This is a genomic window from Nocardia sp. NPDC051756 (genome assembly GCF_040681495.1).
Classification (GTDB): Bacteria; Actinomycetota; Actinomycetes; order Mycobacteriales; family Mycobacteriaceae; genus Nocardia.
This window is the reverse complement of record NZ_JBFAYV010000003.1, coordinates 227,391-453,924: the sequence shown is the minus strand read 5'-3', so window position 1 is coordinate 453,924 and position 226,534 is coordinate 227,391. Positions and strand designations below refer to the sequence as shown.

The following is a 226,534-nucleotide window of genomic DNA, read 5'->3' as shown; positions in this document are numbered from 1 at the left end:
GGTATCCATCGTGATCTGTTATATATAGAGCATGGCCGAGATCGACCTACGGCAGCTGACCACCATGATCGCGATTGCCGAAGAGGGGACGTTCTCCCGGGCGGCGAATCGCTTGGGCTACACCCAGTCGAGCGTCAGCCAGCACATCGCAGCGCTGGAGAAGGCCGTCGGCGGCGCTGTCTTCGATCGGCCGGGCGGGCCGCGGCCGGTGCGGATAACCCCGCTCGGTGCCGTGGTGCTCGAACAAGGCCGCGCGTTGCTGTCGAAAGCCGAAGCGTTGGGACATGCGGTCGATAGATTCAAAGCCGGCGACGGGCGCATCGACGTCGGCACCTTGCAGAGCGTTTCCAACGCGATCCTGCCGACCGTGTTGCGCCGCCTTCGAGACGAGCAGCCCAACTGCGATATCCGGCTCTCCGAAGCGGAACCGGACGCGGCGCAGATCGGCGAACTCGACCTGCTGTTCTATGACGGATTACTCAGCGACACAACGGAATCCGTCCTGTTGATGGAAGACCCCTATCTGGCGGTGGCACTTCCGGACAACCTGCCCGCCGGCCCCGTGCCCGCGCGGTTACTGGACGGAAAAGCGATGGTGGCCTGGCCCGCAACCTGCGACCAGCCCAGACTGGAACAGTCCCTCGCGAACGCAGGCGCCCAGCCGCACATCGTATTCCGCTCCGCAGGCAACGAAACCATCCTCTCGATGGTCCGCGCCGGCATGGGCCTCGCCGTCCTCCCCTGGCTGACGATCCACCACGTCATCTGCCGCTCCTGCGGCGCGATCCACGGGCCAGAGGGATGGCCGGATCTCCAAGTCCACCACCTCGCCCCCACCCCCACCCGAAAGATCTACCTACACTCCCCACCCGGCCGCAGCGCCCAATCCCCACTTCTCGCCCGCACCATCGAGATCGCCGTCGAAGTAGCCCGTGACCTGGCCCAGCAGGCGCCGGCCCGAACCTGACTGGGCACCAGTCGCTTTCAGCGACCATCTCGGAATCGCCCTCGTCGCGGCGGGTGGTGGTTGCGACGTGACAGGCGGTGAGGCGTTCCGCCGGCCTGGTCGTCTCCGGCACCGGCACAAGTAGGGGCTGGGCGGATCGCCCGAACATCGATACCGTCACCTGAGGTCCTAGACAAGGAGATTGGTGTGAACGTAAGAAACAGCGTGGCAGTGTCCCTCTCGGCCGCTGCTTTCGTCCTCGCGGCACTGGTGGCCGCGCCTGCCGCGACCGCTGACCCCGCACCCGCCCCGAGCTCGGGCAGCTCGAACCTCCAGTGCCTGATCCAGGTCCTCATCCACGGCGAAGTACCAGGCATCTGCTAGCCGTCCACAGGGGATTGGAAGTCCCGGTTCAGGTTTCAGAATTTGCGGGACCTAGGTGGTCAGTGGTTGTTGTCGAAGCGCCGGCGGCATTTGTTCAGTGAACGCGGACCCGGCCGGCGGTGAAATACGCCGCGGCCTGATCTATGGCTGACAGCGGTTGGGTGAGGACGCGCATTGCGGTTCGTAGCCCGATGGTGCCGTGGGTCCGTTTCCGCAGTACCGCTTGTGCTTGGGGGTTGTTGGTGGACAACACTCGCGTCTCAACGAGACGGCATTTCTTCAGTTCGATCCTGCTCGTCGAAGCGCCTGCGGGCGCGCTCGACGTCGGGCAGGGTGGTGGTGGTCCAGCGCAGGAGCGCGTCGATGAGGTCTTGCAACGATCGGCCGAGGTGTGTGAGGCGGTATTCGACGGCGATGGGGCGGGTGCTGGTGACGACGCGCTCGATCATGCCGTTGCGCTCCAGGCGTCGGAGTGCGGCCGTGAGTGACTTCTGGGTCACGGCGGGGATCGTTCGACGGAGTTCGTTGAAGCGCAGGGTCCCTCGTTCACACAGTGCGTCGAGGATCTGGAGGGACCACTTATCGAGCACGTGGTCGAGCAGTTCGCGGTGTTGCGCGGTGAGCTGAGGGGCGGCCGATTGTGGTGGAGCGGTTTCCTGCATGACACCTAGTCTCGTTGAAGTGCCCTCGGGGTACCAGGTAGACATCGGATACCTACTCCGACAGTGAAAGGGACACCGATGGCAGTGCAGTTGCTGACCCCCGAGGGAATGTTCGGTCCTGTTCCGTACCACCATGTTTCGATCGGCACGGGCACTCGCCACGTGCACGTGGCCGGCCAGATCGCTCGCGATGCCGCAGGCAACCCGGTCGCGACCGGCGACCTCGCCGGTCAGGTCGCGCACGCATTGCGCAATACCGCGCGCGGCCTCGCCGGGGCCGGGGCAAGCTTCGCCGACGTGGTGCGTCTGCGGTTCTTCGTCACGCACTGGACCCCGGACAAGTACCCCGACTTCGTCGAGGGCATCGAGCGCGTCGTAGACGAGCTGGGGATACCTCAGCCGTTGCCACCCGTGTCGGCGATCGGCGTCGACTATCTGTTCGAGCCCGACGTGCTCGTCGAGGTCGAGGCGTACGCCGTGCTCGACTGAGCCGATTCAGTTGTCGCACAGGGCGTTTAACTTCCAGCGTTTCGTAAACCTCTACGGTTTACGCAGGTTTCGATGGGGGCTGGTGTTCGGCTTCCAAGAGTGCGAGCAGTCCGGGAAACCTGCTCTCGAGGTCCGTGCGTCGTAGGCGGATGCCCTTGCGGTTGCCGTAGTCGATCTCGTCGATGAGGCCTGCTTCGCGCAGGACCCGGAAGTGGTGGGTCTGGGTCTGCTTCGAGATCGGAAGACCGAACGAGTTACAGCCGCGCTCGCCGTCGGTGCGGTCGGCGGCCAACTCCGTCATCACCGAACGGCGGTGCTCGTCAGCGAGAGCGCGAAGCACCACGCCCAGCTCGAGCGCCTCGACCGCCGGACCGGCCAGGTTTGTTCCGGCCACGGACACCTCCTTCAGGTACGTATTGCATCGTACCTGAGGGGCGTGTTCTACTCGAGTACGAAATTCATCGTACCTAGACGGCGGGAATGTGGTCGTCGGCGCTCCGAGAGGTCATGTCATGAAGAAGCCCGAGGTACTGATAGTCGGTGCCGGAATCGCCGGGCCCGCGCTCGCGTACTGGCTCGCCCGGAATGGATACCGGCCGACCGTCGTCGAGCACGCCCGGCAGCTGCGCTCCGGCGGCAGCGCGATCGTCGTGAAGGGACCCGCGATACCGGTCGCCGAGCGGATGGGCATCCTTCCGCAGTTGCACGAGCTCGCCACCCGCAATCGGTCGCTGACCCTGCTCGACCCGGCTGGCAACCGAGTCCTGCGACTTCCCTCCTCGGGAGGGTCGACGGTCGAGGTGACCCGGGCCGACCTGTCCGAGGTACTCCACCGGTCCGCGCGCGGCGATGCCGAGTTCGTGTTCGACGACTCGGTCACCGCACTCGATCAGGACGAAGGCGGGGTCGACGTCACCTTTCGACGGTCCGCGCCCCGGCGTTTCGACTTGGTGGTCGGTGCCGACGGGATGCACTCCACCGTGCGGCGGCTGGTGTTCGGGCCTGAGCGGCAGTTCGTGCGCGACCTGGGTTTATACGGCGCGACCGTCCCGCTGGAACCCGACGCCATCGACGACCCGAGCGAGCTGACGATGCTGACCGTGCCGAACCGGATGCTGGTCGTCCACCCCTCGCGCACCACGCCGCTCGCGATCTTCACCTTCCGGGCCGCACCGCAGGCGCCGCACGACCGCAAAAACATCGCTCTGCACAAGCAAACCGTGGCCGACGCGTATGCCGACATGCCTTGGCGGGCAACGGAATTCGTGGCATCCTATCTCGACCACCCGGCCCCGTTCTTCGACCCGCTGACGACCGTCCGGATGCCCTCGTGGTCGCGCGGACGGGTCGTACTGCTCGGGGACGCGGCGGCGGCCACCGCCCTGTTGGGCGACGGGTCCAGCATGGCGATGGCCGGAGCACATGCCCTCGCGGAAGAACTCGCCGCCCACGACGGCGATCACGCCCGCGCCTTTGCCGCCTACGAGTCGCGGCTCCGCCGCGAAGTGCGACCGCGGCAGCGACGCGTCCCCCTGCTCTCCAGACTCATGGTGCCCCGCACCCGATCCGGCCTCGCGGTACGCAACACGGTGGGCCGCGCGGTCGGTCGCACGAACCGGATCACCCCTCGCGAAACCGCCTGTAGGGCCTAGAAATTCGCACCCTTCATGCTGGGCGGAACGCGGCGAGATACCTCGAGCGCGAGGCCCTAGCCGCGGGCCATATCCACGAACCGGCTCAAATGCAGCTGGTGCGCGACGGTGATGGTGGCGGTGGGGCCGTTACGGTGTTTACCGACGATCAGGTCGGCTTCGCCGCCGCGGGGGTCGTCGCGTTCGATGGCGTCCGGGCGGTGCAGCAGGATGACCATGTCGGCGTCCTGCTCGAGGGATCCGGATTCACGAAGGTCGGACACCATGGGGCGCTTGTCGGTTCGCTGTTCGGGACCACGGTTCAGCTGACTGATCGCGATCACCGGAACCTCGAGTTCCTTGGCGAGCAGCTTCAGGCTTCGGGAGAAGTCCGAGACTTCCTGCTGCCGGGATTCGACCTTCTTACCCGAGCTCATCAGCTGAAGGTAGTCCACCACGACAAGTTTCAGATCGTGGCGCTGTTTGAGCCTGCGCGCCTTCGCCCGAATCTCCATCATGGTCAGGTTCGGCGAGTCGTCGACGAACAGCGGCGCCTCACTGATCTCACTCATCCGCCGCGCCAGCTTGGTCCAGTCGTCGTCACTCATCCGCCCCGACCGCATATCCCCGAGCTTGATCTTCGCCTCGGCCGACAACAGACGCATGACAATTTCCGTACGACTCATCTCCAGCGAGAAAATAACGCTGGGCAACCCATGCTTGATCGAGCAACTGCGCATGAAGTCCATGCCGAGTGTGGAATTGTGCGTCGGCACCATCGATCGCCCGGCCAGGTAGAGATGGTCGGCGTTGTCGACTTCCACACAGCGGACGGGCACGCTGTCGATGCGCCGGACGTCCACGATGTACCGGGAACCGGATCGCGCGGTGCTGCGGCTCGCTCGGCGTTCCTTGTGCAACAGCGCTTTCCGGTACAGGCCGAATACTTCGTCGTCGGTGGCGAAGGTCATCGTGTAGGCGGTCGACGAACTCTCGGACCGGCCGCGAACCCGCTTGGTCGACACATGGCAGCGGTATCCGAGGCTGACCACCAGCTCCTGAACGTCCCGGAACAACCGTTCGCTGGTGACCGCGAACTGCACCGAACCACCATGCGTCACAGTGCCATCGGTATCCAGCAGACCGGCGAGCAGCGCACGTCGTTGCGCCTCACTGGATCGCAGATACTGCGTCGGAATGTGCTTGTCACCGAGCACCCCGATCGTCCGCAGCCGAGCCTGCACACTCCCTACCGTGTTTCGGCAGGACTGGCACAATCGCAGCCCGATCGACGGGCCCCCGCAGTGTGCGCAGGTGGGCGCGGCGACCGGCGCGGAGTGGAACCGGGCCTTGCCGCCACACGAACGTCCACAGGTACGAACCTCGCTGGTGAATGGAACGAACTCCGCTCCACACACCACGCATTCGCGCGACGAGATCGGTTCATCGGCAGGCAGTTGTAGCTGATACCGCAGGTGCGCGGACCGCGACGGGACCGCCACCAGCCCTTCGGCTTCGATGCGGGCGACGATTTCCGGATCGGCCGAAGTGAGCTGTGCGGCCGCGGACGTACCGTCTCCGAGCCACGCGCCGAGGGTGTACGGCGGCACCAGTAGGTCGCGAGCCGGCAACTGTAGGGGGCGTGCGTTGGTGACGGAGTGGTTGAGCCTGCGATCGGCGGTGGTGCAGCGCAGCGTGCGCGCGATGTCGCCGGTGGTACGGACGGCGGCGAAGGTGCGCTGTGGGTAGCCGGTCGCCGCCTGCTGTGCGGACCGCCGGGAGGCCCGGGTGTCGGTGAGCCACTGGTGTTCCTCGTCCGCGACGAGCACTGTGCCGTCGGAGAATTCGACCTCGTAGCACGGGCGGTCGGTGAGGATGTCGGTGGCGGCGACGACGCGGGTGGGGAGGCCGTCGGCGTCGAGGAGTTCGTCGCCGACCCGGACTTCGCCCATGGTGGTCCAGCCGCTCGGGGTCGGCAATTGCGTGTCGAGGGCCAGGGCCTTGCCAACGCCAGGGCGCGCCGCGACGATGATCATTTGGCCGGGGTGGAGGCCGTTGGTGAGTTCGTCCAGTTCGGTGAAGCCGGTGGGGACGCCGAGGGAGATGCCGCCGCGGCTGGCGATGGAGTCGATTTCGTCCATCGTGGGCTGGAGGAGTTCCTCGAGTGGGAGGAAGTCTTCGGTGGTGCGTTTGTCGGTGACCTCGTAGATCTCGGCTTGGGCGCGGTCGACGACCTCGGCGACGTCCTGGCCGTCGGCGCCGGCGTAGCCGTACTGGACGATCCGGGTGCCTGCCTCGACGAGGCGGCGCAGGATCGCCTTCTCGGCGACGATTTCGGCGTAGAAGCTGGCATTGGCCGCGGTGGGGACGGTCTGGGTGAGCGTGACCAGGTAGGGGGGTCCGCCGATGCGCTTGAGTTCGCCGCGGCGGTCCAGGCCGGCCGAGACGGTCACCGGGTCGGCGGGTTCGCCGCGACCGTAGAGGTCGAGGATGGTGTCGTAGATGAGCTGGTGGGCGGGGCGGTAGAAGTCGCCGGGGCGCATCACCTCGATGACGTCGGCGATCGCGTCCTTGCTCAGCAGCATGCCGCCGAGCACGGACTGCTCGGCCGCCATGTCGTGCGGTGGCTGACGCCCGAAGTCTTCACCGGGCGGCTCGGGCGGGTAGTTCGCATGCCCACGGTCATCGACGACTGCCATGAGACTCGACCGTCCTCTCTCCACCTACCGGGCTCACCCTATTGATGATTGGTCCTACTCTCCGGCTCCGACACGTATGGCGCAGTGGCAGTGTCCGCCGCTCGCACGCCGGCCGAGGCCACCTGCGAGTTCCAGCTACCGTTGCGAGATCCATGAATTCCGGACGTTCGGGCCGCGCCTACCACGACGTAGGGACGAACCTAGGCGACCCGAGGGCGGTCAACAAACCGTACTGTGCACACAGCTGTGGATAAGTTGGGGACTGTTCACCTAACCGTGTGCACCCCCTGTGGACAACTTGGGGAAAACCCAGGTCATCCAGCCAAAACCCGCTGATAGATATCGATTTCCGCGGTTATCCACCTGTTGATGAATAAAGTCGCGGCGTGTTGACCAAGTTGAACAGCCGGGCGTGTTGGGTTAACAGCATGTGTGACGGGTATGAGCTGAATCACATTGCCACCGGTCGGTTTCCTGAGTAATCCACAGGCCTTGCACCGGGAACCCCGATGACCAGCGCGGATTTGCCGAGAATGTTCCGAATGGCAGAGCTGCCCAGCGGGCAAACTATGAGTTATTCAGAGAAGTGGGCTGCATCGCACAGCCGAAGACCACCCCCGTGCCGAACACGGGAGTGGCCTTCGAAGTGGTGCTATATCAGCTGGCAGCGACCGTCAGGTCGAACTTGGCCACCACGTCCGGGTGCAGGTGCACCACGACGCCGTGCTTGCCGGTCGACTTGATGTGCGACTTCGGCAGCTCGATGCTGCGCTTGTCGACCACGGGTCCGCCGGCCGTCTTGATGGCCGAGGCGACGTCGGCCTGGGTCACCGAGCCGAACAGCTTGCCGGTGCCCGCCGTCTTCACCGAAAGCGAGACCGCATCGAGGTTCTCGATGGCCTGCTTCAGTTCGTTGGCGTGATCCAGGTCGCGCACCTTGCGGGCGTCCTGCGCCCGGCGGATGCCCGCGACCTGCTTCTCGGCACCACGGCTGGCCACGATCGCCAGTCCGCGCGGCAGCAGGAAATTGCGGCCGTAGCCGTCCTTGACCTCGACGGTGTCGCCGGGCGCACCGAGGTTGTCCACGTCAGCAGTCAGAATCAACTTCATTTGCGTGTCTCCCTTACTCAGCGAGCCGTCGACACGTAAGGAAGCAGGGCCACCTCACGCGAGTTCTTGACGGCAACCGCGATGTCACGCTGGTGCTGCACGCAGTTGCCGGTGACGCGGCGGGCGCGGATCTTGCCGCGATCGCTGACGTACTTACGCAGCAGTGCCGTGTCCTTGTAATCGATGTTGACGATTCCGGACTTGGCTTCCTTGCAGAATGCGCAGGCCTTCTTCTTGAGCACCTTTTCGCGCGCTGGCGCTTTAGGCATGGTCTTTTACTCCGTAATCAGTGATGGTCCACGCAAGGCAGACCTATGAGTTGCCGTTATCAGAACGGCGGTTCGTCATCTACGCGGCCGCCGCCCCCGAAGGAGCCAGCCGCGGGCGCACTGCCCCAGGGATCGTCCTCGCCGGAACGACCGCCGCCGCCACCGGAACCGGCCGGGGCGTTGCCGCCGCCGGAGCCACCGCTGCCGCCGGATCCGAAGCCTCCGCCGCCGCCACCGCCGCCACGACTGGTCTTGTTGACCTTCGCGGTGGCGTACTTCAACGAGGGGCCGACTTCGTCGACCTCGAGCTCGACGACGGTGCGCTTCTCACCCTGAGCGGTTTCGTAGGAGCGCTGCTTCAGCCGCCCGCTCACGATGACTCGGGAACCCCGGGTCAGGCTTTCGGCGACATTTTCCGCAGCTTCGCGCCAGATATTGCAGCGCAGGAACAGCGCTTCGCCGTCTTTCCATTCGTTCGAATTACGGTCGAACATCCGGGGAGTCGACGCGACGGTGAAATTAGCCACCGCCGCTCCCGCGGGCGTGAATCGAAGCTCGGGGTCGGCCGTCAAGTTTCCGATGACGGTGATGACCGTGTCGCCTGCCATGTGGTTCCTCCTGCTCGGGGTGCAGTCCGCATCTCGTTGTTGCGCTAGAGCCTAGAGTCAGGCACCGACGCAATCGAGGGTTGCTGGACTACTTGTCGTGGCGCAGAACCTTGGTGCGCAACACCGACTCGTTCAGGCCGAGCTGGCGGTCGAGTTCGCTCACGGTCGCGGGCTCCGCGGTCAGATCGACCACCGCGTAGATGCCCTCGGCCTGCTTGGCGATCTCGTAGGCAAGCCTGCGGCGGCCCCAGATATCGACCTTGTCGACCTTGCCGCCTTCGGTACGAACCACGGTGAGCATCGTCTCGAGAGACGGGGCTACGGTGCGCTCGTCCAGACTGGGATCGAGGATAACCATCACTTCGTAATGACGCACGGACCAATCACCTCCTGTGGACTAGGAAACGGCCACGGGCTCTCCGTGGCAGGAGGGTCGTTGCGTCAGCAACCCGACAAGGCTACATGAACCGCCCCTGACCACTGAAATCGATCCCATCGGCGAGGGAACGCGGACGTTGACCTATTCCGCCGCTTAGGGTGGTCCACATGCCGACCGGACTCGCCGCCCGCGACCTGATCGCGCGCCGCGTGCCTCGTCGCGCGGCGCTGGCGGCGGTGGTGCTGGTGCTGTGTGGGCTCACGCTCGCGCTCGGGTACGCGAACAAAGCGCGATGTGCGGGTGGGCCGTTCACCGCGGACGGTCGCAGTACGGTATTCGATGTCAGCAAGGATTCGGATGTCTGTTACTCCGATATCCAGTTCCTCTGGCTCGGCCGCGACATCAACGAGCACGTCTTTCCCTATGTGCAGGGCGGCATCACCGACGACGGCGCGCTGGTCGGCGGCGCGGTCGAATACCCGGTGCTCAGCGGCACTTTGATGTGGCTCGGCGCGATCGGCGCGCACAACGACGCCGACTTCCTGCGGCACTCCGCGCTGCTGCTCGCGCCGTTCGCGTTGCTGACCGCCTGGATGCTGGCCCGGCTCGCGGGGCGCGCGGCATTGCTGTGGGCGGTGGGGCCGCCGCTGGTGCTCTATGCCTTCCACAACTGGGAACTTCCGGTGGTGTGCACGGCGGTGGCCGCGGTGTATGTGGTCGCTACCTTGACCCGATATTCGTTGCGTACCAGGGGAATTCTCGCGGCGATCCTGCTCGGCCTCGGCTTCTGCCTCAAGCTGTACCCAGGGATTTTCGTGCTGCCGCTGCTGGTGTACGTGCTCACCGGCGGCGTCGAGCGCGATCGCGACGAACCAGGTCTGGATGTTCGTGGCGCGCTCATGACGGCGGGCGCGGCCATCGCCACCGTGGTCGCGGTGAACCTGCCGTTCGCGCTCGCCGGCTACGAGGGCTGGCGCGCGTCGATCACCTTCCAGCAGCTGCGGCAGGCCGACATCACCACGAATTCCATTTGGTACTGGGGACTTCGGCAGCTGTTCGGCACCGACACGCAGAGCGAGACGCTGTTCCAGCAGGTGGTGTCGATCGCCTCGCCGACGTTGATCCTGACCACGTTCGCCCTGGCTATGTGGCTGGGCTGGAAGCGGTATCTCGCCTCGGGCGTGTTCCCGTGGGTCGGGGTGAGCGCCGCGATGCTGTGTGGATTCCTGTTGTTCCACAAGGTGCATTCGCCGCAGTACACGTTGTGGCTGGTGCCGTTCCTGGTGCTGCTGAACGTGCCGTGGACGGCGATCGCGGCATACTTCGTCGCCGACGCGGCCCTGGGGATCGGCGTGTTCCGGTACTTCTACGCGCTCGGCACCGGTCGCCCCGCGGAGCAGATGGAGAAGCTCGTCCAGTTCGGGGTGTGGGGCCGGGCGGTGCTGTTGGTGGTGCTGTTCTTCCTGTTCCTGCGGGCCATGCCGCGTGGGTTTCGGCCGGCGCCGCCCGCGGTGCCGCGGTTCGCGCCGGGTGCGTTGATCCCGGTCGGCTAGTCCGCGGATTCCACCCGCGGATCCACCCTCGGGTGGTGCCGGATAATCGGCGATTCCCCGAGGGTTATGGGCATGACCTCGAACAACTTGCTCACCGCCCTGCTGGTGGTCGCGATACTCGGCTGGATCATCTATCGACAGAATCAATGGCGGCCGTTCGATCCGGCCCGGATGTGGCGGGGACCGCTGGTGCTCGGCATCGTCGGCGTGGCGCTCTTCACCTCCGCGGACAACGCCCCCGCGCTACACACCGTGGACATCGTGCTGCTGGTCTTCGAGGGTGTGCTCGGGCTGGCGGTCGGCGCGCTGATGGGGGTGCTGTCGAAATTCGCCCGCCAGGACGGGCAATTGATGGTGCGCACCGGGGCGTTGGCCTCCGCGCTGTGGGTGGTGCTGATCGCGGTGCGCATCGGTATCGACGTGGTCGCGGTCGATCTCGGGGCGCAGGCCGTGGTCTCGGCCGGCGCGATCATCGTGCTGCTCGCGGTCAACCGGCTCGGCCGGATGCTGGTCATCTCGACGCGGGCCGAACGGCTGACCGGTTCGCGGCCGCTGGTTCGGGCACACTGAGCTGATGCCGGCCGGCGCGTACATCGCACCGACGACCCCGAACAGGCTGCTGCGCCTGGCCGGGGTCGTCGCCATGGTCGTGCTGCTCCGCGACGACCAACTCGCGCGGCAGGGGGTGCCGGTCCTGGTCATGGTCGGGATCGCCGGGCTCGCGCTGCTGGTCTGGGCGGTGGGTCCGATGGAACAGCCGTGGGTGAGCAGAACCGTGCTCGGGGCGATGGCGGTCTTCGGTGGTTTGACCGTCGCGCAGGTGGGCGGGTCGCTGATCCCGCTGCTCGCCGCCGCGTTCGGCAGTGTCGCCGTCGTGCAGCACTCGATTACATTCGGGGCGTTGATCATCGGTGGCGAGGCGGTCGCCGTGGGGGTGTCGTCGGTGGCGGCGCACCACTCGCCGAGTGCTTACCTGGGGATGCTGGCCGGCCTGCTGCTGGTGGCGCTGATGGGGTTGAGCCGCAGGCAGTTTCGGGTGACCGCCGAGCAGAATCGATTGCTGGTGGAGCAGAGCCGGGAGATTCGGGCGGAGCGCGATCGCGCGGCCACGCTGGCCGAACGCGGACGGATCGCCCGCGAGGTGCACGACGTGCTCGCGCACACCCTGGGCGGGCTGGTGTTGCAGCTCGACGCCGCGGACGCACTGCTGGACGCGGGCGAGACGGAACGGGCGGCCGACAAGGTCCGCGCGTCGCGGGAGCTGGCCGCGTCGGGTCTCGATGACGCGCGACAGGTCGTCGGTGCGCTGCGGGCCGAAAAAATAGACCTGCCAAGTGAATTCGAACGATTGGTGACCGAGCATCGCAACGCGAGCGGTCAAGTGAAGATGCACCTGTCGGGTGATATCGAGCAGCTCGGTGAGCAGGTGAGCGTCGCGCTGCTCAGAGGCGCGCAGGAGTCGCTGACCAATGCCCGCAAGCACGCGCCGGGCGCGGAGGTCGAGCTGCGCTTGTCGGTCGGTGCGCAACAGGTGGAACTCCTCGCCTCGAATCCGCTGTCCGACCGGCTCGGGTTGCTGTCGGCCTCGGGGATGGGCGCGGGGCTGCTCGGGATGCGGGAGCGGATCGGCGCGCTGGGCGGCGCGGTCGAGGCGGGAAAGGTGGGTGACCGGTGGACAGTGCGAATGACGGTGCCGCAGCGGTGATCACGGTGGTGGTGGCCGACGATCAGACCATCGTGCGGGAGGGCCTGACCACCGTGCTCTCGCTGCTGCCGGACATCGAGGTGGTCGGCGAGGCCCGCGACGGCGCCGAAGCGGTCGAGTTGGTGCACCGCTTCGCGCCCGATGTCGTGCTGATGGATCTGCGGATGCCGGTCCTCGACGGGGTCGCCGCCACGGCCGCGATCACCGCTGAGCATTCCGGCACCGCGGTTCTGGTGCTGACCACCTATGCCGACGACGAATCGATCGCGGGTGCGTTGCGGGCCGGTGCGCGTGGGTATTTGACCAAGGACGCGGGGCGCAGGGAGATCGCCACGGCCATCCGCGCGGTCGCGGGTGGTCAGGCGACGTTCGCCGCCGAGGTCGGTCAGCGGCTGGTCGCTTCGCTGTCGGCGCCCGCGGCCGAACCGGTGACTTCGGCTGCGGTGGCCGAATTAGGGCTCAGTGCACGGGAACTCGATGTGCTGACCTTGATTGCGCAGGGGCACAACAATTCCGAGATCGCCAAGGAACTGTTCATCGGCGTCAGCACCGTCAAGAGCCACATCAACTCCTTGTTCGCGAAACTCCACGTTCGGGACCGCCCGCAGGCGATTGCCCAGGCCCACCGGCTCGGCTTGAGCTGACCCACGTCCGCCGTGTTCACCGCTCTGTTGCCGCAAGGTTGTTGATCGCGGCCTGAACCGCGGTGTGCACGGTCACCCCGCCGCCCGAGTTTTGCGCTGCGAGGTGCGTCACTACCGGCACGGAGAGGCAGCGTGGCGGCCGCCACTGACTGATTGCTCAGTGATTGCCATCGGCCCAGCTCGGAAGCAGGTGCGGCTACTGTCGGTAACCGTGGCCGGCGGTGAAAGCACACCCGAGCGGAGCATCCGTCCGCCCGGACTGGACGCCGGTCCGTTTACGCTGGTCGAGCTAGGCGACGCGACGAGGCAGTGGAGAACAGATGGATCAGGCGGACGCGGGCACCCTCTCGCCCGCCGTGCTGCGATTGACGCTGCTCAACGGGGTGGAAGCGCACCTGGCCGACGCGGTCCTCCCGCTCGGCCCGCCCCAGCGGCGGGCGGTGCTGTGCGTGCTGGCGTTCCGCCGGCGGCAATGGGTGTCGGCGGCGAGCCTGCTCGCCGCGTTGTACGACGGGGTGCCGCCGGCCAGCGGCGTCGGCGTGATCCAGACCTACGTGTCGGCCCTGCGCCGGGCGCTCGAGCCGGACCGCAGGCCGCGAACACCGCCTGCCGTACTGCTGTCCGGGCACGGCGGATATCAGCTGCGGATCGATGACGAGCAGACCGACCTCGGTGTGTTCGACCGGCTGGTCGGCGAGGCGGGCCGGGCGCGGGAAACGGGTGATTGGGCACTGGCCGAGGCCCGATACGCGCAGGCCCTCGCCTTGTATTCGGGCGAACCGCTGGCCGGACTGCCGGGCCCGTTCGCGCATCGTCAACGGATGGCGCTGGCCGAACGTCGGCTGGCCGTGGTCGAGGAAAGCCTCGATGTCGCTGTCGCACTGGGTCGTTCGGACGAGGTGATCGATCGCCTGCGCGTGCTCACCGCGGAGCATCCACTGCGCGAACGTCCCCGCGCCGTGCTGATGCGCGCGTTGTACTCCCGCGGCCGTCAGTCCGAAGCGCTCGACGTCTACCGCGCGACGCGAAATCTGCTGGTAGATCAGCTGGGTGTGGAGCCGGGCGAGGAGCTCCGCTCGCTGCACAAGCAGATACTTGCCGGGGAAAGCCTGGTGCAACCGGCGGCCGAATCACACTCGGCCCCGATGCGGTCGGAAGATGCTGCCGTACCTGAACTTTCGACGTCAGGGTCAGCGGAGGCAGTGGGCCATCGGCTCGGCATGGTGGCCGCACTGTGGCCGGAGCCGGATTCGACCGCGCCGCTGGTATTCGAGCGCGATCACGATCTGTCCCGAATCGCGGGATGGACCGCGAGCGCGGCCAAGGGCAGCGGTGGCCTCGTGGTGATTTCGGGCCGCCCCGGTTACGGCAAGACCCAGCTGCTCGACGAGGTGGCTCGGCGGGTGCCCGGTGCCCGGCGGGTCGATCTGCTGCCACCCTGCGACGGCGCACCGCAGACCGGCCTGATCGGCGAGTTGACGGGTTCCACGATCTCGCCGCAAGACACCGACGCTCAGGTAGCAGAAGCGTTGTGCGCCATGCTGATCGAAGCTTCGGCCACGGAGCCGCTCGTGGTACTGGTGGATGACGCGGAACAGCTCGACGAGCGTTCCGTCCGGATACTGACCGCCGTCGCACCGCGACTACGCAGAATGCCCGTGCTTTTCGTCCTGGCATTGGACGAAAGCTCTTGGGAGCCGGCCATTCTTGCGCTACACGCCCGAATCGAACCGCTCGCCGTCGCGATACTGCGCCCCGGCGGACTCAGCGTCGCCGCGATCGAGGCCCTGTACGAACGACGCACCGGCACCATGTGCCCGCCGGGCCTGGCGGCCGACATCCAGCAGGCCACGGCCGATATCCCGCTGCTGGCCGGCGCGCTGATCACCGATCTCGCCGCCCTGCGCGACCACGGACGCATTCCGGAATACCTACCCGACGGCTGCTATTCGCGGTCGATCAGCCGCCTGCTCGACCGGTACTCGCCGAGCGGCGCCGCCATGCTGCGCGCCCTCGCCGTGCTGCAAGACCTCGACCCGACCATCGAGGTGCTCGCCGCCGCCTGCGCCGAGCCGGTGGGCCTGGTGCGCGATCGCTGCGAATTACTCACCGCCAGCGGCATTCTGGCCGCGGCGACGCCACCGATTCTCCGTCATCGGTTGATCGGCAACACGATTCGCCGGCTCGGCGGGCGCGCCGACACGGACCGCTTCCGGATCGCCGCCGCCGAACAGGCGCGCAGCGCCGGATATTCGGCCAGGCAGGTCGCGGCCTACTTGGGCGAGCTGGTCGGCGTGCAGTACGCCCGCTGGACGGTCGTGCTGCTGGACGCGGCCGAGGAGTGCCTGCGCCACGGCCTGATCGCCGAGGCCGTCCGGCAACTGGCGGCGGCTTTGCGGATCACCGCGCCGGAGGGGCGCGACGACATCCTGGTCCGGCTCGGCCAGCTCGAGCTGTGGACCAACCCGGCCGCGGCCCGCGCACACCTGGACGAAGCGCTGCACAGTCAGCGCGACCGCCGCGTCGCACCGACCGCGCTCATCCCGCTGGCCTGGACGATGTCGACGCGGTGGCAGGCCGGCGCGGCGATGGCCCTGCTCGGCGAGGTGCTGACCGAAACGGAAGCGCGAGACCCACTGGCGGCCAGGAACATTCGCTCCGCCGCCTGGGCGGTGGCCGGACTGACCTCGGCGACCTGGCGTGACTTCGTCGCCGGACTGCGCGCCACGGGATCGACCGACCAGATCACCACGGCGGTCCTCACCTGGGACGACGCCTTCGGCGTGCAACGCACCGCGCGCGAGACGATCGCCCGCTTCCCGGCCGAGCCGGATCCGGCCCGCGGCTGGGATGTGTTGCCACAGCAGCTGATCGGCCTGCTCGCGCACCTGTCCATGTGGGCCGGCGATCTCGCGCTGGCCAGGCAGCTCAGCGAACAGCGCAACGATCACCACTTCGGCACCATCGACGTCTATCGCCTCATCCTGCGTTCGGAGGTGCTGCTGCGCTGCGGCGACTACCGGCAGGCGCTGCGCGAGGTCGCGCCGACGGTCGGCACGCTGGGCGACGAGTCCATCCGGCCGCCGCTCGCGCTGGTCGCCCAGTACGCGCACGCCCTGCTCGGGCTCGGCCGGCTGACCGAGGCCGAGCAGTGGCTGGACAGCGTGACCGACCACGCCAACCCCGAGACCTGGGAGTGGACCGTGGTCATCCACGTCAAAGGCCTGGCCTGCGCCGCCCGCGGCGATTCCCGCCAGGCGATCGCGCACTTCATGGACTGCGGCCGCCGCGTCGCCGCGGTGGGCATCCGCAACCCGGCCCACATCCCGTGGCGCAGCTCCGCGGCCATGGAACTCGTGCGCCTGGGCGAACGCGAACAGGCCCACGAACTCGCCGCGACGGAACTCGAACTGGCCCGGCTGTGGGATACGCCGGGCACGATCGGAAGAGCCTTGCGCGCAACGGCTTTGGCCGCGCCGGGCGGGGTCGACGCGAACCTGCTCGACCAGGCCGTCGCCCTGCTTCGCCGCTACGCCTCGCCGGTCGAACTGATCCCGGCCCTGCTCGAACTGGCCACGGTCTGTCACGACCGCGGCGAGCTCGAACGAGCAGGCGAACTGCGCTGGGAGGCCCGCTCGCACGCCGAAACCATCGGCGCCACAAGATATCTCGAACTGATCGGCGACCTGCTCGGCGCGACGGCGAAAGGCGTGCCCAGCGGCTGACGGCCTACTGCCCGGCGGCCCGCGCGATGAGATCGGCGATCGCGTCCGGCTCGGTGACCATCGACGCGTGCCCGGTGGCCAGCGACACGATGTGCTCCTCGGGCGCCACCTGATACGCCATCTTGGTCTCCAGGTCCGGCGGGATCATCGCGTCCAACTCGGAGATCTGGTACCAGGTGTTGTCCCGCAGCGTCTCCCAGGCGGGCGTCGCGGTGCCCGAACCGGTCAGGGAGAGAACGGAAGTCGGCTTCTGCGTGGCGGCGAGCAGCGCGGCCTCGTGCGGATCGGCGTCGGCGGCGAAGTCGGCGTGATAGCGGTCGCGGGCGATGATCAGATCCGGGGCGTCGTCCGCGCCGATGTTCACCAGATCCGCGCCGCTCGGCAGCCCCGGACCGAATTCCTGGTTGATCTGGAAGGCGGACTGACCCGCGGCCGGCGCGTACGCGGCGACGTACACCAGCCCGGTGACGTCGTCGCGGCCCGAACCCGCCTGGCTGATCACCGCGCCGCCGTAGGAGTGGCCGACCAGGATCGTCGGTCCGGTCAGCGCGTCCAGGTCGCGGGTGACGACGGCGACGTCCTCGGCGAAGCCGCGCAGCGGCAGCTGGCTGGCCACCACGGTCTCGAAGCCGCGGACGAACAGGTGCTCGATCACCTTGTTCCAGCAGGACCCGTCGGCCCAGGCGCCGTGCACGAGCAGCACATTCGGGGTGGTGGTCATCGTTCCTCCAGTTCGGGTCGGATCGCCGGAACCGGTGGGCGATCGATCCCCCACAGCATCCGGAGCCGACTGAACGCGGCCTGAATGTCCACCGAACGTGCTGTTCAGCGACCTATTCGGCGTGCCGCGCGCGGAACGCGGCGCTCTTGACCCGATTGCCGCAGATGGTCATGTCGCACCAGCGCCGGGTGCCGCCGCGGGAGGCGTCGACGTAGAGGCGGGTGCATTCGGGGCGGCCGCATTCCTTGATCACGGCCGCACTGCCGAGCAGCTCGATCGCGGAACGGGCGATCGCGGTGAGGGCGGCGTCGGGCGTGCCCGAGCGGGCGATGGTGCCGTTGAGCCGCAGGCTGATTGCCGGAAGTTCGCCCTTGGCGCACTCGTTGACCAGTCGGCGGTCGACCTCGGCGACCGGTTTGCCCTGGGACACGGCGATGGCCATCCGGTACGCGGCCTCGCGCAAGCGCACGGCGCGGTCGAAGGTCGCCGCGTCGCAATCGGGTGCGCGGTCGAGCAACTCGGCGGCGACCAGCCAGTCCGCGAGCGCGGCCGGCGCGTCGAGCGCGTCGTCGAACGTCCCGGTACGGGCCTTGGCCGTGCCCGCGAAATCCAGGGCGAGGTTGCCGCTGACGAAGGTGAACACCCTCTCATAGTAACCACCTTGACAGGTTACACAGTCAACTGCGACGGTAATAACCACCCAAGGCGGTTAGTTCAGGAGGGTCCGTGAAGACTCAGTTCATGTCGGTGGCCGCGCAGCCGCTGTTCGTCGTGCTGTGGAGCAGCGCGTTCATCGCCGGGATCATCGGGGTCGGGGCGGCGCCGCCGATGATGGTGTTGTTCGCGCGCTACGCGATCGCCGGGGTGCTGCTCGTCGGATACGCGTTCGCGGTGCGCGCGACCTGGCCGCGTGGCAAGCAGTGGCGCCACGTCGCGGTCGCCGGGTTGCTGATGCAGGCGGTGCAGTTCGGCGCGTTCTACACGGCGATGGGCGAGCACGTGTCCGGCGCGGTGATCGCGCTGGTACAGGGCTTGAATCCGGTGGTCATCGCGTTGTTCGCCGGGGTGCTCGGCGAGACCGTCACGCCGCGGCAGTGGTTCGGCTTCGGCATCGGCGGGGTCGGCGTCGCGATGGCGGTCATGGATCAGTCGAACTTTTCCCGGATCGGCTTGCTGCTGTGCGTGATCGGGCTGCTCGGCCTGAGCATCGGCACGGTGTATCAGAAGCGCATCGTGCCCGACGTCGACTCCAGGGCGTCCACCGCGGTGCACGTGGTGGTGAGCGCGCCGGTGGCCGGCGTGCTCACCTGGCTGACCGGTCAGATCCACGTGCACGACGCGGTCAGGTTCGCCGGCTCACTCACCTGGATGGTGCTGGTGAACTCGATGGTCGCGTTTCTGCTGCTGAACTCGATGCTGCGCCGCTGGGACGCGACCAGGGTCGGCCGGCTGTTCTTCGCCACGCCCGCGGTGACCGCGCTGCTCGCCTGGGTGCTGATCGATCAACCGTTGCGGCCGTTGACCGTTGCCGGACTCGCCGTCGGCCTGATCGGCCTGGTCTTCGCCTCACGCAAACCGTCGGCGGCGCCCACCGTCGCGCCGCGTCCAGTGGTCGCGGTGCGGTGAGCTACTTGCGGGCGCTGTGCCAGTTCATGCCCCAGCGGTACGCCTCGTCGATCTCCTTCTGCGCACCGTTGATGTAGTGCACTTCCCGGTGCACGGTGATGCCGGCGCCCTGGTTCTGCAACAGCGCGATCGCGCAGGAGCGGGCGCCGTCCACGGGGGAGTCGAGGGGGACCTCGATCTGCGGCCCGGCGGTCGGGAACAGCGTGACCACGCCGTCGGCGGCGGCCCAGTTCGGCACGCCCTCGTAGATGAAGGCGAAGATCAGCACGCGCCGGAACAGTTCGGGCCGAGCGAGATTGATGTGCATGTTCTCGCCGCCGGCCGCGCTGCCGCTGCGGTCGTCGCCGTCGAGCTGGATGAACGGCGCGGCGTCGAGCGCACCGAAGTTGTTGCCCACCGCCTGCACCACGCCCTTGGTGCCGTCGGCCAGTTCGTAGAGGCAGCCGAGGTCGAGATCGACCGGCTTGGACCGGCGGAAGAAACCCTTCGAACCGGTGGACCAGTTCAGGTTGACCCGCATGTTGCCTTGCTGCTCACCCGGTTTGGTGAGGTTGATGCTCGGGGTCGCCTTCGACAGGGTCACCTTCGACAGGTTGACCCCACCGGCGTTGCTGTCGTTCGCCATCGGCGTGATCCCCTCGGGCAGTGTGCAGTACACAGATATGAGAACGGCAGCGGGCTCCGCGAGGGAGTGGCCGCTGCCGCACGAGTCTTCGGCTTGCTTGCCGAAAATCAGCCTACCGGGGTGGGCTCTCGTTCGCTGTCCACTTTTTCATCGTCTTCGCGCCGGTTACGGATCACGCTGGTGATGAACGCCGCACCGATGAACGCGACACCGACCAGGCCGGTGATGATCTCGTTGATGTGCACGCCGATCGAGATGAACAGAATGACCGCCAGCGCACCGATCGCCCAGTGCGCGCCGTGCTCCAGGTACACGTATTCCGACAGCGTGCCCTTGCGCACCAGGTAGACGGTGATCGAGCGGACGAACATGGCACCGATCAGGCCGAGGCCGAGGGCGATGATGATCGGGTCGGAGGTGACGGCGAACGCGCCGATCACGCCGTCGAAGGAGAACGATGCGTCGAGCACCTCGAGGTAAAGGAACAGGAAGAACCCGGCCTTACCGGTCGCCTTGACCAGCTCGGACGGACCGCCCTCGGAGTGCTCCTCGGTGTGGAACATCGATCCGAGTCCGTCGACCACGATGTAGACGACCATGCCGAGCAGACCGGAGACGAGGACGGTGGCGCGATCATCGTCGGCCGCGATCAGCTCTGCGGTGACGACCAGGGCGCCGGCCGCGACGACCACCGAGAACATGTCGAGCTTGCCGAGCTGGGCGAGCGGGCGCTCCAGCCAGGACAGCCAGGTGATGTCGCGCTTTTCGAAGATGAAGTTCAGGAACAGCAGCAGCAGGAACATGCCGCCGAACGCGGCGATCTGCGGATGCGCGTCGGTGAGCAGCGTCTCGTAGCTGGGGTCACCGTTGGGGAAGTTCGCGGCGCCGTCGGCGGGCGGGTTGAGCGCCAGGTCGAAGGCCTTCACCGGGTTCAGGCCCGCGGTGACCCAGACGATCGCCAGCGGGAAGACCAGGCGCATGCCGAACACGGCGATCAGCACACCGATGGTGAGGAAGATGCGCTGCCAGAACGCGCTCATCCGCTCCAGCACGGTCGCGTTGATGACAGCGTTGTCGAAGGACAGGGACACTTCGAGGATGCCGAGGATCGCGGCCAGCGCCAGCGCAGTCGGTCCTCCGTAGAGCAGCGCGGCGGCGAGCGACAGCACCGTCACGATGATTGACATGCCGAAAATACGCAGGACCACGCGGGGGACCTTTCGTTTGCGTCGGCCGAACGTGGATCCGTCCGAGCGCTGGGTTGATGTAACCGATCTGACGCCGCTCTTACCAGCGTGGCCGCTGGACCGCCGGATGTCCAACGGTGTTCGCACCGCCGCGGCGGCGGGCATTCTGGGTCGTCCCGGGCTGCCCGGGCGCATGACGAGGGGGCCCGTTGCCGGGCCCCCTCCGAACCTCGAAGTGTTCCTTAGACGTTCACGCCGTAGTCACGGGCGATACCGGCGAGCCCGGAGGCGTAGCCCTGGCCGATCGCGCGGAACTTCCACTCGGCCCCGTTGCGGTACAGCTCGCCGAACACCATCGCGGTTTCGGTCGAGGCGTCCTCGGTGAGGTCGTAGCGGGCGAGCTCGTTGTTGTTGCTGCGGTCGACCACGCGGATGTAGGCGTTGCGCACCTGACCGAACGACTGCTGCCTGGTCTCGGCGTCGTAGATCGAGACCGGGAAGAAGATGCTCTCGATGGTCGGCGGGGTGTTGGCCAGGTCGACGTTGATGACCTCGTCGTCGCCCTCGCCCTCGCCGGTGGTGTTGTCGCCCGCGTGCTCGATGGCGCCTTCCGGGGACTTCAGGTTGTTGAAGAACACGAAGTGCTGATCCGACAGCACCTTCTTGTCCGCGCCGGTCGCGATCGCGCTGGCGTCCAGGTCGAAGTCGGTACCGGTGGTGGTCCGCACATCCCACCCTAGGCCGACGGCGACGGCGGTCAGGTTAGGCGCCGCCTTGGTCAGCGAGACATTGCCGCCCTTGGACAAACTGACACCCATGCGGGATTCCCTTTCAATAGTCCGTCATTGGTTCCCAGCATGTCCGAATCGCCGGGTACGCCTTACGACAGTAGTAGGTTTCCGCGAACTTGCGTAGGAACCCGCAGAACCCCCGGTGAACACGGGAGATCTCTAAGATCGGGGCGTGGTAGGTCGCAGGCGCGGATGGTTCCGGTCCGCCGGGAACAACGAATGGATCGTCGCGGCGCGAGGGTCGCTGGCCTCGGCGTTCCTCGATATGGACCAGCGCCAGAGCGCGGCCGAGGCGGCGGTGCACGCGGCCGAGCAGGTCTTCCCGGACCGCCGGATGGCGGTGGCCTGGGAGCCGGTGCGGAGTCGTTGCTACGACGCCGCTGGCGCGTACGTGGCCCTGACCGAGCAGCTCGAGCAGGCCGAACGCGACGGAACCCCGATGCCGCAGGGACCGCAGCAGGCCGACTCGGTGACCAGACAGTTGACCGACGCCGCCCGCGCGGTCGACGAGTTCTACCGCGGCAATCAGGGACAACTGGAGAACGCGGTCGCGGTCCTGGGCACCGTGCCGCAACTGGCCCAGCAGGTGAAGATCGCGGCCGCCGGGGTGCGCCGGCAGGCGGCCGAGTCGGAGTACGCGAACTACCCCTCGGTGCGCGAACACGCCGCGGCCGTCGATGAGGCTCTCATCACACTGGAGGCCGCCGGTTCGGGCGCGTCGGCGGCGGTGGTCCGGGAGAGCGCGAACCGGCTGGAGGCGGCGACCAAGCGGCTGGCGGATGCGTTGGCGCAGGCCCCATCTCGGGCCGCCGCGGCGAAGACCGCGATCTCCTCGGTGAGCACCAGGCTGGCCGCGGCGCGGACCAAGGCCGAGGGGCTCGCCCCGGCCTACTCGGGGTTGCTGCGCGAATTCAACGCTGCGAGTTCCGCGGATTTAGCTGACAATGAGCGGGAAAGTCAGCGAGCCATCGACGCCGCGGATGCGGCCCTCGGTCGCGCGCGTGCGGCAGCGGCCGAGAACAACCCGGAGATTGCACTTGATCTGACCACATCCGCTCGCGGGTATCTCACGGAGGCCGAGCACCAGGTCGACGCCGTCACCAAGCGGCTCGCCACGTTGCGCGAGGTCAGGTCCGACCCGCAAGAGAAAGCCAAGGCCGTACGATTTCGGCTGCGGGACGCCCAAATGCTCGCGGTGAGTCGCGGACTCGTCACCGAATGGGGCTCTGTGCTGGACGCGCAGGCCGCACGGATCGATCGAATCAGCGAAACACTGACGGGGCGGCACCCCGACTACTGGGCCTACGTGGCCGAGCTGGATACCATCACCGACTTCATCGCCGGGGTGGTGGATCGCATGAGAAAACAAGCAGGACCACGACGAGAATGAGGGTGGGATAACGATGACCGCAGGCATCGCCGTCCAGCGGGAAGTTTCCCTGCGGAAGCGAATGCCGCTGCGCCACTTCCGGCAGCTGCACGGCCCCGAGGCACGGAATCTGTTCTACCGGGCACCGGAGCCGTTCGGCGACGACTACACCGATCGAGAGCTACTGGCCGTCGGGCTGGGCGCGACGCTGTACGCGCCGGCCACCCGGCCGGACCTGGCGCTGACCATCAGCAAACGCGCCGAACGCGGGGTGTGCTCGATGGTGATCGATCTGGAGGACGCGGTCGCCGATCACGAGGTCGAATTCGCCAAGCGGCAGACCGTGGAAACACTGAATCTGCTTGCAGCTAATGGTGATTCGAATCCGTTGCTGTTCGTCCGGGTGCGCGACGCGGACACGATCACCGAGATCGTGGAGCAACTGGGCGCGGGGGCCTCGGTGCTGGCCGGGTTCGTCTTCCCGAAGTTCGACAGCACGACCGGACCGAGGTACCTGAACGCGCTGAACGCGGCGGTGCAGCTGCTGGACCGGCCGATCTACGGGATGCCGGTGCTCGAATCGGCGGGGCTGGTGCACCGCCAGACCCGGGATCAGGAACTGACCCGGATCGCGGAGCTGCTGTCCGAGCATCGGGAGCGGGTGCTCGCGGTGCGGGTCGGCGCGACCGACATGTGCTCGACGTTCGGCATCCGGCGCGACCGCGACCTGACCATCTACGACGTGCGGGTGGTCGCCGATGTCATCGCCGACATCGTGAACTACCTCGGGCGCGCGGACGGGACCGGTTTCGTGATCACCGGGCCGGTCTGGGAGTACTTCGCCGATCACGAGCGGATGTTCCGGCCGTTATTGCGCACCGCGCCGTTCGAGGAGTCCGACGCCGTGCCGTTCCGGCAATACCTGGTGAGCCGGGACCTGGACGGGCTGCTGCGCGAGATCACCCTCGACCGGGCCAACGGCATCCAGGGCAAGACGGTGATCCATCCGTCGCATGTGGCGGCGGTGCACGCGCTGTCGGTGGTGACGCACGAGGAGTACTCCGACGCACTCGACATCCTCCAGGTGGATGTCGGCGGGGTCGCGGCCTCGGGCTATCGGAACAAGATGAATGAGATGCGGCCGCACCGTAGTTGGGCGCGGCAGACGCTGCTGCGGGCGCGGGTGTTCGGGGTGGCCAACAAGGGAGTTTCGTTCGTGGATCTGCTGACGGCGTTGGTGACGGTATGAGCGGCGCCGCGCTCGATTTTGTCGGAATTCCTTGGGCGACAAAAAATCTCGGTCTTCGGCTGCACCATCAGGAGTCCTACGGCGTGGCGCAGCCGGGCAGTGTGCTGCCCGCGGACCTGGCGATCGCGGAGCTGATTCAGCCTGGGCTGCGGCGGAATCCGAAGCGGGTGCATCTGCTGGTGTCCACCGTGCTCGGTAAACACCTGCCGACCGACCCCCGGGTCGTGCTCGACGGCGGGAATCGGCTCGGTGATCTGGTGCGTGAGGTGCTCGGCGGCCGCGAGGCGCTGGTGCTCGGGTTCGCCGAAACCGCAACGGGACTCGGGCATTGCGTCGCGGCGCGCATCGACGCGGTCGGCTATCTGCATTCGACCCGGCGGGACGTCGACGCGGCGGACACGCTGACCGGGTTCGAGGAGGGGCACTCACACGCCACCTCGCATCAGCTGCAACCCATGCCCGCCGATATCTTCGTCAACGATCTGCCGCTGGTGCTGGTCGACGACGAGATCTCCACCGGCGCAACCGCGCTCGACGCGATTCGGGCGCTGCACGCGTTCTCGCCGCGCTCGCATTACGTGCTGGCCTCGCTGGTGGACATGCGCCTGGCGGCGGATCGCACCGCGTTCGAGCAGGCGGCGGCGGAGTTGGGGGCGAGCATCGACACCGTCTGCCTGGCCTCCGGGCACACCGTGCTGCCGGCTGGGCTGGTGGACGCGGTTGCCGAGCTGCCGGAACCCGAACTGAATCCGGTGGCCGTACAGCGTGGTTCGTTCACGAAGATCGATCTGCCGTGGCCCGCCGCGGTGCCGGAGGGCGGCAGGCACGGAGTGCTGCGTTCCGATTTCACCGCGTTCGACGCGGCCGTCGGTGCGGCGAACGAGGTACTGCGGGAGCGCCTCGACGCGGAGTTCGCTGGTCGGCCCGTGATCGTGCTCGCGCACGAGGAACTGATGTATCTGCCGCTGCGGTTGGCGGCGGAGCTGGCCGATTCCGGCACACCTACCCGCTACCAGACCACCACGCGGTCACCGGCCTATGTGCTGGATGAACCCGGGTATCCGCTGCGACGCGGATTCCGGTTCACCGCACCGGAATCCGGGCAGGAACAGCCGCGCTACCTGTACAACGCGCACTGGTCGGCGGAGTTCTCCGGTCAGCCGGGCGAAGCTGTGCAGCGCGCTGCGGTCGATCCGGTTCTGGTCGTGGTCATCGATCCGCCGGCCGACACCGAGGAACTCGTCGCGGGCGGCGGACTCGTCGACGTGCTCACCGCCTCCGGCGCGGATGTGCTGGTCGCGGTGCTTCCGGGCGCCGATCCGCGCACGCTGCACGCCGAGCGCAGCGCGACCGCGCTACCCGAGCCGTTGCACGGCCCCGAGTTCGGCTCGTATGCGGCCGACGAGGTTTCCTGGCTGCTCAAGGACCTGTCCGACGTCGACCTGGAGGCCGACGTGGCCGTCCGGGAGCGGCGCATCCAGTCCGGTGTCGCGCATTACGCGGAGTCGCTGCCGATCGAGTACCAGCCGGATGCCGCGTATCGCTCGCTGTTCGACGAGGTGCTCGCCGACAGTGCCGAGCGATTGGCGCTGGCGGTGGCGACCGTCGCGGAACTCGTTGTCGCCGAACGCGGTGACGACGTCGTGCTGGTGTCGCTGGCGCGGGCGGGCACGCCGATCGGCGTGCTCATGCGCCGGTGGCTGAAGTCCGGGCGCGGTCCAGGACAGCCGAGCCTCGACGTGCCGCACTACGCGGTGTCGATCGTGCGCGATCGCGGCATCGATGCCGTCGCGCTCGATTACCTTGCGCGGCATCATGATCCGAGTTCGATCGTGTTCGTGGACGGCTGGACCGGCAAGGGCGCCATCACGCACGAGCTCACCGAGGCGCTCGACGCCTATCACGCGGCCGGCGGCGCGCGGTTCAACGGCGAACTCGCCGTGCTCGCCGATCCGGGCCACTGCGTGCGCACCTATGGCACGCGCGACGACTTCCTCATCGCCTCGGCCTGCCTGAATTCCACCGTGTCCGGCCTGGTTTCGCGCACCGTGCTGAACGACACGTTGATCGGGCCCGGCGAGTTCCACGGTGCCAAGTTCTATCGCGAACTCGCCGGCGACGATGTCTCGCTCCGCCTGCTCGACACCGTGAGTGCCGCGTTCGCGGCCGTGCGCGACCGGGTGCCCGCGGAGCTGGCGGCGGTTCGCGACAGCGATCGCACGCCGACCTGGACCGGTTGGGCGTCGGTCGAGCAGGTGCGCGCCGAATACGGCATCGCCAGTGTGAATTTCGTGAAACCCGGGGTCGGCGAGACCACCCGGGTGCTGCTGCGGCGGATGCCGTGGCTGGTGCTGGTCCGGGAGGTCGAGGCGCCCGAACACGCGCATATCCGCCTGCTCGCCGCGGCCCGCGGCGTACCGGTCGAGGTCGTGCCCGACCTGGCCTACTCGTGTATGGGACTGATCAAGGACGTGCAACAGACATGATGGACCTACGCAGGCTACGAAGACACACGCTGGTCGCCACCGACCTGGATCGAACAATGATCTACTCGCGCAACGCGTTCAGCCCGAACACCGACGTGCCGACGGTCTGCGTGGAACACCTCGAGGGCGCGCCGCTGTCGTTCATGACGACGGCCGCGGCGCTGCGCATGCAGACCCTCACCCAGCCCGCCGCGGTGATCCCGACCACCACGCGCACCATCAAACAGTTCAACCGCATCCAATTGCCCGGCGCCCCTTGGCGTTACGCCATCACCAGCAACGGCGGCAACATCCTCGTGGACGGCGTGCCGGACCTGCGCTGGCGCATCGACATCGACGCCAAGGTCCGCGCGGGCGGGGCGACCCTCTCCGAGGTCACCGCCGAACTCCGCACCCGCGTCGACGATTCGTGGGTGACCAAGTTCCGCGAGGCCGACGACCTCTTCTGCTACCTGGTTGTCCGCCCGAAAGAGGTTCCGGCCGGCTTCCTGGCCGAATGGGACGCCTGGTGCCGGGCTCGCGGCTGGTCCGCCTCCCAGCAGGGCCGCAAGATCTACTCGATGCCCGACGTCGTCTGCAAGAGCCACGCGGTCGCCGAGGTCCGCCGCCGCCTGCTCGACTCCGGCGAACTCGCCAGCGAGGCGCAGACTTTCGCGGCCGGCGACGGCGCGCTGGACGCCGAGATGCTGCGCAGCGCCGACTACGCCATCCGCCCCCGCCACGGCGAACTCGAACACCTCAACTGGACCCACCCCAACCTCACCATCACCCGCACCACCGGCATCCTGGCCGGCGAGGAAATCATCAACTGGTTCATCAAGGGCTCACCGCAGTCGGCCGACTAGCTCCGTGACCGACAATGCTCGGATGCGGGTACTGGTGACCGGAGCGAACGGGTATCTCGGCGGTGCGGTCGTCGAGGCGCTGCGCGCCGATGGTCATGACGTGGTCGGGTTGGTGCATCGCGCGCGGACCCGGGTGCCGCACGGAGTGCCGGTTCGGGCTGCTGACCTGCTCGACACCGAGGCGCTGAGCGCGGCACTCCAGGGTGTCGATGCGGTGTGTCATCTGGCGGGGCTCACCCGGGTCCGGGAATCGTTCGGCGATCCGCTGCGGTTCTTCGAGGTCAATGTGGGTGGGACGGTTTCGTTGCTGCGGGCGATGGGCGAGGCAGGGGTCGGCAAGGTGGTGTTCGCGTCCACCGCGTCGATCTATGGCACGCCAGAGCGGCAGCCGATGGGGGAGGAACTGTCGGACCGTCCGCCGCATCCGTATGCGGTGAGCAAGCAGGCCGCCGAATCGGCGATCGCCGCGCAGGCGGCGACCGGGCGGTTGGCCGCGGTTGTCTTGCGGCTGTTCAATATTGCGGGTGGCGCCGATCCGGATCCGACCAGGATTGTGCCGCGGATTCTCGCGGTCGCGGCTGGGGACAGTCCGTGCTTGGCGATCAATGGTGACGGAACCGCGGTCCGTGACTATGTGCATATCGGTGATGCGGCAAAAGCTTTCGTGGCCGCGCTCGCGCATCTGCCAGGCTTGGGGGAATGTGTTCGGTACAACATCGGCAGTGGAAATGGCACCAGCGTCAATGAACTCATTGCCGAGGCTTCTCGATTGACTGGTCGTGCGATCGCCGTCGAACATCTGCCCGCAGTGGCGGAACCGCCGCTTCTGGTCAGCGACAGCGGTCTGGCGCACCGTGAATTACGTTGGGGAACAGTAAGTTCTGATATCACGACGATTCTCCGCGATGGATGGGCGGCGCGGTAATTCGGCAGCGCCTCGTCACGGCCTACGTTCACGGAATTGATTGAGCCAGTCGATGCCGTCGCGCAGGCTCGGCGATCGATCGATTCGGGGCTGTTCCCGATCGCTGCTGCGCTGGTCATCGGCGGGTTTGCGCAGATACTGCTCTCGATCGGACCAGTCTCGCGGTGTGGGGGCGGTGTGTCCGTAGCCGCCGTCCCGTGAGTCACGCGGCTGCGCGGACCCGGGATGTCCGAGGTTGTTGAGAAACCGATCTAGGTACGAATTGTCCGCTCCGCGTTGGTCATACGCCTTTGCCGCGGCCGCTTTCTTGTTCGGCGCGAACGTAACGCCGGTCGAAATCGCCCGCAGTCCCAGGGTGAGCATCTCCCCGAGCATGCTGATACCAATCGACAACGTGATCGGCTTGGCATCGTGATGCATTCCCATGGTGCTGCCGAGCAGACTGATCCCGAAACCCACCACGATCGAAGTCCCCCAGACCACAAGGGTTTTCACGGTATAGCGCTGCCATAGATGCCCGTCGCGAGCAAACAGCACCGTGGTCGTCCCACGCACCGCACCGAATGCGATGCCGACCACCCCACCGATGACCAGCCAGACGATATCGATCGAACTGAGATCATCGACCTTGGTCACGCTGTAAACACCGATCCCCACCAGAATCAACGGCGTCAAAAACGTGTCTCGCGCATCAACCGGTTCGCCCATGAACCGCTTCACGATCAACACGATCGCCCCGACAATGATCGCGAACATCAACCCGACGCTCATGATGCCTCCCAGCAAGAAGTCCTGCCGGAAAACTAACGCCGCGGCTACCGCCCCTGAGTCCGTCGAACGTAGGACCCGAAGGATGATTCCAGGGTCAGTACCCCTGCTGCCCGCCCAGTTGCTGGGTGATGATGGCTTGCAGGCGTTGCAGCCCGCTCGGCGTGATCCCGCTCTGGATCTGGCCCTCGATGGTGCGCACCAGCATGGCGTCGCTGAGCACCTTCTCGCTGGACTGGATCAGCACGGTGCCCGCGCCGGTGAAGTCGAACTGGCGTTCCTCGCCGGAGTTCACGCCGAACCGCGCCGCGCCGGCGGCCAGGAAGCTGGAGATCCAGCGCTGGTCGTAGTGGTGGCTGGGGGAGGGGCAGTCGGCCCAGCCGACCAAGGCCTCCGGGTCCACCCGCAGCGGCGGCTCGGCGAACATGACCGGGCCGTTGGAGGAGGCGAGGAACTTGCCGGTGCCGATCATGGTGAGGAAGCCGGGCACGATCGACTGGTTCAGCGACAGGCCTGGCTCGAAGGCGAGCAGGTTGGCGGCGCGGATGGTGAGGTTGCCGTTGTCCTCGAGGTCATAGGAATTGATGTCGTAGCCGCGGTCGCCGATGATCAGCTTGCCGTGCCCCTCGGCCACCACGTAGTCGCCGGTGAACAGCGGAGCCGAGAACTGTTGCGACACCATGTGCAACAGCCCGCCCTGCAGGCCGTGGGTGAGCATCTGGAATCGCATGTCGCCGTAATAGGCGATCATCGCGCCCTTGCGCATGAACCACGGCTTGTTCAGGTCGATGCAATAGGCGTAGCTGTTTCCCGGAAGATTGTCGCTCTCGCCGAGATTCATCGGATTCAGGATTTCCGGCATGGTCACAACTTCTCTTCCGAGGCCTGCACGTACACGACTCCCTGTCCGACACAATGCAATTGCATGGCCTCGCCGGAGCCGCGTCCCACCGCGTCGCGCCAACTGAGCGCGGTCTTGAGTTCGGTCTGCACATTTCCGTACGCGGCGACGAACGCCTGCGGGTCCACGACGATCGGATTCGGCCCGCCCACTTGCAATTCCAGGAATCCGCCGTGTGCGAGCAGCACCGCAGCACCCTGCCCGGACAACTGCGTGGTGAACATGCCCTGACCGGTCAGCGCGCCGGTCGCGGCCCCGCGCAACGCACCCATGATGCCGCCGCCTCCGCCGCCACCCCCGCCCGAACTCATCACCGAGACAATGGAACTCTGCAATCCGGCGGTATTGGCCAGCAGCCGCGACGCCTCCACCCGCAGCATCGCGCCGGGCTGCATCTGGACCACGTGGACCTCCAGCCCCGCGAATCCGTAATGCACCTCGCCGTTGCCCTGCGCGAGCATGGTGCGCTCGTGCTCGCCCGCCATCATGCGCCCGGCCATCCGCATCAGCCCGCCACCGCCGGCGCCCATCCCCTGGCCGCCCGGAATCTGGTGCGGCGCAAAGGAAACGTCGCCGGTGTAGAACAGCATCGCGCCGGTGCGGGCGGCCACGCCACCCGCCATGCCGACATTGACCTTGACGACCTTGCCGTTGACTTTCTCGAACATCCGCTCGCCCTTACCGTTCCGCCGGCTGGATCAGTACCACGCCCTGGCCGTCCCAGCGCAGCGAGAACGCCTCGCCGGCGTCCTGGCCGACGAGCGTGCGCCAGGACACGTCGGTGACAAAGGACTGATTGAGGTTGCCGCGCGCCGCGACGAACGCGTCCGGGTCGACCACCAGCGGGTACTGCGGGGACACCTCGAGGTGGATCAGCGGCCCGCCCGCCGACAGCAGCGCGACCTGGCCCTGCCCGGTCACCGTGGTGGTGAACAGGCCGGCGCCGGTCGACGCGCCGCGCAGGCCGGCGAACCGCACGTCGGTGCGCAGGTTCCCGGCGAACGCCAGCAACTGCTGCGATTCCACCTGCAACGTCTCGTTGTTCAGGTTGACCACGGTGACGTGCTGCCCGTTCACCGCGAAGAAGACCCGGCCGTTGCCGGAGCATTCCATCAGCGCGAGTTTCTCGCCGGTGGCGCGGCGCTTGAGCCCGGCGAGCACGCCGTCTCCGCCGCCGAAACCGGCCGCCTTGAACTGGACGTTGCCTTCGTAGGCGATCATCGAGCCGGAAATCGCGCGAAGGCTGGTCCCGGCGAGATGCGCCTCGATCACCTTCTTGGATTGTTCGAACAGTTGCGCCATGAGGGTGTTCTGCCTGCTGTCTCGATCGGGAACATGGAAAATCGCCACATTCCAACTGCGTGTCGACACATTAACCGATCACCCCCGCAACTGTCGGGATCTATCGACTCGTTTACCGGAACCGTCACCCGAGCGTTTCTCGTAGAGTGGCATCGAACGCACCGACAAGCGAAGGGTCTAACTTGTCCGCAACACTCGCCAAGGGCCAAAACGGTCCGCTGGCCACGAACGACGTGGTGGTCTCCATCCAGCTCACGGCGCCCGCGGATCTGTCCGCACTATTGGTCACCGAGCAGGGCAAGGTCCGCACCGACGCGGACTTCGTCTTCTTCAACCAGCCGAGCGGACCAGGGGTCAACTTGCAGCCCGGGCCCGCCGGGCAGCCCGCCTCGCTTGCGGTGTCGTTGAACTCGGTGCCCGCCGATATCGCGCAGATTCGCGCGGTGATCACCCTGGACGACGCGAACAGCAACTTCGGCCGGTTCCCCGCGCCGACCGCGATCGTCTCGGACGCGTCGGGTAACCGGTTGTTCGAGTACCAGATCGAGGGCTTGAGCACCGAGTCGATCGTCATCGCGCTCGAGGTGTACCGCCGCCAGGGCAGTTGGAAGGTGCGTGCCGTCGGACAGGGCTACGCGGGCGGTTTCGCCGCGCTGGTCACCGACCACGGCGTGACCGTCGACGACTCGCCCGCCCCGGCGCAGCAGGCCCAGCCCGCGGCGCAGGCCGCGCCTCCACCGCCGCCGCAGCAGCAGGCCCCGGCCTACCCGACGCAGCCCCCGCCGAACTACCCGCCGCCGACCACCCCCGCGTACCCGGCGCAGCAGAATCCGCAGGCCGCGCCGACCGGTGGCTACCCGCCGCCGGGACCCGGCTACCCGCCGCCCGGCCCGGGTTACCCGCCGCCGCCCGGACCCGGTGGCTACCCGCCGCCCCCGCAGGGCGGTTACCCGCCGGCCGGACAGCCGCCCCCGCCGCAGCAGCCGCCCGCCGAGGTCAGCCTCAGCAAGGACCGCCCGGTCAGCCTGGTCAAGGGCCAGCGGGTCACCCTGCGCAAGGAGGGCGGCGCCGCGCTGACCTTCGTCAAGATGGGTCTCGGCTGGGACCCGGTGAAGAACCGCGGCATGTTCGGCAACCGCACCGTCGACGTGGATCTCGACGCTTCGGTGGTCATGTTCGCCGACACCAACCCGGTGGACGTCGCCTACTACGGCCAGCTGACCTCCAAGGACGGCTCGATCCGGCACCAGGGCGACAACCTCACCGGCGAGGGCGAGGGCGACGACGAGGTGATCCTGGTCGATCTCACCCGCATCCCGGCGCACGTGAGCACGCTGGTGTTCATCGTGACCTCGTACAAGGGCCACACCTTCGAGCAGATCCAGAATGCGTTCTGCCGCTTGGTCGACGGCACCAACAACGCCGAACTGGCCCGCTACACCCTGGCCGGCGGCATGCCGTTCACCGCGATGGCGATGGCCAAGGTGTTCCGGGTCGGCAACGACTGGAAGCTGCAGGCCCTCGGCGAGGGCTTCGCGGCCAAGCACCCCGGCGAGGCGGTGCCCCACCTCGGCCGGTTCTTGCAGCACTGATCGAGGTGGCGCGAACAGCAAGGCAGACAACGTGATTCAACTCAAGCCCGGCCAGAACACGCCACTGGCCGGTGGAGTCGTCCGGTTCGGGGCGAAAGCCGAGGCGGCGCTGGATGTTTCGGCGCTGGTCGTGGCGGAGAACCTCAAGGTGTTCAGCCCGGACGATTTCGTCTTCTACAACCAGCCGAGCGCGCAGGGCGTGCGGCTGGACGGGGATCAGGTGACCATCACGCCGGCCGAGGTGCGCGGCGACGCGAAATCGGTGCTGCTGGTGGTCAGTGCCGATCCGGCGGTGCCGGGTCGGCCGGGTGGTCTCGGCACGGTGACCGCGACCCTGTCCGAAAACGACGAGGCGGCAGCGGAATTCGTGATCACGCCGTCGTCCGGCGAGGCGGCGCTGATCTGCCTGGAGGTGTACCGCCGCGGCACCGGCTGGCGGCTACGCGCCGTCGGACAGGGCTACTCCGGTGGTCTCGGCGTGCTGCTGACCGCGCACGGCGTCGAGGTCGAAGACGATCCGGCGGACCCCTCGGCGCAGACCGGGTCGGCGGCGCAGACCGGCGACGTGGCCCAGCCGAGCGGTGCGCAGCCGCCGGGCCCCGGCGTGCACACCATGGCCGGGCCGATGGCCGGCGACGCCCGCTCCGCCGGGGCGTCGCCGATCGAGGTCGGGCACGGACTGGAACGCCTGTGGATGATCTTCGAGGATGCCGCTCGCTCGGCCGCTGCGCTGGTCTCCGCCCGGGACTACGCGGCCAAGCGGCTCGATCACGAGTTGTCCGCTGCTGTTTCCGATCCCGCGACCCGCAACACCCCGGCCGCCGACGCCGCGCGCCGGGCCGCGCAGCAGCGCAATGACGAGCTGATCGCCACCGCGGAGACCAACCATCAGCGCGACAGCGCGCAGCTCGTGCGCGAGCTCGCCGATGCAGACCTGATGTTGCCGCCCGCGCTGGCGTCCTGGGACTCCCCGGTCTGGGACAAGCCGATCACCCCGAGTGACGGCATCCGCCTCGGCGAGCTGTACGCGCGCGAACGCGGGACGCTGCGCGTGCCGTATTGCGTTCCGGTGCCGTTGAATCGGCCGCTGTGGATAGATACCGAATCCACGCGCGCGGTGGCCCCGGTGGTGGGCGCGCTGCTCGCGCGGCTGCTCACCTCGACGCCGGGCCGGCGCACGCTGGTCGACATCATCGATCTGACCGGGGCGTTCAGCGGCTTCACCGGGTTGCTCGCGCCGGTGCTGAACGGGCCGCCGATCACCGACCACGGCGAGATCTCCGAGCGGTTGCAGGCCCTGGTCCAGGCCGCCGAGCTGGCCGAGCTGGCCTTCACCAGCGGCATGGGCAGCCCGCCCAAGGAGCACCGGATCCTGGTCGCCGCGGATTTCCCGCACGGCTACCAGAGTTCGGACGCGCAGCGGATCGGCTCGCTGATCATGCGGGGCGATCTGATCGGGCTGTCGACGGTGATCATCGGCAGCGACGAATCCGAATCCGCCGATACCACCGTGGCCATGCTGTCCCAGTCGTGCCGGCACCTGCCGACCGTCGACGGGACGCCGCTGTTCGATCCGTGGACCGGCAGCCCGTGGCAGCTGGACCTGGACCTGCTGCCTCAGGAACCCGCGCTGCTCGCGCGCTACCTGCGCACCCATTGAGCGGCGTCGCCGGCCTGCGAGTTCCACTCGCGGGCCGGCGCCAACCGGGGACGTAAGAACTCGGGCAGCCAGGCCAGCAACGGATCCGGCGCGCGATCGACGATGCCGCCGATCGGATCGTCGACGTAATCCCGGCGCACCAGGTCCTCGCCGGGGCGATAGATCTGCCGGACGATCAAGGCGCACAACGCGATCACCGCGAGGTCGCGCAACACGACCGCACCGGTGAACCACTGCTCGGGCAGGCCCTTCTTGTCCAGGCCGAGGTAGTAGAACATCCGCGGCGCCCAGACCAGCGCGTCGATCGTCATCCAGGCCAGCAGGATTCGCCGGTGCGGCAGCGCGAGCACGGCGATCGGGACCAGCCACAGCGAGTACTGCGGGCTCCACACCTTGTTGGTCAGCAGGAACGCGGCGATCACCAGGAAGCACAGCTGCGCGAGCCGCGGGCGTTGCGGTGCGGTGAGCGCGATGTAGCCGATCACCGTGCACGCGAGGACGAACGCCAGCAGCGACACCGCGTTCAGGATGACCGGTTGCTGGTCGTGGGTGAGCACCCCGTCGAAGCCGGGCCAGCCGGTGAACGAGGTGATCACGTTGTACAGCGAATCCGGGTCGGCGTGCCGGGAGGTGTTGAGCCGGAAGAATTCCCGCCAGCCGTTCGGATACAGCGCGGCGATCGGCAGGTTCACCGCGATCCAGGTGCCGAGCGCGGCCGAGACGGTGACGGCGGCGGCACCGAGCGGGCGGGTGCTGAGCAAGTGCACGCGATAGGGGGTTTCGCGAAGCCAGTCCAGCGCGGTGGACCAGCTGTTGATGTCGCGCAGCCGCAGCCCGAGCTGGGTGCTCGGCATCCGCTGCATCGGATCGGCGCGCAGGCACAGCACCACGATCGGGCCGAGCAGCAGCAGCGGATACAGCTTGGCGGCGCCGCCGAGGCCGAGCAGCAGGCCCGCGAGCGCGGGCCGCCGGCGTGCCCAGGCCAGCAGGCCGGTCGCGGCCAAAGCCGTTGCCAGCGCGTCGAAATTGGTGAAGATGTGCACGATCACCAGCGGTGAGCAGGCGATCAACGCGGCATCCCACACCCGGCGCCCGGCCAGCTGCGCGCTCGCCCACACGGTGACCAGCCAGGCCAGCGCGAGACCGAACGCGACCACGTTGAAATAGATCACCACCTGTAGCGCGCCGGGCAGCGGCGCGGCATCCCAGGCCTTGGCGATGCGCATCGAAAGGTATTGGTACAGACCGGATAACACCGGGTACTCCATGTACCGGGTTTCCCGGCCGCCGTCGGAGGTCTGCTCGGTCCAGTCCTTCTTGTACGGGAACGCGCCCTCGTTCAACCGCTCCGCGCCGTAGAGCGGGACCGTGTCCGAGTAACACATCGCCACGTACTGGCGGCCGTTGTTCCAGTCCAGCGTGAGCGAGCCGTCCGCGGTCGTGGTCTGCTGAATGCAGCCCGCCTTGCCGAACCAGCCGAACGCGAGGAATACCACGGTGAACGCGAGCAGCACCCGCATCGGCGTCCAGAACCGCACCCGCCCGATCAGCGCGTGCTCACCGACCGGCCCGCCGATCACCGTGGACAGCTGCGCGGTCAGTGAATCGTTGCGGCTGGGCCGATCTCGCGCGTCGGCCGACCGCAGATCCGGCGCGAGCGGGCCGGGGGCGACGTAGTACGCGCCACTTGCGGAGAACCCCTCCGCGTCTGGCATGCGTCTGCTCGGCCGCGGGTCCACCAGTTCCTGATCGGTCACGCCAACCGAGGCTACCGGGAGTGGGTTTACAGGATCGGATCGAGTCACTTGCTCATTCCGTGGACTAGGGCCAAGCGGTGTACTTTTCGCTTCCGGAAGTTGTCGACCGATGTTACGCTCGAAGCGAGTAAGTTTTCACTGGGGATGCAGACTTCTTCAACCGGGGGCGTAATGTTCAAGAAAATTCTTGCCACAGTATCCATTGCTGGAGCGATGCTTGTCGGCTTGGCCGGCAACGCATCGGCCGGACATCCATCGTATTCAGACTGCTTGAATTTCAAGGGGATTACCGACAAGTGCGTCGAGGTCGGTACCAACGATTGGGTTGTCGTGGACGGCTACTGGTCGTACACCGAGTGCCTGAGCTGGGCAGGGGCGATGGAGAAGTGCTACCAGGACCCCAATGGCTTCTACTACAAGACCCATCAGTAATTAGTAGCTGCCCGATAAGCTCTGGTCGTTGTTATCGGCCAGAGCTTGCGGCATTTCATTGCGGGCAACTTATTGCATCTCGCCTGTGCATTTTCTTCTGAAATCTGCGCATCAATAAATTGTCTTGACCTGTATCAGGCCGAGGTGAGTGTTCGTGCGATACAGGCGATTCATTTCACGCCACAGTACCGCCCTGAGTCGTCCGAACTACTCGACGCGGGTGGTCGAGGTTTCCGTTCGGCTCGCGCCGTCCCCACTCGGCTGAGTGGGGACGGCGCGATCGAGCTACCTGCTGCGAGTGGTCGGCGGAGCGCCGGTGCTCTCCGCCTGACCGGGCCGTGGCGTGCCGGAGGTCGGCGACTCGGTCGCCATCGGCTGGCCAGGCAGCGGTGTCGGGCCGTCTTCCCGCGGTTGCTGCTGTTGTTGCGGTTGCTGCTGGGCCTGCGGCCGCGGTTGCCCGCCCGGGATCTGGATCGGGCCGAACGGGGTGTCGATCTGCGGCGGGAGCATGATCGGCGGGATGAGCGGCGGCGGTGCGTCGGTGGTCGACGGCGGGGTGAACGGAGCCGACCAGGCGGGAACACCTGCCTGCCCCTTGATCGGCGCGGGCTTCGGGAAGGTCTCGTTCTTCGTGCCCTCCAGCGCACCGTCCATGGTGGCCTTCCAGATATCGGACGGCAGGCCGGAACCGTAGATCATGCCGCCCTGGTAATTGCGCAGCGCCGTACTGTCGACGGCGCCCACCCACACCGCAGTGGACAGCGACGGCGTGTAGCCGACCATCCAAGCGTCCTTGTTCTCGCCGGTATCGAGGAGCTGAGCGGTGCCGGTCTTGGTGGCCGAATCGCGGCCGCCCGACAGATTGTGGTTACGCGACCACGCGGCGATGGGCTTCATCGCGTCGGTGACGTTGTCGGCGACTGCGGCGTCGACCCGCTTCTCGCCGGCGACCTCACCGCGATCCAGCAGCACCGAGCCGTCGGCGGCGACCACCTTCTGCACGAAATGCGGTTTGTGATAGATGCCCGAGGCGGCCAATGTGGCGTAGGCGGAGGCCATGTCGAGCGGGCGGGACTGATACTGGCCGAGCACGATGCCGTTGTTCGGGCCACTGCCGTCGGACTCGGTGAGCGACTTACCGACGCCGGGAATGTTCTCCGGGATGCCGAGCTTGTGCGCCATATCCGCGATCTTGTTCGGGCCGTTGCCCATATCGATCTGCATCCGGTAGAAGCTGGTGTTCAGCGACCGCTTCAGGGCCTCGGCGATGGTGCACATGCCGCAGCCTTCGCCCTCGACGTTGGTGATCTTGATGCCGTTCACCGTGATCGGCGAACTGTCGTACAGCTGCGAAAGCGGAATGCCCTGTTCGAGATTCGCCGCGAGGCCGAACACCTTGAAGGATGAGCCCGGTTGCAGGCCTGCGTTGGCGTAGTCCCAGCCCTGGCCGTCGTCACCGCCGTAATAGGCGCGCACGCCACCGGTCTTCGGATCCACCGAGACGACCGCGGCACGCAGCTTCTCCGGCTCGCCCTGCATCTTCTTCTGCGCGGCGTCCACGGCGGCCTTCTGCGCCTTCGGATCGATGGTCGTGGTGATCGACAGGCCGGCGGTGTTCATCTGCTGCTCGCTGATGCCCTCGGCGGAGAGCTCCTTGAGCACCTGGGTCTTGATCAGACCCTCCGGACCGGAGTCCAGGGTCTTGTCCTTGGAGGCCGTCGACACCGGAACCACCTGCGGGTACTGCATGCCCTGCCGCTCGGCCGCGGGCAGATTGCCGCCGGCGACCATGCCGTCGAGCACATAGTTCCAGCGGGTCTTCGCGCCCTCGGGGTTCTTCTCCGGGTCCAGGCCGGACGGCTGCTGGATGGTCGCGGCGAGCACCGCGCCCTCGGCGGCGGTCAGTTCGGTCACCGGCTTGCCGAAGTAGGCCTTGGCGGCGGCGTCGATGCCGTAGGCGCCACGACCGAAGTAGATGGTGTTCAGGTACGCGGTGAGGATTTCGTCCTTGCTCCACTGGCGCGCCATCTTGGCCGAGATGACCAGCTCGCGCATCTTTCGGGTGAGCGAGCGTTCGTCACCGACCAGCGCGTTCTTCACGTACTGCTGGGTGATCGTGGAACCACCACCGGCGCTTTCCTTGCCGAGCACGTTGTCCCGGGCGGCGCGGGCGAAGCCGGAGATGGAGAAGCCGGGGTTGGAGTAGAAGTCCCGGTCCTCGGCCGCGATCACCGCGTTGCGCACGTGCGCCGGGATCTGCTCGATCGTGACGTCGGTCCGGTTACCTTCCGGCGGAACGACTTTGCTGACCACGGTCTCGCCGTCGGCGGCCAGGATGGTCGCCACCTGATTGGTTTTGAGGTCACCGGGCTGGGGTACCGAAACAGTCGTGTACGCGATCAGGAAGACGCCGCTGGGAATCAGGATGGCCATGGCCATCATCACGTAGATGACCCGGCGCACGATCCGCCACGGCGATTTCTTCTTCGCGCCGGGCTTGCGCTTACCCGGGCCGGAACCGTCGCCACCGCTGCCGCCGTTGCGGCGCGGGGGCGGGCCGGACGGCGGGCCACCCGCGGTCTGCCTGCGTTCGCCGGTGCCGTTGCCGGGATCACCGACGCGGCGGGCGCGTTCGGCGCTCGGCCGCGGTCCGGTAGGCGGACCGCCGCGGCGGCCGCGGTCGGCGACCACGTCGCTCAGCGAGTTGCGCTCGATCTTCTGGGTCGCCTGCGCGCCGGGCGGCGGGGCGGGGTTGGGCCGGCCCTGCGGCGGCCGCTGGTGCGGCGGCGGGGGCGGTCCAGGACGACGCTGTGGCTGCGGGCCGCGCAGCTCCCCCGGGTAGGGGGCGGGGCGCTGGGCCGGCGGCGGGCCGGGCGGCCGGGCGCCGGGCGGTGGCGGCGGCCCTGGGCGGGGATTCTGATACGGATTGGGACCAGGCTGTGAACTCCGTGGAGGACGGCCGCCATGCGGTTCATCGCCGTAGGGGGAAGTCTCGTAGGGCGAATTCACTGACAAGATCTCCATAACTCGTAACGTTGCGGATGGCTCGGGGCGGTCATTTCGACCGCAGCGGACACGTGTTGGCTCCGCGAGTCATCCGACGGGCAGATGACCAGGCACTTCATTCGGCTGCGGTGCGCCGGGTCCCGGTGCGGCGCCGTGTTGGCGCCGGCGTGGTACCGAGGACGTAGGACTGCACCAGATGATTCCAGCTGCAGCTGCGGCATACCTCGACGACATGGACCGAGAACTCCTCACGAGTCTCGGCGAGGCGGGTCAGTTCCTCCGGTGTGCGGGCCGAACCCGCCACCGGTCCGAGACCGTCGCCGTAGACCCAAGATACAAGCGTGAGCTGTTCTTTCCGGCAGATCGGGCATGTGACCTCGCTCCCCCGACCGTGGAACTTCGCCGCACGCAGCAGGTAGGGATTCGCATCACATACCGAGGCGACATCGACGCGGCCCGCATACACGTCAGCCAGCAACGACCGACGCCGAAGGGCGTAGTCGACCACTTGCCGCTGGATTCGCACGAGAACCAGAGTAGCGGTGTTGCCGAGGGGCCGCCCTGGCTCAGGGGTATGAGACACCCGGTAGATCGGTCTTTATATCGCCCAGGCCTGTGCACAGTTATATCGGTCCGATATAGTTTGGAGTCGCATCCATCGGTAAAGGTCTGTACATCGTCAGGGAGGTGAAGCCCGGTGCTCGAGCTGGCAATCCTCGGGCTGCTCCTCGAATCGCCCATGCACGGCTACGAGCTGCGCAAGCGGCTGACCGGCCTGCTCGGCGCGTTTCGGGCCTTCTCCTACGGATCGCTCTATCCGACGCTGCGCCGCATGCAGTCGGACGGGCTGATCGCCGAGGAGATCCCGGCGGGCGTGGTCACGCGCCGAGCCCGCCGCGTCTACCAACTGACTCCGGCGGGACGCGAACGGTTCAGTGAACTGCTCGCCGACACCGGTCCGCAGAACTACACCGACGACGGCTTCGGCGTTCACCTCGCCTTCTTCAGCCGCACCCCCGCCGCCGCGCGGATGCGGATTCTGGAGGGCAGGCGACGCCAGGTCGAGGAGCGCCGAGAAGGACTCCGGGAGGCGATCAAGAAGGCCAGCGGGTCGCTCGATCGCTACACCCGGCAGCTCCACCAGCTCGGACTCGAATCAAGCGAGCGCGAAGTGCGCTGGCTCAACGAGTTGATTGCGGCGGAGCAATCGACGAAGGCGGCACCACAGAAAGAGGGAAATATCGGCCATGAGTGATGACAAGAAGGCTGACAACGCCACAGAAGTTCGCGTCGCCATCGTAGGTGTGGGCAACTGCGCTTCCTCGCTGGTCCAGGGTGTGCAGTACTACAAGGACGCGGACGAGACCGCGACCGTGCCCGGGCTCATGCACGTCAAATTCGGCAAGTATCACGTCCGGGACGTGAAGTTCGTCGCCGCGTTCGACGTCGACGCGAAGAAGGTCGGCTTCGATCTGGCCGAGGCCATCTTCGCCAGCGAGAACAACACCATCAAGATCTCCGACGTGCCGCCGAGCGACGTTGTCGTGCAGCGTGGTCCGACGCTCGACGGCATCGGCAAGTACTACGCCGAGACGATCGACCTGTCCGAGGCCGAGCCGGTCGACGTGGTCAAGGTCCTGAAGGACAACAATGTCGATGTCCTCGTCTCCTACCTGCCGGTGGGTTCGGAGGAGGCGGACAAGTTCTACGCGCAGTGCGCCATCGACGCGAACGTCGCCTTCGTCAACGCGCTGCCGGTGTTCATCGCCTCCGACCCGGTGTGGGCGGAGAAGTTCACCAAGGCGGGCGTGCCCATCGTCGGTGACGACATCAAGAGCCAGGTCGGCGCGACCATCACGCACCGCGTCATGGCCAAGCTGTTCGAGGACCGCGGCGTGCAGCTCGATCGCACCATGCAGCTCAACGTCGGCGGCAACATGGACTTCAAGAACATGCTCGAGCGCGAGCGGCTGGAGTCCAAGAAGATCTCCAAGACCCAGGCTGTCACCAGCAACCTGAAGAAGGAGATGGGCGCCAAGGACGTGCACATCGGCCCGTCCGACCACGTCGGCTGGCTCGACGACCGCAAGTGGGCCTACGTCCGGCTCGAGGGCCGCGCCTTCGGCGACGTGCCGCTGAGCCTGGAGTACAAGCTCGAGGTGTGGGACTCGCCGAACTCGGCGGGCATCATCATCGACGCGGTGCGCGCCGCGAAGATCGCCAAGGACCGCGGCATCGGCGGACCGGTCATCCCGGCCTCGGCGTACCTGATGAAGTCCCCGCCGCAGCAGCTGGCCGACGACGTGGCCCGCACGCAGCTGGAAGCGTTCATCATCGGCGCCGAGTAATTCGGTGGCGCTGACGTAGTTCTGCCAGCGAAATGAGCCGGGCCCCACGAAAGTTCGTGGGGCCCGGCTCATTTGCGTCGGGGCGGGGTTCAGTCCAGCGAGACGTAGACCTCGACCGAGGTCGGTCCGGTGTAGCGCTCGATCTCCGCCGTGTGCGATCGGGTGATGGTGCCTGCGCTCTCCGCCTTGCGCACCTGTGCCCACGCGGTGCGCAGCAGGTCGTAGGGCTTGTCGGAGACGACGAACTTGGCGTAGCGGCCGTGCGGGACGCGGGTGAGCACGTCCCCGGCGTCCATCTCGTCCATCGAGGCCACCTCGTAGCCGAGCACGGCGACGGCGTGGTCGTTCTGGCCGATGTAGGCGGCCACCCGGGGCACGCTCTTCTCCCGCGCCAGGTAGCGGTCCCAGGTGAAGTTCACCAGGTCGAGGTCGCGCGCGGTCACCTCGCGTCCGGCGAGCGGGACGGTCAGTCCGGCGACCAGGCTTTCGTCCAACGTGACAATCTCGAAGTCCACAGTGTTGTTCCTACCCGTCGACTTGATCGTCTGCCAGCGCTACGAAGACTTCGGCCGTCCGCGCGTCGGGATAGTGCTCCCAATCGCCGGTGTAGGCGCGCACGAACCGGCCCGCGGCCTCGGCGTCCCACACCGAGCGCCAGATGTGCACGATGGTGTCGCCCAGGTTGTCGCCGCTGGCGATGAACCGGGCGAACTTGCCCGCGGGCACCCGGGCGAGCACATCGCCGGGTAACAGGTCCTCCACAGCGCGGCAGCGATAGCCGACGATGTGGGTCAGATACGAATTGATTTCCGGCGCGTGGTCGACGTAGGCGGTCGTCGGCGGCCCGGGCAGCTGGCGGGCCAGGTTGCGCTTCCACGCCTCTTCGACTTTCGCGCGGCGCGGTCCTTCGACCGCGAGCGCCGGGCTGCGAAGTACTGTTCCCGCCACCAGCGTCTCGGGTTGGTCAACGACATTGAAATCCACCGGCGTAGCCCCTATGTCTCGTCTGTCTCCAATTGGCGGCGTCGTCGCTCGAGCGCATATCCTTCCGCATCGATCCCGCGGCGTCGGCGTCGGCCTTGTCCGACACACTCGCTGTTCGCTCTCACTCTGGCAAACGATGCTGCCATGTCATCCGTTCCCCTGGGTGCAGGAAGGTCACAGCATCGTCGCTATCCAGGCACCGGGATGGTCAGTCCGGGAAAAATTTCCACTTCCTTAGGTGTCGGCGGCGCCGGCGGGATGATGATGACCGGTTCGCGTGGCGGCCCCGGCGGCGGATTCAGGATGTCGTAGGTGCCGCCGGACGGCTTGTTCGCCGACGGCGGCGCGGCCGTGGCGCCCGCCGCGGCGGGGGCGGCCGGGAACTGCTCGTTCGGCGTGCCGGCCAGCGCGCCGTCCATCACCTGCTTCCAGATGTCGGCGGGCAGGCCGGACCCGTAGATGTCGGTGCCGCGGGCGGTGTGGATCGGCTGCGACTGTTCGGTGCCGATCCAGACCGCCGTGGACAGCGACGGGGTGTAGCCGATCATCCAGGCGTCCTTGTTCAGCTTGGACTCGCCGAGCTGGGTGGTGCCGGTCTTGGCCGCGGACGGGCGGCCGCCGGCCAGGGCGTGCCCGTTGGAGTACGCGGCGATCGGCGTCATCGCCTGCGTGGTGTTGTCGGCGATGGCGCGCGGGATGCGCTGCTGCCCCGCGGGCAGCTGCTTGCCGGTCTGCTGCTCGGGCGCGCCGCGGTCCAGCAGCACGCGGCCGTCGCCGGTCACCACGCGCTGCACGAAGTACGGCTGGTGATACACGCCGGACGCGCCGATCGTCCCGTACGCCGACGCCATGTCGATCGGGCGAACGAGATACTGCCCCAGCACGATTCCGTTCAGCGGCCGCCCGCCGTCCTCGGTCAGGGTCTTGCCCGCGACGCCGGGGATCTCCTCCGGAATGCCCGCCGCGTGCGCCGCGTCGGCAATCGCCTTGGGCCCGTCGAACATCGACATGGTCAGCCGGTAGAAGCTGGTGTTGAGCGAGCGTTTCAGGGCCTCGGCCATGCTGCACCGGCCGCACGTCTCGCCGTCCACGTTGGTGATCTTGGTGCCGCGGTCGGTGACCGGCGAACTGTCCAGCATCCGGTTCAACGGAATGCTCTGCTGCTGCGCCGCGATCGCCGCGAACGGCTTGAACGCCGACCCGGTCTGCAACGGCGCCTGCGCGTAGTCGTAGCCGATGCCGTCCGTGCCGCCGAAGTAGGCGCGCACCGCGCCGGAGCGCGGGTCGATCGACACGATCGCGGCGCGCAGCTCGGGCGGCTGCCCGCTGAGCCGGTCGCGCACCGTGTCCAGCACCGACTGCTGCGCCTTCGCGTCGATCGTGGTGGTGATCTGCAATGCGCCGGTGTCGAGTTCGTGTTCGCTGATGCCGGAGGAGCGCAGCTCGCGGACCACCTGGGCGCGGATCAGGCCCTCGGGGCCGCGGGCCACGTTGTCGTCCGGGATCTCGTTGAGCGGGATGATCGGCGGGAAGGCGGTGGCGTCCCGGTTGCCCGGCGAGAGCACGCCCATCTCGACCATGCCGTCGAGCACGTACTTCCAGCGCGCGGTCAGGTCGGGCAGATGGGTTTCCGGGTCCAGGATCGACGGCGTACGCACCAGCGCGGCCAGCACCGCGCCCTCGGCCAGGCTCAGCTGGTTCACCGGCTTGTTGAAGTAGACCTTGGCCGCCGCGGCGATGCCGTAGGAGCCACGCCCGTAGTAGATGGTGTTGAGGTAGGCGGCGAGGATGTCGTCCTTGCTCCACTGGCGGGCCATCTTGGCCGAGATGATCAGCTCGCGCATCTTCCTGGTGAGCGTGCGCTCGGAGCCGAGGAAGGCGTTCTTCACGTACTGCTGGGTGATGGTGGAGCCGCCGCCCGCGTTGTCCCGCCCGAGCAGGTTGTCCCGGGCGGCGCGCAGGAAGCCGGAGGTCGAGTAGCCGGGGTTGGTGTAGAAGTTGCGGTCCTCCGCGGAGAGCATCGCGTCGCGGACCGGCTGCGGCACCTCGGCCAGCGGGATCGGCGTCCGATTGCCGTTGGGCGGCACGACTTTGGCGATCACCGTGCTGCCGTCGCCGGCCAGGATGGTGGCGATCTGATTGGTCTGCACCGAATCCGGGCCGGGGATCTCGGCGCTCCAGTAGACGAGCACGAACAGCAGCGCCGGAACCGCGCCGAAGATGATGAACAGGGCGAGCACCAAACGGCGGAAGCGTTCGCCGCGGGTGCGCGGCGGGCGATTCGGATCGGGCGTCGGGCGTGCTGATTTCGGCGCTCGCGTGGCGCGCGCGGGTCGCTTACCGCGGGCCGGGACGGTCTCCAGCTCGTTGAAGCCCGCGATCGAGGCGTACGGCGCGGCCTCGGGTTTGTCGCGCGAGCCGCCTCGCCGCCGCCGGAACGAGCTCACGACCGCGCCTCACTGACGCTCGGCACCCGCGTGCGCCGAGGCGCATCGCGTCTCTGGTGGCGCTCGTTCACGATCATCTCCTCCCGGAGCGTCGGCCGAAACTCACCTGCACGAACAACGATCGGAAATGGACCTACCCCGCGGGCCCGACTTTACTCGCGCCGTGGGTGAGCCGCGATGCTATCACCGGGCCGCGACAGCCCACCAGGATTGCGGCTATTGCCCGAAAAACCTGCCCTGAGCGGTGTTTCTAGCTCTTGACGCCACCCGCGGTGAGGCCGGAGATGATCCGGCGCTGGAACAGCAGCACCATGATGACCAGCGGAATCGACACCATGACGCCCGCGGCCATGATCGCGGCGTACGGCTCGACCAGCGGATTGTTGCCGGAGAAGCGGGCCACCGCGACGGTCACCGGTTCGGTGCTGCCGCTGGAAAGCAGTCGGGCCAGCAGGTATTCGTTCACCGCCGCGATGAACGCGAGGATCGCCGTGGTGAACACCGCCGGCGCGGCCAGCGGCAGCATCACCAGCCGGAACGCCTGCAACTTGGTGGCCCCGTCGATCCGCGCGGCTTCTTCGAGCTCCCACGGGAGTTCGGCGAAGAACGACGCCAGGATGTACACCGTCATCGGCAGCACGAACGAGATGTTCGGGATGATCATCGCCTGGTACTTGCCGATCCAGCCGATGTTGGTGAACAGCTGGAACAACGGGGTGACCAGCACGACCACCGGGAACATCGACGCGCTCAGGATCAGCCCGGACACGACGTACTTGCCCCGGAAGGTGAGCCGGGCCAGTGCGTACGCCGCGAGCACGCCGAGCACCAGCGCGATCACCGTGGTGACCGACCCGATGATCACGCTGTTGGCCAGCGCCTTGCCGAAGTTGTTGCCCCGGCTGGTGTCGAACGCGTTGCGGAAGTTCTCGAAGGTCAGGTGCGTCGGCCAGGGCGTGCTGTCGAAGGTGTAGTCGGGATCGCGGAACGCGGTCACCGTCATCCAGTAGAACGGCCCGAGGCCCCAGATCAGCACGATCGCCACACCGGCGTAGAGCCGCACCGACCGGAATCGTTGCAGCCACGCAACCTTCTGCGCGGCAGGCTTTTCCGCAGTCCGAACCGACATCAGTGCGCCTCCCGCTGTTCTTCCTGAGTGCGGACTGCGTTGGCGCCCAACACCTTCACCAGTACGAAGGCCACCGCGAAGATCATCAGGAAGGTGATCGTCGACAGTGCGGCGGCGCTGTTGGGACCCTGCCGGACCTGATCGACCACCAGGATCGACACCACCCGGGTGGACGGGTTGCTCAGCGTCATGATCGCGGGCAGGTCGTACATGCGCAGCGCGTCCATGGTGCGGAACAGCACCGCGACCAGCAGGGCGGGCTTCAGCAGTGGCAACGTGATCTGGGTGAACCGCTGCCAGGCCGACGCGCCGTCGACCCTGGCCGCCTCGTACACGTCGGCGGGGATCACCTGGAGACCGGCGAGCAGCAGCAGCGCCATGAACGGCGTCGTCTTCCACACGTCGGCGGCGATCACCGCGAACCGCGCGGGCCACGCGTCGGAGGTCCACAGGATGTGTGTCCCGAGTACCCGGTTCACCACCCCGTCGTACTGGAACATGAACTCCCACAACCGCGCGGTGACCGCGGTCGGGATCGCCCACGGGATCAGCACGGCGGCGCGCAGCAGTGCGCGGCCCTTGAACGTCTTACCCATCACCATGGCGAAGCCGAGGCCGAGGGTGGCCTCCAGCGTCACCGTGATCACGGTGAAGAACAGCGTGACGCCGATCGCCACCCAGAACTGCGAGCCGAGGTTGCCGGTCGGGCAGCTGACCGTCTCGCCGCCCGCCTGGCACTGCTGCAGCAGCCAGTGCGTGTAGTTGGAGAAGCCCGCGCTGCCGCCCTCGACGAACATGCCCGTCGCCGGGTCCAGACCCGAATCCTTCTGGAACGACATCCACAGCGCCCGGATCACCGGGTAGCCGATGACCACGGCCAGCGCCAGCAGCACCGGCGTGACGAACAGCCACGCCTTGCCGGAACGCCGCATTTCCAAAGCCAGGGTCTCGCCGAGGCCACGCTTGCGTGGCAGGAACTCGTCACTCGGCACAGTGCTGGCCGCTCCCGAAGGATCCGACACCGTTTCTCTCTCCTACGGGTCTCGTCGGGTCCGCTGCGCTATCCGCCTACGATCCCGCGGTCTCGATGCCCTTCTGCATCCCGATGATCGCGTCGTCGACGGACTTGTTCTGCTTGAGCGCAGCATAAGCGTTGTCCTGGATGGCTTTCGACACCGCGGGGTAGAACGGCGTGACCGGACGCGGCACCGCGCTGGCGATGGAATCCTTGAGCGCGGGCAGGTACGGCATCTTCGCGATCAGCGCCGGGTCGTCGTACATCGAGGCGCGCACCGAGGGCAGCGCGCCCGAGGCGACGATGTGCTGCGCGTCCTCGCTGATCAGGAACCGCAGGAAGTCCAGCGCGGTGGCCTTGTTCTTGGAGTACGAGCTGATCGCCGCGTTGTAGCCGCCGAGCGTGGACGCGCCGACGCCGTTCTCGCCGGGCAGCGGGGCGACACCGAACTTGTCCTTCACCGAGGACGCGTCGCCGCCGACGTCACCGTAGGTGGACGGCCACGACCGCAGGAACATGAGCTTGCCCTGCGCGAACGCGTTGCTGCTCTCCGGCTCCTTGAAGGTGATCGCTTCCTGCGGGATGTTGCCGTCCTTGTAGGCGTCGACCAGGACCTTGAGGCCGGCGCGCGCCTGCGGGCTGTTCACCGTCGGGGTTTTGCCGTCGGCGCCGACGAAGCTGCCGCCGTAGGCGTTGATCACCTCGGCCGCGTTCACCGTCAGGCCCTCGTACGGCGCGAACTGCCCGGCGTAGCAGCCGATGTTCTGCGCCTTGGCGACCGGGCACTGCGAGATCAGTTCGCTCCAGGTCTTGGGCGGGTTGGGCACCAGGTCCTTGCGGTAGAACAGCAAGCCGCCGTTGGTGTTGCGCGGCGCCGCGTAGAGCGTGTTGTTGTAGGTGGCGCTGGCGACCGGCGGGGAGAGCAACGCGGAGGTGTCGATGGCGAAGGAATCCTTCAGCGGCTGGATCCAGCCCTTCGCGGCGAACTCGGCGGTCCACGGCACGTCCAGGGCGACCACGTCATAGGTGGACTGCTTGGACCGCATGTGCTCGACCAGGTCGTCGTACTGCTGCGAGGCGTCGTTCGACTGTTCCTTGAACGTCACCTGCTCGTCCGGGTGCGACGCGTTCCAGCGCTCGATGAGCTGCTTGACCGCACCGGTCTCGGTGGTGTCCTTGCCCTCGACGTAGGTGATCGGCCCGCGCCCGCTGAGGTTCTGGCTCGTCGGACTCCCACCGCTGTCGCTGGAGCAGGAGCTGGTGAACGTCGCCGTCAGCAGCGCGACCGAGACGGCCGCGAACACGGCCTTCGGTACGAGCGACGTACGTAGGGACGACACCTTTTTCACAGCCATCGCGGACACTCCAAGTCGATCGTGAGCATTAGCACACCCTGCCGGTTGCACAACGCAAGATACATGGTGGGGGAGTGACTCGGGGGATTGTGGCGGGAAGTCCTCGCTACTCTGGCGTGTGATGACATCGCCGAACCCGGTTCCCGAGCGGATGCTGACCCGCATCGGCGGGCTGCTGCGCCAGGCCGAATCCACCGACAACGAGCACGAGGCCGAGGCGTTTCTCGCCGCGGCCCAGCGACTGGCGACCCGCTCGTCGATCGACCTGACGGTGGCCCGTGCGCACGTCGCGGGCCGTGAACGCAGGCCGACGCCGATCCAGCGGATCATCCCGATCGGCGAGCCGGGCAAGCGCGGACTGCGCACCTACGTCCAGCTATTCGTCGCGATCGCGCACGCCAACGATGTGCGCTGCGATGTCGCTCGCACCTCCACACAGGTGTACGCCTACGGTTTCGATTCCGATATCGACACGTGCGAGGCGTTGTACGCGAGTCTGCTCGTCCAGATGGTGCGGGCGTCGGATCAATACATCAAGTCCGGGCAGTACCGCACCGCGACGGTGGAGAAGCTGGTCACCGAAAAGCGCTGGGGGCGCAAGGTGCAACGCAAGGTGCAGGCGCCGGTCGCCGGGGTGACCGCGCGGTTGAACTTCCAGATGGCGTTCGCGGCGCGGATCGGGCAGCGGCTGGCCGCGGTGAAGGCGGAGGTCGAGGCCGAGGTGGTGCCCGGCGACAGTTCGGCGGCCGGCACCGCGCTGGCGTTGCGCAACAAGGAAATCGAGCTCACCGACTTCTACGCCAGTACGTCCGAGGCGCGCGGGACCTGGCGGGGGCCGCAGGCGTCGGCCGGGCATTCGGCGGCGGCGCGGCGGGCGGGAGACCGGGCGGGCAAGGCCGCCCGCCTGGGTAATTCGCCCGAACTCGGTGCGCCCCGTGGGCAATTGACCTCCCGGAAGTCGCGCGGTTCGGGCAACGGTTCGTCGTGAGCGTTCGAGATACCCAGCGCGCCAAGGTGTATGACGCCGAGCAGTTGGTGCGGGGGATGTTCGATCGGGCCGATGAGCACGGGAGCCGGACGGTCGAGTTGTACGGTTCGCACCTGACGTTGCCGATCGAGCGGCGGTTCGCCTCGGTCGAGTCGGTGCAGAATTATGCGGACAAGGTGCTCGCGCTCAATTGGGTTCGGGGGCAATGGGATCGCGCTGGGACAGCGGTACGGGTGCGTTCCCGCGCGGGAACGGCCGCTGCGCACTATGAGGCCGAAGACGCGGTCCTCGCGGTACCGCTGCACACCGGCAGTCGGGCATGGGCGTTGCGCGAACTCGTGATCCTGCACGAATTGGCGCATCATCTGGAGTCGAACGTCGGCGCGGTCGCTCCGCACGGGCCCGAATTCTGCACCCGCTACCTGGAATTGGTCGACGGGATCATCGGGCCGGAGGCGGCGCTGGTGTTGCGGGCGACGATGCTGGGGTGTGGTGTGCGGCTGGGGTAGTGCCCGGTCTGTGCGGACAATATCGGAGCTGTAGTGGCTATTTCGGCGTGATGGGGACGGAAAATGTCCGCTCAGACCAGCTTCTGCGGCGACTCGATCAGTTGCAAGACGCGCGCCAGCCGATCTTCCCACCACGCGGTCCGATCGGGATCCCGCTGCCGGTACTGCTCGGCGAGGGCCGGATCGGGTGCGGGTGGAGTCCTGGGGACTGGCAGATATCCGTCGACCGGACGCAGGGAATCGATCACCACATCACCGGTGAGCAGCGACAATGTGCCCAGCCCGCAAGCGAAGTCGAGTTCGGGAAGCGCACCGGCGAGCGCGAGTTGCGCGGCCAGGCCGACGCTGGTTTCCAGGGCTGAGGACACCACGCAGGGGAGACCGGCGGCCTCGGCCACCTGCAATGCGCGGCGAACTCCGCCCAGCGGAGTGCATTTCAGCACCGCGATATCGGCGGCCCCCGCGACCGCGACCCGCATCGGATCCTCGGCCCGCCGGATGGATTCGTCGGCGGCGATGCGCACGTCCACGCGCCGGCGAACCGCGGCCAGCTCCTCGATCGTCCGGCAAGGCTGCTCGACATACTCCAAACCGCCTGCCGCCTTATCGATTCGGCTGATGTGCGCGACCGCGGTCTCCACATCCCAGACCGCGTTGGCGTCCACCCGGACGGCCCCACTCGGTCCGAGCGCGTCCCGCACCGCCTCCACCCTGGCGAGATCCTCCGCCAGCGAATCGGGATGATCGGCGATCTTCACCTTGGCGGTCCCGCATCCCGACCCCGCGACGATCGCGTGCGCCCGCTCCGGATCGACCGCGGGCACCGTGCAGTTGATCGGAATCCGCTCCCGCACCGGCTCCGGCCAGCCCACCGTCACCTGCTCCAGCGCGGTGGCCAGCCACCCGGCCGCCTCCCGGTCGTCGTACTCGGTGAACGGACAGAAGTCCCCCCACCCCAGCGGACCCCGGATCAGCATCCCCTCGCGCACGGTGATGCCACGGAATCGGGTGCGCATCGGGATCGCGTAGACGATGCTCTCAACAACGTGATCGGTCATCGCCGCCAGCTTAACCGGCGCTACCTGGTTCGGATCGGTTCACTTGACCAGGGGTTTGCGCCACTGTCCGGGAATTCTCCCCATCCGGTCTGAGTAGTTTTGCGGACCCGCGGCCATGGATCGACGGCGAAGCTGAGTGCATGACCTACCCGACAGCGCAGCACCAATGGTCGCAGCAGTCGCAATGGTGGGAGCAGTCCCCGCCGCAGCAGCCGCCCTCGCCGCAGCCGCAGCAACCGCACGCGCAACAACCGGAGTGGCCGCAGCCCCCTTCGCCGCAGTCCCAGCCGCCGGTGCGGCGGCACCCGCAGCAGCCGCCGCAGCGGACCTGGGACCTGGTCCTCACCATCGTGCTGTACTCCGGCGCGGCGGTGCTCGGCATGCTCGCCGCCTACGCCACCGTCTTCTTCGCCTTCGCCGCCGACGCGTGCGGCACGAACAACTGCAACGACAGCTACCTCGGCGCCGCCTTCATCGTGTCCTGGGGCGGCACCGCAATCGCCCTGGTCGGCTCGCTGATAATGATCATCGTGGCCGGCCTGAAGCGCTGGTACATGTGGTACTGGCCGGTCCTGGCCGCACTTCTCATCGTCGGCTCGTTCGCCGGCGGCGTCGCCCTCGCCTCCCAGGTCTACGCGACCCCATGAGCCCGCTTCGAATCGTGCCGCTGCGCAGGGAATCGTCAATGAACTCGCGGCAGTGCGCGCGTCGGGGTGCGAAGCGTTTCCGGGCGGGTAATCCTGGGGTATGGCGTGGGAGCAAGCGGAGCGGGTTCCGAACCTCGTTCGCGCGGTGATCGGTTCGCTGATCACGGTCGGGTTCGCCTGGTTCATCGCGTCTTTCGTGCCGTTGTACGAGGTGGTCGCGGACGATGACGCGGATGGTGGAGCGTGGCGCTATCTGTCGGTGGCGCAGGTGGTCGGCTGGGGCGGGATTGCGGGGTCGGTGATCTGGGCGGTCACGGTGATGGTGCGCAAGGCGCGGGCGCGCAGGCCGATCGCCTGGACGCCGCTGATCGCGGTGCCGTTGATCATCGAATCGTGGGTTGCGGGATTCCTGGTCGCGCTGGTGCTCGCCGCGATCTGACGCGGTACCCACCGGGGATGGGCACCGCGTCGGCGCGGATCAGAGGCGTTCGAGGATCATCGCGTTCGACAAACCGCCTGCCTCACACATGGTTTGCAGTCCGTAGCGGGCGCCGCGGTCCTGCATCGCGTGCACCAGCGTGGTGGCCAGGCGGGAGCCGGAGGCGCCGAGCGGGTGACCGATGGCGATCGCGCCGCCGTTGACGTTCACCTTGCCGAGATCGGCGCCGGTCTCCTGTGCCCAGGCGAGCACGACCGGCGAGAACGCCTCGTTCACCTCGAACAGATCGATGTCGGAAATCTGGAGTCCCGCGCGCTGCAACACCTTTCGGGTCGCCGGGATCACGGCGGTGAGCATCAGCAGCGGGTCGTCGCCGACCACGGCGAAGCTGTGCAGTCGAGCCAGCGGCTTCAGCCCGAGTTCCTTCGCCCGCTCGCCGGTCATGATCAACACCGCGGCGCTGCCGTCGCTGACCTGGCTCGCGCTGGCCGCGGTGATCTCCCAGCCGATCTGCGGGAAGCGAGCGGCCATCGCCTCGTCGTAGTAGGCGGGGCGCAGCTTGGCCAGGGTGTCGAGGGTGCTGCCGACGCGGATGCCCTCGTCGGTGCTCAGCCCGTTGATCGGCGCGAGTTCGCCGGCGAACAGGCCGTTTTTCGTTGCCAGCGCGGCCTTTTCGTGGCTGCCGAGCGCGAACTCGTCGAGTTGGGTACGGGTCAGTCCCCACTTGGCGGCGATCAGTTCGGCGCTGATCCCTTGCGGCACCAGGCCTTCCGGGTAACGCGCGGCGAAACCGACGCCGGAGACATCCGCGGAGCCGATCAGGTTGGCGCCCATGGGGATCCGCCCCATCGATTCGACACCGGCGGCCACGACGATGTCGTAGGCCCCGGAGATCACGCCCTGGGCGGCGAAGTGGATGGCCTGCTGGCTGCTGCCGCACTGCCGGTCCACCGTGGTCGCGGGGACGGATTCGGGATATCCGGCGGCCAGTGCCGCCCGCCGGGTCATGTTCGCGCCCTGCTCGCCGACCTGGGTGACGATGCCACCGATCACGTCGTCGATCAGCACCGGATCGATGCCGCTGCGGGTCACCACTTCGCGCAGGCTGTGCGCGAGCAGGTCCACCGCGTTCACGTCGTGCAGCGCGCCGTTCGGCTTGCCCTTGCCGATCGGGGTGCGGACCGCTTCGACAATTACCGCGTCTCTCATCGTGCTTCCTCTCGGACCGAGAACCGGGCGGCCTTGCCTGGCTCTATCAACACATAGTCAGGTTACACCTGGCAATAGTCGAGGCAAGTCAGCAAGGCTATGATGTCGGTCATGGCAGCAGTGATGGAAGGACCGTTGGCCGATCTGAGCTCGTGGCAGCCCACGGATTGCTCGATCGCCAAGGCGATCGAACTCGTCGGCACCCGCTCGGCCGTGCTCATCCTGCGCGAGGCCTACTACGGCACCACCCGCTTCGACGGCTTCGCCCAGCGCGTCGGCATCACCGACGCCGCGGCCGCCACCCAGCTCCGCAAACTCACCGAAGCCGGCCTGCTCACCAAGCAGCCCTACCAGGAGCAGGGCAAACGCACCCGCAACGAATACATCCTCACCCCCATGGGCCGCGACCTACTCCCCGTAGTCCTGGCCCTCATGCAATGGGGCGACACCTACCTCCAACCCGGCCCACCCCCACTCCTCCTGCGAGACCATGCCACCGGCTCCCCCGTCCGAGTCCAAGTCCGCAGCGACGCCGGCCACGAAATCCCCCTCGAACAACTAGCCATCCGCGTCAACGACGCCTACCTCGCCACCCGCCGCACCCGTGCGCACAGCACTGAACGCTGACCCTGATCGGAGTGCCACGGGCGCATGGCGGCATCTGTGATCTAGATCGCGTCGAGAGTCCACCGTTCGATGGAACCGTTTCGGCTGCCGCGCCGTCCAACACTATTGACGGACAACAACTTCGGACCATCTCTCGCGAGAGTGAGCGAGTTCGAATGCCGTCGGGACATGAGGAAGCCTGTCTCCGGCAAGGGTAAAGCCTTGATGGAGGACGAAATAGGGGGATGCTGATGAGGAATACGCGACGCGTGTCGATGATTGCCGGCTTGCTTGCTGCGCCGATGATTGTGGGTATCGCAGGTGGGTCGGTGGCAGCTGCCGCACCGGGTCATTCGGTGCAGGCGGGGGACGCTACGTTGAGTCGACTTGTGCTGGTGGGGGTTTCGCCGCTACAGGAGGCTCCGAAGAAGATCACGGTGACCCGACAGTGCGACAAGGTCAAGAATGGGACACCTGCCAATGGACACTCGGAAGAGAAGATTCGGGCGTCGGGCTCGGCTTACAACAAGAAGGACGCAGAGAAGGCGGCCGACCAGGAAGTCGATCGAATCATGCCGGACGGTTACCACAAGCGGCACTGCCGCACCCTGTAGCGAGAGGATGTTACGAGCATGAGTAGCCATCTGGTTTTTCAGCTGTACTGCACGCCTGTGGAGGCGGACGCCGTCCGCTCTGCGTTGGTGAGTGAGGTTGCGACGTTCGCGGAGTTCGGCGATGCGCGGATCGAGTTCGCGCAGGAGGCCGAGGCCGACTATGAGATGCACCTGAGTTGGGCTGCGCAGCATCCGGGGGAGGATCCTGCGGATCGGGGGTACTTCCTGTTGCAGGTGCAATCTGCGACCGATATTCCGGAATCGGTGCTGCGGGAGGTGGAGTCGGCTCTTTGGGAGTGGATTGATTCGACCTACCACGGCGATTCGGATGAGGTCGTCGAGGTGCATGTGGCCAGTCATGCTGGAACGAAGTTCGTCGACTGACCCAGGCGCTGCGCCGACGTGCTCAGGCTTCGGGCAGGGGCTCGTCCTCTTCGGGGAACCATCGGTTGGCCCAGCGGCTGAGGGCGGCGACTGCTTCCTGTAGGTCGCGGCCCATGTCGGTGAGCTGGTATTCGACGCAGACGGGGGTCTCGTCGTAGACGGTGCGGGAGATGATGCCCGCGGATTCGAGTTCGCGGAGGCGGGTCGAGAGCATGCTGTCGGTGAGGTCGGGGATGGCTCGTCGGATTTGGACGAAATGTTTTGCGCCGAGAAGTAATTCGCGCAGGATGACGCCGTTCCAGCGTTTGCCGATCAGCTCTACGCCGCGGTGGTAGCTCGTGCAGAAACCTGGTCGCAGGTCGGGGTGTGCCACCGCTGCTTCATCCATTTTTCGACGGTAACACGGATCAGGTATTGACTCGAGAGTTGGTAGTCACTATAAATTTCATAGTGGCTCCTCGGGTCGGGATTGATCGGAGCCGGTGCGACAGAGTTGGAGATGGACATGGATACCGTCGACCACAAGAAGATCTTCCGTGCGGCGTGGGAGGACCCGGCGAACACGACCTACGAGCTGCCGCCGCTCGATGTCAATCAGGTGCTCGCCGATCGGTACGAGCTGGCGAGGCCGCTGGTATTCAGCCGAACCATGCTGTGGGACATGGAGACTCGGAAGGCCCGCCGCCCCGACATCTACATCCCGTACGTCGTCACGGGCGGCGCGGAATCCTGGGGCGAGGGGGATGTTTTCGTGCGGAAATCCAGGCAGCGCCTGTGGCTGCGTCCGGAAACGGACGGCCTGGTCCTCGAGCAGACCCATCTCGATCAGGCGAACCAGGTGGTCACGTTCATCGGTGCCGCCGAATTGCCCGGTTCCGATAGTGAAATCTTGTACGCGGGAACGGAACAGCCGATTTTCCACGTCGAACACGGAGCCGCGGGCACCGAGGAACGACCGCTGAACACCTGGCGGATCGTGCACCTGACCGAAACCCCCGACCCGCGGTTCGCGGAGGTCTTCGACCGGATCGCGGCAAACCCGCATCTCCCGGCCTTCTTGGAGATCTACATCCGCGACGTGCTCGGCATCGAACTCACCCGCCGCTGACCGCGGCCGGATCACCACCGATGTCACAGGTGCGAGGGCTGCCTCGTCTTCTCTGTGACGGCGGATTACCGCAGCGCAGAAGTTGGGAGCGGAAAGTGTTGGTTACCAAGGAAATTGCGGTTGTCGAGGCGGCAGCCGCGCATGGTCCGTCGGCGGATCGCGTCGAGGGGACGACGGGCAACGCGCACCCGGCGAAATGGAAGTTCTGGCTGCTGACCTTGGCCGGTCTCTACCCGATGCTGACCGTCCTGGTGACGGTGACGGCTCCGCTGCTGGAGCCGCTTCCGACACCGTTGCGATTGGCGTGCATTGTGCCGGTGGCGGTGGCCGCAATGGTGTGGGGAATCATGCCGTTGCTGACTCGGTGCTTCGCCGGGTGGCTGGCGCGCTGATCAAGGCGCGGGTCCCGAGACACGAACGAGCCCGGTCCGCGGGGACCGGGCTCGTGGTGACTGAATGAATCAGTGCAGGCGACGCCCATCCTTGGCGGAGAAGAAGTAGGTGTGCTGCGGATCGGTGGACAGGCTGACCCGGGTGCCCTTGGCGGGCGGGTTGCGCCAATCCGCGCGGGCGACGATTGTTTGGCCCTCGGAGGTGGTGCGACCGTAGATGTAGGCGTCGGAGCCGAGCTCCTCGACCACATCGACCTCCATCTCGATGCCCGCGCCGGTGCCGCTGCCGAGCTCGAAGTGCTCGGGGCGGATGCCGACCGACACCGAACCCTCGGCCGAGTCGATGACCGAGCGCGGCAGCGGCAGCACGTGCCCGCCGAGCGAGACCGAACCGTCGGCCACCGGCAGGGTGAACAGGTTCATCGCGGGCGAGCCCATGAAGCCGGCCACGAACACGTTGACCGGGTCCTGGTACAGGTCGCGCGGCGTCGCACACTGTTGCAGCAGACCGTCTTTGAGCACCGCGACCCGATCGCCCATGGTCATCGCCTCGACCTGGTCGTGGGTGACGTACACGGTGGTGGTGCCGAGCCTGCGCTGCAACTGCGCGATCTGGGTGCGGGTCTGCACGCGCAGTTTGGCGTCCAGGTTGGACAGCGGCTCGTCCATGAGGAACACCTGCGGCTGGCGCACGATCGCCCGGCCCATCGCGACGCGCTGACGCTGACCGCCGGACAGCGCCTTCGGCTTGCGATCCAGGTACGGCTCCAGGTCCAGCAGCTTGGCCGCCTCCAGCACCCGCTTCTGCGTCTCGGACTTGGCCACCTTGGCCAGTTTCAGCGCGAAGCCCATGTTCTCGGCGACGGTCATGTGCGGGTAGAGCGCGTAGTTCTGGAACACCATCGCGATGTCGCGTTCCTTGGGCTCGGCGTGCGTCACATCGTTCGAGCCGATCAGGATGCGCCCGTCGCTGACGTCCTCCAGGCCAGCCAGCATGCGCAGCGAGGTCGATTTACCGCAGCCCGAGGGGCCGACGAGAACGAGGAATTCGCCGTCTTCGATCTCCAGATTCAACTGGTCGACAGCAGGTTTGGTGGATCCAGGGTAGAGCCGGGTAGCGCGGTCGAAGGTCACCGTGGCCATGACAAAATCACATCCCATCACCGGCAGGAACGTGCCGGACGATCCGAGTAAGGGTTGACCGGCGACATTACTATGTCTGCTCGATTCGCGCTCGAAATGCTCGAGTTCGCGCGCGAAGCCGTTCGGTGGACCGGTGCCGATTCGCCGGGCCGGACCTCGCCCACGCCGGTAGCCTCGATCGGGGGACCAATCCGGACGACGAGGAGCATTCGATGACCCGATCGGTTCGTATCGGAGTTCAGATCCAGCCGCAGCACGCCCCGAACTACGGGCTCATCCGGGACGCCGTCCTGCGGGCCGAGGACGCGGGTGTCGACGTCGTCTTCAACTGGGACCACTTCTACCCGCTCACCGGCGACCCCGACGGCGCCCACTTCGAATGCTGGACCATGCTCGGCGCGTTCGCCGAACAGACCGAGCGGGTGCAGATCGGCGCGCTGGTCACCGGCGGCGGCTACCGCAACCCGGATCTGCTCGCCGACATGGCGCGCACTGTGGACCACATCAGCGACGGCCGGCTCATCCTCGGCCTCGGCGCGGGCTGGTTCGAGAAGGATTACGACGAGTACGGCTACGAGTTCGGCACGGCCGGCTCCCGGCTCGCCCTGTTGAAGGACAACCTGGCCCGGCTCAGCGCCCGCCTGAAGCAGCTGAACCCGCAGCCGACCCGGGAGATCCCGATCCTGATCGGCGGCGGCGGCGAGAAGAAGACGCTGCGCCTGGTCGCCGAGTACGCCGACCTGTGGCACACCTTCGCCGACCTGGACGCGCTCGCGCACAAGAACAAGGTGCTCGCCGAGCACTGCGCCGCCGTCGGCAGCGACCAGTCGCGGATCGAACGTTCGGTGCACTGGCCCGGCCTCGACCAGGCCCCGACCTTCGTCGAGGCCGGCGTCTCGCTGTTCACCATCGGCGTCAGCGGTCCCGACTACGACCTCAGCGAGGTCGAGCGGGCCATCCGCTGGCGCGACGAGGTGAACCCGGAGCCGGTCAGCGGGCTCGCCTGAACCACGGCTCGCCGGTCCGGCCCCGGATTGCGGTGCCGGTCGCCGCGGCGCGGGTCGAATTCGGATCACACTGATCCGAACTCTGTCGGTCCTGGTCCGCATCGGCACGGGCCAGGTGACGGCGCACACGCGGGCGGGGTAGCTGCGGGTTAACACTTGCGGCGCGGCTAGGGTTCTTCATCATGGCTGGTCTGCCCGCTGTGCGGTCTCGTGCGTTGATCGCCGTGATATTGCTTGCTGTCGGTCTCGCGGCCACGGCGTGTGGTTCCGGCTCCGATGAAGCGTCCTCGGAACGCAACCTGTGTTCCCCGCCGGGGGTGAGCGCGGCCTCGGCCGCGCCGACGAACCTGGCGTCCGCGCAGTCCGCGGGGACGGACAAGTACACGACGGCGAGCACCGCGCCGGTGTCCTCGATCGACACCTCGAAGCTCGGGCTGATCACGCCGGGCAAGCTCAGCGTCGGCACCCTGTCGGACGCGCCGCCGAGCATCTGCGTGAACGGCGCGGGCAGCTTCACCGGCTTCGACAACGAGCTGCTGACGGCCATCGCCGCCAAACTCGGTCTGCAGGTGGAGTTCTCGGGCACCGAGTTCGCCGGCCTGCTCGCCCAGGTCGCGGGCAACCGCTTCGACGTCGGCTCGTCCAGCATCACCACCACCGACGCGCGCAGGCAGCTGGTCGGCTTCACCAACGGCTACGACTTCGGCTACTTCTCCCTCGTCGCGCCGAATTCCGGTGGCATCAAGGGCTTTTCCGATCTGAACCGGGGCACCCGGATCGCCGTCGTGCAGGGCACGGTGCAGGACGAGTACGTGGTCAACACGCTGCACCTGGATCCGGTGAAGTTCCCCGACTACAACACCGCCTACGCCAACCTCAAGTCCGGCCAGGTCGACGCCTGGGTCGCCCCGTCGGCGCAGGCCGAGGGCGCGATCAAGCCGGGCGACGGAACCGCGGTGGTGCAGAACACCTTCAGCCTGGACAACTTCGTCGGCTGGGCGGTCTCGAAGAACAACCAGCCGCTCACCGATGCGCTCAACAGCGGCCTGGACGCGGTCATCGCGGACGGCACCTACGCCAAGCTCTACAGCGACTGGGTGCCCCGGCAGTTGCCGCCGGGCTGGAAGCCGGGCTCCAAGGCGGCGCCGCTGCCCGAGCTGCCGGACTTCGCCGCCCTTGCCGCGGAACGTAAACCGGCCGACGCCACGGTGGTCGCGCCGAAATCCACGCTGCAACAGCTGAAGGACACGTTCTTCGACTGGTCGTTGTACCGCAAGGCCTTTCCCGACCTGTTCAAGACCGGCCTGCCGAATACCCTGATCCTGGCGGTGGTTTCGGGCGTCCTCGGCACCGTCCTCGGCATGCTGCTCGCGGTGGCAGGCATCGCCAGGACCCGCTGGCTGCGCTGGCCCGCCCGGGTCTACACCGACATCTTCCGTGGCCTGCCCGCCGTGGTGATCATCCTGCTGATCGGTCTCGGCATCGGCCCGGTGGTCCGCAACGTGACCGGCAGCAATCCGTACTGGCTCGGCGCGGTAGCGCTGGCATTGCTGGCCTCGGCCTACATCGGCGAGATCTTCCGTTCCGGCATCCAGTCCGTGGAAGCCGGGCAGCTGGAGGCGGCCCGCGCCATCGGCTTCGGCTACCGGCAGGCAATGACGCTGGTGGTGATCCCGCAGGGCGTCCGGCGGGTGCTGCCCGCGCTGATGAACCAGTTCATCGCGCTGATCAAGGACTCGTCGCTGATCTACTTCCTCGGCCTGCTGGCCACCCAGCGCGAGCTGTTCGCGGTCGGCCGCGACCTGAACGCGCAGACCGGCAACCTCTCCCCGCTGGTGGCGGCCGGCCTGGTCTACCTGCTGTTGACCATCCCGCTCACCCACCTGGTGAACTACATCGACCGACGCATGCGCACCGGACGGCCGGACCGCCCGATCGACCCGGTCGAGGCCGCCACGATCACGGAAGGGCGCGGATAGATGAGTGCCTCCCTCACCGGTACCGGACTGCATTTGACGCTCGGGCACAACCACGTGCTGCGCGGCATCGACATCCACGTCGACGCGGGCAAGACCACCACGGTGATCGGCCCGTCCGGCTCGGGCAAGTCGACGCTGCTGCGCGTGCTGAACCGGCTGCACGAGCCGGACCAGGGCGATGTGCTGCTGGACGGCAAATCGGTGCTCACCGAGGACCCGGACAAGCTGCGCCAGCGCATCGGCATGGTGTTCCAGCACTTCAACCTGTTCCCGCACAAGACGGTCGCGGACAACGTCTCGCTCGGCCCGCGCAAGCTGCGCGGACTGTCCAAGGACGAAGCCCGCGCCGTCGCGGCGGAGCAACTGGAGATCGTCGGGCTGTCCGACAAGCTCGACTCCCGCCCAGCCAACCTGTCCGGCGGCCAGCAGCAGCGGGTCGCGATCGCCCGCGCCCTGGCGATGAAGCCGGAGGTCATGTTCTTCGACGAGGCCACCTCGGCGCTGGACCCGGAGCTGGTCAAGGGCGTGCTCGCGCTGATGGCCGACCTCGCCTCCGGCGGCATGTCGATGATCGTGGTGACCCACGAGATGGGCTTCGCCCGCACGGTCTCCGACAGCGTGGTCTTCATGGACGAGGGCCAAGTCGTGGAGACCGGCACGCCGGACGCGTTGTTCGACAACGCCGAGACGCCGCGCCTGCAACGCTTCCTTTCCCAGGTGCTCTAGCGCACCCCTGGTTAACTGCACGGATGCGCATCTGCTAATGTGTCTGCGCTCACATATCCATCTGTCCACGCTTGGAAAGAGGGAGATCTGATGACAACGGCACATATGCAGCACACCGAGCACGACCACGCGCACGGCCCGGGTTGCGGGCACGCGGTGATCGAGCACGGCGATCACGTCGACTACGCACACGACGGCCACCTGCACCGCGAGCACGACGGCCACTACGACGAGTGCGAGCCGACCGGCCACGCCGAGCACACCGACCACGCGCACGAGCACGGCGAAGGCTGCGGCCACGACACCGTCCAGCACGGCGATCACGTCGACTATGTGCACGACGGCCACCGCCACGCCGCCCACGACGGGCACTACGACGAGCACTGAGGTCGGTGTGAGGTTCTAGAGTCGACCCCGTGATCGAGGCCATCGAGATTCCTACCGCTGCCGGTACGTTCGACGCGCTGTCCAGCGGGGACGCCGGGGGACGGGAAGTCATGCTGCTGCACGGCTTTCCGGAGGCGGCCATCGAGTGGGAGTTCCAGCTGCACGCGCTCGGTGGCGGTGGGTGCCATGTCGTAGCGCCTGATCAGCGGGGTTACTCGCCCGGTGTGCGACCGGAGCAGGTCGCCGACTATCGGCTCGCCGACCTGGTCGGCGATGTCGCCGCGCTGGCCGACGAATTGGGTTGGCAGCGCTTCGATCTGGTCGGACACGACTGGGGTGCTTATGTCGGGTGGGCGGCAGCGGCGGAGATGCCCGAACGGATCCGCAGTTTGACCGCGGTGTCGCTGCCGCATCCCGCCGCATTCCTGCGGGCGATGACCGAGGACGAGGATCAGGCCCAACGGTCGCAATACTTTTCGCTGCTGCGCAAGCCGCGGGTGGCGGAGCGCGCGCTGCTCATGGACAACGGCGCCGGGCTGCGGAAGATCTTCGAATGGAAGATTCCGGAGGAGCGCATCGACGACTACGTGCACCGGCTTTCCCAGCCGGCGGCGCTGACCGCGGCGCTGAACTGGTACCGGGCGATGCACCTGTCCGGGCCGACCGGCCCGGTGACGGTGCCGACGCTGTACGTATGGAGCACCGAGGACAGCACCGTCGGCTCCACCGCGGCGCTGGCCACCGCGAAGCACGTGACCGGACCCTATCGATTCGAAATGCTCGAGGAAGTGTCGCATTGGATCCCCGAGCAGGCGCCCGAGGAATTGACCCGGCTGATCATGCAGCACCTGCTCGCGCACCGCACATAACGTCGCCGTTCCCGTGACACAGCGCCCGCCGGGGTGAATTGTGGACAGCAGGGTCTAGGCACCGGAGGCGAGTTCATGGACGTCAAAGAAATCAACCGCAAAACCATCGACCAATTCCGCGCGGGTGGCGAGATCGAGGGCATGCACCGGGAGAAGCTGCTGCTGCTCACCACCACCGGCCGCAATAGCGGCAAACCCCATACGACGCCGATGATGTTCCACCTCGACGGCGACCGTCTGCTGGTCATCGCGTCAAACATCGGCGCACCCACGCATCCGGACTGGTATCAGAACCTGGTCCGCAACCCCGCAGTCATCGTCGAGGTCGGCGACGAGACCTTCGACGCCGTCGCCACCCCGATCGCGGGCGCCGAACGCGACCACATGTGGACCATGTTGAAGCTGGCGTATCCGTTTTTCGCCGACCACGAAACCAAAACCGACCGCACAATTCCGGTCGTCTCGCTAACAAGAAGGTGACGGGCCGATCCAAATAGGCATACGGCTCCGAATGCGGAGCATGCCCAACACGAACACGCGCAATCTGCACGAGCTGTCCGCGGACATCACCGCCGTCGTCCGCGATGTCATAGCGACCGGTGAAGACGCCGTCATCACCGACGACGGCACCGAGGTGGCGGTCATCATGTCGATGGCCGACTACGACCGCCTGCACCTGTACGCCGAACTGGCCGACGCCGCCCGCCCCGGCTACGCGGGCGCGACCGAGTTCCGCGCCATGTCCATCTCGGAGATGCTCGACGTCCTCGGCGTGCATCCGACGGTGGACCGCGGGCTGCGCGGCTGACTCAGGTGCGCACGGTGGCGAACGCCGACCACAGCAGCGGCGAATGCTCGATGGTGCGTTCGGTGCGCCAGGCGTGCAGTCGCGCGCGCTGCCATTCGGCGAGCGCCGCGACCGGGTCCGGTTGCTCGTGTGCCGCGTCGATCGCGCAGATGGCCTGCTGTAGCGGGTGCGCCGCGTCCGGCGCGCCCGCGATGCGGTGGAAGGCGAGGTCGGTGGGCAGTGGCCAGCGGCTGGCGGTCACCAGCTCGGCGCCGCCGTTGATCATCGCCGCGGTCAGTCCGAGCGCCTCGGTGAAGCGCATGTCGCCGCCGCTCTCGCAGGCGATCAGGGCGACGCGGCTGGGGATGGGCCAAAGGTCCTGGCCGTCAGCGGGTTCCGGGGCCAGGGTGTGGGTGCCGAGCAGGAAGTCCTTGGCGGACAACGGGCGATGGGTGCGGTGCGGGACGGCGAAACCGAGCGCGTCCGCGGTGCAGGCGAGGTGGAGTTCGGCGGCCTCGCTCTGGCCGGATTCGGGCGGTGCGGCGGTCACGTGGCCGACGTAGATCAGGCGGCTCGCGCCGTCGCGCAAGGCCTTGCTCAACCAGGTGCGGTCGATATCGGTCCGGCGGAAGGCCTCCGTCGGGTCGACTACCGCGGGGAGTAGACGGTCCTGCGCCGCGTAGTCGGCGATCCGTTGGGTGAGTGGGGCATCCGCGGGCATGCGGCCGAGCACCGAGCCGAGGATCGAGTCGGCGCGGAAGCCGGGGATGCGCGGATCCAGCACGGCGACAACGGGTCCGCCGTGCGACGCGGTCCAGGTGCGGGCGACGCGGCCTGGCGCGTGCACGATGCTGGCCGGTGCCAGCAGGCTGACGTCGGCGATGTCGATCAGCCGGACTTCCGGTCCGGGGGCGAGGATCTCCCACGGGACCCGGGCGACTCGCGGCGACGGCTGTAGCCGGATGTGCGGTCGGATGCCGCGTTGAGACAGCTCATAGAGCTGCACGGCCAGAGCTTGCGGCAGCAGCGCGCGGGAAAGCGCCTGGGCGACAAGGTACTCGGCATGGAGGTCGGCGAAAGCCCCGGTGGTCATGGCACGTTCGAGACCACCCGGCTCGGCGGGATGCGGCAGGGCGTCCGACAGTCGCTGCACCGCCTCCAGCACCGGTTCACCCGGCAGCATGGCGGCACCGCGCGGCGCGGTGTCGCCGACCCAGCGCCAGGACATGTACACATCGCCCGCATCCGCCATGCGCACCAGGACGGTCGGTTGTTCTTGCGTCATACCGTCAGCACCCGGTCGTCTCGGATCACCCGGCCGTAGCGTTGCTCGGCGGCGGCGATGTAGGGAGCCAAGGCGATTCGGCCTTCAGCGGCCAGTTCCAGGCGGGGCGGCGGCGAGACCGGCAGTCCCGCGCCGGCGGCGACCTCGGCGAGCGCCGCGCCGAGCTGGAGCGCGGCGGCGCCCGGGTGCTCGGCGAGATCGGCTGGGGGATCGAGGAGTTCGAGGGGTAACCGGACGGCACGGCCGTCGTCGGATCGGTCGATATTCAAGGTGGTTCCCGCGCACTGTGTTTCGATCAGGTCGGCGAGCAGCAGCCCGTCCCCGGCCAGGTAGGCGAAGCGGAAGGCCAATCGCATGGCGGGGTCTGCGATCTGGCGGTTCCATTGATCGCGCTGGTTGCCGTTGGGCAGGGTGTAGCGCACGGCGTCGATGGCGAGCGCGGCCGGCACGGCGATGCCGACCGCCTGGGCGAGCAGCTCGGGGGAGTCGTCGACGGCGCCTTCGAGCAGCGACGCGTGCCAGTAGTCGAGCTGGGCACAGTGCAGGCCGAGGCCACGCTCGGCGTACGCGCCGAACGCCTCGGCGAGCAACGCCTCGCACTCCTCGAACCGGCCGCTCTTGAACGCCACGGTGGACAGGCGCATGCGCAGGTCGGCGGCGTCGAGCACCGCGCCGGATTCGACGAAGTAGGCCAGGCTGCGGCCGTAGAGCTCCTGCGCCTGCGCGAGATCGTCGCGGCCCTCGGCGAGGAAAGCCATGGTCTTGAGCCCGATTCCGGCGCGATAGCCGAGCCCGGCCTGCTCGAAGTACTGCTGGCTGGCGTGCAGCGGCGCTTCCGCCTCGTCGAAACGGTCGGTGCGGACCAGCATGGTGGCGAGGTTCTGCTGGGTCTCGGCGACGGCGTTGCGGTCGCCCGCCGACTCGAACGCGGCCATCGCCTGCCGGGCGAAGTCGACGGCGAGGTCGCGGCGTCCGGTCTCGAAATAGGTTGCGGCCAGGTTCATCAGCGGATGGCCGGCCAGTTGCGGTGCGAAACACCAAGCCGCGTCGAGGGATTCGGTGGCGAGCTCGGCGGCGTACGCCCAGTTCTGCCGGTGCAGGGCGACGGCGGTCAAGGACAGCAGGCAGGCCACCCGGAGTACGCCCTGGTCGGTGGCGTCGGTGAGTAACTCCCGCGCCTGCTCCAATGCGGCTTGGGCTTCGTCCAGTTCGCCGAGATGCTGTAAGGCTTGGGACATGTTGACCAGCGCGTTCGGCCGCAGCTTCGGCGCATCCTCGGGCATGGCGGCCAGCGCTTCGCGGTACAGGCTCAGCGATCTGGCGTGATCGCCGAGTTCATCCGCCATGCTCGCCGCGTTGACGATGGCGCCGATGCGGACGTCGCCGGTGGTGGTGCGGGCGGCGTCCTCGAAGATGCGCAGCGCGCCGGCGGTATCGCCGCGGGTGTACGCGTCGGCCCCCGCGGCGAGGCGGGCGCGGCCTTCATCAGGTGTTTCGTCGGTCATGTCAGAAATCCGAATCCGAAGCGGCGGCGGCGATTTCGGTGAGCAGGGGTGCGTCGTCGGTAGGGTCGGCGGCCTGGCGCAGGCGGGCGACGGCCAGGTCGCGAAGCTGTTGTCGAACTACCGGGTCGCTGCGCTCGGCGTCACCGACACCGGGCACGTAAACCTCAACGGACACAGTGGATTCCGCGCCGTCCGGCGCTGCCACCTCGGCGGTCCACACGTCACCGTCCAGCGCCAGTGTCGCCTTGGCGGAGCCCGCGGCCGTATGCACCAGTACCTGTGGATGCAGATGAGACGGCACGCTGCGCTGCGGCATGGCGACCACCCGCACCACGACCGTCGTAATTCCCGCCCGGCGCACCACTTCCCAGGAGACCGAGCGCTCCGATGCGTCGAGCAGTCCGGGCGGGCAGCGCCGCCAATCCCAGCCACCGGTGCCCCTGGCCAGCACCAGCGCACCCTGCGGCCCGGACGCCCCGGAGCCGGCCGCGAGCGCGTAATCCTCCGCACGGCCACGACCGTCCGGCAGGCCGACGGTGTACGGCGCGGCCACATCGAGGGCCTCGTCCGCGCCGTCGACGATCATCTCGCAGGCCTCGGCCAGCGTGGCGATCTCATCCAATAGCAGCCGATCATCCAGCGGCGCAATGTCATCGATGGTCGACGCGGGCCACCACCGCGCCGCCCAGTGCGCGTAAGCGAGCCGCCACGCGCTGGCCACCAGCTCCGGCAACCCGGGCGCGGCGACCAGCTCGCCGGTTTCACCGCCGTCGAGCGCCAGCGCGAGTTCCTCGCCGTAGACCGCCCACAGCCACTCCTGCGCGAGCTGCACGTTGTCGATCACCGCGGCCGGAATCGACTGTTCGTCCAGCAGGCTCCAGGTCAGATGCCCGCCCGCCGCCTCGAGCACCAGCACATCGATCGCCGCCGTGCCGTCGAGAACGGTCGGCGCGCCGTCGGGCGCGACGATCCACAGCCCGTCGGCCGCCCGCCGAATCCGCACCGTCCCGCTCATCAGCTCGCCCTCGATTCCGTCGAATCCGATTCGGCCGCACTCGCACTCAGCGCCTGTTTGACCCGCGTCCGGTGATCGAGGATGACCGAGCGCGCCACACCGTCGAGCAGATCCCACAGTTCGTCCGGGTCGTCCACCGCGAACTCCCGGACATCGCGCCCGTGCAGCCGGACCCACAGTCGTCGCAGGTACGGCCGCCACGGTGTGCACAACTCGGCGGCGATCGCGGCCAGCGGCCCGGCCGGCGGCGACTCGGGGTCAGCGTGCACCGCCAGCCGCCGGGCTTGCAGCACGTAGGCCTCACGCTGCCAGCGGCCGTTGATGACTCGGTGCGCGGTGGTCGCCGGTGTACCCGGTAAAACTGCCACACCGAGGTCCGAATGGGGTCGGCGAACCGCCGCGCCGATCGGTGAAAGTCCGTGCGCGAGCGCGACGCCCGCCGTCGCCGCCAACCGGAGCGTCTCGTCCAAAAGCGCCCACGGCGAACAACTCCGGGCGATCTCGGTGGCCACCAGTTCCGGAATCGGCGGCAGCTCAGCGCGTTCGCTGGAGGCTTGGAGTGCCGTGAACACCCGCTCGTACACGGTCCGATCGAACGGCAGTCCCAGCGTGGATTTCGAGGCCGACGCCCCGACCGCGGGCGGTTGCGGCACCGGATGCGTCGTGAGGCCCAGTTCGGCTGCGGAATAACCGGTTTCGGCCCGCCACAGTCGAATGCCCGCGTGCGTCCCCGCATGCGCGCCGATCAGCTGGTCCCACACCTCCTGGCCATTGTCCCGGCCCTGCGCCAATCGTGCCGCGGCACAATCGTCGAGCAGTTCGGCGAACGCACCGGTGTGATCACCGCCCACCGGCCCGGTCAGCGGCCGCCGCCGCCAGGCGACCTCGACCAGCGCGGCCAGCTCCGGAGTCCGTTCGGCGACATACTCTTTCAGCGCCTGCGTGGTGCGTCCCGCCGCGTACTCGTGCACGTCGCGCAGCGTCGCCTCCGCTACGGCTCGGTCCCGCGGCGGATCCGGCATCCCTGCCGTGGTCGCGAGCTCGAAGCAACGCTGGAAGTACAGGTCCTGCGGATGCCCCTCGGTGATCCGCAACGCCCGTCGCACCTGCTTGAGCACGGTGAACCAGGCCGCCGTCGCGCGCAGCACGTCCGCGGCGGCATGCACCCGCGCGGCCAGCAGCACCGCGCCGTCGGCGGTCACGATCGGCCCCGCGCACGCCGGGTGCTGGACCGGACGGATCACCAGCGGATCGAGGATCAGCTTCACCGTGCGGCGCAACGGCCCGCCGTGCGGACCGCTGAGCGGTTCCACGCCGTCGAGCTTGCGCCACACCTCGTCGAGCACCATGGCGCGCGGTCGTCGCATTCGACCAGGTTAACGGACTTTTGTCCGATTCGACCCGGCTAAAACCTGGGATCGGTAGGACGCGAACCGTTCCTAGGTTTCTCGTATCGGCCCAGACACCCCGGGCCAGCGAACACAGGAGAAACCATGAACACCAAGTCCGTCACCGCCGCCCTCGTCGCCTCAGCCGCCGCGGCTGCCTTCTTCGTCACCGGTTGCAGCGACAACGCGAGCAGCACCCCGCCCAAGTCCTCGGCCGCCACCGCCGCCCCGCAGACCGGCTCCGCGCCGTCGGGCAAGTCGACCGCCGCGGTCGACGGCAAGGCGTTCGACGCGAAGTTCACCACCACCTGCGCCAAGCAGGGCGGCACGCTGGCGCTCGCGCTGACCGACACCGCCAACGCCGCCTACGGCAACCTCTCGGTGAGCGCCACCATCACAGGCGCCGACACCGTGCAGGCCGTCGGCATCGCGGGCACCAAGGGCGGCGACGCCGGCCAGCCGTACGCGATCGGTTTCGGCAACGGGATGCCCGGCGGCTCGGCCACGCTGACCAAGGACGGCAACACCTACAAGGTGACCGGCGAGGGCGTCAGCGCGGATCTGACCAACCCGCTGGCCGGCCCGAAGTCGTCCAAGTTCGACGTCACCTTCGCCTGCTCCACCGTCGTCGGCGGCTGAACTGTCCGCGGCCCGCTCGAGTTCGCTCGAGCGGGCCGACAACGCAGGCACCGTCTTTCGAAGCATCGAGGAACATCATGAAATCCATCCGCTGGGTCACCGCCGCGCTCGCCGTGCTGGCCATCGGCTACTACGTCTTCCACGGCCTCACCTACGTCAGTCCCAATGAATTCATGCCCGCCGAAATGGCCTGGGTCGGTTGGCAGATGGCACTGCCGATCACCGCGATCACCCTGGTCCCGATCGTCTTCGCGGTCACCGGCGAGGGCATTGTCGCGGCCTTCACCGGCCGCAACAGCGCCGAATTCCGGGACGGCCTGGTCGGTCTCGGCACCATCCGGTCGTTCGCGCAGACCGGCCTGACCGTGAACGACCAACCGCAGGTCCGCATCGAATTCAGCGTCGAGGGCGTGGACGGGAAGAACTTCACCGCCGCCGCGAAAATGATTGTGCCGCTGACCGAATTGGCCCTGCTGCAACCCGGCGTCGTGCTGCCGGTGCGCTACCTGCCCGGCCGGACCGACAAGGTCGAGGTCGACATGTCCGGCGACCCGGCCACCGCGCAGCGGGCGCTGAACGAGTCGATGATCCGCAAGGGCATCACCACCCGGCACAAGCTCGACATCGCCGAGCGCGGCATCGCCACTCAGGCCGTGGTGCAATCGCTTTCGGTACCCGGCGAGATCCGGGACGGTCACTCCAAGATCGAACTCGGCCTGGTCGTCACCCGCCCCGACGGGTCCACCTTCGGCACTCGGGTGGAGAAGTTCCTCGCCCCGAGCAGCGTCGGACAGGTGCAGGTCGGCCGCATCCTGCGGGTGCACTATCTGCCGGAGAACGAGCACGAGGTCGTCATCGCCCTTGCGGTGAATGCTTAGCCCCACCGAATGCCGCGCTGATTCGAGCTTCTCGAACAGCGCGGCATTCTTGTGTGCCAGTGGATTGCCAGATCAACTGAGGGTTTCCTAATTGGTCAGCTGTTCACCTGGTTGTCGTTTCCGTATTGTCCGAATCGTCTACGGTTCGGCCGTGAGCCTCAAGCCCCTCGCTCTTTTCGTGCAGCACGACGGCCAATCGGCACGTGCCTCGGTGACCTGCGAATACAAATGCGCAAACGCCTGTTTCCATGAGGTGCCGAACACCTCGAACGGTGAATACTTCGGCGACATCGTCAGTTCCCTGAATCGGCGCGGTGTGCTCAAAGGCGGCGCGGCGGCGGTGCTCGCGGTCGGTGCGGGCAGTGTGCTGGCGGCCTGTGGCGACGACGTGGAGAACGCGGGCTCGGTCAGTCCCTCGCCCAGCGGTCCGCCCGGCACCGGCACCGAATTCGGTGCGGTCGCGCCGAACAAAGAGGACGCCATCGTGATCCCGGACGGCTACGAGCAGTCCGTCGTGATCCGCTGGGGTGACCCGCTTTTCGCCGACGCCCCGGCCTTCGACTTCGACAGGCAATCGGCCGCAGCGCAGGCCAAGCAGTTCGGCTTCAACAACGACTTCGCCGCGCTGCTGCCGATCGAGGGCCAGGCCAACGCCTTCCTGCTGGTGGTCAATCACGAATACACCACCGGCCCGCATATGTTCCGCGGTTACGACAAGGCCGCGCCGACCGACGAGCAGAACGCGATCACCCAGGCCGCACACGGTCTTTCGGTCGTCGAGGTGCACGGCGAATCCGGCACCGGCAAGCTGGTCCCCGCCTTCGGCAAGTACAACCGCCGGATCACCGCGACCACCGAGTTCAAGCTCACCGGCCCGGCTGCGGGCAGCGAGTTCGTCAAGACCGCCGCGGACCCGACCGGCACCAAGGTGCTCGGCACCTTCGCCAACTGCGCGGGCGGCGTGACCCCTTGGGGCACCGTGCTTTCCGGCGAGGAGAACTTCAACGGCTACTTCGCCAACGGCGACAAGGTGACCGAATCCGTTGCCGCGGCGCGGATCAAGCGTTACGGCTTCACCGCCGGCAAGACGCCCAACCAGTGGGAGCGCACCGACAAGCGCTTCGATCTGGCCCAGGAACCCAACGAGGCCAACCGATTCGGCTACGTCGTCGAGGTCGACCCGTGGGATCCCGGCTCGACGCCGATCAAGCACACCGCGATGGGCCGGCTCAAGCACGAGGGCGCGACCATTTACGTCACCAAGGCCGGCGAGGTCGTCTCCTACACCGGCGACGACGAAAAGTTCGACTACATGTATAAATTCGTGTCCGCGCGCAAGGTGCAGTCGGGCGGCGGCGCGTCGAGCATGCGACACAACCTGACCATCCTGGACGCGGGCACGCTGTACGTGGCGAAGTTGGCCGGCGACCACGGCGACAAGATCGACGGCACCGGGGCGAAGCCCTCGGACAAGGGTTTCACCGGTACGGGGCAATGGATTCCGCTGCTGGAGACCGGGCTGGACGGCAAGGGCAAGTCGCTGGTCGACGGCATGAGCGCGGAGGAGGTCGCGGTGTTCACCCGGCTGGCCGCGGACAAGGTCGGCGCCACCAAGATGGACCGCCCGGAGGACTTCGAGGCCAACCCGTACACCGGCAAGGTGTATGTCGCGCTGACCAACAACGACAACCGCGGCGCGAGCGGCAAACCGGCCGCGGACGAGGCGAACCCGCGCAACCTGAACAAGAACGGGCAGATCCTCGAGCTCGACGACCAGCACGCGGGCACCACGTTCACCTGGTCGCTGCTGCTGGTCTGCGGCGATCCGAACGCGGCCGACACCTACTTCGCCGGCTTCGACAAGACGAAGGTCAGCCCGATCTCCTGCCCGGACAACCTGGCCTTCGACCCCTACGGCAACCTGTGGATCTCCACCGACGGCAACGCGCTCAAGTCGAACGACGGCCTGTTCTCCGTGGTGCTGGACGGCGCGAATCGCGGTGCCACCAAACAGTTCCTGACCGTGCCGCGCGGCGCGGAGACCTGCGGCCCGGTGGTCACCGAGTCCCGCGTGCTGGTCTGTGTGCAGCATCCCGGCGAGGCCGACGACGCCACCCCGGACAACCCGCTCTCGCACTGGCCGGACGGCGGCACCGCGCAGCCGCGGCCGTCGGTCGCGGTGGTGTGGAAGAAGAACGGCGGCCGGATCGGCACGTAGCGTCACCGGCCGCCGGGGAACTCACATATTGGCGAAGCGCGCGAAATCGCCTTGGGCGCCGCTGTATACGTTCAAATCGGTGTTGCCCGCGATGCCGTCGATGCCGCCGCTGTCGGTGGTCTGCCAGAACGTCCAGGTGGACCACCCGCCGGGCACCTCGGGTGCGTCGTTGCCGCGGTAGTCGGCGATCCACAGCGGGTAGCGGGTGAACTCGTTGGTGTCGGCCATCGCCGTCTTCCAGAAGTTCGGATAGGTGTAGACGATCGGGGTCCGTCCGGTCAGCGCCTGCACCGAGTTCAGATAGCGCCGCGTCCAGTCGATCAGCGCACCGGGCGGCAGCCCGCCGGTGGTCTCCAGGTCGAGCACCGGCGGCAGGTCGAGCGCGCCGTTCTGGCCGAGCACCACCGCGGCGTACATGGCGGCCTGCGGTTCCGGCGGCAGGTTCGGCCTGGCGTAGTGATACGTGCCGCGCGCGACGCCGGCCGCGCGCATCAGCAGGCTGTCCGCCACGAAGTACGGGTTGATGTAGCTGATCCCCTCGGTGGCCTTGACCATGGCGAAGGAATGGCCGGACCGCTTGACCGCGAACCAGTCGATCAGCCGTCCGTCGATGTGCTGCCAGGACGACACGTCCGGGCCCGTCGGTGTGGCCTCCGCGCGGGCGGCGAGGTTAGCCGCGAGGATGCCGGAAAGAGCGATCAGCGAGAGCGCCGTGCCGCGGCGACGGATGGTCGAGCTCCATCGAGAGGTGTCCATGGTGTTCGACGATAGCTATTTGATCTTCCTGTGACCAATGTTGCACAAGGTGCAGTTGCGCAATATTTACCCGAACCCCGCGCTGACCGCGCTCAGCCGAGCCAATCGAGCACCGAGGCCGCCGTCCACGACTGCTGCATGCTGCCGAGCGGCTCCCCGGTGAACGGCTCGTAGTACTCGGCGAAGCTGCCGTCGCTGGCCTGGCGCAGGCCCTCGGCCCGCAGCATGAACGAGCGCTCGGCCCAGCCGCGCCGGGCGAACACCCAGGAGAACAGCCAGCTCATCACCGGCCACACCGGCCCGCGCCAGTACTCGCGAGAGCGGAAGTCGCGCGATACCGGCGAGGTGGACGGCGGCAGCGCGTAGCGCAGGTCCGGATGCCCGCAGAAGCGCGGACCCTCGAACGTGCGCAGCAGGCTGCGTTCGGTGTCGCGGGGCAGCCCGCCGCACAGCAGCGGCGCGAACATGGACAGCGTCTCGGTGCCGATCCAGCGCTGCAACCGCACGTCGAAGTCCCTGGCCGCGCCGGTCCGGGCGTCGGCGGTCGCGACCACGCCGGCCCGGAACCGATCGGCCCACGCGTACAGGTCGCGCACGTCGGCGTGCGGCTGCTTGTACTCCTCGCCGATATTCGCGAGCACCTCGCAGGCCAGCGCGAAGATCCCGGTGACGAACACGTCCTCGACCGCGAAGCTCATGGTCGAGGCCAGCTGATAGTCGTCGTATCCGGCGCGGCGCATCTGCTCGACCAGCCACAGGTAGCGGTCGTACTCGCGGTCGCTGGGCCGCTGCGTCGGATCGGCGACCACCCGCACGTCCTCGCGGTCGTACGGCGGCAGATCGCCGGGGATCACGTTCTCGTAGGCGCGGTCCCAGCGCGGCGAGTTGTCCATGCCGGATTCCCAGCCGTGATACAGCGTGATCCGCCCGGTCTCCTTGGGATCGCGGGCGTGCGCCAGCCAGCGGTGCCAGCGCACCAGGTCCGGCCAGCGCCGGTTCAGGAACTCCTCGGCGACCGCGCGGGTGCTGCGGCCGTGCCGCCGGGAGTGATCGAGGATGCGCTGCACCGCGATGGCGTGCACGGGCGGCTGGGTGATGCCCGAGGTGTCCGGGCCGTCCGGCGCGTTGGCGGCCAGCTTGCGGCACTCCCAGCGGGCCGGGCCGGGGAAGTAGCCGTCCACGCCGTTGGCGAAGACGATGTGCGGGATCATGCCGTTCTTCCACTGCGCGGACAGCAGCGTGTCCAGCTCGATCACCGCCCGTTCCACGCTCAGCGGGGCGAGCCCGACCGCGACGAACGCGGCGTCCCAGCTCCACATGTGCGGATACAGGCGCGGCGCGGCACTGGTCATCGTGCCCAGGTCGTTGCCACGCAGCAGGTAGGCGGCGCGGGCCGCGAGCTGTGTCGGAGTGAAACCCGGGTGTGCCATCCCCCTATTCTGCGATGTCACCGGCAAGTACGCCCGCTCAGCGCTGTCCGACTCGGCCGCGTCCCACCTGCCGGTGGGTGGCTCGTGCTCGGCGATTCTCACTCTCGAATGCCCCGTCCGTAATTCGCTGCCCGAGATCTTCGCATAGATGTATGCGTGCATCGCTGTTGTTTCGCGGGCTATTACGGTGGGGCGCATGACCAATGCCGTGACCAGCTCCCCGAAGCCGACCGCGCTGATCACCGGAGCCAGCCGCGGCCTCGGTGCCGCCATCGCCCGCGAACTCGCGCCGACCCACGACCTGCTGCTCGGCGCTCGATCCGCCGACGCGCTGCGCGACATCGGCAAAGAGCTGCCCGAGGCGACCGCATGGCCGGTCGAGCTGACCGACTACGCCGCGGTGGCCGCGGCGGCCGCGCCGATCCGTCGGTTGGACGTGCTGGTGCACAACGCGGGCATCCAGGATCTCGCCTCGATCGCCGAGTCGACCGTCGATCAGTGGCGAAACACGTTGGAGGCCAACCTGATCGCGGTGGTCGAGCTGACCAGGCTGCTGCTGCCCGCGTTGCGCGCGGCCGGCGGCCATGTGGTGCTGATCAATTCGGGGGCGGGGCTGCGCGCGAACGCGGGCTGGGCCTCCTACGCCGCGAGTAAGTTCGGGCTGCGCGCGTTCGCCGACGCGCTGCGGCTGGAGGAGCCGACGCTGCGGGTGACCTCGATCCACCCCGGCCGCATCGACACCGACATGCAGCGCGAGATCATCGCGCAGGAGGGCCGCGAGTACCGGCCGGAGCAGTTCCTGCGCGCGGAGACGGTGGCCGGTGTGGTGCGCAACGCGGTCGAGACGCCGCGGGACGGGCATCCGACCGAGATCGTGCTGCGCCCCGCGTCGAGCTAGCCCGTCGTTCCGGTGTGTTCAACGGTTCAGGTTGTGGACAGATTCGATCGGTAGCCTGGCGCTGTTTGTGCGCCGTTCCGCCGGGTGCGGGGGACGGTTCGTTCGACCAGAGCTAAGGGTTCAAAGCAGTGGATAGACGCCGGATGTTGATGCTTGCCGCAGGTACCGCGGTCGCGCTGGCCGGATGCGCGGTCGCGGAGGGAGATCCGATCACCAGCGGGTCGGCCGGTAACGGACCGCTCGCGCCGCCGCGTCCGCCGCTGTTACCGCCGCCGCCCGGCGGGCCGAAGACGCCGATTCCGGCCGCGACCATCACCGCGCTGCCCGGCCCCGGCTCCAGCATGGCGCTGACCGTGGACGACGGGGCCAGCCCCGAGGTGGTCGGCGCGTACATCAAGTTCGCCAAGGACACCGGCGCCCGGTTCACCTTCTTCGTCACCGCCTACTACGACTCGTGGGCGATTCACCGGGACGCGTTGCGGCCCTTGGTCGATGCGGGTCAGATCCAGCTGGCCAACCACACGTGGGACCACCCCGACCTGACCAAGCTGTCCGCCGGCGCGGTCGCCGATCAGCTGCAACGCGCGAAGGCGTACCTGCACAACAACTTCGGCGTCGACGGCGCACCGTACTACCGGCCGCCGTTCGGCCGGCACAACGCCACCGTCGACAAGGTCGCCGCCGACCTCGGTTACACCGTGCCGACCATGTGGTACGGCTCGCTGTCGGACTCCGGCGTGATCACCGAGGACTACCTGATCGAGTGCGCGCACAAGTACTTCCACCCGCAGACGATCATCATCGGGCACGCAAATGCCCCCGCCGTGACGCATTGCTACGGCCAGCTGGTGGACATCATCCGGGAACGCAACCTATCCATGGTCACCCTCAACGACGTCCTCCTATCCCCGCGCTAGCGCCCCAAGAAACCCGCAAAACCGCAGACCAAGCGACAGATAGGTCAACTTCGCACACCTGCTTCTAACTCCGCATACCCCTCAACGTGCTGACGGATATGCGAAAGATGAAGCAGGTGTGCGGAGGATGGAGCAGGAGTGTGATGGATGGAGCAGGTGTGCGAAGACCCCTCGATAACGCAACTGACCATCCCGCTCTTGTCCGAAGCGTTTGTGACCGGACCACAGCCAAGGAACCACGCCGGAACTCGACGAACACGCATCTGACTGCGGGAGGTAAGCCGGGTACGGCACACGACGCGCCCAGCACTGCTTCAGTGAAAACCTGTGTAGGTCTTCAGCTTTCTATCGTCAGGTCACCCTGGGACGTCTGTTGTTGTACCTGCCTGGATAGGTGCACCTGCTCCCTGGGAATGATCGAGTAATGCTGGGCGCGTCAGGTGGGGTACCCGGCTTACCTCCCGCAGTTGACATGGGCAACGTGGCAGTTCCGGCGTGGTTCCTTGGCTGTGGTCCGGTTTTAGAGACGGCAAGGAAATCGAGTCGAGTCAAATGGTCGTTATCTGATCTTGTAGAGCCACCATTTGACTCGACTCGACTCGATGCATGCACTCAGTTGGTGGCTAGTCGAGGTGGGGAAAGGTCTTTGCGTCATCGAGGCGAGTCAAATGGTGGCTGTTGAAGATCATTTAGCGACCATATGACTCACCTCGATGGCCTCGTCTGGTGTCAGGCGACGATGTTGATCAGGCGGCCGGGGACGACGATCAGTTTGCGGGGTGCGGCGCCGTTCAGTAGTGCGGCGATCTTTTCGTCGGCCAGTGCGGCCGCCTCGATCGCCGCGGTGTCGGCGTCCGCCGGAACCTGAATTCGGCTGCGTACCTTGCCGTTGACCTGGATCGGGTACTCGACCGACTCGTCCACCAGCAGCGCCGGATCGGCCACCGGGAACGGGCCGTGCGCCAGCGAAGCGTTGTGCCCCAGCCGTTCCCACAGTTCCTCCGCGATGTGCGGGGACAGCGGCGCCAGCATCAGCACCAGCGGCTCCACCACCGTGCGCGGCGCGCCGTCGGGGTAGGTCTTGGTGAGGTGGTTGGTCAGCTCGATGAGCTTCGCGCCCGCCGTGTTGTCGCGCAGCGCGGCCAGATCCTCGTCCACCCCGGCGATCGTCTTGTGCAGCAGGCGCAGCGTCTCGTCGGCCGGCGTGGCGTCGGTGACCCGCACCCCGCCGGTCTCCTCGTCCACCACCAGCCGCCACATCCGTTGCAGGAAGCGGTGTGCGCCGACGACGTCCTTGGTCGCCCACGGCCGCGAGGTGTCCAGCGGACCCATCGACATCTCGTAGAAGCGGAAGGTGTCCGCGCCGTACAGATCGCACATCTCGTCGGGGGAGATGGCGTTCTTCAGCGACTTGCCGATCTTGCCGTACTCCTGGTTCACCGGGATCTCGGTGCCGGTCGGGTCGGTCCAGAAGAACCTGCCGTCGCGCTCGACCACCTCGGCCGCCGGGATGTAGGCGCCGCGCTCGTCGGTGTAGGCGTAGGCCTGGATGTAGCCCTGGTTGAACAGCCGCCGGTACGGCTCGTACCCGGACACGTCGCCCAAGTCGAAGAGCACCTTCTGCCAGAACCGCGCGTACAGCAGGTGCAGCACCGCGTGTTCGACGCCGCCGACGTACAGGTCCACACCGCCGGGATCGTTCGCGCCGTGCTCGGCTGTGCGCGGACCGAGCCAGTACTGCTCGTTCTCCTTGGCGCAGAACGCTTCCGCGTTGGTCGGGTCGGCATAGCGCAGCTGATACCAGGAGCTGCCCGCCCAGTTCGGCATGACGTTGGTGTCGCGCCGGTAGCGCTTCGGCCCGTCGCCGAGATCCAGTTCGACGTTCACCCAGTCGGTCGCCTTCGCCAGCGGCGGCGACGGCTCGGAGTTCGCGTCGTTCGGGTCGAAGGTCACCGGGGCGAAGTCGTCCATGTCCGGAAGCCGCACCGGCAGCATGGATTCCGGCAACGCGTGCGGCGCGCCGTCCTCGTCGTAGACGATCGGGAACGGCTCGCCCCAGTAGCGCTGCCGGGCGAAGAGCCAGTCGCGCAGCTTGTACTGGATGGTGCCCTTGCCGTGGCCGTCGGCCTCCAGCCGGGCGACCACCGTCGCCTTCGCCTCGTCGATCGAAAGCCCGTCCAGGTAACCGGAATTCACGATCGCGCCGTCGCCGGTGTAGGCCGCGGCGCTCAGGTCGCCGCCCGCCACGACCTCCTTGATCGGCAGGCCGAGCGCGGTGGCGAAGTCCCAGTCGCGCTGGTCGTGGCCGGGCACCGCCATGATCGCGCCGGTGCCGTAGCCGCTCAGCACGTAGTCGGCGATGAAGATCGGCATCGGCTCGCCGTTCGCCGGGTTGGTGGCGTAGCTGCCGAGGAAGACGCCGGACTTCTCCTTGCTCTCCTGGCGCTCCAGATCGGACTTGGCCGCGATCGACTTGCGGTAGGCCGCAATGGCGTCCACGGGACTGGCGGCGCCCTCGTTGGTCCAGCGGGCGTCGGTGCCCTCGGGCCATGCGGCCGCGGTCAGCCGGTCGACCAGCTCGTGTTCCGGCGCGAGCACGACATACGTCGCGCCGAACAGCGTGTCCGGCCGAGTGGTGAAGACCTCGATCTGTTCACCGTTCGCGTCGAACTCGACCTGCGCGCCGCGCGAGCGCCCGATCCAGTTGCGCTGCATGGCCTTCACGTTCTCCGGCCAATCCAGGTGATCGAGATCGTCGACCAGCCGGTCGGAGTAGGCGGTGATGCGCATCATCCACTGCCACAACCGCTTACGGAACACCGGGAAGTTGCCGCGCTCGCTGCGGCCCTCGGCGGTGACCTCCTCGTTGGACAGCACCGTGCCCAGGCCGGGGCACCAGTTGACCATCGAATCGGTCTGGTACACCAGGCGATACGAGTCGAGTACGGCCGCGCGCTCGGCGGCGGACAGCGTCGCCCAGTCCTTGCCGTCGGGGGCGGGCCGGGCGCCGGTGGCGAACTGGTCCTCCAGTTCGCCGATCGGGCGGGCCCGGTTCAGCTCCTGGTCGTACCAGGCGTTGTAGATGCGCAGGAAGATCCACTGGGTCCAGCGGTAGTACTCCGGATCGGTGGTCGCGAACGAACGCCGCCGGTCGTGTCCGAGCCCGAGCCGATCGAGCTGGCGCTGCATGGTGGCCATGTTCGACTCGGTGGTGTCGCGCGGGTGCGCGCCGGTCTGCACCGCGTACTGCTCGGCGGGCAGGCCGAACGCGTCGTAGCCCAGCGCGTGCAGCACATTGCGGCCGTGCATCCGGTGGTAGCGGGCGAACACATCGGTGGCGATGTAGCCGAGCGGATGCCCGACGTGCAGGCCGGCGCCGGACGGGTACGGGAACATGTCCTGCACGAACAGCTTGTCCGCGGGGGTGGCGCCGGCGAGCGGACCGACCGGATTCGGCGCATGGAAGGTCCCGCGCTCGCTCCACGTCTGCTGCCACCGACGTTCGATGCGGCCCGCGAGCTCCGCGGTGTACCGGTGCTCGGGTACATCGCTATCGGTTGCACGAGTGTCCTGCACGGTCCTGCCTTCTTGTGATCGCCGATCCCCGACAAACTTCGTCTATCAGGGTAGAACGTGCGGACCGCAGTACCGAAAACCGGCTGTGCTCACCTGCCCGGCGCGTCCGCGTCCGCGCCTCGGACGAAGTTACCCGCCCGTCGGGATGCCGCTGCGCCGCACCGGCTTCGCGTTACTCGCGGGTTGTCGTTCCCATCCGAGCGGTCCCAACAGTGCGTTAGGTTGCTACATCCGTCACCTGGTGCCGCGCGGTGTGGAACGCGCCTGTCCGGGGTGGTGGCGGGCTGGGTGCTGAGCGGTTGCGGGTAGCTCCCGGCAGGCAGCTGACACCGATGCGATAACCTGCATTGGTGCTCGTCGTCGCTCTCGTCCTGTTCGTGCTGGCCCTGGTGGCTATCGCAACCGGCGCTCTCGGATTGATCGGCAAGCTGCCGCGCAACCGCTTCGTCGGAGTGCACACCGAGGCCGCTCTGTCCGATGACGAGACCTTCCGCATCGCGAATCGCGTCGCCGCCCCCACCTCGCTGGCCGCCGGGGCGCTGCTGTTCGCCGGTGGTCTCGTCGCCCTCGCCGCGAGCGGCCTGGTCGCCCTGATCGTCGGTGCCGGTGCGGCCGTCGTCGCCCTCTTCACCCTCGGCGCGGGCGCCAACGCGGCCGCCTCGACCGCTGCCGCCATCGCCCCGCCCGCCGAGGTCGGCGGCTGCGGCAGTGCCTGCGGCGCCTGCTCGCTGCGCGACGCCTGCCAGCCCGCGACCTGATCCGCTATTCGGCATAGTTCGGCGTCGGCACACTGCGCGACAGCTGAATTGGTGCCAGAGCATCGAACCATTCCGGTGCGCCCCGCGTAGCAATTGACGACCAGGCCTTTCCGTGTGGTGCCACGGTGTCCGGGTGGGTTGAATCGGGCGAGTTACGTTTCGGGTCGAACCCTGTCGGCGGCGGTGACGGCAGTCCATACTTGGGGCGTTGCACTACCAGCTTGATTCTCGGGGTGGAAATGAAAACGTTCGACTTTGTCGCCGCCGGTGATACGTGGGGGATATCCGGTCCCGACTTCATGGCGTTGTATTGGCCGTTCATCGGGCTCGCGCTGCTGTTCGGATTGTTGATGCGGTTGCGGGTCACTCGCGGCGCCGCAGATACCCGCGGCGTCGAGCGTCCGGGCCTGGATCTGTCGCTGCCCGAGATCGCCATGCTGTTCGACGACCGCCGGGCGGTGCTGACCGCGCTGGCCCGGTTGCGCAGCCACGACCTGATCGACTCGGCGGCCGCGCCGGCCCGCCCGCTGACCGACGCGGACAAGCACCGGCTCGATCCGTTCACCCGGTCCATCTACGACCGGATCGCGGGCGGCGCGAAGCCGACGGTCGCCGCGCTGACCACCAACTCGGCGGCAGCGCTGGGTCCGCTGCGCGACTCGATGATCAAGCGCGGGTACTTTCCCGACGCGGCGTTCCGGCGCAGGCTGTGGGACGCGGGGACGCCGCAGTTGGTCGTCGGATTGGTCGGGTTGGTGCGGTTCGTCGCCGGGACGCTGAACCACAACCCGGTCGCGTTCCTGGTCACCGCCCTGGTGGCGCAGGGATTCTGCTACTGGCTGGTGGTGGCCAAACCCCGGCTGACGCCGCTGGGCCGGCTCGCCCGCAAGAACGCGACGAGCAGCAACGCGCATCTGCGGCCGTCCAATTCGCCCGCGTACGCCACCTATGGCGTGGAGAGCGCCGCGCTCGCCGCCGCGATATTCGGTGGGGCCGCGCTGATGACGCTCGACCCCGGTCTCGCCAGTGCCGTCGAACCACCCAGCTCGTCGGGCAGCGACGGCGGTGGCAGCGGCGACAGTGGCGGCGGCGGATGTGGCGGTGGTGGCGGCGGTGGCTGTGGTGGCTGAATCGGCGCTGCCGATGAACGGCCCGTTAGCCGACGGGGCGCTCGGGATCGGGTGGCGGCCGGAGATCTGCGGGATGATCGCGGAGCTGGACGGACTCGGGTTCGCCGAGGTTATCGCGGAGTCGCTGCCGGTGCGGCGGCGATTGCTCGGTAAGTCGGAAGTCGCCATCCCCGCTGAACTGCTGGCGTTGATCGAGCGCGGCATAGCCGTTGTGCCGCACGGTATTTCGTTGTCACTCGGTGGGGCGGAACCAGTGGACGAAGGCCGGATCGAACATCTCGCCGCCTGCGCCGCAGCGCTGGACGCACCACTGGTGAGCGAGCACGTGGCCTTCGTCCGCGCCGGTGGAGTCGAAGCGGGACATCTACTTCCGGTGCCGCGCTCCAAGGCGTCGTTGGATGTCTTGGCCCGCAATATCTCCCGCACCCAGGCCGGGCTCGCGGTACCGCTGGCTGTGGAAAACATTGCGGCACTGTTCGACTGGCCTGAGGATGAATACACCGAGTCGGAATTCCTCGCCGAACTCGTCGACCGCACCGGCGTTTACCTGCTGCTCGATATTGCCAATGTTTATGCGAACGCCCGCAACCGTTCTCGTGACCCGCTCGACGAACTCCTGCGCCTGCCCGCCGAACGCGTCGCCTATTGCCATGTCGCGGGCGGCCACGAATCCGGCGGCCGCTATCACGACACGCACACCGACCCCATTCCGGCCGAAGTCCTCACCCTGGTCGGCGAATTCACCGAACGCCACCCGGTCCCGCTCATGCTGGAACGCGACGGCAACTACCCGCCCGCCGCCGAACTCCTCGACGAACTCGACGCCATCGCCGCGGCCGCACACCGGCCGAGCCTTACGGGTCGCGCCCGACTGGCGCGCACATGACGCAGCCGGAAACCGAGGAGCTTGCCGAGCGGCAGGCGGCACTGGTTCGTGCCCTGGTCGCCGGGAGCCCGGCGCCGGACGGTTTCGATACCGACTCCGTCGCCGCGGCGGCCCGCGCCTTGCTACACAAGCGCGCGGGTGAAGTCGCGCGCCGCTTCCCACTGCTCGCGCACGCCTGCGGCGACGACTTCACCGCGCGTTTCATCGACTGGGCCGCCGACAAACCGAAGACGTCCACCGCCTCGGACGCAACAACTTTCGCCGAGCACGCGGGTATCGCACTACCTGTGAGCGCCACCGCGCGTGGACGCCGTTCGTTCCTGCGCCGATCTCGGTAGCGGAACTACCCGCCCACCAACGCTGCCAGCTCTCGCGATTCGCCCGGTGCCAAGACGGTGACGTCCACACCGAGTTCACCCGCGGCAGCCTGGAACTTGGTCAGCGAATCATCGACCTCCACGTAGTACGGCGGCCGGTCGAGCCCGAAGTGAATCGGAACGACCGTGCGCGCGCCGAGGATGTGCCCCGCCGTCGCCGCCTGCTCCGGCGTGAGCACCGCGGGCAGCGGGCTCGCCGGGCGCAGGTGCGGAAGTCGTACTGCCGCACCGTTTATCGGCAAGAAGGCCACGTCGATCGGACCGCAGCGGCGCGCGATGAGCCACCACAGGCCGTGGAAGGTGGTGTCACCGCCGTGGAAGATCCGGTGGCCGCCGGCGCTGACCACCCAGTTCAGCTGGGGATCGCCGAGCCCGTCGACGGCGGGGACGGCGGTGATCTCGAACGGCCCGACGATGATGGCGTCCCACTCCGACATCACTTGTGTGCTCAGACCGCTTGTGGCGAAACCTTTTTCGGCGTCCGCGGTCCACAGGAGGTCGGCGTCGGTGCCCACCATCGGCGCGGGACGAAGGACGATCCCGTCCGGCGCCAGTACGCGCCGCAACGCGGACGGGTCGGCGTGATCCGTATGCAGGTGCGTGACCAGGGCGGCCGCGGCATTCGACTGCCGCGGGGCGGTCAGCGCGTCCTCGGGTAGCGAACTGCGCAGCAACTCGCTGTCCTGCACGGCATCGATCACCAGTGTGGCGCCGTCGAATTCGAGCTCTACCCCGGCCCAGCCGAGTCTGCGGATCTTCATGGTCGTCCCTTCGTCGCACTACCTCAGGCAAAGTCTACGGACGATCGTTCGTATTTTTCTAGTATGCGAAGAGGTCCCATGGTGTGACGAATTACGTACGTTCTGGTTCCATCTGGACACACGCTCGGCGTTAGCGTGTGGTGTGCGATTCCTCAGCAAGTTCTATATCGACGGTTTCATCCTGTCGATCCTCGCTACGGTGGCCCTGGCCAGTGTGTTTCCCGCCCGGGGTACCGCGGCCGACGTAGTAGGCGTGCTGACGAAGATTGCCATCGCATTGCTATTCCTGCTGTACGGCACTCGGCTCGCGCCGAAGGAGGCCCTGGCCGGACTCACTCACTGGCGGCTGCACACCGTCGTGCTGGCGAGCACATTCGTGCTGTTCCCGCTGCTCGGGCTGGCGGCGCATCTGCTCGTACCCAGCGTGCTGACCGACGATCTGTACACCGGTTTGCTGTTCCTGTGCCTGGTGCCGTCCACCGTGCAGTCCTCGATCGCGTTCACCTCGATCGCGAAGGGCAACGTGCCCGGCGCGATCGTGAGCGCGACCGCGTCGAACCTGATCGGCGTCTTCGTGACGCCGCTGCTGGTCATCCTGTTGATGAACACCACCGGCCAGGCCAGCGTCGACTTCTCCTCGATCGGCGACATCGTGCTGCAACTGCTGGTGCCGTTCGCCATCGGCCAGCTGATCCGGCCAAAGGTGCACGGCTGGCTCAGCCGGTATGCCGAGCCGACGAAGCTGGTGGACCGCGGCTCGATCCTGCTGGTCGTCTACAGCGCGTTCAGCGCGGGCATGGTCGAGGGCATCTGGCACATGCTCTCGCCGTGGCGAATCCTGGCGCTGGCGGCCGTGTGCTGTGTGCTGCTCGCGCTGGTCATCGCCGCGACCATGCTGATGGGCCGGATCTTCGGCTTCTCGATGCCGGACCGGATCGTGATCGTGTTCTGCGGTTCCAAGAAGAGCCTCGCCACCGGACTGCCCATGGCGACCGTGCTGTTCGCCAGCCAGCCGGTCGGGCTGATCGTGTTGCCGCTGATGATGTTCCATCAGATCCAGCTGATCACCTGCGCCGCCTTGTCCCAGAGGTGGGCCAAGCAGGCGGAGGAGCCCGGTGAGTCCGGCGAACTGCGGCCCGCCGCTTAGCGCCGCCGCCGGCTAACGCAGCGTCGCCAAGGCCGCCAGGACCGCATGGTCGGCCTCGGGATCGCCGACCGAAATACGCGCGCTCCCATCCGGATACGCCTTGGCGGCGATGCCTGCCCGCCGCAGCGCGGTCGACACGCCGGGCCCCGGCAGGTACAGGAAGTTCGCGTGACTGCGCGGCACCGCGATCCCGCAGCGCCGCAACGCGTCCCGCAGCGCCTCCCGCTCGGTGGTGATCCGCATGGTCCGCACGGCCAGTTCGGGTTCGGCGGCGTAGGACGCGGACACCGCGGCCACCGCCGCCGAACTCACCCCGAACGGCAGTTGCAGCCTGCGCACCCTGGCCATCATCTCGCGCCGGCCGAAGGCGTAGCCGATGCGCAGTCCGGCCAGCCCGTAGGCCTTCGAGAAGGTGCGCAGCACAAGCAGATTCGGATGCCTGCTCAGCAGCGCGAGCGGGTCGAGGTACTCGGCGGCGCCGAGGAACTCGACGTAGGCCTCGTCCAGGATCACCGGCACTCGCGCGGGCACGCTGCCCAGGAACGCCTTCAGCGCGCCGGCCGAGGCCACCGTGCCGGTCGGGTTGTGCGGGCGGCACACCACCACCAGCCCGGTCCACTTGTCGATCGCCTTGGCCATCGCGCCCAGATCCTGGTTGCCGTCGGCGTCCAGCGGCACCGGAACCACCTCGACCCCGGCCATCTCGGCCATGATCGGATAGCCGTCGAAAGTCGGCGTCCCGAACACCATTCCGGCGCCGGGCGTGGTCAGCGACTGGATGATCTGCATCGCCACCCCGGTCGCGCCGGAACCGACCACCACCTGATCCGGCTGCACGCCCAGATGCCCCGCGATCAGCTTGGGCAACCGCCGCGGCAGGAACTCCGGATAGCGATTCGCCTGGGCCAGCACGCTGTTCACCGCACGCAGTACCGAAGGCAGTGGCGGGAACGGGTTTTCGCTGAGCGTCAGATCGAACCGCGGCGGCGTCGACGAGCTGCCCCGCCGCCGGGACGGCGTGGTCTCGTCGACGACATGGATGCTCATCGCGCCGCGCCCCACCGGATGGCCGCGGCGCCGGCGAAGTCACCCGCGTGCGCGAACGCCGACAGCAGCACCACCGAGCCGTTGCGCAGCCTGCCCGCCCGGTTCTCCGCATCCAGGGTCACCGGAATGCCCGCGGCGAACAGGTTTCCGCACGTGTCGAAGGTGTCCGGATGCCGCTCGGCGGGCAGCTCGAGCGCGTCGTGCCAGTTGCGCAGGAACAGCCGGTTCGGCTGATTGGTGACGAACGTGTCGATGTCGCGCCCCTTCACCCCGATCCGATCGCACACGGCCAGCGCCACCTCCGGCACCAGCCGGTTGCCGCGCGCGAACACCTTGGTGATCTTCGATTCGGTGAAGCTGACGCACCCCTGGCCCTCGCCCGGCTCCCAGTACTTGCGCTCGCCGTTGGTGGAAAACTCCATGTCCCCGGCGAATTCGGGATAGGTGCGGCATTCGATGTCGAGGATCGGCGCGCTGTCGTCCTTGACCAGCAGCCCGACTCCGCACCCGTCGCCGGGCACCGGCGCCTGCGCCAGCTTGCGGATGTCGGGCTGGGTGAACACCGGGCCCGCGCAGTTCTGCGTCGCCGCGATCAGCGCGGTGCGAGCGTTGGTGGTCTGCAACACCATTCGGGCGATCGACATCATGTGCACGAAGGCCGCGCAGCCGCCGTTGTGCACGTCGTAGACGAAGGCCGGGCGCGCGCCGAGCCGCTTGGCCACCTCCGGTCCGGCGCCCATGACCGGATTGTCCGGCAGCTGGGTGTGCGTGATCAGCACGTCGATGTCCGAAATGAACTGCGCGCCATGGCGTTCGATCAACGGTGCGACGGCCCGCTCGATCATGTCCACCGCGGTCTCGTCCCGGCCCACGTGGTGGCGGCCCTTGGGCGAGCGGAACATCACGTTCTTGGCCATCCGGTCCGACCGGGAGAACTGGGTGAAATATTCGGTGCCGACCGGCTCGCCGGGCAGGTAGCTGGCCACGTCGACCAGGCTGACCGAGGGGAGGGCGAGCGCGTCGGGGTTGGTGGGGATCATCCGGGTCTCACTTCATCCAGTCGGGCTTGATGGGCAGGCCGTTGGCCGCCCGGTACTCGCAGATCGCCTTGAGGTTGTCCATCTCCAGCTGGTGCCCCGCGGAGAACATCTCCCAGAAGTCACCGACCCACACCGGGCGCTTGGCCGGCGCGGTCTCGGGATAGGGGTTCTCGTCGTAGAACGGGTGCTTGCAGTTGACCCACAGCACCACCGATCCCGGCTTGTTGAACACCGCCTGCGCGTCGACGACGCGCAGCAGGTAGATCATCCACAGGTGCTGTGACTGATCCCAGGCGCAGTGATAGTCGACGGTCATCCCCTCGGGGTGCGCGACGGTGCGGGTGAAGATCTGGGTCGCGTCGCCGAGCCGGTCGTAGGCCAGCCACAGGCCCGGCTCCTCGGTCGGCACGAAGCCGCGCAGGCTGTAGGTCCACTCCTCCAGCGAGCGGGTGTCGGCGAGGTATTCGTAGACCTCCTGCGGCGGCGCGGCGATATACGCCTGCACCGGGCAGTATTCGCCGAAGACCTGGTCGTGCGGGTAGACCGAGCGCAGCATGTCCATGATGATCGGCGTGGTCGCGTCCTTGTCGGAATTCTCGATCCGCAGCACGCCGGGCGGCAGCGCGTCCTCGGGGATATCGCTGAGTGCGGGCAGGGCGCTGGTGGTCACGGTGTACTCCTGGATTGCTCGATGGTCGTCAAGAACGGAAGAAAAGGCGGAACCTCGTCCGGGTCCACGTCGATCGAAATGAACGAGGGCCCTTCGGTTTCCATGCAGTGCCGCAGGGTTTCGGCCAGCTCGGCCGGTGCGCGCACGGAGAAGGCGGGCAGCTCGGGGAACATGGCGCCGATGCCGTCGCCGAGGTGCGATGGCCGGAATCTGTTGAAGCTGTAGCGATCCCGGTAGTAGAGCTGTTCTCTGGTCACGCACATGGCGTGCGCGTTGTTGTTGAGCACGATGAAGGTGATCGGCAGCGCGTGCTCGATCGCGGTGTGAATCTCCATGCCGTGCATGAAGAACGCGCCGTCGCCGGCCACGACCACCGTGCGGCGACCGCCGCCGGGGCCGTGCCTGCGGGCGAACGTCGAACCGATGCCGGCGCCGAACGCATAACCCATGCCGCCCATCCCGAGCGCCACGACGAACCGGCCACCGCGCGGCACCCGCAGGTGATGCACCACGGCCGCACCGGTATTGCCCGCGTCGGCGAAGACGTCGGTGCCGTCGGGCAGCGCCGCGTCGATGGTCTCCACCAGCTGTCGATAGCGCAGCCCCGGACCCGACGATGACGGAACACGCAGTGGGGTAAGCGGAGTGACGGTGCGTCGATCCGGTGGCATTGTGGCAGCGGCGAATTCGTCGGCCAGCTCGCCCAGCGTGCGGGCGAGGTCGGTGCTGGTGGCGTGGATGGCCGGCAGGTACGGCGGCGTCACCCCGATGCTCGCCACCGTGCTGCCCGCGAGCAGTTCGTCCAGGCCGGTACGGGTGGTGACCGGCATCGGCGTGCCGATGATCAGGCATAACGCCGCCGATCGGATGGCGGCGCCGAGTTCCGGATGACCCATGGTGCCCGCGACTCCGCAGAAGCCAGGGTCGGTGTTGTCGTAGGTGTCCTTGGCGTCCGGCGCTACGCCTACCGCGGCATCCAGGACGGCAGCCAATCGAGCCAGTTCGTCCCGGGCGTTGTCGCGGGCGACCTGGTCCCCGGCAATGATCACGACCTTCCCGGTCCGCCGGGCCGTCGTCAGCGCGGTGCGCAGGCGGAGCAACCCCGCCTCGTCCCGGCGATACACCTTGGTAGGCAACCGAATCGGCTCCGCGGTGAGGCTCGACTGCTGCACATCCTTGGGCAGCAGCAGCACCGCGGGCCCGCCGCGCCGCGCGGCGCCCACCGCCCTGGCCAGCTGATCGGGCAGGTCGGCCGCGTGCTCGACCCGCGCGCAATAGCGGGTGATCTCGTCGAACATGCGGACCGCGTCGATGGTGCCCGCATGTCCGCTGGTGTCCTGGAAGGCGCCGTTGCCCTCCTGCGCGGTCGGCGGTTGACCGACCAGCGCGAGCACCGGCACGCGCGACGCATACGATTCGGCAAGTCCGGCAACGAGATTCATCGCGCCGCCGCCGGACGTCGCGGCGACGACGCCGAGCCCGCCGGTCGATCGGGCATACCCGTCGGCCATGGTCGCGGCGGCGAATTCGTGCTTGGCGATCACCCCGGTGACGTCGTACGGCGCGTCGAAAACCGCGTCGTACAGGTCCTCGATGTTCGCTCCGTCGACGCCGAAGATGTGCCGGACCCCTAGGGCCGAAACCGCCTGCACCAAATAATCCACGACCCGGCTCTGCATCCGGCGCTCCTTCCCGCGGTGTCCACCTGTGCGCTGGGCACACGCGAGATCACTTCCTGCGTACACAAGTGATACGGGCGAGTAAGGAGGACGGTTCAACGGCGAACCCGGCCGGGCGGGTCGCGGGCTCGGCGAACCTGGGCGGGACGGACACCGCGGGCCCGCCGAATTGCGGTATTTGGGCGGCGGTGGCGAACTGGCTTGCGTGTACGTATACATCTACGTATAGTCGGGTCATGCCCAACAAGACGATCTATGTTGCCGATGACGATCTGCCGCTGTTCCAGCGGGCCCAGGAACTGGTTGGCGGCAATCTCTCGGGGGCGGTGACCACGGCGTTGCGCCGGTTCATCGAATTGGAAGAGGGTCGGCAAGAAGGGTACGACGAGGTCATCGTCCGGGTCGGGCACAACGGTGTCCGGCAGGTCCGGTTCTCCGGCGCCCTGCTGTTCGAGACGAACGACGTCAACGACCACCGGATGGAACACGTCCGGGTGTTCCGCAGCCGCAAAGGCAAGTTCGTGCTGCACGCGCACTACGCCAGCTGGGACGACTATCCCCAATCCGCCAACTGGATCAAGGATTTGAAGAACTGGCGGCGCATGCTCGGCGTCGGCGAACAGGACTGGGGCGACTTCATCCTGGAGATCGTCGACTCGATCGAGGAATTGAAAGGCAAACTGCCGGACAAGGTTTACGAGCGGGTGGTCGACATCGCCAAGCGGCCGCAGATCGAAGACCTCGACATCTAGCCGAATCTCGTTTCCGCACAACTGAATAGTCACTGTTCGACCTGAAAACCCGCTCCCTTGGGAGCGGTGTCGATCAAGCATGCGCGCATGCGCATCAAATTATGTAAATCAGCGAAAGGACCGTCATGGTCAACGGCCATCGCGCACCCGCCATTTCGGCATTGGGCCTGCGCAAATCGTTCGGCGAGCAGGTGGTGCTCGACGGCATCGACATCGTCGTCCCCGAGGGCACCATCTACTCGCTGCTCGGCCCGAACGGCGCGGGCAAGACCACCACGGTGCAGATCCTGAGCACGCTCATCCACGCCGACGGCGGGGAGAACCGGGTCGGCGGTCACGATGTCGAGGCCGACCGCGACGCGGTGCGTGACGCGATCGGGGTCACCGGTCAGTTCTCCGCCGTCGACGAGTTGCTCACCGGCCGGGAGAACCTGATCCTGATGGGCGACCTGCACCACTTGCCGCGGCGCGACAGCAAAAGACTGGCAGCCGATCTGCTGGCCCGCTTCGACCTGGTCGAGGCCGCGGACAAGCCCGCGTCCACCTACTCCGGCGGCATGACCCGGCGCCTGGACCTGGCGATGACCCTGGTCGGCGATCCACGCATCATCTTCCTGGACGAGCCGACCACCGGCCTCGATCCGCGCAGTCGGCGGGTCATCTGGGAGCTCATCCGCGGCCTGGTCGACGACTACAACGTGACCGTCTTCCTCACCACCCAGTACCTGGAGGAGGCCGACCACCTGGCCGACCGCATCGCGGTGCTCGACCAGGGCCGGATCGTCGCGGAAGGCACCGCGGCGGAACTGAAGCGGCTGGTGCCGGGCGGGCACATCCGGTTGCAGTTCGCCGATCGCGCCGCCCTGTTCGCCGCCGCCACCGCGCTCGGCGTCGCCGCGCGGGCGGTCGAAGAGGACGACGACGCGGACCTGACCCTCGCGGTGCCGAGCGACGGCAGCGTGAAATCGCTGCGGGCCGTGCTGGATCGGCTCGACTACGAGCGGATCGAGGTCGACGGGCTCGCCGTGCACACGCCCGACCTCGACGATGTCTTCCTCACCCTCACCGGCCAGCCGACCCTCGAAACGGAAACCGTCTGATGAGCACGATGTCCTACGCCCTGGCCGACTCGGCAACGATGTTGCGGCGCAACCTGACCCACGCCAAGCGCTATCCGAGCATGAGCGTCGGCGTCATCGTGATGCCGACCGTGCTGCTGCTGATCTTCAAGTTCGTCTTCGGCGGCGCGCTGGAGAAGTCGTCCGGCGGAAACTACATCGACTACCTCGCGCCCGGCATGCTGCTGATGGTGCCCGCCTACATCACCGCGTCGGTGGCGGTGTCCATCTCGACCGACGCGGCCAAAGGCATCGTGAATCGGTTCCGCACCATGGGGATCACCCAGTCGTCGATGCTGACCGGACACGTGGTCGGCGCGCTGCTGCAAGCCTTGGGCGGCATCGTGTTGATGGCCGCGGTCTCGCTGCTCATCGGCTGGCGTCCGGACGCGAACGTCGTCGAATGGATCGCCGCGTTCGGCCTGCTCACCTTCACCATCTTCGGCTTGAACTGGCTCGCGGTCGCTTTGGGCCTGCTGTCGTCGAGCCCCGAGGGCGCGAGCAATGTCGTCTTCCCGATCATCATGCTGCCGTTCCTCGGCAGCGGACTGGTGAGCACCGACACCATGCCCGCCGGGTTGCGGCAGTTCGCCGAGTATCAGCCGTTCACGCCGATCACCGAGACCGTGCGCGGCCTGCTGATGGGCACCGAGATCGGCAACAACGGCATCCTCGCGCTGGCCTGGTGCGCCGGGCTCACGATCGCCGGATTCTTCTGGGCCAACTCGATTTTCCGTCGTCAGACCAGCTGAGCACGACCGCACGATGAGGGGTACCGATCCCCCCGCCGAACGTCGGCGGGGGGATCGGTCTGTCCTCAGACGGTGCCGGAGAGCAGCGTCTCGCCGGTCGACGCCAACCGGATCTCGACGGCCCGGATCTGATCCGGCGCCTTGTCGATGGTCCGGTCGATCGTCAGCTCGGTGCCCGGCCCGGCCGGCCATTGATCCAGCTCGGTCTGGCTGCCGTCGATGCCCAGCACGAACAACTTCAGATTCCAGTTGTACTGCTGGTTGCTCGGCCCGTAACTGCAACTCATCACGATCCGCGTCTTGCCGTTGTCCTGCACGACCTTGAAGCTGGCCGTCACCGGGTTGGGCTTGAGCGGCTGCATACTGCGTTCCGCGACAACCTGTTCGGTGCCGGTGTTGCCGGACGAGGTGACGGTGGCGACCACCGGAATCGCGATGGCCACCGCCGCGGCGGCCGCGGCGACGGCGGCTCCTACGGACACCCACCGGCTCCGGCGCCTGCGCTTCTCCGCCGCGTCGGCGAGCCTGGGCAGCAACTGCGGCACCGGCGGTCCGGCCGCGGCCGTCGCCGAGCCCGATTGCGGCGCAACGGCTTCGGGCAGGTCGATCATCGCGAGCGCGGTCGCGGGTTCGACCATCGCCAACATGCCGGGCATCCCGGCCAGTTCGGCCACGGCGGCCTGGCAGGCGGGGCAGCCGGCCAAATGCTCCTCGTATTCCCGGCGCTCGGTTCGCGTCAGGGAGCCGAGCACGTAGGGCGCATCCCACGTGGTGTAGTCGTCAGCGATATCGGTCATTGGTTCGTCACCCCCATCTCCTGTAGTGCCAGCCGTAGGGCCCGCATGCCGTAGTGCATCCGGGATTTCACCGTGCCCGGCGGAATATCGAGTTCCGCCGCGATCTGATGGGTGGAAAGTCCCCGATAGTAGGCCCGCACGATCACCTCGCGATGATCGGGACTGAGCCTGCCCAACGCGTCCGCTACCACCCAGCCGTCCAATGCTCGATCGGCCTGGTCCGGCGTCGCCTGCTCCGGCGGGGCATCGGTGCGGAACTCACGCCGGTTGCGGGCACTGCGGTGCTCATCCACGGCGAGATTGCGGGCCACCGTGAACAGCCACGCGCGCGCCGAAGTCTCGGACTGATCCAATACGTTCGGGCGTTGCCACGCCCGCAGCAACGTTTCCTGCACGATGTCCTCGGCCCGTCCGGGGTCGCGAACCAAGCCGAGCGTGTACCGCCAGAGCGCGGCGGCGTGTTCGTCGTACAGGACCCGCAACAACTCGGTTCGGTTGTCGGGCATTGCTCACCTCCCGCTCATCCCACGACTCAGCAGGGGTGAACGGTTCAATAAGAGCGCACATCTCAATTTCGTTCGAGTTCGATCGGGTGGGTGGCCAGCAGCGACAGGGGTAGCGGCTGGCGGCGCAGCACGTGCGCCCAGAGGTCGGCGCGGCCGGTGCTGATCGGGTCGGACGGCAACGCGGACAGCACGATCCAGTCGTCGTTCTCCAGCTCGCCTTCCAGCTGCCCGAAGGTCCAGCCTGCGTAACCGGCGAAAATACGGATGCCCTCGACCAACTGCCCGATCTCCTCGGGGTCGGCGTCCAGGTCCACCAGCACCACGCGGCCATCGATGCGGCGCAGGCCGGGGATGCCGTCGGTGCTCGCGCCGACCCGGACGGTGCCGAGGCACAGCGCCGCGTCCCGCTTGACCGGGCCGCCGATGAACAGGGTGCGCGGCGCGGCCGCCACCTCGGTCCAGCGGGGGAGCACGTCGTGCACGGCCGTGTCGCTCGGCCGGTTCAGCACGACGCCGAGGCTGCCCGCCTCGTTGTGCTCGATGATGTAGACCACGGTGCGCCGGAAGGTGGGTTCGGCCAGTTCGGTCGCCGACACCAGCAGGGTGCCGGCGCGCACCACCTGCTCGCCGTGCCGGAAATCGCGCCGCTTGCGGTCGCCGTGCCCGCCGCGAGTTTTCCGATCATCCGGGTCGTCTGCGCGTGCCACTCGGACATCATCGCAGTTGTTCGGGCGATATGCGCTTCTGCTGACCAGTTCGGTGCGCTGAATTTGTCTCGGGGGCCGATGCTGGGCGCTTGCGGGCGTCGTAGAGTCCGTGTCATGGAACCTCCCGAGGTACGCCTCGAGAACAGCGACACCGTGTACGACTTCTATCTCGATCATCGGCAGAATCGGCTGAAAGCCTGGGGTGCGTACGCCATTCTGGGGCGTCGTTACTATCCCCGCGTCGCCTATGCCGAGGGTGCGCGGGCCGGTATGCGGGCGGCGATCCGGCAGGGCCGACCGCTGTTGATCTCGATCAATCATCTTTCCGAGAACGATCCGTACACGGTCGCGGCGGCGGCGTGGCGCAGCGCGTTGCGTCCGGTGATCGGCCGGGTGCGGGTGCTGGCCAAGGACGAGCTGTTCGAGGAGCCCGAGCAGCGGCGCAAGATCGACATGATGGGCGGGATCCCGGTGTTCCGCGGCAAGGACCACGGGATTCGGGCCGTCAATGCGGCTGGTCAACGGATGATGGACATCTGCGCGCAGCGGATCGCGCGCGGCGACGGGGTCGCGGTGTTCCCGGAGGGCACCTGCAACGAGGTCGACCCGACCCAGGTGCAGCCGGTCGGTAGTGGCATCGGGCACATCGCGTTTCGCGCGATGAAGCTCGGCGTCGAGCCGGTGCTGGTGTCGATGGGCCTGAGCTACGGGCCGCGGGCCGACCCGACGGTGCAGCCGAACAAGGAGGAGGCCAAGGCGGCCAGCTTCTATTTCGGCGTGCCGATCACCGAATTGCCGAGCAAGCCGGGCGATATCGCGCGGCTGGTGCGCACCGATCTGCAACTGGCACTGGACGGCGCGGTCGCCGCCTACTGAGGCAGGTTCAGGCTGTCGCGCGCCCAGTGCGGCACCATCACCAGGTATTCGGGGCGGGTCTCGATGAAGTGGTGCACCATCCGGCACATCGGCAGCGCGCCGAGTTTGTCCTCGGCGGTGCTGTTCAGCGCCGCCTCGACCAGCACGCGGCCGTAGCCCTGGCCCTCGTAGCGGGAGTAGATCTCGGTGTGCACGAACGCGCGTTCGGACTGGGTGTCCTGGTATTCGACGTACCCGGCGTTGTCACCGTCGACATAGAGCTCGAAGCGTTCCAGAGCGGTGTTGATACGGACCTCCGTCGACATGGCTCGACGCTACTCCCGTGCGACGTCATCCGCGCATTCCGCGGCACATATCGCCGCGCCCGGCCGGGTCTGGGGACGACCGCGCCGGGATGCGCCTGACCGGCGGAATCGGGCGCTCGACTTGTTTGTCGCTCGCCGCCTGCGCAGAATGCTCATGATCGGGGTCGCGGACGCACGCGTGGCGGCGGCCCGTGGAGGTACGAAACATGATGAAGGTACGGCTGTTTTCGCGGGCGGCGGCTGCCATGGCTGTGTGCCTGCTCGGCGGATCGATCGGGTCCGGCCTGGCCGATGCCGCGCCGGCTTTCGGGGCTTGCCCGGCGGGTTCGGTGGTCGCGGGGCACGGCGTGCAGTGCGCTGTCGTCGAGGTGCCGATGAATTACGCCGATCCGGACGGGGCGAAGATTCAGCTGACCGTCAGCCGGATCGCGGCGACCGGCGAGCGGCGCGGCGCGATCTTCGCCAATCCCGGCGGACCCGGCGCGGACGGGCTGGACTTCTGGGGTCTGCGCACCGATGTAATGCCTGCCGATCTGAACGCGCATTACGACCGGCTCGCGGTGCAGCCGCGTGGATTGCGGTGGGCCACTCCGTTGGATTGCGGTACCGAGGACGGTGGGCGGGTGGCGCTCGGCGGCGGCGATCGCAATGCCATCAAGAAGGCCTGCGATATCGCGCTTCCCGGTTATCTGGACACCATCACCACCGAGAACACCGCCCGCGATATGGACGCGGTGCGCGCGGCGCTCGGGCTGGACCGGATCAGCTACCTCGGCACGTCCTACGGGACCTACCTCGGCGCGGTGTACGCCTCGCTGTTTCCGGACCGGGTCGAGCGAATGGTGCTGGACTCCAACGTCAATCCCGACTGGGTGTGGACCGAGGAATTCGCGCAGCAGCAGATCGCGGGCAAGCAGCGACTCGACGATTTGTTCGCTTGGATCGCCGAGCACAGCGGCGAATACCACCTCGGTGATACGGCTTTGCAGGTCTATCAGAACTGGGTGCGGATGGCTGTCGACCAGGGCGGCGGCTGGTACGCCAACCTGACGCCGCCGCCGGCCAGTCTCGCCGACCTGCCGGGCTCGCTGCCCGAGCCGCTGGCCGAGATCGCTCGCGACGGGTACACCGGCAGTCTCGAGCAGACCGGGAAACTTCAGAATCTGTTGCGCACGTTGATCTCTCGCGGCGCCACCACGCAGGGGCCGTTGCTCGGCGCGACCTCGGTGGCCAGCTATACCCGTACTTACTGGCCCACTTTCGCGCGGGCTATGGCCGACGCGATGGCGAATCCGTCGAACGTGCAACGGTTGCGCACCATCGAGGGCGCCACCTCGACCGACTCCACCGGGCAGTTCGTGTTCGCGGCGATCACCTGCAACGAGAACGCGATTCCCGGGCGGCTCGAAGTGATCGGCTCGGCGATCGCCACCATCGCGTCCGGCGGCGACGCCATGGACGCGCGCGCCGATCTGGTCCGGTCCGGAATGGCCTGTGGGGCATGGAAACCGGTAGCCACGCCGGTTCGGATCACCGGGGCTGGTCTGCATACTCGACCGCTGATCCTGCAGAGTCGCCACGATGCGCTCACCAAATACGAAGGGGGACCGGCGATGTCACGTGCGTTGAACGGTTCGCTGATCACCGTCCAAGGTGGGGATCACGGGAACTTCGGTCGCGGGAACCAGGTTGTCGATGATGCGGTGATGGCGTATCTCGGCACCGGGCAGGTCACGATCAGCGAGGCGGCGGAGGCTCCGCTGCCGGCGCGCTGAAACTGTTCTCGCACTGCGTGATCCAGGAATCACGCAGTGCGAGGAAGCAGGTCTCAGTACGTGCCGCCACCTTGGAAGGCCTGGAGGGCGTTGAGGACCAGGAACAGCGGGCCGTACAGCGCGGTCGCCAACGGGTCACCGCTGCGCTGACCGGCCAGGATCCAATCGAAATTCATCGAGCCCATCGTTTCTCCATGTGTTGGTAGTGACAGGGTTTCGCGGCTACTTCGCCGCGTTACTTCTTTTTCTTCTTCGGCTTGGCCTTGGGAAGCTCGCAGGTCTTCTTCGAGCCTTTTGCGGTGCATTTGTCCCCGGTGCCCGCGCCGCCGATCACCGAGCCGTTGTTCGTACCCGTGACGGTGATGATGTCGTTCCCGCCTTCACCGTTGACCGAATTCTGTTTGGCCTTCAGGTTGGCGACGGTGATCCGGTCGGCCAGCGGCCCGCCGCGCACCTTGGCCTGCCCGTCGAGATCGGTGACCTTGATGATGTCCTTGCCCTGGACCGGGGCATCCGGATAACCATCGCCCCACACCTGGCCCAGCTTGCCGACGAACCCAACGGTGATCTTGTCGTTGCCACCCCAGCCGTTGATGATGGCCGCGTGGTATTTCAGCTCGTCGCCGTCGCCGCGGACGACGTCCTCCGGGCCGTTGACACTTTTGACATTGATCGTGTCGTCGCCGTCGTCGCCGAGTACACCGCCGGAATTGCCGATCAGGTCCACCGTGATGGTGTCGTTGCCGGGTCCGCCGTCGGCGGAACTCGCGGACAATCCCGGCAGTGGGTACTTTTCGCCCGGGCCATTGATATTGATGACCTTGATGATGTCGTCACCCTCGTCGCCCATGGCTCCCGCCGCCCCCTCCAGGGACGTGACCGTCAGCTCGTCGTTTCCCTGGTTGCCGTTGAGTTTCGCCAGGCCGAAGAGCGGGCCCTTGGTGGCGAAGATCTTGTCGTCACCCTCGTTGCCTTCGACGTATCCGGTGTTCATCCCGTCCACACTCAAAGTGTCCGGACCGGGACCGCCCGCCATCAGCCCGAGGCCGTTGACGTTGCCCGCGTGCAAGGTGTCGGCACCCTGGCCGCCATAGACGCCGTCGGCGGTCTCGGGGTCGTCGAAGTGCGCACCCGTCGCCACCCAGCCGACGTCGATGACGTCATCGCCGTCGTCACCGGCGATTCGACCGGCGATGACCTCGAGACTCTTCTCCGGATGGTCCTTGTCGCTGCTGACGTAGCCCAGGGTGCCGACCGTGATCTTGTCGTTGCCCGCCCCGCCGACGACCTTGCCGCGTTCGCTCACATTGCCCAGCGGAACATCGTTGCCGATCTTGTTCTGGCAGGCCTGATCCCGCGCACCGGTGCCGACGACGACGGTGTCGTCGCCCGGACCGGTGTCCACCTCGCCGCCCTTCGTGGCTTGCGCGCCGATACTGCCGGAGCAGTCGAACCGGCCGACGTCGTAGACGGTGATGGTGTCGTTCCCCGAGCCCGCGCGGACCGCCGCCCCCTGCGGCACGTCACCCTTGACCACGATCGTGTCGTCGCCACTCGTGCCCTCGACGACATCACCGTCTTTCAAACTGCCGCAGGTGATGGTGTTTCCGTTCGCGGTGCAGCCCGCGGGCAGCGTCGGCGCGGCCTGCGCCGGAACCGGGCCCGCCAGCAATGCCACGACGGTCAGCGCGGGTACGCACGACCAGCGCAGCGAGATGAATCTTGAAACGCGCATCCCGAAGAACCCCTGTTTCTCGATCGAATTATTCTGGTGCAGGAAACCGGCGGCAGCGCACGGCCGGCGCGTGGAACTCGGAATGGGTTGTCATTCATCCATCAACGGGTTGCTGTCCTCGTCGGCCGGGTCTCCCGCGTGTATCTCCGCTTCGGTGACGAATTCGTTGGGGATATCGTCGGATTGGATATCGCCGTCGATCGCGCCCTCGTCGATGGACTCGTCTTCGGCCGGCGCACCCTCGTTGCCGGTGGTTACGCCGGGTTCGCCGGTGCGAGCGGCCTCTTCGCCCTGCGGGACGTCCGCGCAGGAATCGGTGACGCATACCGCGGGCAATGCCGCGGCCTCGATCGGAACAACGAACGCCGCCGACGCAATGACGGCCAGCGCGGGCACCTGCAACCACCGGACAGCTGTGAATCGTGAAACACGCATGCCAAAGAACCCCTATTTCTCGGTCGAATCACCCTCGTGCACAAGCCCGGAACCTGCGCTCGCCCAGCACCAGGAACCCCTCGATGAACGCGCACTGATCAGCTGCGCTTGCCCCGTATCGCGACACTCCGCCGGACCGCGGACGGGAACACCCCCTGTATTCGTGGCGGCCCGCAGCCTGGATGGGTGCGGATCACGGTCCGCGAAACCGGCGCTCGCGCGGTCTGTTTCGCGGCGGATGTCTGGTCGGGTGGACGGTAAGTTCGTCTCGGTATTGCCTGCCCGGTTGACGCGGATCACACTGCAAACCATGACGACCTGGATGCCGCTGCACGGCCAGCCATATACGCCAATTCCCTACCACCCGAACCGGATTCCGGTCGCGGAGGCGCTCGCCGCGGCGGCCGCGTTCCGCGCGCGGATGGACGAGCGCCGCACCGTGCGGATGTTCTCCACCGACCCGGTGCCGGAGCAGTTGGTGCTCGACGCGATCGCGGTGGCGAACACCGCGCCGTCCGGCGCGCACCAGCAGCCGTGGACCTTCGTGCTCGTCGAGGATCCCGACGTGCGGGCCAAGATCCGGGCGGCCGCCGAGGCGGAGGAGCAGATCTCCTACAACGGGCGGCTCGGCGAGGAGTGGTTGTCGGCGCTGCGCCCGCTCGGCACCGACGAACACAAGCCGCACCTCACCGACGCCCCCTACCTGCTGGTCGTCTTCCAGCAGCGCTTCGGTCTGCGTCCCGACGGCACCACCTACAAGCACTACTACGGTGACGAATCCGTCGGTATCGCGGTGGGCATGCTGCTCGCCGCGCTGCACGTCTCCGGGTTGGCCGCGCTCACCCACACGCCGAGCCCGATGAAGTTCCTCGCCGAAGTCCTGAACCGCCCGCGCAACGAAAAGGCTTTCGCGGTGGTCCCCATCGGTTACCCCGCCGACGATTCCGTGGTTCCGGACCTCGTCCGCAAGACGATGGACCAGGTCCTCATCCGAATCTGATCGACTCGGTCCACCCGATGCCCCCTGATTTGGGGGCAGCGAATTCATTGGGCTCCCGTAACATTCCAGCGCGTCGTACCGACAGCACACTGGAATAGGAGGAGTTCATATGAAGAAGACAATTACCGCCGCCGCCCGGGTCGCGGCCGCCGGTGTTTCGGGCCTCGCCTTCGTCGCGATTATCGGTTCCGGTAGCGCCCAGGCAGCACCCCAGGACTGCGCCGTTCAGCGCGACCTTTTCGGTGCGTCCGCCGTCTGCCAGCCCGACGGCGGCAGCAATTACGTCCTGCACGTCGACTGCTTCGGCCTCTACGCCAGCGGCCCCTTCCCCCTCTACGGCGTCGGCCCCTACAAAGTCCTCAGCTACCCCTTCACCCCCGACGGCCAGCGCATTTCCACCGCCTGCACCGGCGTGGGCCCCGGCGTAGTCGCCCTGGCCACAAACGCCTACGTAGAGATCTACCGCGGCTGAAACTCGACCGAAATCGAGACCGCCCATCTAATTCAATTCTATAATTTGTCCGAATAGCGCCACAAATGCGCAGCAAACCCGATCACGATGGGGGTGAGTGCATTTCGGCCAGGTCTTCGGGGGCGGAGAGGCGCCAGGCCTCGAAGACCAGTTCGGATAGTTCGTCCAGGTCGAGGCCGGCCAGGTGGACGACCACCCAGCCGAAACCGCCTGCGGTGAACTGTTCTTCGAAGACTTCGGGGCGTTCGGAGACCAGGGCTTTCTGTTCGGAGAGGGTTTGTTTCAGGCCGACGGTCTGGGTGCGGGGCCAGTAGTAGCCGAACAGTTTGCCGCGCACCTTGTAGGACGTGTACCGCTCGCCCTTGGTGCTCCGCACGTCGACGAGCCGGTCCACGATTCGAAAGAACTCGTCACTCTGTACTGCCACCGCGGACCCCTCAAAAGTTGGAGTCCGCAATATACCTGGGCCGGTGGGTCGGCAACGGGCCTGGTCAGCGGGTCACGGTGGCCGAGGTGAGCACGACCGGCTGGACCGGCACGTCCTGGCCGCCGGTCTTGACCTTGCCGATCTGGTCGACGACGTCGTTGCCGCGCGAGACCTTGCCGAATACCGCGTAGCCCCAACCGTCTTGACCCGGGTAGTCGAGGAACGCGTTGTCGCTGGTGTTGATGAAGAACTGGGCCGAGGCCGAGTGTGGGTCGGAGGTGCGGGCCATGGCGACGCTGTAGACGACGTTCTTCAGCCCGTTCTTGGCCTCGTTCTCGACCCGGTTGGGCGCCGGCTTCTCCCGCATCGTCTGGTCCAGTCCGCCGCCCTGGATCATGAAGCCGTCGATCACGCGGTGGAAGATGGTGCCGTCGTAGTGGCCACTGTTGACGTAGGTCAGGAAGTTGCGCACGGTCTTGGGTGCCTTCGTTTCGTCGAGTTCGAGCTCGATGTCACCCATAGAGGTTTGGAGCAGGACCTTGATCATGATTTCCCCAATTTGTGCGACGGGCTCAGTCCCGCAGTCGCCCTGACGGACGCGTGCTCCAACCGAGCTGGACACGGACCTGTGCAGCTTACCGGTGCGTGGCCGCGGGGAATCCGTTTCGGTCCAGCACCGGTGCCCGCCGCGGCGACTACATGGCCAGGTCGGGCAGCACCTCGCCGGTCTCCAGCAAGGACTTGAGGTTGGACAGGATGCTCGGCCAGCCGCCGCTGATCCCTTCCAGGACAGCGCTGTTCGGCGGAAAACCCTCGTGCACGACGGTCAGCTTCACCACCGTGTCGCCGGCCTGCTCGAGTTCGAAGGACACCTGCGAGCGCGGCTCGCGGGCCCAGGCGGCGACCTCGTCGGGGTTCATCTCGAACGCCGTGGCGAACGCGGGATCGAAGGTGTGCCAGGTGTAGGACAGCTTGTTGTAGGGGTCTGCCTCCAGCACCACCTGCTCCGGGTCCTTGCTGGTCCAATCCTGTTGGTGCCAGACCATTTCGGCGCCCGGCCGCCAGTCGGTGTCGAAGCTGGCACCCCAGTAGCGCTTGGTGAACGCCGAGTCGGTGAGGGCCTCCCACAGCTTTTCCGGAGTGGTCTTGATGTAGGTGGTGTAGACGAATGTGTTGTCGCTCATGGGTTCTGCCTCCAGGGCCTGCTTGAGATCGGCGAGCGCGTGCACGCGCGCCCGGTGGTAGCGGGTGATCCAGCGTTCGGTGATCGCGTTGATGGGGTCGGCGTTGAGGTAGTGCAGTTTTTCCCGGCCGCTGCGGCGAGTGGTGATCAAGTTGGCGGCCTCCAGCACGGCGAGGTGTTTGCTGACCGACTGCCGCGCCATCTCCAGCCCCGCGCACAGCTCGCGCAGGGTCTGCCCGTTGCGGGCATTGAGACTGTCCAGCAGCCGCCGCCGATTGGGGTCGGCCAGCGCTTTGAATACCTCGTCCATGTCACCTTCTCGATTTATGCAGCCGTACGGCTGCATGTCCCGAGATTAGGCAGCCTGATGGCTGCATGTCAAGAATGACGCTGGAGATAAAGCATTGTCGCGGCGGAATGTAGTAGGTATGCTACGAATCGACGGGAACCCGCAACGGGGAGAGCAGTATGACAGTGGGGAATGGCGTCGCACTCGACGTCGAGAAATTGCGAATGCGCTACGGAACCACCGACGTCTTGCACGACGTGACGTTCCAGGCGCGACACGGCGAAGTGCTGGTGCTGCTCGGGCCGAACGGCGCGGGCAAGACCACCACCATCGAGATCCTGGAGGGCTTCCGCATGCGGTCGGCGGGCCGCGTCGAGGTGCTCGGCGTCGATCCGGCGCACGGCGGCGAGGAGTGGCGGGCGCGCATCGGCGTCGTCCTGCAATCGTGGCGCGATCACGGGAAGTGGCGGGTCCGGGAACTGCTGGATTACCTGGGCGCCTTCTATGCGCCGTACCGCACCGACCGCGTCCAACGGCCTTGGGACACCGACGAACTCATCAAAGCGGTCGGTCTCACCGAGCAGTCGTCCAGCAAGATCAACGACCTGTCCGGCGGCCAGCGCCGCCGCATCGACGTCGCCATCGGCATCGTCGGGCGCCCGGAGGTGCTGTTCCTGGACGAGCCGACCGCCGGATTCGACCCGGAAGCCAGGCGCGAATTCCACGACCTGGTGCATCGGCTCGCCGACGACCAGCAGACCACCATCCTGCTCACCACCCACGACCTCGACGAGGCGGAGAAGCTCGCCGACCGGATCCTGGTCCTGGCCGGCGGGCGGATCATCGCCGACGGCTCGGCCGACGAACTCTCCCGCCGGATCGCCGGCGCGGCCGAGGTGAGCTGGACCAACGGCGGACAACGGTTCGTGCACTCGACCACCGAATCGACCGAGTTCGTCTACGGCCTGTTCAAGCAATACGGTGACGCGATCGGCGACCTGGAGGTCCGCCGCGCCTCGCTGGAGGACACATACATGACGCTGGTGCGCCGATTCGAATCCGGTCAGGTCGACGCCGAGGTGCGCACGATCGAGGAGGTAGGGCGATGAACCCGATCGCGGTGGCGGTCCGGCAGGGCTGGATTCGCGGCATGATCGAGCTGCGGCAGCTGGTCACCAACGGTCAGGATGTGTTCGGGCTGCTGTTCTGGCCGGCGCTCGTGTTGATCGTGCTGTTCTTCATGCGGGACGCGTCGTTCCAGTCGAGCGGATTGCTGCTCGGTTCGCTCGCGTTGCCCAGCGTGATCGGCATGCTCGTGGCGATCAACGGGATGATCGGCATGGGCCAGCAGCTCACCATCGACCGCGAGGACGGAACGTTGTTGCGGGCCAAGGCGACCCCGAACGGCATGGTCGGCTACCTGGTCGGCAAAATCATCCAGGTGTCCGGCATGGTGCTCATCCCCGGTGCCGTCATTCTGGTGTTCGGCTCGTTCATCGTCGACGGGCTCGCGCTCGGCGACGCCGGTTCCTGGCTGACCTTGATCTGGGTGATGGTGCTCGGGCTGCTCGCCACCTTGCCGGCCGGCGCCGCGTTCGGCTCGATGTTCGCCAGCCCGCGCAACTTCGCGCTGATGACCTTCCCGATCATGGGCCTGGTCGCGGTGTCCGGCATCTTCTATCCGATCACCTCGATGCCCGGCTGGGTGCAGGGCGCTGCGCAGGCGTTTCCGGTGTACTGGCTCGGGCTCGGCATGCGCTCGGCGATGCTGCCGGACCAGGCCGTCGCCGTCGAACTCGGGCAGTCCTGGCGGCCGCTGGAAACCGTTGGGGTGCTGAGCATCTGGGCGGTGGTGGGACTGCTCGCCGCGCCAGTGGTGTTGCGCCGGATGGCCCGGCGCGAGTCCGGGTCCAGCGTCGCCCTGCGCCGGGAGAAAGCGATGCAGCGTGCCTACTGAGGTCATCTACAACCGCATCGCGATGCTGCGCGCCGAGCGCGGCATCTCCCGGCGCGAGTTGGCGGAGGCGCTCGGCGTGCACTATCAGACGGTCGGGTATCTCGAGCGCGGCGAGTACAGCCCGAGTTTGCATCTCGCACTGCGGCTTTCGGCCTACTTCGAAGTGGCGGTGGAGGTCATCTTCTCCACCGACCCCTTCCCGCGGCTCGGCTCCGCGACCGAAACCGCCTGACTAGGCCTGCGCGCCGTGCAACAGCGCGTAGGTCGAGACCGCCTCGCCCTTCGCCTCGCTGGCGGCAACCGCCTTGCGCCACAACGACTGTGCGGTGTGCGAGAATGTCGCGTCCACGCCGACCTCCTCGCTGGCGTCTATGATGTGCTGCGCGCCCGCGTCCATCATCTTCAGGCTGGCCAGCGTGGCCCAGCCGCCGTTCTGGTTGGCGACCGAGAACTCCTCCATGAAGTAGGGGAACGCGGCGGCCGAGCGCACGGCGAACGGAACGAACTGGGCGATGCTGTGCCCGGAACGGTCGATCATCGCGGTCGCCTGGTCGAAGGCGAGCAACCACGGGTGGAAGATGGTCAGCAACGCCTGGTAGAAGACCTGGGCGAGACCGTCGTCCGCGCCGAGATACTCCTGCGGGCTCAGCGGGCGCAGCAGTTCGGCGTGCGCGTCGAAGACCTCGCGCGGTCCGCTGTAGAAGATGTAGGACGCGGGATGGGTGATGTTGTCGCCCGCCGACATGACGCCGCCCGAAATGAACTGTGCGCCATGGGATCGTACCCACTCCGCACCCGCGCGCGTCTTTTCCGGCGAATCGGAGGACAGGTTGGCGATCACCTTGCCGGCCAGTTGCTCGGTCGCCGGGCCGAGCACGTCGTACATGGCGGCGTAGTGGGTGAGGCTCAGTACGGTCACCTCGTTGGCGGCCAGTGCCTCCGCGACCGTCGCGGCCCGCTTGGCGCCGAGTTCGACCATCGCGTCGACCTTGTCGGTGCTGCGGTTCCACACGGTCACCTCGACGCCGGCGTCCAGGAAGGCCCGGACCATCGACTGACCCATCGGCCCCAGGCCGACAACGGAGACGGAGCGGGGGGTGGTCTGATCGGACATTGTGTGTCCCTTCGGTTCTCGTTGCAGTGGTGTCGGCGCCGGAATCAATACTCGTTCCCGCAGGTAGAGTCAGGAAGACCGAACGTCGAGGTGGGGTTGCTTACCTAGAGGTTCGAAATACGGTCAGAAGGAGTGCGGTGGACATGAGCAGTGACGCGGATCACGACGTGTGCGGCATGTCCGTGGCGATCGATGTCGTCGGCGGCAAATGGAAGCTGCACCTGATGTGGGCGCTGAGCGCCGACCCGATCCGGTTCGGCGAGCTCCGGCGGTTGCTGACCGGCGTCAGCGAGAAGGTGCTCGCGGAGAATCTGCGCCAGCTCGAGGCGAGCGGCGTGGTGCATCGTGAGGTCTATCCCGAGGTTCCGCCCCGCGTCGAGTACTCCCTCACCCCGCTCGGGGAGGAACTGGCCGTCGCGCTCCGCCCGCTCGAGGAGTGGGGCGACAAGCACCGCGGCGAACTGCTCGGGAACCTGCTCGCGTCAGCGAGCTAGCGCCGTAATTGGTTGCGTCACAGTGACTTTATGAAGTCAGGTGCTGATCTGCTAGTTGTGCGCCGGCTTGCCGGAGGAGTTGGCGGGCGTTTGCGATCGAACGGGCGGGGTCCGGCTCCAGATCGGTGAGGGCGTAGCAGGCGGTGAAGCCCGCGGCCCGAATCTCTTGGGCGGCAAGGAGCGTGCGGCCGACGACGGCGATCACGGGAACGCCTGCCTTACGCGCGGTCTCGCAGACGCCGATGGGGGCCTTGCCGTGCAGGCTTTGCGTATCGAGGGAGCCTTCGCCGGTGACGACGAGGTCCGCGCCGTCGAGTAGGGCGGGGAAGTCGAGGAGTTCGAGGATCACCTCGATGCCGCTGCGCACCTGCGCGCCGAGCAGGGCGAGTGCGCCGAATCCGGTTCCGCCCGCGGCGCCGGCGCCGGGTTCGTTCGCGAAATCGGGTCCGGCCACCGGCGCCCAGGCGGTGAGGGCGGACTCCAAGGTGTCGAGATCTGCTGGGCCAGCGCCTTTCTGGGGTGCGTAGACCGCGACCGCACCGGTCGGCCCGAGCAGCGGGTTGTCGACGTCGCAGGCCAACGTGAAAGTGGCGGAGGCGATTCCGGGGTGCAGACCGGTGCGGTCCAGTCGGTGGGCGCGCGCCAAAACCGCGCCGCCGTGCGGTAATTCGTGGTCGTCGGCGTCGAAAACGCGGGCGCCGAGCGCCTGTGCCATGCCCGCGCCGCCGTCGGTGGAGGCGCTGCCGCCGAGTCCGATGACGATGTCGGTGGCACCGTGATCGAGGGCGTGCGCGATGACCACGCCCAGGCCGAAGGTGCTCGCGCCGAGCGGATCCGGTCGGCCCCCTGGGAGTTTCTCCAGCCCGACGACCGTGGCCAGCTCGAGCACGGCTGTCGCTTCGTGCCGCGCATACGACGTGCTGCCGAGTACCCCTGTCGGACCGGGCGCGGTCAACTCCACCCGGGCCCAGCCCGCCGCCACGAACGCGTCGACGGTCCCGTCGCCACCATCGGCCACCGGAACCTGCCGGATCTCCACCTCCGGCACCACCCCCGCGATGCCATCGGCTAGGGCCGCGGCCACCTGCGGTGCGGTCAGCGACCCCTTGAACTTGTCCGGGGCAAGCACTACCCGGCGAACAGCCTCGCGCGTCATCCCCACATTGTCGGGTGTGCCACGCGCTACCGCGCGTCAGGCTGGCTGAGCTGCGCAAACATAAAAAGAGAGCAGCGCTCTTGACTTTGTCTTCGCGAAAGTGGAACACTTATCGCAACAGAGAGCAGTGCTCACTAATAGGAGTCAGAACATGGACCACAGCACCCGCTACATCGGCCCGGCCGGCCTGGACCCGATCATGAACCGGATCTTCAACTGGCTGCCCCGGCTCGGGATCAGCGTCATGGGTTCGCGGCTGCTCGCGGTGCGTGGCCGCAAGAGCGGGGAGTGGCGGACCACGATGGTGAACCTGATGGTTCGCGAGGACGGCGCGCGCTTTCTGGTCGCCCCGCGCGGGCACACTCAGTGGGTGCGCAACCTGCGCGTGTCCGGCGGTGGCGAGCTGCGCCTCGGCCGCAAGGTCGAGGAATTCACCGCCACCGAGATCGCCGACGCGGACAAGGTTCCGCTGCTGCGGCTGTACCTGCAGAAGTGGGGCTGGGAGGTCGGCAAGTTCTTCGAGGGCGTCACCAAGGACGCGACCGACGCTGAATTGGCCGATATCGCACCGGGATTCCCGGTTTTTCAGATCAACTGACGAGCAGCGTCGGGCCCGGCGCGATCAGGCCGAGCGCACCAGGAATTCGATCGCGGCCGCGTAGCCCTGGATCCCCATCCCGGCGACCACCGCGGTCGCGATCGGGGAGATATAGGAGTGATGCCGGAACTCCTCCCGCGCGTGCACATTGCTGATGTGCACCTCCACGATGGGGAGTTCCGGGATCACCAGCGCGTCCCGCAGGGCCACCGAGGTGTGGGTGAGCCCGCCGGGATTGATCACGATGCCCGATTCGACGCCGCGCGCCGCGTGGATCCGGTCGATCAGCGCGCCTTCGGAATTCGACTGGAAGGCGGCGACCTCGCGGCCGTAGCGGTGCGCGGTCTGCCGGCACAGCTCGACCACGTCGTCGAGCGTCGCCGACCCGTAGACCTCCGGCTGACGGGTGCCGAGCATGTTCAGGTTCGGGCCGTTGAGAACCAGGATCGGACCGGGTGCGGACATGCCCGCAACCTTAGCGCTAGAGCCCCTGCGGTCCTTCGGAGCGCAGGTCGTCCACTTTGCGCATGGCGCCGCGCAGTTCCTCCAGCCAGGATTCCGCGTGCTTGCCCGCCAGTTTCACGGTCCAGGCCAGCGCGTCCGCCCGCGAGCGCGCCACGCCCGAGTCGACGAGCGTGTCCAGAACTTTACGTTCGGGCTGCCGCAGCCGGGTCATCACCGGAACGGCCAAGTGGGTGAACAGCACCCGATCGCCGCCCACCGACACGCCCCACGCGACGCTGCGTCCATACCGGCGCTGCGCCTCGTCCGCGATCTGCATGCGGGCCGAACGGGTCGACTCGCGGAAGCGCGAGATGGCGCCCTCCTTCGTCGCCTGCGGAACTTCCTCGGTCGGCGCGTCCGCGTCGCCTTCCGCAGGGGCGTCGACCGGAGTCTTCTCCGGCTGGCTGATCGGGAGTTCGCCGATGACCACGATCTCGTCCCGATCGATCTCGATGACTGGTGGACCGGCGAACCAGTCGGCGGGCAACCGGCCCGCGAACCAATCCGGCGCGTCCGCGGGATCCGGTAGGTCGGCCTGCTGCCAGCCGCCCGGTCGTCCGAAACCCCGTCCCCGGTGTTCGTGTCTCATGAGGGGATCACCTACTTACTTTTCAGCGTTGCTTACATTGATTACAAGATTACGGCGCAATCGATGCCAATGGTTCCGCTCTGTGCGAACAGAGTTCGCCACTGGTTAACGGGGGTGATTCGCGGTTCGTAGACGCTCACTCTGGGTACTCATTGATCCGAAACGCCGAGTAAGGCAGTAAGTGCACAACTTTCCGCGGGGCCCCGGTACGGTAGCGGCGCCGGTTGTCGCCGCAGCACTGGACAACGATCATGATGGGTCCCCCGAGATGGGAGATTTCGGGCACAATTGAGATGCTGAGCATGGGTAACGTCCTTGCGGCGTAGGCACCGCAGACAGGTCTTTTTCAGGTACGGTGGTCTTGTTACTGGAGTGACAAGAGTGAAGAGTGGGCGACATGGATGTCTGGGGATCCCGCCGCTTTCGCGTCCGGGGCGCTATGGCACTCGCGGGGGTGGCGGCGCTCGCGATCGCGATGGGATCGTGCGGCGTACACGAGGGAAAGAATGAGGCCGAAGCCGTAGTCGAGCGCTTCACCGAGCTGTTGGACAAGCAGGACTACGTCCATGCTTCGGAGCTCACCTCCTACCCTTCGGCGGCTTCGGCAACGCTGAAGCAAATGTTTGCCGGCCTGCAACCCGGCAAGGCGGACTACAAGAAGACGCAATACATCGGCCTCGATTCCGAGGCGGCGATCTTCAGCATGGACGCCGACTGGAACTTCGGCGACGGCAAAAACTGGACCTACAGCGTGCAGGGCAACGTGCGCAAGCTGGCCATCGGCTGGCGCATCTCCTGGGACCCGGCGATCGTCATGCCGCAGCTCGACCACAACCGCACCGTGCGCCTGGTGCGCACCGAACCGGCGCCGGCCCCGCGGGTGAACGACATCGCGGGCCAGCCGCTGATGACCGAGCAGACCATCAACGTCATCAAGCTCGACCCGGCGAAGATGCCCGACCCGGTCGGCTCGACCAACGCGCTGGCCAAGGCGATCGAGCCGGTCGCCCCGCTGATCACCGGGCCGTCGCTGATGCAGCAGGTGGCCACCTCGCAGGGCAAGCCGGTGGTCGCGGTGAACCTGCGCGAGCCCGACTTCGCCATCCTGGAAAAGGACATGGCGCCGATCCCCGGCGTGGTCATGGAGAAGCAGCCCCGGCTGATCTCCGCCGACCGCCGGGTCTGGTCGCCCATGCTCGACGCGCTGAGCAAGGTGCAGCAGGAAAGCCAGCAGCAGCACTCCGGCTGGGGCGTGCAGGTTTTCGAACAGGACGGTCGCTTCGTCGGTCAGCTGGCCGGCGTGCAGGGCCCGCCCGGACCCGACATCGCGGGCACCATGGATCAGCGGCTGCAACGCGCGGCCGAGGACGCGGTGGTCAGCTCGGCGACCCCGTCCTCGATCGTGGCCATCCAGCCGTCCAGCGGCGCGGTCGTCGCGGTCGCGCAGAACACCCAGGCCAGTGAGCACGGACCGGTCGCCTTCACCGGCCTCTACCCGGTCGGCGGCAATATCGAGCTGTTCCGCAATATCGCGGCGGTCAGCAAAGGCAAGGCCCCGCACGAGATTTCGGCGCAGGAGGCGGCCGAGGCCGCGGCCACGCTCGGCGTCGGCGTCGACTTCAAGGTGCCCGGGCTCGACGAGGTGACCGGACGGCTGGCCGTGGCCGGCCGCAGCGCCGAGCAGGTCAAGCAGGGCGGCGGCTCGGATGCGGTGCTGGCCAGCCCCTTCGGCATGGCGATCGCCGCCGCCGCGATCGCGCGCGGCGAGGTGCCGCCGCCGATGATCGAGGTCGCGCGGCCGAGCACCACCGACGCCCAGCTCGGCCCGCTGTCCCCGGAGATCGCCGACCGGTTGCACGGCATGCTGCGCGATTCGACCAACGCGCCGGAGCTCGCCAGCCTGCGCGGCTACCGCGACGTCAACGGTTTCAGCGCCACCGCCGGACGCGACGGCTGGCTGATCGCGGTCATGGGCGACCTGGCCTTCGCCATCCACATCAACGATGTGGACAGCGGCGACGCCACCGCGCGGATGGCCGTGCGGATGCTCCAGTCGCTGGCCGCGCCGGAAACGTAAGCCGAACGGCTCAATTCAGCGCTTTGATGGCCGCGCGCCAGCCGAGCAGGAACAGCGCGAGCACCACGGTCGCGACCACGATGAAGCTGAACGCGGTGCCCTGACCGCTGACCGCGCGCAGCAGCATGCCGCCGCACAAGGTGCCGAGCCAGACCAGAATTCCGGTGGGCCACAGGGCGGTTCCGTCGAACCGAGCGTCGCGCCCCGCGTCGCCGAACATCCGGCTCGCGGCGGCCACCGCGACGGTCCAGCCGATCGCCAGGCCGATCGCGAACGGCCACAGCGTGCGAAGTAGTCCGGTGAGCACCGCTTCGTCGTGACTGCGCCTGCCGATCGCGCAGAACAGAATCACCAGCAGCGCATCTACCACCAACGGCACCAGTTTCTTCACGCGCGCCAGCGTAGTTGGGCGCCCCACCCGAGAAGTGAAGCACCTGCATGCTGCGTGTTATCCCCTACAACGACCACCACAGCGCGAGTTCAGCGAGCGCCGTTCGTGGCCCGTCTCGCGTCCGAGCTGTCGAAGCGCATGCGCCACAGGCGCGAGTCTCGACAGCTCGGACGCGAGACACCCGGGGGCCACGAACACGCCGCGCCCGCGCGGCCAAATTTCAGAACCTGCGCTGGGAGAATTCCTTCTCGAACTCGGCGTCGTCGTCCTGCGGGGTGCGGAACAGGAACAGGAACACGATCCAGCCGACGATCGCGACCAGGATGAAGCTCACCAGCCGGTAGACGAAGGCGGCGGCAACCGCCTGCGCGGCGGGCAGTCCGGCGGCCGCGGTGAGGCCGTAGATGAGCGTCGCGTCGACGTAGACGATCCCGCCGGGCGCGAACGGAATCGAGCCGACCGCCTTGCCGATGGCAAACGCCAGCAGCAGCCCGGCCAGCCGCGGGTCCGCGCCGACCGCGTAGCAGGCGGCGCCGAGGCAGGCCACATCGGCGAACCGGTGCACCAATGCCCACATCGCGACCAGCGCGCCGTCGCGCTTTCCGAGATCCACCGACTCCAGCTGCCCGAGCACGTCGGCGATCTTGCCCGCGCCCTGGTCGGCCGGGCGCTTGCGTAGCCGGTTGACCAGGCCGAGGGCCTTGCGCAGCAGCGCTTCCAGCGACCCCGGGTTACGCGAGACGTAGTTGCCACCCCACACCACCGCGACGACCGCGGCCAGCGACAGGATCAACTTGAACGGCCCGATGGTCCCGCCGGACAGCAGCGTGCCGCCGACCCCGAGCAGCGCCAGCCCCGCCGCGGCGACCACCCCGGAGAACACCAGCTGCCAGGACGCGACGATCGGGCTCGCGCCGAACCGCCGGGTCTGCCGATAGGTGAAGGCGGTGGAAAACACCTGGCCCGCGGGCAGGGTGACGGACATGGCGGTCGCGCCGTAGACCACCGCGACGGATTTCCGCTGACTTACCTCCACACCCCCGGCGTTGAGCAGTTGTTTCTGCACCCGCCCGAAACCGCTCATCGACAATGCCTGTAGCCAAATACAGGCGGCGACCCACCCCCAGTGAATGTCGCTGAGTTTGCGCCACGATTCGTGCAGTCGCGGCCACAGATAGATACCTTCGGCGATAAGTAATGCCAGCAGCGCGACCCCGAGCAGCCATTTGACCCACCAGAATTTGCTTCGGCTGGTGGGTGGCGGCGCAGGATCTCCTGCCAGTTCCCCATCGGCCGTCACCAGGTCAGCCTAACGAACGCACCGTTTCGCTGTCTGTAGCGTCCGGCCGGTCGGCGCGGTCTTTCGGATAGGCGAGCAGCGTTTTTCGGCGCCGTCCGCGCAGCTGTACCTCGTCGCCGGTTTCCCACTTGTCCTGCTCGCTTTCATCGGCGAAATACAGCGCGCTGCCCGAAGCCAAGGTGCGCCCGGGCTGGTCTTTGGCCAGCTCGGTCAGCCGGGAGGCCTCATTGACCGGATCGCCGATCACCGTATATTCGAAACGATTTGCCGCACCGATATTTCCGGCGACGGCCAGCCCCGCCGACACGCCGATACCGATATCCAGTCCGGGCACTTCGCGCAGCACCTCGCGCAGTTCGCGGGCCGCGGCCAGCGCCGCGGTCGGCGCGTCCGGCCGGTCCAGCGGCGCGCCGAAGATGGCCAGCGCCGCGTCGCCGACGAATTTGTTGACGAAGCCGTTGTGCCGGTCGATCACGTCCACCACGATCCGGAAGAACTCGTTGAGCAGGCTCACCACCTCGGTCGGCGGGCGCTCGGCGGCGGTCGCGGTGGAACCGACCATGTCGACGAACAGCACCGCGACGAACCGGGTTTCGCCGCCGAGTTCGGTGCCGTAGTCGAGGGCGCGCTGGGCGACCTCCTCGCCGACGTGCTGACCGAACAGTTCCTGCAGCTGGCGGCGCTTGGCCGCCTCCTCCATCATCCGGTTGAAGCCGACCTGCAGCAGCCCGATCTCGCTGCCGTCGAACACCTCGACCTGCACGTCGCGCGCGCCCTCTTGCACCCGGTCGATGGCCTGGCTGAGCTGGCGCACCGGGTCGGAGATGCTGGAGCCGGTGAGCATGGACAGCGCCAGCGCCTGCAGGATCACTACGCCGCAGAGCAGCAGGATGGAGATGGCCAGCGACTGGGCGGAGAACTTCACGTCCGAGGAGATCTGCGTGATACACAGCAGCACGATGGCGATGGTGGGGGCGAAAGTGCCCATGCCCCAGGTCATTGCCATCCGGGTGCCGACGCCGGGGGTCAGGGTGTGATCGAAGGTGCCCGCGGTCAACGCGGCCGCGGCGACCGGGCGCAGGATGCGTTCGCCGAGCATGTAGGTGAAGCCGAACACGATGGTGGCGGCCATGCACAGGGTGACGATGACCGCGCCCGCCAGCTTGGGTTCGTCGGTGATGATCAGCAACGCGAGGATGGCACCGCCGATCAGCCACAGCGCCAGATGCAGGATCGCCTGCCGCAGCGGGGCATGCAGCGCGGCCATCTGCTCTTGCCTGCTCGGTGGGCCGCCACGCATCTGCCAGCGCATCACCGGGCGCAGCATGAGCGCGGACGCGGCCATGCTGAGCAGGCCGCCGGTCAGGAAGACCAGGGCCGGGATGAGCAGGCCGGTGCTGCGGGCACCGTCGTGCGCGCCCTCGGGCACCGGCAGGCCGTACTGGATGAAGGCCCACACCAGCACCGCGCCGAACGCGTTGGCCAGCAGCATCGAGGTCAGGTACAGCGGCCAGCGCGTTCGCATGGTCTGTTTGACCGCTTCCAAGGGCGCTGACACAACCAACAATCTAGCGTTTCGATCATGTGCGCCTCCCCGCGGCGCTGTTCAGCCCCCTGGCATTCACCCGGCCCGGCGCAGGCCGAGGACGGACAATGTAGCCGGACGCTCGTTATGCTCGGCCAGGTGACGGACCCCAAGCCAAGCCCGAAGCGGAAAGCCTCCCTGACTCGGCCTGCCGCTGACTCGGTACATCCGATCGTGCGGGTGTCGGCCGAGTGGGGTTGGCGCCTGCTGATCCTGTTCGCGGTGACGATCGCGCTGGCCGCGATCGTGCAGAAGCTGGCCACGGTGGTGATTCCGCTGGCCATCGCGCTGCTCGCGGCCGCGCTGCTGGCGCCGCTGGTCGACTGGCTACAACGACTAGGCGTGCCCCGATCGGTCGGCGTGTTCGTCGCGTTGGTCGGGTCGCTCGGGCTGGTCGCTGGCGTGATGACGTTCGTCGTCGAGCAGTTCATCGCCGGCGTGCCGCAGCTGTCCGACGAATTCACCAACAGCATTCACAAGATCCAGGATTGGCTGATCACCGGCCCGCCGCATCTGAGCAACGATCAGATCCGCAATGTCGGCGACCAGATCATCAAGACCATCCAGTCCAATCAGGACCGGCTGACCAGCGGGGCACTGACCACCGCGACGGTCATCGCCGAGCTGCTCACCGGCACCTTCCTGACCTTGTTCATCCTCATCTTCTTCCTCTACGGCGGCGATCAGATCTGGCGCTTCGTCACCCGGATCATCCCGACCGAGCAGCGCGAGAAGGTGCGCACCGCCGGGCAACTCGGGTTCGGCACGCTGGTCGGGTTCGTTCGCGCCACCGTGGCGGTCGCGGCGGTGGACGCCATCGGCATCGGCACCGGGCTCGGCATTCTCGGTGTGCCGCTGGCGCTTCCGCTGGCCTCGCTGGTGTTCATCGGCGCGTTCATCCCGATCATCGGCGCGTTCGTCGCCGGGTTCGTCGCGGTGTTCATCGCGCTGGTGACCAAGGGCCTGATCACCTCGCTGATCGTGCTCGGCATCATCATCGCGGTGATGCAGCTGGAAGGGCATGTGCTGCAACCGCTGCTGCTCGGGCGCGCGGTGAGCATCCATCCGCTGGCGGTGGTGCTGGCGATCACCGCGGGCGTGGTGCTCGGCGGGATCGCCGGCGGTCTGCTCGCGGTGCCGTTCGTCGCGGTGATGAACACCGCCATTCGCTCGTTGCTCGCGGACAGTCCGGAAGAGATATTCGAGGAACTACAGACCGGGGAGGTCGAACCGGACGATCCGGAACCGGGCCGGTTCGATGTGGCGGCGACCCTGGCCAAGAACGACACCCGCGAAACCCGGATCGCCGAGCCGGAATCCGATGACGGCGCGCCGAAGGGCTGAGTCGCGGGGGAGGGGGCCCGATGGCGCGAGGGGCTGAGCCGCGCTCGTCCGATGTGGCGACCACGCCGCTGTGGCGGGCCGCGCAGGCGTTGCGGTTGGTGACGCTGCTGTACGCGGTGCTGCAACAGTTCGCGTCCGCGCCCTACTACCAGAATCAGCGGTTGAGCTGGGTGCTCATCGCGTTGATGGCGGTCTGGTCCGGTGCGTCGGCGATCATGTTGTCGCAGTGGCGATTTCCCGATGTGCGGCGGGTGCGCGTCTGGGTGGTGTTCGGTGATCACGTCGTGGTGATCGCGCTGATGGCGGCGACCCGGCTGGTCGCCGACTACGACTGGTATCACGGGCATCAGACGTTGCCGACGACGCTCTGGGCCGCCAACGCGGTGATCGGGGCGGGGGTGTTGCGCGGGCCGGTTGCCGGGGTGCTGTCCGGGGTGTTGATCGCGTCGGTCGCGTTGACCGTGCGCGACCAGTGGGGGCAGGACGTGTGGACCGATGCCACTGTGCCGGTGCTGGTTTCGGTCGGTCTGGCCCTTGGGCTGGCGGCGAATACCGCGCGCCGGGCACAGGACCAACTCGAGCGCGCGGTGCGGCTGACCGCGGCCACCGAAGAGCGGGAACGGCTTTCGCGCGAGGTGCACGACGGCGTCCTGCAAGTACTCAGCTACATCAAGCGGCGCGGCACCGAGATCGGCGGGCCCACCGAGGAATTGGCGCAGCGGGCCGGGGAACAGGAAGTGGCGCTGCGGGTGCTGATCACCGAGACCGCAGATCGCGGGGATTCCGGTGGGGCCGAGGTGGATCTGCGTCCGCTGCTCACCGTGCACGCGACACCGTCGGTATTCGTGTCCACGCCGGGTAATCCGATATTGATCGGCCGGTGGGCGGGTACGGAGATCGCCGCGGCCGTGGCGACGGCGTTGTCCAACGTCGCGCTGCACGCCGGACCCGAGGCGAAAGCCTATGTGCTGCTGGAGGACACCGGCGAGGAACTGGTGATCAGCGTCCGTGACGACGGGGTCGGCATCCCGCCCGGTCGGCTGGCGGAGGCGGAAGCCGAAGGGCGGCTCGGGGTTTCCCGATCGATCATCGGCCGGATCGAGGCACTCGGCGGCACCGCCGCGGTGCTGGCCGAGGCCGACGGCGGTGTCGGCTTCGGCACCGAGTGGGAATTCCGGGTGCCGCGAATATGACACCGATCGAGGACAAGGAGCTGCGTCGTGACCGATAGTGCTGCGACCGAGGGCGTTTCGGTGATGGTGGTGGACGACCACCCGATGTGGCGCGACGGCGTCTCGCGCGACCTGACCGAGGCGGGCTTCTACGTCGCCGCCACCGCGGACGGGGTCGGTGCCGCGACCAGGCGGGCGGCGGCGGTCCGGCCGGCGGTGGTGCTGATGGATATGCAACTGCCGGACGGGAACGGCGCGCAGGCGACCGCGGAGGTGCTGCGCGTCTCGCCGGAGAGCCGGGTGCTCGTGCTCTCGGCATCCGCGGAACGCGACGATGTGCTGGACGCGATCAAGGCGGGCGCCTCGGGCTACCTCGTGAAGAGCGCGTCGGTCGCGGAGCTGATCGAGGCGGTGCACGCCACCGCGGCCGGGCAACCGGTCTTCACTCCCGGCCTGGCCGGCCTGGTCCTCGGCGAATACCGGCGGATGGCCACGACCCCGGCCGAACCCGACGAGCCACACCGCCCGGCGCTGACCGATCGGGAGACCGAGGTGCTGCGGATGGTCGCAAAAGGTCTGTCCGCCAAACAGATCGCGTCGCGCCTCGGCCTGAGCCACCGGACGGTGGAAAACCACGTCCAGGCGACGCTGCGCAAACTCCAGCTGGCCAACCGGGTCGAACTCACCCGCTACGCGATCGAGCAGGGCCTCGACGAGTGATCACCACCGGAAAGTCGTACGCCGGTATCCGGGATTGCCCTGATACACATCGGCGCTCGGGTCGGTAATCTCGAACCATGGGCGGACCCGAATCGGAATCCAATGGCGTCGGCTCCGGGGACGCGATCGGCGACCGGGATCTACGCGTGTCCGACGTCGAGCGCGAGCACGTCGGCCAGCTGCTCCAGCGCGCCGTCGGACTCGGCATGCTCTCCCTCGGCGAGTTCACCGAGCGGATGGACACGGCGCTGGCCGCGAAGACGCGCGGCGAGCTGAACGCGGTGCTGATCGATCTGCCCGGTGTTCGTCTGGTGGGTCAGCCCGCCGCGCCGCCGTCGACCTTCGTGAACACCGCGCCCTCGTTCGTGAAGCAGCACCGTCCGGCGCCGTCCCCGCTCGGCGCGCAGACCGCGCCCGGCGGCGTGATCCGCTCCCGCCTGTCCGGGGTGAACCGGCGCGGGCCATGGCATGTCGCGCCGTCGTTGCAGCTCAACAGCCTGCTCTCCGGGGTGACCCTGGATTTCACCGAGGCGATCATGTCGACCCAGGTGGTCGAGCTGACCGTCGACGACTACTGCAGTTCGCTCACCCTGATCGTTCCCGCCGAGGCGACCGTCGATCTCAACGATGTCGAGCTGATCGGCTCCAGCGTCAACAACAAGGTCCGCACCGGGCCACCGTTCGGCCCGCTGCACCTGGTGGTGCGCGGCCGCGTCCGGTTCGGCTCCATCACCGCCAAGCACACCTTCATGGCGCACTGGCGCCGGATGATGGGCCACTGACCGTTCGGGTCAGGTGTTGACGCCGATCCGGCGGGCGAAGGCGCGCAACGGGACTCGGCGGTCGTGGTCGAGCAGCTCGGAGACGATGTGGCGGGGCAGCGACTGGTATTTGAGCCAGTCCTGGCCGCCTACTCGTTCGGCGGTGAGCAGGGTGTCGAGCGCGCGCTGGTGCTGGCCGGTGCGGGTCAAGGCCACAGCGGTGTCGGTGAGGTGGCGGGCGCGTGAGGATTGCGGAAGGCCGCCGTTGACCGGCATGGCCTTCGCCGCCGCCAACGCCTCGGGGTACCGCTCGGAGGACACGTTGACGTCGACCGTCTGCATGACCACTTGGGAAGGGCCGAAATAGGTTTCGTAGTCGCGCCGATCGCTGCCGATCCGCAACGCGACCTCGCCCGCGGCTTCGACCAGCGACAATGCCTCCGGCACGTTCTGCGCCCGGCCCGCCGCGGTCGCGCCGAGCAGCATCAGCGAGCCGTACGAGGACAGATGCGCCTGCGTGACCTCACCGGACGGTTCCAGGCTCGCCGCCGCCCGCAGCGCCACGCGCCGGGATTCGTCATAGCGACCCTGCACGAGCAGCTGCCAGGCGACCGAGCCGCGAATGGTGCCGAGCAGCAGCGGGTCGTTGCCGTCCTCCGCCGCGGCCAGCGCCTGCCGGATGGCCAGGAACGCCGGATCGGTCTGGCCGAGGTGCACCAGCGTGCAACCGGTCACCCAATACATCCGCGCCAGCAGTTCGTTCGCCACCGCGACCGAGCCGTTGCGCGCGGCATGCACCGTGGACCGCAGCTGGGTGAGCCCCGACGGCAGGATCGCGGTGAGCAGCTCGTAGCGGCCGACCCAGTACGCGCCCCACGCGTAATCGACCGCGCGGCGGCCGTCTTCGAGGCTGATCGCCGCCTCTTCGTTCGTCTCGCCGAGCAGATCGTCGACCGGGGTCAGCGCGCGGCGGATGGCGACGATGCCCGAATCCGGGTCGGTGGACGGCACGCCGGCGCGTTTACCGATGAGGTCGGCGATGTCCACATCCAGTGCGCGAGCCAATTTCTGCAAGCTGGCGATCGAGGCGGTCTGCCGGCCGCCCTGCTCGAGCTTGCGCACCAGGTCGACGCTGACTCCGGCCTGATCCGCGAGCTGACGCTGGGTGAGCGCCTTGCCGCGGAACATTCGGATCCGAACGCCGATCGACGAATCGTCCATGTACCCAATTCCTTTTGTTACATCTGGGTTTCAGGGTACGACGCTAAGTCATTGCACTCGGCCAAAGTGGGACATTACGTACGACTCGTTTACTGCTGGATGGAATACCGTTGCCTTTCTGCAACTTTCATAGCAAAGGGCGGCGGCAAATGAACACCATGCCGAACATCTACCGCGGCGTCACCGCACGTCACCTGCAGCGCGTACACGAACAGCACGGCCCGCTCCGCCGAACGAGAACCTCCGCGATCCGATCCGCTGTTCTCGCCGAAGGGTAAAAACCATGTTCGAGCGCTGTCACTCTCCCCTCGATATCGCCCATCTGCTCCGCGACCTGTACGGCCTGCCGGTCCAACTGCTGGCCGGCCGCCCGATGGTCACCACCGGCTCCATCCTCGGCGCCATCGTCATGCCGCCGGACCTGGGCCGCAAAGTCCTGGCCACGCTGGACCGCACGCACACCGCCCCGGTGATCGCCGACCCCGGTGAACGCAACTGGACCTTCCTCGTCACCCCGCCGACCCCGGCGCACCCGGTCGAGGTCCCCGTTCGCCGCTGCCTCGCCGCCCATCAGGTCACCATCGTCCCCGGCGGCCACCACATCCTCTTACCCACCACCGATTCCGCCCTCGGCTGGCACTGGGCCGGCGAACCGGCCCCCGGCGTCCTGGCCATGCCCCCGCGCCAGGCCGTGATCACCGCTGTCCACAAAGTCACCACCCTCCAAACCACCACCCCCTGACCACCCGCCGAGACCGACCCCCACCCGCCGCACCGGGGTGGGGGTCGGTCGGCGGGAAGTCGGGTAGATATTTGGGATCTACCGGGGGTAACTACTCATGCTGTGCGCGGGTGGGGCGGACAGCATTGGGTTATGACCACATCTATCGATCCGGCGTTGATTTCGCGCCTCTCGGGGGAGTTCTCTGCGCTCGGAGCGCAGATGGGGATGCTGGGGCGGGATCTGGAGTTGTTGCGGAATCAGGTGGCGGGGGGTTCGGCTGGGGCGCAGGCAGTTTCGGTTGAGCAGCCGACTGCTCCGGTGGCGGGTCCGCCGGTGCAGGGGCCGTGGACCGGGCCGCAGGCTCCGGTCGACCAGGCGCCGCCGCCTCCGGCATATGTGCCCCGGTTCGCTCCCGCGCCGCCGATGTCCGGCTGGGGTGCGCCGCCGCAGGGTGGCGTAGTGCCGCCGAACGTCGCGGCGCAGGCCGGGCAGCTGCCGCCGCGTGGACCGATGCCGCCGATGCCGCAGCCGGGGCTGCGGCCGCCGGTGCCGCCGCGGCGGAAGCCGCCGGTTGCGCATACGCCGTGGTGGCAGCGGGACGGGGTGATCAGCCGGCTGCTCGCGGTGGCCGGGGTGGCGGTCACCCTGATCGGTGTGGTGATGCTGCTGGTGCTGGCCGCGCAGGCGGGATTCTTCGGGCCGGTGCCGAGGGTGGTTGCGGGCGCGGTGTTCTCGGCGGCGCTGGTCGCGGCCGGGATGCGGGTGTTCGGCCGGGTCGGCGGCCGGGTCGGCGGGATCGCGTTGGCGGCCACCGGTATTGCGGGCGGGTATCTGGATGTGGTTGCGGTGACCTCGATCTACCACTGGTTGCATCCGGTGATCGGGTTCGCGGTGGCGTTCGGGGTCGCGGCCATCGGTGTCGCGTTGGCGATGCGGTGGCAGTCGCAACCGTTGGCCGTGCTGGTGGTGCTCGGTGCGGCGGTGTTGTCGCCGGTGCTGACCACGGAGCTGGCGTTGCTGGCTTTCCTGATCGTGTTGCAGTTGGCTTGTGTGCCAGTGCAATTGATGCGGGACTGGCCGTACCTGCACGTGGTGCGGACGTTGCCGGCGGTGCTGGCGACGTTCCTGCTGGTCGCGGGTGCGGCTGTCGGCGGTGGGTCGCAGCGGCCGCTGCTGTTGGTCGCCGCCGTGGCGGTCGCGGTGGTGGGTCTGGTCGGGACCGTGCTGGTGGTTCGCCGCCGGCCCGCCGATCTCACCGCATCGCTGATGTTCGCGTTGGCGACGGTGCCGCTGCTGGCCGCACCGGGGATGTACAAGGCCGATCGGCTCGTCGCGTCCACCATCGCCGGCCTCTTCGCGCTCGTGCTGCTCGCCGTGGCCGCGACCGCGTTGATTCCGAAATTGGCTGCGCTCGTCAAGCTTCCGGCACACACCGCAGTTGTTGCCGCCGTGGCCGGTTCGATCGCGCTGCTCGAAGTCTGTGTCGCGGTGACCGATTCGCGGAGCCTGCCGGTCGCGTGGTTCCTGGTGGCCCTGGGTTATCTCGGCGTGGCCGGGCAACGACGCTCCGGCGTCGCGGCCGGTATCGGCGCGGCCTTCGCGACACTCGGCGCGTTCGCCTTCCTGAACGTCGCCGGGCCGGATGTCCTTGCTTCCCAACGGCGTTCGGTGGACAACCTGGGCGTCTCGACAGTCCTCGGCGCGGTCCTGGCACTCGCCGTCGTCGCCGTGGCGGTGTGGGGCGCACGCAGGCTGCCGAGCTTGCAGAGCACCGCCGAATTGCAGTGGATCGTCGCCAGCATCGCCGGACTGTATTCCGTGACCGCCGCGACCGTCTCGATCGGCATCGCGACCGGTGCGCCCGACGGCTTCGTCATCGGCCACAGCGCCGCGACCATCCTGTGGATGGCCGGCGCCACCGCCGCCCTGTTCTACGGACTGCGCAACATCGGCAAGGCCTCCGCGGTAGCCAAACTCGCCCTCGGCTCCGGATTGCTGGTCACCGCAGCGGCTTTGGCCAAACTCTTCCTCTTCGACCTCGCCACCCTCGACGGCCTGGTCCGGGTAGCCGCCTTCCTGGCCGTCGGCGTCCTACTCCTCGTCGTCGGCACCAGGTACGCCCGGGCGTTCGCCGAGGCAGGCGCGAACTCCCGGGAATCCAGCGAGACGCCTACTCCGTGACCCGCCGCTCGAACTACTCGCGGTCGCGGCGGCGGAGCAGTTCGTTGACGCTGACGGTGCGGCCGTCGCCGCTGGAGTGGCGGCCCTCGTCCGGCTTGCCGGGACGACGGGACGAGCGGAGTCCGGCCATCCAGTCTTCGATGCTGTTGCGGTTCGGGTCGCCGGGGTCGGTGTCGGTCGGTTCGGCGGGGGCCGGTTCCGGCGCGGCGGCGTGGTGCGTGGGACGTTCCGCGGGAGGCGGAACGTCCTGTCGCGGCGCGATGAATTCGGTGTAGGCCGGCGGATCCAGCGGAGCCAGCGTCGGGGTCGGCTGGGTCGGCTCGAACTTGGCCTCCGGTCGGCGGGTGCCGTCGACCGGAGCCGGTCGGGGGGCCGGAGCCGCCGGCGGTTCGAAGGCGGGCGGCGCGGGCGGCTCGAACGAGCTGGCCGCGGGCGACTCGAACGCCGAGAACGACGACCCCGGTTCGGGCCGCGCGGTGCCGATGTCGAACGGCAGCGACGGCGGGGTAGGCCGCGGGCCGGTCGGATCATGCGGGGTCGCCGGGAAGGCCACGGACGGTTGCGGCTTCGGCATCCCGGTGCCCGCGGGCCCGGCCGGTCGCGGCAGGTTCGGATCCGAAACGAAACCCGAGGGCGGCGTCGGCCGCTGCCGGGTCGGATCGAGCGGCGCAGGCGCCTGCGTCCCGGGCGGCTTGGGTGCGGCGGGCGGCACCTTGTTGAGATGCTGGGTGGGCGCCTCGGCCTCGATCTCCTCCACGGTGCGCGGCCGCCGCGGCTTGCGCGGCCGATTGCCGTTGTCGATGGCGGGGATCTGCATGGTGACCGGGTCGGTGATCGGCGTGGTCTTGACCAGGTCGACCACCTCGCCGCCGCCGGGCCGTTCGTCGTCCAGGATGGGCTCGCCGAGCCCGATCTTCTGCTGGATCTTCTTCATCCAGGCGGGCGCCCACCAGCAGTCGTCGCCGAGCAGCTTCATCGTCGCGGGCACCAGCAGCATGCGCAGAATGGTGGCGTCGATGAACAGCGCGGCGATCATGCCGTACGCCAGGTACTGCATCATCACCAGATCCGAGAACGCGAACGCGCCGGTGACCACGAGCAGGATGAGCGCGGCCGCGGTGATGATCCGGCCGGTCTGCGCGGTGCCGATGCGGACCGCCTCGGTGGTCGAGGCGCCCTGGGTGCGCGCCTCCACCATGCGGGACAGCAGGAAGACCTCGTAGTCGGTGGACAGGCCGTAGATCACCGCGATGATCAGCACCAGCACCGGCGACATGATCGGCTGCGGGGTGAAGTTCAGCAGCCCGGCGCCGTGCCCGTCGACGAAGATCCAGGTCAAAATGCCGAGCGTGGAACCCAATCCGAGCGCGCTCATCAGCGCGGCCTTGATCGGCAGCACCAGCGAGCCGAAGGTCAGGAACATCAGCAGCGTGGTGACCAGCAGGACCAGCCCGATCATCAACGGCATCCGGTGCAGCAGCGCGTCGATGCTGTCCTTCTGGATCACCGGCTGCCCGCCGACGTACATGGTCACGCCGTCGGGCACGTCGATCGAGCGCAGATATTCGATGGTCGGATCGGCGTCCTCGGAGTCGGCGAGGGTCGCGCTGGTGCGATAGACCTGGTTGTCGGTATTGGACCGGGACGGCACGTCGAAGGTGCCGTTGAGGCCGGGCGCCTGCTTGGCCTCGGCCCACGCCTTGCCGACGTCGGTGCTGTTGTCCGAGACGAACACCAGCTGGATCGGATCGGATTTACGCAGCGGGAAGATCGAGTCGAACTTCGCCTGCGCGAGCCGGGTCGAGTTGTCCGGCGGCAGGTAGCGCTCGTTGATGCCGCCGAACGCCAGGTTCTTGACCGGAATGATCAACAGTAGCAACAGGATGCAGATCGGGATGGCGATCTTGAGCGGATGCTGCATCACCCAGCGGGTGGACTTGCCCCAGAAACCGTTCTCCACCTCGTCCGCGGTCTTGGTCTTGCGGAACCGCTTGAACCCGAACATGTCCACCCGCGGGCCGAGCACGCCGAGCATCGCGGGCAGGATGGTGATCGAGGTGAGCGCCGCCAGCGAGACCGTGGCGATGGAGCCGTAGGCGATCGATTTCAGGAAGCCCTGCGGGAACAGCAGCATGCCGCCGAGGCTGGCGATGATCATGGTCGCGGAGAACACGACGGTGCGGCCCGCGGTCATCACCGATCGGCGCACCGCGGCGGGGGTGCTGTACCCCTCGGCGAGTTCCTCGCGGAATCTGCTCACGATGAACAGGCCGTAGTCGATCGCCAGACCGAGGCCGATCATCGAGACCACCGGCGCGACGAACGAATTCACCTCGGTGAATCTGGTGATGAACAACACGATGCCCTGGGCGCCGATCACCGTGAGGCCACCGACGATCAGCGGCAGCCCGGCCGCGACCAGGCCGCCGAAGATGAAGAACAGCAACACCGCGACGGCGGGGATGGCCAGGATCTCCATCCGGTGCTGGTCCTCGGCCATGGTGTCGTTCAGCGTGCCCGCCACCGCTTGCAGGCCGGCGACCTGCACGTCCACTCCCGGAATGGTGAAGACGTCCTTCACTTTCCGGAAGTTGTTCAGCATCTCGGTGTCGTTGTTGCCTTTGATGGCAATCGAGGCGAACGTGTACTTCTTGTCCTTGGAGCCGAACGTCTGCGGCACGGCCTGGCCGGTGTCGGTCTTCCAGTAGGCGCCGTTGACCTGGGAGATCTCCGGGTAATCGCGCGGCAGCCGATTCAGGCTGCCGACGACCTTGTCCCGGAAATCCGGATCATCGATCGTCTTATCCTTGGGCGCCGTGTACAGCACGATGACGTCGCTGTTGTGGTCGCGCCCGAAGGCGCCGTCCGCGATCCGCGCACCCTGTGAGGACTCCGACGTCGGATCGTCCCACCCGCTGGAACTGAGGTGGTCGCCCAAACCGAGGCCGTACCCGCCCAGCGCTAAGAGCGCGGCCGCGACGATGCCGATGACGCCGAAGCGCAGCTTGTAGACCAGATCGCCCCAGCGTGTGAACACTTAAGCGACTCCTTGCGCTGGGCGAGAGGTGAGCAGCGCCGTCAGCGGCCGGAACGGCTGCAACCAGGCGCCCTCGTCGGGCAGCGAGTCGAGGCTGACCCTGGGCAGCGGTTCACGGAACACGCCCGGGATGTCCTCGAGATCGATGAACTCGAGGGTATCGGATGTGACGGCCCAACTGGCATGCTCGCGGAAGCCTAGTACCTGACAGGGGATTCCGCTCGCGGCGAGTTCTTCCAGCGGCTCCCGGAACGCCTGGCCGTCGGCCGAGGCGACCATGATCCCGGCCAGTCCCGCACCGCGACTGCGCAGTTCGATGTGCGCGAGCATGTCCGCGTCGACATCGGAGTCCTCGTCGATCTTCGGCTTCGCGAACACCGCGTAGCCGACGTTGCGCAGCGCCTCGACCCACGGGCGCACCACATCGGCGGTGCCGGGCGCGATGTTGGTGAACACGGTCGCTTCCGGTTCGACCCGGTGCGCGCTGCCGACCGACAGTTCGGCCGTGCGGGCCAGCAGCCAGCGGCCGAGCGCGTCGAACCGGGGGCGGTAGGCCGCCGTCGGCCGACCGCCGAGAATGGCCCCGAGGCCCATGTCGAGGTTCGGGGCGTCCCACACCAGCAGGACCCGGCGCACGTCCGGCGTAGCGCCACCCAGACCTTCGGCTCCGGTGCCCTGCACCTCCCCGGCAACATCGACCACCTCGTGGGCCATCTCACTGACACTCATAATTCGATCTTCCCCCATATGAGCTCAGTAATGGCGCTACCGGCACGATGTGCCTTACCTTCGAATTTCGTGACGGGCCTTTCGAAACCGATCGGGGCGCTGTCCCGATGGTCCGCACTGACCCCGCCTGTGGCCTCATTCAGGCCTTTGAGCAGCGGTTCTTCCGCGCCTACCGCGGCAATGTGTTCCGCGTAGTCCGCGTGGTCCGTCGCGACATGCAACACACCGCCCGGTTTTAGTCGATTGGCGATCAACGCAAAAGTCGCGGGCTGCAACAGGCGTCGTTTGTGATGGCGCGCCTTCGGCCATGGATCGGGAAAGAAGACGCGGACGCCAGTCAGCGATTCGGCAGCAACCATATTTTCCAGCACGTCGACGGCGTCGCCGCGGAGCAGCCGGATGTTGTCGATCTGCTCACGTTCGATGCGCTGCACCAGCTGGGCGAGGCCCGGCCGGTACACCTCGATGCCGATCAGGTTCAGGTGCGGTTCGGCCTGTGCCATCGCGGCGGTGGCCGTGCCGGTGCCACAGCCGATTTCGACGACCAGGGGAGCTTCCCGGCCGAACCAGGCGGCGGCGTCCAGCGGTTCGTCGGCGACCTCGCGGCCGATCGCCGGCCACATGCGGGCCCACGATTGCTGCTGGGTCGCGGTCAGCGCCCCCCGGCGCGACCGGAAGCTGGTTACGCGTGGGTACAGGCGAGAGCCGGTTTTGTTCCGGGGCTCACGCTCGGTCCGGGCCGAACCTGTGGACGGCGGGCCCGGAACTGACTCGGCAGTATTGTTCGCGGCGTCGTTCACGGCGTCCATTGTCCAGCATCGGCGCAGTGGTGCGGCAATCGACTGTTGCTTGCCGTCCAACGGGAGGTCAGGCGGCGCGCGCGCGGTCGATCCTGGCCACCGGCGCGCTCTCCTGCCGGAGCGGGCGGCCGAGCGCGACCTTGGCCGCGGTCACCATCATCTCGTAGAGGCCGCGGGCGCCGGTCAGCGACGCGGCGACCGACCACACGGTGCGGTCGCCCGCGTCGCTCACCGGTTGCCCGGCCAGCCGGTCGGCCAGCCACTCCAGGCTGATCGGGGTGGCCAGCGGCAGCAGCGAGAAATGTTCGCTCAGCCGGTCGCGGACGTAGGTCACGTGCGCGCCGCCGCGGCGGTAGCGCTCGACCTGCCCGTCGATGCCGTCCATGTGGATCACCTGGTCGTGGATCGGCTGCACCACCAGCAATGGGCAGGTCGGCGTCGAATTGCCGAGGCGCAGATCGTCGAACATGGCCTGGAACTCCGGCGTCGCGATCACCTCGTCGAGCGGGCGGCTCAGGTAGTCGTCCATCCGCTTGCCCGCCAGGCCGAAGATGGCGCCGAACGGCGTCGCGGTCTCCGCTCGGGCGACGAAACGGCGGCCGTCCATGGTGAGTTCGTTCTGCAGCATCGCGCCGAGCACCGGGTAGAGCCGGCGCAGCGCCGCGATCACGATGGCGGGCAGGCCCGCGTAGCTGGTGCCGTTCAATCGGGCGAAGACCTGGCCCGGATCGCCCACCGGGGCGCCGAGCACCGCGCCGACGAGGTCGAGTTCCGGCGCGTAGGTGGGCGCCATCTCGACCATCCAGGCGCTGGCCATGCCGCCGCCGGAGTAACCCCACACCGCGACCTGGGTGTGCGGGCCGAGGCCGAGCGGGGTGAACCGCTGCGCCGCCCGCACGCCGTCGAGCGCGCGATAGCCGGGTTCGCGTGGCGCACCGAAGTTTCCGCGCGGGCCCTCGTGGTCGGCGATGCTGACCGCCCAGCCGCGGCGCAGCGCGTTCGCGACGAGCAGCCACTCGAACTGGGTGACCGAACCGAGCGCCCTGGCGCCGTAGCGCAAAGCATAAGAAGGAGAACATTTCTCGGTGACCGCGTCCATCGCGGTCTGAAAGGCCAACAGCGGCCGGTCTTCTCGGGGGTCGGCATCCAGCGGCAGCAGCACCGTGGTGATCGCCGCCTCCGGCGTCCCGTGCATGTCGCAGCTTCGGTAGAGCAGCTGCCAGGCCGAGACCTGCTGGGGCACAACGCCGAACAACGCGAGCTCGATCTTGCGGCTGCGCAGGATGGTGCCGGGCGGCTTGGCCGCGAACCCCTTGGGCGGCCGGTGGAACGGGTCGTTGCTCGGCAGCAGCGGTTTCCCGTCCGCTAGGACGGGCTCCGTATCGGCAGTGCCGATGACATCAGCTGTCATCGCGACCTCCTCATCGATGAGGTCGGTTGCCGCCGTTCGAAAAGCGAAGTTGCGCACCAACTATGGCGCCGACCACTTGAATGCAGGGTAAATGACCGGTAGCGGGTCTGGGAAGCCCGCTCGTTCCCCCTCCGCCGCACTAGACTGCGCGGTATGGGCAGACCGTCAGTGTTCATCACCGGTGCCGCGGCCGGAATCGGCCAGGCGACGGCCCTGCTTTTCGCTGCGCAGGGCTATCACGTCGGCGCCTTCGACATCGATGAAGTCGGGCTGACCAGGCTCGCGGCCGAGATCACCGGCTCGGGTGGCAGCGTGCACACCGCTGTCCTCGATGTGACGAACGCCACCCAGTGGGCCGAGCGGCTCGCCGAATTCCAGGCCGAGGCCGGGCGGCTGGACATCTTGATCAACAACGCGGGCATCCTGCGCGCCGGTCCGTTCGAGGCCATCACGCTGCCCGCTCATCAGGCGATCATCGACGTCAACCTGGGCGGCGTGCTCACCGGCACGCACGCCGCGTTCGGCTATCTGCGCGACACCCCCGGCGCCCAGGTGGTGAACCTGTGTTCGGCGTCGGCGATCTACGGCCAGCCCGAACTCGCCAGCTACGGCGCGAGCAAGGCCGCGGTCAAAAGCCTCACGGAGGCACTGGATCTCGAATGGGAACAGCACGACATCCGGGTGATCGCCATCTGGCCGCTGTTCGTCGACACCGCGATGGTCGACGGGGTGCAGACCGGGACGACCAAGTCGCTCGGCGTACGGCTCACCGCCGAGGACGTCGCCGCGGGCATCTGGGACGCGACGCGCAAGCGCGGCCGGCTGCCGCGGGTGCACTACGAGATCGGCGCCCAGGCAAAGGTCCTGGCGGCCGCCGCCAAGTACGCGCCGAACTGGGCCGTGCGCACCGTCAACAAATACTTCAGCGGTACCTGACCGGTCGCCACCTCCCGCGGCGCGTCTTCTGCAAGAATTGCGCACCGTAAAGGGGGTGCAACATGCCGACAGCCACCGAGTCCGATGGGCCGCTGCGCGAACGCGGGGTGCCCGCGCGCGAGCACGACCAGCTCGACCGGTTGCTCGCCGATCTACGGTTCGGCACGGGGCGGGACAAGCAGATCGGCTACGCCGCCGGTAACGCGGTCAGCGCCTGGCGCACGCCGCCGCGGATCCAGGTGATGGGGCGGGCGCACGCGGGGCGCACGACGGTGTTGCAGGCGCTTGCGCTCATGTCGGCGGTGGAGACCGGCCCGGTCGACGAGCCGGACCGGCCCGATCCGGAGTTCGACGCGGACATCGTCATCTACGTGCTCTCCGCCGCGCCGTCGCCCGCGGATCGCCGGGTGCTGGCCACGCTGCCGCCGGAGCGCACCATCGTGGTGTTGAACAAGGCCGACGCGATCGGTGCGCGCTGGGCCGACGCGGTCGCCGCCGCCGACCAGTACGGCCGGGAGGTCGGCGCGCCCGTGCTGCCGGTGGTCGCCTCGCTCGCCCTGCGCACCCGCGCGGGCGCGATGACCGACGCGGATCTGGTCTCGTTGCGCAGGCTGGCCGCGAATACCGATGCCGCGCTGATGCTTTCGCCGGATCTGTTCGTCGGACCCGGCCCGGACCTGGCCGGGCGCGAACAACTGTTGCAGCGCTGGGACCTGTACGGCGTGAGCGCCGCGCTGGCCGCGCTCACCCACGATCCGGAGCTGGCACCGCAGACGTTGCTGCAAATCCTGCACGCCGCAAGCGGAATCGACGCGTTGCATCGGCTGCTGCATCGCCGCTACGAGCAGGTCTCCGCGCTGCGCGGCGGCGAACTCCTCGACGAACTCACCCGGCTCGCGGCGCGCGCGGTTCCGGCGGAAGGCAGTGCGGCCCGAGACATCCTGGAGGCCTACTTATTCGGCGACGACGCTCGTTGGCTCGGCCTGTGCGCGGGCCTCGCGCATCCTGCGGTCGCTCATCTCGCGGCGGGTTATGCGGCGCCCGCGCCGGCCGACGCCGATGACGCGATGGCTCGGGCCGCCCGCTGGCGTGCCGTGGTCTCCAGCGACATGCCGCCGACCGCCCGGCGGGCCGCGCTGCGCGTGCACAACGGCTACATCCGACTATGGGAACGGATGAGCAGTGCCGGGCTCTGACTCCCCGCCCGGCCCGCCGGTCGGGGCGGACCGCCCGCTGGAGCTGCCCGCCGACGCGGTCCCGCCCGCCGCCGCGGATCGTTCCGGCGCTCCGCCGCCGGAGGTGGAAGCCGTTGTGGCACGGTGGAATCCGCAAGGAATCGCGCTGCTGCGCGCGGTCCAGGGAGCGGGCGCGGCCGGTGCGGTGACGCTGATCGGGCCCGCCGACGCCAACACCACACTGCTGCGCACCGAGCTGGCCAGGTTCGAACCGCGGATCAGCCTCGCGGACCCGGTGGCCGACGCGAACGCCGCGGTGGAGACCACCGCACCGTCGGGCACCGCGCCGTCGCCGGTCGCGTTGATCCTGTTGGACGCCGGGACCACCATCGGCGCCGACACCCTGCGCATCGTGCACCGCCTGCGCTCGGACGGCACCCGGATCCTGCTCGCCATGAACGGCATTCACGCCTATCAGGATTGGCGTTCGGTGCGGGCGCGCAACCTGGAGCTGCTCGCCGCACAGGGCGCGGTCGAGCTGGACATCGTGCCGGTGTCCGCGCGGCTCGCGGCCGCGGCGCGCACCGCGGGCGACGCGGGTCTGCTGGACCGGTCCGGGCTCGGCGCGCTGCACGCGGCCTTGGCCGCGGCCGCCGTCGGCGCGGAGGCCGCGGGCGGCGGCCGGCTCGCGGCGGTCACCGCGCGGGTGCTCGCCGACACCAGGCAGCGGGTCACCGAGCAGGTGACCGCGCTGCACTCCGGCGCCGAGACGGCCAAGCTGCGCGAGGAGCGCGCCGTGCTGCTGGCCGGTCGTGACGGCGGCCGGGCCACCGCCATGTCCACCCTGCGCGGCCAGCTGCACCTGGCCCGGGTCGACCTGATGACCGAGGTCGGTGCTCGAATCCGGGCGCTGCACACCGCGACCCGCGCCGACCTCGATCGCATGCGCCGCAGCGAACTCGGCACCTACCCGGAACGGTTGCAGCACGCCGCCACCGAACTGACCGGCGCCGTCGACCTCGCCATCGACCAGCGCCTCACCGAACTCACCGCGCACATCGACGGCGTGCTCGCGCCCGGAAACAGCCAGCCGATGCGCCGCCGCGACCCCGCGCCCCGGGTCGGACCCGACCCCGATCCGCGGCACCGAGGTGTCGAAGATCACCTCATGATCGCGCTCGGCGCGTCGGCGGGTGTCGGCCTCGGCAGGCTGTTGGTTTCGCCACTTTCGCTGGTGCCCGCGCTGGATTTCGCGAGCGTCCCGGTGACCCTGCTGCTCGGCGCGGGCGCGGCCGGCTGGGTGGTCCGCGCGCGCGGGCAGCTGGCCGATCGCGCGCACGTGCGGCAGTGGGTGTCCGACGCGCTGATCAACGTAAAAGCCCAGCTCGAGCAGCGAGTGGCGACCGCGCTCGTGGAAACTGAGACGGTGCTGGCCGATCGGGTCGTGCAGGTGAGTACGACTCGTATGGTGGAAACCGATCGCCGGGTGGCCGAACTCGAAGCCCGGTTACGGCGGACGGTCGCCGAACAACCGGGGCAGCTGGCGGCATGCGAACGGGATATCGCGATCCTCGATCGTTGGATCACGGGTTGATTAACTCATAAGAATGGGTACATAGTGACGAACCCGATTCAGTACCGGTCGTCACATCGCGTTAACCTCTAATCAGGAACTTGGGCGTCCGCTAAGTCCTCGTCCGCCGTCCAGCCGGGGCGCGCTTTCGACTGGTCGTAGCGGGTGCCTTCCCGCCAATGGTGGCGCTCGGTGTGTTCGCGCTGGTCAACGGGCCTTGGGGCCAGGCGGCGACGCATCGTAGGGACCGCCCATCTCAGGAGAGTTTTCATGACTTCAGCGACCATTCCTGGTCTTCGTGGATCCGACGGTAAACAGCCGACCGAACACAGCGAACTACTCGCCTGGGTACAGGAAGTCGCCGAACTCACTCAGCCGGAGCGAGTGGTCTGGGCCGACGGGTCCGACGAAGAATGGGACCGCCTGACCGCGCAGCTGGTCGAGGCGGGCACGTTCAAGCAGCTCGATCCGAAGAAGAAGCCCAATTCCTTCCTCGCGCTCTCCGATCCGTCCGATGTGGCCCGGGTGGAGTCGCGTACCTACATCTGTTCCAAGAGCGAAGCCGACGCAGGCCCGACCAACAACTGGGTCGACCCCGCCGAGATGCGCGCCACCATGACCGAGCTGTACCGCGGCTCGATGAAGGGCCGCACCCTGTATGTGGTGCCGTTCTGCATGGGCCCGCTCGGCGCCGAGGACCCCAAGCTCGGCGTGGAGCTCACCGACTCCGAATACGTCGTCGTCTCGATGCGCGTGATGACCCGGATGGGCAAGGCCGCGCTGGAGAAGCTCGGCACCGACCGCCCGTTCGTGAAGGCGCTGCACTCCGTCGGCGCGCCGCTGGCCGAGGGCCAGGCCGACGTGCCGTGGCCGTGCAACGACACCAAGTACATCACCCACTTCCCGGAGGATCGCGAGATCTGGAGCTACGGCTCCGGCTACGGCGGCAACGCGCTGCTCGGCAAGAAGTGCTACTCGCTGCGCATCGCCTCGGCCATGGCGCACGACGAGGGCTGGCTGGCCGAGCACATGCTGATCCTCAAGCTGATCTCCCCGGAGAACAAGGCCTACTACATCGCCGCCGCGTTCCCCAGCGCCTGCGGCAAGACCAACCTCGCGATGATCCAGCCGACCGTCCCCGGCTGGCGCGCCGAGACCCTCGGTGACGACATCGCCTGGATGCGCTTCGGCAAGGACGGCCAGCTCTACGCGGTGAACCCGGAGTACGGCTTCTTCGGCGTCGCGCCCGGCACCAACCACAGCTCCAACCCGAACGCCATGGCCACCATGGAGGCGGGCAACACCGTCTACACCAACGTCGCGCAGACCGACAACAACGACGTGTGGTGGGAGGGCCTGGAAGGCGAGCCCGATCACCTGATCGACTGGAAGGGCAACGACTGGTTCCTGCGGGAAACCGAAACCCTTGCCGCCCACCCGAACTCGCGCTACTGCACGCCGATGTCGCAGTGCCCCACGCTGGCGCCCGAATGGGACGACCCGCAGGGCGTGCCGATCTCGGCCATCCTGTTCGGCGGCCGCCGCAAGACCACCATCCCGCTGGTCACCGAGTCCTTCGACTGGCAGCACGGCGTGTTCATGGGCGCCACCCTGTCCTCGGAGCAGACCGCCGCGGCCGAGGGCAAGGTCGGCACCGTGCGCCGCGACCCGATGGCCATGATCCCGTTCATGGGCTACCACGTCGGTGACTACCTGAACCACTGGATCAACCTCGGCAAGAACGCCGACGCGAACAAGCTGCCGAAGATCTTCTACGTCAACTGGTTCCGGCGTGGCGCCGACGGCCGCTTCCTGTGGCCCGGATTCGGCGAGAACTCCCGCGTGCTGGAGTGGATCGTCGGCCGCGTCGAGGGTTCGGCCGAGGCCACCGCCACCGCGGTCGGCAACGTCCCCGTCGCCGCCAACCTCGACCTCGACGGCCTCAAGGTCGACCCCGACGACGTCGACGAGGCGCTCAAGGTCGACGCCGCCGAATGGCGCAAGGAGATCCCGCTCATCGAGGAATGGTTCGAATTCGTCGGCGACAAGCTTCCCTCGGGAGTCCGCGACGAGTTCGAGGCCCTGAAAGAACGCCTCGGCTGATCGTTCGAAACATCAACCGCCCGCACCGTTCCCAACGGTGCGGGCGGTTTCGTTTGCGCCCCAGCCATTCCCGCCGGTAATTCGACCCTGAAACCACACCCGACACGAATCCCACTGCCACTCAATCTTTTCCAGACACACTGTTTGAGCAGCCACCCATCGGATATACGACGCGTGTGCCTACGGCCAACTTTGGGCACTGACGAGCGGCACATGGCGGAGTGGGCTCCGGCGGTCAACACCGCAGCCATGTGCCCCTCGTTGCACGCCCCGCCGCTCGTCGCCGACGGATTCGTCTGTACAGCAACCCCTTCCGTCGATTCGCTATCGAGCTGCGATAACTCACTTGCCGAATCCACCTGCACGGCCGATAGTCGGCCGATCACGGCGGATGGCAACACAATCGAAGAAGCAGTGGACGAGACCGTCTCCGCATTGCGCGAGTACGCCGGCGACTGGCCGACGCGATTCCGAACCACGCCGAATCATCACCAGAACTGGCCCTTGATACAGCTGATCTGCCTCAGCACCGACGCCCAACTGCGCAATTGGCTCACTGAATCGAAGGCGAACGTGCGTCAGGGAAATCCCTAGAAACCGAGAGTGGTATATATGGGATTCCTGCTGTGACGGCGTGCGATTTCGAGGACGAACTCCCTTGCCGCTGCGGGATCGCCGATCGTCGTCGAAGTAGCGAGCTTGCAGGAGTTCCATCCTCGCCTTGCTGGACGCAGCATGTCGCCCGATGTCAGGAGGAGTGATTGTGCCCGTTGACACGAAAGGCTTTCTTGCTGTGCTCAGGACGATGCTGAGTGAGTCGGCGGTAACTCGTGCACGGGCGTGTGATGAGGCGACTGATCGGGTTGATGGATGGTCTGGTCGGCAAGCCGGCGCGGTGGTTTCGGTTTCGCTCTGGTTGGCTGAGGTGGAATCGGATCCTGATGCGCTCGAGAGCGACGAGTAGTCAGGCTGAGGGCGGGGTCCGCTTGGGCGAGTGGGCTATTCGCTGAATGGTGCGAGGCGGATCAGTTGGAGTAGGCTGGTGTGGGTGTTCAGCCAGCGGGTTCGGCCCTGGGGCATTGCCTTGGCTTCGTTGGTGAGGGCTTTGATCATGTGCTTGCTGAAATTGTGGCGGGGGTGGCGGTGTAGGAGTTCTTGGACCCAGGTCGGGTCGAGTTCGCTGATGCGGCTGCCGATTACGTCGACGGAGGCGCCGGCGTAGATGAAGCGGCCGGGGATGCTCAGGTCGTCTTTGCCGTTGCCGGGGGTTATGTGGGTCGTGATGGCGGTGCCGATGGCCCTGGCTTGGTCAGGGGTGGCTCCGGCGGTCGAGACGAAGCGAACGGCTCGTTCGGCGCCGGTGACGGCGAAACAGCTTCCGGGAGTGGGGTGTTCGAGGTTGAGGTCGTGCAGTAGGCAGGATACGTAGACCAGTTCGTCGTCGTAGCGGGCGCCGTCGAGGTCGGCGAGGACTCGGCCGAAGAAGTAGGTGCGGTAGGAGTGGGCGAGTACGTGGATCGAAAGTGATTCGCGCGCTTCGGCTTCCGCTGCTATGGCGAGGGTGGAGTCGGGGAGGCGGAGGCCGGCGAAGTCCAATCGGCCCGCACCGCGGCGACCGGCGGTGAGGCGGGCGCGGTCGGCGAGCAGGGCGGGTAGCGAGCGGGTGACGGTGGCCATGAGTTGCCGGCGCTGTTTGCTCGAGAGCGCGCCGCTTGTTCTGGTTGCCCAGTCCCAATCAATACCGGTGGTCATCCGGGGTCCTCTCGCTCGCTCGTGAATCGAGTTCAGTCAAGCGCGGGCGGGCGGCGGATGACGAGTGGCAGGCATGACAGCAACCCTCGGATTCGTGCCAAACTGGTGGCATGAAGCAGGTCGTCGCTCTCGCCTTGGACGGCGTCATGACCTACGACCTCGCCTGCGCCGTGCAGGTGTTCCGGCACGGCCCGGGGAAATTCGGCGAACCGGCGGGATTCCAGATGGAGACCTGTGGGGTGCGGCCCGGTCCGGTGTGGACGCCGAACGGGTTCGGCCTCGAGGTCGAACACGGGTTGGCGGCGTTGGCGACCGCCGACATCGTGGTGGTGCCCGGCATCGGATTGCCGACGTTGCCGCCGCCGGACGAGGCGCTCACGGCACTGCGTGCCGCGGCGGCCCGGGGCGCGATCATGGTGAGCATTTGTGTCGGCGCGTTCATTCTCGCGCGGGCGGGGTTGTTGGACGGCCGACCCGCCACGACACACTGGGCGTATTGCGATGAATTCGCCGATCTGTTCCCCGCCGTCGAGCTGGATCCGACCGCTCTTTATGTGGACGACGGCGACGTCCTCACCTCCGCCGGCCTGTCGGCCGGACTGGATCTGTGCCTGCACATCGCACGCCGCGAATTGGGTGCCGGCCCGGCGGCGGAATTGGCGCGCTGGAACGTGACCCCGCCGCACAGAGCCGGTGGCCAGGCACAATACATTCCGGATGCGTTGGCCGGCAGCGGCTTCCGCGGCGCCCTGGCCGAGACAATGGCCTGGGCGGTCGAGAACCCCGCTGCGGCACCGGATGTTCCGGCCTTGGCCGCGCACGCGCTGATGAGCGAACGCACCTTCATCCGCCGGTTCAAAGCCGAGGTCGGCAGCACGCCGCGCCGCTGGCTGGATGCACAGCACACGGTGCGCGCCCGCGAACTGCTCGAAACCACCGACCTGCCAATCGAAGTGGTCGCGACCCGCTCGGGCTTCGGCAGCGTGACCGCGTTGCGCACTCATCTCCGGGCGGCGACCGGTGCGACTCCGGCGGACTATCGCCGAGCATTGCGACGCTGACCGATCCCCGCGTCGAACGCGGTACTCGCGCCGGCGAGAATGCAGCGGCGCACGGACTTTCACCACGACGGTCGCCAATCATGGCGTATACCAACCAGTCGCGACCACGACGCCAACCCGCCTTGCAATTCATGACGGATCATCATTCACGGTTATGGCGTGTTTCCCGCCGCGCGAACCCATTGTTGTGGTGCTATTGGTAATGGTCGGTGTGCACAGGTCGCGAGCACCATAGGTTTGCCGAAGCTCGATATGGGGTAGTTGCCCGGTGTGCGAGATTTGCGCACAAGTGGCTTATGCTTGCCGTGTTCTTGGTCTCATGACCTACCAGTCCGATTGCTAACTGTTTACTGATCGACTGAACTACTTCCCTATCGACATCGGGTTTCCGCGATGCTCGCGGCGACCGATGAGATCGACGCGCGAGAGGTGGTTGGAGCATGACCGATCTGGAGACCGGGGCGTCCATCACGCCCCTGGTTGCCGGCTTCGAACTGGCGACCGCTAGCACCCCGCTGCGCCGCGCTGCCGGGCGTTTGCAGGCCGTCCTGCCCCCGGGCTGGCGCGTCGAGATCGTCGACGCGCCGAGCCTCACGGGCCGCGACAGCGAGCCCGTCCTGCGGGTGGTTATGCCGACCGACTGATCAGCCTGCCCAGCCCATCGGCATGAGCAGCGACTTCTGTTCGCAGAAGGAGTCGAGGCCCTCCGGGCCGTTTTCGCGGCCGAGTCCGGAATTCTTGTAGCCGCCGAACGGCGAGCTGGGATCGAACGCGTACCAGTTGATGGCGTACGTCCCGGTCCGCACGCGCGCGGCGATCTCCGCGCCGTGCTCGACATCGGCGGTCCACACCGAGCCGGCCAGGCCGTAGACCGAATCGTTGGCGATCGCCACGGCCTCGTCCTCGGTGTCGTACGGGATCACCGACAGCACCGGGCCGAAGATCTCCTCCTGGGCGATGGTCGACTTGTTGTCCACGTCGGCGAAGATCGTCGGCTCGACATACCAGCCGCGATCCAGCCCCGCGGGCCGCCCGCCGCCCAGTGCGACCCGCGCGCCCTCTTCCTTGCCCTTGGCGATGTATCCCTCGACCCGATCGCGTTGCCGCTCCGAAATCAGCGGGCCCAGTTGCACGGTCGGATCGTTGGGATCGCCGACCTTCATCGTCTTCACGTGTTCGACCAGCGCGTCGAGGATTTCGTCGTACCGGCTGCGCGGCGCGAGGATCCGGGTCTGCGCGACGCAACCCTGCCCGCTGTTCATCAGACCGGAGAACACGAGCACCGGGATGCCCGCGATATCCATGTCCGGCAACAGGATTGCCGCGGACTTGCCGCCGAGTTCGAGCGAGACGCTCTTGAGCTGTCCGGTGGCGATCGCGCCGATCTTCTTGCCGACGGCGGTGCTGCCGGTGAAGGTCACCTTGTCCACGCCGGGATGTGAGACCAGGTATTCGGCGGCCTCGGCCTCGGCGGGCAGCACCGAGAGCACGCCCTCGGGCAGGCCGGCCTCGGTGAAGATGTCGGCGAGCATGTTCGCCGTAATCGGGGTCAGCGGAGCGGGTTTGAGCACCACGGTGCAGCCGGCCAGCAGCGACGGGGCGAGCTTGTTGGCCGCGAGGAACAGCGGCACGTTCCACGCGGTGACCGCCGCGACGACGCCGCGCGGTTCCCGGGTGACCCGCGAGGTGCCGAACAGTCCGGTGCGAGTTTCGTTCCAGGGGAACGACTTCGCCAGTCCGGCGCAGGCGTCGAGCGCGGCCACGGCGGGAATCTGGTTGAGCGTCATCGCGATCATCTGCGGAGCGCCCATTTCCGCGGTGAGCGCGGCGACCAGATCGGCCGAGCGTTGCTCGATCAGCCGGGCGGCCCTGGTGAGCACCTGGGCCCGTTCCTCCGGCGGGGTGGACGGCCACGGGCCGTGGTCGAAGGCGTGGCGGGCGGCGGCGACCGCGGCGTCGACGTCGGCGCGAGACACCGCGGGGACGCTGCCCACCGGCTCGACCGTGGCCGGCGAGATGACCTGAACGCGCTCGGCGGTGGCTGGCGCGGTCCAGCGGCCGCCGATGAACAAGCTGTCGTAATGCATGAGAACACGTTACAGTTTTGCTACCGGGTTGTCTGTAACCTGTTTCAGTTCTGCTCCGGAACAGTCCCGCTGAGCAGGACGAATCCCAACCTGTCGGTTCGCTTTTCGTAGAACGCACTATTGCGTTCTGTTGCTGGAAAGAGGATGCTGTAGCTACTGATCAGCTCGCTCGATTCCTGAACTGATACCACAATTGGGGAGCCCGGGTTATGGCGGTGCAAGTGGTCGACCGATCGTTGATGACCAGCGATCAAACCGAGCATCAAGCGAAGAGCGTCGGTGCGGGCGGATGGGTGGTCTCCTTCCTACCCGGCCGCACGCTGACCATCGAGCAAGCCACCGCGGCCATGCAGGCAGCCGAGGCCGTTGCCGTCGTCGGGGTGCTGGCCGATCAAGTCGGGTTGACCACGCTGGAAACCGTCGGACTGGCCATTCAGGAATCGCCGTGGAACCGTTCGCTGCACGAACCGTGCGGCAGGCGCACCTGGCGCCGAGGCTGGCTGGAGCGTTAGAGCTACTTCTTGGTAGCCACCACAACGAGATTGCTCACCAGTAGCTCTCGCACGAGCGGGATCCGGACCAACCACCAGGCCCAGCGCGGGTGATAACGCGGGAAGACCGTCCGCACATCGGCGGAAGTGCCCGCCGCCCAGCGCAACCCGTCCGACGCGCGCACCGCGAACAGCGACGTGCCGAACCGATTCTTCGGTTCCTTCCCCAGCTTGCGCCGGTATCGGCGCGCGGCGTACTCGCCGCCGAGGTAATGCCACGGCCCGGTCTCGTGCCCGCCGAACGGCCCGTGCCACACCGTGTAGGACAGCACGATCAGCCCGCCCGGCCGGGTCACCCGCACCATCTCGTCCGCCATCAGCCACGGCTTGGCCACATGCTCGGCCACATTCGACGAGAAACAGACGTCCACCGCGCCGTCGCGGAACGGCAACGCCATCCCCGAGCCGCGCACCGCACCCGCCACCGACAGCCCCGCCGCATGCATCTCCGACGGATCGGGCTCGACCGGAATGTATCGCGCGCCCGTCTTCACGAACTCGTCCGCGAAATACCCCGGACCGCCCCCGACATCCAGGATCGTCGCGCCCGCCAGGCCCTCGCCGGTCACGTCGGTGTAGAAATCGCCGATCATCGCCGCGCTGTCCTCGGCCAGGCCGCCGTAGAACACCGCCGGATCGGTCTGCTCGAACCGAAAACTACCGAGCAATCGCAGCGACCGGCGCAGCGTCGCCCGGCGGGCGAACCGGGGCGCGCGCGAACCGTCGGCGGGCGTTTTTTCGGCTTTCAACACGGCGCCGAGTCTCGCATAACGGCGGTGGGCCGCGCTGCGCACCGGTCGGTGATCGGCTTGCGCGCCGGTGCTCGGGTTAGGGTGTAGCGCGATATCCGACGATCCCGACCGGGACCACCTGACCGAGAGAAGCTCGACCGTGCGCGAAGTCCTCCTGCTGTGCTGGCGAGACACCGGGCACCCGCAGGGCGGCGGCAGCGAACGATACCTCGAACAGGTCGGCGCGCAGCTCGCCGCACGCGGGGTCAAAGTCACCCTGCGCACCGCCCGCTACCCCGGGGCGGCGAAACGCGAACACCTCGATGGCATCGACATCAGCCGGGCGGGCGGGCGGTTCTCCGTCTACCCGCGGGCGCTGGGTGCGATGGCCCTCGGCCGGCTCGGCCTCGGACCGTTGCGCGGCCTGCGCCCCGACGCGGTGATCGACACCCAGAACGGCATCCCGTTCTTCGCCACGGCCGCCACCAAGGCGCCCGCCGTCGTGCTGGTGCACCACGGACACCGGGAACAGTGGCCGGTGGCCGGCCGGTTGGTCGGCCGGATCGGCTGGTGGATCGAGTCGCGCCTGTCCCCGCGGGTGCATCGGCGCAACCAATACCTGACGGTCTCGCTGCCCTCGGCCGAAGAACTGGCCACGCTCGGCGTCGACCAGTCCCGGATCGCGGTGGTCCGCAACGGCGCCGAGCCGGTGCCCGCCGACGCGCCGACCGGCGCCACCGAAACGCGCACCGAGAACCCGCGCATCGTGGTGCTGTCGCGGCTGGTGCCGCACAAGCAGATCGAGGACGCACTCGCCGCGGTCGCGCGACTACGGCCCCGCATCCCCGGCCTGCACCTCGATGTGATCGGCGACGGATGGTGGGCCGACAACCTGAAGGCCGACGCGCACCGCCTCGACATCGCCGACGCCGTCACCTTCCACGGGCACGTCGACGAACGGCGCAAGCACGAATTGCTTTCCCGCGCTTGGGTGCACGTGCTGCCCTCGCGCAAGGAAGGTTGGGGTCTCGCGGTCATCGAAGCCGCGCAGCACGGGGTGCCGACGATCGGCTACCGCAGTTCGCGCGGACTCACCGACTCCATCGTCGACGGCGTCACCGGACTGCTGGTCGATGACGTCGCCCAATTGTCCGACGCGGTAGGCGAATTGCTCGACGACCGCGCCGCGCGCACGGTCATGGGGGAGAAGGCGCGCTCGCGGGCGCGTGAATTCTCTTGGGAGCAAACGGGAAACGGTGTATACGACGTGTTGGCCGCGGTTGCCCGCGGCGAGCACTCCTCCGGACTGATCGCCCCCCGCTCCGCCCACTGAGCCCCCGTCCGGGTCCTTCGCTTGATCAACGGGACGTCACTGAGGCGCTGCTCGGGAAATGTCTCAGCCATGTCCCGTTGAGTCGGTCGGGCCGGCTCGAACCGCTCGCGGTCAGTGCTTCCGGCGGGTGATTGTCGCGATGAGTGGGCCGCCGACCAGGAGGACTACCCAAAGTAGGTGGGCAGCAATGGCAAGGGCGCGATCCGTTGATGACGCATCGTGCTGCTGAACCGCTCCGGGCACCCGGTACAGCGTGAGATCGGCATCGCTGAATACCGGCTCGAGTTGTGCCAGCGTTGTTTTCGATTCGCCGAGGGGGCCGGGGGTGCCTCGTTCGACGAGGACCCAGCCCACGCCGTGGTCGGCCAGTTCCTGAGCTGAACCGCCGTGCAGCAGTAGCGTTTCCACCGCGCGGGCGCGGGTGCCCTCCCCGGATACGGTGCGCCCACGTACCGGGAGTTCGCCGGTTTGCAGGACATCCTGGGGCAGCAGGCGAGGAGCAGGGTCCAGGACAGGCGCTTTCCCGCTGTATCGAAACTTACGGAACATCCCGCCGGGAAGTACTGCGATGTCGCCGGGATCGTCCATCCGGTCAGCGACCTGCTGCCATCCGGCGGGGTAGTGCACAGGTCGCATCGCACCGCCGACGCCCCACGCGAGATCGAGTAGCGGCAACACCAGCAGAGCGATGAGAATCGTTGCCACTGTGCCCGTCACAGTTGTGGATAACTTCGGCACCCGGTCAAAATGTGCGTTCGGCGGTGACGAGCCGTCGGCGATCGCGGTCGTCGAGGAACCAATCTCTTGCTGCGCCAAGGATTGCGAGGGCTGTGGATCAACGGTGCGCTGTGCGTTGCCAGTTGTCGCAGCCATCGGGAATCGTCTGGCGAGAACTCCGCAACCCGCGGCGGCGCACAACGCGTACGCAGGCATCGCCAGCGCCACATACTTCTGGGTATCCCGCAGCAAGCCCGCGCCGGGCACGTGCGCGACGAGCCACTCCAGCACGTGCATGCCCCACGGCGTCGCGCCGAGTGCGGGCAGCAGAACGGCGAGCGCCGCGAGGACGACGAGTGCCCGGCTAACGTAACGATCATCGCCGTCGGAGATCACCGAACGCACGCCCGTCGCCACGATGACGAGCAGCAGCACAGTTCCGATCAACGCGAGAAGTGTTGTGCGCGAATCAGGTACCGCGTCGCCGTTCCAGATACCACCGAGCCCCGCCAGACTGCCCAGCGTGCCGAGCCCTGGTTCACCGCGGGCGGCGAAAGCGGCGATACCCGCCGGATCCGAAGGTTCACTGGCCGCCCCGGACAACGCGGTGGCGGCCAACCACGGCACCGACGCGGCGACCAGCAAAGCCAGCACACCGGCGAAATGCCGTCTCCCGACGAGCGACAACGCGGTAACGCCGGCGAGCAGGGCTCCGGTCGGCGTGAGTCCCGCCGCGGCAAGACATCCCGCCAGGCCTGCCCACGTGCTAACGGCACCGGCGGTCCGAATCCGATACGCGGCCAACGCAACCCACGGCAACGCCGCATACCCGGCGAGCAAACTCCAGTGCCCCTGCAAAAGCCGTTCGGCCACATACGGATTCCACAGCGCCACCGTCGCGGCGACGAGCTGTGCACCGATTGACGCGCCCAGCAGTTCGCGAGCCAGCACCGCCGCTCCGTAGCCGGCCGCCCACAGCGCAACGAGCAGAATTGCCTTGACGATCAGACCGCCATCGATGACCGGCGACAACACCGCCAGCAACGCGTCCTGCGGCACCGCCCGCGGCGCGGCATCACCCAGCCCGAGCGCCGAATCGGTCAGATAAGACCGCGGCGTACTCACCGCATCGCGCAGCAGCAGATATCCGGACCCGAGCAGCGGACCCATGATGAGCAGCGCAAGCACCGCGCTGTACCCGGCCGGGACACACTGCACCCACCGGTCGCGCCTCCGTCGCCCGCTGTCCGTCACGCTTGTGCACCCTACGGTCCGACCTCCCGCCGCACCCACCCGCACACCGTGCCGCGACGGCCGGAAAATAACTACTCCCAGAAGCCGCCCAGCCATAGCCTGATCCGGTGACCCGGAGATCCCGCAGGAAAAGAAGCGGCTGAGCTACGCCAAGGACTGCCGCAACACCTACGGCGAGAACGACAAGGCGTCGCGCAAGAACCTGCCGCGCAAACGAGCGCGGGTGCACCGCGCCAACCGGCACCAGGCCCACACCGATCTGCACGCAGCGACCGGTCCGCTCGATGTCGAGGCCTCGGACGCGGCCGAAGCCCGCCTCCGCGGTCGCCGCCCCAAGCTCTTCGACAAGCGACCGGACCGCCCACTCGGCCAGTACGTCCGCTGGCAGCTCGAACGCCGACAAGCGGATCGACCTGCCCGGACACACAGATCCTCCACACATCTCACAGAGTGCCCATGCGCTGTGAGACGTGTGGAAGATCTGTGAGCCGGGCAGGGCGGTAGGGCGGGGCGGGACGCTGCTGGTGACTCGCGGGTGGGACGATGGCGAGCGTGTCTGCTGTCCGTCGGTTTCCTGTGGTGGCGGATCTGACGTTGGTCACGGCGGGTGCGATGACCGCCAATGTGGCGGGTTACCTGCTGCAACTGCTGGCCGGACGGTGGCTGGGGGTCTCCGGATACAGCGAGTTCGCGAGCCTGCTGGCGGTGCAATTGCTGTGCGCCGTGCCCGCGCTGGCATTGCAGAACGTGGTGGCCCGCGAGTTGGTCCGGGGAGCGAGCGTCGCGGCGCTGCGCGGGTTGCAGTGGCGGTGCGCGGTGATCGTCGCGGTCGTCGTCGCGGTGTTGGTGCCCGTGGTGACCAGCGCGTTGAACGTCGGAGTCGCCGCATGCGCCGCGGCGCTCGGTGCGGCTCCCGCATTGGTGCTCCTCTCTGGTGAGCAGGGGGTTCTCCAGGGCGGCAGGCGTTTTCGGGCGCTGGGTGTCGTGCTAGGGGCTGCCGGAATCCTTCGAGTAGCGCCCGCGCTCGTGGTGCTCGCCGTCGGTGGCGGCGCGGCGCTGGCCCTGTGTGCGGCCGCGCTGGGCATCGCGGTCGCCGCGGTCTTCGCGCGATTCGTCGCCGGCTCGCCTCCCGCGCGAACCCGCGCCGGAACCGATGAAGACGAGGTAGTCCAGGCCATCGGAGTCCTCCCGGTGCTGCGGGCGGCGCAGGTGCAGGCGGCGCTGATGGCGTTGTCGTCCACCGATCTGATCGTGGTCCGCATGGTCCTCGACGACGCGGACGCCAGCCGCTACGCGCTCGGCACCATCGCCGCGAAGATCGCGTTCTGGCTGCCGCAGGCGGTCGGCGTCGTGCTGTATCCACGGATGGCCCAGCCCACGCATTCGGCGCGGGCGATCCGGTCTGCGCTCGCGGTGCTGTCCGGCATCGGCATCGTGGCGGTCATCTGCGCCGCGATCGCCGCACCGCTGGCTCCGCTGCTGGCCGGCCAGGACTACGCGCCCATTCAAGGCCTGCTGTGGTTGTTCGCCTTGCACGGCGCCATCCTCGCGGTCCTGCAAGGCGCGATGCTCTCCGCGATCGCCGTGGACCGCACCGCCCTCGCCGCCCTGACCTGGCTCGGCCTGGCTGTCGAAGTGACACTGATGGTTTCGTTCGCCCGCTCGATCCCCGCACTGATCACCACCGTCGCGTCCGTCGCGGCCGTCACCACCCTGGTGGTCGCGGTGATCGTCCTGCGCACCGCTGATCGCGACAACACTGTGCACAACCTCGAACCCGAGCGTCTGCCGTAGCCCCTGGCAGCGGCGGACGAGCCTACGATCAGACGCATGATCACTGCTGTGCACACGCTGGTCTACGCAGAGGATTCCGACGCCGCCCGGGCATTCTTCCGCGACGTGCTGCGCTGGCCGAACGTCGACGCGCACGCGGGCTGGCTCATCTTCGGCACCGGCCCGAGCGAACTCGGCGTGCATCCCGCCGAAGGCGCACCGCGCCACGAGATCTCGCTGATGTGCGACGACCTCGAGCAGACCGTCGCCGAATTGGCCGAGCGGGGCGCACAATTCGCCGGCGATATCGCCGAGCGTTCCTTCGGCCGGTGCATCGACCTGCGCATCCCCGGGGCGGGCACGATGCTGCTCTACCAGCCCAGGCACCCGGTCGCCTATCCGCTCGAAACATAAGGGCCGAAAACGAATTCGGCCCCCGGTCGATGACCGGGGGCCGAAACTCAGCGGCTAGCTCAAGGCTGCTTGGTGATCTTGATCTGCTCGGTCGGCGGATCGTTGTCCACCCGGCGCGCGCCCCGGCCCTGGCTCAGCGGCCCACCGCCACCGGCCGCGGCAGGCGTCGAACCGCCACCGCGGATGCCGAGCACCGCACCGACGATCAGCGCGATCACACCGAGCACGCCCAGGATGATCGGCATGACCCGCCCGTACAGCGACAGCTTGTCGATGTTCTCCTTGGCCACCGAGATCTGTGACTCGATGGTGTTCTCGTCGAACACGATGTGCGACTTCAGCGCGGTGACCTCGGGCTTGGAATCGCGGCCGTAGTAGAGGTGGATCTGCTCGCCACCCTTGATCACGGTGCCGGTCTTCGGCTCGACCCACAGGTCACGGGTGTTGGTGTACCAGCGCGCCATGGTGACGTCACCGTCGCCGGGCACGCCCCACTTCGCGGCGGGGAAGGTCAGCTTGTTGGTCGGCGCCTTCACCACGTCGTACAGGTTGGTCGCCGGGATCGACTGCTGGAAGTGGTAGACCTTCATGCTGTTGATCTCGGACTCCTCGACGAAGTTGACGTCGAAGGTCTTGCGCGCGTTGAGATCGAAGTACGGGTAGCTCTTCTTCTCGGTCCCGATCGGGAAGCGGTACTGCAGGCCGGTGTGCTGCACCGGATCCGCGACCGACTTCATTTCCTTGTCCACGGTGACCGCGATGGAGCCGTTCGGATCCTTCGAGACCGGCTCACCGGTCTTGCGGTCGATGGTGACCCGGTCGATGGTCGCGGTGAGCAGGCCGGTGTCGCCCTGCTTGTCGATGCGCCGCAACGTCTGACCCGCCTGCACGGTCATCTCGGTGGCGTCGGAGGGCTCCTCGACGGTGAGGAAGCGCTGCGAGACCAGCGGCACGTTCGAGTCGATCTTCGCGGCACCCTCCGGCGCGCTGAGCGACTTGGAGTCCAGCACCAGGCTGTCCTCGCCCGGCGCATTGGTCGCGATGGTGGTGATCTCGAGATCGAGGGGAGTCTTCGCCAGTTTGCCGACGGTGTAGGTCGGGATCAGCAGCGCGGCGACAATCAGCAACGCGCCGAGACCCACGAGCAGGCAGGCCACCGTCCTTCTGGTTCCGGCACTCAGTGCCATGCAAACTCTCCTCGTCGTAGAACAGGGTCGTTCCGGCGAGTACGGCGGGCCTCCCGCGGCACTCGTGAGCCCCGACACTAACAGTCCGGTGTCGTACCATGCGGTGCCGAGGCCGGAAACGGCCGAGAAATCGCCCGAGTTTAGCGCGGAATGTGAAACGCCGAGTTATCACCTGAGAATTGGCAAGGCAGACTGGAGCCCGATGATCGCGACCTCCACTACTTCCGTCGCTCCGGTGCCCGAATCGGTGCGGACCCGCGCCTTCCTGCCCGCGCTCGAGGGGATGCGTGGAATGGCCGCGCTCGGAGTGATGTTGACGCACGTCGCGTTTCAGACCGGGGCCGCGGGCACGCCGGTGATCGGGCGGGTGCTCGGCCGGTTCGACATGGCGGTCGCGGTGTTCTTCGCGCTCTCCGGGTTCCTGCTCTGGCGCCCGCATGCCGCCGCGGCGCGTGGCCTCGGCCGTGCGCCGTCGCTCGGTTACTACCTGCGCCATCGCGCCGCGCGCATCCTGCCCGCGTATTGGGCTGTGGTGTGCGCGGTGCTGATCCTGTTGCCGAGTGCGGCGGGCACCGCCGGGTTGCGGGTGTGGGTCTCGAATCTGGCGCTGCTGCAGGTGTTCGTGCCGCTGACGCTGACCGACGGGCTGACGCAGATGTGGAGCCTTTCGGTCGAGGTGGCCTTCTATCTGGTGCTGCCGCTGCTGGCGTTCGCGGTGATGTGGTTGCGCGGCAATGCCGCTCGCCTGCGGGTGCCGGTGCTACTCGGCCTGGCGGCGGTGTCGCTGAGTTGGAACTTCATTCCGGTGCCGACGCCCGACGCGATCCATTCCGACAATTGGCTGCCCGGATATCTGCCGTGGTTCGCGATGGGAATGGTGCTCGCCGAACTGTCTTTCAATAGCGAACGGCTATCGAGATGGCGTCGGCTGGTGGGGAATCAGTGGTTGATGTGGGCCGTCGCGCTGACCGCGTTTCTCGTCTCGTCCACCGATATCGGTGGCCCCGGCGGCCTGACGCATGCCGAGCCGTGGCAGTACGCGGCGAAGGTGGCGCTCGGCGCGATCATCGGTTTCGCGCTGCTCGCGCCGCTGGTGCTCGGCGATACCGGCCGCCCGCATCGCTGGCTGAAATCGCGGGTCGCCGCGACCCTCGGTCGCTGGTCCTACGGGCTCTTCCTCTGGCATCTCGCGGTGCTGTGGGTGGTGTTCCCGGTGTTCGGGATCGTGCCGTTCAGCGGCGATTTCGTCTACGTTCTCGTGCTCACGTTCGTGCTGAGCCTGCCCGTTGCGGCGGCCAGCTATGCGCTGATCGAGGAACCGATGCGGCAGTGGGCGCGCGGCCGGGACCGGGCGAAGCCGAAGCCGGAAATCGAGGAAGAAGACCGGCTCGCGGCTCCCTGACGGTTCAGGTGTCCAGCTGCCGGTGCATGTCGAGCAGGTGGTGGCGCAGCTCGTGCAAGGTGTGCAGGGCGAGCCAGCGCAGCGAACGCTTTTCCGGCTCCGGGTAACTGAAGATCAGCGTCCGTTCCCAGTCGGCGGCGTCCAGCCGGTCGAGCACATTGGCGAACAGCAGTGCGGCGTCGCGGACCTGGCGGCCGACATCGGACGGCTTCTGGTCCGCGTAACCGTCGTGCTCGACCCGCTCGTCGCGGCCCATCGGCGTGGTCTCGGGGGTATCGGTGCGGCGGGCGGCCAGCACGCGCTCGCGCTGCATGAGCAGCACATCGCGCATGTGGCAGGCGTATTCGAGCGGGGACCAGGTGTCAGGGTCGGGTCGCTGCCGTAGTTTCGGGGAGTCCGTGAGGAGCAGATCCGCGTATTCCACCGCGTGCTCTTTGGCCAGCGGCGCGACCTCGGTCGCGCGGGTCAGGTCGTAGACGAAACCGCATTCCGCACAGGTACTCACGACTCCACCTCGCTAGCGCTCGGTTCCGTCGCGCGCACCGGCACGCTGTAATTTCGGTTCTCTCGCTGGCGCTCGCTCACGCGGCATCACATTATCAACGAGGTCCGTTGTGGCGCAGCCCGAATGGCCGACGGGCCGGCAGCGCGGCGACGCCGACCGCGATCACCGCGAGTATTGCCGGGAGTTGGGCCCACAGTGAGCCGCCCATGTAGCCGCCGGAGGCGCGCCATGGGCCGGTCGACAGGGCCGCCGCCGAGAGTGCTGTTCCTAGGCCGGCGACGATGACCAATGCGCGTGGGGGGAACCTGGGGATGAATCGGATCGCGGCGAGTGTGGCTGCGGCGGCGATGGTTCCGACCGGGCCGGCGATGAGGGTCGCCGCGGCGATGAGGCCGATCGCGCCTAGCCAGCGAGGGGCCCAGGTCAGTGGTGCGGAATCCGCCACCGCATCAACGGTATTCGTCTCGGTCGTTATTTCTTCCTGATCAGGCACGGTATTCGCCTTGGCATCAACCGTTTTCGCCGAACGTGCGCGTCGCGGGATGGCCAATGCGATCAATGGAAGCAGCAGCAAGAGGCCGCCGAAGATGCCGATGCGGTACCAGCGGTCGGTGGGGAAGGAAACGGTGACCGGTCCGTCGGTGCCAGGCGGGAGCAGCCAGGCTTGTTGCCAGCCGTCGATGACCACGGGCTCGAGCGCACGTCCGTCGGAAGTTGTTGCGCGCCAGCCGACATTCGTGCTCAACGGCAGCACGAGCAGTCGGGTGCCGGAGGCCGACGGGGCCGGTGCGGTGAACCCGGTACGGTCGAGGCGGACCCGGTCGACGAAGAACAGGTCGGTCGGGCCGACGGTGACATCGGCTCTGCCCTGCGCCAGCGCGAGGTCACCGGAATCGGCCTGGAGCGCGTCGTCCGCGCAGAGCCGGGCGGGAACCGGTGCGCCGGAACGCAGTTGATCGGCGGTCGCGGTGACCGACGTGCGCCGGAGCTGCCCGTCGATATTGATCGTGGGCCCGATCTCACACGGCACGGTGATTTCCCGATCCAGGGCCGCGGGCGCGGGATAGTCCGGGCCGAGCACCTTGACTTCGGCCAAGCCCGGCGGCTGCGACTGCACGAAGCCGAGCGCCGTCATGTCCAGGACCGGCTTCCAGGTCCGGATGCTGAGTTCGATCCGATCGGTCACGGTGGGGTGCAGGGAGATTCGGGCCGGCCTGCCCGGCTCGCTCTTGTCCAGCTCGCGCACCTGTGGACCGTCGCCGAGATTGACCACCACCGAGGTGGGCGCGGCGGGCAGGCCGCCGAGCGACGGGGTCAGCTCCAGGCCGGTGACCAGCGCGGGCTCGGGCAGCTCGAGCGTGAGGGTCGGCTTCGCGCCGGTCAGCGACCGCACCGAGTCCTCCGGCGCGGTCCAGCTGGTGCGCGGATCGCCGTCGGTGGCGGCGAACGCGGCGCCGCGCACGTCACCGACGTCGGCCTTGCCCCGGGCGATCGGCTGGTCGCGGTCGGTGAGCAAAGCCTCCAGCGCCGGGCCTTGCCTGGTCCGGACGGTCAGCTGAGGGGTTACGGACATGGGTTCGGGGACGGTCAGCGTGCGTTGGAAGTTACCGGGCTCCTCGGGCGCGAGGGCTAGACCCTTGCTGCAACGTACGCGATTCGGCGATTCGAAACACGCGCTGCGCCCGGGGAATTCCTGTCCGAGGTCCCAGCCCTTGATCTGCGCGCCGGCTTGGGTCGGCGGCAGCACGGTCCGGTGCCGGATGTCGACGTGGACCGGCTGATCGCGGACCGAGTAGTCGTCCAGGCCGAGTTCGCTGATGCCGAACTGCCCACCGCGCTTGCCGGTTTCGGTGCGGATCGCGGTGATGGTGACCCACTGGGTCTTGCCCGCGGGCAGCGAAACCGACACGGGCGTACCCGGTTCGGGGATGCGGGTCGTCACGGTGCCGTTCGCGGTGCGCACCTCGACCCACTTCACCGGATCGCCGATGGCGGCCGCGCTGGTGCTGAAGGTCAGCTGCCCGACCCGGATCGGCTGCGCCAGATCGAGCCGAAGCCATTGGCCGAGGGCGTATTCCGAGCCGTTGCTGATCCAGGACGTCGCCGGATCGCCGTCGACCACGGCCGCGGTGGAGCTACCCGGCGCGGCACCGCCCAATTGCGTGGCGTCGGCGGCCGAGCTGGACGCGGTGATGGTCGCGCCGGACCATTCCCCGCGCACCAGGTCCGCGCCGTCCACCGGGTAGTCGGGCACCAGGTTGTGTGTGCGGCGCGCGTCGTCGGGGGCGCGGACGGCGGAATTGTGGTTGTCCACGCGACCGAAGTCGGACTCCCGATCCATCGGGGTATCGGTGACGGTCAACGGGCCACGCGGTAAACCGGCGCGGGCCGCGTCGGCGGCGAGCAGCGCCGGTGTCTCGGTGGTTCCCGGATCGCGATGCAATCGTTCGAGCACCTCGGGTCCGCCCTGCACCACGGGTACCGAGTCGAGCGGCACCGTGTACGCGCCCGGGAACGACTGCGGCGCACCGGTTCCGCTGCGCACCGCGGCCGGTGTTCCCGGCGTGGGCGTCTGCACCCGGTAGATCTCGACCGCCGGATACGCGGGCCGCAGATCACCGTCCGCGACCAGATCCTCGGCGATGACCTTGGCTTCGATCGGATCGCCGAACTCCGCCACCTTCATCAGGCCGGGCGAACCGTCGATCGCGCTGTGCGCCAGCATCGGCCGGGTCGAGCGCGACGTCTCCGGGTCGAGATCGTTGCGCAACACCAGAATTCCGATGCCCTGTCCGGCCAGCGTCGCCGCGAGCCCGGCCGACGGCCTGCCGTCGGCGATCAGCCGCTGCACCGAGTCCATCGCGCGGATGGTGCCCGGCGGGTTCAGCGGCACCGAGTCGCGGATCGCCCACGGCGTGCTCGCCAGCGCCTGCAACGGCTCGTCGCGGGTCAGTCCCCACACCTGACTGCCGAACGGCGCACCGGGCACGACCAGCGCACGGGTATCGGAAGCGTTGTGCTGCAACCAGTCCGCGGTCTGCTGCCAATACCCCGGTACCGCGTCGTAGGCGCCGCGCGGGGCGAGCTTGCCGGTCCAGGCCAGCGAGGTGGACAGGGCGAGCGCGGTGAGAATCAGCGCGGCCACCGCGACGGAACGATCCCGCTCCGGATGCGCGAACGCGCTGCGCCACACCGGCATCGGCACCGAGGCGGGCAGCGGCACCCTGGCCAGCAACTGGGCCAGCCCGAGCACCAGCGGAATTCGGATCAGCGGCTCCAGCTTGTGCACATTGCGCAGCGGCGCGCCACCGGAATCCAGGAACACCCGCACCGATTCCGCGAACGGTCCGCCCAGCTCGCCGACGTATCCGGCGCAGATGCCGACCAGCCCGACGCACAGGATCAGCGTCAGCCGACCGCGATACGGCATGGACCGCATCGCCAATCCGGCCATGCCCGCCGCCGCGAGCAACCCGGTGGCGAGCACCGCCGCGGGCTGGGTGACCAGCACCGCGCCCGCGATGCGCTCGGGCGAGACGAATGGCGTCCAGCTGTCCGTGCCGCGCAGCACCTCGGCCAGCGAGGCCCATTGCGTGGTCACCCCGGACGATTCGATGTAGTCCAGGAACGGCGGGCTCACCTTGCCGAGCAGCAGCAGCGGCACCGCCCACCAGAACGTGGCCAGCACCAGCAGCGGAACCCAGGCCCGGGTGAACCGCCACCACTCCCGATTCGGCCGATACGAGGCCCACCACAGCAGCGCGGGCAGGAACGCCGCGACCGTCGCTACCGCGTTCACCGACCCCATGAGCGCGAGTGCCAGCGCGCTGCCTGCCGCGGACTCCGCGCCACCGCGCCGCTCGCGTCCCGCTGGTCGGTCGGTCTGATCTGTGTCTGTTGCCTGTTGTCTACGCCGTCGATAACGGAGGCCGAGCGCCGCCGGCGCCAGCAGCACCCACGGCGCCAACATCATCGGCAGCGTCTCCGAGGAGATCGAGCCGAGCGTGGTGAGCACCCGCGGCGACAGCGCGAACGTGACCGCCGCGATGATGCGCGAACCGCGGGTGCCTATGCCGAGGGTCTCGCAGAGCCGGATGATGCCCCAGAATCCGGCGAGCAGCAGCAGCGCCCACCAGATCCGCTGGGTGGCCCAGGCGGGCAGGCCGAGGATATGGCCGAGGGAAAAGAACGCGCCGTGCGGGAAGAAATAGCCGTAGGCCTGGTTCTGCACCTGGCCCATCGGGGCCTGGCTGCTCCACAGGTGGCTGGCGCGTTCGAGGAAACCGAGGGGGTTCTGCGCCAGGTCGTACTTGGTGTCGGCGACCGTGCGCCCCGGCGTCTGCAGGAAGGTCAGCAGGAACGCCGCGAGCACCGTCCCGGCGAACCAGCGTCTACCCAGCGGCGCAGTCGAGTGCCGCCGCGCCGCCGGTTCGAGCGAGTCGGCAGGTGAAGCGGGGGTCAGCTCAGCGACTGCCGTACTCGACGTTGTTCAGCAACGAGGAGTCCTTGTCGCCGCTGCGGTCGATGTCGGGCCGCGAGTTCTGCTGCACCGCCACCGTGACGAGGAGCACCGCGATCACGCCGAGCACGGCGCCGCCGACAGCACTCGCAACACCAGGAACAGCAAACTTCATTGCGGCACTCCAATACATCGATGCAGGCACATTCCCGGTCAACCTAGCAGCCCGCTGCGGTATCCGGTGCGTTCAGCCCGCCGATTCCCGCCAGGTGATGCGGCTGGGGCGGCGATCACAGCGGGTCGGCGGCGCTATCAGCCGTTCCCGCGGGCGGCGGGCGGTCAGTGTGCCGGGATGGCGCAGTGCAGGCTGCCGAGCAGGGTGCGGAGCTTGGTGGTGGTCTCGTCGAGTTCGGCCTTGGGGTCCGAGGCGGCGACGATGCCGCCGCCCGCGTAGGCGTGCACGGTGTGTCCGTCGGCGGACAATTCCGCGCAGCGGATGGCGACCACCCACGCGCCGTCGCCGTCGGCGTCGCACCAGCCGACCGCGCCGCCGTAGAAGCCGCGGTCCTCCTCCAGGTCGGCGATGGTGTCGAGCGCGAGGTCGGTCGGGGTGCCGCAGACGGCCGGCGTGGGGTGCAGCAGCAAGGCCAGGTCGAGGGCGGTGGTGGAAGGGTCGCGCAGTCGTCCGGTGATCGGTGTGGCGAGATGCCAGACCTCGTGCGTGTTGATCAGTTCCGGACCGTCGGGAATGGACAGTTCGGCGCAGACCGGGCCGAGCTGGTCCCGAATCCAATCGATGACGAATGCGTGCTCGGCGCGATTCTTGGTGCTGGCCAACAACTCCCGGGCCTGCGCCGCATCGGCGTCCGGATCCGCGCGCCGCGGCGCGGTGCCGGCCAGCGGGCGCAGCGTGACCGTGTCGCCGTGCCGGGCGATGAGCACCTCGGGGGTGGCGCCGACCAGCGTCGCGCCGGTGCGCCCGGCGGGGGTCAGGTCAACCGCGAACACATTGGCGTGCGGATGCCGGGTCAGTAGCTGGGCGGCGACGAGTTCGGGTTCCAGCGCGTCGGCCGCCTCGGCCAGCACCGAGCGGGCCGCGACCACCTTCCGCAGCGGCTGCGCCGGATCGTTCAGCTGCTCGACGAGTTTCGTCACCCGCGCGATATGTTCAGCGGCACTGGGGATCTCGGTGACGAACCGCACGGCGGGCAGCTCGGGCAGCGCGGCGGGCCGCCACGGTCCCGCGGTGTGCTCGACCCGCTCGGGCACGCTCAACGCGGCCGGCTTGCGCGGATCGAACGGCAGCGCACCGACGATCATCGCCGCCTCGCCGTCCCGCAGCGCGGCCACCGCCCGATCCGCCTCGTCGAAGGCGACCCGGCTGCCGAACGCCCGGACCACCCCGTCCGGCTGAGCAAGCAGGAATCCATCCATAGTCCCTCGACCATAACCCCGCGCCCGCCCGTCGAGACCCACCCGTGAGCCCCCTCACGACCGAGCCGCCGGCTAACCGGTTTTGGCCGCGGGTTCCTTGCCGGGCGGGACCATGAGCACCGGGCGATGGCAATGCTTGAGCACCGCGTCGGCGACGCTGCTGTGCATGAGCGCGCGGATGCCGGTGGCGCCGCGGGTGCCCGCGACGATGATGTCCACGTCCAGGTCGTCGGCGCATTCGACGATGGCGTTCCAGATCGTCGTGGTGCACTCGGCGGTGCGCGCCTCGGCATTGAGCCCGGCGAGTTTGGCCAGCCGGACGCCCTCGGTATTGATCGTGCGCGCGTCGACGTAGGCGACGTCCTCGATCTCCTCGTCGGGGACCCACTCCGGCTGCATCACCCCGGACAACCCGGACAGGCGGGCGGCTTGGCGCACCATCGGCTCCCACGCGGTCAGCACGATCGCTCGGTTCGCGCTGAGGAACCGCCCGGCGTATTCGATGGCCCGCTTGGCGTTCTCGGACCCGTCGTAGGCGATGAGCATCAGATCGCAGGGCACGATGACCTCCTGGTGGGAGACTCACGGCTGTTGATTAAGGCTACCTTGACCGAGCCCGGCCCACCTGCTGGCGCGCGGAATCGATCGCGCCTCGGAACACCCAGCTCGGGTAACCACGCGGCCGCCCCACCGGTACCGCCATACCGCGCGATCAGTGCGGCCTCGCGCATTCGCGCGTCGCAAGCGCTCTGTGCGGCCTCGCGCCGTCGCGCGTCGCAAGCGCTCTGTACGGTTGACGTCCATGCGGAAGACGCCCCTGCTCATGCTCGCCGTGCTGGCCGCCGTCGCGACCGCCTGCTCGAGCGGCGGTGGCGGCGACTCCGCGCCGCCGTCGGCGGCCGGTCCCGCGTCGACGACCGGATCGTCCACGCAGACAACAACATCCGCGAAACCTGATTGCCCGGCCGGCTATCTCGCGCAGTTCACCCTGCGGCAGAAGCTGGCGCAGCTGTTGACCGTCGGCATCACCGGCGACGCCGACGCCGCGAATGTGGTGAGTACCGAACAGGTCGGCGGCATCTTCGTCGGCAGCTGGACCGATCTCACGCTGCTGACCTCCGGCCAGCTCGATCAGGTCAAGCAGTCGGCCAAGGTCCCGCTCATGGTGACCATCGATGAGGAGGGCGGCCGCGTCTCCCGGGTGGGGAACCTGATCGGTAAGGCGCCCTCGGCCAGGGCGACGGCCGAGACCATGACCCCCGAACAGTTCCACGACGCCACGCTGACCAGGGGCCGCGCGCTGAAGGACCTCGGGGTGACGGTGGATTTCGCGCCGGACAGCGACGTGAGCAGCCAGCCCGACGACTCGGTCATCGGCGACCGTTCCTTCTCCGACGATCCCGCGGTGGTCACCAAGTACGCCGACGCCTACATCCGGGCCATGCGTGAGGTCGGTGTCGGCACCGTGCTGAAGCACTTCCCCGGTCACGGCTCCGGCTCGGGCGATTCGCATCGCGGCGCGGTCCGCACGCCCCCGCTGGCCGACCTGCAGAACGTCGACCTGGTCCCGTTCCGCAACCTGATCAAGTCCGGCGCGGGCGTGATGGTCGGCCACCTCGACGTCCCCGGCCTCACCACCCCGGACGTGCCGGCCAGCATCAGCCCGCAGGTCATGGCGCTGCTGCGCGGCGGCAGCGGTTACGGCGCGGCGCCGTTCGACGGGCCGATCTTCACCGACGATCTCAGCGGCATGGCCGCGATCACCAGCCGGTTGTCCATCGCGGACGCGGTGGAGGCCGCGTTGGTCGCCGGTGCCGACAACGCGCTGTGGATCAGCACCAATGCCGTGTCCAGCGTGCTCGACCAGCTGGAGCAGGCGGTGGCGGCCGGCCGCCTGCCCGCCGCCCAGGTGGACGCGTCCGTGCTGCGTATGGCGACCTTCAAGGGCGCGCTTCCGCGCTGCTGAGGCACTGTTTCCGCGACTGGTGAGCAAATGCGACCCACGGAACTTACCTTGGAGTAATATATGAACTTCACCATGCGGTAGGAGAGTGGATGGCGGGCGGAACGAAACGACTTCCTCGGGCGGTTCGTGAGCAGCAGATGCTCGATGCCGCGGTCGAGGTGTTCTCGCGCAAGGGCTTCCACGATACCTCGATGGATGCCATTGCCGCCGAGGCGAAGATATCGAAGCCGATGCTGTATCTGTACTACGGCTCCAAGGACGAACTGTTCCGCGCCTGCATCCAGCGCGAGGGCCTGCGTTTCATCGAATCGGTGGTGCCCGCTGGCAATCCACAGCTCTCCCCGCACGAACAGGTGCGGGTCGCGCTGGAGGGCTTCCTCGGATTCGTCGACCGCAACCGGCGCTCCTGGCAGGTGCTCTACCGCCAAGCCATCGGCCAGCAGGCGTTCGCCTCGGAGATCGAGAACGCCCGCGAGCGCGTCATCGAACTGACCGCCAAGCTGCTCGAATCCAGCGCCAAGCACCCCGAGCCCGGCACCAACTTCGACGTGGTCGCGGTCGCGGTGATCGGCGCGGGCGAGGCCATCGCCGACCGGGTGGCCAGCGGCCGCATCGAGGTCTCCGAGGCCGTCGACCTGCTCGACGATCTGGCCTGGCGCGGTCTGGCCGGCCGCAAGAAGACCGAGTAGACCAGACCTCGGCTGGGTGCCGGCTTCGGCGTGCCCGGATGCGGGTGATCCGCGCGTAGCGGTTGCCGTGCGGTTAACGGCCTGCCAGAGTGCGGAGATCACCAAGCACAGACCGGCTCCAACCAGGACGAGCCGGGGAGAACGGGGCGGAATTGTTCGGGTTGCTCAGGCCGTGTTCGCACGGCGCGGCGAAGTATGGAATCGATGCGGCCGAGTGGCGCACGCACATGTGCGGGCTGTGTCTGGGGTTGCGCGACGGGCACGGTCAATTGGCCCGGGCGACAACGAATGTGGACGCGATCGTGTTGAGCATGCTCACCGAGGCGCAGTCCACCGGCGCGGTCGAGCGCACGACGGCCGGGCGGTGCGCGCTACGGGGGATGCAGCGCGCGTCGGTGGCCTCGGCGAATTCGCCCGGGGTGCGGCTGGCCGCGACGGCGTCACTGTTGCTGGCCTCGGCCAAGGTCCGTGACCATGTGGACGACGGCGATGCCTCGGTCCTGGCGCGTACGCCGATGGCGAAGGCCGCGAGTCGCTGGGCCGGGCAGGCACAGACGAGTGCGCAGCTCATCGGCCTGGACGTGGAACCGCTCGTCGCCGCGCTGAACACGCAGACGCAGTTGGAGCAGTCGGCCGGCCACGGGACGGACGCGCTCGCGCGCCTGACCGCACCCACTCAGCTCTGCGCGTCCGAGTTCTTCGCGCACACCGCGATTTTGGCCGAGCGCCCGGACAACGTCGACGCAATGCGCACGGCGGGTTGGCAATTCGGCCGGATCGCGCACCTCGCCGATGCGGTACAGGACTACGAGACGGACCAGGAGCGCGGCAGATTCAATCCGCTCGCCGCCACCGGCACCAGCATGCCGCAGGCGTATGACCTACTGCGGGAATCGGATTCGCGACTGCGTGCCGCGGTCGCGCAGGCCGAGCTGGACACGGTGCCCACCGTCCGCTGGATGCTGCTCGACCCGCTGACCTCCGTCCTGCGCAAACTCGGTCAGGGCATCGGCACGGTGGCCGGTCACGCCTGCGGGATATCCGACGAGCACGCCGACGTCCGGATGCAGTCGCGGCGCACCGGCCACCGCCGTCCCGGCATCGGCGAATCCCTCACGCTCATCCTCGGCGGGTACTGCACCGGCTATGCCTGCTGTGCCGATCACACCCAGCCGTGCACCGGCGAACGCAAGGACGCCTGGATGAAGAACTGCGACGGCATCGGCTGCGACGGCGGCTGCGGGGGCGACGGTTGCTGCTGCGACTGCTGTGGCTGCTGCGACTGCAACTGCTGAACCGCTTGCCGCACAACGATTCTCGGTGAAACGACAGGAGCCGCACCCGGCCGGGTGCGGCTCCTGTCGTTCAGTACGTCAGCGCAGTGACGCGGTGAGGTGCGGGAACCCCTTCTTCGGGTTCAGCACGGCCAGATCCCAGCCGCCCGCCACCTGATCCGCGTACACGTTCACCGTCGACGGCAGGAAGATCGGCTTGCCGAACTTCACCGAGTAGGTGGTCTTGGCCGGCACCCGGCCCTCGATGGTGCCGAGGATGTGTGCGGCCGACCACATGCCGTGCGCGATCGGCTTCGGGAAGCCCAACGCCTTGGCGCCCAACGAGGAGATGTGGATCGGGTTGTGATCGCCCGACGCGGCGGCGTACTGGTTGATCGTCTTCTGATCGATCCGCCAGGTGCGCAGCGGCGGCGGCGCGGCCTCCTCCGGCTTGGGTTCCGGCTTCGGCCCACCGGACAGCGAGGTGCGCTGCTGGTGCAGGAAGGTGGTGACCTGTCGCCAGACCAGCTCGCGGCCGACGCTGATCTCGCTGATCGCGTCGACCAGTAGACCCTTCGGGTGCTCGCGCAGATTCTCGATGTGCGACTTGATGTCCAGCGGCTCGCTCACCGAGATCTCGCGGGTCCGCTCGATCACGTTCTCCGCGTGCACCGCACCGACCGCGACGAACGGAAAGTCGCGCTGCACAACGAGTTGCATCACGATCGGGAAGGTGAGGATGAACGGGTAGGTCAGCGGCAGCGCATCACCGAACCGCAGCCCGGTCGCCCGGCAGTAGGCGGCCAGATGATCCGGGTCGACCCGCAGGCCGTCGAGTTGACTGGACCGATCCGGCAGCGTCGACTTGCGCCCCGAGACCAGCGGCAGCGGGATCGCGCCCAGCGCCGCCTTCAGGTACAGCGGCCCGTTCTTCGGTGTCTCTTTCAGGGAGATCACTTGCGACATCATGCTCCGATCAGGCTCTGCCCGCAGACGCGAACGATGTTGCCGGTCACCGCGTTCGACGCCGGGCTGGCGAAGAAGGCGATGGTCTCGGCCACGTCGACGGTCTGCCCGCCCTGCAGCAGCGAGCTCATCAGCCGGCCCGCCTCACGGGTGGTCAGCGGGATGGCGGCGGTCATCGCGGTCTCGATGAAGCCGGGCGCCACCGCGTTGATGGTGATGCCCTTCTCCGCCAGCTTCGGCGCCTCGGCGTTGACCATGCCGATGACCCCGGCCTTGGACGCGCCGTAGTTGGTCTGGCCGCGGTTACCCGCGATGCCGGCGATGGAGGACACGTCGATCACTCGACCGCCCTCCTTCAGCGCGCCTCGGGACACCAGGCCCTCGGTGATTCGGTGCGGCGCGGCGAGGTTCACGTTGAGCACCGAGTTCCAGCGGCCCTCGTCCATGTTGGCGAGCAGCTTGTCCCGGGTGATGCCGGCGTTGTGCACGATGATGTCGATGCCGCCGAAACGCTCGGTGGCGAACTCGGCCAGCTTCTCCGCGGCGTCGGGCGCGGTCACGTCCAGCGCGAGCGCGGTGCCGCCGACCTTGTTCGCGGTCTGCGAGAGCGCCTCACCGGCGGCCGGGATGTCGGCGACGATCACGGTCGCGCCGTCCCGGGCGAACACCTCGGCGATGGTCGCGCCGATGCCGCGCGCGGCGCCGGTGACCACGGCGATCTTGCCGTCCAGCGGGCGATCCCAGCTGGCCGGCGCGGTGGCGTCGTCCTTGCCGACCCGGAACACCTGGCCGTCGACGAACGCGGACTTGGCCGAGAGCAGGAAGCGCAGCGTCGACTCCAGGCCGGTCGCGCCGGTCGAGGCCTCGGGGTGCAGGTAGACCAGCTGGGCCGTGGCGCCGCGCAGCAGCTCCTTGGCCACCGAGCGGGTGAAGCCCTCGAGCGCGCGCTGGGCGATCTGCTCGTCCACCGTCGAGGCGAGCTCGGGGGTCGTGCCGATCACCACGATGCGGCCGGACGCGGCGATGCTGCGCATGGCGGGCTGGAAGAATTCGTAGAGCTGGGACAGGTCCTCGATCGAACCGATGCCGGTCGCGTCGAACACCAGCGCGCCGAACTTGGTTCCGGCACTGGCCGAATCGGCGAAGGTGTAGTCCGTCAGCAGGGTGCGCAGCGGCTCGGCGACCCGGCCCTTGCCGCCGAGCAACACCGGCCCGGGCAGCGGCGCTTCGCCCGCCTTATAGCGACGCAGGTTCTCCGGCTGCGGCAGCCCGAGCTTGCTCGCCAGGAACTGACCCGGGGAGGAGTGTACGAACGATCCGTAGAGGTTGGGCGCACCCTTGCTCTTGCTGGCTGCCACTGTTCCTACCTTTTCTGTGTGGTCGGCGGCGTGTGCACGGTCCCTGCCGTGTGGTTACGCAAGCTACCGCCTCCGGGACTGTCGCTCACGCCGCGATGCTGTTCTCGGGTCTGCTGGTTCCCCCGGCATTTGGTCTGCTCACGCACATTTGCGGGGGTACGGTGTCGACAACAAACTTACTCCAGAGTAAGTTTAATGTAAACCAACCGCGACGGGGCGCCGATCAGTGGAGACTTCCACGCGGACTCCGGAGCGCCGAACATCCCCAACGAGACCTGGAGACTCGAGTGACAACCAAATCCCGTTCGGCGAAGAGCACCGCCAAGACCGGTAAGACCACCCGCCCGGTCGCGATCGTGGGCGGCAACCGGATTCCGTTCGCTCGCTCCGACAAGGCGTACGCGCACGCCTCGAACCAGGACATGTTCACCGCCGCGCTGGACGGCCTGGTGAGCCGCTTCGGCCTGCAGGGCGAGCGGCTCGGCATGGTGGTCGGCGGCGCCGTGCTCAAGCGGGTCGGCGAGCACGGCATGATCCGCGAGAGCGTGCTCGGCAGCAAGCTCAGCCCGTACACCCCGGCCCACGATCTGCAGCTGGCCTGCGGCACCGGCCTCCAGGCCATCGTCACCGTCGGCGACGGAATTGCCCAGGGCCGCTTCGACGCCGGCATCGGCGGCGGCACCGACACCACCTCCGACGCCCCGATCGGCGTCAGCGAGGGCATGCGCGAGTGGATGCTGGATGCGAACCGCGCCAAGTCCAACAAGGACCGGCTCAAGCTGGTCGGCCAGCTGCGCCCGAGCATGCTCGGCATCGAGATCCCGCGCAACGCCGAGCCGCGCACCGGGCTGTCCATGGGTGAGCACGCCGCGATCACCGCCAAGGAGTTCGGCGTGCCGCGCGAGGCGCAGGACGAGCTGGCCTACCTGTCGCACAAGAACATGGCCGCCGCCTACGACCGTGGCTTCTTCGACGACCTGATCACCCCGTTCCTCGGGCTGACCCGCGACGACAACCTGCGTCCCGGCTCCACCATCGAGAAGCTGGCCACGCTCAAGCCGGTGTTCGGCGTCAAGGCGGGCGACGCCACCATGACCGCGGGCAACTCCACCCCGCTGACCGACGGCGCCTCCGCGGTGCTGCTGTCCAGCGAGGAGTGGGCCGCCGAGCGCAACCTGCCGGTGCTGGCCAACCTGGTCGACAGCGAGGTCGCGGCCGTCGATTACATCCACGGCCCGGACGGCCTGCTGATGGCGCCGACCTACGCGGTGCCGCGCCTGCTCGCCCGAAACGGCCTGACCCTGCAGGACTTCGACTACTACGAGATCCACGAGGCGTTCGCCTCCGTGGTGCTCGCCACGCTGTCCGCGTGGGAGTCCGACGCGTACTGCAAGGAGCGGCTCGGCCTGGACGGCGCGCTCGGCTCGATCGACCGCAGCAAGCTCAACGTCAACGGCTCCTCGCTGGCGGCGGGTCACCCGTTCGCCGCGACCGGCGGCCGCATCGTCGCCTCGACCGCGAAGCAGCTGGCGGAGAAGGGATCCGGCCGCGCGCTGATCTCCATCTGTGCCGCTGGCGGCCAGGGCGTGGTGGCGATCATCGAGCGTTAAGCACCGAGTGAAAGGTGGCATCCGGTCGTAAATCACGACCGGATGCCACCTTTCGTCGTCAGCGCACCAAACTGCCTCGGGCGGCGGCGAATCGGACCACGCCCGGGGCGAATCGGCCGAAGACGTACTGCAACCGGGCTTCCGGCGTCACCGGGACCACGTCCTTGTTCTTCCGCACCGCCCGCACGATCTGCTCGGCCACCTTCTCCGGCCCGTATCCCCGCAGGCGGTAGAGCCGGTCGTAGAGCTGTTGCCTGCGCCGCTCCTCCTCGGCGGAGACGCCGGACATCCGGGTGTTCGCGACGATATTGGTGTGCACGATGCCGGGGCAGATGGTGCTGACACCTATTCCGCTACCGGCCAATTCGGCCCGCAGGCAGTCGGAGAACATGAACACCGCGGCCTTGCTGGTCGAGTACGCGGTGAACGCCTGCTGCGGGGTGTAGGCGGCCATGCTGGACAGGTTGACGATGTGCCCGCCGAGCCCGCGCTCGGCCATCACGCCGGCGAACGCGCGGCAGCCGTTGACGACGCCGTGCAGGTTGACCGCGAGCACCCGGTCGAAATCCTCGGCCGAGGTGTCCAGGAATCGCCCGGCCTGGCCGATGCCCGCGTTGTTGATCAGTACGTCGGGCACGCCGTGTTCGCGGATCACCCCGTCGGCGTGCTTGCGCATCGCGGACTCGTCGGACACGTCCAGTTCGTAGGCGTGCGCGGTGCCGCCGGCCTGGGCGATCAACGCCACTGTGGCCTCGGCCGCTACCCCGTTGACGTCGGACACCACGACTTCGGAACCCGCCCGCGCGAACGCCAGCGCGGTGGCCCGGCCGATACCGCTACCGCCGCCGGTGATCACGACGAGCTGATCCTCGAACGGCTTGCGCGACACCCCCATTCGCGCGCGGCGCAGCGCCCGGGCCGGCGGCGTGCCGGTCACCGAGTCGATCAGTTCGACGGTGGCCGCGGCGAGCAGCTGCGGATGCGAGAACGGCAGCCAGTGCCCGCCCTTCACCACGCGCAGCCAGACCTGATCGGCCCACTGGTCCTCGTCGGCGTAACTCGATTGCCGCACTGCGGGATCGCGGGTGCCGATGATGATCTGGGTTGGCACCGTGGTGAATTCGTCGCGCGCCCGCAGCGGATTCGCGGCCCAGGTCGACCGGTAGATGCGCAGCCCGTTCGCCATGTCCTGCTTGAACGTCGGCGCCAGATGAATGTCTTCCGGCGCCGCGCCCTCGGCCGCGGAAAGCGCGGAGCGCCACAGCTGTTCGCTCATCCCCAGCTTGATCGCGGCCTTCGGTAGTCCGGGCAGCGCGAGAAACGTCGAGTAGGCGAACGAACCGAGCTGGGCCAGCGGCAGCGCGATATTGCGCGGCGTCGGCCGCGACAGCCGCGCCCGCGCCCACTTGCCGACGTGCGCGATGCTCGGCCCGGAGACCGAGGTGAACGACGCGATCAGGCGGGCCGAGTCGGGCCGGCAGACGACCTCCCAGGTGGCGACGCTGCCCCAGTCGTGCGCGAGCACATGCACGGGCGCGCCGCCGCCGAGCGCCTCGATCACCGCGACGTAGTCGGCGGCCAGCGTCGTGGTCGAAATGGCCGCGGTGCCGGCCGGGTTGGACGATTCGCCGTGCCCGCGGTTATCCACGCTCAGCACCCGGAACCGTTCGGTCAGCTCCGGCACGACGTTGTCCCACAGGTGATGGGAGTCCGGCCAGCCGTGCAGCAGCAGGACCGTCGGCCCGTCCGGATTGCCTTGCTCATAGACGGCGATGTCGACCTCGCCATTGCGGACCACATGCTTCTCGGCCATGGATTCACCCCACTATCCGGGCCGCGGCGGTCGCGGTCCGTGGACGTAGCTGTCCGACCCCATTCTGTCTGAGACGGTGAGATTCGGATAGCCCCCGCCGTGGTGATGACCCGCCCGTGACCGCTGTGAGCTTTCTCATGAATGTCGGCTCACATCCGCGTCGCATTTCTCGACGTCCGCGGGACTATTTAACAGCTACTAGCAGGCAACTTATGTGTTACAGGTTTTCTTCGGTTGCCGAGCCTCCGCCACATCGTTTCTTGCAGCGGGGCTGATCTGTGTGTTTACCTGCACGTCACCTACTGTGCTACCGGTGATCGGCAATCGTCGAGGCGTTATATCGCCGCCTTATCGACTTGCAGCTACCGACAGGACATCTCTTCGGCTTAACGAATTACTCGAATCGAGCTAGCAGAGAGGAAGGCTGAACAGCTGATGCGAATCGGTATAGCGCTGCGCGCCACCGCCCTGGCCCTCGCGGCCGCGGTCGGTCTCGGACTCGCGGCCGCGGCCCCCGCCGGAGCGGCCGGCGAGGTGGACCGCTACCTGGATCTGCCGCTGGTGAACCGGGACGCCGCGAGCAGCCCCGGCGGCGTCAACCCGGAACTGCCCTACGACGCGGCCGAGCTGCGCGGGTTGCTGGACGAGGCGCGCGCTCGAGGGGTCGCGCCGACCCGCTACGCCGCGCTGCTTTACCAGTACTGGCTGGTCGACGCGACGAACAAGGCGGGCATCGACCTGCGTTCCTGGGATCCGCGCGCGGGCGTCGAGGCCAACCGCACCAATCTCACCAGGTCCTACCGCTACTACGAAGACCTGCAACTGAATCACCGCGAGCTGCAATGGGCGGGCATGGGCGGTCAGGTCGGCGCCGACTTCGGCGGCGGGCTCATCGATTTCGAGCTGATGGGCAACATCTACGGCCTGCCCGGACTGTCCGAGTCGGCGCGCGGCGTCATCGCCGCGGTCGAGCAGGCCGCCGGACCGCAAGCGGTGGCCCAGCTTCCGCGCGGCCTGATGGCGCTGGCCGAGGCGGGCTCGCAGATTTCGCCGGCGGACCTGCGCTACATCATCGGGATGATCCTGGTGATGCAGAAGAACATCTTCTCCGATCTGATGCCGATGCACGACGCCTACGTCACCGAGGGCCTGCCGGCCCTGGAAGAGTTCCAGGCGGCCGGGTTGTTCGGCGCCGACATCATGGACGCCTGGCGCGGGGTGGCCTCCGGCGACTACGACCGGATCGCCTCGGGCAACGGCACTTTGCTGCGCCGGGAACAAGAGTGGGTGATTCGCGACCAGTGGGATTCGGTGCGCGGTTACAAGGGCAGCGTCGGCGAGGCGATCACCTATGTCAGCGGGGCCGCGGGCTCGCCGTCGGTCGCCGGCGTCGCGCCGCCACGGGAGTTCAACCCGGTGCGCATGCAGGTCACGATGGCCGACGGACGCCCGGCGCTGGTGACCTTGCCGCTGCCGGAATGGAATTGGTCGGAATTCGACTCCCGCTGGGACTACATCACCACCGAGCTGCTGCCGAAATACAAGTTCCAGGTCGAAAACAACTGGCCCGCACTGGAAGCCGTGATGCGCACACCGTACGAGATCCAGATGGAATCGCATCGTCCGCTGTTCAACATCCCGCAGCTGCTGGATTCGGCCGCCCGGCAGATCCAGGTGACTCCGATCGACACGATGGCGGTGCGCTAGATGAAACTGTTCACCGCGGCCGTCGCCACGGTCACCGCGCTGATGTTGTGCGCGGGAACCGCTGCGGCGCAAGGGGAAATGCCGACGCCCGGATTGGATCGGGTGTTCAACGGCTTCGTCGTCGGCCAGATCCAAGGCGCGCAACCGGTTCCGCCGGATCAGGCGTTCCAGGCGCTGCTCGCCGATGACCCGTTCTATCAGGAGCCGCCGCTGACCGGCGCCGAAGCGCCGGGAACGCTGTTGAAGGCCAAGAAGGTCGACGTGATGTTCCTCGGCATCACGCCGCCGGACGTCGAGGCCTACAAGCTGATGTACGTCACCACCGGCATCGACGGCGTCACCCCGGTGATCAGCACCGGCATCCTGATGATTCCCAATCATGGTGCGCCCGTGGGGGAGAAGAAGGTGATCTCCTACCAGGAGGCCAACGACAGCGTCGGCTGGTCCTGTCATCCGAGCACGCAGTGGACCGGCGGCGATCCGCTGGACGGTTCGTCGTGGTCGGCGCTCGGCCCGCTGGCGCTGATGTTCGACAAGGGTTACGCGGTGATGATCTCCGATGTCGGCAACGACGGAGATCGCAAGCCGCACGGCGTATTCGCGGGCAAGTTCGCCGCGCACGCCCAACTCGACGGTGTCCGTGCGGCATTGGCGCACCGGGAGGCCGGACTCGATCCGAAGGCGCAGATCGGCCTGTTCGGCATCGCCGGCGGCGGGGTCGGCGCGGCCTTCTCCGCCGAGCTCCAGCCCACCTACGCACCGGAACTCGACGTGAAATCCGCTGTGCTGGAAGGGATGGTGGTCAACCCGCGCAACTTCATGCGGGTCGCCGACGGCTCGGTCGGCTCCGGATTCGCCCTGGCCACGCTGCTCGGCCTGGAGCCGGCGTACCCGGAGATGGAGGTGAACGCCAAGCTGAACCCGGCGGGCGTCGGATTGGCCAACGCCTTCCGCACCCAGTGCCAGACGCCGGCCTACTTCGGGCTGCCGTTCCTGCCGCTCAACACCCTGTTCAACTCGGGCCTGAGCCCGGCTGACGAACCCGCCTTCCAGCGCGCGTTCGAGGACAACATCCTCGGCCGCTCCGGCACGCCGAAGGCCAAGGTGGCCATCACGTCCTGCGTCGCCGACGACTCGCCGATGTCGCTGGTGCCCGCCAAGGACTCGCGCGAACTCGCCGAGACCTATCGGGCCGGCGGCACCGACGTGACCTACCAGCCCACCGACTGCGGCATGGTCCGCATGCTCACCGATATCTACGGCTGGGGCACCGACCTGTTCGGCATGCAGACGATCGACTGGATCGACCGCACCTTCGAGTGAAAAGGATTACCCGCCATGGCATTTCTCTACGGCATCAATTATCTGTTCTGGTACGGCCCGCTGGCGGTCGCGAAGTTGATGGCACAGGCGGCCGGCTTCTGACCGGTCGCTGATCACCGCGGCTCCCGCATCTCGCGGGAGCCGCGGTTTTTCGTTACGCCCCCGGCAACTCGTTGTGCCCGCCGAACGCCTTGCGCATCGCCGAGAGCATCTTGTCCGCGTAGAGCGTCTCGCCGCGCGAGGAAAACCGTTGGAACAGCGCGGAAGCCAGCACCGGGGCGGGTACGCCGGTGTCGATCGCGGCGTCGAGCGTCCACCGGCCCTCGCCGGAATCGGAGACCCGGCCGCTGTAGGAATCGAGGTTCGGATCGGCGTACAGCGCGCTCGCGGTGAGGTCCAGCAACCAGGAGGCGACCACCGAGCCGCGGCGCCACACCTCGGTGACCTCGGGCACGTCGATCTCGTACTGGTAGTACTCCGGATGCTCCAGCGGCGTCTCCTCGGCGGAGAACTCGCCGTCGTGTTCGGCGCCGTAGTTGGCCTTGTGCAGGATGTTCAGGCCCTCGGCATAGGCGGCCATCGCGCCGTACTCGATGCCGTTGTGCACCATCTTGACGAAGTGCCCCGCGCCGGCCGGCCCGCAGTGCAGGTAACCCTGCTCGGCCGCCGACGGCTCACCGGTGCGTCCCGGCGTTCGCTCGGCCGCCTCGACGCCGGGCGCGATCGACTTCAGCAGCGGATCCAGATACTTCACCTGCTCGGCCTCGCCGCCGATCATCAGGCAGAAGCCGCGATCCAGGCCGAAGACGCCGCCCGAGGTGCCGATGTCCACGTAGTGAATGCCCTTGGGGCGCAACTGTTCGGCGCGCTTGATGTCCTCGTGGTAACGACTGTTGCCGCCGTCGATGATGATGTCGCCGGGCTCCAGCAGCTCGGCCACCTGGTCGATGACGGCGCCGGTGGCGCCTGCCGGGATCATCACCCAGACCACCCGCGGCGTCGCCAGCGTGCGCACGAATTCCGCGAGGTCGGTGCTGCCCTGGAAGTCCTCGCCCAGCTCGTCGCGCAGGATGTCGATCTGGTGCGGGCGACGTTCGTAGCCGACGGCGGTGTGGCCGTCCTTGACGATGCGGCGCACGATGTTGGCGCCCATCCGCCCGAGGCCGATCATTCCCAGCTGCATGCCATCCATCTCCCTCGTGTGTGCGGTGGCCGGACACTCGTTCGTCCACGATTGTCCCGCTTCGGTCCGATACTGGTCTGTTCGGCTGTGTAACGCACGGTGCGTCGCACCGATAATCAGATCGGCTCCGCGTAGTTGCCAGACCCCCGACCCGGCAACTGCGCGGGGCCCTTTGCGTGTACGACCGGGTCCTTTGCACGGAGTTTGCTGTAGATCGGTGCTCACCAGACGTTGTCGGCATCGCGCACTATCGTTGGCGGAGGCTCGCGTCGTGTGAGCCCCAACTCAACCGAACGGGGAGGACGGTTCGTGACGAGCCAGCCGAGCACCGGACGTCGTGGCCAGCAACCGGCAGGCGAGGTCGGCTTACGCCAGCTGCTCGAATCGGCCCAGGCCAACGGCACCACCCCGACCCAGGCGCACGGGGCCCCACCGGCGCCGGAGTGGGGCGACGACTCGGCACCCACCGTGCCCATCCAGGTCACCCCGGCCCGGCGCGCGAGCCATCGGGCCGCGCCCGGCGAGCGCCCGGTGCGGCGGCCGATCTCCGGCCCCCCGCCGAAGCGGCTGAATCGCACGGTGTTGAAGCGGGCGGGCATCACCGTCGGTGCGGTGCTCGCGGTGGCCGGCGTCGGTTACGCGGTCGACTGGGTGCTGTCCTCGGGTGAGGTGCCGCGCGGCACGGTCGTGTCCGGCATCGAGGTCGGCGGACTGGACCAGGCCGCCGCGGACGCGCGGCTGCGCGCGGAACTCGCGCCGCGCGCGGACCGTGAGCTGCCGCTGCGCATCGGTGACGTGCAGACCCGGGTCGTTCCGGCGACCGCGGGGTTGACCGTGGACTGGGACGGCACCTGGGAGCGCATCGGCACCCAGCCGCTCAATCCGCTCACCCGGCTCACCTCGTTCTTCAGCGCCCGCGACGTCAAGGTGGCCAGCACCATCGACGACGTCGCGCTGGAACGCCAACTGACCGCGCTGCGCGTGCACGACCGTCCGTCGGTCGAGGGCACCATCGCCTTCGACAAGGCCAGACCAGTCGCCGTCGCCCCGGTTCCGGGCCGGGTGCTCGATATCTCCGCCGCGCGGGCCGAGCTGATCGACAACTGGATCACCGGCATCACGCTCGACCTCCCGGTGCACCCCGCGCCGCTCACCGTCCGGCCGGAAGCGGTCGACCAGGCCCTGCGCACGGTGGCCGAGCCCGCGGTGCGCGCGCCGATCACCTTCGCGGGCAAGGGCGCCTCGGCCAAGCTGGACCCCGAGCAGATCGCCACCGTCCTCTCGTTCGCGCCGGATGGCCAGGGCGGCCTCGGGCTCGCCATCGATCAGAACGTCGCGGTCGGTTTGCTGGGACCGCAGCTGGTGGCCACCGAGATCGAGCCGAAGGACGCGACGTTCGCGCTGACCGGCGGCAAGCCGACGGTGGTGCCCGCGGTGGTCGGCGACAAGATCAACTGGCCGAAGACCTTCGAGCAGCTCACCGCGCTGCTCGCCGCGCCGCAGGAGCGCACCGGCCAGGCGGTCTACGAGAAGGTCGAGCCGAAGCTGACCACCGAGGCGGCGAAGGGGCTCGGCGTCGTCGAGACCATGGGCTCGTTCACCACCAACGGCTTCAGCGGTCCGTCCGGGGTGAACATCAAGGTGGTCGCCAGGAAGGTGAACGGCGCGGTGGTGAAGCCGGGAGATACCTTCTCGCTCAACGACTTCACCGGTCCGCGCGGCGCCGCCGAGGGCTATGTCGAGTCCGGCATCATCGACCACGGCAGGCCGGGCACCGCCGTCGGCGGCGGCATCAGCCAGTTCGCCACCACCCTCTACAACGCCGCGTACTTCGCCGGCATGGAGGACGAGGGCCACACCGAGCACAGCTACTACATCTCCCGCTACCCGGCCGCGCGCGAGGCCACGGTCTTCGACGGCGCGATCGATCTGCGCTTCCGCAACAACGCGCCCACCGGTGTCTACATCGAGGCCGTCACCACGGATTCCGAAGTGACCGTTCGGCTTTGGGGCACCAAAACGGTCGAGGTGGAATCAGTGACCGGCGACCGGAGCAAGCCGACCGAGCCGACCACGATCAAGCTGCCGAAGGGCAAGGACTGCATCGCGTCCGAGGGCGCGCCCGGCTTCACCACCTCCGACACCCGCATCATCACCGACAAGCGCTCGGGCCGCGAGGTCTCCCGGCACACCCGGACGGTCAAGTACGACCCGATCCCCGTCGTGAAATGTGAGTGAGCGCAACGACTCCGGAGATTCGAGCCAACTACTGGCTAACCCGTAGCGCGTCGCCGGTCAGCCTGGGGCGCGGCGAATCATTCTGCGGCAGGGCGACTTTGGTGAGCGACCCCCCGGCGAATGGGATATAACTACGCCAGATTCCGGGACGCCAGTCCGGTTCTGTCTCGGAGTGGGGCTCAAGGTAGAGCGAAGTGTGAAGGGGATACCGTCGTGGACCAGATCGACTCAGTCAGACCGTATGCGGCGGGGCGGGGAAACAACGCCGCAGTCACGCTGGGTACGGCAATCGGAGACGAAGTCGCCCTGCGCGTTGTGCAGGGCAATGGCACGTTGTGCGACGTTGTGGTCGCCGCGTGGGCGATGGGTGTCGATCCGATCGAGGCGGTGCTGCAGTACGCCGAGGCGGCCACCGGAGTGATCGTCGACGACCTGGTGGTGGTGGACGGCGCAGATCCTCGCTGCGCGTAGGCGTTTCCCCGTGCCGGCAGTAGGGTGCCGCACGGGTCTATTCACGGCGCGCTGCGCCGATTTCGGGCGTGAAGTGTTGCGCCGCAACAGTTCACCGATAGTCGTTTCGGCTCGCTGTCCCGCGCAATAGGTTTCGCACCGCCAGAACCCGGCGGTGTTCGGCTGTACCGCGCTACTCCTCCGGGCGTTCGACGTCACGCAGTGCGGCGGCGACGAATTCGCGCATCGGGATGTCGAGCGCGGTGCACAGTGCGTGCAGCTGCTGCATGTCCGGCGATCGATCGCCGTTCTCGAAGCGCTGGATCGTGCTGACCCCGAGTCCGGTCAGCGCGGCGAGTTGCGGGCGCGTCAGCGCCCGCCGGGCCCGGGCTGCCCTGAGTTCTGCCCCGACCGCACGGTTGATGTCCGAAGGTACCTTTTCCACACCCATACGGACCATTCTGAGGTCCGAATGGCTACCTGGCAAACGACATGCCGGAAAAACGCCGAGGATCACCGCAGCTACCGGGCATTTCGCCCATAAAGGTCTGTGGCGAGTTGCAACAGGTCCGAACGGACCTTAATGTGCTCCGTATGGAACACCTAGACCACATGGTTGCCGGGAAGGTGCGGCGCGCCATGTCCGACGCGGGACTCTGTCTCGAGGACTTGGCCGCATGTTCCGGGCTGCCGGCATCCGACCTGCGCAGCCTGCTTGCCGCGCACGGCTCGTTCACGGTGGACGAGCTCGCTCGGATCGCCGCGGCGGTGGATTGCCGCGTTGTCGACCTGCTGCCCGACGAGGGGGATCTGCGATGACCGACACCGGCCGCGGCCGGTCGCTCGGCGCGTCTCGTTTCGCGGATTCGGCGTGTCGCATCAAACATTTTGTGACGCGAATCACTCTGTGTCGCAAGGCGGATAGGCCGTGTTGAGCGATCGATCAGCTACCGCCCTCCAACTCTTCCGGCGCCACATCGGTGCACACGTCACCTTCACCCCGACAACGGCCGAACGCGGCGGCGTCGAGCACGGCGTCATCGTCGACGTGGATCACCGGATGGTGTACGTCGATTACGGCTACCCCAATCCGATCAATGCCGAACTCGGCAATGTCATCGCCACCCATCCGGCGAATCTTCGACTGGAAACCACTGTCGCAGCGGCGGACTCCTGCGCGCACTGTGGCACCGCGGCACATCGCCCCGGCCCGGTATTTCGCGCGCCACGCTGAACCGGCGCTCCTCGATTCTCATTTTCCGACCCGATCGGGTGTGGTTCCGGCATGGGCTCATCCGGTCTCGTCGTCGACGAAAGGAAAAGGCCCCGTGGCCATTTTCGGCCGCCGTTTATTCGGCAAGTTGCTCGCTCCGGGCGAGGTCATCGATGTGCTGATGGTCGGAGGAACCTGGAATCCGAACGGCGATCAGGTCACCGCCGCATTCGCCGAAGCGCTCGATCCGCAGCGTTTTGTCGTGCGAATGGTGCCCTACCCGGCGGATTACGGGCGGCACGTAGCCTTCGCCGACAGCGTCGCCGCCGGTAGGCGAGCGCTGCTCGAGGCGATCGAGGCGACACCCAATCGTGTTCTGCTGGCTGGTTATTCGCAGGGCGCGGGCATCGCGGGCGACCTCGCCGACGATATCGGGCGCGGTCTGTTCCCACAGTTGGAAGTGGTCGCCTGCGCGTTGATCGCGGATCCGCTGCGGCCGGCCGGCCGGTGCCTCGGCAAGGATCCCGGCGGCTACGGCGTTGTCGGTCAGCGGAACATCACCAGGATTCCGGCGTATTGGGTTGCCGCGGATGGTGATCCGATCACCGCACTGCCCGCAGGCAACCCGCTGCGGCTGATCGCCGACCTCAGTGCGTACTTCAGCCTGTCCAGTCCCGAAGCCATGGTGCGCTGGGGACAAAGCATCATCGACATAGCGGCCGGCCGTCAGCTGCAACGCTGGTGGTCGCCGGAGAACTGGCGCGCCTGGGGCGGCGCCGTCGCCTACGCCCGCGGCTACCTGTTCGACGGGCGGCACACCGCGGACTACATCCGGCACGGTCATGCCCGGCTGCTCGCCGAGACGATCAACCGTGAGGTGGTCGTGGGGGCGGCCGCACGCAGCCGCGGCGCGCAGCCGAACTAGGCCCGCTGCGATGCCCTGGTTTCAGGTCGATGACCAGCTCGGATTCCATCCCAAGGCGGTCGCGGCGGGCAATGCCGCGATGGGACTGTGGGTGCGGGCGGGCTCGTGGTCGATGCAACAACTCACCGAGGGTTTCGTCCCCGCCGCGATCGTGCGCGGCCTCGGCTCGGCGACTCAGGCGAAAAGGCTTGTAGAAGTGGGACTTTGGACCGCCGTCGACGGCGGCTACCGGTTCCACGACTGGGGCGAACGGCAGATGTCCAAGGCCGAGATCGAGGACCGGCGACGCAAACGAGCCGACGCCGGCCGCAAAGGCGGCCAGGTTTCCGGACAGGCTCGACAACTACGCGCGCAAGCAAATGCTGCACCAAATGCTCGAACATCCACTGCGCCAACAGCTTCAGCCGATGCTCGGCCGATCGTCGAACAAGTGCCCGAGCACATCGCAACCCCTGTCCCTGCCCATGGCCTTGGAAATGCTTCCAGGGGAGCCCGATCCGCACCACCTGACCGGCAGTGCGTCATCCACCGCACGCATCCGGCGCCGCCACCCTGCGGCGCCTGCGGCGATGCCCGGCGAGCCAGGCAGCGCTGGGACGCCGCGCACGGCAACGACCTTCGCGCTGACGCGATGCAGCGCCGTGCGGCGGCCCGGCACTGCGTGATGTGCGACGACGCCGGCTGGCGGCATCCGCCCGCCGAGCTGCTCGCCGTCAATCCCGATCCGCCCGTGCTCCGCTGCGACCACCACACGGTGACCTCGCTCGACCACTGGCATTCTACCGAAGAGGAAGCGACCCCATGACCGCCGAGCACCCGAACCACCTCTACCTCGACCGTGTAGAACTCCGGGCGCTCGCCGAGCTGCTGCGCGAGATCCCCGACCTGGCCGAAGATCTCGCCGTCTCGCTGACCCGGCAGTCCCGGCTCAGCACCCGCGGTGACTACCGGATGAACCGCCGCCCGAGCGAGCAGCCACTGCCCTACAACCCCGCCGCCTCCCGCGCCGCCGACGAGTTGCACGCGGTACTCGTGTCCTGGGTCCGGCTGGTCTGCGAGCAGCGTGGCCTCGACTACACCGGGTCCCCGTCCACGCCGGGCCTGGCCCGCTGGCTCGACCGAAACCTGATCGCGCTGGCCATGACCGAGGGCGCGGCCGACGCACCCGAGGACATCCGCACGGTGGTGCAGGCCGCGCTGTGGATCGTCTGCCCACCCGCCGCGCCGGTAGTGCTGGACGAGGGCATGGTGGAACAGGCGCGGCGACATCGGCTCAATGCATCCGGGATCGCTTCCCTGGCAAAGGAACTCGGCGATCAATATCGCGGACTTACCGTGCGGCGGATCCAAACACTCAGGAACGCGGGGAAAATCGCACCGCAGCCCGGACCGTGGGCGCCGGGTTGGCCGGAGTTGTACACGGTGGGTGCGGTATTGGACGAACATCTCGCCTATCCGACCCGGCGTCGCGCGCGGGCCGACGTGTCGGACTCGAATTGACGTGTCTCGAAAGAAGTTCCGGAGAACAATCGGAGATTGCGCCCGAAAGTTACAGATGTTTCATATGAAATGAATCACAGTATAACCTCTGAATTGCTGGATACTCGCGATCGAGTCGGCTGTCCGAGGATTCATGCTCCGGAGTTGCTGGACCGGGTGTCGCAGGTCCAAATCGCTTGTTCGGCTAAGTATTACTGGCGAGGCGTCAACGTGCTCGTATGTCGACATAGACCCTGATATGGGTGTCTGACCGTAGAAGTCTCAGCAAGACAGCAGATCTGCGGACATTGTTACGAAACCCTCGCCGTGCAGGCCCCGTTATCGATGAGCAATACACCTGGCCAACCGGGTGTGGCTAAAAGGTCGCTGGCCGATGAACCCCTGTGATAGAAAAATCCTGCTCGGCGACCAGCAGGTCGCCGATGGAGGGACCAATTCTTCAAGGGGAAGATTCCTAAATGAGCAAGATTCGCGTGTTCGGCGTTGTGTTCGCGGCTACCGCCGGCATCGTTCTGGCCGGTTCCGGCCTGGCCTCGGCAGCGGGCGAGGGCTCGGGCACCGGCTCGGCCAAGCCCAGCGCGACCGCAGGCGAGGGTTCGGGCACCGGCTCCGCCAAGACCGGCACCTCGGGTGAGGCGGACAGCGGTTCGGCCACGGTGCTCGTCGATCTCCTCAAGCTGCTCGCCACCGGCTCGGCCGAGTAACCGACAAGCGTCGATATGTCCTAACCCCTCATCGGGTGACATATCCGCTCGGAGGACAGACATGATTGCCCCACCTCGTTCGGAGGTGGGGCAATCGTCGTTTCCGGACCTCGGCAAGTCTGCCCAAAAGTAGCCATCTGCCTGCGATTTCGACCCGAATCCGTATTCGGGGGTTGACATCCAACGCGCTTTAGGTGAAGCTTTGTGCAGCGCCAGAGCTGCGCCCTCTTCCGGAGATCACCGGGAAACCTCTTCACTACCAATCACTTTCATACTCGGCGTTGTCACGGCCCCGTCCACTTCGGTGGGCGGGGCCGCGAACGTTCAAGCAGCAGAGCGCATCCCGCCCTGCCCCACCTGTGTGGCATGCCCCCGAAACCTCTTCGAGATCGACGACAAGCGGGCACGAGCCTGCCACATACCCGCCCCGGTTTCCGCTCCCGTCTCCCGCCGACGCTCTCGCTCGCGGTCGTAGACGGAAGAAGCGACCGGGGCGTTTCGCCCCACCCCCGATACACCCCCTGATCGGGGGTGGGGCTCAACTTCCCCCCGCGGCACCGCAACCCGAGGTCTGACATGGACAACACCGTCCTGGAACTGCTCGACATGGCCGACCACGCCACCCCCGCAGCCCCGCTCACCATCGCCAAGGCCCACGAGTCGATGCGCGTCCACCGCGACTGCTCCACCGACCACTGCCGCCGAAAAGCCTTGGCCTTCAACACCTTGATCGCCGCAGGCCGCATCGTGCCGGACTCGTCGCGGCGGCACTGACCAGACCGAGAGGAGGTGAATCCATGCTCACCATCGCCCTCGACCTCATCAAGCTGGCCTGCCACCTGGCCCCCCTTGTCCTCCCGGTGATCCTGCCGCTCCTCGGCCTGTGATCCAGGTCGGTTGCCGACCGCGCGTCGGTGTTTCCCTCGTCGATATCGAATCCTGATCGGAGCGCGAACTCGTGACCTACACACAGGTGAAATTGCCATTTACCGGCCTCGATGGCACGCGTGGTGTCGACGTCGATACCGCCCGGAACACCTACGTCGCCGACTACAACCGGATCCTCAGGTTGAGTGCAGCAGGTGTCCAAACCACCCTGCCGTTCGACGGGCTCGGCGCGGTGTACGCGGTGAAGGTCGATGCAGCAGGCAATGTGTTCGCCGTCGATTATGGAAACCACCGCGTCGTCAGACTCGGTAACGACGGCGTGCAGACCACGGTGCCGTTCACCGGGCTGCGATTCCCCACCGGCGTCGACATCGATGCGGCCGGGAACATTTACGTCGTCGACGGCGGAAACAACAGGGTGGTCCGCCTCGGCCCAGACGGCACCGAAACCACTTTGCCTTTCCAAGATTTGGATCGGCCCTTCGGTATCGCGGTGGACGGTGCCGGCAACGTCACCGTGTCGAACCAGATCGAATGGCGCGGCATCGTCCGGCTGAGCCCACAGGGTGTGCAGACCAAGCTTCCCTTCACCGGCCTCGACGCCCCCGCCGGTGTCGACGTCGACTCGGCGGGCAACACCTATGTGGCCAACTCGGGTCAAACCTCCAACGGCGCTCGCATTGTGAAGCTGACCCCGGCCGGCGGGCAATCCGTCCTGCCTTTCCGGTTCCTGAGCATCCTTCGCCCGGTCGGTGTCGCACTCGAAGCGTCGGGCAGCGTCACCGTCGCCGATTGGCGGGGTTCGGTGCAGCGCCTGGAGTACACCGCGAGCTGATCCACGCTCGCCGGCCGAGCCCGATCCTCTTGTGGGAGGGGCTTTCCTACTCACACTCGAAGGCAATTCATGATCGCGAGAGAACATCGTGTCTGACAAAGAAGTCGTCGAATCCATCCAATTCGCCAATCATCAGCCTCCGCCGGAGTACCTGAAGACCGACACCGGGCAGCTGGTCACACCGGAGTTTCTCGCATTCATCCAGCAGGCCCTGAGTGGGAAGCTTGCCGAATCTGCGGACACCGCGGAGCTGGATCCGCAGGTGAGGGCACTGGCGGAAGAGCTGTCGGTGATCCATCTGCCGCAGTGGCACAGCACGCGGTCGCCCAAGACCGCGGAGCCGACCGTCACCGGGATGAAGCAGGCGACCCGGGTTGCCGAATATCTCGTAAAGCGCGGTGTGCGAGTACATCCCGAGCTGGAGGAGATCCGCTGGGCGGCCACGCCGGGTGGTTCGCCGGGTGCGTTCGACACCGGCCTGCATGTCACCAAGGACGAGAACGGCGAATGGCCGGTACCGGATCCCGAGTCGTTCTACGACCTCGACGACATCCAGATCAACCAGACCGACGACGGCCGGTGGTACGCCGTCCATCCCCGCGGCCTCTCCTTCGAGGCCGCGACCAAGACCGAAGCCTATGCGGGAGTCGTCGACCAACTGCGTCAACGGATCGAACAAGCCCGGCAAGAACCATAGCCACGAAAGGGTGGTAGCGCGATGACTGAACGAATCGTGTACCCCGACATCGAGAAGACTCTGGTCGAATACCTGACCGTGCAACTCACCGCCGCTGCGGACACCGCAAAGGTGGTCACCCGGATTCCGGATCCGCGTCCGCCGCGCATGGTGCGGGTCAAGCGCAACGACCGAATCCTCCGGCAGGACATCGAAGACCGAGAGGGCCGTCGTGGTCCGAACCTGATCCTGGATCGTCCTCGCGTCGTCCTCGAATTCACCGACGAAGCCGGTGCCGCAGCGGGTTTGGCGGGATTGGTCCGTGCCATCCTTTCGGCCGCCGCGCCGGGCTATCTCGGGTCCGTGTGGTGTGAGTACTTCGAAGACGTCGGCCTCGAGAACGACACCGACCCGGCAACGGCCGCGCCCCGGCAGGTCATGGTCGCCGACCTGATTGTGCGTGGCTCGGTCAACTGAATCATCGTGCCGGGAAACATAACTCATCGCTCGAATAAGGATTGAACAGCAATGGTGCAGCGTGAAATCAGCTTGAAGAAGGATGAATCCCTGCTGGTGACCTGGATGGCGGAGCCGTTCAGGTACGCGCGGCTGGTCAGCGCGGTCTCCGACCGCTTCCCCCGCGTCTATGTCTTCGACCTTCATCCGGCCCTCGAGTACAACCGTGTGCAGTATCCGCAGGTCGAGGTCTCATTTCAACGGGATTACTACGAAACCAATTTGATCAACGGCGCGAGTAGGCAGATGTACCGTTCGGTGGGCTCTTCCTGGTGGGGGAGTAAGACGGTGAAGCAACTTCTGGTCGCGGAGCTTGCCGAGGCCGTGTACGCGGGCGGCTACGAGATCGTCGATTGGGGCGGTTTCGCGGTCCCCGATGACCGGCCGGCCAATTCGTAACCTCGAATAAAACGTGCGAGGCATAGTCCTCGCCTGACTCCCCCTGATGGGAGCCACAATTGAATATCGAAATCCCATGGGCCTGCGCAACAATCCCAAGGGAGAATCAACATGGCTGCACCCTCTAGCAAGTACATCGGTGCCGGTACTCCGGTCTCCGTCTCCGGCGGCGTGCTGGTCGCCCCGGTCAACACCCTGCTGCCGGTCGGCGCGAGCATCAAGCCGGTCGACGCGTTCAAGCCGCTCGGCTACGTCTCCGAGGACGGCATCGAGTCCAAGGGCGAGCGCAAGATCGAGCAGATCAAGGACTGGAACGCCGACATCATCGCGAACCTGCAGACCGAGCACTCGGTCCGGTTCGGCCTCACCCTGTACGCGGTGTGGGACGAGGATGTCCTCACCCAGGTGTTCGGTGAGGGCAACGTTGTCCCCACCGCCGCATCGGCCACCTCCGGCAAGCTGTACACGATCAAGGAGACCGGCGCGGTGCTGCCGCGCCGCGCCTGGGTCTTCGACATGCTGAGCGCGGACAAGAAGATGCGCATCGTGCTCCCGAATGCCTCGATCTCGCAGGTCCAGGAGCGCAAGTTCGTCTCGAAGGAACTGGCCGGCTTCACCATCACCGTCGAAGCGTTCAAGAACGACGACGGCATCAAGGCCTTCCGCTACCTCGACGACGGCGTCAAGACCGCCTGATAAAAGCCCCCAGCGGCGGCGGGTCAACACACCTATGCGCAGGCCCGCCCGCCGCCGTTGGGCCCTTGTCTGCCGAACAATTTTCCTTACCTGCGCACCTGCAATGTCATGAAAGGGTCTGCGAACCAATGACTTCCCCGAAAGCTCCGATCGCCCTCAACCGCCCGATCCAGGTGAAGGACGACTTCATCTACCAGGCCGACGGTGCCGAGTTGCACCTGCCGTCGCTGTCCTACCTCAAGCCGGGTCTGATCCGCCGCATCCGTCGTCTCGGTGATGTCGACGCGATGTACACACTGCTGGAGCTGACTCTGTCCGCCGAGTCGCTCGCCGTGCTGGACGACATGGATCCGGATGCCTATCACGAACTGCTCGACGCGTGGCGCACCCACTCCGGAGTCAACCTGGGGGAATCCTAAGCCTCGATGCTCTTCTCGAAGAGCATTGCGAGGCAATCGAATACGACCTGATAACGCTCGGCTTGCGATTGCACCAGCTCGGCACCGAGGTGCTCGGCTGGCGTGAGCTGAAAGCGATCGTCAGATGGCTGCCCACCGAATCCGCGCTGTTTCGCGCGATGAATCCCGAAAGCCATCGCTGGCAACTCGACCAGTTCCTGCTTGCCGATATCACCGATTCCTTGCGCTGGCTCGTCTGGGCGAAGACCGATGACGCGCGAAACGGGCGTAACCGTCCGGAACTCGTGCCGCGGCCTGGCGTGCAGTCCGGCCGTGAGCGCATCGGCACCGCCACCGGAATAGGTGAGATGAACAAGTTCCTCGACTGGGACGAGTGACCGCCGACGGGTGTCGATCTGCGCGAGCGGCCGAGAAAGTAGATGCGAATGTGGAGAAACAAATGAGCTCCGATGTGCGGATTCCGCCGGACTCGAGGCGCCCTTCGGCGCAGGAAACCAATACTTCTCGGTCCGAGCAGACACGCCCGCCGGTCATGGCGATGCCGGACATCCTGGCCATGGCCAACAGTGGACAGCCCGCCCCCGGACACAAGGTCACGCTGCCGAGCGGGGCGGTCTGGGAGGGCGGAAAGACCACCGGGACCTCGATTATCACGTTGCCCGGCGACGATCCGATTCTGGTAGCCGGCGATTCGACGGTGTCCGCCAACGGGATCGCCGGTGATTCCGTCCAGATCGGTTCGCTGGCAAAGGCTTTCCACGAGATCCTCGGCGCGGTGCCGAAGTTCTTCACCGATTGGATCGCGACGGGCGCGCTGAACCGCTACGACCCGGAGGCGAAGGGGGGCAAGACACGGACTCGGATCGTTCGAGTCAGCTCGAAGTCCACCCTGTCCAATCCGGCGCGGGATCGGCAGGGCGACAACAACTCCGACGACGAGGTCATCGATGAGCCGGGTACCGGCGTGCCCGATTCGGGCATCGACGGCCGGTCGCCGCAGCGGTTCGCGTATGGCGGCAGGGTGTCCGGGCCGGGTGGGTCACGGGAGGACCGGGTGCTCGCTCGGCTGTCCCCCGGCGAGTTCGTGGTCAATGCCGCGGCAACCGCGAATCACCTGCCGCTTTTGGCCGCGATCAACGGCGGTTGGGTGCCGTCCCCGGCTTACCTGGGCGGCATGCTGCCCGGCTTCGCGGACGGCGGGCTGGTCGGGGCGACGGATTCGGCGGCGGCGTCGTGGCGTGATCTGCTCCGTAACCCGATCGGTTCGACCGAGCCGGAAGCGGCTTTCCGGCCGCAGGATTTCGGTCTGTTCGGCCTACTGGCGGATGCGCTGGGCGGCATCGGAAATGCCGCCATCAACGCGGGTGGCGTCGCCGGTGCCGCGCTCGGTTCGCTGGTCGCGCCCGCCTTCGGCCCGGGGGGCATGCTGAGCCCGGCGCTCGGGACCGCAGGGGCAGCCCCGGCACCGCAGTCGGCGACTCGCTCGGACCCGGTCGAGGTCGGCGGAGCCGATCCGTTGGGTGCCGCCATGCGGGTGCGGACCGAGGGCGCGCCGGGCGGACTCGGCATCGGCCGCGCGTACCAGGCTCCTATCGGCACCGCGTCCACCGGTAACGCGACCGGCGAGCCGGCGACGGTGCGCTCCGCCGGCCTCAATCCCATGGGGTCGCTGTCCAACGCGCTGGCCCGCGGGATCGTCGGCGCGGCAACCGAAGCCGGCAGTCAGGTCGGCGCCGCCCTGGGTTCGGTGCTCGTGCCCGCGCTCGGTCCCGACGGCCAGCTGGCGCCGGTGATCGGTGCCCAGCTCGGCAGCCTGATCGGCGCGAAGTTCGGCAGTAGCCTGTCGGCGTCGATGACGCTGACCGGTGAGTCCGGTCTCGGCGCCAGTGGACCGACGAGTCTCGGCACCGGAGCGGATGGCGGCGAGGACGGAAATTCGTTCGTGCCGGGGCAGCCCGAGTCGAGCGGCGATACGTCCGCCACCGGGGGATCGTATTCCGGTGGCGGAGGGGCGAGTTACGGCTACGGTGCCGGCGGGTCGACGGGGCAGCAATCCCCGTCGGGTTCGTATCTGATCCGCAATCGTCCGAAGAAGAACGCAAGCCGAGGCGAGCCGGGCGGCGGGACCGTGACGCCGGGCGACGCCTCCATCGGCTCTCCGGGCGATGTTGTCCCGCAGGATGATCCGGCGACCGCCGGGACGCCGTCCGTCGGCGCGGCGGGGTTCGGCGCGCAGACACTCGCGCTGAGCGATGAGCCTTATGACCCGCACAAGAGCAGCTTCCAGGACTACCTCAACGTTGTGGGCGGCAAACTCGGCGGGGACGCAGCCTCCGTGATCGCCCCGCTGCTCGGTGCCAACGGCAACCAGATCGTCGAAGCCGGCGCTCAATTCGGCGCGGGGCAGGGGGACGCACTCGGTGACCTCTACAAGAGTGTCGATCCCGAAGGCAAGTGGTCGTCGAGCATCGCCGCGGTGGTGAAGGAGTACACGGGCATCGACTGGAGCCCAACCGGCACCCAGAGCCCGACGCCGCAGATGACCCGTGACCAACAGGCTGGGCTCGCCGCCCTGCAGGGCGGCATCAGCGGACTGCAACAACACGGCCTGGTCGGGGGTGTCACCGGTGCGATCAAGGGTGCGGCCTCGACGATCGGCAGCACGCTCGGTACCGCCGCAGGGACATTGGTCGCCCCGTTCCTTGGCCCGTTGGGTGCGCTCGCTCCCGCTATCGGGTCGATGATCGGATCGGCGGTCGCAGGCACCGCCGCAGAGTTCGTCACCAAGCCGATCGAAATCGTGGCAAGCGGTGTGAAAGAGGAGCTCGGCACCGGTTTCGGCTTGACCAACCTCGCTAAAGGTCCGGGTGGTCGCACCGCCCGGGGAGACATCTACAACTTCAACGGCATGGACCCCAAGAGCGCCGCCATCGCGGTCGAACGGGTTCGCCGGCGTCGCTCGGTGGCGCAACAACGCGGAGGAGGGCTCGGCCGATGACCCGCCAGCTATTGGATAGCCAGTACACGAAGGTCGTCTTGTGGGACGTCAACGGCAGGGTGTGGCATCTGTCCGGCACGAATGCCGGCCGCGAGGGTGTCCGGCTGTCGAATCAGACCGGATACATGTTCGCGCCGGTGCAACTGCTCGTCAACGAGGGCGCCCGCCAGGACGGCGCGACCTTCCAGCGGTCGATTCGCGCGAAGAAGGAATGGGACTTCATCGCCGTGATCTCGCAGTCCGCGATCAGATCCGGCGCCGACCCGGTCCGTGACTTCTACGCGGTGCACGACGCGTGGTTTCGCGGCTGGTCCACCGACAAGCCTTCTACCCTCGGGTTTTTCACCCGTCATCAAGGCTGGAGGTTCCAGCAGGTACAACTCGACAGCGCCCCGGAGTCGGTCGGCGAGATCGATCCGGCACGCAATGCCATCGCGCTGTACAAGATGTCGGCGACCGCCATGGATCCGTTGGCCCGACACTTCGACGAATCCGCCGTGTGGACCAACACCTCGGCCCTCAACGAGGGCCGGGTACGGGCCCGCAACGCGGCCGATCAGCCCGCTTGGCCGCGGTACACGATGAATGGTCCCGGACGCTGGGCGATTCTGGATCCGACCGGCAGTGAGATTCCCCGGATGGTGCAGACGCCGCGGCTCACGGCAGGCCAGACACTGCGGATCGATACGCATCCGCGGCACCGGACCGCCCGCCTGTACTCGGGGAATTCGGCTATCGCCCAGAATGTCTGGGGCCAACTGGCCGGGCGCCGCTGGCTCGCCGCGCTCCCGCCGTGGAGTGCCACCGACATCGTCGTCCAGGTCGACGGCGGCAGTGTGCAGTCCAGCCTGATCGTTTCGGTCACGCCGCGATCGTCGAGGCCGTTCTGATGACTATGCCGGCATGGGATCCGCAGGCCGAAGCCCTGCGCATGGACAAGGCGTACCAGCAAGAGCAGGACCAGCAGCGCGATCCCGATGTGCTGGTGCGCTATTGGAACAAGTGGATGGAGGAGGTCGGCGAGGAGCACAACTACCTCTCGCTGGAGTTCACCTACCCCCGCAATGCGCCGGGCGGGCTCAAGATGATCTGCCCGCGCGACATGGTCCATTTCGACCACCTCTTCAACAACGACGACCACGAAGACGCCACCATCCCGATCACCGTGAACACCAAAGGGTTCCGCTGGGACGGCTACATCACCAAGGCATCGATCGTCCGGGACGAACACGGCGTGGAGACGGTCGACATCGAGGCCATTCACTGCTGGAACCACATCGCGACGATCTGTTGCTGGGCAAGCCCGTTCGCGCCGATCCTCGCGCAGTTTCCGCGGCACATGATCCAATTCGGCCCGGTTCGCACGATCATCACCAACTACCTGACGACGAACCTGATGCGCCTGCAGGCGCCGGGCTGGGTGCCGCCACAGGACGCCGAGAAGCCGGAGTGGGGCGGCACCGGCAACATGCTCTTCCCGATCGCTGTCGTTCCGGTGGATCCGTTGCACGACACCAGCAAATGGAGTGCCGCGTCGGCGCGCTTCGACATGGCCGACAAGCTGTTCGCCCCCATGCTCGAAGACTCCGGCGTGATGCTGACCGCCAGGTTCTACCTGCCCGGCGAGGACGAACAGCCCGCACCGGAATGGTTCTATCTGGATCGGCCGACGGTCGTCCTGGAAACGGTGGACAAGTCTGGCGTCACCGGCGCGACCGGTACGCTGCTTGACGGAATTCGTTCCTGGATAGAGGAATTCAACGGCGACGGCACCACGCCCGTGCGCTACCCGAACCTGGACTCCACCACCGAATACGAGGCGGTGTACGGCGAGCGCCTCAGCGAGGGCACATTCCGGAACTTCCCGTGGGTGTGGTACTTCGAAGGCGAGTACTCCGGGATCGGGAAATCCGAGATCGCGCTGCACAAGCCCACCGCCACCGACATCATCGTCGGCGGCCGATCGCCCGGCTGGGTGAACGCGGGCATCGAATTCGTGATCAAAGGATTGCTGTCGCTGATCGGACTCGGTTGGCTGTATCGCGGTCAGCTCAACGACGTGTTCCTCGCCTGGAACGTCTACCGCAACATGGAGCGGGTACACCGGGCCGGGCCATACGCCTTCCGCGAGTTGTATATCTCGGGCAGTGACAAGGCCTTCAACCTGGACGGTCTGGTCGCCGCGCGCCAGGGCATGCACCTGACCCGCGGTTACACCAGCAAGCGGGTGACCGTCGAGGACAACGCCCCCTACATCCTGGGCAAGGACTACGGGCTCGGCGACCAGATCGGCTTCGCGCTGGATGGCCAGATCTTCACCGACTACGTCACCGAGCTGACCTTCGCCGATGACCGCGAGACGGCCGCGAAATGGCACATCGTGGTCGGCGACGGATCCGACGAGGAGGACTCGATCGTCAAGGCCTGGCAGCGGCTCGGCCGCGTGGCCGCCGCGATCAAGGATCTGGCTACCGACGTCGGCGCCGATCTCGACCTGCTCATCTTCTGAGCCTTTCGAAGAGGAGAAACCATGGCGGACATATCTTTTCCCGCCCATATCACCATCACGCGGGCGCCCGACGTGAACGGGTTGCCCGTCCTGACCGCGCAGGCGACCGTCTCCGACGGCTTCGCGACGCTGGACCTGCCGCCCGGCCCGCCCGGTGCGCCCGGTGGCCGGGGCCGTCCCCGCACCACGTTTCGCAAGATGGGCGAGATCGCCGATGCGGCGGCTCGGCCGACCGGGCTCGGCCCGGACGATCGCGGCAGCTGGTGGCATCGGATCGACGACAACGGCATGGACGTCTGGACCGGTAGCGAGTGGCGGCATTCACCGGATGCGGTGGGACCGCAGGGCGCGGTTGCCGAACCGACCACGATCACCGTCACCGAGACGGTGAGCCTGGAGAACCTGACCGTGCCCGCCGTCGAGTTCGCCGGCCCGGGGGCGAATCAGAAATTGAAGGTGACCGTCCCCTCGGGGCTGCGCGGTCCGAAGGGGCCGCCGGGCGCTTCCGGGCAGATCACCGAGTCGCCCGACTACGACAAGGTGCGGCCCCCCGGCGCCGGCGGCATGCTGGCCTACGACCGGTCGACCCGGAAGTTTCGTTCGGTGGCCACGCCCCTCGGGCTCGGCCCATGGTCGTGGTTCCAGGAGGATTTCGCGGCTGAACGGCAGGAGGATGTCGGCCGGATCGAGGGCGGCACCTTCGCCATCCCGCCACTGCCGTTCCGCTGGCGGCCCGTCGTCTACGGGCACCTTTACACCCGTGCGGACTCCAGTGTGTCCGCGGAAGCGACTGTGCGGCTGCATCATTCGCAAGGCGAAATCGTCGCCACGTCGATCGCCGCCAGTGGCGAGTGGATGTACCTGCCGGTCACGCCGTGCTATCGCGACGGCACCACATCGAAGGTGCTGTCGCCGACCTCGGATTTCGCCACGGTTCCTGCTGGGCAGCCCGCGAATCTGGTGATCGCGTCCGAGAAGGTCGGTTCCGGCAGCGGCAAGATCGGGCTTTCGCCCGACCGCGCGTCGATCGTCGTATTCGCAGAACCTGTCGAGTGAGGTGAGATGTCCACTGTAAGAGAGTATTTCGCATCCACGCAGATCCGAGGCATCGACGAGGGGATCGGTGCGCCCGGGGTGGTGCAGTCCATGCACGGCACGCCGCGGGACGGTTCGCTCGAGCTGATGACCGGTACACCCGGAGTCCGGGGATTGCCCGGTGAGCCCGCTCGGCCGTTCCGCTGGGAAGGCGACATCGCCGACCAGGCCGCGCTCTCGGCGCTGACCCCCAAGCTGACGTCGGCGCATGCGGGCAAGGCTTGGCGAATCGTGTCGACCGGTGCGCTCGTCTACTGGAACGGCACCGGATTCGACGAGTTCACAGCGGCATTCGGTGCCGCGGGCCCCGACGGGCTGCCGTGCACCCTCACCATCGGTGCGGTGGATACCGGCCCCGTCGGGTCCGAGCTCCAGGCGACGGTGACCGGCACCGCGCCGAACCTCACGTTGAACCTGACCGTGCCGCGCGGCCGCAAGGGCCGCAAGGGCGAAGCCGGTGGCCCGGGGCCTATCCGTAGCGCGCCCGACTATGCGGACGGTCCGCATATCGATCGAGCCGTACCGGCATGGGACACGACCGCCGGGAAATGGAAGCCACGGCCGTACCCGGGCCTGCGTGGCCCGTGGACCATTCTCGAGGGTCGTTCCTGGGATGGCGGTCCGGGCTTCGCCGGCTCGGAGAACGGCATCACCGCCGCCACGAAAAACATTGCCCAGCTGAATATCCCGGCACAGGACACCGATTGGCGGCCGATGATCACCGGCGGCGTTGTCGTACGTCCCGACGAGAATTGGAACCAATTCACCACCCGCATCGAGGCGGAAGTACGCATCGGTTCGGCATCCGGCCAGATCGTCGCACTCGCGAGCGGCCTGGTCACCGGTGTCAGCACCCGGGCCCGATTCCAACCCTTCTACGGCGTGCGCGGGATGACCCCGGCCAGCACCGTCGGTGTGGTGCCCGCCGGACAGCCGGTGACGCTGTTTGTGCTGTTGCGCCGCGCGATCGGCACCGCCAACTACGAATACTCGATGGCCGACGCGCAGATCGTGTGCATGGCCCGACCCGTGGGGGCGCTGTGACCGACGACAACGCTGTGAACAGCGACCCGTCCGTCGTCTACGAGGACGACATCATGATCACCATGCGGGGCGTCGCCGATTCGATCGGCCTGCCCTACACGGTGAACCCGTTCGAGGTGGTCGATCGGGAGGCGCTGATCGAGCTCCGCGAAGGTAGCCAGGGTGCGATCGGGCCGGAAGGCGACGCGGCCTGGCCGTGGTCGTGGCAGGGCGATATCGCCGACCTGGCCGCGCTCGGCCGGCTTCCGCTCACCACCGCCGACGCACGCAAAGCTTGGCGGGTTGTTTCGGACAACAGCATCTATTACTGGACCGGAATGGGGTTCGTCGCGTTCGGGGCGGCCTTCCGTGCGACTGGTCGTCGAGGCGCGCCGAACCAGCTGACCGGTGCGGGAGTCGCGGGCGCCACCGGATCGGCCGCGGCCGCCCGGATCACCGGGACTGCGCCGGCCCAGCAGCTGGAGATCACCTTCCCCCGCGGCGCGACCGGCGACGCCGGCGATCCGGGGGCGAGCGGCCGGATCCAGGATGCCTCCGATGTCCTGATCAATGACGAGCGCCCGCTCGGTCAGGATCATGTGCTCGCTTGGGATGCCGCGGCGCAGAAGTTCCGTCCGACCCCCAGCCCGCGGCCGAACGGGCCGTGGGTGATCGGGGAGAAACAGATCTCGGACGCGCAGAACGTCACCGAGGAGACGAAAACGTTTGCCGCCATCACCATTCCGGCGCAGCCGACGGCGTGGCGTCCGATCGTCGAGGGCGGCGTGCAGGTGCAGACCGAACAGCCGACCCGCTGCAACATCGAGGTCCGCATCGGCAGCCCCAAGGGTGAGCTCGTCGGACTCGGCTGGAGCCATCGGGTTTCGCGCATCGCGTATGTGCTGATCTCGCCGGGCTTTCAGTATCCGATGAAGCCCGACGCGACGTTCGGCGTGGTGCCCGCCAATCAGACGGTCACCCTGTACGTCCTCGCGCATCGGGTGGAGGGCACCGGGAGCTACAACATCTACTCCAGCTATTCGCATGTCAACGTGCGTGCGCTTCCTGTGTAGCCGGGACCGCATCTCTTACGGCCGATCAAACGGCCGCTCTCATTTTCCGCAAAACGGTATGCCGTTCCTGGCTGCCTGCTGTCCGAAAGGCATTGATCCATGGCCGATCTGCCCCCGTTGAAGTACGGCAAGGTCGTCGGGCGCTTCCTCGCGAACGTCATCGACGACGGAGACGTGGGGGACACCCCCGAGTTCCCGCCATTGACCGGCTCGATCACCTTCGCCGCCGACGCGCCGAAGGTGCTTGTCCCAGGTGCGCAGCTGGGCCCGGCGACCTATGTCCAGCTGCCGAGCCACTACGAATGTCAGCTGGACGAGTGGGGTTTCATCACCTGGCGGGGCCGGCGCGGGGTGCGGCTCGTCGCACCGAGCGCCGCCACGAACCCGTCCCAGTGGACCTGGCGGGTGTCGTTCGATCTGTCCTACGACGGCGAGCGAGTTCCGCTGGAGCCGTTCAGTTTCACTGTGCCCGAGTATGTTCCGGGTGCCGACCCGCAGAACCCGGATACCGGCTCGATCGGCCTGGTCGATCTGACGCTGGCCTCGCCGGTGCCCGCCTCCGCGGGTAATGCGGTCGTTGTGGGGCCGCGTGGCGAAGGCATCAAGATCGATGGGCAGGTCGGCGCGTACGCGCAGCTGCCCGCAGCACCCGCCGAGGGCGCCCAGTACGTTGTCAAGGCCGATGGGTTGCTGTACGTCTACCACGCGGCGACCGGCGGCTGGTTGCCGAACGGCCAGGGCGTGGTCATCCGTGGTCAGGCTGGCACCACCGATTGGGCAGGCATCACCGGCAAGCCCGCGACGTTCCCGCCAGTCATCGGCAGCACCGCCACCACGGCTGTCGCCGGCGACGACCCGCGCCTGACCAATCCGCGCGCGCCGATCGCGCACACCCATCCGGCGAGTCAGATCGCTGATTCGACCGCACTGGGCCGGACATTGCTCACCGCGGCGGGCGCGGCCGATGTCCGTACCGCGATCGACACGATCGTCAGCACGGATACCCGGCTGTCGGATGCCCGCACGCCCACCCCGGCCGGCCAGATCTACGACATCGCGTTCAAGTCGCACAGCGGAACCCGGGCTGCCGGTGTCGGCAACGTAATGCCCGAGGGGCTGCGGATCGAGCGCAAGATCACCGTCGGTTCGGTGACCTACCGGGGCGAGACCGCGGGCACGGGAAACCTGGTCGTCGAACTGAAAGTCAACGGCACCACGACCGTCACCGGCTCGTCGGCGACCATCACGCCGGCGAATCAGGCTGGTGACACCACGATTCCGCTGACCTACACCTTCAATCCGGGTGACCGGCTGACCGTCTCGATCACCACGTTGGACGCCGGCGCCGGCAAGGGACTGCAGGCCAGCATCAAAGGGGTGACCGTCTGATGTATCTCGGTTGGCCGATTTCCGCCACAAAACAGGAAGTCAACGAGTTGCCGGTCGACACCGGATCCGGCACGGTACCCAAGCCGCCGGACCCGCCCGCAGTGGACCCGACGCCGGTCGAGTCCGGAGGTGGCGCGGACACTTCGGCTTCGGTGGGGACGCAGTAATGGCGTTCATCATTGCGGCCGGGACTGCCGCCGCCGCGGTGCCGATGGGCATGAACAAAAACGGCGCCCAATCCGTCCCCGGCGGCACCTCGAACGTCAAGCTGACCGGGTGGACCATCCGCAACGGATACGCGGACACCGTCATCAGTGCGAACCACGAACTGATATCCAGCGGTGCGGCAACGGCGACGGTGCGGTGCCGGTTGGAGGTATCCGGCAACCTGACCGCCGTTGAGCAGCGCAGTTTCGACGTGATGCTCAACGACAACCCGATCCAGACCTTCGCCAGTACAGCGGGGTCGGTGACCATTCCGGCCAAGGCCGTGACCCTGGCGCGCGGCGACCGGGTGTGGGTACGCATGACCGGTTCGTCGGTCGGCTCGTTCGCCACCGCAGTCGCGGCCGGTGTGAACAGCTACCTCTACTTCGACCTCAACTAACGAATCACTCATCGCTATCGGAGGAACTGATGTCGTTCGTCATCGTGGCCGGCGTCGCGGTGGTGTTTCTGCCATCCGGTATGAAGAAGAGCGGTACCCAGCCGATGCCTACGGACGACTGGGGGCCAATCACCGGTTGGGTCGCCGACACCGCCGGATATCCAGGCTCCGTCGTCGTCGGTACGACCAAGAATGGCCTGAAGGCGCTGGCCGACAAGACATCTGCCAAGGTGGTCGCGGCCATGCCGTTCACCGACGCGACCACCGGCTTCGGTGGCGCCACGCAGTTGCAGGCCCGGTTGCGGGTCAACTCGAAGATCGTCGCGACCATCGATACGCCCGTCGAAGGCCCCTCCGGAACATTGTCGATCAGCGCGACCTGGGACATCGCTGTTGGCGATGTCGTGACCGTGGAGGCGCTCGCCTCCGTGTCCCTGGGCGGCTCGGAAGGAACCATCTTGGCCGGCGGATACGTGCGGATCATCTGACGCACACGGACGACGTTGCGGCCGAATCTCATTCGGAAAGTAGGACAACTATGTCGTGGACCGGTGATCCGGTATGGCTTGCGGACGTGCTTCGCGACGAGGGGCTGCGGGTCGTCGAATTTCCCGGGTGGCGTGCGCGTGGCCACGGGGACTTCGGTGAGATCTGGGGCATCGTTGCCCATCACACCGGCAGCTCGCAGGCACCGCCGACCGAAATCGCTTACGGCATACCAGCGTTGGATGGTCCGCTGTCGCAGATCCATCTCGCGCAGGACGGCACGGTCACCGTGGTCGCAGCCGGTGTGGCCTGGCATGCCGGCGCCGGTTCGTGGCCGGGCCTACCGGAAGACAACGCCAACTTCCACACCATCGGTATCGAAGCGGCCAATAACGGCACCGAGGGGTGGTCGGACGCCCAATACGACGCGTACGTCGGCTGCTGCGCGGCGATCCTGCGCAAGCTCGGCCACCGGGCCGATCGCGTGATCGGCCACAAAGAATGGGCCGGGCCCAAGCAAGGCAAGTGGGATCCCGGCTGCATGGACATGGACCAATTCCGCGCTGATATCGCGGACCGCTTGAAAGGCAGTGCACTGATGGCACTTTCGGACTCCGAGCAACGGGAGCTGCTCGACAAGCTGCGTCGGGTGCACTTCGAGCTCACCTACGGCTTCCAGTCCCGGGTCGCGGACTCGGAATACCGCGACACGGTGGCGGGCTACGTGCTCAATTCCGATGCCGCCGACTTCCGGAACGAGCAGCGCCTCAAGGCGCTCGAACTCAAACTCGATCGGCTGCTTGCCGCGACGGCGGGGCGGGTCTGATGGGCGGCCACCGGATTCCCGAGCCAGCGCTGATCCGTTCGGTCCTGGTCGCCGTCACCGGAGTTATCGCGTTCGTGCTCGGACACCAGATCGATACCGCGTGGATCGAGGCGGTGCTCGCCGTCTACGGTCTGCTCACCCCGGTGCTCGCCGGTCTGCTCATTCGACCGGCGGTGACCCCGGTCGACCGGCCGGACGGCAGGCTATGAATGACCCAGCACTGGATGAATCCCGAACTGATACAGGCCTTCGGGATCGCGATCGCCACGGTCATCGGGGCGATCACCGCGTGGCAGGCGCGTGCGGTAGGCAAACTCCGCACCCGGGTCGACGTGCTGGAAACCCAAGCGGCAGACGACAAGAAGCGCTTCCGCGAAGCGATCCGCTTGATTCGTGCGCTGCAGCAGCATATCGACGAGCTGCGCGGCTTTCTGCGTTTGCACGTTCCCGGGCAAGAACCGCCCAAGGCCCGGTACCAGATCCCGTCCTCCCTGCAAGAGGAAATCTGAAGCAGGACAACCCCGTTCACCGCGGGACAACACAGAGAGTGAAGTAGTTATGTACGAGAGTTATATGGTCGTCGAGGTACAGCCTACGCTGAATGGCGACACCATCCACATCCCTGGGTTCAAGCGAATCCAGGCGGTCGAATGCGATGAACGGTCCAATACGGCCCGACTCATCATTCGGTATGAAATGGACAGCGTCGAGGTCCATCGGCTGCGGATCGGCGCGGGCGGAGAACAGTTCAACGGCTACTGGGAGCTGGGCGTGCAGAAGATGCGCGACGGCAGGCAGATCATGTACTACGAGCACCACGTCTTCCGCAACGGCGCCTGGATCGCGGTCGACGCACCGGCCGCGTAGGCGGCGTGAAGCCGAACAAGCTGTCGGCGAACACATCTGAACATCCCGAAACGACAAGCGGCCCGGAGTTATCCGGGTCGCTTTGTCGTTCCCGTGGTCGGTGCGGCCGGTTCTCGGATTCCCAAATTCTGATTGTGATCGAGGTCTGTTGTGGCGATTGATTCGGTGTGGCCGGGGCAGGGCGAGGTGGCGCCGTGGGTGTCGGCGCGTGCGGCGCATTTGGCTTCGTTGTCGACCGGTGGTGGGTTGTTTGACAGGGCGGCGGTGGGCGGTGGGCGTGTTTATGACTTTCATGGCATGACCGCGGTTTCGTCGGGTCAGAAGTTGGCGCGGGTCTTTGCGGGGCGGGATTTGGTCGAGGCTGTCCGGCCGACAGTGGATTCGGTTTCGGTAGTGGCGGATTCGGGTGCGGGTGTGTCGTTCGTGTCACCGTCGGTGATCAAGCCGGTGAGTTTTCAGACCGGTCCGGGGGATCGGTCGATGACGCCGGAGGAGCAGGCGGCGGCGAATCAGGCGCGGCGTGCTGAACAGACGCAATTCTCGCCGGTGCCCGGGGGTAATCAGCCGTCGCAAGGGGTCAATCAGCCGTCGCAGGGTGTGCCGGTCCCGTCGGCGAACAATACGGTGCCGCAGCAGAATGTGCCGCAGGTACAGCCGATTCAGAACCCGCAGCCCGCGCCGGGCAACCCGGGGCCGGGCACCGACAAGCCTGCTCCTGCTCCGGCTCTGCCGGCGGAGGGTGTGCCGTGGGAGACCAAGGCGGACAACGGTGCTGTCGCCACGAGTGTGATCGTGGCTGGTACCGGTGGGCAAACGATCGATACCACGATCCGCAACGCCGACGGCACGATCACCCAGGTGCGCTCGGTCTCCAACGGAAACGGCGGAGTGACAACGTGGACGGCGAATGCCGACGGTTCGTATTCGGTTCGCTATCCCGACGGAACCAACGGCGCACCGCCCGACCAGGCCAAGATCTACACGGTTCCGGCAGGGATGAATCCATCCGGCCCGGCACCTATGGAAGCCGATATCAGCGCGGACAGCACACGTGTCGAAACTCCGTCATTTGATGCTGAAGGCAACCGGATCGGCACCGATGTCGGGGTGTTGAACAAGCAAGGACTTTATAACAACTATCACCATGATAATTACGGAAATGTGCTGATCACCCAGGCTGTATCGAATGGTAAGGGCGGGGTCGACAGTACGATTATCGGCGGAATCGATAGTGATGGGAGTAAGTGGCACCTCGACAAGGCTGGAAACCGGTGGTCCGTATCAGATGATGGCCAAGGTAACTCCTATCTCAGCCGTACCGTGCAGGCGAAGGACGGCTTGCACTGGTTGCATACGAATAAGGCGGGCCTCGTTGTCGACGAATATCGGGGCAAGGGGAACGATTGGTATGCGGACACCTATAATGCCGATGGCACACGAACGAGGCGATACGCAGATAAATCTGAGACTATATTCGACGCGGCCGGTAAACCGATCGGACACAACAAGGCGCCGGACGACCGAATGTGGTGGGAAAAGATTGGCGGGGGTGCTATCCGAGGTGGCACTGCTTTCGGTGGCGCAATAGTCGATGTTCTGGCCTACCCGTTCCGAAAGCTCGCGGACGGGATGGCTGGTATGTCGTCTATGCGAGTTACCCAAAGCGGCGTAATCACGACATACCAGCCGCCAGACCGGGAGGCGCGACTGGCGGAGATCGGTGGAGCATTCGTCCGCCCCGTTGTGGGCAGTGTCGAGTACTTGGCCGGAAATTTGACCGACTTTATGGCGACGGCAAGCTCGATCCGAGTCGGAACCAACGGCGTCGGCTCTACTTACCAGAGGCCAGATCGCGAAAACACGCTCGTGGGTGACCTGATCGGGGTCACGCCAAAAGAAATAAAAGAGAATCCATGGGAATCGGCTGGTCTGCTCGGCTTCACCGTGGCTATCAATGCCGCGGGTTTCCGATTCGGGCGGGGTACTCGTGTGCCGAAGGTGGAAGAACCGATCGTTGTCGATCAATGGGTCGACTACCAGTGGGGTGAGTTGTGGGATGTAGAACACGGGCCGCGCGCTGGCGACTGGCTTCGTGAAATCGATGAAGCAACTGAGTTCGGTGGCTATAGGCCACTCGTAGAAATGCCGCGCCTCGGTGATATCCCTGAGTTCGGTGCAGCTCCTGGATTCGTCGGATTTGCCGACGGGGCAAGCTATTTCGGCCACCCCGTGATCGAATTCCCGTCCTTGCGGCCGGGTGAATTCTCTGGTCCGCATCGCACGCGAGATTTCAACGATCTGATCGAAGACAGTGTCCTCCTGCGGGCTGCGGGGGTTGAAGATGCGGCAGGTCTGCCACCGCTGCCGAAGAAAGAGCGGCGTCCGGACGAGCGAGCCCTTACGACAGGTCGTTGGCGGAGTGACGAGTATCCTGATGCACCACGTGACCTGTACAACTTCAGTGGTTGGCGGCACGACTGGTCGCCCGCCAAGGAAGCCCCTCAGCGTCCGCCGGCAGGCCAGCGCGTTTACGAAACATCCCGAGCGAGTTCGTATGACCCCGAGACCGGAACTTGGCGGGAGAGCCAGGGCAGCGATCGCAGACACGACTCGGAACCGAAGCTCTTCGAGGAGTTGATCCGTACTCAGCTGGCCCAACGAAGCGGTCTGCAGCTGGCCGAGGTGAATTCGATCATCCACCAGTCAGCTGAGCTGATCGAACTCTTTGCTACGCATGATCCGAACCTGTCCAGCCCTGGACTCACGGGTGTGCGGCAACGTACGGCGGCTCGGATCGAGATGGCGATCTACGAGGCGAATAGCCGGGCAGCTGCCAAGTATGGTTCCGCCTATAAGCCGTTTACCAGCGCAGACATCTCCGGCGACCTTCGCTTGGTCATCGACCTGCCGACGGCGCGACAGATCAACATGCCACCGGCGTACCAGGTCTGTAGGTCTTGTGAGCAGCTTATGGACGTGTACCAGGCGGTGTTCCGTAACGTGCGGATAGAGGCAGTCAATCTCAAGGGCGAAAGGGTGTATCCACTATGAGCGACCAGCTGAGCGGGGCAAGTGGACGGGTACGAGCAATCTTTGACGGGGTCGTTGGTGCTGGGTTGCGTCGTGGGTCGGTTGTCGGTGCCTCCGATGAGGAGATCGATCGGTTTGCTGCCGAGCAGGGCGTGGCCCGGGTTCCGGCTGCGGTCAGGGAGGTCCTGCGGATCATCGGCGGTCAACCGGGATTATGGTTCGCTGGTACACATTTCGGTGTGCATGCCCTTGACGCCGGCACGAAGCGCGCCGCGACCGCAACCGTCGACAATGTGCGGCACGACCTCCGGGATGTTCCCGGGATGCTGGTGCTCAGTGCTCATCAGGGATACGCGTACCAGATGATCGACGGGGCGGTCCTTGATCAGGATGATCCGCCGGTGTGGGATGTCAGTGAGGGCGAGGAGGCCCGTCAGGCATGGAGCAGTGTTTCGGCTTGGTTTGCTGCCTCCGCACCGAACATTCCGGAGTTGTACGAGATGCTGCAGTTGAAGCGAGAAATCGGTAGGCCCGTTCCGAGTTGGGCAGCGGATATCGAATCTCCGTAACATCTGCCCCGAACAACTGGCCTCGGTCGAAATGCAAATTTAACTGCCAACTGAAATGACAAGCGGTCCGGAACCTCCGGGCCGCTTTGTCGTATTGCCGTGTGCTTCGCGAGTTGAGATCGCGTCGCGTTCTCGGATTCCCAAATTCTGATTGTGATCGAGGTCTGTTGTGGCGATTGATTCGGTGTGGCCGGGGCAGGGCGAGGTGGCGCCGTGGGTGTCGGCGCGTGCGGCGCATTTGGCTTCGTTGTCGACCGGTGGTGGGTTGTTTGACAGGGCGGCGGTGGGCGGTGGGCGTGTTTATGACTTTCATGGCATGACCGCGGTTTCGTCGGGTCAGAAGTTGGCGCGGGTCTTTGCGGGGCGGGATTTGGTCGAGGCTGTCCGGCCGACAGTGGATTCGGTTTCGGTAGTGGCGGATTCGGGTGCGGGTGTGTCGTTCGTGTCACCGTCGGTGATCAAGCCGGTGAGTTTTCAGACCGGTCCGGGGGATCGGTCGATGACGCCGGAGGAGCAGGCGGCGGCGAATCAGGCGCGGCGTGCTGAACAGACGCAATTCTCGCCGGTGCCCGGGGGTAATCAGCCGTCGCAAGGGGTCAATCAGCCGTCGCAGGGTGTGCCGGTCCCGTCGGCGAACAATACGGTGCCGCAGCAGAATGTGCCGCAGGTACAGCCGATTCAGAACCCGCAGCCCGCGCCGGGCAACCCGGGGCCGGGCACCGACAAGCCTGCTCCTGCTCCGGCTCTGCCGGCGGAGGGTGTGCCGTGGGAGACCAAGGCGGACAACGGTGCTGTCGCCACGAGTGTGATCGTGGCTGGTACCGGTGGGCAAACGATCGATACCACGATCCGCAACGCCGACGGCACGATCACCCAGGTGCGCTCGGTCTCCAACGGAAACGGCGGAGTGACAACGTGGACGGCGAATGCCGACGGTTCGTATTCGGTTCGCTATCCCGACGGAACCAACGGCGCACCGCCCGACCAGGCCAAGATCTACACGGTTCCGGCAGGGATGAATCCATCCGGCCCGGCCCCGATCACGACCGACATCAGTGCCGACGGAAAGAACACGCATACCGAGTACGTCAATCCCGACGGAACGGTGTCGCAGGCCGATTCCAAGGTGCGCGGCGACGGCACGATCCGGACCGATCACCTCAATCCGAACGGTTCGACGAGCAGCACGGTCGCTACGCCCGGCGCGAATGGCGCAATCAATACCACACTCATCAGCGATATCGATGCCAATGGCTACGGGTATGACACCGATGACGCCGGCATTCGGTGGGATGTGACGCCCACATCGAGAGAAGGCTTCGACCACAAGGCGCTCGAATTGCATGTGCAGCAGAAGGAAGGGGATAACTTCCGGGAGAAAGTCTTCGATAAGTACGGGCATCAGATCAGCAGTGAGCTATACGATCCGCTCGGATCGCTGATTTCCGGATCGGCGATCAGGGATGGCGTGCAGATACTCACTGGCCGGGCGAGTGATGTGCGGAAGCAGGCCGCCGATCAGATGAATCGGGCGGTCATGGTGGCGATGGCGCTCAGTCGCGATCGCAACAGCTTCGACACGTCGAACAAAGATTACGTTGCTGCGCAGCAGCTGTCCGACATGCTCATGGCTCTGCATGGCGACAGTAATGCGCTGATCAAGACAGTGTGGAAAGACGGCCAGCTTGTTCAGGTAAGCATAGCCGGTAAAAACGGTATTGATCACGTCGTCTCGATCGGTGAAAAGCCTGGAAAGCTGTCGGATCAGAACCGGTTCCTGCAGTTTGATCGCCACCCGGACGGATCGATGATCGACGCTCGCGGAAATCATTTGGTTCAAGTCGAGGGTTCGATTATTCGTTATGGACCCGATGGTAGAACGGTGATTCCGAACAGTAGCGAAGCCCGGCAACCTAAAATCGTCAAGTATAGCCTTGCGGTCGGCGGTAAGTACGATTTCGAAACAGAGCCGAAGGCATTCGAATATACCGGTAATCGCCGGTTCGTGCATAGGCCCGACACCGAGGTAAATGCTGAAATAACCGAAGTTCCTAAGCCGCCGGGTGTTGTCGCCGACAAGGTCTACAAGGTAGCCGGCGGCGGTGTGCTGATAGAGGATGCCAGCGGTATTCATTGGGCAACCGACCCCGGTCACGGCCCTAGTGTCGCAGAGCAGTTCGAGGATCTGGCATTCGAATTAGCGACCTTGGCGGTTCTCGACGGTGCCGGTCGGATTGCCTTCCGCGCCGGCGCCAAAGTTGTCGCGGCCTTCAAGGCACGCGAAGCCGCAGCCCTGGCCCGCGAAGCCGCTGCCGCGAAGGCCGCACCGGGTATTGCCGCGAACACCGCCCGCGTCGGAATCGCAGATTCCACCGCCCCCTTCTCCTGGGGTGGTTCAGCGGCCCCGACGCCGGTCCCGAAGGCCGGTTTGCCCGCGGAACAGCCACCGGCCGCCTGGGGCGGATCAGCAAGCCCGCCCTCAGCGCCGAAAGCCGCCCTGCCCGCCGAGCAGCCGCCGGTTTCCTGGGGTGGTTCGGCAGGCTCGACGTCAGCGCCGAAGATCACCCCGCCCACACAAGCCCCGGCGGCCAACCCGCATACGACATTCCCCAATCACGGAGCAGCTATCCCGGCGCGGGGCGCTGAGCCCTGGGCGGACCTGCCGCCGCGCGCTGGTTCGAATGCGTCACGAGCCGGATCGCCGGCCTCGCGCACCGCTGAGATCGAGTTCGAGACCGAACTCGGTGTGAGCATCAATGGTTCCCATCCGCCGGCAAGACTGACCTCCGACGTCGGCCGCGGTGCCGAAGCGACGCGCGTGGGCCGCGCTGCGTCTGAACCTGTAGCCGCAGGCCCGACGAGACTGATGCGGAAGGGTGGGAAGCCGCAGAAGTTTCCGAAACTGCCTCCGCTCAAGGGGGACCTGCGATTCGGCGAGGAAACAACTATCGGGGTTGCGCAGAAGTACGGCATCGATATCAGCAGTATCCGATTCGAGCACTATCGCGGGAACCTACGCGGGCTGGGCTATGGTGAGACCACCTCGCCGCGTGACGTGACGCTTTATCCTGAAGCATTCAGGAAGGGTGCCGAGTTTGTCAGAGTTATTAACGACGGCGTCATGGAATTGATTCCGGAGACTATATATCTGACCGGCGAGGCTAGATTGGCACGCACCTTGTATCATGAGAAGTTCCACGCTGACGAGCTCAAGCAGTTGGGTATGAAAAGGCCTCCCCGGGATCCGAAGGAGGTGCTCGAGTTCGAGATCAGAGCCTGGGCTGCCGAGAATGAATGGTGGGAGTCCGTGGGTAAGTACATACATGATGCGACAGGAAAATGATGATCGAGAACACTGACGCCGACGGCCCTCGGTACCATGCCGATCGTGCTATGTGGTTGGAGGTCTTTGCTGGAATAATCAATGACCCGGAGAACCTGCTGCGGACGTCCTGCCCGAACTGTGCAGCGGTGCCGGTCAGGGTCGCGTTCATCGGCCCTCCTGGAGCCAGTGCCGGTAGTGGTCTGCTGTGGTGCGACACGTGTCTGTTCGGCATCTCGATATCTCGAATGAATGTTCCGAGTGAGTTCGAGATGATATCCACCTCAACGCCGGTCGGCGATATTCTAGAAGCTGCTTCAATTCCTGATTTCGAGGTAATTTGGGAGTGAATCCCTCCGCCGGCCCTTGGTATCGCAGCGCTGTATTCGTCAGGTCGGCCACCGATGTTACGTATCTTCTTTATGTGATGAATCACAACGTAGCCGGTAGATTGCTGGGTTCGTGTGTTTTGCTCGGTCGATGAATTTTGCCGCGCGCAATTGTGTGCTAACTATTTGCCACATCCTTCGATCTGATTTCATACATGATCGATGTGGAATGTCTATCGCGCCGTATATCGGCCCGTTGCCTGCGGCTATATATCCTGCCCCTAATGGTGTTGCCGATGGAAATCGGGTCACGGCCTGGCAATACGCTAGCTTACACTTTGAAAGTTGCACGACTATCGCTTTGCAATCGCTGGGCAATCAATGGCGATTAGCCGCGATGGCTGAACGGTCGCTGCATGCTGAATCTGCGTGATAGAACTGGCCTCGGTCGATACCAATGGGGTTTTCGACCAGGGAAGATTCGGTAAAGGAAACAGCTGAATGAGCAAAATGCGTGTGTTCGGGGTCGTGTTGGCGGCGGCGGCCGGTGTGGTTATCGCCGGGTCGGGTCTGGCTACTGCCGGTGCGGCGCCGAGTGTCACTGTGCAGCCGGGCATTTCGGTGCAGCCGGTGATCGGTGTCGGTGAGCCGGATCCGAGTGGGACCGGGTCGAGCTCGGCGTTGGTCGACCTCATCAAGGCGCTGACGACCGGCTCGGCGGGCGCCAAGTAGTTCGCTGACGCGATATCGCCCCACGTACTGCTGGGGATGGGCGGCGGGGCGTCCTGGATTTGACGAAGCGGCCCGGAGAAATCCGGGCCGCTTTTGTCGTTGCTTTCCGACCTTGGTCGAAGTAACAAAAACAAACCTGACCAGCGGTAACTACGCACAAGTGAGCTGTCTGCCACACAACGGCTCAGTGCGCCGACCCGCACCGAGCCATACACTTGACCAGTTAGCTGGTGAGATTCCAACGGCGAAATCTCGCGCTCGGCGTATGCGATGGAATCGATCCCTCTGCGCTTGGTGGTGGCTGTGGCCAATGGTCGAGTGATGTTGAAGGCTTGGTGGAACGATCCCGCCGACTACAACTGGCTGGCGCGTGCGCTCGATTCCCACGCGGCGGTGCACTGGACGAAGGTGATCGTCGGCACGGGTGGTCTGGTGCTGGCGGGGATCGCGATCCTGGTGTTGTCGTCGGAGACGGGGCCGCCGAGTCGGATCGGTCAGGCGCTCGACTGGGTTATCGCCGCGTTCGCGCTGTTCTGGGCGGTGCGCTGGTGGTGGCTGCCGTGGCCGAGCCGGGCCGAGTCGCTGGCGCTTTTCGCGGCGGCGGATCTGGCGATCACGGTGGCCAATCTGCAGGAATCGAACCGGGTGTACGGCTCGCTCGGCGTGATCCTGCTGGTCGTGACCGGCGGCTACCTGGCGGTTATGCACAATGCCAAGGTTCTCGCGATGCACGCGGCCTGGACGGTGGTGTCGGTGGTGGCGCTGACCGCCCGCATGGTGGCGGACGGCGGCGATCTCAAGGTCGGTCTGGCGATCGTGCTGATCTCGGTGGCGGCCGGTGTGGTGCTGCTGCCTTCCATGCAGTTCTGCTACTGGGTGCTGCGCCAGGACGCAATCACGGATCCGTTGACGGGGCTGTTGAATCGTCGCGGGCTGGAACTGCAGCTCGCGAAGGTGTGCGCGCCCGATTGCCGGGCCCCGATCTGCTCGATCGCGGTCGATCTCGACCGGTTCAAGGAGGTCAACGACCGCTTCGGGCATGCGGGCGGCGACGAGGTGCTGATCCGGACGGCGAAGCGGCTGCGGGCGGCGAAGGGGGCCGCGATGGTGGTGGCGCGCACGGGTGGGGAGGAGTTCGTGCTCTTCGGGCACCTGGGCGCGCAGACGGCTCGGGCGGTGGCAGAGCTGGTGCGCCGGGCGGTTGCCGAGCCGGAGAACTCGATGGTGGTGACGGCGAGCGTCGGGGTGGCGGTGTTCGACGGCGGCGGTGATCCGCCGAAGCCCGGTTCGCTGATCCTGCGTGCGGACGACGCGATGTATCAGGCCAAACAGCTCGGCGGCAATCTGGTCGTGGTCGACGAGCTCGTCCGATCGACCGCCACCTAGACAAACAAAAACGGCCCGGAGCAATCCGGGCCGTTTTCGTCGTATTCAGCGGATCAGAAGGCCGCTTCGTCCAGCTCCATGATGTCGTTGTCCAGGTTCGACAGGATGGTGCGGACCGCGGTCAGCTCCGGCAGCATGTTGCGCGCGAAGAACTGCGCGACCGCGACCTTGCCCTGGTAGAACGACTCGTCGGCGCCGGTGGCGCCGTTGTCGAGCGCCTTGATGGCGATCTCGGCCTGACGCAGCAGCTGCCAGCCGATGAGCAGGTCGCCGACGGCGAGCAGGAAGCGCACCGAACCGAGGCCGACCTTGTACAGCTCGGTCGGGTTCTCCTGGGCGCCCATCAGGTGCCCGGTGAGGGTGGCGGCCATGCCCTGCACGTCTTCCAGCGCGGTGGCGAGCAGCTTGCGCTCACCCTTGAGCCGGCCGTTGCCCGCCTCGGTGTCGATGAACTTCTGCACCTGGCCGGCCACGTGAGCCAGCGCGACGCCGCGGTCCCTGGCGATCTTGCGGAAGAAGAAGTCCTGCGCCTGGATGGCGGTGGTGCCCTCGTAGAGTGAGTCGATCTTCGCGTCCCGGATGTACTGCTCGATCGGGTAGTCCTGGAGGAAGCCGGAGCCGCCCAGGGTCTGCAGCGATTCGGTCAGGTACTGGTAGGCCCGCTCGGAACCGACACCCTTGACGATCGGCAGCAGCAGGTCGTTGACCCGGTCCGCGAGATCGGCGTCGGCGCCCGAAACCTGCAGGGCGACATCGGGATCCTGGTGCGCGGCGGTGTAGAGGTAGATCGCGCGCAGGCCCTCGGCGTAGGCCTTCTGGCTGGCCAGCGAGCGACGCACGTCGGGGTGGTGGGTGATGGTGACGCGGGGCGCGGCCTTGTCCGTCATCTTGGTCAGGTCGGCGCCCTGGACGCGCTCCTTGGCGTAGTCCAGCGCGTTCAGGTAACCGGTCGACAGGGTGGCGATGGCCTTGGTGCCGACCATCATGCGCGCGTTCTCGATGACGTCGAACATCTGCGCGATGCCGTTGTGCACCTCACCGACGAGCCAGCCCTTGGCCGGAATGCCGTTGCCGCCGAAGGTGACCTCGCAGGTGGCGGAGACCTTCAGGCCCATCTTGTGCTCGACGCCGGTGACGAAGACGCCGTTGCGGTCGCCGAGTTCACCGGTCTCGTGGTCGAAGTGGAACTTCGGCACGAAGAACAGCGACAGCCCCTTGGTGCCCGGGCCTGCGCCCTCGGGGCGGGCCAGCACCAGGTGGACGGTGTTCTCGAACATGTCGTCGGCGTCGGCCGAGGTGATGAAGCGCTTCACACCCTCGATGTGCCAGGTGCCGTCTTCCTGCTTGATCGCCTTGGTGCGGCCGGCGCCGACATCGGAGCCCGCGTCGGGCTCGGTGAGCACCATGGTGGCGCCCCAGTCGCGGTCGATCGCGATCTGGGCCCACTTCTTCTGCTCGTCGGTGCCGTTGTTGTGGAAGATCGTGTTGAAGCCGGGGCCGGCGGCGTACATGTACGCGGCGGGCTGCGCGCCGAGGATCAGCTCGCTGATCGCCCAGTGCACGGTGCGCGGCACGCCGAGGCCGCCGAGCTCCTCGGGGATGCCGAGCTTCTCCCAGCCGCCTTCCTGCATGGCGCGGAAGGACTTCTTGAACGACTCGGGGATCGCGATGGTGTGCGTCTCCGGATCGAAGACCGGCGGGTTGCGGTCGGCGTCGGCGAACGACTCGGCGAGGGGACCCTCGGCGAGGCGACGTACCTCGTTGAGCATCTCCTTCACGGTGTCCGTGTCGAGGTCGCCGTAGGCGTCGCCGTCGATGATGGACCCGAGACCGAGGACCTCGAAGAGGTTGAACTCCAGGTCGCGGACGTTGCTCTTGTAGTGACCCATGTCAGTACTCACTCTCCGTTGAGTTGGTGCGGTCGGTTGGTTGACCGTTCCCGCCCGTTTCTCGTCTACCGGTTAGCCGGTTTTCCGCATGCTACTCGCGGGTAACTTACGACCTATATTACCGGTCGGTAATGGACTGGCAAAGGCTCGAGCGGGAATGTGACGCGAAAAACAGCTCCGCGCGCGGTGTCGCAGGTTGACACGCCGCACCGGGTTACCGTGAAGCGTGCGAATCGAGACGAGTGCCGGACCGGCCGAAATCGAGCTCGACCGGCCGCGCAAACCCGCGTTCCTGCTGGTACTGACCCATGGCTCGGGCGGCGGGGTCGACGCGAAGGACATCCTGACCGTGCGCGAGGCGGCGCTGGATCTGGGCGGCGCGGTCGCCAGGGTGACCCAGCCCTATCGGGTCGCCGGACGACGAGCGCCGGGCTCGGCGGTGAAGCAGGACGAGGCGTGGCTGGAGATCGTGGCCGACCTGCGCAAGCGGATCAAGAAGGTGCCGCTGATCCAGGGCGGGCGCAGCAACGGGGCGCGGGTGGCCTGCCGCACGGCGATCGCGGTGCAGGCGCGCGGGGTGATCGCGCTGTCGTTCCCGCTGCATCCGCCGGGGAAGCCGGAGAAGACGCGGCGCGAGGAACTGCTCGACGCGGGTGACATCGAGGTGGTCGTGATCAACGGCGGCAGCGATCCGTTCGGCATCCCGGACGCCGCCGACGCCGCGGAGGTGCGGGTGATTCCCGGTCAGCCGCACTCGTTCCGCACCGGGTTCGACGTCATCGCCGAGACGGTCACGCCGTGGTTGGAGCGCTGGAGTAAATAGCCGACTTACAGGCAGTACTTGGCGCCGTAGGAGATCGACTGCACGAGGCAGGCCAGGGACGCGGCGCTGCTCGACCCGGGCGATACACCGATGGGCGTCGCCTCGGCGCCGACCGGATCCGCCTGCATGCTCGGCTCCAGTGGGATTCCGCTGGGCGCCGCATTCGCCGCCCCGGCTCCGGCCGTCAGGGCGATCGCAACGGCGACAACGATTTTCAGTACGGTACGGCTCATCGGACGACTCCTGAGTTGTGGATGGATCGCCCGCAACGCTAGCCACTCCGCCTGCCGTGGAAACGCCCCCAATATCCTTGGCCGCAGTTCCAGGCAGGGGTATTCGTTCACCGCATTCCTCGGGGGATCTGCACTGCCGCAGTGTTTCTCGCGACCGCCCTGAACTGGTGGCGGACGCGAGACCGAGTGCACGGGGGCGGTCCGAGTAAGGCTCGCCCTACTGATCGTCGCGGGACTCGTGCTCGTTCCCTGGACCTTGTACTGGCGGCTACTACTGCCCTGACCTCACGAAGCCGGTTCGATCTCGGCCGATTCCGGCTCGGGCCGGGTCGCGATGACCAGCGCGTCGATGGCGTCGCGGCCCTCGGTGGGCCGGTAGACCCGTTCGGCCAGGCGGATCCGAATGCGGTTGTCGGCGACGGACTCTTGCAGGTCGGCGACGACGTCGTCGGGGGTGAAGAGGACGGAGGGGTCCTTGGGGCCGCCGTAACCGTCGGTGAGATTGGTGGTGTCGTGGCCGAGGACGAGCAGGGTGCCGTCGGGGACGAGCAGGTCCGCGGCGCGGCGGACCACCTTGCTGCGCTGGTCGGCGGGCAGGTGCAGGAAGACCATCAGGACCAGCTCGTACGGGCCGGTGATCTCGGCGGCGTCGAAATCGGTGACGTCGGCGCACTGCCAGGTGACGCGGCTGCGCACCGAACGGGACAGCCGGGTGGCGACGGTGCGGCCCTTGTCGACGCCGACTTGCGAATAGTCGACGGCGTGCACCTGCCAGCCGTGGGTGGCGAGCCACAGCGCGTTGCGGCCCTCACCGCAGGCCAGGTCCAGGGCGCGCGGCAGTTCGGGCGCCTCGCCGCCGGGAGTGTCCGGCCGCAGCGGCGTGCTCCGGTCCAACCCGAAGACGTGCTCCACCATGGTGTTGTTCGGCGGTGCGCCCCAGACCAACTCGGTTTGCGCGTAGCGCTCGTCCCATTCGGTCGCATCCATGCTCGTGAGTCTATTGATCGCCGACGGGCAGCCAATGGACCGGCGAGGTTTCCCGGATGTGCACCAGCACGTCGAAGGCGCCGGCCAGCGACGCGACGCTGATGTGGGCTTCGGCGTCCTTCGCGGGGTCGTAGATGCCGCTGATGACGCGCGCCTCGGCCGGGCCGTTGCGCCATTCCCGCACCTCCTCGGGTGCGTCGTCGCGCAGGTCTACGTAGTAGGCGGGCAGGTCGACCGAGCCGAGGATCGCGTCCACCAGATCGGGCAGCGGATCGGGCGCGGTGGTCCGGCCGAGGTCGCCGTGGTGGAAGCCGAGGGCGACGGAGACGTAACCGGTGCCGAACTCCTCGTGCAGGTAGGCGCCGATGCCGCGGAATTCCGCGGCGCCCATGCCCAATCGGAGGTTCGCGGTGTGGGCGATGCCGTCCCAATAGACGATCTTCGCGCCCGTCTCGCGCTGCCGGCCGATGACCCGCTGTCCGGAGAGCCGCTCGTCGCGGGCGAATCCGCCCTGCCCGGCGACGCTTTTCTCGTGGAAGTCGAGAATGAGCCGCGCATGGGCGCGGACCTGAGCGTATTCCGTTGTGGTCGGCAGGCTTTCGAGCAACGCGAAGGCATCGCGTGCGTCCTCGGCGAACAGACGACCCGGATGGATTCCCTGATGACGTTGGACATGCTCGTCCACCTGATGCGCAGTGCGGATCGGCGTCAGGTGAGTTTCGATGGCGGCCAACCGATCCGGCGCGACCCGGCGCACATAGTCGAGCACCACGTCGTAGTCCGCAGGCTCTGCGCTAGGCGGCTGCACCCCGAACACGTGCACCTGATCATCGGGATGCGCCTGGTTGAACGCGCGGATCCACTCCAGTGCCGCAACGGTTTCCGTCGTCCGCCACGGCGCCCACGACCCGGCGAGCACCGACTCGGGATCACCGGCTCCGCTGCGCACGTACCGATCCCAGCGCTCGCCGGAACTGGCACTGTCCTGAATCGCCAACCCGCGGAACCCATGTCGCTCGACCAACGCGCGGAATAGCCGCTCCTGCACCCCGTAGATCTGCCGGGAGAATCGCGTCGATTCGCCCAGTCCGACCACCGTCGCCGACCCGAGTCGATCGATCAGCAGATCCAGGTCGGGCCCGGTGTAACCGGGATCGGTATCGGTGACCGGACGGGCATTGGCGCTGAGCCACGCACGCACGGTGGCGATCTCGGGTGCGACGGTTCCCATGGTTCCTCCTGAACGACGACGATCCAACCCCGCCAAGCCTCATACATCAAGCATTGTTGAGGTCAAGGCCGGATTGGATCGCGCGGAACCCTGGAGCGGAAAACCCTTACAGCGGTGTGCGCATGAGCAGCACGTTGTACTGGCTGTGCACGGTCGTGAGGTAGTACAGATCACGCCCGGTCTGGTACGGGAAGATGGACGGCGCGTACGCGCTCGGCAGCTCCCTGGTGTCGATCAACACCTCGGGATCGCTCCACGGACCGGTCGGCGCCGAGGCGCGCCGCATGACCACCGAGTTGAACGGGTCGGTGGTGAGCGAGATGTATTGGCCCAGATAGGCGTTGTACATCACCGACAGTTCGCCGACGCCCCACATGATCGGCGCCGCGGCATTGACGTCGCCGCGTTTCCACGCCCCGCCGTCCCAGTACTCATACGCGCCGAGGTCGGCGATCTGGGCTTCCGGCACCCGCGCGACGAACGCGGACTGGTTGCGCCCGGACGGAGTGCCGTACTCGTAGACGAAACCGCCGTCCTTGAGGAAGGCGTTCATCTGGAAGTTGCTGTTGCCGCCCTCATCCGGGCGCCGGGTCGCCGGCAGCTCGCCCCAGGTTTCACCGTTGTCGCCGGATGCGGCGAGCCCGGAGTAGTTCGTACTCCACTGCCCGACCTCGTCCCAGCTGCGCACGGACATGAGGCTCATGAATTGGACGCCGCCGACCGAGATACCCGCGGTAGGAATACGGCTAATCTCCAGAAACGGGATTTTCGGGCTGGGGATCAGATCGCGCGCCTGGCCGAAGACATCCCGGACAACGCTGTCGAAATAGATGCCGCCGGACGGGTTCTGGGTATGGCTGCGAGTCAGGATATTGGACCGCCACGACCACATACTTCCAGCCAGTAGGTTCGGAAAACCGATGCCCGCGGTATCGCCGAATGCGGTCAGCAACTCGCCGTTGCCGTTGTCCCACATGATGCCGAGGTCGGTGCCGAGCACGTTGTAGGCCTGGGTGTTGTTCGGGCTGGCCATACCGGTCATCTGGAAGACGGCCTTGGTGCGCCCGGCCAGATTGGGCAGACCGTTGCTCCCATTGAGCACCGGAATGGGATTGATGGTGTTTGGGTTTGCGCTGGCGGGGGTAGTTGCACTGATAAGCAAGGCCGAAGCACCCGCCAACGCCGAAAGCAAGATGGATGCCGTCTTGGTCAAAGTCTGTGAGCCCTCCGTGTCCGCGCCGAGCGCGATACGAAACACAGAATTCCCGCGATACACAGACCATTCGCGGTGTGCAACGCACCACATTCGACTGGCTGGCAAATCTGTGGGAAATGCTAGCAGTGAACTCGTCGAAAATGTGGTGCGCAGTGCAAAAGGGCCCGCTGACCGCTAACTCTTGGTGGGCTTGCCCCGCGTCGTGGCCAGCCGAATGATCAACGGCAGCTGCGTCGCGCGTTCCACTGCGAACGTGCGGCGTGTCGAAGCCTCCCAGGCCTTGTCGAACAGTCGCTTGACGCCCGCGACGGCGTGCGGCGAGCGGGTCGCGATGCGGTCGGCGAGCTTCTCCGCGGCGGCCAGCGGATCCGCGGTGACCTCGGTGACCAGGCCGATCCGTTCGGCATACGCGGCGTCCACGGTGTCCGCGGTCATCGCCAGCAGCAGTGCCTTGTCGACGCCGATCAGCCGGGACAGGGTGGCCGCGCCGGTCATGTCGGGCACCAGGCCGTGCTTGGCCTCCATCACCGAGAACTCCGAGTCCGGCGTGGCGAAGCGGAAGTCGGCGGCCAGCGCGAGTTGCAGCCCGCCGCCGAAGCAGCGGCCGTGCACCGCGGCGATCACCGGAACCCGCAGCCTGCGCCAGGCCCAGCAGGCTTCCTGAAAGGTGTTGGTACCGCGCCACGGCAGCGGAATGAAGCTGCGCATGATGGACAGCGGGTCGCCGGTCGCCTTCGCGATGTCCAGGCCGCTGCTGAAGCTCGGTCCGTTGCCGGACAGGATCACCGCGCGCACCTCGTCGCGGCCGGCGATGGTGTGCGCGGTGTCGATCAGGTCGCCGAGCATGTCGATGGTGAGGCCGTTGTGCTTGTCCGGCCGGTCGAGGGTGACGTAGGCGCGGTCGCCGTCGAAGCGCAGCGCGATGTTGGTGCCCATTCCCGGATCTTACCCGTGAGTCAGTTCAACGGCAGTGGGCCATTGCCCGGCCGTCTGGACTCTGTTCTAATCAAACTCAGGTTACCGTCAATGCTGACGGTTACTGCGTCGAACGCTAGGAGAAACTCGCGTCGACGGCCCGCGAGATCCTTCGGAGGAACAATGCTGCCAGCGGGAATGGATCCCCGAACGCCGGTGCTGGTCGGTGCCGGACAGGCCGTGCACCGCAGCGGCGAACCAGGTCTGCCGGGTCCGGTCGAACTCGCCGCCGAAGCCCTGCGCCGCGCGGGCGCCGACAGCGGCACCGGCGATCGATTGCTCCGCTCCGCCGATCTGATCGCCGCCGCGGCACCGGTCAGCAGGCCGTACCCGGACCTCGGCGCGCTGGTCGCCGGCGAGCTGGGCGCGACGCCGAAGCGGACGATGCAGTCCGTGCGTTTCGGCGGTGACGCGCCGCAGCGCCTGCTCAACACGGTCGCCCAGGAGATCGCCGACGGCCGCTCCGACATCGCGCTGATCACCGGAGCCGAGGCGGTGGCCGCATGGAACGCCGCTACCCGCACCGGTGCCGCGCTGGATTGGCCGGAGCAGCCGGAGGACGTGCAGCCGACCGAACTCATCGGCTCGGACCGAGCACCCAACTCCGACATGGAAACCGCGGCCGGACTCTGGGGCCCGGTCTACTTCTACGCCCTGATGGAAACCGCGCTGCGCGGCCGGCTCGGACTGACCGAGGACCAGCATCGGGCGCGCATCGGCGGCCTGTGGTCGCGTCTGTCCGAGGTGGCGGCGAACAATCCCTATGCGTGGCAGCCCACGCCGCAGTCGGCCGCCGATCTGGTGACGCCGACACCCGCGAATCGGATGGTGTCTACGCCGTATCCCAAGCTGCTCATCGCGAATCTTTCGGTGAATCAGGGCGCCGGGCTGATCCTGTGCAGCGCGTCCGCCGCGACCGCCGCCGGGGTGCCGCGGGACCGCTGGGTGTTCCCGCACGGCGGTGCCACCGCGACCGACGAGTGGTTCGTCTCCGAACGCGCGGACCTGTCCGCCTCGCCGGCCATCGCGGCCGCCGGGCAGGCCGCACTCGGCGCGGCCGGCCTCGGCATCGACGATGTCGCGCACATCGACCTGTACTCCTGCTTCCCGGTCGCGGTGCAGGTCGCGGCCGAGGCGCTCGGCCTGCCGATCGACGATCCGGCGCGGCCGCTGTCGGTCACCGGCGGGCTCACCTTCGGCGGTGGCCCCGGCAACAACTACACGACCCATTCGATCGCGACCCTGGTCGGCTTGTTGCGCGAAGACCCGGACGCCTACGGCCTGGCGACCGCGCTCGGCTGGTACATCACCAAGCACGGCGTCGGCGTGTACTCCGCGAAACCGCCTGCGCACCTGTTCCGTTCGATCGAAGCGGAAGTGCCGACCGCCAGGCGGGACGCCGCTCCCGGCTACACCGGCCCGGCCACCGTCGAGTCGTACACCGTCGCCTATCGCAAGGGTCCCGCGCCCGACCACGCCGACGAACCCGAGGCCGTCGTGGTCAGCGCCCTGACTCCGGACGGTGCCCGCATACTTGTCCGGGCGTCCGACGCCGAGACGGTCGCGGCCTTCGATGACGGTGATCCGCTCGGCGCCACCGCCGACATCGCCGCTGCCGACAAGCTCACCCTGCTCGAAAGGACTGTCAAATGAATTCAGCGTCGCAAAGCGACTCGGTGAGAGGCGGCGGTCGGGAGGCGGGTGGGCTCGATCTGATCTTGGTCGAACGGCGCGATGCCATCACCGTGCTGACCGTCAATCGCCCCGAGGCGCGCAACGCCATCAACCTCGCGACCGCGCAGGCGATCGAGACCGCCGTCGACGAGTTCGAGGCCGACGACACCGCCAGGGTGCTGGTCCTGACCGGCGCGGGCGGAACCTTCAGCGCCGGAATGGATCTCGTCGCCGCGTCGAAGGGCGAGATGCCGATGACCCAGCGCCGCGGACCGCTCGGGATCGCCGCGAAACCTCCGGTGAAGCCGATGATCTCGGCGGTCGAGGGTTTCGCGCTGGCCGGCGGCTTCGAGTTGGCGCTCTCCGGTGACCTCATCGTCGCCGCCGACAACGCCCAGTTCGGCATCCCCGAGGTACGGCGCGGACTGGTCGCCGCGGGCGGTGGCGTGCTGCGCCTGACCCAGCGCCTGCCGCGCAGCATCGCCGCCGAACTCGCGCTCACCGGCGGTCGCATCGGCGCCGACCGGCTCTACCAGCTGGGCCTGGTCAACCGGATCACCACGCCCGGCGCGGCATTGGACGTGGCCTTGGAGCTGGCCGCCGAAATCGCCGCCGCCGCACCGCTGGCCGTCGCCGCGAGCAAGCGGATCATCGACGAGTCGCCGGACTGGACGGTGACCGAGGCGTTCGCCAAGCAGGGGGAAATCGCCTTGCCCGCACTGTTTTCCAAGGACGCCGCGGAGGGTGCGCTCGCCTTCGCGCAGAAGCGCGAACCTCAGTGGCAGGGCCGCTGACCGTCGCGGGCGAACGCGCCAGGGAGACGCAGGCGCAACGCCGGGAGCGCATGCGCACCCGGCTGCTCGACGCGGCGGTCGAGAGCCTGATCGAGGTCGGTTACGCGGGCACCACCACGCTCGAGGTGCAGAAGCGGGCCGGGGTGCCGCGCGGCACGCTTCAGCATCACTTCCCGACCAAGGCCGATCTGCTCGCCGGTGCGGTCGAGCACCTCGCCGCGCGCCGATTCGACCAGTTGACCAGGGAATTCGCGGAACTGCCCGAGGCGGCGGACCGGCTGGAGACCGCCGTCGAGTTGACCATGCGGATGCTCAGCGGCCCGTCGTTCTGGGCCGCGCTGGAGATGTGGGTCGGTGCGCGTACCGACCCGGAGCTGCTCGCCGCGTTCCTGCCGCTGGAGCATCGGCTGTTCGAGTTGATGCACAACAGCATTCGCGATGTCTTCCGCGCGGAATTCCCGGATGACCCACGGGTGCCGACGATTACGGAATTCACCATCGAGATCATGACCGGTCTCGCCATGCGGGTGCTGTTGACCGGCGAGATGGATCGGAACCGAATCATCCAGCACCGCTGGCGCAATGCGGTGCGGATCCTGTTGGGGACGGCGCATCCGGACACGCTGACCGAGCCGCGCCCGCAGCGGTAGCTACCTGCCGACGGTGTCCAGCACCGCCCGCGCGCACGCGGCGGGGTCGTCGTAGAACGGCGTGTGGCCGCTGCCGTGCAGGGTGACGTGGTCGGCGTTCGGCAGTTCCGCACGGGCCCGGCGGCTTTGCGTGCGGTAGGTCAGCAGGATGTCGCGATTGCCCCAGGCGATGGTGACGGGAATGTCTGCCAGAGCACCGATTTCGTGCAGTTTCGCGTCCGCGAACGAAGCGAGGGCCGGCTCGAATCCCGGTGCGTCGGCCGCGCCGTTCGCGGTATCCACCGCGATCTGGGTGCTGACCGCCCACGGTTTGCCGAAGACCAGGCCGAGGAAGACCGTTCGGCCCGCCGCGGTGCCGAGAATGGTCGGAAGGGCGCGTTTCATCGGACCGACGAGCATCCGGGACTTGCCGAGCGACTGCTGGCACCAGACGCGGCCCGCGTTGTCCCAGAACGCAATCGGCGAGAACGCGGTGACCGAGCGGGCCGCACCGCGGGCCCCCAGGTTCAACGTGATCAGCCCGCCCATCGAGTTCCCGGCCAGGTGCGGCCGCTCGATCCCTTGTGCGGCAAGGAATTCGGCGAGTGCGTCGGTGAGCGTGTCGACGGTCGTGGTGGCCAGGGGCGCGGATCCCGCGAAGCCAGGAAGGTCGACGGCGATCACGTCATAGGACTCGGCGAGCGTGTCGATGATCGGCTCCCACACCTGCCATCGGCTGCCGATGCCGTGCACCAGAACCAGCGGTTCGCCCTTACCGACCCGATGATGGTTCAACATGGTCATCCCAACTCTCGCCCGGCCGTGCGCCCACACTAACAGCAGTCACCAGCCATCAGTTGGCGATCCCGAGCGCGGAAACCGGACAATTTCCGCTGGCAGCGCCCTGAAAAATCGGTACGATAAATGGTATGGCAACGCGTAAGGTCACCCTTTCGCTGGACGAGGCCGCCTGGTCCTTCGCCGAGCAGGCCGCGGCCCGCGCGGGCATGTCGCCCTCGGCGTGGATATCGAAGGCCGCGCGGCGCGAAGCCGTGCGCACCGGCTGTGGTCCGGCACCCGACGTGACGGCCCAGGCCGCCGCCGACGCGGCCGAGATGGCCGCCGCCGAGGAGGCGATGCGTGCGGCGGGGTGAACTGTGGATCTACAACCCGCATGGTTCGCCGCGACGGCGCACGGTCGTGCTCATCAGCAGCGACGGCATCAACGAGTCGCCGCGGCCGTGGTTGATCGCCGCCGAGGTGGTCGAGGACGATCCCCAGGACATCCTCGCGGTGCCGGTGGAGCGCTACGGCTGGGTGCACGCCGGGAACATCGGCCGCATCTTCCGCGGCTGGCTCGCCGAACGTGTCGACGAAATGGAAACCGAGACGCTGGAACGCCTGGACACCGCGCTGCGCGCCGCCATGGATTTGTGAAAATCTGCTTCGTACGAAGGTTTCCGGCCTGATCGGTACCATCGTGGCCGACGTCCCCCAGCGTCCATTCGACGGCAGTGTCCATTTCGACAGATAGGGATTCAGGTGCGGATTTCCCTGATCGCCGCGGCGCTCATCGCGCTGCCGGTGCTCGCGGCATGCGGCAACGACAAGGCGGCGGCAGCGCCCACGGTGACCCAGGCGGATCTCGCCAAGTCCCTGCAGGACAAGGGCCTCAAGAGCCAGCAGCTCGCCGACTGCGCCGCGAAACTCTTCATCGACCAGGGCATCTCGCAGGACGGCCTGCGGGTCATGGTCAGCAACGAGTACGACACCAAGGCCGCCGACCAGGAGACCCTCGGCATGAGCAAGGACGACGCGGAAAAGGCGCGCACCGCGAGCACCCGCATCGCCACCGAATGCATGACCGCCCCGCACTGACCCACCTCGCTTCGATCATCGGCGCGCGGGCGGCATTCGGGCTTATGCTGACCTCGCGCCGATGTGTGTGTCGGCGGGGGAGACGAGGGTCGACATGCCACCGAACTATTCGAATCCGCCCGCGCCGCAACGAATCACGCCGTCCGGCTGGTGGTTCGCGTTCGGCGGCTTGCTCATCGCGATCGGTGTGTTCGGCGGCCTCGGTCTCGGCATTTTCGGCATCACCCAGGCGTCCGGCAAGATCGATGACTTCCAGCGGATCCCGGTCCCCGGCTCCGGCGATCTGCACCTGACCGAAACCGGTGGCTACACGGTCTATTTCGAAGGTCTCGCGGGCCGGGTGAATATCGTGATCACCGACCCGGGCGGTTCGACCGTGCCGCTGAACAAGTACGACGCAACGGTCACCTACTCCTTCGGCAAACACAGTGGCGAAGCCGCCTTTTCGTTCGAGGCGAAGCAGCCGGGCACCTATCACGTGATTACGAAGGGTGACGCCGGCGGCACCGCAGCCGTCGGCCGCGGCCTCGGTGATTCGTTCGTCTTCCAGTTGTTCGCGGCGCTCGGCATCGGCGGTGGCGGGCTGGTCCTCGGTCTTGTGGTGATCATCGTCGTCGCGGTCAAGCGTAGCGGCAGTAAACGCAGAGCGGCGCTCGCCGGCGGAGGCGGGTATCCACCCGGTTTGCAGTACGGCCCGCGCGAGTACTGACCGTCAGCGGGTCACAGGGCGACGACCAACTCGATCCGCGCCTGCGAGCCGGCGCCGAGGTCTTCGGCGGTGCGGACCGCCTTCTTCACCGGCAGCACATAGGTCGCGCGTGACTTGTCCGGGAACAGCGAGGTCGACCAGCGGCTGGTCCCGATCGTGACGTGCACCCGGACCGAGCCGAAACCGCCCGCGAGCTGGGCATACCGCTCCTCGATCTCGTCGGCGATCTCCTCGGGCAACGAGATGAAATGCCACGACCCCATGCCGGAGTGTTCCCACACCTCCGCCGTGAACGAGTACTGCGATCCAGCCACGTCGCGACTGTAGCGGGACCCACCGACAACTCCGGCGGACCATCATTTCGATCGCGGTGCGCGCAACCCGTGAGCCGAGCACGGTGCTGCGCGATCGTGGGGTGATGACATCCCTCGAGGCCAAATCCGCCACAGACGCCGAACTGGACGCGGTCTTCGGACCGATCTTCGACCGCATCGCGCAGGGGGCGGTGGCGCGCGAAGTCGACCGTCGTTTGCCGTTCGAGGAGGTGGGCTGGCTGCGTGAGGCGAAGTTCGGCGCGCTGCGGGTGCCGGTCGAGTTCGGCGGGTACGGGGTGTCCGTGCGCCAGCTGTTCCGGCTGCTGATCGAGCTGGCGGCGGCGGAGTCGAACCTGCCGCAGGCGCTGCGCGTGCACTTCTCCTTCGTCGAGGATCAGCTGCTGGCCGAGCCGGGCCCGAGCCGCGAGCAGTGGCTGCGGACGGTGACCAGCACGCTGGTCGGCAATGCGATCACCGAGCCGGGGGTGGGCGCGGTCGACCGCTACCGCACCCGGTTGACCAAGGAGGGTGACCGCTGGCTGCTCAACGGGGTGAAGTACTACAGCACCGGCTCGCTGTACGCCGACTACATCCTGGCCGCCGCGGACCGTGACGGCGAGCGGGTGGGGGTGCTCGTCGACGCGAATGCCGAGGGCGTGCGCCAGCACGACGACTGGGACGGCTTCGGTCAGCGCCTGACCGCAAGCGGCACAACGGAATTCACCGATGTCTTGGTGTCCGAAGAGCGCATTCTGGGCCCTGGCTACGGTGCGCCCGGCCCGACCTACGCGACCTCGTATCTCCAGTTGGTTCAGCTCGCAGTACTCGCCGGCATCGCGCAGCGCGCGGAGTTGGACGCGCGGGAGTGGGTCGGTGGCCGGACGCGCAGCTACTCGCACTCCGCCGCGGGTGTACCGCGCCAGGATCCGTTGGTGCAGCAGGTGATCGGGCGGCTCTCGGCCGCGGCCTTCGCCGCGAGGTCGAGCGTGCTGGCCGTCGCCGACGTTCTCGACGAGGTCCTCGCCAGTGGCGCGAAGGACGAAAAGTCCTTGGTGGCCGCCGAACTCGCCGCCGCGCAGGCGCAGCTCGCGGTGATCGACCTGGTGCTGCCCGCCACCACGCTGCTCTTCGAGGTCGGCGGCGCCTCGGTCGTCTCCGAACGCCAGCGGCTGGACCGGCACTGGCGCAACGCCCGCACCATCTCGGTGCACAACCCGGCCATCCAAAAGGCCAGGGCCATCGGCGATCACCTGCTGAACGGCGCCGACCTGCCGTTCGCCTGGAGCGCCGGTGAACGCAAGCCGGCCACGGAGGCCGAGCGGTGACCCGCCGAATCCGGTTCAACGCCTTCGACATGAACTGCGTCGCCCACCAATCACCCGGACTGTGGCGGCATCCGGACGACCAGTCGCACCGGTACAAGGAACTGAGCTACTGGACCGAACTGGCGAAACTGTTGGAGCAGGGCCGTTTCGACGGCATCTTCATCGCCGACGTGCTCGGCACCTATGACGTCTACGGCGGCACCGACGTCGCCGCGCTGCGGCAGGGCGCGCAGATCCCGGTGGCCGATCCGCTGCTGCTCGTCTCGGCCATGGCCGCGGTCACCGAGCACCTCGGGTTCGGCATCACCACCGGCACCGGTTTCGAGCATCCCTTCCCGTTCGCCCGCCGGCTCTCCACCCTCGACCACCTGACCAACGGCCGCATCGGCTGGAACGTGGTCACCGGCTACTTGCCTTCGGCCGCAAGAAATTTCGGCGCGGACGATCAGCTCGATCACGACGAGCGCTACAACCAGGCCGACGAGTACCTGGAGGTCCTGTACAAGCTGTGGGAAGGCTCGTGGGAGGACGACGCGGTGGTCCGCGACGCGGTCGCCGGCGTCTACGTCGACCCGGCGAAGGTGCACCACATCGGCCATCAGGGCAAGCATTTCACCGTGCCCGGCATCCATCTCTCGGAGCCGTCGCCGCAGCGTACGCCGGTGATCTATCAGGCGGGCGCCTCGACCCGCGGCGTGCGCTTCGCCGCGGAGAACGCCGAGGCCATCTTCATCGCCGCGCCGTCGAAACGACTGCTCGCCCAGACGGTTTCCCGTATCCGCGGGTCGCTACAGGAGGCCGGTCGCGATCCGTACTCCGCCCGGATCTACGCGCTGGCCACCATCATCACCGACGCCACCGATGAGGCGGCGCAGCGCAAGCACGAGGAGTACCTGTCCTACGCCAGCATCGAGGGCGGCCTGGTCTTCATGTCCGGCTGGATGGGAATCGACCTGTCCGGCTATGACCTCGACGATCCGATCGGGCAGGTGGAGAGCAACGCCATCCAGTCCGCGGTCGCCGCCTTCCAGGAGTTCGACGACGACGGCCGCGAGTGGACGGTGCGCGATATCGGCCGGTGGGCGGGTATCGGCGGGATGGGTCCGGTGTTCGTCGGATCCGGGGCCACGGTCGCGGACCGGCTCCAGGAATGGGTGGACGACACCGACCTGGACGGCTTCAACCTGGCCTACGCCATCACGCCCGGTTCATTCGAAGATGTTGTGCAGCATGTAGTTCCGGTGCTGACCGAACGTGGCGCCTACGCCACCGACTACGTCCCCGGAACGCTGCGCAACGCGCTGTTCGAAGCGGGTGACCGGCTACCCGACGAGCATCGCGGCGCCCGGTATCGCGTCGGTGCGCCCGGATCCACCGCATTGCCCGACGAGGTCTCGCGCCCAGGTGCGCAGGTCGCTACGCCGAGTGCCTAGCCGCTTCCGGCGAGCACTTCGGTGCTCGCCGGAACCTCAGGACGGGAGCGCTGAAAGGAAAGCCCGCGCGACGGATTCCAGCCCCGCCTGGTCGATTTCATCGAACCGATCCGGTTTCGGACTGTCGAGATCGAAGACGCCGACGAGTTCGCCATTGTGCACCAGCGGAATAACCACCTCCGAACGCGTTTCCGCGTCACACGCGATATGCCCGGGAAACGCGTGCACATCGGGCACCAGTTGGGTTTCCCTGGTCTGTGCCGCGGTACCGCACACGCCTTTCCCGATGGCGATGCGAACACACGCGGGCTGGCCCTGGAACGGCCCGACGACGAGCTCGTTCCCGTCGTAGAAATAGAACCCGACCCAATTCAGTTCGGGCAGCGCGTGGAATACCAGCGACGACAGGTTGGCGGCGTTGGCGACGCGGTCGTGCTCGCCCGCGACCAGCGCCTCCGCCTGCGCGACGAGCTGCTGGTACTGCTCGGTCCGGTCTCCGGTCAGATCGGCAACGGTGAACGACATGGCCCGAATGGTACGCCAGGGAAAACTCCTGTCTGCTCATTGATTCTCGCTGATCGCAACACTCACGAGGGCCACGTCACAGCCCGGATGATCCGAACATGACAACGCAGAATTCCGTTCCCCGTTCCACCCGTTCGGCCGCGGTAATCGGTGCCGGCCAAACCGGCGTCACTGCGGCATTAGGCTTGCTCGACGCCGGATTCGACGTCACCCTCTACAGCGATCGCGATCAACGCGCACTGCGCGACGATGTGCCCGCCACCGGCACCGCGCTCGAATTCGGCGTCACCCAGCAGGCCGAATCCGCGCTCGGACTGGACACCTACACCGCGCGGGCGCCCCGGCACTCCGGGCTCAGCGTCCGCATCGCCGGACCGGACCGCGCCGAATTGATCCAATTCGACGGCAATTTCGACGGCTACGTCGGTATCGCCGTCGACACCCGCCTGAAGGCCGACGAACGCCTCACCGCGTTCCTGGAACGCGGCGGCCGCTTCGTCGTCGAGCCGGTGACCCCGGAATCCCTCGACACGATCGCCGCCGCCAACGACCTCACCCTGGTCGCCACCGGCCGCGGCGGACTGTCCGACCTGTTCCCGATCGACGAGTCGCGCACCCCGTACGATGCCCCGCAACGTTCGCTGCTCACCGTCACCGTGACCGGAATCGGTTACGACAAGGACGTTTTCGCGCACCGCAGCCCGGCCGGCGGCGGGCACAGCGGCTTCTCCATCTTCGCCGAGCAGGGCGAGGCGTGGTGGGGCCCGTACCTGCACAAGGACGCGGGACCGAGCTGGGCGTTCCTCGGCTGGGCCCGTCCGGGCAGCGAATGGGAAACCCGTTTCGCCGCAGCCGATTCCGCCGAGTCCGCGCACCGGATCGTGCAGGACCTGTACCGCGACTTCATCGATTGGGATCTGCCCGAGGTGCTGGCCACCCAGGTGATCGCCGACGACCCGCACTCCTGGTTGAAGGGCGCGGTGCGGCCGGTGGTCCGGGCCGGCGTCGGCCGGACCTCGGGCGGTCACGTGGTGGCCTCGCTCGGCGACACCTCGGCCGCCTACGACCCGATCGCGGGTCAGGGCGCGCAGAGCGGGCTGATCCAGGCGCAGCGGCTCGTCGCGGCCGCCGCGGTGCACGAGGGCCCGTTCGACGAGGCCTGGCTCAGCGAGCAGTACGCGGGCTTCCTCGCCGTGCGCGGCGACGCCGCCAACAAGGTGACCCGGCTGTTCCTCGGCGACCCGGAGCTGGCCGACATCGGCAACACGCTGTTCGCGGCCGCGGCCGTCGATCCGAAGTTCGCCGCCGCCCTGGTCGGCCTGTTGCATCACCCGCAGCCGTTCCTCGCCGTCGACTCGGTGGCCGCGGCCAACGCCTTCATCACCAGTGTCACCGGCGAAGACGCGGAAGCGCTGCTCGGCCGCTTCGCGCCCGCCGGAAAGTTCGACCGATCCACCTTCGCGAACACCCTCACCAACGCCTGAGACCCGAACATTCCCAGCACCGCGATCCGATCGCACAGATTCAAACCCTCGTGCCGGTCGGGTCGCGGTGCTGGAGTGGGAGGAGATCGACGGCTACCCCCGACCCCATGGAGCAAACAATGACCACGGAGCAGATTGCCGAAGAGATCAAATTCGCCTACTGGGTGCCCAATGTCAGCGGGGGACTGGTCACCAGCGAGATCGAACAGCGCACCGGCTGGGATTTCGAGTACAACAAGAAACTGGCGCAGACCGCGGAGAACAACGGCTTCGACTACGCGTTGTCCCAGGTGCGCTACACCGCGTCCTACGGCGCCGAGTTCCAGCACGAGTCGACCTCGTTCAGCCTCGCGCTGCTCGGCGCGACCGAGCGGCTGAAGGTGATCGCGGCCATCCACCCCGGCCTGTGGCACCCGGCGGTGCTGGCCAAGTTCGGCGCGACCGCCGACCACCTGTCCAACGGCCGCTTCGCCATCAATGTCGTATCCGGTTGGTTCGCGGGCGAATTCACCGCGCTCGGCGAGCCGTGGCTCGAGCACGACGAACGGTACCGGCGCAGCGCCGAATTCCTCGAGGTGATCCGCAAGATCTGGACCGAGGACGACGTCAACTACGGCGGCGACTTCTACCGGATCCGCGACTTCACGCTGAAGCCGAAGCCGCTCAACACCCCCGAGCGCCCGAATCCCGAACTGTTCCAAGGCGGTAACTCGACCGCGGCCCGGCGCAACGGTGGCCGCTACGCCGACTGGTACTTCTCCAACGGCAAGGACTTCGACGGCGTCACCGAACAGCTCGACGACCTGCGCGAGGTCGCCAGGGCGAACAAGCGCGAGGTGAAGTTCGGCCTGAACGGCTTCATCATCGCCCGCGACACCGAGAAGGAAGCCAAGGACACCCTGCGCGAGATCGTCGACAAGGCGAACAAGCCCGCGGTGGAAGGGTTCCGGGACGCGGTGCAGCAGGCCGGTGCGTCCACCAAGGACCGCAAGGGCATGTGGGCAGACTCGTCGTTCGAGGACCTCGTGCAGTACAACGACGGATTCCGCACCAAACTGATCGGCACGCCGGAGCAGGTCGCCGAGCGCATCGTCGCCTACCGGCAGCTCGGCGTCGACCTGATTCTCGGTGGCTTCCTGCACTTTCAGGAGGAGGTCGAGTACTTCGGTGCGAAAGTGCTTCCGCTGGTTCGGGAACTGGAGGCCGCACGACGGCCGGTCGCGGCGGTCGGCTGATGACCGCGGTCACGGCCGATCGGATTACCTCGGCCGCACAAGCGTTTTCGGTCGCGGAACAGCTCGCGGCCGAGTTCGGTTCGGGTGCGGCCGCCCGCGACCGTGACCGGATATTGCCGCACGAGGAGGTGGAGCGGCTCGCGGCCGGCGGGCTGCTCGCCATCACCGTGCCCGCCGAGTACGGCGGCGCGGACCTGCCGCCGAGCGCGGTGGCGGAGGTGGTGCGGATTCTCGCCACCGCCGATCCTAATATCGCCCAGATTCCGCACAGTCACTTCGTTTACGTGAATCTGGTGCGGCTGGCCGGCACCGAGGAGCAGCGCAAGCGCTACTTCGCGCAGGTGCTCGACGGCGGCCGGATCGCCAACGCGCAGTCCGAACGCGGCGGCGCGACGATCGCCGACATCGCCACCACGGTCCGGCCCGCCGGGAACCGATTCCGGGTCGATGGTCGCAAGTTCTATTGCACCGGTTCGCTGTTCGCGAATCTGCTCGCCGTGCTGACCAGACTGGACGATCCCGAAGGGCACAGCGGGCTGGAGCCCGGGGAGTACATCGCTTATCTGCCGGCGGATTCCGCGGGTGTGCAGATCATCGATGACTGGAACGGCGTCGGCCAGCGCACCACCGGCAGTGGCACCGTCGTGTTCGAGGAGGTGCTGGTCGAGCGGGATCAGCTGATCCGTCGTTCGGCCGCCGTGCAGGCACCCACCGGTTATGGCGCGTTCGCGCAATTGCTGCACGCGGCCATCGACGCGGGTATCGCCAGGGGCGCGCTCGGCGCGGCCACGGAGTTCGTGCGCACGTCGAGTCGCCCGTGGTTCGAAGCCGGTGTCGCCAACGCGGCCGACGACCCCCTGGTGATCCAGCGGTTCGGCGAGCTGTCCGCCGCGGTGACCGCCGCCGAGGCGACCCTCACGGCCGCCGGTGCGGCCGTCGATGCGGCCACCGTGGGCGCCGCGCAACCCCCCGAACAGGGGCTTGCCGGATTCGAATCGCGTGGCACAGTGGAAGACAGCGAACAGGAGAATGCCGCCGGTCGGGCATCGCTGGCGGTTGCCGCGGCGAAGGTGCTTGCCGACCGAGCGGCCATCGAGGTGTCAAGTGCTCTGTTCGAAGTGGGCGGAACACGCAGTGCCGCAGCGGAACTCAATCTGCATCATTTCTGGCGCAACGCGAGGACACATACCCTGCACGATCCGATCCGATGGAAGTACCAGCATCTCGGCCGTGCGCTGTTGCACGGTACCGCGCCACCGTTGCACGGCGTGATCTGACCGGTTGCCGGTCGAAACAGCAAGTGATCGAGAAGGATACGAACAGTGACAGTGACGGTCGTAGTAGGCAATCCGAAGCCCGCCTCCCGCACCTTGACGGCGGCCACGCTGGTCGCGAAGGGGCTGCGTCCCGAGGTGGAGCCCACCGTGATCGACCTGGTCGATTTCGGCGCCGCCCTGCTCGGCTGGGGTGATCCGGCGGTCGGGGCGGCGGTGCGCACCGTATCCGATTCGGAGCTGGTCGTTTTCGCGAGTCCGACCTTCAAGGCCACCTACACCGGGCTGTTGAAACTGTTCCTCGAGCAGTTCGACGGGGGGACCGGACTGGCCGGCGTGCTCGGTGTTCCGGTGATGCTCGGCGCGGGACCCGTGCACGCGTTGGCGCCGGATCTGCTGCTCAAGCCGGTTCTGGTCGAGCTGGGTGCGACCGCGGCGCTGCCCGGCCTGTACCTGTCGGATCGCACGTTCCAGGAAGACGGCGTGATCGATCGCTACAGCGACCGCTGGCGTTCCGTCGCGCAGGCGCTGGCCGTCACCGCGGAGGTGCCGAATCATGCATGAGCTCTTCGAGTTTCCCGCCGACGGCAGCGGATTGCGCAGCGCCTTCGCCAATTTCCCCAGCGGTGTGGTCGCGGTGTGCGCCGAAATCGACGGCACGCCACACGGTCTCGCGGTGAGCACGTTCGTGCCGGTCTCGCTGGATCCGCCGCTGGTGTCGTTCTGCGTGCAGAATTCGTCCTCGACCTGGCCCAAGCTGGCCGCCGCCGGTCACCTCGGCCTGAGCCTGCTCGGCACCGATCAGCAGGAGGCCGCGCGGACGCTCGGCGCGCGCAACGGCGACCGGTTCCGCGGCACCAAGCTGCACCGCGGAACCGGTGAGGCGGTCTTCATCGAAGGCGCGTCCGCCTGGATCGAGGGTGTGCCGGAGGCGCATGTGCCCGCGGGTGACCATGCGGTCGTCATCCTGCGGATCCATCGCATCGCCACCCGCACCGATGTCGATCCACTTGTGTTCCACGGCAGTCGATTCCGTCGGCTGGATGCGGAGGCCAGGGAGCTGGCCGGGTGAATCGGGGGTAATCGCCCCTGGTCGTGGCGGTTTTGCGCGGGTGTGCGAAACTGGAATGCATCTATTCGGAAGGGTCGGTCATGACTTTGGGCATGGTCGCGGTGCACTCCGTGCCCCTGCCTGCTCGATCACGAGGAGTCGCCGATGTCCATGATGACCTGGACCGAAGCCGATACGGTCCGAACCGTCCCCTGGCATTCCGAAAGCGCGACGCCGGCGCCGACCCGGATCATGGTCGCCGACGACCGGATGACCGCGGAGACCGCGTACCGCCTGGCCTGTGAAGGTACAGCGCTGCTGTGGCGCGGTGACTATCACAATGCTCGTCAGCTGCTTCAGGCCATGACCCGCCGCGTAGCCCGGAAAGCGCCTGGAACAGGCGATAGTCCGGCTGAGACGTTCCGGTTGCAGCGTAGGGCGCGTAATCATCGTGCGCGGGTGCTCGGGAAGTTGCTTGTTCAGCTCGAGGGGGATCACGCACTCGCGCTGCGTCGTGCGCCCGACGTGCGTAGTGCGTGTGACGACGTGTACGGGCCGACTGGTGAGCCGATGCTCATCGCCCTGACCGAGTTGCTCGGTGTGCTCGGCGCGGCCCAGTGGCGGGAAAAGGGTGTGCAGATACCGGCGCTGGACGCCCATATCTACCCGCACTACGGGGTGTTCTCGCCGATTCGCGGCGAATACGTCGATCTGGTCGCAGGCACGGCGCTTCCGATTACGCATCGCACTGCCTTCGACCTCGGGACCGGCACCGGAGTGCTGGCCGCGGTGCTGGCTCGTCGCGGGGTCGGTCGTGTCGTCGGGACCGACGACAGCCCGCGTGCCCTGGCCTGCGCGCGCGAGAACATCGACCGGCTTGGTCTGGCCGGGACCGTCGACATCGTCGGACCTGCCCTTTTCCCGGAGGGCCGCGCTGACCTCATCGTCTGTAATCCGCCGTGGCTACCGGCCCGGCCGACCTCTGCGATCGAGCATGGCGTGTATGACCAGGACAGTGGCATGCTCCGTGGATTCCTCGCCGGGCTCGCCGACCATCTCGAGCCGGATGGTGAAGGCTGGCTGATTCTGTCCGATCTGGCCGAGCATCTCGGATTGCGGACTCGTGACGACCTGCTCGCCATGATCGAGTCGGCCGGGCTGCACGTCATCGACAAGACCGATACGACGCCGCGCCATCCGCGTGCGCAAGATGCTTCTGACCCGCTGCATGCCGCGCGTGCTGCGGAAGTCACTTCGCTCTGGCGGCTGGTCGTCTCGCTATAGCGACGAGTGGTGGCGGACCGCTCTCGCGTTCCGCCACCGTTACGTGCCGACCTCGATCACGCTGCGGGGCAGCGGGTTTGCGGGATCGTCAGGTTGATGAGGTACTGATCGGCGGCGCTGGTCGTGCACGGCGAACGGTCGTAGACGCCGTGTCCCCAGCCTTCGTAGGTCAGCAGGGTCGCCTTGGGCGTGTTCTTCGCGACGCCCTCCGCCCACTCGTGCGGCGTCGCCGGGTCGTGCAGCGAGTTGATGATGAGTACCGGCGGCCCGTCCACGATCTGCGGGCGATGCGCCGGGTTCGCCGGCGGGATCGGCCAGCCGGAGCACAAAGAGCCTGCGCCCCAGGCGAAGTGGGTGCGTAGCGG

At 67.3% G+C, this 226,534-nt stretch carries 222 protein-coding genes (1 of these 222 running past the window's edge); 134 read left to right on the top strand and 88 right to left on the bottom strand.

Features of this window, described 5'->3' with window-relative positions; all coding sequences use genetic code 11:
- Positions 1-31 precede the first annotated feature (31 nt).
- Positions 32-967 (top strand): LysR family transcriptional regulator, encoded by a 936-nt coding sequence (locus AB0M22_RS13765; RefSeq protein WP_364725214.1) that lies wholly within the window; start codon positions 32-34, stop codon positions 965-967.
- A 186-nt stretch (positions 968-1,153) separates the two neighbouring features.
- Positions 1,154-1,330: a hypothetical protein gene (locus AB0M22_RS13760; RefSeq protein ID WP_364725211.1), complete on the top strand. Its 177-nt coding sequence runs from the start codon at positions 1,154-1,156 to the stop codon at positions 1,328-1,330.
- A gap of 260 nt (positions 1,331-1,590) precedes the next feature.
- On the opposite strand, the gene AB0M22_RS13755 is transcribed toward AB0M22_RS13760, so the two are convergent.
- Positions 1,591-1,992, bottom strand: coding sequence for a helix-turn-helix domain-containing protein (locus AB0M22_RS13755; protein ID WP_364725208.1), 402 nt, complete (start codon positions 1,990-1,992; stop codon positions 1,591-1,593).
- A 78-nt stretch (positions 1,993-2,070) separates the two neighbouring features.
- Between AB0M22_RS13755 and AB0M22_RS13750 the strand changes: the two genes are divergently transcribed.
- A complete protein-coding gene (locus AB0M22_RS13750; protein WP_364725204.1) occupies positions 2,071-2,481 on the top strand; it encodes a RidA family protein in 411 nt (136 codons plus the stop codon).
- 58 nt (positions 2,482-2,539) lie between these two features.
- Here AB0M22_RS13750 and AB0M22_RS13745 read toward each other — a convergent pair whose 3' ends face one another.
- Positions 2,540-2,875, bottom strand: coding sequence for an ArsR family transcriptional regulator (locus AB0M22_RS13745; RefSeq protein WP_364725201.1), 336 nt, complete (start codon positions 2,873-2,875; stop codon positions 2,540-2,542).
- Between the two features lie 118 nt (positions 2,876-2,993).
- Between AB0M22_RS13745 and AB0M22_RS13740 the strand changes: the two genes are divergently transcribed.
- Positions 2,994-4,133: an FAD-dependent monooxygenase gene (locus AB0M22_RS13740; RefSeq protein WP_364725198.1), complete on the top strand. Its 1,140-nt coding sequence runs from the start codon at positions 2,994-2,996 to the stop codon at positions 4,131-4,133.
- Positions 4,134-4,189: 56 nt separating this feature from the next.
- Here AB0M22_RS13740 and dnaB read toward each other — a convergent pair whose 3' ends face one another.
- From dnaB to rpsF, 5 genes are all read right to left on the bottom strand, one after another.
- Entirely contained in the window at positions 4,190-6,811 is a 2,622-nt protein-coding gene (gene dnaB, locus AB0M22_RS13735) for a replicative DNA helicase (RefSeq protein WP_364725195.1), read from the bottom strand.
- Positions 6,812-7,468: 657 nt separating this feature from the next.
- Entirely contained in the window at positions 7,469-7,921 is a 453-nt protein-coding gene (gene rplI / locus AB0M22_RS13730; protein WP_150400329.1) for a 50S ribosomal protein L9, read from the bottom strand.
- 17 nt (positions 7,922-7,938) lie between these two features.
- Positions 7,939-8,190 carry a 30S ribosomal protein S18 gene (rpsR, locus tag AB0M22_RS13725; RefSeq protein WP_014989074.1) on the bottom strand — a complete coding sequence of 84 codons (252 nt, stop codon included), beginning with the start codon at positions 8,188-8,190 and terminating at the stop codon, positions 7,939-7,941.
- Between the two features lie 59 nt (positions 8,191-8,249).
- Positions 8,250-8,798 carry a single-stranded DNA-binding protein gene (locus AB0M22_RS13720; protein WP_364725191.1) on the bottom strand — a complete coding sequence of 183 codons (549 nt, stop codon included), beginning with the start codon at positions 8,796-8,798 and terminating at the stop codon, positions 8,250-8,252.
- 88 nt (positions 8,799-8,886) lie between these two features.
- Positions 8,887-9,174 carry a 30S ribosomal protein S6 gene (rpsF, locus tag AB0M22_RS13715; RefSeq protein WP_150400327.1) on the bottom strand — a complete coding sequence of 96 codons (288 nt, stop codon included), beginning with the start codon at positions 9,172-9,174 and terminating at the stop codon, positions 8,887-8,889.
- 170 nt (positions 9,175-9,344) lie between these two features.
- Between rpsF and AB0M22_RS13710 the strand changes: the two genes are divergently transcribed.
- The 5 genes from AB0M22_RS13710 to AB0M22_RS13690 all read left to right on the top strand — a co-directional run bounded on the left by AB0M22_RS13710 (position 9,345) and on the right by AB0M22_RS13690 (position 16,804).
- Positions 9,345-10,730: a hypothetical protein gene (locus AB0M22_RS13710; RefSeq protein ID WP_364725187.1), complete on the top strand. Its 1,386-nt coding sequence runs from the start codon at positions 9,345-9,347 to the stop codon at positions 10,728-10,730.
- A 72-nt stretch (positions 10,731-10,802) separates the two neighbouring features.
- The gene (locus tag AB0M22_RS13705; protein ID WP_364725184.1) at positions 10,803-11,300 is read left to right on the top strand and encodes a hypothetical protein; all 498 of its coding nucleotides are present in this window, start codon (positions 10,803-10,805) and stop codon (positions 11,298-11,300) included.
- Between the two features lie 4 nt (positions 11,301-11,304).
- Positions 11,305-12,435, top strand: a complete 1,131-nt coding sequence (locus AB0M22_RS13700; RefSeq protein ID WP_364725182.1) for a histidine kinase — start codon at positions 11,305-11,307, stop codon at positions 12,433-12,435.
- Positions 12,402-13,079, top strand: coding sequence for a response regulator transcription factor (locus AB0M22_RS13695; protein WP_364725179.1), 678 nt, complete (start codon positions 12,402-12,404; stop codon positions 13,077-13,079). Before AB0M22_RS13700 ends, AB0M22_RS13695 begins: the two co-directional genes overlap by 34 nt.
- 320 nt (positions 13,080-13,399) lie before the next feature.
- The gene (locus AB0M22_RS13690) at positions 13,400-16,804 is read left to right on the top strand and encodes a BTAD domain-containing putative transcriptional regulator (RefSeq protein ID WP_364725176.1); all 3,405 of its coding nucleotides are present in this window, start codon (positions 13,400-13,402) and stop codon (positions 16,802-16,804) included.
- Positions 16,805-16,808: 4 nt separating this feature from the next.
- Here the strand turns inward: AB0M22_RS13690 and AB0M22_RS13685 are convergent, their stop codons facing one another.
- The gene (locus AB0M22_RS13685; protein WP_364725173.1) at positions 16,809-17,525 is read right to left on the bottom strand and encodes an alpha/beta hydrolase; all 717 of its coding nucleotides are present in this window, start codon (positions 17,523-17,525) and stop codon (positions 16,809-16,811) included.
- Between the two features lie 112 nt (positions 17,526-17,637).
- Positions 17,638-18,168, bottom strand: coding sequence for a CGNR zinc finger domain-containing protein (locus AB0M22_RS13680; protein ID WP_364725170.1), 531 nt, complete (start codon positions 18,166-18,168; stop codon positions 17,638-17,640).
- A gap of 83 nt (positions 18,169-18,251) precedes the next feature.
- Between AB0M22_RS13680 and AB0M22_RS13675 the strand changes: the two genes are divergently transcribed.
- Positions 18,252-19,151, top strand: coding sequence for an EamA family transporter (locus AB0M22_RS13675; protein WP_364725167.1), 900 nt, complete (start codon positions 18,252-18,254; stop codon positions 19,149-19,151).
- Position 19,152: 1 nt separating this feature from the next.
- On the opposite strand, the gene AB0M22_RS13670 is transcribed toward AB0M22_RS13675, so the two are convergent.
- The 3 genes from AB0M22_RS13670 to AB0M22_RS13660 form a co-directional block, all read right to left on the bottom strand.
- Positions 19,153-19,776 (bottom strand): Tellurium resistance, encoded by a 624-nt coding sequence (locus AB0M22_RS13670; RefSeq protein ID WP_364725164.1) that lies wholly within the window; start codon positions 19,774-19,776, stop codon positions 19,153-19,155.
- A gap of 107 nt (positions 19,777-19,883) precedes the next feature.
- Positions 19,884-20,984: a DUF475 domain-containing protein gene (locus AB0M22_RS13665; protein WP_364725161.1), complete on the bottom strand. Its 1,101-nt coding sequence runs from the start codon at positions 20,982-20,984 to the stop codon at positions 19,884-19,886.
- Between the two features lie 221 nt (positions 20,985-21,205).
- On the bottom strand, positions 21,206-21,781 hold the full coding sequence (locus tag AB0M22_RS13660) for a TerD family protein (protein ID WP_014989064.1): 576 nt from the start codon (positions 21,779-21,781) through the stop codon (positions 21,206-21,208).
- A 145-nt stretch (positions 21,782-21,926) separates the two neighbouring features.
- On the opposite strand from AB0M22_RS13660, the gene AB0M22_RS13655 reads away from it, so the two are divergent.
- Genes AB0M22_RS13655 through AB0M22_RS13635 form a run of 5 tightly spaced genes read left to right on the top strand, consistent with a single transcriptional unit; the run spans position 21,927 to position 28,628 of the window.
- Entirely contained in the window at positions 21,927-23,144 is a 1,218-nt protein-coding gene (locus AB0M22_RS13655) for a hypothetical protein (protein ID WP_364725157.1), read from the top strand.
- 13 nt (positions 23,145-23,157) lie between these two features.
- Positions 23,158-24,372 (top strand): HpcH/HpaI aldolase/citrate lyase family protein, encoded by a 1,215-nt coding sequence (locus tag AB0M22_RS13650; RefSeq protein ID WP_364725154.1) that lies wholly within the window; start codon positions 23,158-23,160, stop codon positions 24,370-24,372.
- On the top strand, positions 24,369-26,858 hold the full coding sequence (locus AB0M22_RS13645) for a phosphoribosyltransferase (RefSeq protein ID WP_364725152.1): 2,490 nt from the start codon (positions 24,369-24,371) through the stop codon (positions 26,856-26,858). Before AB0M22_RS13650 ends, AB0M22_RS13645 begins: the two co-directional genes overlap by 4 nt.
- Entirely contained in the window at positions 26,855-27,703 is an 849-nt protein-coding gene (locus tag AB0M22_RS13640) for an HAD family hydrolase (RefSeq protein ID WP_364725150.1), read from the top strand. The genes AB0M22_RS13645 and AB0M22_RS13640 overlap by 4 nt, the downstream gene beginning before the upstream one ends.
- Before the next feature lie 4 nt (positions 27,704-27,707).
- Positions 27,708-28,628: an NAD-dependent epimerase/dehydratase family protein gene (locus AB0M22_RS13635; protein WP_364725148.1), complete on the top strand. Its 921-nt coding sequence runs from the start codon at positions 27,708-27,710 to the stop codon at positions 28,626-28,628.
- Between the two features lie 15 nt (positions 28,629-28,643).
- Here AB0M22_RS13635 and AB0M22_RS13630 read toward each other — a convergent pair whose 3' ends face one another.
- The 4 genes from AB0M22_RS13630 to AB0M22_RS13615 form a co-directional block, all read right to left on the bottom strand.
- Positions 28,644-29,387 (bottom strand): hypothetical protein, encoded by a 744-nt coding sequence (locus tag AB0M22_RS13630; RefSeq protein ID WP_364725145.1) that lies wholly within the window; start codon positions 29,385-29,387, stop codon positions 28,644-28,646.
- A 106-nt stretch (positions 29,388-29,493) separates the two neighbouring features.
- Positions 29,494-30,258 (bottom strand): AIM24 family protein, encoded by a 765-nt coding sequence (locus AB0M22_RS13625; RefSeq protein ID WP_364726919.1) that lies wholly within the window; start codon positions 30,256-30,258, stop codon positions 29,494-29,496.
- A 2-nt stretch (positions 30,259-30,260) separates the two neighbouring features.
- The gene (locus tag AB0M22_RS13620) at positions 30,261-30,965 is read right to left on the bottom strand and encodes an AIM24 family protein (protein WP_364725142.1); all 705 of its coding nucleotides are present in this window, start codon (positions 30,963-30,965) and stop codon (positions 30,261-30,263) included.
- Positions 30,966-30,975: 10 nt separating this feature from the next.
- Positions 30,976-31,599 (bottom strand): AIM24 family protein, encoded by a 624-nt coding sequence (locus tag AB0M22_RS13615; protein WP_364726916.1) that lies wholly within the window; start codon positions 31,597-31,599, stop codon positions 30,976-30,978.
- A 182-nt stretch (positions 31,600-31,781) separates the two neighbouring features.
- On the opposite strand from AB0M22_RS13615, the gene AB0M22_RS13610 reads away from it, so the two are divergent.
- Both AB0M22_RS13610 and AB0M22_RS13605 read left to right on the top strand, forming a co-directional pair.
- The gene (locus AB0M22_RS13610; RefSeq protein ID WP_364725139.1) at positions 31,782-33,191 is read left to right on the top strand and encodes a TerD family protein; all 1,410 of its coding nucleotides are present in this window, start codon (positions 31,782-31,784) and stop codon (positions 33,189-33,191) included.
- A gap of 31 nt (positions 33,192-33,222) precedes the next feature.
- Positions 33,223-34,851 (top strand): TerD family protein, encoded by a 1,629-nt coding sequence (locus tag AB0M22_RS13605; RefSeq protein ID WP_364725136.1) that lies wholly within the window; start codon positions 33,223-33,225, stop codon positions 34,849-34,851.
- On the opposite strand, the gene AB0M22_RS13600 is transcribed toward AB0M22_RS13605, so the two are convergent.
- Entirely contained in the window at positions 34,833-36,566 is a 1,734-nt protein-coding gene (locus AB0M22_RS13600) for a glycosyltransferase 87 family protein (RefSeq protein WP_364726913.1), read from the bottom strand. The genes AB0M22_RS13605 and AB0M22_RS13600 overlap by 19 nt on opposite strands.
- A 141-nt stretch (positions 36,567-36,707) precedes the next feature.
- Between AB0M22_RS13600 and AB0M22_RS13595 the strand changes: the two genes are divergently transcribed.
- Entirely contained in the window at positions 36,708-37,040 is a 333-nt protein-coding gene (locus AB0M22_RS13595; RefSeq protein WP_364725133.1) for a hypothetical protein, read from the top strand.
- A gap of 285 nt (positions 37,041-37,325) precedes the next feature.
- Here AB0M22_RS13595 and AB0M22_RS13590 read toward each other — a convergent pair whose 3' ends face one another.
- Together AB0M22_RS13590 and AB0M22_RS13585 are read right to left on the bottom strand one after the other, a co-directional pair.
- Positions 37,326-39,482, bottom strand: a complete 2,157-nt coding sequence (locus tag AB0M22_RS13590) for a transglycosylase domain-containing protein (RefSeq protein ID WP_364726910.1) — start codon at positions 39,480-39,482, stop codon at positions 37,326-37,328.
- A 679-nt stretch (positions 39,483-40,161) separates the two neighbouring features.
- Complete coding sequence (locus AB0M22_RS13585) at positions 40,162-40,572, bottom strand: DUF5318 domain-containing protein (protein WP_191093751.1); 411 nt, start codon at positions 40,570-40,572, stop codon at positions 40,162-40,164.
- A gap of 171 nt (positions 40,573-40,743) precedes the next feature.
- On the opposite strand from AB0M22_RS13585, the gene AB0M22_RS13580 reads away from it, so the two are divergent.
- Both AB0M22_RS13580 and AB0M22_RS13575 read left to right on the top strand, forming a co-directional pair.
- Entirely contained in the window at positions 40,744-41,301 is a 558-nt protein-coding gene (locus AB0M22_RS13580; protein WP_150400309.1) for a PadR family transcriptional regulator, read from the top strand.
- Positions 41,294-42,394, top strand: a complete 1,101-nt coding sequence (locus AB0M22_RS13575; protein WP_364725128.1) for an inositol-3-phosphate synthase — start codon at positions 41,294-41,296, stop codon at positions 42,392-42,394. The genes AB0M22_RS13580 and AB0M22_RS13575 overlap by 8 nt, the downstream gene beginning before the upstream one ends.
- A gap of 89 nt (positions 42,395-42,483) precedes the next feature.
- Here AB0M22_RS13575 and AB0M22_RS13570 read toward each other — a convergent pair whose 3' ends face one another.
- From AB0M22_RS13570 to AB0M22_RS13545, 6 genes are all read right to left on the bottom strand, one after another.
- The gene (locus AB0M22_RS13570) at positions 42,484-42,909 is read right to left on the bottom strand and encodes a GyrI-like domain-containing protein (RefSeq protein ID WP_135234039.1); all 426 of its coding nucleotides are present in this window, start codon (positions 42,907-42,909) and stop codon (positions 42,484-42,486) included.
- 10 nt (positions 42,910-42,919) lie between these two features.
- Complete coding sequence (locus tag AB0M22_RS13565) at positions 42,920-43,378, bottom strand: GyrI-like domain-containing protein (RefSeq protein ID WP_364725124.1); 459 nt, start codon at positions 43,376-43,378, stop codon at positions 42,920-42,922.
- 188 nt (positions 43,379-43,566) lie between these two features.
- Positions 43,567-45,825: a transglycosylase domain-containing protein gene (locus tag AB0M22_RS13560; protein ID WP_364725121.1), complete on the bottom strand. Its 2,259-nt coding sequence runs from the start codon at positions 45,823-45,825 to the stop codon at positions 43,567-43,569.
- Between the two features lie 250 nt (positions 45,826-46,075).
- Positions 46,076-46,954 (bottom strand): carbohydrate ABC transporter permease, encoded by an 879-nt coding sequence (locus AB0M22_RS13555; protein ID WP_364725118.1) that lies wholly within the window; start codon positions 46,952-46,954, stop codon positions 46,076-46,078.
- On the bottom strand, positions 46,954-47,886 hold the full coding sequence (locus tag AB0M22_RS13550; RefSeq protein ID WP_364726907.1) for a sugar ABC transporter permease: 933 nt from the start codon (positions 47,884-47,886) through the stop codon (positions 46,954-46,956). The genes AB0M22_RS13555 and AB0M22_RS13550 overlap by 1 nt, the downstream gene beginning before the upstream one ends.
- A gap of 136 nt (positions 47,887-48,022) precedes the next feature.
- The gene (locus tag AB0M22_RS13545; protein ID WP_364725116.1) at positions 48,023-49,324 is read right to left on the bottom strand and encodes an ABC transporter substrate-binding protein; all 1,302 of its coding nucleotides are present in this window, start codon (positions 49,322-49,324) and stop codon (positions 48,023-48,025) included.
- 121 nt (positions 49,325-49,445) lie between these two features.
- Between AB0M22_RS13545 and AB0M22_RS13540 the strand changes: the two genes are divergently transcribed.
- Together AB0M22_RS13540 and AB0M22_RS13535 are read left to right on the top strand one after the other, a co-directional pair.
- Entirely contained in the window at positions 49,446-50,312 is an 867-nt protein-coding gene (locus tag AB0M22_RS13540) for a DUF2786 domain-containing protein (RefSeq protein ID WP_364725113.1), read from the top strand.
- Entirely contained in the window at positions 50,309-50,821 is a 513-nt protein-coding gene (locus tag AB0M22_RS13535) for a TIGR04338 family metallohydrolase (RefSeq protein ID WP_364725110.1), read from the top strand. Before AB0M22_RS13540 ends, AB0M22_RS13535 begins: the two co-directional genes overlap by 4 nt.
- A 71-nt stretch (positions 50,822-50,892) precedes the next feature.
- Here the strand turns inward: AB0M22_RS13535 and AB0M22_RS13530 are convergent, their stop codons facing one another.
- Complete coding sequence (locus AB0M22_RS13530) at positions 50,893-51,879, bottom strand: o-succinylbenzoate synthase (RefSeq protein WP_364725107.1); 987 nt, start codon at positions 51,877-51,879, stop codon at positions 50,893-50,895.
- A gap of 140 nt (positions 51,880-52,019) precedes the next feature.
- On the opposite strand from AB0M22_RS13530, the gene AB0M22_RS13525 reads away from it, so the two are divergent.
- Both AB0M22_RS13525 and AB0M22_RS13520 read left to right on the top strand, forming a co-directional pair.
- A complete protein-coding gene (locus tag AB0M22_RS13525; RefSeq protein WP_364725104.1) occupies positions 52,020-52,526 on the top strand; it encodes a hypothetical protein in 507 nt (168 codons plus the stop codon).
- 100 nt (positions 52,527-52,626) lie between these two features.
- Positions 52,627-52,965: a hypothetical protein gene (locus tag AB0M22_RS13520; protein ID WP_364725101.1), complete on the top strand. Its 339-nt coding sequence runs from the start codon at positions 52,627-52,629 to the stop codon at positions 52,963-52,965.
- 39 nt (positions 52,966-53,004) lie between these two features.
- Here the strand turns inward: AB0M22_RS13520 and AB0M22_RS13515 are convergent, their stop codons facing one another.
- Entirely contained in the window at positions 53,005-54,174 is a 1,170-nt protein-coding gene (locus tag AB0M22_RS13515; protein ID WP_364725099.1) for a thiolase family protein, read from the bottom strand.
- 111 nt (positions 54,175-54,285) lie between these two features.
- Here AB0M22_RS13515 and AB0M22_RS13510 point away from each other — a divergent pair, with 111 nt between their 5' ends.
- The 3 genes from AB0M22_RS13510 (at position 54,286) to AB0M22_RS13500 (ending at position 55,778) form a co-directional block, all read left to right on the top strand.
- Complete coding sequence (locus AB0M22_RS13510; protein ID WP_364725096.1) at positions 54,286-54,801, top strand: helix-turn-helix domain-containing protein; 516 nt, start codon at positions 54,286-54,288, stop codon at positions 54,799-54,801.
- Between the two features lie 248 nt (positions 54,802-55,049).
- Positions 55,050-55,394, top strand: coding sequence for a hypothetical protein (locus AB0M22_RS13505; RefSeq protein ID WP_364725093.1), 345 nt, complete (start codon positions 55,050-55,052; stop codon positions 55,392-55,394).
- 18 nt (positions 55,395-55,412) lie between these two features.
- Positions 55,413-55,778: a hypothetical protein gene (locus tag AB0M22_RS13500; protein WP_364725091.1), complete on the top strand. Its 366-nt coding sequence runs from the start codon at positions 55,413-55,415 to the stop codon at positions 55,776-55,778.
- Between the two features lie 22 nt (positions 55,779-55,800).
- Here the strand turns inward: AB0M22_RS13500 and AB0M22_RS13495 are convergent, their stop codons facing one another.
- The gene (locus tag AB0M22_RS13495) at positions 55,801-56,166 is read right to left on the bottom strand and encodes a helix-turn-helix domain-containing protein (RefSeq protein ID WP_364725088.1); all 366 of its coding nucleotides are present in this window, start codon (positions 56,164-56,166) and stop codon (positions 55,801-55,803) included.
- Between the two features lie 117 nt (positions 56,167-56,283).
- Here AB0M22_RS13495 and AB0M22_RS13490 point away from each other — a divergent pair, with 117 nt between their 5' ends.
- Positions 56,284-56,886 (top strand): hypothetical protein, encoded by a 603-nt coding sequence (locus tag AB0M22_RS13490; RefSeq protein ID WP_364725085.1) that lies wholly within the window; start codon positions 56,284-56,286, stop codon positions 56,884-56,886.
- A gap of 95 nt (positions 56,887-56,981) precedes the next feature.
- Positions 56,982-57,278 carry a hypothetical protein gene (locus AB0M22_RS13485; RefSeq protein WP_364725082.1) on the top strand — a complete coding sequence of 99 codons (297 nt, stop codon included), beginning with the start codon at positions 56,982-56,984 and terminating at the stop codon, positions 57,276-57,278.
- Positions 57,279-57,347: 69 nt separating this feature from the next.
- Here the strand turns inward: AB0M22_RS13485 and ugpC are convergent, their stop codons facing one another.
- Positions 57,348-58,421 (bottom strand): sn-glycerol-3-phosphate ABC transporter ATP-binding protein UgpC, encoded by a 1,074-nt coding sequence (gene ugpC, locus AB0M22_RS13480; protein WP_364725079.1) that lies wholly within the window; start codon positions 58,419-58,421, stop codon positions 57,348-57,350.
- Between the two features lie 212 nt (positions 58,422-58,633).
- On the opposite strand from ugpC, the gene AB0M22_RS13475 reads away from it, so the two are divergent.
- The 7 genes from AB0M22_RS13475 to AB0M22_RS13445 all read left to right on the top strand — a co-directional run bounded on the left by AB0M22_RS13475 (position 58,634) and on the right by AB0M22_RS13445 (position 64,197).
- A complete protein-coding gene (locus tag AB0M22_RS13475; RefSeq protein WP_364725076.1) occupies positions 58,634-59,428 on the top strand; it encodes an LLM class F420-dependent oxidoreductase in 795 nt (264 codons plus the stop codon).
- Positions 59,429-59,610: 182 nt separating this feature from the next.
- Positions 59,611-61,407 (top strand): ABC transporter substrate-binding protein/permease, encoded by a 1,797-nt coding sequence (locus AB0M22_RS13470; protein WP_364725073.1) that lies wholly within the window; start codon positions 59,611-59,613, stop codon positions 61,405-61,407.
- A complete protein-coding gene (locus AB0M22_RS13465) occupies positions 61,408-62,133 on the top strand; it encodes an amino acid ABC transporter ATP-binding protein (RefSeq protein ID WP_364725070.1) in 726 nt (241 codons plus the stop codon).
- A 90-nt stretch (positions 62,134-62,223) separates the two neighbouring features.
- Positions 62,224-62,520, top strand: a complete 297-nt coding sequence (locus AB0M22_RS13460) for a hypothetical protein (protein WP_364725067.1) — start codon at positions 62,224-62,226, stop codon at positions 62,518-62,520.
- A gap of 29 nt (positions 62,521-62,549) precedes the next feature.
- A complete protein-coding gene (locus AB0M22_RS13455; protein WP_364725064.1) occupies positions 62,550-63,389 on the top strand; it encodes an alpha/beta hydrolase in 840 nt (279 codons plus the stop codon).
- Between the two features lie 75 nt (positions 63,390-63,464).
- Entirely contained in the window at positions 63,465-63,869 is a 405-nt protein-coding gene (locus AB0M22_RS13450) for a nitroreductase family deazaflavin-dependent oxidoreductase (RefSeq protein ID WP_364725061.1), read from the top strand.
- A 40-nt stretch (positions 63,870-63,909) separates the two neighbouring features.
- Positions 63,910-64,197 carry a type II toxin-antitoxin system Phd/YefM family antitoxin gene (locus tag AB0M22_RS13445; RefSeq protein ID WP_150400283.1) on the top strand — a complete coding sequence of 96 codons (288 nt, stop codon included), beginning with the start codon at positions 63,910-63,912 and terminating at the stop codon, positions 64,195-64,197.
- 1 nt (position 64,198) lies between these two features.
- Here the strand turns inward: AB0M22_RS13445 and AB0M22_RS13440 are convergent, their stop codons facing one another.
- Genes AB0M22_RS13440 through AB0M22_RS13425 form a run of 4 tightly spaced genes read right to left on the bottom strand, consistent with a single transcriptional unit; the run spans position 64,199 to position 69,330 of the window.
- Complete coding sequence (locus AB0M22_RS13440; RefSeq protein WP_364725057.1) at positions 64,199-65,461, bottom strand: CHAT domain-containing protein; 1,263 nt, start codon at positions 65,459-65,461, stop codon at positions 64,199-64,201.
- Positions 65,458-66,966, bottom strand: a complete 1,509-nt coding sequence (locus AB0M22_RS13435; protein ID WP_364725054.1) for a tetratricopeptide repeat protein — start codon at positions 66,964-66,966, stop codon at positions 65,458-65,460. The genes AB0M22_RS13440 and AB0M22_RS13435 overlap by 4 nt, the downstream gene beginning before the upstream one ends.
- Position 66,967: 1 nt before the next feature.
- Complete coding sequence (locus AB0M22_RS13430) at positions 66,968-67,981, bottom strand: hypothetical protein (protein ID WP_364725051.1); 1,014 nt, start codon at positions 67,979-67,981, stop codon at positions 66,968-66,970.
- Positions 67,981-69,330, bottom strand: coding sequence for a hypothetical protein (locus AB0M22_RS13425; protein WP_364726904.1), 1,350 nt, complete (start codon positions 69,328-69,330; stop codon positions 67,981-67,983). The genes AB0M22_RS13430 and AB0M22_RS13425 overlap by 1 nt, the downstream gene beginning before the upstream one ends.
- Positions 69,331-69,474: 144 nt before the next feature.
- Here AB0M22_RS13425 and AB0M22_RS13420 point away from each other — a divergent pair, with 144 nt between their 5' ends.
- The 3 genes from AB0M22_RS13420 to AB0M22_RS13410 all read left to right on the top strand — a co-directional run bounded on the left by AB0M22_RS13420 (position 69,475) and on the right by AB0M22_RS13410 (position 73,104).
- Positions 69,475-70,008, top strand: coding sequence for a lipoprotein LpqH (locus AB0M22_RS13420; RefSeq protein WP_364725049.1), 534 nt, complete (start codon positions 69,475-69,477; stop codon positions 70,006-70,008).
- 77 nt (positions 70,009-70,085) lie between these two features.
- Positions 70,086-70,886, top strand: coding sequence for a hypothetical protein (locus AB0M22_RS13415; RefSeq protein ID WP_364725046.1), 801 nt, complete (start codon positions 70,086-70,088; stop codon positions 70,884-70,886).
- Positions 70,887-71,037: 151 nt separating this feature from the next.
- The gene (locus AB0M22_RS13410) at positions 71,038-73,104 is read left to right on the top strand and encodes a PhoX family phosphatase (protein ID WP_364725043.1); all 2,067 of its coding nucleotides are present in this window, start codon (positions 71,038-71,040) and stop codon (positions 73,102-73,104) included.
- A gap of 21 nt (positions 73,105-73,125) precedes the next feature.
- Here AB0M22_RS13410 and AB0M22_RS13405 read toward each other — a convergent pair whose 3' ends face one another.
- Both AB0M22_RS13405 and AB0M22_RS13400 read right to left on the bottom strand, forming a co-directional pair.
- The gene (locus tag AB0M22_RS13405) at positions 73,126-73,860 is read right to left on the bottom strand and encodes a glycoside hydrolase family 25 protein (RefSeq protein ID WP_364725040.1); all 735 of its coding nucleotides are present in this window, start codon (positions 73,858-73,860) and stop codon (positions 73,126-73,128) included.
- A 92-nt stretch (positions 73,861-73,952) separates the two neighbouring features.
- Positions 73,953-75,290 carry a glycogen debranching protein gene (locus tag AB0M22_RS13400; protein WP_150400276.1) on the bottom strand — a complete coding sequence of 446 codons (1,338 nt, stop codon included), beginning with the start codon at positions 75,288-75,290 and terminating at the stop codon, positions 73,953-73,955.
- 196 nt (positions 75,291-75,486) lie between these two features.
- On the opposite strand from AB0M22_RS13400, the gene AB0M22_RS13395 reads away from it, so the two are divergent.
- Both AB0M22_RS13395 and AB0M22_RS13390 read left to right on the top strand, forming a co-directional pair.
- Positions 75,487-76,188, top strand: coding sequence for an SDR family oxidoreductase (locus AB0M22_RS13395; protein WP_364725036.1), 702 nt, complete (start codon positions 75,487-75,489; stop codon positions 76,186-76,188).
- Between the two features lie 143 nt (positions 76,189-76,331).
- Positions 76,332-77,105 carry a polysaccharide deacetylase family protein gene (locus AB0M22_RS13390; RefSeq protein WP_364725033.1) on the top strand — a complete coding sequence of 258 codons (774 nt, stop codon included), beginning with the start codon at positions 76,332-76,334 and terminating at the stop codon, positions 77,103-77,105.
- A 729-nt stretch (positions 77,106-77,834) separates the two neighbouring features.
- On the opposite strand, the gene leuS is transcribed toward AB0M22_RS13390, so the two are convergent.
- Entirely contained in the window at positions 77,835-80,681 is a 2,847-nt protein-coding gene (leuS, locus tag AB0M22_RS13385) for a leucine--tRNA ligase (protein WP_364725031.1), read from the bottom strand.
- A 350-nt stretch (positions 80,682-81,031) separates the two neighbouring features.
- Between leuS and AB0M22_RS13380 the strand changes: the two genes are divergently transcribed.
- The 4 genes from AB0M22_RS13380 to AB0M22_RS13365 all read left to right on the top strand — a co-directional run bounded on the left by AB0M22_RS13380 (position 81,032) and on the right by AB0M22_RS13365 (position 83,793).
- Positions 81,032-81,439, top strand: coding sequence for an SdpI family protein (locus tag AB0M22_RS13380; RefSeq protein ID WP_364725028.1), 408 nt, complete (start codon positions 81,032-81,034; stop codon positions 81,437-81,439).
- Between the two features lie 239 nt (positions 81,440-81,678).
- Positions 81,679-82,569: a TIGR04222 domain-containing membrane protein gene (locus tag AB0M22_RS13375; protein WP_364725025.1), complete on the top strand. Its 891-nt coding sequence runs from the start codon at positions 81,679-81,681 to the stop codon at positions 82,567-82,569.
- 13 nt (positions 82,570-82,582) lie between these two features.
- Positions 82,583-83,455, top strand: a complete 873-nt coding sequence (locus tag AB0M22_RS13370; RefSeq protein WP_364726901.1) for a DUF692 domain-containing protein — start codon at positions 82,583-82,585, stop codon at positions 83,453-83,455.
- Positions 83,452-83,793 (top strand): hypothetical protein, encoded by a 342-nt coding sequence (locus AB0M22_RS13365; protein ID WP_364725022.1) that lies wholly within the window; start codon positions 83,452-83,454, stop codon positions 83,791-83,793. Before AB0M22_RS13370 ends, AB0M22_RS13365 begins: the two co-directional genes overlap by 4 nt.
- 5 nt (positions 83,794-83,798) lie before the next feature.
- Here AB0M22_RS13365 and AB0M22_RS13360 read toward each other — a convergent pair whose 3' ends face one another.
- On the bottom strand, positions 83,799-84,593 hold the full coding sequence (locus AB0M22_RS13360) for an MBL fold metallo-hydrolase (RefSeq protein WP_364725020.1): 795 nt from the start codon (positions 84,591-84,593) through the stop codon (positions 83,799-83,801).
- A 142-nt stretch (positions 84,594-84,735) separates the two neighbouring features.
- Here AB0M22_RS13360 and AB0M22_RS13355 point away from each other — a divergent pair, with 142 nt between their 5' ends.
- On the top strand, positions 84,736-85,740 hold the full coding sequence (locus AB0M22_RS13355) for a bile acid:sodium symporter family protein (RefSeq protein WP_364725017.1): 1,005 nt from the start codon (positions 84,736-84,738) through the stop codon (positions 85,738-85,740).
- 12 nt (positions 85,741-85,752) lie between these two features.
- On the opposite strand, the gene AB0M22_RS13350 is transcribed toward AB0M22_RS13355, so the two are convergent.
- From AB0M22_RS13350 to AB0M22_RS13335, 4 genes are read right to left on the bottom strand one after another with little or no spacing between them, the layout of a single operon-like run.
- On the bottom strand, positions 85,753-86,787 hold the full coding sequence (locus AB0M22_RS13350) for an aminotransferase class I/II-fold pyridoxal phosphate-dependent enzyme (RefSeq protein ID WP_364725014.1): 1,035 nt from the start codon (positions 86,785-86,787) through the stop codon (positions 85,753-85,755).
- A complete protein-coding gene (locus AB0M22_RS13345) occupies positions 86,784-87,827 on the bottom strand; it encodes a 3-oxoacyl-[acyl-carrier-protein] synthase III C-terminal domain-containing protein (protein ID WP_364725011.1) in 1,044 nt (347 codons plus the stop codon). The genes AB0M22_RS13350 and AB0M22_RS13345 overlap by 4 nt, the downstream gene beginning before the upstream one ends.
- Before the next feature lie 7 nt (positions 87,828-87,834).
- A complete protein-coding gene (locus tag AB0M22_RS13340; protein WP_364725009.1) occupies positions 87,835-88,497 on the bottom strand; it encodes an SRPBCC family protein in 663 nt (220 codons plus the stop codon).
- Positions 88,494-90,176, bottom strand: coding sequence for a thiamine pyrophosphate-binding protein (locus AB0M22_RS13335; protein WP_364725006.1), 1,683 nt, complete (start codon positions 90,174-90,176; stop codon positions 88,494-88,496). The genes AB0M22_RS13340 and AB0M22_RS13335 overlap by 4 nt, the downstream gene beginning before the upstream one ends.
- Positions 90,177-90,412: 236 nt before the next feature.
- Between AB0M22_RS13335 and AB0M22_RS13330 the strand changes: the two genes are divergently transcribed.
- The 3 genes from AB0M22_RS13330 to AB0M22_RS13320 all read left to right on the top strand — a co-directional run bounded on the left by AB0M22_RS13330 (position 90,413) and on the right by AB0M22_RS13320 (position 92,798).
- The gene (locus AB0M22_RS13330; protein WP_150400264.1) at positions 90,413-90,928 is read left to right on the top strand and encodes an EXLDI protein; all 516 of its coding nucleotides are present in this window, start codon (positions 90,413-90,415) and stop codon (positions 90,926-90,928) included.
- A gap of 125 nt (positions 90,929-91,053) precedes the next feature.
- Entirely contained in the window at positions 91,054-92,028 is a 975-nt protein-coding gene (locus AB0M22_RS13325; protein WP_364725002.1) for an ATP-binding cassette domain-containing protein, read from the top strand.
- Positions 92,028-92,798, top strand: coding sequence for an ABC transporter permease (locus AB0M22_RS13320; RefSeq protein ID WP_364724999.1), 771 nt, complete (start codon positions 92,028-92,030; stop codon positions 92,796-92,798). The genes AB0M22_RS13325 and AB0M22_RS13320 overlap by 1 nt, the downstream gene beginning before the upstream one ends.
- 65 nt (positions 92,799-92,863) lie before the next feature.
- On the opposite strand, the gene AB0M22_RS13315 is transcribed toward AB0M22_RS13320, so the two are convergent.
- The 3 genes from AB0M22_RS13315 to AB0M22_RS13305 all read right to left on the bottom strand — a co-directional run bounded on the left by AB0M22_RS13315 (position 92,864) and on the right by AB0M22_RS13305 (position 94,808).
- Positions 92,864-93,595, bottom strand: coding sequence for a zf-HC2 domain-containing protein (locus AB0M22_RS13315; protein WP_364724996.1), 732 nt, complete (start codon positions 93,593-93,595; stop codon positions 92,864-92,866).
- On the bottom strand, positions 93,592-94,101 hold the full coding sequence (locus tag AB0M22_RS13310; protein WP_364724993.1) for a sigma-70 family RNA polymerase sigma factor: 510 nt from the start codon (positions 94,099-94,101) through the stop codon (positions 93,592-93,594). The genes AB0M22_RS13315 and AB0M22_RS13310 overlap by 4 nt, the downstream gene beginning before the upstream one ends.
- 62 nt (positions 94,102-94,163) lie before the next feature.
- Positions 94,164-94,808, bottom strand: coding sequence for a YqgE/AlgH family protein (locus AB0M22_RS13305; RefSeq protein WP_364724990.1), 645 nt, complete (start codon positions 94,806-94,808; stop codon positions 94,164-94,166).
- Positions 94,809-94,922: 114 nt separating this feature from the next.
- Between AB0M22_RS13305 and AB0M22_RS13300 the strand changes: the two genes are divergently transcribed.
- The gene (locus AB0M22_RS13300; protein WP_364724987.1) at positions 94,923-95,684 is read left to right on the top strand and encodes a 1-acyl-sn-glycerol-3-phosphate acyltransferase; all 762 of its coding nucleotides are present in this window, start codon (positions 94,923-94,925) and stop codon (positions 95,682-95,684) included.
- On the opposite strand, the gene AB0M22_RS13295 is transcribed toward AB0M22_RS13300, so the two are convergent.
- The gene (locus AB0M22_RS13295) at positions 95,678-95,989 is read right to left on the bottom strand and encodes a GNAT family N-acetyltransferase (protein ID WP_364724984.1); all 312 of its coding nucleotides are present in this window, start codon (positions 95,987-95,989) and stop codon (positions 95,678-95,680) included. The two genes, AB0M22_RS13300 and AB0M22_RS13295, sit on opposite strands and share 7 nt — an antisense overlap.
- A gap of 206 nt (positions 95,990-96,195) precedes the next feature.
- Here AB0M22_RS13295 and AB0M22_RS13290 point away from each other — a divergent pair, with 206 nt between their 5' ends.
- On the top strand, positions 96,196-97,764 hold the full coding sequence (locus AB0M22_RS13290; protein WP_364724981.1) for an alpha/beta hydrolase: 1,569 nt from the start codon (positions 96,196-96,198) through the stop codon (positions 97,762-97,764).
- Positions 97,765-97,817: 53 nt separating this feature from the next.
- Here the strand turns inward: AB0M22_RS13290 and AB0M22_RS13285 are convergent, their stop codons facing one another.
- The 3 genes from AB0M22_RS13285 to AB0M22_RS13275 all read right to left on the bottom strand — a co-directional run bounded on the left by AB0M22_RS13285 (position 97,818) and on the right by AB0M22_RS13275 (position 99,934).
- Entirely contained in the window at positions 97,818-97,940 is a 123-nt protein-coding gene (locus tag AB0M22_RS13285) for a hypothetical protein (protein ID WP_364724978.1), read from the bottom strand.
- Positions 97,941-97,999: 59 nt separating this feature from the next.
- Complete coding sequence (locus tag AB0M22_RS13280) at positions 98,000-99,499, bottom strand: hypothetical protein (protein WP_364724975.1); 1,500 nt, start codon at positions 99,497-99,499, stop codon at positions 98,000-98,002.
- 90 nt (positions 99,500-99,589) lie between these two features.
- Positions 99,590-99,934, bottom strand: a complete 345-nt coding sequence (locus AB0M22_RS13275; protein ID WP_364724972.1) for a hypothetical protein — start codon at positions 99,932-99,934, stop codon at positions 99,590-99,592.
- 310 nt (positions 99,935-100,244) lie between these two features.
- Between AB0M22_RS13275 and AB0M22_RS13270 the strand changes: the two genes are divergently transcribed.
- The gene (locus AB0M22_RS13270) at positions 100,245-100,934 is read left to right on the top strand and encodes a nitroreductase family protein (RefSeq protein ID WP_364724969.1); all 690 of its coding nucleotides are present in this window, start codon (positions 100,245-100,247) and stop codon (positions 100,932-100,934) included.
- Positions 100,935-101,043: 109 nt separating this feature from the next.
- Complete coding sequence (locus tag AB0M22_RS13265) at positions 101,044-101,406, top strand: hypothetical protein (RefSeq protein WP_364724966.1); 363 nt, start codon at positions 101,044-101,046, stop codon at positions 101,404-101,406.
- Between the two features lie 82 nt (positions 101,407-101,488).
- On the opposite strand, the gene AB0M22_RS13260 is transcribed toward AB0M22_RS13265, so the two are convergent.
- From AB0M22_RS13260 to AB0M22_RS13250, 3 genes are all read right to left on the bottom strand, one after another.
- Entirely contained in the window at positions 101,489-101,833 is a 345-nt protein-coding gene (locus AB0M22_RS13260; RefSeq protein WP_364724963.1) for an MmcQ/YjbR family DNA-binding protein, read from the bottom strand.
- A gap of 64 nt (positions 101,834-101,897) precedes the next feature.
- Positions 101,898-102,380 (bottom strand): peptidylprolyl isomerase, encoded by a 483-nt coding sequence (locus AB0M22_RS13255; RefSeq protein ID WP_364724960.1) that lies wholly within the window; start codon positions 102,378-102,380, stop codon positions 101,898-101,900.
- 148 nt (positions 102,381-102,528) lie between these two features.
- The gene (locus tag AB0M22_RS13250; protein ID WP_364724957.1) at positions 102,529-103,326 is read right to left on the bottom strand and encodes a metalloregulator ArsR/SmtB family transcription factor; all 798 of its coding nucleotides are present in this window, start codon (positions 103,324-103,326) and stop codon (positions 102,529-102,531) included.
- Between the two features lie 158 nt (positions 103,327-103,484).
- Here AB0M22_RS13250 and AB0M22_RS13245 point away from each other — a divergent pair, with 158 nt between their 5' ends.
- The 3 genes from AB0M22_RS13245 to AB0M22_RS13235 are packed head-to-tail and all read left to right on the top strand — an operon-like array spanning position 103,485 to position 105,494.
- Complete coding sequence (locus AB0M22_RS13245) at positions 103,485-104,414, top strand: ABC transporter ATP-binding protein (RefSeq protein ID WP_364724954.1); 930 nt, start codon at positions 103,485-103,487, stop codon at positions 104,412-104,414.
- Entirely contained in the window at positions 104,411-105,262 is an 852-nt protein-coding gene (locus AB0M22_RS13240) for an ABC transporter permease (protein ID WP_364724951.1), read from the top strand. The genes AB0M22_RS13245 and AB0M22_RS13240 overlap by 4 nt, the downstream gene beginning before the upstream one ends.
- Entirely contained in the window at positions 105,252-105,494 is a 243-nt protein-coding gene (locus AB0M22_RS13235) for a helix-turn-helix transcriptional regulator (RefSeq protein ID WP_364724948.1), read from the top strand. The genes AB0M22_RS13240 and AB0M22_RS13235 overlap by 11 nt, the downstream gene beginning before the upstream one ends.
- On the opposite strand, the gene AB0M22_RS13230 is transcribed toward AB0M22_RS13235, so the two are convergent.
- On the bottom strand, positions 105,495-106,376 hold the full coding sequence (locus AB0M22_RS13230; RefSeq protein WP_364724945.1) for an NAD(P)-binding domain-containing protein: 882 nt from the start codon (positions 106,374-106,376) through the stop codon (positions 105,495-105,497).
- 137 nt (positions 106,377-106,513) lie between these two features.
- Here AB0M22_RS13230 and AB0M22_RS13225 point away from each other — a divergent pair, with 137 nt between their 5' ends.
- Positions 106,514-106,870 (top strand): helix-turn-helix domain-containing protein, encoded by a 357-nt coding sequence (locus tag AB0M22_RS13225; RefSeq protein ID WP_364724942.1) that lies wholly within the window; start codon positions 106,514-106,516, stop codon positions 106,868-106,870.
- Between the two features lie 28 nt (positions 106,871-106,898).
- On the opposite strand, the gene AB0M22_RS13220 is transcribed toward AB0M22_RS13225, so the two are convergent.
- Positions 106,899-108,026, bottom strand: a complete 1,128-nt coding sequence (locus AB0M22_RS13220) for a glycerate kinase (protein WP_364724939.1) — start codon at positions 108,024-108,026, stop codon at positions 106,899-106,901.
- 151 nt (positions 108,027-108,177) lie between these two features.
- On the opposite strand from AB0M22_RS13220, the gene AB0M22_RS13215 reads away from it, so the two are divergent.
- Positions 108,178-108,624: a nitroreductase/quinone reductase family protein gene (locus tag AB0M22_RS13215; protein ID WP_364724936.1), complete on the top strand. Its 447-nt coding sequence runs from the start codon at positions 108,178-108,180 to the stop codon at positions 108,622-108,624.
- Positions 108,625-108,648: 24 nt separating this feature from the next.
- Here the strand turns inward: AB0M22_RS13215 and aroQ are convergent, their stop codons facing one another.
- A complete protein-coding gene (gene aroQ, locus AB0M22_RS13210) occupies positions 108,649-109,089 on the bottom strand; it encodes a type II 3-dehydroquinate dehydratase (protein ID WP_364724933.1) in 441 nt (146 codons plus the stop codon).
- Positions 109,090-109,105: 16 nt separating this feature from the next.
- Positions 109,106-109,717, bottom strand: coding sequence for a hypothetical protein (locus AB0M22_RS13205; RefSeq protein WP_364724930.1), 612 nt, complete (start codon positions 109,715-109,717; stop codon positions 109,106-109,108).
- Between the two features lie 397 nt (positions 109,718-110,114).
- On the opposite strand from AB0M22_RS13205, the gene AB0M22_RS13200 reads away from it, so the two are divergent.
- Positions 110,115-111,794 carry an NTF2-like N-terminal transpeptidase domain-containing protein gene (locus AB0M22_RS13200; protein ID WP_364724927.1) on the top strand — a complete coding sequence of 560 codons (1,680 nt, stop codon included), beginning with the start codon at positions 110,115-110,117 and terminating at the stop codon, positions 111,792-111,794.
- Positions 111,795-111,804: 10 nt separating this feature from the next.
- On the opposite strand, the gene AB0M22_RS13195 is transcribed toward AB0M22_RS13200, so the two are convergent.
- The 3 genes from AB0M22_RS13195 to AB0M22_RS13185 form a co-directional block, all read right to left on the bottom strand.
- Positions 111,805-112,185: a DUF3054 domain-containing protein gene (locus tag AB0M22_RS13195; RefSeq protein ID WP_150400245.1), complete on the bottom strand. Its 381-nt coding sequence runs from the start codon at positions 112,183-112,185 to the stop codon at positions 111,805-111,807.
- Positions 112,186-112,405: 220 nt separating this feature from the next.
- Complete coding sequence (locus AB0M22_RS13190) at positions 112,406-113,485, bottom strand: YbhN family protein (protein WP_364724924.1); 1,080 nt, start codon at positions 113,483-113,485, stop codon at positions 112,406-112,408.
- 4 nt (positions 113,486-113,489) lie between these two features.
- The gene (locus AB0M22_RS13185; RefSeq protein WP_364726898.1) at positions 113,490-115,010 is read right to left on the bottom strand and encodes an adenylate/guanylate cyclase domain-containing protein; all 1,521 of its coding nucleotides are present in this window, start codon (positions 115,008-115,010) and stop codon (positions 113,490-113,492) included.
- Between the two features lie 159 nt (positions 115,011-115,169).
- On the opposite strand from AB0M22_RS13185, the gene AB0M22_RS13180 reads away from it, so the two are divergent.
- The 4 genes from AB0M22_RS13180 to AB0M22_RS13165 all read left to right on the top strand — a co-directional run bounded on the left by AB0M22_RS13180 (position 115,170) and on the right by AB0M22_RS13165 (position 119,088).
- Complete coding sequence (locus tag AB0M22_RS13180; protein WP_364724922.1) at positions 115,170-116,414, top strand: AI-2E family transporter; 1,245 nt, start codon at positions 115,170-115,172, stop codon at positions 116,412-116,414.
- A gap of 20 nt (positions 116,415-116,434) precedes the next feature.
- Positions 116,435-117,607, top strand: coding sequence for a DUF5931 domain-containing protein (locus AB0M22_RS13175; protein WP_364724919.1), 1,173 nt, complete (start codon positions 116,435-116,437; stop codon positions 117,605-117,607).
- A gap of 63 nt (positions 117,608-117,670) precedes the next feature.
- Positions 117,671-118,306, top strand: a complete 636-nt coding sequence (locus tag AB0M22_RS13170) for a response regulator transcription factor (protein WP_364726895.1) — start codon at positions 117,671-117,673, stop codon at positions 118,304-118,306.
- A gap of 125 nt (positions 118,307-118,431) precedes the next feature.
- The gene (locus AB0M22_RS13165) at positions 118,432-119,088 is read left to right on the top strand and encodes a DUF1707 domain-containing protein (RefSeq protein ID WP_364726892.1); all 657 of its coding nucleotides are present in this window, start codon (positions 118,432-118,434) and stop codon (positions 119,086-119,088) included.
- A gap of 9 nt (positions 119,089-119,097) precedes the next feature.
- On the opposite strand, the gene AB0M22_RS13160 is transcribed toward AB0M22_RS13165, so the two are convergent.
- Positions 119,098-120,288, bottom strand: coding sequence for a helix-turn-helix domain-containing protein (locus AB0M22_RS13160; protein ID WP_364724916.1), 1,191 nt, complete (start codon positions 120,286-120,288; stop codon positions 119,098-119,100).
- 283 nt (positions 120,289-120,571) lie between these two features.
- On the opposite strand from AB0M22_RS13160, the gene AB0M22_RS13155 reads away from it, so the two are divergent.
- The gene (locus AB0M22_RS13155) at positions 120,572-121,030 is read left to right on the top strand and encodes a hypothetical protein (RefSeq protein WP_364724913.1); all 459 of its coding nucleotides are present in this window, start codon (positions 120,572-120,574) and stop codon (positions 121,028-121,030) included.
- Positions 121,031-121,162: 132 nt separating this feature from the next.
- Positions 121,163-123,193 (top strand): DUF2339 domain-containing protein, encoded by a 2,031-nt coding sequence (locus AB0M22_RS13150; protein ID WP_364724910.1) that lies wholly within the window; start codon positions 121,163-121,165, stop codon positions 123,191-123,193.
- 13 nt (positions 123,194-123,206) lie between these two features.
- Here the strand turns inward: AB0M22_RS13150 and AB0M22_RS13145 are convergent, their stop codons facing one another.
- From AB0M22_RS13145 to AB0M22_RS13130, 4 genes are read right to left on the bottom strand one after another with little or no spacing between them, the layout of a single operon-like run.
- Positions 123,207-126,230 carry an MMPL family transporter gene (locus AB0M22_RS13145; RefSeq protein ID WP_364724907.1) on the bottom strand — a complete coding sequence of 1,008 codons (3,024 nt, stop codon included), beginning with the start codon at positions 126,228-126,230 and terminating at the stop codon, positions 123,207-123,209.
- A complete protein-coding gene (locus tag AB0M22_RS13140; protein ID WP_364724905.1) occupies positions 126,231-126,959 on the bottom strand; it encodes an NYN domain-containing protein in 729 nt (242 codons plus the stop codon). It abuts the gene before it with no gap.
- Entirely contained in the window at positions 126,956-127,768 is an 813-nt protein-coding gene (gene trmB / locus AB0M22_RS13135; RefSeq protein WP_364724902.1) for a tRNA (guanosine(46)-N7)-methyltransferase TrmB, read from the bottom strand. Before trmB ends, AB0M22_RS13140 begins: the two co-directional genes overlap by 4 nt.
- A 58-nt stretch (positions 127,769-127,826) precedes the next feature.
- Positions 127,827-129,170 (bottom strand): lipase family protein, encoded by a 1,344-nt coding sequence (locus AB0M22_RS13130; RefSeq protein WP_364724900.1) that lies wholly within the window; start codon positions 129,168-129,170, stop codon positions 127,827-127,829.
- 153 nt (positions 129,171-129,323) lie between these two features.
- Here AB0M22_RS13130 and AB0M22_RS13125 point away from each other — a divergent pair, with 153 nt between their 5' ends.
- The 5 genes from AB0M22_RS13125 (at position 129,324) to AB0M22_RS13105 (ending at position 135,551) form a co-directional block, all read left to right on the top strand.
- On the top strand, positions 129,324-130,106 hold the full coding sequence (locus AB0M22_RS13125) for an SDR family oxidoreductase (protein ID WP_364724898.1): 783 nt from the start codon (positions 129,324-129,326) through the stop codon (positions 130,104-130,106).
- A gap of 62 nt (positions 130,107-130,168) precedes the next feature.
- Entirely contained in the window at positions 130,169-131,302 is a 1,134-nt protein-coding gene (locus AB0M22_RS13120) for a hypothetical protein (protein ID WP_364724896.1), read from the top strand.
- The gene (locus AB0M22_RS13115; protein WP_364724894.1) at positions 131,289-132,875 is read left to right on the top strand and encodes a hypothetical protein; all 1,587 of its coding nucleotides are present in this window, start codon (positions 131,289-131,291) and stop codon (positions 132,873-132,875) included. Before AB0M22_RS13120 ends, AB0M22_RS13115 begins: the two co-directional genes overlap by 14 nt.
- A gap of 249 nt (positions 132,876-133,124) precedes the next feature.
- On the top strand, positions 133,125-134,957 hold the full coding sequence (locus tag AB0M22_RS13110; protein WP_364724892.1) for a phosphoenolpyruvate carboxykinase (GTP): 1,833 nt from the start codon (positions 133,125-133,127) through the stop codon (positions 134,955-134,957).
- Between the two features lie 192 nt (positions 134,958-135,149).
- On the top strand, positions 135,150-135,551 hold the full coding sequence (locus AB0M22_RS13105; RefSeq protein WP_364724890.1) for a hypothetical protein: 402 nt from the start codon (positions 135,150-135,152) through the stop codon (positions 135,549-135,551).
- A gap of 405 nt (positions 135,552-135,956) precedes the next feature.
- Here the strand turns inward: AB0M22_RS13105 and AB0M22_RS13100 are convergent, their stop codons facing one another.
- Positions 135,957-136,709: a phosphohydrolase gene (locus AB0M22_RS13100; RefSeq protein WP_364724888.1), complete on the bottom strand. Its 753-nt coding sequence runs from the start codon at positions 136,707-136,709 to the stop codon at positions 135,957-135,959.
- 110 nt (positions 136,710-136,819) lie between these two features.
- Between AB0M22_RS13100 and AB0M22_RS13095 the strand changes: the two genes are divergently transcribed.
- The gene (locus AB0M22_RS13095) at positions 136,820-137,770 is read left to right on the top strand and encodes a helix-turn-helix domain-containing protein (protein WP_364724885.1); all 951 of its coding nucleotides are present in this window, start codon (positions 136,820-136,822) and stop codon (positions 137,768-137,770) included.
- A gap of 440 nt (positions 137,771-138,210) precedes the next feature.
- Positions 138,211-138,414, top strand: coding sequence for a hypothetical protein (locus tag AB0M22_RS13090; protein ID WP_150400225.1), 204 nt, complete (start codon positions 138,211-138,213; stop codon positions 138,412-138,414).
- On the opposite strand, the gene AB0M22_RS13085 is transcribed toward AB0M22_RS13090, so the two are convergent.
- Complete coding sequence (locus tag AB0M22_RS13085; RefSeq protein ID WP_364724882.1) at positions 138,415-139,857, bottom strand: aldehyde dehydrogenase; 1,443 nt, start codon at positions 139,855-139,857, stop codon at positions 138,415-138,417.
- A 209-nt stretch (positions 139,858-140,066) separates the two neighbouring features.
- On the opposite strand from AB0M22_RS13085, the gene AB0M22_RS13080 reads away from it, so the two are divergent.
- On the top strand, positions 140,067-140,369 hold the full coding sequence (locus AB0M22_RS13080; RefSeq protein ID WP_364724880.1) for a hypothetical protein: 303 nt from the start codon (positions 140,067-140,069) through the stop codon (positions 140,367-140,369).
- 2 nt (positions 140,370-140,371) lie between these two features.
- Here the strand turns inward: AB0M22_RS13080 and AB0M22_RS13075 are convergent, their stop codons facing one another.
- On the bottom strand, positions 140,372-141,160 hold the full coding sequence (locus tag AB0M22_RS13075) for a methyltransferase domain-containing protein (protein WP_364724877.1): 789 nt from the start codon (positions 141,158-141,160) through the stop codon (positions 140,372-140,374).
- A 139-nt stretch (positions 141,161-141,299) separates the two neighbouring features.
- Here AB0M22_RS13075 and AB0M22_RS13070 point away from each other — a divergent pair, with 139 nt between their 5' ends.
- Positions 141,300-142,472, top strand: coding sequence for a glycosyltransferase family 4 protein (locus tag AB0M22_RS13070; RefSeq protein WP_364724875.1), 1,173 nt, complete (start codon positions 141,300-141,302; stop codon positions 142,470-142,472).
- Between the two features lie 111 nt (positions 142,473-142,583).
- Here AB0M22_RS13070 and AB0M22_RS13065 read toward each other — a convergent pair whose 3' ends face one another.
- Positions 142,584-144,443, bottom strand: a complete 1,860-nt coding sequence (locus AB0M22_RS13065; RefSeq protein ID WP_364724872.1) for a hypothetical protein — start codon at positions 144,441-144,443, stop codon at positions 142,584-142,586.
- Between the two features lie 543 nt (positions 144,444-144,986).
- Here AB0M22_RS13065 and AB0M22_RS13060 point away from each other — a divergent pair.
- Together AB0M22_RS13060 and AB0M22_RS13055 are read left to right on the top strand one after the other, a co-directional pair.
- A complete protein-coding gene (locus AB0M22_RS13060) occupies positions 144,987-146,237 on the top strand; it encodes a polysaccharide biosynthesis protein (RefSeq protein WP_364724870.1) in 1,251 nt (416 codons plus the stop codon).
- A gap of 36 nt (positions 146,238-146,273) precedes the next feature.
- Entirely contained in the window at positions 146,274-146,630 is a 357-nt protein-coding gene (locus AB0M22_RS13055) for a VOC family protein (protein WP_364724867.1), read from the top strand.
- A 59-nt stretch (positions 146,631-146,689) separates the two neighbouring features.
- Here the strand turns inward: AB0M22_RS13055 and AB0M22_RS13050 are convergent, their stop codons facing one another.
- The gene (locus tag AB0M22_RS13050) at positions 146,690-147,817 is read right to left on the bottom strand and encodes a DUF3068 domain-containing protein (protein WP_364724864.1); all 1,128 of its coding nucleotides are present in this window, start codon (positions 147,815-147,817) and stop codon (positions 146,690-146,692) included.
- 202 nt (positions 147,818-148,019) lie between these two features.
- On the opposite strand from AB0M22_RS13050, the gene AB0M22_RS13045 reads away from it, so the two are divergent.
- Complete coding sequence (locus AB0M22_RS13045) at positions 148,020-149,219, top strand: acyltransferase (RefSeq protein WP_364726889.1); 1,200 nt, start codon at positions 148,020-148,022, stop codon at positions 149,217-149,219.
- A gap of 4 nt (positions 149,220-149,223) precedes the next feature.
- Here the strand turns inward: AB0M22_RS13045 and AB0M22_RS13040 are convergent, their stop codons facing one another.
- The 5 genes from AB0M22_RS13040 to AB0M22_RS13020 all read right to left on the bottom strand — a co-directional run bounded on the left by AB0M22_RS13040 (position 149,224) and on the right by AB0M22_RS13020 (position 156,178).
- On the bottom strand, positions 149,224-149,628 hold the full coding sequence (locus AB0M22_RS13040) for a DinB family protein (RefSeq protein ID WP_364726886.1): 405 nt from the start codon (positions 149,626-149,628) through the stop codon (positions 149,224-149,226).
- 190 nt (positions 149,629-149,818) lie between these two features.
- Entirely contained in the window at positions 149,819-154,096 is a 4,278-nt protein-coding gene (locus AB0M22_RS13035) for an alpha-(1->3)-arabinofuranosyltransferase (RefSeq protein WP_364724861.1), read from the bottom strand.
- Positions 154,097-154,187: 91 nt separating this feature from the next.
- Positions 154,188-154,358, bottom strand: coding sequence for a DUF2613 domain-containing protein (locus AB0M22_RS13030; RefSeq protein ID WP_083894819.1), 171 nt, complete (start codon positions 154,356-154,358; stop codon positions 154,188-154,190).
- A 164-nt stretch (positions 154,359-154,522) separates the two neighbouring features.
- A complete protein-coding gene (locus AB0M22_RS13025) occupies positions 154,523-155,617 on the bottom strand; it encodes an isochorismate synthase (protein ID WP_364724857.1) in 1,095 nt (364 codons plus the stop codon).
- A 72-nt stretch (positions 155,618-155,689) separates the two neighbouring features.
- Positions 155,690-156,178 (bottom strand): universal stress protein, encoded by a 489-nt coding sequence (locus tag AB0M22_RS13020; RefSeq protein WP_364724854.1) that lies wholly within the window; start codon positions 156,176-156,178, stop codon positions 155,690-155,692.
- A 241-nt stretch (positions 156,179-156,419) separates the two neighbouring features.
- On the opposite strand from AB0M22_RS13020, the gene AB0M22_RS13015 reads away from it, so the two are divergent.
- The 3 genes from AB0M22_RS13015 (at position 156,420) to AB0M22_RS13005 (ending at position 159,567) form a co-directional block, all read left to right on the top strand.
- On the top strand, positions 156,420-157,583 hold the full coding sequence (locus AB0M22_RS13015; protein ID WP_364724850.1) for a glycoside hydrolase family 3 N-terminal domain-containing protein: 1,164 nt from the start codon (positions 156,420-156,422) through the stop codon (positions 157,581-157,583).
- 89 nt (positions 157,584-157,672) lie between these two features.
- Positions 157,673-158,272: a TetR/AcrR family transcriptional regulator gene (locus tag AB0M22_RS13010; protein ID WP_364724847.1), complete on the top strand. Its 600-nt coding sequence runs from the start codon at positions 157,673-157,675 to the stop codon at positions 158,270-158,272.
- Between the two features lie 152 nt (positions 158,273-158,424).
- Complete coding sequence (locus AB0M22_RS13005; protein ID WP_364724844.1) at positions 158,425-159,567, top strand: DUF5685 family protein; 1,143 nt, start codon at positions 158,425-158,427, stop codon at positions 159,565-159,567.
- A 78-nt stretch (positions 159,568-159,645) separates the two neighbouring features.
- On the opposite strand, the gene AB0M22_RS13000 is transcribed toward AB0M22_RS13005, so the two are convergent.
- Together AB0M22_RS13000 and AB0M22_RS12995 are read right to left on the bottom strand one after the other, a co-directional pair.
- Positions 159,646-160,515: a MaoC/PaaZ C-terminal domain-containing protein gene (locus tag AB0M22_RS13000; RefSeq protein ID WP_150400209.1), complete on the bottom strand. Its 870-nt coding sequence runs from the start codon at positions 160,513-160,515 to the stop codon at positions 159,646-159,648.
- On the bottom strand, positions 160,512-161,870 hold the full coding sequence (locus tag AB0M22_RS12995; RefSeq protein ID WP_364724840.1) for a 3-oxoacyl-ACP reductase: 1,359 nt from the start codon (positions 161,868-161,870) through the stop codon (positions 160,512-160,514). The genes AB0M22_RS13000 and AB0M22_RS12995 overlap by 4 nt, the downstream gene beginning before the upstream one ends.
- 287 nt (positions 161,871-162,157) lie before the next feature.
- On the opposite strand from AB0M22_RS12995, the gene AB0M22_RS12990 reads away from it, so the two are divergent.
- Positions 162,158-163,480 (top strand): acetyl-CoA C-acetyltransferase, encoded by a 1,323-nt coding sequence (locus tag AB0M22_RS12990; RefSeq protein WP_364724838.1) that lies wholly within the window; start codon positions 162,158-162,160, stop codon positions 163,478-163,480.
- A 58-nt stretch (positions 163,481-163,538) separates the two neighbouring features.
- On the opposite strand, the gene AB0M22_RS12985 is transcribed toward AB0M22_RS12990, so the two are convergent.
- Positions 163,539-165,293 (bottom strand): SDR family oxidoreductase, encoded by a 1,755-nt coding sequence (locus AB0M22_RS12985; RefSeq protein WP_364724835.1) that lies wholly within the window; start codon positions 165,291-165,293, stop codon positions 163,539-163,541.
- Positions 165,294-165,728: 435 nt separating this feature from the next.
- Between AB0M22_RS12985 and AB0M22_RS12980 the strand changes: the two genes are divergently transcribed.
- Positions 165,729-167,000, top strand: a complete 1,272-nt coding sequence (locus AB0M22_RS12980) for a hypothetical protein (RefSeq protein WP_364724832.1) — start codon at positions 165,729-165,731, stop codon at positions 166,998-167,000.
- A gap of 42 nt (positions 167,001-167,042) precedes the next feature.
- Positions 167,043-168,323 (top strand): lipase family protein, encoded by a 1,281-nt coding sequence (locus AB0M22_RS12975; RefSeq protein ID WP_364726883.1) that lies wholly within the window; start codon positions 167,043-167,045, stop codon positions 168,321-168,323.
- A gap of 154 nt (positions 168,324-168,477) precedes the next feature.
- Here AB0M22_RS12975 and gnd read toward each other — a convergent pair whose 3' ends face one another.
- Positions 168,478-169,506: a phosphogluconate dehydrogenase (NAD(+)-dependent, decarboxylating) gene (gnd, locus tag AB0M22_RS12970; protein WP_364724830.1), complete on the bottom strand. Its 1,029-nt coding sequence runs from the start codon at positions 169,504-169,506 to the stop codon at positions 168,478-168,480.
- A 309-nt stretch (positions 169,507-169,815) separates the two neighbouring features.
- On the opposite strand from gnd, the gene AB0M22_RS12965 reads away from it, so the two are divergent.
- Both AB0M22_RS12965 and AB0M22_RS12960 read left to right on the top strand, forming a co-directional pair.
- Complete coding sequence (locus tag AB0M22_RS12965; protein WP_364724827.1) at positions 169,816-171,744, top strand: VanW family protein; 1,929 nt, start codon at positions 169,816-169,818, stop codon at positions 171,742-171,744.
- Positions 171,745-171,957: 213 nt separating this feature from the next.
- Positions 171,958-172,215, top strand: coding sequence for a hypothetical protein (locus AB0M22_RS12960; RefSeq protein ID WP_150400201.1), 258 nt, complete (start codon positions 171,958-171,960; stop codon positions 172,213-172,215).
- Between the two features lie 172 nt (positions 172,216-172,387).
- On the opposite strand, the gene AB0M22_RS12955 is transcribed toward AB0M22_RS12960, so the two are convergent.
- Positions 172,388-172,645, bottom strand: a complete 258-nt coding sequence (locus AB0M22_RS12955; protein ID WP_191093744.1) for a helix-turn-helix transcriptional regulator — start codon at positions 172,643-172,645, stop codon at positions 172,388-172,390.
- Between the two features lie 143 nt (positions 172,646-172,788).
- On the opposite strand from AB0M22_RS12955, the gene AB0M22_RS12950 reads away from it, so the two are divergent.
- The 33 genes from AB0M22_RS12950 (at position 172,789) to AB0M22_RS12790 (ending at position 203,206) form a co-directional block, all read left to right on the top strand.
- The gene (locus AB0M22_RS12950) at positions 172,789-173,013 is read left to right on the top strand and encodes a helix-turn-helix domain-containing protein (protein ID WP_364724824.1); all 225 of its coding nucleotides are present in this window, start codon (positions 172,789-172,791) and stop codon (positions 173,011-173,013) included.
- A 109-nt stretch (positions 173,014-173,122) separates the two neighbouring features.
- Positions 173,123-173,428: a hypothetical protein gene (locus AB0M22_RS12945; RefSeq protein WP_364724821.1), complete on the top strand. Its 306-nt coding sequence runs from the start codon at positions 173,123-173,125 to the stop codon at positions 173,426-173,428.
- A 94-nt stretch (positions 173,429-173,522) separates the two neighbouring features.
- Positions 173,523-174,332, top strand: coding sequence for a PE-PPE domain-containing protein (locus AB0M22_RS12940; RefSeq protein ID WP_364724818.1), 810 nt, complete (start codon positions 173,523-173,525; stop codon positions 174,330-174,332).
- A gap of 79 nt (positions 174,333-174,411) precedes the next feature.
- Positions 174,412-175,137 (top strand): hypothetical protein, encoded by a 726-nt coding sequence (locus tag AB0M22_RS12935; protein WP_364724816.1) that lies wholly within the window; start codon positions 174,412-174,414, stop codon positions 175,135-175,137.
- The gene (locus tag AB0M22_RS12930; protein ID WP_364724813.1) at positions 175,134-175,832 is read left to right on the top strand and encodes a hypothetical protein; all 699 of its coding nucleotides are present in this window, start codon (positions 175,134-175,136) and stop codon (positions 175,830-175,832) included. Before AB0M22_RS12935 ends, AB0M22_RS12930 begins: the two co-directional genes overlap by 4 nt.
- A 458-nt stretch (positions 175,833-176,290) precedes the next feature.
- Positions 176,291-176,536 (top strand): hypothetical protein, encoded by a 246-nt coding sequence (locus tag AB0M22_RS12925; protein ID WP_364724810.1) that lies wholly within the window; start codon positions 176,291-176,293, stop codon positions 176,534-176,536.
- 576 nt (positions 176,537-177,112) lie between these two features.
- Positions 177,113-177,310 (top strand): hypothetical protein, encoded by a 198-nt coding sequence (locus AB0M22_RS12920; protein WP_364724807.1) that lies wholly within the window; start codon positions 177,113-177,115, stop codon positions 177,308-177,310.
- A 184-nt stretch (positions 177,311-177,494) separates the two neighbouring features.
- The gene (locus AB0M22_RS12915) at positions 177,495-178,259 is read left to right on the top strand and encodes a hypothetical protein (protein ID WP_364724804.1); all 765 of its coding nucleotides are present in this window, start codon (positions 177,495-177,497) and stop codon (positions 178,257-178,259) included.
- Positions 178,260-178,347: 88 nt separating this feature from the next.
- Positions 178,348-178,956, top strand: coding sequence for a hypothetical protein (locus AB0M22_RS12910; RefSeq protein WP_364724801.1), 609 nt, complete (start codon positions 178,348-178,350; stop codon positions 178,954-178,956).
- Positions 178,957-178,977: 21 nt separating this feature from the next.
- A complete protein-coding gene (locus AB0M22_RS12905; RefSeq protein ID WP_364724798.1) occupies positions 178,978-179,412 on the top strand; it encodes a hypothetical protein in 435 nt (144 codons plus the stop codon).
- Positions 179,413-179,463: 51 nt separating this feature from the next.
- The gene (locus AB0M22_RS12900; RefSeq protein ID WP_364724795.1) at positions 179,464-179,850 is read left to right on the top strand and encodes a hypothetical protein; all 387 of its coding nucleotides are present in this window, start codon (positions 179,464-179,466) and stop codon (positions 179,848-179,850) included.
- A gap of 111 nt (positions 179,851-179,961) precedes the next feature.
- A complete protein-coding gene (locus tag AB0M22_RS12895) occupies positions 179,962-180,546 on the top strand; it encodes a hypothetical protein (RefSeq protein ID WP_364724792.1) in 585 nt (194 codons plus the stop codon).
- 128 nt (positions 180,547-180,674) lie between these two features.
- Positions 180,675-180,965 (top strand): hypothetical protein, encoded by a 291-nt coding sequence (locus tag AB0M22_RS12890; protein WP_364724790.1) that lies wholly within the window; start codon positions 180,675-180,677, stop codon positions 180,963-180,965.
- A complete protein-coding gene (locus AB0M22_RS12885; protein WP_364724787.1) occupies positions 180,926-181,342 on the top strand; it encodes a DUF5361 domain-containing protein in 417 nt (138 codons plus the stop codon). The genes AB0M22_RS12890 and AB0M22_RS12885 overlap by 40 nt, the downstream gene beginning before the upstream one ends.
- A 62-nt stretch (positions 181,343-181,404) precedes the next feature.
- A complete protein-coding gene (locus AB0M22_RS12880; protein WP_364724784.1) occupies positions 181,405-183,963 on the top strand; it encodes a hypothetical protein in 2,559 nt (852 codons plus the stop codon).
- Positions 183,960-184,853, top strand: coding sequence for a phage tail protein (locus AB0M22_RS12875; protein ID WP_364724781.1), 894 nt, complete (start codon positions 183,960-183,962; stop codon positions 184,851-184,853). The genes AB0M22_RS12880 and AB0M22_RS12875 overlap by 4 nt, the downstream gene beginning before the upstream one ends.
- Positions 184,853-186,472: a phage tail protein gene (locus AB0M22_RS12870; protein WP_364724778.1), complete on the top strand. Its 1,620-nt coding sequence runs from the start codon at positions 184,853-184,855 to the stop codon at positions 186,470-186,472. Before AB0M22_RS12875 ends, AB0M22_RS12870 begins: the two co-directional genes overlap by 1 nt.
- 21 nt (positions 186,473-186,493) lie before the next feature.
- Positions 186,494-187,528, top strand: coding sequence for a hypothetical protein (locus AB0M22_RS12865; protein ID WP_364724776.1), 1,035 nt, complete (start codon positions 186,494-186,496; stop codon positions 187,526-187,528).
- Between the two features lie 6 nt (positions 187,529-187,534).
- On the top strand, positions 187,535-188,611 hold the full coding sequence (locus AB0M22_RS12860) for a hypothetical protein (RefSeq protein WP_364724774.1): 1,077 nt from the start codon (positions 187,535-187,537) through the stop codon (positions 188,609-188,611).
- Complete coding sequence (locus AB0M22_RS12855) at positions 188,608-189,663, top strand: hypothetical protein (protein ID WP_364724771.1); 1,056 nt, start codon at positions 188,608-188,610, stop codon at positions 189,661-189,663. The genes AB0M22_RS12860 and AB0M22_RS12855 overlap by 4 nt, the downstream gene beginning before the upstream one ends.
- Positions 189,664-189,762: 99 nt before the next feature.
- Complete coding sequence (locus tag AB0M22_RS12850; RefSeq protein WP_364724769.1) at positions 189,763-191,052, top strand: hypothetical protein; 1,290 nt, start codon at positions 189,763-189,765, stop codon at positions 191,050-191,052.
- Between the two features lie 166 nt (positions 191,053-191,218).
- Positions 191,219-191,659, top strand: a complete 441-nt coding sequence (locus AB0M22_RS12845) for a hypothetical protein (RefSeq protein ID WP_364724766.1) — start codon at positions 191,219-191,221, stop codon at positions 191,657-191,659.
- 44 nt (positions 191,660-191,703) lie between these two features.
- Positions 191,704-192,147 carry a hypothetical protein gene (locus tag AB0M22_RS12840; RefSeq protein ID WP_364724764.1) on the top strand — a complete coding sequence of 148 codons (444 nt, stop codon included), beginning with the start codon at positions 191,704-191,706 and terminating at the stop codon, positions 192,145-192,147.
- Between the two features lie 50 nt (positions 192,148-192,197).
- A complete protein-coding gene (locus tag AB0M22_RS12835) occupies positions 192,198-192,971 on the top strand; it encodes an N-acetylmuramoyl-L-alanine amidase (RefSeq protein WP_364724761.1) in 774 nt (257 codons plus the stop codon).
- Positions 192,971-193,180: a hypothetical protein gene (locus AB0M22_RS12830; RefSeq protein ID WP_364724759.1), complete on the top strand. Its 210-nt coding sequence runs from the start codon at positions 192,971-192,973 to the stop codon at positions 193,178-193,180. Before AB0M22_RS12835 ends, AB0M22_RS12830 begins: the two co-directional genes overlap by 1 nt.
- Positions 193,181-193,480, top strand: coding sequence for a hypothetical protein (locus AB0M22_RS12825; protein ID WP_364724758.1), 300 nt, complete (start codon positions 193,181-193,183; stop codon positions 193,478-193,480). It abuts the gene before it with no gap.
- Positions 193,481-193,529: 49 nt separating this feature from the next.
- A complete protein-coding gene (locus AB0M22_RS12820) occupies positions 193,530-193,838 on the top strand; it encodes a hypothetical protein (protein ID WP_364724755.1) in 309 nt (102 codons plus the stop codon).
- A gap of 150 nt (positions 193,839-193,988) precedes the next feature.
- Positions 193,989-196,889: a hypothetical protein gene (locus AB0M22_RS12815; RefSeq protein WP_364724751.1), complete on the top strand. Its 2,901-nt coding sequence runs from the start codon at positions 193,989-193,991 to the stop codon at positions 196,887-196,889.
- Positions 196,886-197,437 carry an SMI1/KNR4 family protein gene (locus AB0M22_RS12810; protein WP_364724748.1) on the top strand — a complete coding sequence of 184 codons (552 nt, stop codon included), beginning with the start codon at positions 196,886-196,888 and terminating at the stop codon, positions 197,435-197,437. The genes AB0M22_RS12815 and AB0M22_RS12810 overlap by 4 nt, the downstream gene beginning before the upstream one ends.
- Positions 197,438-197,606: 169 nt before the next feature.
- On the top strand, positions 197,607-200,780 hold the full coding sequence (locus tag AB0M22_RS12805) for a hypothetical protein (protein ID WP_364724746.1): 3,174 nt from the start codon (positions 197,607-197,609) through the stop codon (positions 200,778-200,780).
- Entirely contained in the window at positions 200,780-201,109 is a 330-nt protein-coding gene (locus tag AB0M22_RS12800; RefSeq protein ID WP_364724743.1) for a hypothetical protein, read from the top strand. The genes AB0M22_RS12805 and AB0M22_RS12800 overlap by 1 nt, the downstream gene beginning before the upstream one ends.
- 480 nt (positions 201,110-201,589) lie before the next feature.
- Complete coding sequence (locus tag AB0M22_RS12795) at positions 201,590-201,820, top strand: hypothetical protein (RefSeq protein WP_364724741.1); 231 nt, start codon at positions 201,590-201,592, stop codon at positions 201,818-201,820.
- 321 nt (positions 201,821-202,141) lie between these two features.
- Complete coding sequence (locus AB0M22_RS12790; RefSeq protein WP_364724738.1) at positions 202,142-203,206, top strand: GGDEF domain-containing protein; 1,065 nt, start codon at positions 202,142-202,144, stop codon at positions 203,204-203,206.
- Between the two features lie 53 nt (positions 203,207-203,259).
- On the opposite strand, the gene AB0M22_RS12785 is transcribed toward AB0M22_RS12790, so the two are convergent.
- The gene (locus tag AB0M22_RS12785) at positions 203,260-205,095 is read right to left on the bottom strand and encodes an acyl-CoA dehydrogenase (protein WP_364726880.1); all 1,836 of its coding nucleotides are present in this window, start codon (positions 205,093-205,095) and stop codon (positions 203,260-203,262) included.
- Between the two features lie 226 nt (positions 205,096-205,321).
- Here AB0M22_RS12785 and AB0M22_RS12780 point away from each other — a divergent pair, with 226 nt between their 5' ends.
- Positions 205,322-205,918, top strand: coding sequence for an alpha/beta family hydrolase (locus AB0M22_RS12780; protein ID WP_364724735.1), 597 nt, complete (start codon positions 205,322-205,324; stop codon positions 205,916-205,918).
- A gap of 5 nt (positions 205,919-205,923) precedes the next feature.
- Here the strand turns inward: AB0M22_RS12780 and AB0M22_RS12775 are convergent, their stop codons facing one another.
- From AB0M22_RS12775 to AB0M22_RS12755, 5 genes are all read right to left on the bottom strand, one after another.
- Entirely contained in the window at positions 205,924-206,151 is a 228-nt protein-coding gene (locus AB0M22_RS12775; protein ID WP_364724732.1) for a hypothetical protein, read from the bottom strand.
- Between the two features lie 285 nt (positions 206,152-206,436).
- A complete protein-coding gene (locus AB0M22_RS12770) occupies positions 206,437-207,138 on the bottom strand; it encodes a class I SAM-dependent methyltransferase (RefSeq protein ID WP_364724728.1) in 702 nt (233 codons plus the stop codon).
- 10 nt (positions 207,139-207,148) lie between these two features.
- Positions 207,149-208,369: an erythromycin esterase family protein gene (locus tag AB0M22_RS12765; RefSeq protein ID WP_364724725.1), complete on the bottom strand. Its 1,221-nt coding sequence runs from the start codon at positions 208,367-208,369 to the stop codon at positions 207,149-207,151.
- A gap of 106 nt (positions 208,370-208,475) precedes the next feature.
- Entirely contained in the window at positions 208,476-209,582 is a 1,107-nt protein-coding gene (locus AB0M22_RS12760; RefSeq protein WP_364724722.1) for a DUF4185 domain-containing protein, read from the bottom strand.
- A gap of 177 nt (positions 209,583-209,759) precedes the next feature.
- Positions 209,760-210,521, bottom strand: a complete 762-nt coding sequence (locus AB0M22_RS12755) for a crotonase/enoyl-CoA hydratase family protein (RefSeq protein WP_364724719.1) — start codon at positions 210,519-210,521, stop codon at positions 209,760-209,762.
- Positions 210,522-210,683: 162 nt separating this feature from the next.
- On the opposite strand from AB0M22_RS12755, the gene AB0M22_RS12750 reads away from it, so the two are divergent.
- Genes AB0M22_RS12750 through AB0M22_RS12740 form a run of 3 tightly spaced genes read left to right on the top strand, consistent with a single transcriptional unit; the run spans position 210,684 to position 213,678 of the window.
- Positions 210,684-212,213 (top strand): acetyl-CoA acetyltransferase, encoded by a 1,530-nt coding sequence (locus AB0M22_RS12750; protein WP_364724716.1) that lies wholly within the window; start codon positions 210,684-210,686, stop codon positions 212,211-212,213.
- Positions 212,210-213,028, top strand: coding sequence for a crotonase/enoyl-CoA hydratase family protein (locus tag AB0M22_RS12745; protein ID WP_364724713.1), 819 nt, complete (start codon positions 212,210-212,212; stop codon positions 213,026-213,028). Before AB0M22_RS12750 ends, AB0M22_RS12745 begins: the two co-directional genes overlap by 4 nt.
- Positions 213,013-213,678, top strand: a complete 666-nt coding sequence (locus AB0M22_RS12740) for a helix-turn-helix domain-containing protein (RefSeq protein ID WP_364724710.1) — start codon at positions 213,013-213,015, stop codon at positions 213,676-213,678. Before AB0M22_RS12745 ends, AB0M22_RS12740 begins: the two co-directional genes overlap by 16 nt.
- On the opposite strand, the gene AB0M22_RS12735 is transcribed toward AB0M22_RS12740, so the two are convergent.
- On the bottom strand, positions 213,679-214,461 hold the full coding sequence (locus AB0M22_RS12735; RefSeq protein ID WP_364724707.1) for an alpha/beta hydrolase: 783 nt from the start codon (positions 214,459-214,461) through the stop codon (positions 213,679-213,681).
- Positions 214,462-214,586: 125 nt separating this feature from the next.
- Here AB0M22_RS12735 and AB0M22_RS12730 point away from each other — a divergent pair, with 125 nt between their 5' ends.
- The 4 genes from AB0M22_RS12730 (at position 214,587) to AB0M22_RS12715 (ending at position 216,244) form a co-directional block, all read left to right on the top strand.
- Positions 214,587-214,811 carry a hypothetical protein gene (locus AB0M22_RS12730; protein ID WP_135233911.1) on the top strand — a complete coding sequence of 75 codons (225 nt, stop codon included), beginning with the start codon at positions 214,587-214,589 and terminating at the stop codon, positions 214,809-214,811.
- The gene (locus AB0M22_RS12725; protein ID WP_150400155.1) at positions 214,798-215,094 is read left to right on the top strand and encodes a hypothetical protein; all 297 of its coding nucleotides are present in this window, start codon (positions 214,798-214,800) and stop codon (positions 215,092-215,094) included. The genes AB0M22_RS12730 and AB0M22_RS12725 overlap by 14 nt, the downstream gene beginning before the upstream one ends.
- 105 nt (positions 215,095-215,199) lie before the next feature.
- Entirely contained in the window at positions 215,200-215,535 is a 336-nt protein-coding gene (locus tag AB0M22_RS12720; protein ID WP_364724703.1) for a hypothetical protein, read from the top strand.
- A 94-nt stretch (positions 215,536-215,629) separates the two neighbouring features.
- The gene (locus AB0M22_RS12715; RefSeq protein ID WP_364724700.1) at positions 215,630-216,244 is read left to right on the top strand and encodes a hypothetical protein; all 615 of its coding nucleotides are present in this window, start codon (positions 215,630-215,632) and stop codon (positions 216,242-216,244) included.
- An 11-nt stretch (positions 216,245-216,255) separates the two neighbouring features.
- Here the strand turns inward: AB0M22_RS12715 and AB0M22_RS12710 are convergent, their stop codons facing one another.
- Positions 216,256-216,558 carry a DUF1905 domain-containing protein gene (locus AB0M22_RS12710; protein ID WP_364724697.1) on the bottom strand — a complete coding sequence of 101 codons (303 nt, stop codon included), beginning with the start codon at positions 216,556-216,558 and terminating at the stop codon, positions 216,256-216,258.
- Between the two features lie 104 nt (positions 216,559-216,662).
- Here AB0M22_RS12710 and AB0M22_RS12705 point away from each other — a divergent pair, with 104 nt between their 5' ends.
- Complete coding sequence (locus AB0M22_RS12705) at positions 216,663-217,883, top strand: acyl-CoA dehydrogenase family protein (RefSeq protein ID WP_364724694.1); 1,221 nt, start codon at positions 216,663-216,665, stop codon at positions 217,881-217,883.
- A complete protein-coding gene (locus AB0M22_RS12700; RefSeq protein WP_364724691.1) occupies positions 217,880-219,316 on the top strand; it encodes an LLM class flavin-dependent oxidoreductase in 1,437 nt (478 codons plus the stop codon). Before AB0M22_RS12705 ends, AB0M22_RS12700 begins: the two co-directional genes overlap by 4 nt.
- Before the next feature lie 36 nt (positions 219,317-219,352).
- Here the strand turns inward: AB0M22_RS12700 and AB0M22_RS12695 are convergent, their stop codons facing one another.
- Positions 219,353-219,841, bottom strand: a complete 489-nt coding sequence (locus tag AB0M22_RS12695) for a GAF domain-containing protein (RefSeq protein ID WP_364724688.1) — start codon at positions 219,839-219,841, stop codon at positions 219,353-219,355.
- A 98-nt stretch (positions 219,842-219,939) separates the two neighbouring features.
- Between AB0M22_RS12695 and AB0M22_RS12690 the strand changes: the two genes are divergently transcribed.
- From AB0M22_RS12690 to AB0M22_RS12665, 6 genes are all read left to right on the top strand, one after another.
- The gene (locus AB0M22_RS12690) at positions 219,940-221,325 is read left to right on the top strand and encodes a styrene monooxygenase/indole monooxygenase family protein (RefSeq protein ID WP_364724685.1); all 1,386 of its coding nucleotides are present in this window, start codon (positions 219,940-219,942) and stop codon (positions 221,323-221,325) included.
- 119 nt (positions 221,326-221,444) lie between these two features.
- Positions 221,445-222,560, top strand: coding sequence for a dimethylsulfone monooxygenase SfnG (sfnG, locus tag AB0M22_RS12685; RefSeq protein WP_364724682.1), 1,116 nt, complete (start codon positions 221,445-221,447; stop codon positions 222,558-222,560).
- A complete protein-coding gene (locus tag AB0M22_RS12680) occupies positions 222,560-223,837 on the top strand; it encodes an acyl-CoA dehydrogenase family protein (RefSeq protein ID WP_364724679.1) in 1,278 nt (425 codons plus the stop codon). The genes sfnG and AB0M22_RS12680 overlap by 1 nt, the downstream gene beginning before the upstream one ends.
- A 45-nt stretch (positions 223,838-223,882) precedes the next feature.
- Positions 223,883-224,398: an NAD(P)H-dependent oxidoreductase gene (locus tag AB0M22_RS12675; protein WP_364724676.1), complete on the top strand. Its 516-nt coding sequence runs from the start codon at positions 223,883-223,885 to the stop codon at positions 224,396-224,398.
- Positions 224,391-224,906 (top strand): flavin reductase family protein, encoded by a 516-nt coding sequence (locus AB0M22_RS12670; protein ID WP_364724674.1) that lies wholly within the window; start codon positions 224,391-224,393, stop codon positions 224,904-224,906. Before AB0M22_RS12675 ends, AB0M22_RS12670 begins: the two co-directional genes overlap by 8 nt.
- A gap of 144 nt (positions 224,907-225,050) precedes the next feature.
- Positions 225,051-226,169, top strand: coding sequence for a class I SAM-dependent methyltransferase (locus AB0M22_RS12665; protein ID WP_364724671.1), 1,119 nt, complete (start codon positions 225,051-225,053; stop codon positions 226,167-226,169).
- A 56-nt stretch (positions 226,170-226,225) separates the two neighbouring features.
- Here the strand turns inward: AB0M22_RS12665 and AB0M22_RS12660 are convergent, their stop codons facing one another.
- Positions 226,226-226,534: the 3' portion of an alpha/beta hydrolase gene (locus AB0M22_RS12660; protein ID WP_364726877.1), read on the bottom strand. 789 nt of this gene lie beyond the right edge of the window; 309 of the gene's 1,098 nt are visible here — the last part of the coding sequence; the start codon falls outside the window, past its right edge; it ends in the stop codon at positions 226,226-226,228.

Bases quoted from the DNA above. Each gene is read 5' to 3' on its own strand.
- AB0M22_RS13405 (WP_364725040.1), bottom strand. From the start codon at position 73,860: ATGGACACCTCTCGATGGAGCTCGACCATCCGTCGCCGCGGCACGGCG.
- AB0M22_RS12820 (WP_364724755.1), top strand. From the start codon at position 193,530: ATGTACGAGAGTTATATGGTCGTCGAGGTACAGCCTACGCTGAATGGC.
- AB0M22_RS12900 (WP_364724795.1), top strand. From the start codon at position 179,464: ATGGTGCAGCGTGAAATCAGCTTGAAGAAGGATGAATCCCTGCTGGTG.
- AB0M22_RS13525 (WP_364725104.1), top strand. From the start codon at position 52,020: ATGACCTACCCGACAGCGCAGCACCAATGGTCGCAGCAGTCGCAATGG.
- AB0M22_RS12895 (WP_364724792.1), top strand. From the start codon at position 179,962: ATGGCTGCACCCTCTAGCAAGTACATCGGTGCCGGTACTCCGGTCTCC.
- AB0M22_RS13690 (WP_364725176.1), top strand. From the start codon at position 13,400: ATGGATCAGGCGGACGCGGGCACCCTCTCGCCCGCCGTGCTGCGATTG.
- AB0M22_RS13720 (WP_364725191.1), bottom strand. From the start codon at position 8,798: ATGGCAGGCGACACGGTCATCACCGTCATCGGAAACTTGACGGCCGAC.
- AB0M22_RS13390 (WP_364725033.1), top strand. From the start codon at position 76,332: ATGTTGATGCTTGCCGCAGGTACCGCGGTCGCGCTGGCCGGATGCGCG.
- AB0M22_RS12870 (WP_364724778.1), top strand. From the start codon at position 184,853: ATGACTATGCCGGCATGGGATCCGCAGGCCGAAGCCCTGCGCATGGAC.
- AB0M22_RS13520 (WP_364725101.1), top strand. From the start codon at position 52,627: ATGGCGTGGGAGCAAGCGGAGCGGGTTCCGAACCTCGTTCGCGCGGTG.
- AB0M22_RS13755 (WP_364725208.1), bottom strand. From the start codon at position 1,992: ATGCAGGAAACCGCTCCACCACAATCGGCCGCCCCTCAGCTCACCGCG.
- AB0M22_RS13445 (WP_150400283.1), top strand. From the start codon at position 63,910: ATGCCCAACACGAACACGCGCAATCTGCACGAGCTGTCCGCGGACATC.
- AB0M22_RS13495 (WP_364725088.1), bottom strand. From the start codon at position 56,166: ATGGATGAAGCAGCGGTGGCACACCCCGACCTGCGACCAGGTTTCTGC.
- AB0M22_RS13090 (WP_150400225.1), top strand. From the start codon at position 138,211: ATGACCGATCTGGAGACCGGGGCGTCCATCACGCCCCTGGTTGCCGGC.
- AB0M22_RS13220 (WP_364724939.1), bottom strand. From the start codon at position 108,026: ATGACGCGCGAGGCTGTTCGCCGGGTAGTGCTTGCCCCGGACAAGTTC.
- AB0M22_RS13490 (WP_364725085.1), top strand. From the start codon at position 56,284: ATGGATACCGTCGACCACAAGAAGATCTTCCGTGCGGCGTGGGAGGAC.
- AB0M22_RS13160 (WP_364724916.1), bottom strand. From the start codon at position 120,288: ATGGACGATTCGTCGATCGGCGTTCGGATCCGAATGTTCCGCGGCAAG.
- AB0M22_RS12810 (WP_364724748.1), top strand. From the start codon at position 196,886: ATGAGCGACCAGCTGAGCGGGGCAAGTGGACGGGTACGAGCAATCTTT.
- sfnG (WP_364724682.1), top strand. From the start codon at position 221,445: ATGACCACGGAGCAGATTGCCGAAGAGATCAAATTCGCCTACTGGGTG.
- AB0M22_RS13130 (WP_364724900.1), bottom strand. From the start codon at position 129,170: ATGACAGCTGATGTCATCGGCACTGCCGATACGGAGCCCGTCCTAGCG.
- AB0M22_RS13395 (WP_364725036.1), top strand. From the start codon at position 75,487: ATGACCAATGCCGTGACCAGCTCCCCGAAGCCGACCGCGCTGATCACC.
- AB0M22_RS13475 (WP_364725076.1), top strand. From the start codon at position 58,634: ATGACCCGATCGGTTCGTATCGGAGTTCAGATCCAGCCGCAGCACGCC.
- AB0M22_RS13330 (WP_150400264.1), top strand. From the start codon at position 90,413: ATGCCCAACAAGACGATCTATGTTGCCGATGACGATCTGCCGCTGTTC.
- trmB (WP_364724902.1), bottom strand. From the start codon at position 127,768: ATGGACGCCGTGAACGACGCCGCGAACAATACTGCCGAGTCAGTTCCG.
- AB0M22_RS13375 (WP_364725025.1), top strand. From the start codon at position 81,679: ATGAAAACGTTCGACTTTGTCGCCGCCGGTGATACGTGGGGGATATCC.
- AB0M22_RS13435 (WP_364725054.1), bottom strand. From the start codon at position 66,966: ATGACCGACGAAACACCTGATGAAGGCCGCGCCCGCCTCGCCGCGGGG.
- AB0M22_RS12715 (WP_364724700.1), top strand. From the start codon at position 215,630: ATGCCACCGAACTATTCGAATCCGCCCGCGCCGCAACGAATCACGCCG.
- AB0M22_RS13080 (WP_364724880.1), top strand. From the start codon at position 140,067: ATGGCGGTGCAAGTGGTCGACCGATCGTTGATGACCAGCGATCAAACC.
- AB0M22_RS13025 (WP_364724857.1), bottom strand. From the start codon at position 155,617: ATGGATGGATTCCTGCTTGCTCAGCCGGACGGGGTGGTCCGGGCGTTC.
- gnd (WP_364724830.1), bottom strand. From the start codon at position 169,506: ATGCAGCTGGGAATGATCGGCCTCGGGCGGATGGGCGCCAACATCGTG.
- AB0M22_RS13240 (WP_364724951.1), top strand. From the start codon at position 104,411: ATGAACCCGATCGCGGTGGCGGTCCGGCAGGGCTGGATTCGCGGCATG.
- AB0M22_RS13470 (WP_364725073.1), top strand. From the start codon at position 59,611: ATGGCTGGTCTGCCCGCTGTGCGGTCTCGTGCGTTGATCGCCGTGATA.
- aroQ (WP_364724933.1), bottom strand. From the start codon at position 109,089: ATGTCCGCACCCGGTCCGATCCTGGTTCTCAACGGCCCGAACCTGAAC.
- AB0M22_RS13575 (WP_364725128.1), top strand. From the start codon at position 41,294: ATGAGTGATGACAAGAAGGCTGACAACGCCACAGAAGTTCGCGTCGCC.
- AB0M22_RS12670 (WP_364724674.1), top strand. From the start codon at position 224,391: ATGCATGAGCTCTTCGAGTTTCCCGCCGACGGCAGCGGATTGCGCAGC.
- AB0M22_RS12835 (WP_364724761.1), top strand. From the start codon at position 192,198: ATGTCGTGGACCGGTGATCCGGTATGGCTTGCGGACGTGCTTCGCGAC.
- AB0M22_RS12765 (WP_364724725.1), bottom strand. From the start codon at position 208,369: ATGGGAACCGTCGCACCCGAGATCGCCACCGTGCGTGCGTGGCTCAGC.
- AB0M22_RS13150 (WP_364724910.1), top strand. From the start codon at position 121,163: ATGACCACATCTATCGATCCGGCGTTGATTTCGCGCCTCTCGGGGGAG.
- AB0M22_RS12935 (WP_364724816.1), top strand. From the start codon at position 174,412: ATGGGACTGTGGGTGCGGGCGGGCTCGTGGTCGATGCAACAACTCACC.
- AB0M22_RS13625 (WP_364726919.1), bottom strand. From the start codon at position 30,258: ATGCCGGAAATCCTGAATCCGATGAATCTCGGCGAGAGCGACAATCTT.
- AB0M22_RS12730 (WP_135233911.1), top strand. From the start codon at position 214,587: ATGGCAACGCGTAAGGTCACCCTTTCGCTGGACGAGGCCGCCTGGTCC.
- AB0M22_RS12830 (WP_364724759.1), top strand. From the start codon at position 192,971: ATGGGCGGCCACCGGATTCCCGAGCCAGCGCTGATCCGTTCGGTCCTG.
- AB0M22_RS12790 (WP_364724738.1), top strand. From the start codon at position 202,142: ATGTTGAAGGCTTGGTGGAACGATCCCGCCGACTACAACTGGCTGGCG.
- AB0M22_RS13750 (WP_364725204.1), top strand. From the start codon at position 2,071: ATGGCAGTGCAGTTGCTGACCCCCGAGGGAATGTTCGGTCCTGTTCCG.
- AB0M22_RS13460 (WP_364725067.1), top strand. From the start codon at position 62,224: ATGACAACGGCACATATGCAGCACACCGAGCACGACCACGCGCACGGC.
- AB0M22_RS13100 (WP_364724888.1), bottom strand. From the start codon at position 136,709: ATGACCACCGGTATTGATTGGGACTGGGCAACCAGAACAAGCGGCGCG.
- AB0M22_RS12825 (WP_364724758.1), top strand. From the start codon at position 193,181: ATGACCCAGCACTGGATGAATCCCGAACTGATACAGGCCTTCGGGATC.
- AB0M22_RS13055 (WP_364724867.1), top strand. From the start codon at position 146,274: ATGATCACTGCTGTGCACACGCTGGTCTACGCAGAGGATTCCGACGCC.
- AB0M22_RS13015 (WP_364724850.1), top strand. From the start codon at position 156,420: ATGCGGAAGACGCCCCTGCTCATGCTCGCCGTGCTGGCCGCCGTCGCG.
- AB0M22_RS12705 (WP_364724694.1), top strand. From the start codon at position 216,663: ATGACATCCCTCGAGGCCAAATCCGCCACAGACGCCGAACTGGACGCG.
- AB0M22_RS12890 (WP_364724790.1), top strand. From the start codon at position 180,675: ATGACTTCCCCGAAAGCTCCGATCGCCCTCAACCGCCCGATCCAGGTG.
- AB0M22_RS13710 (WP_364725187.1), top strand. From the start codon at position 9,345: ATGCCGACCGGACTCGCCGCCCGCGACCTGATCGCGCGCCGCGTGCCT.
- AB0M22_RS13645 (WP_364725152.1), top strand. From the start codon at position 24,369: ATGAGCGGCGCCGCGCTCGATTTTGTCGGAATTCCTTGGGCGACAAAA.
- AB0M22_RS12930 (WP_364724813.1), top strand. From the start codon at position 175,134: ATGACCGCCGAGCACCCGAACCACCTCTACCTCGACCGTGTAGAACTC.
- AB0M22_RS13615 (WP_364726916.1), bottom strand. From the start codon at position 31,599: ATGGCGCAACTGTTCGAACAATCCAAGAAGGTGATCGAGGCGCATCTC.
- AB0M22_RS13620 (WP_364725142.1), bottom strand. From the start codon at position 30,965: ATGTTCGAGAAAGTCAACGGCAAGGTCGTCAAGGTCAATGTCGGCATG.
- AB0M22_RS13050 (WP_364724864.1), bottom strand. From the start codon at position 147,817: ATGGCACTGAGTGCCGGAACCAGAAGGACGGTGGCCTGCCTGCTCGTG.
- AB0M22_RS13325 (WP_364725002.1), top strand. From the start codon at position 91,054: ATGGTCAACGGCCATCGCGCACCCGCCATTTCGGCATTGGGCCTGCGC.
- AB0M22_RS12665 (WP_364724671.1), top strand. From the start codon at position 225,051: ATGTCCATGATGACCTGGACCGAAGCCGATACGGTCCGAACCGTCCCC.
- AB0M22_RS13590 (WP_364726910.1), bottom strand. From the start codon at position 39,482: ATGATGGCCATGGCCATCCTGATTCCCAGCGGCGTCTTCCTGATCGCG.
- AB0M22_RS12745 (WP_364724713.1), top strand. From the start codon at position 212,210: ATGAATTCAGCGTCGCAAAGCGACTCGGTGAGAGGCGGCGGTCGGGAG.
- AB0M22_RS13545 (WP_364725116.1), bottom strand. From the start codon at position 49,324: ATGGCTGTGAAAAAGGTGTCGTCCCTACGTACGTCGCTCGTACCGAAG.
- AB0M22_RS12875 (WP_364724781.1), top strand. From the start codon at position 183,960: ATGACCCGCCAGCTATTGGATAGCCAGTACACGAAGGTCGTCTTGTGG.
- AB0M22_RS13250 (WP_364724957.1), bottom strand. From the start codon at position 103,326: ATGGACGAGGTATTCAAAGCGCTGGCCGACCCCAATCGGCGGCGGCTG.
- rplI (WP_150400329.1), bottom strand. From the start codon at position 7,921: ATGAAGTTGATTCTGACTGCTGACGTGGACAACCTCGGTGCGCCCGGC.
- AB0M22_RS13335 (WP_364725006.1), bottom strand. From the start codon at position 90,176: ATGCAGAGCCGGGTCGTGGATTATTTGGTGCAGGCGGTTTCGGCCCTA.
- AB0M22_RS12770 (WP_364724728.1), bottom strand. From the start codon at position 207,138: ATGGATGCGACCGAATGGGACGAGCGCTACGCGCAAACCGAGTTGGTC.
- AB0M22_RS13365 (WP_364725022.1), top strand. From the start codon at position 83,452: ATGACGCAGCCGGAAACCGAGGAGCTTGCCGAGCGGCAGGCGGCACTG.
- AB0M22_RS13120 (WP_364724896.1), top strand. From the start codon at position 130,169: ATGCCGACAGCCACCGAGTCCGATGGGCCGCTGCGCGAACGCGGGGTG.
- AB0M22_RS12785 (WP_364726880.1), bottom strand. From the start codon at position 205,095: ATGGGTCACTACAAGAGCAACGTCCGCGACCTGGAGTTCAACCTCTTC.
- AB0M22_RS13640 (WP_364725150.1), top strand. From the start codon at position 26,855: ATGATGGACCTACGCAGGCTACGAAGACACACGCTGGTCGCCACCGAC.
- AB0M22_RS12750 (WP_364724716.1), top strand. From the start codon at position 210,684: ATGCTGCCAGCGGGAATGGATCCCCGAACGCCGGTGCTGGTCGGTGCC.
- AB0M22_RS12850 (WP_364724769.1), top strand. From the start codon at position 189,763: ATGGCCGATCTGCCCCCGTTGAAGTACGGCAAGGTCGTCGGGCGCTTC.
- AB0M22_RS13175 (WP_364724919.1), top strand. From the start codon at position 116,435: ATGGCGCGAGGGGCTGAGCCGCGCTCGTCCGATGTGGCGACCACGCCG.
- AB0M22_RS12985 (WP_364724835.1), bottom strand. From the start codon at position 165,293: ATGGCCGAGAAGCATGTGGTCCGCAATGGCGAGGTCGACATCGCCGTC.
- AB0M22_RS13500 (WP_364725091.1), top strand. From the start codon at position 55,413: ATGAGTAGCCATCTGGTTTTTCAGCTGTACTGCACGCCTGTGGAGGCG.
- AB0M22_RS12755 (WP_364724719.1), bottom strand. From the start codon at position 210,521: ATGGGCACCAACATCGCGCTGCGCTTCGACGGCGACCGCGCCTACGTC.
- AB0M22_RS13700 (WP_364725182.1), top strand. From the start codon at position 11,305: ATGCCGGCCGGCGCGTACATCGCACCGACGACCCCGAACAGGCTGCTG.
- AB0M22_RS13310 (WP_364724993.1), bottom strand. From the start codon at position 94,101: ATGCCCGACAACCGAACCGAGTTGTTGCGGGTCCTGTACGACGAACAC.
- AB0M22_RS13420 (WP_364725049.1), top strand. From the start codon at position 69,475: ATGAACACCAAGTCCGTCACCGCCGCCCTCGTCGCCTCAGCCGCCGCG.
- AB0M22_RS13315 (WP_364724996.1), bottom strand. From the start codon at position 93,595: ATGACCGATATCGCTGACGACTACACCACGTGGGATGCGCCCTACGTG.
- rpsR (WP_014989074.1), bottom strand. From the start codon at position 8,190: ATGCCTAAAGCGCCAGCGCGCGAAAAGGTGCTCAAGAAGAAGGCCTGC.
- AB0M22_RS13600 (WP_364726913.1), bottom strand. From the start codon at position 36,566: ATGCCAGACGCGGAGGGGTTCTCCGCAAGTGGCGCGTACTACGTCGCC.
- AB0M22_RS13400 (WP_150400276.1), bottom strand. From the start codon at position 75,290: ATGGCACACCCGGGTTTCACTCCGACACAGCTCGCGGCCCGCGCCGCC.
- AB0M22_RS12920 (WP_364724807.1), top strand. From the start codon at position 177,113: ATGGACAACACCGTCCTGGAACTGCTCGACATGGCCGACCACGCCACC.
- AB0M22_RS13740 (WP_364725198.1), top strand. From the start codon at position 2,994: ATGAAGAAGCCCGAGGTACTGATAGTCGGTGCCGGAATCGCCGGGCCC.
- dnaB (WP_364725195.1), bottom strand. From the start codon at position 6,811: ATGGCAGTCGTCGATGACCGTGGGCATGCGAACTACCCGCCCGAGCCG.
- AB0M22_RS13685 (WP_364725173.1), bottom strand. From the start codon at position 17,525: ATGACCACCACCCCGAATGTGCTGCTCGTGCACGGCGCCTGGGCCGAC.
- AB0M22_RS13450 (WP_364725061.1), top strand. From the start codon at position 63,465: ATGGACGTCAAAGAAATCAACCGCAAAACCATCGACCAATTCCGCGCG.
- AB0M22_RS13765 (WP_364725214.1), top strand. From the start codon at position 32: ATGGCCGAGATCGACCTACGGCAGCTGACCACCATGATCGCGATTGCC.
- AB0M22_RS13345 (WP_364725011.1), bottom strand. From the start codon at position 87,827: ATGATCCCCACCAACCCCGACGCGCTCGCCCTCCCCTCGGTCAGCCTG.
- AB0M22_RS12880 (WP_364724784.1), top strand. From the start codon at position 181,405: ATGAGCTCCGATGTGCGGATTCCGCCGGACTCGAGGCGCCCTTCGGCG.
- AB0M22_RS13300 (WP_364724987.1), top strand. From the start codon at position 94,923: ATGGAACCTCCCGAGGTACGCCTCGAGAACAGCGACACCGTGTACGAC.
- AB0M22_RS13205 (WP_364724930.1), bottom strand. From the start codon at position 109,717: ATGAGACACGAACACCGGGGACGGGGTTTCGGACGACCGGGCGGCTGG.
- AB0M22_RS13270 (WP_364724969.1), top strand. From the start codon at position 100,245: ATGACGACCTGGATGCCGCTGCACGGCCAGCCATATACGCCAATTCCC.
- AB0M22_RS12690 (WP_364724685.1), top strand. From the start codon at position 219,940: ATGACAACGCAGAATTCCGTTCCCCGTTCCACCCGTTCGGCCGCGGTA.
- AB0M22_RS13265 (WP_364724966.1), top strand. From the start codon at position 101,044: ATGAAGAAGACAATTACCGCCGCCGCCCGGGTCGCGGCCGCCGGTGTT.
- AB0M22_RS12695 (WP_364724688.1), bottom strand. From the start codon at position 219,841: ATGTCGTTCACCGTTGCCGATCTGACCGGAGACCGGACCGAGCAGTAC.
- AB0M22_RS13255 (WP_364724960.1), bottom strand. From the start codon at position 102,380: ATGATCAAGGTCCTGCTCCAAACCTCTATGGGTGACATCGAGCTCGAA.
- AB0M22_RS13285 (WP_364724978.1), bottom strand. From the start codon at position 97,940: ATGAATTTCGATTGGATCCTGGCCGGTCAGCGCAGCGGTGACCCGTTG.
- AB0M22_RS13060 (WP_364724870.1), top strand. From the start codon at position 144,987: ATGGCGAGCGTGTCTGCTGTCCGTCGGTTTCCTGTGGTGGCGGATCTG.
- AB0M22_RS13185 (WP_364726898.1), bottom strand. From the start codon at position 115,010: ATGCGAACGCGCTGGCCGCTGTACCTGACCTCGATGCTGCTGGCCAAC.
- AB0M22_RS13170 (WP_364726895.1), top strand. From the start codon at position 117,671: ATGGTGGTGGACGACCACCCGATGTGGCGCGACGGCGTCTCGCGCGAC.
- AB0M22_RS13000 (WP_150400209.1), bottom strand. From the start codon at position 160,515: ATGATGTCGCAAGTGATCTCCCTGAAAGAGACACCGAAGAACGGGCCG.
- AB0M22_RS13660 (WP_014989064.1), bottom strand. From the start codon at position 21,781: ATGGGTGTCAGTTTGTCCAAGGGCGGCAATGTCTCGCTGACCAAGGCG.
- AB0M22_RS13295 (WP_364724984.1), bottom strand. From the start codon at position 95,989: ATGTCGACGGAGGTCCGTATCAACACCGCTCTGGAACGCTTCGAGCTC.
- AB0M22_RS13320 (WP_364724999.1), top strand. From the start codon at position 92,028: ATGAGCACGATGTCCTACGCCCTGGCCGACTCGGCAACGATGTTGCGG.
- AB0M22_RS13360 (WP_364725020.1), bottom strand. From the start codon at position 84,593: ATGAAGATCCGCAGACTCGGCTGGGCCGGGGTAGAGCTCGAATTCGAC.
- AB0M22_RS12925 (WP_364724810.1), top strand. From the start codon at position 176,291: ATGAGCAAGATTCGCGTGTTCGGCGTTGTGTTCGCGGCTACCGCCGGC.
- AB0M22_RS13215 (WP_364724936.1), top strand. From the start codon at position 108,178: ATGGACCACAGCACCCGCTACATCGGCCCGGCCGGCCTGGACCCGATC.
- AB0M22_RS13010 (WP_364724847.1), top strand. From the start codon at position 157,673: ATGGCGGGCGGAACGAAACGACTTCCTCGGGCGGTTCGTGAGCAGCAG.
- AB0M22_RS12800 (WP_364724743.1), top strand. From the start codon at position 200,780: ATGATCGAGAACACTGACGCCGACGGCCCTCGGTACCATGCCGATCGT.
- AB0M22_RS13465 (WP_364725070.1), top strand. From the start codon at position 61,408: ATGAGTGCCTCCCTCACCGGTACCGGACTGCATTTGACGCTCGGGCAC.
- AB0M22_RS13245 (WP_364724954.1), top strand. From the start codon at position 103,485: ATGACAGTGGGGAATGGCGTCGCACTCGACGTCGAGAAATTGCGAATG.
- AB0M22_RS13440 (WP_364725057.1), bottom strand. From the start codon at position 65,461: ATGACGCAAGAACAACCGACCGTCCTGGTGCGCATGGCGGATGCGGGC.
- AB0M22_RS12955 (WP_191093744.1), bottom strand. From the start codon at position 172,645: ATGGGTGTGGAAAAGGTACCTTCGGACATCAACCGTGCGGTCGGGGCA.
- AB0M22_RS12795 (WP_364724741.1), top strand. From the start codon at position 201,590: ATGAGCAAAATGCGTGTGTTCGGGGTCGTGTTGGCGGCGGCGGCCGGT.
- AB0M22_RS13230 (WP_364724945.1), bottom strand. From the start codon at position 106,376: ATGTCCGATCAGACCACCCCCCGCTCCGTCTCCGTTGTCGGCCTGGGG.
- AB0M22_RS12865 (WP_364724776.1), top strand. From the start codon at position 186,494: ATGGCGGACATATCTTTTCCCGCCCATATCACCATCACGCGGGCGCCC.
- AB0M22_RS13515 (WP_364725099.1), bottom strand. From the start codon at position 54,174: ATGAGAGACGCGGTAATTGTCGAAGCGGTCCGCACCCCGATCGGCAAG.
- AB0M22_RS13275 (WP_364724972.1), bottom strand. From the start codon at position 99,934: ATGCGTGTTTCACGATTCACAGCTGTCCGGTGGTTGCAGGTGCCCGCG.
- AB0M22_RS12860 (WP_364724774.1), top strand. From the start codon at position 187,535: ATGTCCACTGTAAGAGAGTATTTCGCATCCACGCAGATCCGAGGCATC.
- AB0M22_RS13140 (WP_364724905.1), bottom strand. From the start codon at position 126,959: ATGAGTGTCAGTGAGATGGCCCACGAGGTGGTCGATGTTGCCGGGGAG.
- AB0M22_RS12680 (WP_364724679.1), top strand. From the start codon at position 222,560: ATGACCGCGGTCACGGCCGATCGGATTACCTCGGCCGCACAAGCGTTT.
- AB0M22_RS13705 (WP_364725184.1), top strand. From the start codon at position 10,803: ATGACCTCGAACAACTTGCTCACCGCCCTGCTGGTGGTCGCGATACTC.
- AB0M22_RS13350 (WP_364725014.1), bottom strand. From the start codon at position 86,787: ATGAGCATCCATGTCGTCGACGAGACCACGCCGTCCCGGCGGCGGGGC.
- AB0M22_RS13095 (WP_364724885.1), top strand. From the start codon at position 136,820: ATGAAGCAGGTCGTCGCTCTCGCCTTGGACGGCGTCATGACCTACGAC.
- AB0M22_RS13540 (WP_364725113.1), top strand. From the start codon at position 49,446: ATGACATCGCCGAACCCGGTTCCCGAGCGGATGCTGACCCGCATCGGC.
- AB0M22_RS13555 (WP_364725118.1), bottom strand. From the start codon at position 46,954: ATGTCGGTTCGGACTGCGGAAAAGCCTGCCGCGCAGAAGGTTGCGTGG.
- AB0M22_RS13155 (WP_364724913.1), top strand. From the start codon at position 120,572: ATGTTCGAGCGCTGTCACTCTCCCCTCGATATCGCCCATCTGCTCCGC.
- AB0M22_RS13415 (WP_364725046.1), top strand. From the start codon at position 70,086: ATGAAATCCATCCGCTGGGTCACCGCCGCGCTCGCCGTGCTGGCCATC.
- AB0M22_RS13430 (WP_364725051.1), bottom strand. From the start codon at position 67,981: ATGAGCGGGACGGTGCGGATTCGGCGGGCGGCCGACGGGCTGTGGATC.
- AB0M22_RS13550 (WP_364726907.1), bottom strand. From the start codon at position 47,886: ATGCGGCGTTCCGGCAAGGCGTGGCTGTTCGTCACGCCGGTGCTGCTG.
- AB0M22_RS12845 (WP_364724766.1), top strand. From the start codon at position 191,219: ATGGCGTTCATCATTGCGGCCGGGACTGCCGCCGCCGCGGTGCCGATG.
- AB0M22_RS12775 (WP_364724732.1), bottom strand. From the start codon at position 206,151: ATGAGCCGTACCGTACTGAAAATCGTTGTCGCCGTTGCGATCGCCCTG.
- AB0M22_RS13510 (WP_364725096.1), top strand. From the start codon at position 54,286: ATGGCAGCAGTGATGGAAGGACCGTTGGCCGATCTGAGCTCGTGGCAG.
- AB0M22_RS13085 (WP_364724882.1), bottom strand. From the start codon at position 139,857: ATGCATTACGACAGCTTGTTCATCGGCGGCCGCTGGACCGCGCCAGCC.
- AB0M22_RS13370 (WP_364726901.1), top strand. From the start codon at position 82,583: ATGAACGGCCCGTTAGCCGACGGGGCGCTCGGGATCGGGTGGCGGCCG.
- AB0M22_RS13290 (WP_364724981.1), top strand. From the start codon at position 96,196: ATGATGAAGGTACGGCTGTTTTCGCGGGCGGCGGCTGCCATGGCTGTG.
- AB0M22_RS13425 (WP_364726904.1), bottom strand. From the start codon at position 69,330: ATGGTGCTCGACGAGGTGTGGCGCAAGCTCGACGGCGTGGAACCGCTC.
- AB0M22_RS13280 (WP_364724975.1), bottom strand. From the start codon at position 99,499: ATGCGCGTTTCAAGATTCATCTCGCTGCGCTGGTCGTGCGTACCCGCG.
- AB0M22_RS12905 (WP_364724798.1), top strand. From the start codon at position 178,978: ATGACTGAACGAATCGTGTACCCCGACATCGAGAAGACTCTGGTCGAA.
- AB0M22_RS13045 (WP_364726889.1), top strand. From the start codon at position 148,020: ATGATCGCGACCTCCACTACTTCCGTCGCTCCGGTGCCCGAATCGGTG.
- AB0M22_RS12950 (WP_364724824.1), top strand. From the start codon at position 172,789: ATGGAACACCTAGACCACATGGTTGCCGGGAAGGTGCGGCGCGCCATG.
- ugpC (WP_364725079.1), bottom strand. From the start codon at position 58,421: ATGGCCACGGTGACCTTCGACCGCGCTACCCGGCTCTACCCTGGATCC.
- AB0M22_RS13670 (WP_364725164.1), bottom strand. From the start codon at position 19,776: ATGGCGAACGACAGCAACGCCGGTGGGGTCAACCTGTCGAAGGTGACC.
- AB0M22_RS12980 (WP_364724832.1), top strand. From the start codon at position 165,729: ATGCGAATCGGTATAGCGCTGCGCGCCACCGCCCTGGCCCTCGCGGCC.
- AB0M22_RS13200 (WP_364724927.1), top strand. From the start codon at position 110,115: ATGGATGTCTGGGGATCCCGCCGCTTTCGCGTCCGGGGCGCTATGGCA.
- AB0M22_RS13530 (WP_364725107.1), bottom strand. From the start codon at position 51,879: ATGACCGATCACGTTGTTGAGAGCATCGTCTACGCGATCCCGATGCGC.
- AB0M22_RS12735 (WP_364724707.1), bottom strand. From the start codon at position 214,461: ATGACCATGTTGAACCATCATCGGGTCGGTAAGGGCGAACCGCTGGTT.
- AB0M22_RS12975 (WP_364726883.1), top strand. From the start codon at position 167,043: ATGTTGTGCGCGGGAACCGCTGCGGCGCAAGGGGAAATGCCGACGCCC.
- AB0M22_RS13030 (WP_083894819.1), bottom strand. From the start codon at position 154,358: ATGAAGTTTGCTGTTCCTGGTGTTGCGAGTGCTGTCGGCGGCGCCGTG.
- AB0M22_RS13125 (WP_364724898.1), top strand. From the start codon at position 129,324: ATGGGCAGACCGTCAGTGTTCATCACCGGTGCCGCGGCCGGAATCGGC.
- AB0M22_RS13110 (WP_364724892.1), top strand. From the start codon at position 133,125: ATGACTTCAGCGACCATTCCTGGTCTTCGTGGATCCGACGGTAAACAG.
- AB0M22_RS13650 (WP_364725154.1), top strand. From the start codon at position 23,158: ATGACCGCAGGCATCGCCGTCCAGCGGGAAGTTTCCCTGCGGAAGCGA.